The 176,759-nt window shown below is 73.9% G+C and carries 157 protein-coding genes and 1 pseudogene; 100 read left to right on the forward strand and 58 right to left on the reverse strand.

Annotated elements, in window-relative coordinates; genetic code table 11:
* The first annotated feature begins 6 nt into the window (after positions 1 to 6).
* The 3 genes from ABD324_RS27545 (at position 7) to mftE (ending at position 5,823) form a co-directional block, all read left to right on the forward strand.
* Positions 7 to 3,216, forward strand: a complete 3,210-nt coding sequence (locus ABD324_RS27545; RefSeq protein ID WP_344423319.1) for an oxidoreductase — start codon at positions 7 to 9, stop codon at positions 3,214 to 3,216.
* Positions 3,213 to 5,048 (forward strand): mycofactocin system FadH/OYE family oxidoreductase 2, encoded by a 1,836-nt coding sequence (locus tag ABD324_RS27550; protein WP_344423322.1) that lies wholly within the window; start codon positions 3,213 to 3,215, stop codon positions 5,046 to 5,048. Before ABD324_RS27545 ends, ABD324_RS27550 begins: the two co-directional genes overlap by 4 nt.
* A gap of 79 nt (positions 5,049 to 5,127) precedes the next feature.
* The gene (gene mftE / locus ABD324_RS27555; RefSeq protein WP_344423325.1) at positions 5,128 to 5,823 is read left to right on the forward strand and encodes a mycofactocin biosynthesis peptidyl-dipeptidase MftE; all 696 of its coding nucleotides are present in this window, start codon (positions 5,128 to 5,130) and stop codon (positions 5,821 to 5,823) included.
* 191 nt (positions 5,824 to 6,014) lie between these two features.
* On the opposite strand, the gene ABD324_RS27560 is transcribed toward mftE, so the two are convergent.
* Entirely contained in the window at positions 6,015 to 7,166 is a 1,152-nt protein-coding gene (locus tag ABD324_RS27560; RefSeq protein WP_344423328.1) for an alkaline phosphatase family protein, read from the reverse strand.
* A gap of 353 nt (positions 7,167 to 7,519) precedes the next feature.
* Between ABD324_RS27560 and mftF the strand changes: the two genes are divergently transcribed.
* The 7 genes from mftF to ABD324_RS27595 all read left to right on the forward strand — a co-directional run bounded on the left by mftF (position 7,520) and on the right by ABD324_RS27595 (position 17,996).
* Positions 7,520 to 8,953 carry a mycofactocin biosynthesis glycosyltransferase MftF gene (gene mftF, locus ABD324_RS27565; protein WP_344423331.1) on the forward strand — a complete coding sequence of 478 codons (1,434 nt, stop codon included), beginning with the start codon at positions 7,520 to 7,522 and terminating at the stop codon, positions 8,951 to 8,953.
* Between the two features lie 273 nt (positions 8,954 to 9,226).
* A complete protein-coding gene (locus tag ABD324_RS27570) occupies positions 9,227 to 9,739 on the forward strand; it encodes a (2Fe-2S)-binding protein (protein ID WP_344423334.1) in 513 nt (170 codons plus the stop codon).
* 10 nt (positions 9,740 to 9,749) lie between these two features.
* Positions 9,750 to 12,218 carry a xanthine dehydrogenase family protein molybdopterin-binding subunit gene (locus ABD324_RS27575; protein ID WP_425565915.1) on the forward strand — a complete coding sequence of 823 codons (2,469 nt, stop codon included), beginning with the start codon at positions 9,750 to 9,752 and terminating at the stop codon, positions 12,216 to 12,218.
* Positions 12,215 to 13,066, forward strand: coding sequence for an FAD binding domain-containing protein (locus ABD324_RS27580; RefSeq protein ID WP_344423340.1), 852 nt, complete (start codon positions 12,215 to 12,217; stop codon positions 13,064 to 13,066). The genes ABD324_RS27575 and ABD324_RS27580 overlap by 4 nt, the downstream gene beginning before the upstream one ends.
* Positions 13,067 to 13,171: 105 nt before the next feature.
* Complete coding sequence (locus ABD324_RS27585; protein WP_344423343.1) at positions 13,172 to 13,906, forward strand: SRPBCC family protein; 735 nt, start codon at positions 13,172 to 13,174, stop codon at positions 13,904 to 13,906.
* A gap of 82 nt (positions 13,907 to 13,988) precedes the next feature.
* Positions 13,989 to 14,975 (forward strand): P1 family peptidase, encoded by a 987-nt coding sequence (locus tag ABD324_RS27590; RefSeq protein WP_344423345.1) that lies wholly within the window; start codon positions 13,989 to 13,991, stop codon positions 14,973 to 14,975.
* A gap of 291 nt (positions 14,976 to 15,266) precedes the next feature.
* On the forward strand, positions 15,267 to 17,996 hold the full coding sequence (locus ABD324_RS27595; protein ID WP_344423348.1) for an FUSC family protein: 2,730 nt from the start codon (positions 15,267 to 15,269) through the stop codon (positions 17,994 to 17,996).
* On the opposite strand, the gene ABD324_RS27600 is transcribed toward ABD324_RS27595, so the two are convergent.
* The 4 genes from ABD324_RS27600 to ABD324_RS27615 form a co-directional block, all read right to left on the reverse strand.
* Positions 17,903 to 18,181 (reverse strand): MoaD/ThiS family protein, encoded by a 279-nt coding sequence (locus ABD324_RS27600; protein WP_425565910.1) that lies wholly within the window; start codon positions 18,179 to 18,181, stop codon positions 17,903 to 17,905. The genes ABD324_RS27595 and ABD324_RS27600 overlap by 94 nt on opposite strands.
* Before the next feature lie 13 nt (positions 18,182 to 18,194).
* On the reverse strand, positions 18,195 to 19,256 hold the full coding sequence (gene moaA / locus ABD324_RS27605) for a GTP 3',8-cyclase MoaA (RefSeq protein ID WP_344423742.1): 1,062 nt from the start codon (positions 19,254 to 19,256) through the stop codon (positions 18,195 to 18,197).
* Positions 19,257 to 19,950: 694 nt separating this feature from the next.
* Positions 19,951 to 21,288 (reverse strand): pyridoxal phosphate-dependent decarboxylase family protein, encoded by a 1,338-nt coding sequence (locus tag ABD324_RS27610; RefSeq protein WP_344423745.1) that lies wholly within the window; start codon positions 21,286 to 21,288, stop codon positions 19,951 to 19,953.
* Positions 21,289 to 21,340: 52 nt separating this feature from the next.
* Positions 21,341 to 22,543: an acyl-CoA dehydrogenase family protein gene (locus ABD324_RS27615; protein ID WP_344423353.1), complete on the reverse strand. Its 1,203-nt coding sequence runs from the start codon at positions 22,541 to 22,543 to the stop codon at positions 21,341 to 21,343.
* A gap of 105 nt (positions 22,544 to 22,648) precedes the next feature.
* Here ABD324_RS27615 and ABD324_RS27620 point away from each other — a divergent pair, with 105 nt between their 5' ends.
* The 6 genes and pseudogenes from ABD324_RS27620 to ABD324_RS27640 all read left to right on the forward strand — a co-directional run bounded on the left by ABD324_RS27620 (position 22,649) and on the right by ABD324_RS27640 (position 27,526).
* Positions 22,649 to 23,053 (forward strand): TOBE domain-containing protein, encoded by a 405-nt coding sequence (locus ABD324_RS27620; RefSeq protein WP_344423356.1) that lies wholly within the window; start codon positions 22,649 to 22,651, stop codon positions 23,051 to 23,053.
* The gene (gene modA / locus ABD324_RS27625) at positions 23,050 to 23,853 is read left to right on the forward strand and encodes a molybdate ABC transporter substrate-binding protein (RefSeq protein WP_344423359.1); all 804 of its coding nucleotides are present in this window, start codon (positions 23,050 to 23,052) and stop codon (positions 23,851 to 23,853) included. Before ABD324_RS27620 ends, modA begins: the two co-directional genes overlap by 4 nt.
* Positions 23,854 to 23,860: 7 nt before the next feature.
* Entirely contained in the window at positions 23,861 to 24,688 is an 828-nt protein-coding gene (locus ABD324_RS27630) for an ABC transporter permease (RefSeq protein ID WP_344423362.1), read from the forward strand.
* 70 nt (positions 24,689 to 24,758) lie between these two features.
* A pseudogene (locus tag ABD324_RS37395) lies at positions 24,759 to 25,244 on the forward strand (ABC transporter ATP-binding protein); the annotation flags it as partial.
* 39 nt (positions 25,245 to 25,283) lie between these two features.
* The gene (locus ABD324_RS37400; protein ID WP_425565916.1) at positions 25,284 to 25,847 is read left to right on the forward strand and encodes a TOBE domain-containing protein; all 564 of its coding nucleotides are present in this window, start codon (positions 25,284 to 25,286) and stop codon (positions 25,845 to 25,847) included.
* A gap of 530 nt (positions 25,848 to 26,377) precedes the next feature.
* Positions 26,378 to 27,526 (forward strand): S8 family peptidase, encoded by a 1,149-nt coding sequence (locus ABD324_RS27640; RefSeq protein WP_344423368.1) that lies wholly within the window; start codon positions 26,378 to 26,380, stop codon positions 27,524 to 27,526.
* A gap of 294 nt (positions 27,527 to 27,820) precedes the next feature.
* On the opposite strand, the gene ABD324_RS27645 is transcribed toward ABD324_RS27640, so the two are convergent.
* The 5 genes from ABD324_RS27645 to serS all read right to left on the reverse strand — a co-directional run bounded on the left by ABD324_RS27645 (position 27,821) and on the right by serS (position 33,655).
* Positions 27,821 to 28,084 (reverse strand): hypothetical protein, encoded by a 264-nt coding sequence (locus ABD324_RS27645; protein WP_344423371.1) that lies wholly within the window; start codon positions 28,082 to 28,084, stop codon positions 27,821 to 27,823.
* 8 nt (positions 28,085 to 28,092) lie between these two features.
* On the reverse strand, positions 28,093 to 28,563 hold the full coding sequence (locus ABD324_RS27650) for a (2Fe-2S)-binding protein (protein ID WP_344423374.1): 471 nt from the start codon (positions 28,561 to 28,563) through the stop codon (positions 28,093 to 28,095).
* An 8-nt stretch (positions 28,564 to 28,571) separates the two neighbouring features.
* On the reverse strand, positions 28,572 to 30,899 hold the full coding sequence (locus ABD324_RS27655; protein WP_344423377.1) for a molybdopterin cofactor-binding domain-containing protein: 2,328 nt from the start codon (positions 30,897 to 30,899) through the stop codon (positions 28,572 to 28,574).
* Positions 30,900 to 31,141: 242 nt separating this feature from the next.
* Positions 31,142 to 32,224, reverse strand: a complete 1,083-nt coding sequence (locus tag ABD324_RS27660; RefSeq protein WP_344423380.1) for an isopenicillin N synthase family dioxygenase — start codon at positions 32,222 to 32,224, stop codon at positions 31,142 to 31,144.
* Between the two features lie 165 nt (positions 32,225 to 32,389).
* Complete coding sequence (serS, locus tag ABD324_RS27665; protein ID WP_344423383.1) at positions 32,390 to 33,655, reverse strand: serine--tRNA ligase; 1,266 nt, start codon at positions 33,653 to 33,655, stop codon at positions 32,390 to 32,392.
* Between the two features lie 144 nt (positions 33,656 to 33,799).
* Here serS and ABD324_RS27670 point away from each other — a divergent pair, with 144 nt between their 5' ends.
* Both ABD324_RS27670 and ABD324_RS27675 read left to right on the forward strand, forming a co-directional pair.
* Positions 33,800 to 35,431: an AMP-binding protein gene (locus ABD324_RS27670; RefSeq protein ID WP_344423386.1), complete on the forward strand. Its 1,632-nt coding sequence runs from the start codon at positions 33,800 to 33,802 to the stop codon at positions 35,429 to 35,431.
* A 237-nt stretch (positions 35,432 to 35,668) separates the two neighbouring features.
* A complete protein-coding gene (locus tag ABD324_RS27675) occupies positions 35,669 to 36,055 on the forward strand; it encodes a cold-shock protein (protein ID WP_344423748.1) in 387 nt (128 codons plus the stop codon).
* A gap of 63 nt (positions 36,056 to 36,118) precedes the next feature.
* On the opposite strand, the gene ABD324_RS27680 is transcribed toward ABD324_RS27675, so the two are convergent.
* From ABD324_RS27680 to ABD324_RS27710, 7 genes are all read right to left on the reverse strand, one after another.
* Complete coding sequence (locus ABD324_RS27680; RefSeq protein ID WP_344423389.1) at positions 36,119 to 36,946, reverse strand: endo alpha-1,4 polygalactosaminidase; 828 nt, start codon at positions 36,944 to 36,946, stop codon at positions 36,119 to 36,121.
* 67 nt (positions 36,947 to 37,013) lie between these two features.
* Positions 37,014 to 38,441 (reverse strand): hypothetical protein, encoded by a 1,428-nt coding sequence (locus ABD324_RS27685; protein ID WP_344423392.1) that lies wholly within the window; start codon positions 38,439 to 38,441, stop codon positions 37,014 to 37,016.
* The gene (gene pelF, locus ABD324_RS27690; protein ID WP_344423395.1) at positions 38,438 to 40,822 is read right to left on the reverse strand and encodes a GT4 family glycosyltransferase PelF; all 2,385 of its coding nucleotides are present in this window, start codon (positions 40,820 to 40,822) and stop codon (positions 38,438 to 38,440) included. Before pelF ends, ABD324_RS27685 begins: the two co-directional genes overlap by 4 nt.
* The gene (locus ABD324_RS27695; protein ID WP_344423398.1) at positions 40,819 to 42,771 is read right to left on the reverse strand and encodes a hypothetical protein; all 1,953 of its coding nucleotides are present in this window, start codon (positions 42,769 to 42,771) and stop codon (positions 40,819 to 40,821) included. The genes pelF and ABD324_RS27695 overlap by 4 nt, the downstream gene beginning before the upstream one ends.
* 150 nt (positions 42,772 to 42,921) lie before the next feature.
* Positions 42,922 to 43,392 carry a DUF2771 family protein gene (locus tag ABD324_RS27700; protein ID WP_344423401.1) on the reverse strand — a complete coding sequence of 157 codons (471 nt, stop codon included), beginning with the start codon at positions 43,390 to 43,392 and terminating at the stop codon, positions 42,922 to 42,924.
* Positions 43,393 to 43,402: 10 nt separating this feature from the next.
* Complete coding sequence (locus tag ABD324_RS27705; RefSeq protein ID WP_344423404.1) at positions 43,403 to 45,190, reverse strand: MFS transporter; 1,788 nt, start codon at positions 45,188 to 45,190, stop codon at positions 43,403 to 43,405.
* 80 nt (positions 45,191 to 45,270) lie between these two features.
* Complete coding sequence (locus ABD324_RS27710) at positions 45,271 to 46,056, reverse strand: glutaminyl-peptide cyclotransferase (RefSeq protein WP_344423407.1); 786 nt, start codon at positions 46,054 to 46,056, stop codon at positions 45,271 to 45,273.
* Positions 46,057 to 46,337: 281 nt separating this feature from the next.
* Here ABD324_RS27710 and ABD324_RS27715 point away from each other — a divergent pair, with 281 nt between their 5' ends.
* The 6 genes from ABD324_RS27715 to ABD324_RS27740 all read left to right on the forward strand — a co-directional run bounded on the left by ABD324_RS27715 (position 46,338) and on the right by ABD324_RS27740 (position 54,583).
* Positions 46,338 to 47,534 carry a DUF3027 domain-containing protein gene (locus tag ABD324_RS27715; RefSeq protein ID WP_344423410.1) on the forward strand — a complete coding sequence of 399 codons (1,197 nt, stop codon included), beginning with the start codon at positions 46,338 to 46,340 and terminating at the stop codon, positions 47,532 to 47,534.
* Between the two features lie 41 nt (positions 47,535 to 47,575).
* Positions 47,576 to 51,007 (forward strand): sacsin N-terminal ATP-binding-like domain-containing protein, encoded by a 3,432-nt coding sequence (locus tag ABD324_RS27720; RefSeq protein WP_425565917.1) that lies wholly within the window; start codon positions 47,576 to 47,578, stop codon positions 51,005 to 51,007.
* A 54-nt stretch (positions 51,008 to 51,061) separates the two neighbouring features.
* Positions 51,062 to 52,372 (forward strand): D-inositol-3-phosphate glycosyltransferase, encoded by a 1,311-nt coding sequence (mshA, locus tag ABD324_RS27725; RefSeq protein ID WP_344423416.1) that lies wholly within the window; start codon positions 51,062 to 51,064, stop codon positions 52,370 to 52,372.
* A complete protein-coding gene (locus ABD324_RS27730; RefSeq protein WP_344423420.1) occupies positions 52,369 to 52,932 on the forward strand; it encodes a type III secretion system chaperone family protein in 564 nt (187 codons plus the stop codon). Before mshA ends, ABD324_RS27730 begins: the two co-directional genes overlap by 4 nt.
* A gap of 84 nt (positions 52,933 to 53,016) precedes the next feature.
* Complete coding sequence (locus tag ABD324_RS27735) at positions 53,017 to 53,913, forward strand: DUF4349 domain-containing protein (protein ID WP_344423423.1); 897 nt, start codon at positions 53,017 to 53,019, stop codon at positions 53,911 to 53,913.
* Between the two features lie 67 nt (positions 53,914 to 53,980).
* Entirely contained in the window at positions 53,981 to 54,583 is a 603-nt protein-coding gene (locus tag ABD324_RS27740; RefSeq protein ID WP_344423426.1) for a hypothetical protein, read from the forward strand.
* 13 nt (positions 54,584 to 54,596) lie between these two features.
* Here ABD324_RS27740 and ABD324_RS27745 read toward each other — a convergent pair whose 3' ends face one another.
* A complete protein-coding gene (locus ABD324_RS27745) occupies positions 54,597 to 54,938 on the reverse strand; it encodes a YnfA family protein (RefSeq protein WP_344423429.1) in 342 nt (113 codons plus the stop codon).
* A gap of 61 nt (positions 54,939 to 54,999) precedes the next feature.
* On the opposite strand from ABD324_RS27745, the gene ABD324_RS27750 reads away from it, so the two are divergent.
* Positions 55,000 to 55,758, forward strand: coding sequence for a GntR family transcriptional regulator (locus ABD324_RS27750; RefSeq protein WP_344423432.1), 759 nt, complete (start codon positions 55,000 to 55,002; stop codon positions 55,756 to 55,758).
* A gap of 3 nt (positions 55,759 to 55,761) precedes the next feature.
* On the opposite strand, the gene ABD324_RS27755 is transcribed toward ABD324_RS27750, so the two are convergent.
* Entirely contained in the window at positions 55,762 to 56,262 is a 501-nt protein-coding gene (locus tag ABD324_RS27755) for a VOC family protein (protein WP_344423435.1), read from the reverse strand.
* 82 nt (positions 56,263 to 56,344) lie between these two features.
* Here ABD324_RS27755 and ABD324_RS27760 point away from each other — a divergent pair, with 82 nt between their 5' ends.
* The 4 genes from ABD324_RS27760 to ABD324_RS27775 all read left to right on the forward strand — a co-directional run bounded on the left by ABD324_RS27760 (position 56,345) and on the right by ABD324_RS27775 (position 59,656).
* Complete coding sequence (locus tag ABD324_RS27760; protein WP_344423438.1) at positions 56,345 to 56,848, forward strand: MarR family winged helix-turn-helix transcriptional regulator; 504 nt, start codon at positions 56,345 to 56,347, stop codon at positions 56,846 to 56,848.
* Between the two features lie 28 nt (positions 56,849 to 56,876).
* Positions 56,877 to 57,611, forward strand: a complete 735-nt coding sequence (locus tag ABD324_RS27765; protein ID WP_344423441.1) for a phosphoglyceromutase — start codon at positions 56,877 to 56,879, stop codon at positions 57,609 to 57,611.
* 175 nt (positions 57,612 to 57,786) lie between these two features.
* Positions 57,787 to 58,971 (forward strand): sensor histidine kinase, encoded by a 1,185-nt coding sequence (locus tag ABD324_RS27770; protein WP_344423444.1) that lies wholly within the window; start codon positions 57,787 to 57,789, stop codon positions 58,969 to 58,971.
* 1 nt (position 58,972) lies between these two features.
* Positions 58,973 to 59,656 (forward strand): response regulator, encoded by a 684-nt coding sequence (locus ABD324_RS27775; protein ID WP_344423447.1) that lies wholly within the window; start codon positions 58,973 to 58,975, stop codon positions 59,654 to 59,656.
* Here ABD324_RS27775 and ABD324_RS27780 read toward each other — a convergent pair whose 3' ends face one another.
* Positions 59,657 to 60,457, reverse strand: a complete 801-nt coding sequence (locus ABD324_RS27780; protein ID WP_344423449.1) for a DUF1707 SHOCT-like domain-containing protein — start codon at positions 60,455 to 60,457, stop codon at positions 59,657 to 59,659.
* An 81-nt stretch (positions 60,458 to 60,538) separates the two neighbouring features.
* On the opposite strand from ABD324_RS27780, the gene ABD324_RS27785 reads away from it, so the two are divergent.
* The 9 genes from ABD324_RS27785 (at position 60,539) to ABD324_RS27825 (ending at position 68,634) form a co-directional block, all read left to right on the forward strand.
* The gene (locus tag ABD324_RS27785; RefSeq protein WP_344423451.1) at positions 60,539 to 61,549 is read left to right on the forward strand and encodes a Ppx/GppA phosphatase family protein; all 1,011 of its coding nucleotides are present in this window, start codon (positions 60,539 to 60,541) and stop codon (positions 61,547 to 61,549) included.
* Positions 61,546 to 63,072, forward strand: coding sequence for a hypothetical protein (locus ABD324_RS27790; protein WP_344423454.1), 1,527 nt, complete (start codon positions 61,546 to 61,548; stop codon positions 63,070 to 63,072). The genes ABD324_RS27785 and ABD324_RS27790 overlap by 4 nt, the downstream gene beginning before the upstream one ends.
* Positions 63,069 to 63,902 carry a sugar phosphate isomerase/epimerase family protein gene (locus tag ABD324_RS27795; RefSeq protein ID WP_344423457.1) on the forward strand — a complete coding sequence of 278 codons (834 nt, stop codon included), beginning with the start codon at positions 63,069 to 63,071 and terminating at the stop codon, positions 63,900 to 63,902. Before ABD324_RS27790 ends, ABD324_RS27795 begins: the two co-directional genes overlap by 4 nt.
* A 37-nt stretch (positions 63,903 to 63,939) precedes the next feature.
* Positions 63,940 to 64,758 carry a thioesterase family protein gene (locus tag ABD324_RS27800; protein WP_344423460.1) on the forward strand — a complete coding sequence of 273 codons (819 nt, stop codon included), beginning with the start codon at positions 63,940 to 63,942 and terminating at the stop codon, positions 64,756 to 64,758.
* Between the two features lie 71 nt (positions 64,759 to 64,829).
* Positions 64,830 to 65,642: a pyrroline-5-carboxylate reductase gene (gene proC, locus ABD324_RS27805; RefSeq protein ID WP_344423463.1), complete on the forward strand. Its 813-nt coding sequence runs from the start codon at positions 64,830 to 64,832 to the stop codon at positions 65,640 to 65,642.
* Between the two features lie 169 nt (positions 65,643 to 65,811).
* On the forward strand, positions 65,812 to 66,033 hold the full coding sequence (locus ABD324_RS27810) for a helix-turn-helix domain-containing protein (protein WP_344423466.1): 222 nt from the start codon (positions 65,812 to 65,814) through the stop codon (positions 66,031 to 66,033).
* 167 nt (positions 66,034 to 66,200) lie between these two features.
* Positions 66,201 to 66,302 (forward strand): 30S ribosomal protein bS22, encoded by a 102-nt coding sequence (locus tag ABD324_RS27815; RefSeq protein ID WP_010241351.1) that lies wholly within the window; start codon positions 66,201 to 66,203, stop codon positions 66,300 to 66,302.
* Between the two features lie 173 nt (positions 66,303 to 66,475).
* A complete protein-coding gene (locus ABD324_RS27820; RefSeq protein ID WP_425565912.1) occupies positions 66,476 to 67,483 on the forward strand; it encodes an NAD-dependent epimerase/dehydratase family protein in 1,008 nt (335 codons plus the stop codon).
* Between the two features lie 65 nt (positions 67,484 to 67,548).
* Positions 67,549 to 68,634: a lysophospholipid acyltransferase family protein gene (locus tag ABD324_RS27825; RefSeq protein ID WP_425565913.1), complete on the forward strand. Its 1,086-nt coding sequence runs from the start codon at positions 67,549 to 67,551 to the stop codon at positions 68,632 to 68,634.
* A gap of 98 nt (positions 68,635 to 68,732) precedes the next feature.
* On the opposite strand, the gene ABD324_RS27830 is transcribed toward ABD324_RS27825, so the two are convergent.
* From ABD324_RS27830 to ABD324_RS27840, 3 genes are all read right to left on the reverse strand, one after another.
* Positions 68,733 to 69,605: an HAD family hydrolase gene (locus tag ABD324_RS27830; protein WP_344423754.1), complete on the reverse strand. Its 873-nt coding sequence runs from the start codon at positions 69,603 to 69,605 to the stop codon at positions 68,733 to 68,735.
* A 270-nt stretch (positions 69,606 to 69,875) separates the two neighbouring features.
* Positions 69,876 to 71,327 carry a DUF5667 domain-containing protein gene (locus ABD324_RS27835; protein ID WP_344423472.1) on the reverse strand — a complete coding sequence of 484 codons (1,452 nt, stop codon included), beginning with the start codon at positions 71,325 to 71,327 and terminating at the stop codon, positions 69,876 to 69,878.
* A 193-nt stretch (positions 71,328 to 71,520) separates the two neighbouring features.
* Positions 71,521 to 72,189, reverse strand: a complete 669-nt coding sequence (locus ABD324_RS27840; RefSeq protein WP_425565918.1) for a sigma-70 family RNA polymerase sigma factor — start codon at positions 72,187 to 72,189, stop codon at positions 71,521 to 71,523.
* Between the two features lie 916 nt (positions 72,190 to 73,105).
* Here ABD324_RS27840 and ABD324_RS27845 point away from each other — a divergent pair.
* The 8 genes from ABD324_RS27845 (at position 73,106) to ABD324_RS27880 (ending at position 82,214) form a co-directional block, all read left to right on the forward strand.
* The gene (locus ABD324_RS27845; RefSeq protein ID WP_344423475.1) at positions 73,106 to 74,638 is read left to right on the forward strand and encodes an AMP-binding protein; all 1,533 of its coding nucleotides are present in this window, start codon (positions 73,106 to 73,108) and stop codon (positions 74,636 to 74,638) included.
* Positions 74,635 to 74,868 carry a glutaredoxin family protein gene (locus ABD324_RS27850; RefSeq protein ID WP_344423478.1) on the forward strand — a complete coding sequence of 78 codons (234 nt, stop codon included), beginning with the start codon at positions 74,635 to 74,637 and terminating at the stop codon, positions 74,866 to 74,868. The genes ABD324_RS27845 and ABD324_RS27850 overlap by 4 nt, the downstream gene beginning before the upstream one ends.
* A gap of 122 nt (positions 74,869 to 74,990) precedes the next feature.
* Positions 74,991 to 76,541, forward strand: coding sequence for a molybdopterin-dependent oxidoreductase (locus ABD324_RS27855; protein ID WP_344423481.1), 1,551 nt, complete (start codon positions 74,991 to 74,993; stop codon positions 76,539 to 76,541).
* Positions 76,542 to 76,631: 90 nt separating this feature from the next.
* Positions 76,632 to 77,306: a fasciclin domain-containing protein gene (locus tag ABD324_RS27860; RefSeq protein ID WP_344423483.1), complete on the forward strand. Its 675-nt coding sequence runs from the start codon at positions 76,632 to 76,634 to the stop codon at positions 77,304 to 77,306.
* Between the two features lie 267 nt (positions 77,307 to 77,573).
* Entirely contained in the window at positions 77,574 to 78,314 is a 741-nt protein-coding gene (locus ABD324_RS27865) for a redox-sensing transcriptional repressor Rex (RefSeq protein ID WP_344423486.1), read from the forward strand.
* A complete protein-coding gene (locus tag ABD324_RS27870; RefSeq protein WP_344423489.1) occupies positions 78,311 to 79,708 on the forward strand; it encodes a glutamyl-tRNA reductase in 1,398 nt (465 codons plus the stop codon). The genes ABD324_RS27865 and ABD324_RS27870 overlap by 4 nt, the downstream gene beginning before the upstream one ends.
* Entirely contained in the window at positions 79,705 to 80,691 is a 987-nt protein-coding gene (hemC, locus tag ABD324_RS27875; protein WP_344423491.1) for a hydroxymethylbilane synthase, read from the forward strand. The genes ABD324_RS27870 and hemC overlap by 4 nt, the downstream gene beginning before the upstream one ends.
* Positions 80,688 to 82,214, forward strand: a complete 1,527-nt coding sequence (locus ABD324_RS27880) for a bifunctional uroporphyrinogen-III C-methyltransferase/uroporphyrinogen-III synthase (protein ID WP_344423494.1) — start codon at positions 80,688 to 80,690, stop codon at positions 82,212 to 82,214. The genes hemC and ABD324_RS27880 overlap by 4 nt, the downstream gene beginning before the upstream one ends.
* Positions 82,215 to 82,699: 485 nt before the next feature.
* Here the strand turns inward: ABD324_RS27880 and ABD324_RS27885 are convergent, their stop codons facing one another.
* On the reverse strand, positions 82,700 to 83,506 hold the full coding sequence (locus ABD324_RS27885; protein ID WP_344423497.1) for a hypothetical protein: 807 nt from the start codon (positions 83,504 to 83,506) through the stop codon (positions 82,700 to 82,702).
* A gap of 261 nt (positions 83,507 to 83,767) precedes the next feature.
* Here ABD324_RS27885 and hemB point away from each other — a divergent pair, with 261 nt between their 5' ends.
* From hemB to ABD324_RS27935, 10 genes are all read left to right on the forward strand, one after another.
* A complete protein-coding gene (gene hemB, locus ABD324_RS27890; protein ID WP_344423500.1) occupies positions 83,768 to 84,745 on the forward strand; it encodes a porphobilinogen synthase in 978 nt (325 codons plus the stop codon).
* A 125-nt stretch (positions 84,746 to 84,870) separates the two neighbouring features.
* Positions 84,871 to 85,347, forward strand: coding sequence for a DUF4282 domain-containing protein (locus tag ABD324_RS27895; protein ID WP_344423503.1), 477 nt, complete (start codon positions 84,871 to 84,873; stop codon positions 85,345 to 85,347).
* Positions 85,348 to 85,372: 25 nt separating this feature from the next.
* Positions 85,373 to 86,023 carry a hypothetical protein gene (locus ABD324_RS27900; RefSeq protein WP_344423505.1) on the forward strand — a complete coding sequence of 217 codons (651 nt, stop codon included), beginning with the start codon at positions 85,373 to 85,375 and terminating at the stop codon, positions 86,021 to 86,023.
* 43 nt (positions 86,024 to 86,066) lie between these two features.
* Entirely contained in the window at positions 86,067 to 87,377 is a 1,311-nt protein-coding gene (hemL, locus tag ABD324_RS27905; RefSeq protein ID WP_344423508.1) for a glutamate-1-semialdehyde 2,1-aminomutase, read from the forward strand.
* 36 nt (positions 87,378 to 87,413) lie between these two features.
* Entirely contained in the window at positions 87,414 to 88,076 is a 663-nt protein-coding gene (locus ABD324_RS27910) for a histidine phosphatase family protein (RefSeq protein ID WP_344423510.1), read from the forward strand.
* The gene (locus ABD324_RS27915; RefSeq protein WP_344423513.1) at positions 88,073 to 88,657 is read left to right on the forward strand and encodes a TlpA disulfide reductase family protein; all 585 of its coding nucleotides are present in this window, start codon (positions 88,073 to 88,075) and stop codon (positions 88,655 to 88,657) included. Before ABD324_RS27910 ends, ABD324_RS27915 begins: the two co-directional genes overlap by 4 nt.
* A gap of 140 nt (positions 88,658 to 88,797) precedes the next feature.
* Complete coding sequence (locus tag ABD324_RS27920; RefSeq protein WP_344423515.1) at positions 88,798 to 89,574, forward strand: cytochrome c biogenesis CcdA family protein; 777 nt, start codon at positions 88,798 to 88,800, stop codon at positions 89,572 to 89,574.
* Positions 89,571 to 91,190, forward strand: coding sequence for a cytochrome c biogenesis protein ResB (gene resB / locus ABD324_RS27925; protein WP_344423518.1), 1,620 nt, complete (start codon positions 89,571 to 89,573; stop codon positions 91,188 to 91,190). Before ABD324_RS27920 ends, resB begins: the two co-directional genes overlap by 4 nt.
* Positions 91,190 to 92,293 carry a c-type cytochrome biogenesis protein CcsB gene (ccsB, locus tag ABD324_RS27930; protein WP_344423520.1) on the forward strand — a complete coding sequence of 368 codons (1,104 nt, stop codon included), beginning with the start codon at positions 91,190 to 91,192 and terminating at the stop codon, positions 92,291 to 92,293. Before resB ends, ccsB begins: the two co-directional genes overlap by 1 nt.
* 66 nt (positions 92,294 to 92,359) lie before the next feature.
* Complete coding sequence (locus ABD324_RS27935; protein WP_344423521.1) at positions 92,360 to 94,000, forward strand: MinD/ParA family ATP-binding protein; 1,641 nt, start codon at positions 92,360 to 92,362, stop codon at positions 93,998 to 94,000.
* A 69-nt stretch (positions 94,001 to 94,069) separates the two neighbouring features.
* Here the strand turns inward: ABD324_RS27935 and ABD324_RS27940 are convergent, their stop codons facing one another.
* Both ABD324_RS27940 and ABD324_RS27945 read right to left on the reverse strand, forming a co-directional pair.
* Positions 94,070 to 94,294 (reverse strand): hypothetical protein, encoded by a 225-nt coding sequence (locus ABD324_RS27940; RefSeq protein WP_344423523.1) that lies wholly within the window; start codon positions 94,292 to 94,294, stop codon positions 94,070 to 94,072.
* 130 nt (positions 94,295 to 94,424) lie between these two features.
* Complete coding sequence (locus ABD324_RS27945) at positions 94,425 to 94,646, reverse strand: BldC family transcriptional regulator (protein ID WP_344423525.1); 222 nt, start codon at positions 94,644 to 94,646, stop codon at positions 94,425 to 94,427.
* Between the two features lie 327 nt (positions 94,647 to 94,973).
* On the opposite strand from ABD324_RS27945, the gene ABD324_RS27950 reads away from it, so the two are divergent.
* Positions 94,974 to 95,342, forward strand: a complete 369-nt coding sequence (locus ABD324_RS27950) for a DUF4229 domain-containing protein (RefSeq protein ID WP_344423527.1) — start codon at positions 94,974 to 94,976, stop codon at positions 95,340 to 95,342.
* Here the strand turns inward: ABD324_RS27950 and ABD324_RS27955 are convergent.
* From ABD324_RS27955 to ABD324_RS27980, 6 genes are all read right to left on the reverse strand, one after another.
* Complete coding sequence (locus tag ABD324_RS27955) at positions 95,298 to 96,179, reverse strand: 1,4-dihydroxy-2-naphthoate polyprenyltransferase (protein ID WP_344423530.1); 882 nt, start codon at positions 96,177 to 96,179, stop codon at positions 95,298 to 95,300. The genes ABD324_RS27950 and ABD324_RS27955 overlap by 45 nt on opposite strands.
* A gap of 28 nt (positions 96,180 to 96,207) precedes the next feature.
* Complete coding sequence (locus tag ABD324_RS27960) at positions 96,208 to 97,425, reverse strand: SH3 domain-containing protein (protein ID WP_425565919.1); 1,218 nt, start codon at positions 97,423 to 97,425, stop codon at positions 96,208 to 96,210.
* A 179-nt stretch (positions 97,426 to 97,604) separates the two neighbouring features.
* A complete protein-coding gene (menE, locus tag ABD324_RS27965; RefSeq protein WP_425565914.1) occupies positions 97,605 to 98,732 on the reverse strand; it encodes an o-succinylbenzoate--CoA ligase in 1,128 nt (375 codons plus the stop codon).
* A gap of 70 nt (positions 98,733 to 98,802) precedes the next feature.
* Positions 98,803 to 99,072 carry a S1 RNA-binding domain-containing protein gene (locus ABD324_RS27970; protein WP_344423535.1) on the reverse strand — a complete coding sequence of 90 codons (270 nt, stop codon included), beginning with the start codon at positions 99,070 to 99,072 and terminating at the stop codon, positions 98,803 to 98,805.
* 140 nt (positions 99,073 to 99,212) lie between these two features.
* Entirely contained in the window at positions 99,213 to 100,130 is a 918-nt protein-coding gene (locus ABD324_RS27975; protein ID WP_344423537.1) for a 1,4-dihydroxy-2-naphthoyl-CoA synthase, read from the reverse strand.
* A 9-nt stretch (positions 100,131 to 100,139) separates the two neighbouring features.
* A complete protein-coding gene (locus ABD324_RS27980) occupies positions 100,140 to 100,526 on the reverse strand; it encodes an ANTAR domain-containing protein (protein ID WP_344423540.1) in 387 nt (128 codons plus the stop codon).
* A gap of 155 nt (positions 100,527 to 100,681) precedes the next feature.
* Here ABD324_RS27980 and ABD324_RS27985 point away from each other — a divergent pair, with 155 nt between their 5' ends.
* From ABD324_RS27985 to ABD324_RS28030, 10 genes are all read left to right on the forward strand, one after another.
* Positions 100,682 to 101,305, forward strand: coding sequence for a hypothetical protein (locus ABD324_RS27985; protein ID WP_344423543.1), 624 nt, complete (start codon positions 100,682 to 100,684; stop codon positions 101,303 to 101,305).
* On the forward strand, positions 101,302 to 102,015 hold the full coding sequence (locus tag ABD324_RS27990) for a GntR family transcriptional regulator (RefSeq protein ID WP_344423545.1): 714 nt from the start codon (positions 101,302 to 101,304) through the stop codon (positions 102,013 to 102,015). The genes ABD324_RS27985 and ABD324_RS27990 overlap by 4 nt, the downstream gene beginning before the upstream one ends.
* Positions 102,016 to 102,108: 93 nt before the next feature.
* Complete coding sequence (locus tag ABD324_RS27995; protein ID WP_344423548.1) at positions 102,109 to 102,924, forward strand: N-acyl homoserine lactonase family protein; 816 nt, start codon at positions 102,109 to 102,111, stop codon at positions 102,922 to 102,924.
* Positions 102,921 to 104,222: a hydroxyacid-oxoacid transhydrogenase gene (locus tag ABD324_RS28000; RefSeq protein WP_344423551.1), complete on the forward strand. Its 1,302-nt coding sequence runs from the start codon at positions 102,921 to 102,923 to the stop codon at positions 104,220 to 104,222. Before ABD324_RS27995 ends, ABD324_RS28000 begins: the two co-directional genes overlap by 4 nt.
* Positions 104,223 to 104,285: 63 nt before the next feature.
* Complete coding sequence (locus tag ABD324_RS28005; protein ID WP_344423554.1) at positions 104,286 to 104,744, forward strand: FmdB family zinc ribbon protein; 459 nt, start codon at positions 104,286 to 104,288, stop codon at positions 104,742 to 104,744.
* Between the two features lie 95 nt (positions 104,745 to 104,839).
* Entirely contained in the window at positions 104,840 to 107,746 is a 2,907-nt protein-coding gene (locus ABD324_RS28010) for an FAD-binding and (Fe-S)-binding domain-containing protein (RefSeq protein ID WP_344423558.1), read from the forward strand.
* Positions 107,747 to 107,787: 41 nt separating this feature from the next.
* Positions 107,788 to 108,450 (forward strand): DUF998 domain-containing protein, encoded by a 663-nt coding sequence (locus tag ABD324_RS28015; RefSeq protein ID WP_344423561.1) that lies wholly within the window; start codon positions 107,788 to 107,790, stop codon positions 108,448 to 108,450.
* Positions 108,451 to 108,491: 41 nt separating this feature from the next.
* A complete protein-coding gene (locus tag ABD324_RS28020; protein WP_344423563.1) occupies positions 108,492 to 109,322 on the forward strand; it encodes an aldo/keto reductase in 831 nt (276 codons plus the stop codon).
* A 43-nt stretch (positions 109,323 to 109,365) separates the two neighbouring features.
* Positions 109,366 to 109,659, forward strand: coding sequence for an adhesin (locus ABD324_RS28025; RefSeq protein ID WP_344423565.1), 294 nt, complete (start codon positions 109,366 to 109,368; stop codon positions 109,657 to 109,659).
* A gap of 117 nt (positions 109,660 to 109,776) precedes the next feature.
* Entirely contained in the window at positions 109,777 to 111,012 is a 1,236-nt protein-coding gene (locus ABD324_RS28030) for an amidase (RefSeq protein ID WP_344423568.1), read from the forward strand.
* Between the two features lie 61 nt (positions 111,013 to 111,073).
* On the opposite strand, the gene ABD324_RS28035 is transcribed toward ABD324_RS28030, so the two are convergent.
* Positions 111,074 to 112,708: an ABC-F family ATP-binding cassette domain-containing protein gene (locus ABD324_RS28035; protein WP_344423571.1), complete on the reverse strand. Its 1,635-nt coding sequence runs from the start codon at positions 112,706 to 112,708 to the stop codon at positions 111,074 to 111,076.
* Between the two features lie 90 nt (positions 112,709 to 112,798).
* Between ABD324_RS28035 and ABD324_RS28040 the strand changes: the two genes are divergently transcribed.
* The 4 genes from ABD324_RS28040 (at position 112,799) to ABD324_RS28055 (ending at position 118,456) form a co-directional block, all read left to right on the forward strand.
* Positions 112,799 to 114,517, forward strand: coding sequence for an ATP-binding protein (locus ABD324_RS28040; protein ID WP_344423573.1), 1,719 nt, complete (start codon positions 112,799 to 112,801; stop codon positions 114,515 to 114,517).
* Positions 114,518 to 114,571: 54 nt separating this feature from the next.
* Positions 114,572 to 115,294 carry a PIG-L deacetylase family protein gene (locus ABD324_RS28045; protein WP_344423576.1) on the forward strand — a complete coding sequence of 241 codons (723 nt, stop codon included), beginning with the start codon at positions 114,572 to 114,574 and terminating at the stop codon, positions 115,292 to 115,294.
* 10 nt (positions 115,295 to 115,304) lie between these two features.
* Positions 115,305 to 116,978, forward strand: a complete 1,674-nt coding sequence (menD, locus tag ABD324_RS28050) for a 2-succinyl-5-enolpyruvyl-6-hydroxy-3-cyclohexene-1-carboxylic-acid synthase (RefSeq protein ID WP_344423578.1) — start codon at positions 115,305 to 115,307, stop codon at positions 116,976 to 116,978.
* A gap of 467 nt (positions 116,979 to 117,445) precedes the next feature.
* Entirely contained in the window at positions 117,446 to 118,456 is a 1,011-nt protein-coding gene (locus tag ABD324_RS28055) for a hypothetical protein (RefSeq protein WP_344423580.1), read from the forward strand.
* Positions 118,457 to 118,732: 276 nt separating this feature from the next.
* Here ABD324_RS28055 and ABD324_RS28060 read toward each other — a convergent pair whose 3' ends face one another.
* Both ABD324_RS28060 and ABD324_RS28065 read right to left on the reverse strand, forming a co-directional pair.
* On the reverse strand, positions 118,733 to 120,106 hold the full coding sequence (locus tag ABD324_RS28060; protein WP_344423582.1) for a calcium-binding protein: 1,374 nt from the start codon (positions 120,104 to 120,106) through the stop codon (positions 118,733 to 118,735).
* A 138-nt stretch (positions 120,107 to 120,244) separates the two neighbouring features.
* Positions 120,245 to 120,883 carry a TasA family protein gene (locus tag ABD324_RS28065; RefSeq protein WP_344423584.1) on the reverse strand — a complete coding sequence of 213 codons (639 nt, stop codon included), beginning with the start codon at positions 120,881 to 120,883 and terminating at the stop codon, positions 120,245 to 120,247.
* 196 nt (positions 120,884 to 121,079) lie between these two features.
* Here ABD324_RS28065 and ABD324_RS28070 point away from each other — a divergent pair, with 196 nt between their 5' ends.
* A complete protein-coding gene (locus tag ABD324_RS28070; RefSeq protein WP_344423587.1) occupies positions 121,080 to 121,619 on the forward strand; it encodes a signal peptidase I in 540 nt (179 codons plus the stop codon).
* Between the two features lie 54 nt (positions 121,620 to 121,673).
* Here the strand turns inward: ABD324_RS28070 and ABD324_RS28075 are convergent, their stop codons facing one another.
* Positions 121,674 to 122,900 (reverse strand): isochorismate synthase, encoded by a 1,227-nt coding sequence (locus ABD324_RS28075; protein WP_344423590.1) that lies wholly within the window; start codon positions 122,898 to 122,900, stop codon positions 121,674 to 121,676.
* Between the two features lie 113 nt (positions 122,901 to 123,013).
* Here ABD324_RS28075 and ABD324_RS28080 point away from each other — a divergent pair, with 113 nt between their 5' ends.
* Positions 123,014 to 123,538: a DUF3592 domain-containing protein gene (locus ABD324_RS28080; RefSeq protein ID WP_344423593.1), complete on the forward strand. Its 525-nt coding sequence runs from the start codon at positions 123,014 to 123,016 to the stop codon at positions 123,536 to 123,538.
* On the opposite strand, the gene ABD324_RS28085 is transcribed toward ABD324_RS28080, so the two are convergent.
* Positions 123,520 to 124,314 (reverse strand): inositol monophosphatase family protein, encoded by a 795-nt coding sequence (locus ABD324_RS28085; protein WP_344423596.1) that lies wholly within the window; start codon positions 124,312 to 124,314, stop codon positions 123,520 to 123,522. The genes ABD324_RS28080 and ABD324_RS28085 overlap by 19 nt on opposite strands.
* Positions 124,315 to 124,492: 178 nt before the next feature.
* Here ABD324_RS28085 and ABD324_RS28090 point away from each other — a divergent pair, with 178 nt between their 5' ends.
* The 4 genes from ABD324_RS28090 (at position 124,493) to ABD324_RS28105 (ending at position 128,581) form a co-directional block, all read left to right on the forward strand.
* On the forward strand, positions 124,493 to 125,635 hold the full coding sequence (locus ABD324_RS28090; RefSeq protein WP_344423599.1) for a glycosyltransferase family 4 protein: 1,143 nt from the start codon (positions 124,493 to 124,495) through the stop codon (positions 125,633 to 125,635).
* Positions 125,636 to 125,639: 4 nt separating this feature from the next.
* Positions 125,640 to 126,725, forward strand: coding sequence for a glycosyltransferase (locus tag ABD324_RS28095; protein WP_344423602.1), 1,086 nt, complete (start codon positions 125,640 to 125,642; stop codon positions 126,723 to 126,725).
* Positions 126,726 to 126,809: 84 nt separating this feature from the next.
* A complete protein-coding gene (locus ABD324_RS28100) occupies positions 126,810 to 127,637 on the forward strand; it encodes an NAD(P)-dependent oxidoreductase (protein WP_344423763.1) in 828 nt (275 codons plus the stop codon).
* Complete coding sequence (locus ABD324_RS28105) at positions 127,637 to 128,581, forward strand: alpha/beta hydrolase (RefSeq protein WP_344423605.1); 945 nt, start codon at positions 127,637 to 127,639, stop codon at positions 128,579 to 128,581. The genes ABD324_RS28100 and ABD324_RS28105 overlap by 1 nt, the downstream gene beginning before the upstream one ends.
* Before the next feature lie 6 nt (positions 128,582 to 128,587).
* Here ABD324_RS28105 and ABD324_RS28110 read toward each other — a convergent pair whose 3' ends face one another.
* Positions 128,588 to 130,069, reverse strand: a complete 1,482-nt coding sequence (locus tag ABD324_RS28110) for an MFS transporter (RefSeq protein WP_344423607.1) — start codon at positions 130,067 to 130,069, stop codon at positions 128,588 to 128,590.
* An 82-nt stretch (positions 130,070 to 130,151) separates the two neighbouring features.
* The gene (locus ABD324_RS28115; protein WP_344423610.1) at positions 130,152 to 131,291 is read right to left on the reverse strand and encodes an epoxide hydrolase family protein; all 1,140 of its coding nucleotides are present in this window, start codon (positions 131,289 to 131,291) and stop codon (positions 130,152 to 130,154) included.
* 146 nt (positions 131,292 to 131,437) lie between these two features.
* Here ABD324_RS28115 and ABD324_RS28120 point away from each other — a divergent pair, with 146 nt between their 5' ends.
* The 5 genes from ABD324_RS28120 (at position 131,438) to ABD324_RS28140 (ending at position 136,090) form a co-directional block, all read left to right on the forward strand.
* The gene (locus tag ABD324_RS28120) at positions 131,438 to 132,679 is read left to right on the forward strand and encodes a cytochrome P450 (RefSeq protein WP_344423613.1); all 1,242 of its coding nucleotides are present in this window, start codon (positions 131,438 to 131,440) and stop codon (positions 132,677 to 132,679) included.
* A 26-nt stretch (positions 132,680 to 132,705) separates the two neighbouring features.
* On the forward strand, positions 132,706 to 132,897 hold the full coding sequence (locus ABD324_RS28125) for a ferredoxin (protein ID WP_344423616.1): 192 nt from the start codon (positions 132,706 to 132,708) through the stop codon (positions 132,895 to 132,897).
* Between the two features lie 27 nt (positions 132,898 to 132,924).
* On the forward strand, positions 132,925 to 133,254 hold the full coding sequence (gene fdxA, locus ABD324_RS28130) for a ferredoxin (protein ID WP_344423619.1): 330 nt from the start codon (positions 132,925 to 132,927) through the stop codon (positions 133,252 to 133,254).
* A gap of 19 nt (positions 133,255 to 133,273) precedes the next feature.
* Positions 133,274 to 134,626 carry an FAD-dependent oxidoreductase gene (locus tag ABD324_RS28135; protein WP_344423623.1) on the forward strand — a complete coding sequence of 451 codons (1,353 nt, stop codon included), beginning with the start codon at positions 133,274 to 133,276 and terminating at the stop codon, positions 134,624 to 134,626.
* A gap of 300 nt (positions 134,627 to 134,926) precedes the next feature.
* The gene (locus tag ABD324_RS28140) at positions 134,927 to 136,090 is read left to right on the forward strand and encodes an ABC transporter substrate-binding protein (RefSeq protein ID WP_344423626.1); all 1,164 of its coding nucleotides are present in this window, start codon (positions 134,927 to 134,929) and stop codon (positions 136,088 to 136,090) included.
* Between the two features lie 76 nt (positions 136,091 to 136,166).
* On the opposite strand, the gene ABD324_RS28145 is transcribed toward ABD324_RS28140, so the two are convergent.
* On the reverse strand, positions 136,167 to 137,423 hold the full coding sequence (locus tag ABD324_RS28145; protein ID WP_344423629.1) for a cytochrome P450: 1,257 nt from the start codon (positions 137,421 to 137,423) through the stop codon (positions 136,167 to 136,169).
* A 52-nt stretch (positions 137,424 to 137,475) separates the two neighbouring features.
* Positions 137,476 to 138,627 (reverse strand): acyl-CoA dehydrogenase family protein, encoded by a 1,152-nt coding sequence (locus ABD324_RS28150; RefSeq protein WP_344423633.1) that lies wholly within the window; start codon positions 138,625 to 138,627, stop codon positions 137,476 to 137,478.
* Positions 138,628 to 138,870: 243 nt separating this feature from the next.
* Here ABD324_RS28150 and ABD324_RS28155 point away from each other — a divergent pair, with 243 nt between their 5' ends.
* Positions 138,871 to 139,740 (forward strand): mycofactocin-coupled SDR family oxidoreductase, encoded by an 870-nt coding sequence (locus tag ABD324_RS28155; RefSeq protein WP_344423636.1) that lies wholly within the window; start codon positions 138,871 to 138,873, stop codon positions 139,738 to 139,740.
* Positions 139,741 to 139,752: 12 nt separating this feature from the next.
* A complete protein-coding gene (locus tag ABD324_RS28160; protein WP_344423640.1) occupies positions 139,753 to 140,532 on the forward strand; it encodes an enoyl-CoA hydratase/isomerase family protein in 780 nt (259 codons plus the stop codon).
* Positions 140,533 to 140,549: 17 nt separating this feature from the next.
* On the opposite strand, the gene ABD324_RS28165 is transcribed toward ABD324_RS28160, so the two are convergent.
* Together ABD324_RS28165 and ABD324_RS28170 are read right to left on the reverse strand one after the other, a co-directional pair.
* Entirely contained in the window at positions 140,550 to 140,951 is a 402-nt protein-coding gene (locus ABD324_RS28165; protein WP_344423643.1) for a MaoC family dehydratase, read from the reverse strand.
* Entirely contained in the window at positions 140,948 to 141,373 is a 426-nt protein-coding gene (locus tag ABD324_RS28170) for an FAS1-like dehydratase domain-containing protein (RefSeq protein ID WP_344423646.1), read from the reverse strand. Before ABD324_RS28170 ends, ABD324_RS28165 begins: the two co-directional genes overlap by 4 nt.
* 219 nt (positions 141,374 to 141,592) lie before the next feature.
* Here ABD324_RS28170 and ABD324_RS28175 point away from each other — a divergent pair, with 219 nt between their 5' ends.
* The 7 genes from ABD324_RS28175 to ABD324_RS28205 all read left to right on the forward strand — a co-directional run bounded on the left by ABD324_RS28175 (position 141,593) and on the right by ABD324_RS28205 (position 149,396).
* Positions 141,593 to 144,169, forward strand: coding sequence for a CaiB/BaiF CoA transferase family protein (locus tag ABD324_RS28175; RefSeq protein ID WP_344423649.1), 2,577 nt, complete (start codon positions 141,593 to 141,595; stop codon positions 144,167 to 144,169).
* Positions 144,170 to 144,274: 105 nt separating this feature from the next.
* Positions 144,275 to 145,168: a branched-chain amino acid ABC transporter permease gene (locus tag ABD324_RS28180; RefSeq protein ID WP_344423652.1), complete on the forward strand. Its 894-nt coding sequence runs from the start codon at positions 144,275 to 144,277 to the stop codon at positions 145,166 to 145,168.
* The gene (locus ABD324_RS28185) at positions 145,165 to 146,094 is read left to right on the forward strand and encodes a branched-chain amino acid ABC transporter permease (RefSeq protein ID WP_344423655.1); all 930 of its coding nucleotides are present in this window, start codon (positions 145,165 to 145,167) and stop codon (positions 146,092 to 146,094) included. Before ABD324_RS28180 ends, ABD324_RS28185 begins: the two co-directional genes overlap by 4 nt.
* Complete coding sequence (locus ABD324_RS28190) at positions 146,084 to 146,905, forward strand: ABC transporter ATP-binding protein (RefSeq protein WP_344423658.1); 822 nt, start codon at positions 146,084 to 146,086, stop codon at positions 146,903 to 146,905. Before ABD324_RS28185 ends, ABD324_RS28190 begins: the two co-directional genes overlap by 11 nt.
* Positions 146,892 to 147,704, forward strand: coding sequence for an ABC transporter ATP-binding protein (locus ABD324_RS28195; RefSeq protein WP_344423661.1), 813 nt, complete (start codon positions 146,892 to 146,894; stop codon positions 147,702 to 147,704). The genes ABD324_RS28190 and ABD324_RS28195 overlap by 14 nt, the downstream gene beginning before the upstream one ends.
* Positions 147,701 to 148,624, forward strand: a complete 924-nt coding sequence (locus tag ABD324_RS28200; RefSeq protein ID WP_344423664.1) for a cyclase family protein — start codon at positions 147,701 to 147,703, stop codon at positions 148,622 to 148,624. Before ABD324_RS28195 ends, ABD324_RS28200 begins: the two co-directional genes overlap by 4 nt.
* A gap of 112 nt (positions 148,625 to 148,736) precedes the next feature.
* A complete protein-coding gene (locus ABD324_RS28205) occupies positions 148,737 to 149,396 on the forward strand; it encodes a TetR/AcrR family transcriptional regulator (protein ID WP_344423667.1) in 660 nt (219 codons plus the stop codon).
* Between the two features lie 25 nt (positions 149,397 to 149,421).
* Here ABD324_RS28205 and ABD324_RS28210 read toward each other — a convergent pair whose 3' ends face one another.
* Genes ABD324_RS28210 through ABD324_RS28265 form a run of 12 tightly spaced genes read right to left on the reverse strand, consistent with a single transcriptional unit; the run spans position 149,422 to position 163,371 of the window.
* On the reverse strand, positions 149,422 to 151,080 hold the full coding sequence (locus ABD324_RS28210; RefSeq protein ID WP_344423670.1) for a class I adenylate-forming enzyme family protein: 1,659 nt from the start codon (positions 151,078 to 151,080) through the stop codon (positions 149,422 to 149,424).
* Between the two features lie 55 nt (positions 151,081 to 151,135).
* On the reverse strand, positions 151,136 to 152,281 hold the full coding sequence (locus ABD324_RS28215) for an ABC transporter substrate-binding protein (protein ID WP_344423673.1): 1,146 nt from the start codon (positions 152,279 to 152,281) through the stop codon (positions 151,136 to 151,138).
* A 27-nt stretch (positions 152,282 to 152,308) separates the two neighbouring features.
* On the reverse strand, positions 152,309 to 153,076 hold the full coding sequence (gene fabG / locus ABD324_RS28220) for a 3-oxoacyl-ACP reductase FabG (RefSeq protein WP_344423676.1): 768 nt from the start codon (positions 153,074 to 153,076) through the stop codon (positions 152,309 to 152,311).
* An 8-nt stretch (positions 153,077 to 153,084) separates the two neighbouring features.
* Positions 153,085 to 153,849 carry an enoyl-CoA hydratase/isomerase family protein gene (locus ABD324_RS28225; protein ID WP_344423680.1) on the reverse strand — a complete coding sequence of 255 codons (765 nt, stop codon included), beginning with the start codon at positions 153,847 to 153,849 and terminating at the stop codon, positions 153,085 to 153,087.
* An 11-nt stretch (positions 153,850 to 153,860) separates the two neighbouring features.
* Complete coding sequence (locus tag ABD324_RS28230) at positions 153,861 to 154,610, reverse strand: SDR family NAD(P)-dependent oxidoreductase (RefSeq protein WP_344423683.1); 750 nt, start codon at positions 154,608 to 154,610, stop codon at positions 153,861 to 153,863.
* A 36-nt stretch (positions 154,611 to 154,646) separates the two neighbouring features.
* A complete protein-coding gene (locus tag ABD324_RS28235; RefSeq protein WP_344423685.1) occupies positions 154,647 to 155,432 on the reverse strand; it encodes an enoyl-CoA hydratase-related protein in 786 nt (261 codons plus the stop codon).
* A gap of 36 nt (positions 155,433 to 155,468) precedes the next feature.
* Entirely contained in the window at positions 155,469 to 157,553 is a 2,085-nt protein-coding gene (locus tag ABD324_RS28240; protein ID WP_344423688.1) for an acetate--CoA ligase family protein, read from the reverse strand.
* Positions 157,550 to 158,758 (reverse strand): CaiB/BaiF CoA transferase family protein, encoded by a 1,209-nt coding sequence (locus ABD324_RS28245; RefSeq protein WP_344423691.1) that lies wholly within the window; start codon positions 158,756 to 158,758, stop codon positions 157,550 to 157,552. Before ABD324_RS28245 ends, ABD324_RS28240 begins: the two co-directional genes overlap by 4 nt.
* The gene (locus ABD324_RS28250) at positions 158,755 to 159,780 is read right to left on the reverse strand and encodes an acyl-CoA dehydrogenase family protein (protein WP_344423694.1); all 1,026 of its coding nucleotides are present in this window, start codon (positions 159,778 to 159,780) and stop codon (positions 158,755 to 158,757) included. Before ABD324_RS28250 ends, ABD324_RS28245 begins: the two co-directional genes overlap by 4 nt.
* Positions 159,777 to 160,916 (reverse strand): acyl-CoA dehydrogenase family protein, encoded by a 1,140-nt coding sequence (locus ABD324_RS28255; RefSeq protein ID WP_344423697.1) that lies wholly within the window; start codon positions 160,914 to 160,916, stop codon positions 159,777 to 159,779. Before ABD324_RS28255 ends, ABD324_RS28250 begins: the two co-directional genes overlap by 4 nt.
* A gap of 2 nt (positions 160,917 to 160,918) precedes the next feature.
* Entirely contained in the window at positions 160,919 to 161,668 is a 750-nt protein-coding gene (locus ABD324_RS28260) for an enoyl-CoA hydratase/isomerase family protein (protein ID WP_344423700.1), read from the reverse strand.
* On the reverse strand, positions 161,665 to 163,371 hold the full coding sequence (locus tag ABD324_RS28265; RefSeq protein ID WP_344423703.1) for a CoA-transferase: 1,707 nt from the start codon (positions 163,369 to 163,371) through the stop codon (positions 161,665 to 161,667). Before ABD324_RS28265 ends, ABD324_RS28260 begins: the two co-directional genes overlap by 4 nt.
* A 204-nt stretch (positions 163,372 to 163,575) precedes the next feature.
* Between ABD324_RS28265 and ABD324_RS28270 the strand changes: the two genes are divergently transcribed.
* Genes ABD324_RS28270 through ABD324_RS28300 form a run of 7 tightly spaced genes read left to right on the forward strand, consistent with a single transcriptional unit; the run spans position 163,576 to position 170,282 of the window.
* Positions 163,576 to 165,183 (forward strand): flavin-containing monooxygenase, encoded by a 1,608-nt coding sequence (locus ABD324_RS28270; protein ID WP_344423706.1) that lies wholly within the window; start codon positions 163,576 to 163,578, stop codon positions 165,181 to 165,183.
* A 7-nt stretch (positions 165,184 to 165,190) separates the two neighbouring features.
* Positions 165,191 to 166,246 carry an alpha/beta hydrolase gene (locus tag ABD324_RS28275; RefSeq protein ID WP_344423709.1) on the forward strand — a complete coding sequence of 352 codons (1,056 nt, stop codon included), beginning with the start codon at positions 165,191 to 165,193 and terminating at the stop codon, positions 166,244 to 166,246.
* Between the two features lie 13 nt (positions 166,247 to 166,259).
* Entirely contained in the window at positions 166,260 to 167,081 is an 822-nt protein-coding gene (locus ABD324_RS28280; protein ID WP_344423712.1) for a mycofactocin-coupled SDR family oxidoreductase, read from the forward strand.
* Positions 167,082 to 167,093: 12 nt separating this feature from the next.
* Complete coding sequence (locus ABD324_RS28285; RefSeq protein WP_344423715.1) at positions 167,094 to 168,278, forward strand: thiolase family protein; 1,185 nt, start codon at positions 167,094 to 167,096, stop codon at positions 168,276 to 168,278.
* On the forward strand, positions 168,275 to 168,688 hold the full coding sequence (locus ABD324_RS28290) for a Zn-ribbon domain-containing OB-fold protein (RefSeq protein WP_344423718.1): 414 nt from the start codon (positions 168,275 to 168,277) through the stop codon (positions 168,686 to 168,688). Before ABD324_RS28285 ends, ABD324_RS28290 begins: the two co-directional genes overlap by 4 nt.
* Positions 168,685 to 169,878, forward strand: a complete 1,194-nt coding sequence (locus ABD324_RS28295; RefSeq protein WP_344423721.1) for a thiolase family protein — start codon at positions 168,685 to 168,687, stop codon at positions 169,876 to 169,878. The genes ABD324_RS28290 and ABD324_RS28295 overlap by 4 nt, the downstream gene beginning before the upstream one ends.
* Positions 169,875 to 170,282 (forward strand): Zn-ribbon domain-containing OB-fold protein, encoded by a 408-nt coding sequence (locus tag ABD324_RS28300; protein ID WP_344423724.1) that lies wholly within the window; start codon positions 169,875 to 169,877, stop codon positions 170,280 to 170,282. Before ABD324_RS28295 ends, ABD324_RS28300 begins: the two co-directional genes overlap by 4 nt.
* A gap of 102 nt (positions 170,283 to 170,384) precedes the next feature.
* On the opposite strand, the gene ABD324_RS28305 is transcribed toward ABD324_RS28300, so the two are convergent.
* Positions 170,385 to 171,896 (reverse strand): flavin-containing monooxygenase, encoded by a 1,512-nt coding sequence (locus ABD324_RS28305; protein WP_344423727.1) that lies wholly within the window; start codon positions 171,894 to 171,896, stop codon positions 170,385 to 170,387.
* A gap of 186 nt (positions 171,897 to 172,082) precedes the next feature.
* Between ABD324_RS28305 and ABD324_RS28310 the strand changes: the two genes are divergently transcribed.
* The gene (locus tag ABD324_RS28310) at positions 172,083 to 172,829 is read left to right on the forward strand and encodes a glucose 1-dehydrogenase (protein WP_344423730.1); all 747 of its coding nucleotides are present in this window, start codon (positions 172,083 to 172,085) and stop codon (positions 172,827 to 172,829) included.
* Between the two features lie 48 nt (positions 172,830 to 172,877).
* Here the strand turns inward: ABD324_RS28310 and ABD324_RS28315 are convergent, their stop codons facing one another.
* A complete protein-coding gene (locus tag ABD324_RS28315) occupies positions 172,878 to 175,064 on the reverse strand; it encodes a transketolase C-terminal domain-containing protein (protein WP_344423733.1) in 2,187 nt (728 codons plus the stop codon).
* Between the two features lie 148 nt (positions 175,065 to 175,212).
* Between ABD324_RS28315 and ABD324_RS28320 the strand changes: the two genes are divergently transcribed.
* Positions 175,213 to 176,112 (forward strand): LysR substrate-binding domain-containing protein, encoded by a 900-nt coding sequence (locus ABD324_RS28320; protein ID WP_344423736.1) that lies wholly within the window; start codon positions 175,213 to 175,215, stop codon positions 176,110 to 176,112.
* A gap of 115 nt (positions 176,113 to 176,227) precedes the next feature.
* Here ABD324_RS28320 and ABD324_RS28325 read toward each other — a convergent pair.
* The coding region (locus ABD324_RS28325) for an aminotransferase class IV (protein WP_344423739.1) at positions 176,228 to 176,759 on the reverse strand (532 nt) is incomplete at its 5' end.

Below are 176,759 nucleotides of genomic sequence, written 5' to 3' on the forward strand. Positions count from 1 at the left end.
GAAGGGGTGGCCGTGCTGGGGGATCCGGTTCCGATCGGCTCGCGCCGGGCCCCGTCACGCGTCCTGTTCGGACCGCACGTCACGAATCTGGGGCGCGGACGGACGTTCTCCGAACGCCATGCCGCCTACTACGCGGAGCGGGCCGCCGGTGGGTGCGGGGTGATCGTCTGCGAGACGGCGTCGGTGCACCCGTCGGACCGGCCGTACGAACGGGCGCCCGTGCCCGGCTGGGCCGGCCTGAAAGCGGCGTGCGGCGACGCGCTGGTGCTGGCCTCCTTGGGACACAGCGGATCCCAGGGCACCTCGGCCTTCACGGGGCAGGCGCTGTGGGGGGCGTCGCGGGTGCAGGACGTGGTGTCCCGCGAGGTCCCTTCCGTCATGGAGCCCGTCGAGATCGACGCGCTCGTGTCGTCCTTCGCCGCGGCGGCGGCACGCGCCGTCGAGGACGGGCTCGACGGGGTGGAGGTCAACGCGGGCCAGCACTCCCTGCTCCGCCAGTTCCTCTCGGGCCTCACCAACACCCGCTCCGACGCCTACGGCGACGACCGCACCCTGCTCCTCCGCGAGGTGCTCACCACGGTCCGGGCCGCGGTGGGGGACGCGGTCGTGGGCCTGCGCCTCGGCGCCGACGAGCTTGCCCCCTGGGCCGGCATCACCCCGGACCTGGCCGAGTCCTGGTTCCCCCCGAGGCCCTGGTTTCCCGCGGGGTCCTGGTTCCCCCCGGGGCCGCACGACGACCCGGCGTCGAGCACCCACGACCCGGCCCCGCCCCCCCGCGAGTCGGCACTTTTCGACCCGCGAGTCGGCACTTTCGGTAGTCCGCATGTGCGATCCCGGTCGTCCGGTGGGCCTGTCGGGTCAGTCGGCCGAGGTGACGTCGGGGGTGCCGGGCGGGGCGGCATCGGGGTGGCCGTCGCCCGGGGCGAGGACGGCGCCGCCGGACCGGGCAGTGCCGGAGCGCCCGCGAGCCTCGCCGGGCTCGTCGACTACCTCGTGCCCGTCCGTGGGTCCGGGCTGTCGGTCTCCGCCACCCGGCCCGACTCCCACACCCCGCCGGGCTTCAACCGCGACCTCGCCCGCCGCTTCCTCGGGCGCGGGATTCCCGTTGTGCTGCAGGGCAGCGTCGTCGACCCGGGGATGGCGGCCGAGGCCCTGGACGAGGGCTTCGCGATGGTGGAGATGACCCGGGCGCAGATCGCCGATCCGCGGCTCGTCGCGCACGTCCGCGCCGGGACGCCCGAGCGGATCCGCCCCTGCACGCTCACCAACCAGCACCGGGCCCGGGACCCGCGCAACCCGCTGATCACGGACGAGGCGGAGCCGCGCTCGGGCCACGAGACCCTGGACCCGCCGCTGCCTGTCGACCCGCTGTCTGTCGACCCGCTGTCTGTCGACCCGCTGTCTGTCGACCCGCTGTCTGTCGACCCGCTGTCTGTCGACCCGCTGTCTGTCGACCCGCTGTCTGTCGACCCGCTGCCCGTCGAGCCGCTGTCTCTCGAACCCCTGTCGGACGGTGCGCTGCCCGCGGAGCCGCTGCCCGCCGACCGGCTGTCCGCGGAGGCGCTGTCCGTCGACCGGCTGTCCGCGGAGCCGCTGTCCGTCGACCGGCTGTCCGCCGAGCCATTGCTCGCCGACCCGCTGCCCGCCGACCCGCTACTCGACGCCACTCCGTTCGAGGCCCCACTAGGTGACGCCCCGCCGGTCGCCGAGCCGCTGTCCGCCGGCCCACCGCTCGCCGCCTCCTCGCTCGCCGAGCCGCTGCCCGCCGACCCGCTACTCGACGCCCGGCGCCCCGTCGACCCCCCGGCGGCCGAACCGCTGTCCGGTGACCTGCGACCCCGGGCGCCGGCCGCCCCCGGGCATCGACGCGGGTCGCGGTTGCCCGGCGAGGCGCCGGTGTTCGTCGTCGGCGGTGGTCCGGCGGGGTTGGAGGCCGCCCGGACCGCGGCGCTGATGGGCCGCCGCGTGGTCGTGTGCGAGCGCTCTATGCAGCTCGGGGGCGCGCTCCGGCTCGCCGCGCTGCTCCCCGGGCGGGAGCGCTTCGGGCTGCTCGTCGACTGGTGGGAGCGAGAGCTCGCCCGGCTCGGGGTGGAGGTGCGGCTCGGCACCGCGGTGACCGCCGCCGACCTCCATGATCGGCGGTTGGGCGGGATAGGTGCCGATATTGGCACTTATCCCGCCGAGGCGGCGATCATGCTCGTCGCGACGGGGTCGATCCCCTCGCCGCCCACCTTCGCCGTCGGCGAGGGCGTGCTGGTGGTGCACGCCGCGGAGTTCGAGTCGGCTGTGCTGGCGGGGGCGCCGTCGGGGGGCGCCGATCGCGGTCCCGATCGGGCGGCGTGCGCGGGCACCGGACACCGCTCGCCGAGCGGAGCAGCGAGCTCACCGGTGACGGAAGCCGAGGGCTCACCGCCACCGGAAGCGGCGGGCTCACCGCCACTGGGAGGAGCGGGCTCACCGGTGATGGGAACGGCGGGCTCACCGGACACGGGAGCGACGGGCTCACCGCCACCGGCAGCGGCGAGTTCACCGCCACTCGGAGGTGCGGGCTCACCGGACACGGGAGCGGCGGGCTCACCGCCGACGGGAGCGGCGAGTTCACCGCCGATGGCGGCAGCGGGCTCACCGCCGACGGCGCGAGAGGTCACGAACCGCACGGACGGCGGGACGAGCGCGGAGGCGGCGGATCGATCGCGGCCCGGCTCACCCCTGGCGCGTCCCGGACCGTCCATGCCCCACCGCCTCTCCGCCGTGCTCCCGGCCGGCGCCCGGGTCGTCGTCCACGATCCGGTCGGGGACTGGACGGGCGTCGGGATCGCCGAGCAGGTCGCCGCCGCCGGGTTCGCCTGCGCGCTCGTCACCCCGGACGCCGTGCCCGGCACCCAGCTCGCCCGCACCGGGGACCTCGCTGCCGCGACGGCCCGGCTCGAGCGCGCCGGCGTCGAGCGGGTGCGGTTCTCCCGGCTCCGGTCCGTGGGCGGCGGCTCCGCGCTGGTCGTGGACGTCCACCACGGCGCCGCCCGCGCGATCCCGTGCACGGTCGTGATCGACTGCGCCCACCGCCTGCCCGACGAGACCCTGGACGGCATGCGCGTCGGCGACTGTGTCGCGCCCCGCACCGTGCACGAGGCCGTCCGCGAAGGGCGGCGCGCCGCTCAGCGTCTGTGCAGCTCGGCCGGGGGGTCGAGGAAGGACTCGCGGGAGGTGTGGGGGTGAGGGTGGTGTTCACCGCGCATCTCACGGGGTTCGCGCAGGACGGCCTGCCGACGGCGCGGCACGCGGCCTACTACGCGGCGCGGGCGGCGGGTGGGGCCGAGCTGGTGATCACCGAGGAGCAGTCGGTGTGCCCGGACGACCGGCCGTACGAGAAGCTCGTGCGGGGGCACGATCCGGCCGTCGTGCCCGGCTACCGGGCGATCACCGACGCCGTCCACGCCCACGGCGCGCGGATCCTCGCCCAGCTCAACCACAACGGCCCGCAGTCGAGCGGGATGTACTCGCGTGAGCCCGTCCGGGGGCCCTCGGCGGTGCCAGACCCGATGTTCCGCGAAGTTCCCGTCGCCATGATGAAAAAAGATCTGGACGATGTCACAGCTGGATTCGCCCTGGTCACGAAGCATTGCGTCGCCGGCGGGTTCGACGGTGTGGAGATCCAGGCGTCGCAGGCCTCGCTGCTGCGCTGCTTCCTGTCGCCGGCGACGAACCGGCGCACCGACCGCTACGGCGGGCCGCTGGAGAACCGGGCGCGGCTGCTGCTCCGCGTGGTCGCCGCCGTCCGCGAGGAGCTCGGGGAGCGCACCCTCGGTGTCCGCATCGCCGCCGGCGAGGGGATCGAGGACGGCACCACGCTCGACGACGCCGTCGCCCTCGCCCGGATGCTCGAGGCGACCGGGCAGGTGGACCTGATCAACACCACCGTCGGGGTGGCGACGGCCTCGCTGCACCTCGTCGAGCCCTCGATGCACACCCCGCACGGCTACGCAGGCCCCGCGTCCGCCGCGATCCGCGGCGCCGTGCGCATCCCGGTGATCGCGACCGGCCGGTTCACCGAACCCGCGCACGTCGAGCGCGCCGTCGCGGAGGGGCTCGGCGACCTGATCGGCGTCGCCCGGGGGCAGATCGCCTCGCCGGACTTCGCGACGACGAGGACGCGGGCCTGTGTGGGCTGCAACCAGGAGTGCGTGGGGCGGGTGGGGCTCAACCGGCCGATCGCCTGCGCCGTCAACCCGCGGGCCGGGCGGGAGGCCGAGCCGCTGCCCGCGCCCGGGATCCCGAAGCGGGTGGTGGTGGTCGGGGGCGGGCCGGGCGGGCTGCGGGCCGCCGCGACCGCTGCCGCCCGCGGTCATCGCGTGACCCTGTTCGAACGATCCCCGCAGCTCGGCGGGGCTCTGGCCCTCGCTGCCAGCGCTCCGGGGCGCGGCGAGCTCGCGTCCGTCGTCCGCGATCTGGAGGCGGAGTGCCGGGCGGCCGGGGTCGATATCCGGACCGGGGTGACGATCACCGCTCGGCAGACCGACCTCGCGGAGGCGGACGTCGTGGTCCTGGCGACGGGGGCGCGGCCGTCCCCCCGACCGGGGACGGTCGACGTCCGCGACGTGCTGGACGGGCGCAGCTCGCCGGCCGGCCGCGTCCTCGTGGTCGACGAGCTGGGGACCGCCGACGCCACGTCCGTCGCCGAGCTGCTCGCCGCGCGCGGCTGCGGCGTCGAGATCGTGACGCCCGCGATGGTCGTCGGGCAGGACCTCGGGCTCACGCTCGACCGCGAGGGCTTCCGCCGCCGCGCCCACGCCGCCGGGATCCGGCTGGGCACGGACCTCGTCCTCACGGGTGTCGACGGCGGCCTGGCGCGGCTGCTGCACCATCCCACCGGGAGGATCGAGGAGCGAGAGGTGGACGCGGTCGTGTGCGCGGCGCCGGGCGAACCCCGGGACGGGTTGTGGGTGGCGCTGCGTGACCGCCCGGGGGTGCACCGGGTCGGCGACTGCCTCGCCCCCCGCCGGATGGACGCGGCGATCCGCGACGGAGAGCGAGTGGCGGTGAACCTGTGAAGCCTGAGAGTGATATCCACCTGTGGAGCGTTCCTGTGGACAACTCGATCCGTGCAGGTCAGACGTGAGAACGGACGCGTTGACCTGGCCCGATCTGCGCGACGATCCACCGCGGACGGTCATGATTCCGCTCGGCTCGGTGGAGCAGCACGGCCCGCATCTGCCGCTGTCCACGGACCTGCGCGTGGCCGAGCACGTTGCGTCCGGACTGGAGTCGCGGCGCCCGGAACTCGTGCTCGCGCCGGGGCTGCCGTACGGCGCGGCGGGGGAGCACGAGGGGTTCCCCGGGACCGTCTCCATCGGACAGGAGGCGCTGCGGCTGGTGCTCGTCGAGGCCGGCCGGTCGGCCTGCCGCTGGGCTGCGCGGCTGGTGTTCGTCAACGGGCACGGTGGGAACGTCGGTGCGCTCGTCGAGGCGGTGCGGCTGCTGCGGTACGAGGGCCGGGACGTCGCGTGGCTGCCCTGCGCGGCGCCCGGGGTCCGGGGGGACGCGCACGCCGGCCGGATCGAGACCTCGCTGCTGCTGGACCTCGATCCCGCTGCGGTGCAGGTGGACCGGGCCGAGGCCGGAGCCACCGCGCCCTTACGGGAGCTGTTGCCGGTGATGCGGGAGGGCGGGGTCGAGGCCGTGAGCCCGAACGGTGTGCTCGGGGATCCGGCCGGCGCCTCGGCGGAGGAGGGCGCGGCGCTGTTCGCGGCCATTGTGGACGCCGGGGTGCGGGCGATCGACGGATGGGCGCCGGACGCGGAGACGGGGCGGCTGGCCTGGTCCTGAGCCGGCGGGCGCGACCGGGTGTGTGTTGTCGGACCGCCGGCCCTGTTCGATGGCGGGCTCCGCCCGCGTGCCGAGCCACGGGGTGCACGCCGGTCCCGCCGCCGGATCCGAGGACGACAGCTGCGTGTCCGTCGCCTGCGTGTGTTTCGGCCTACCGAAAGTGCCGACTCGCGGGGTGGGGTGGCCGTGGGCTACGTCGTGGTGATCAGGAGGGGGACCAGCTGTTCGGCGGGGGTGAGGGAGCCGTGCTGGCCGGGGAGGGTGGAGAGGGTCGGTTCCGCCACCGAGCGGATGATGCCGGCGGTGCCGCGGGCCGCGGCGACGACGTCGCCGATGCGGGGGATCAGTGCCGGCACGACCGGGCCGAACCAGCCCTCGGCGATCGCCTGGTCCCGGGGGAGGACCCACGCGTCGTCGCGGAGCATCTCGCGCCAGGCGGCGAGGACCTCGGCCTCGGCGCCGGGCCGGGTGTAGACGTGCCGGGCGCGCGGGTCCCCACCGAGGAGGTCGACGCCCAGCTTGAGCTCGGGGATCTCGTCGGCGTCGTAGCGGCGGGTCATCGTGACCATGCCGTGGTCGCCGGTGACGGCGAGGAGCGAGCCGGGCGCCAGCTGCTCGGCGATCGTGGAGACCAGCCGGTCGATCATGCGGAGCTGGAAGCGCCAGGCCGTGCTGCCGGGGCCCTGGACGTGGCCGAGGGCGTCGAGGTCGGCGTGGTAGCCGTAGCAGAGGGCGGGACCGTCGGTGTCGAGCGCGGCCACGATCCCGGCGGCGAGATCGCCCATCCCGAGCACGCCCTGGTAGCGGCCGCCGCGCAGGGCCGCGCGGGTCAGGCCGGAACCGCGGAACGCGCTGGGGCCGACCGAGGTGACCTTCACCCCGGCCGCCGCGGCCCGCTCCAGCGCCGTCGGGGCGGCCTGGAGCTGCTCCGGGGGCACGCTCTCGCGCAGGTCCACGGCGTTGGGGAAGCCGGGGCCGGTCCAGTGCAGCGAGTCGAGCAGGGTGTCCGGTGCGGCCCGGAACGAGATCCCGACGACGCCGTGCGCGCCCGGCGGCAGCCCGGTGCCCAGCGAGGTCACGCTGATCGAGGTGCTCGACGGGAAGCCGACCGTGAGCGGATCGCCGCCGGCCATCGAGGTGAGGAAGGGCGCGTCGATCGCGTGGGCGGCGAGCAGGTCGGCGCCGAGCCCGTCGATCAGCAGGACGGCGGCGGCCCGGACCGGCGGGAGCGTGATCGCCGGCGGCGGGCCGGGCACCCCCAGCGCGGCGAGGACGGCGGGGAACACCTCCGCGAGGGAGCGCTCGCCGTAGCGCGGGAGCAGCGGTCCGGAGTCGTCAGGCACGGACGGAAGATCCCACGGCCCTGGTCGGCGCCGCCGAACGGGCCGTGTTGTCGGGGGTCGACCCAGGTCGTGGGGGAGCTGTCGGGACAGCCGCTCGGTGTTCGCCGGAGCTCTCGGTGCTGCGCATTCTGCGGCTGCTCGACGAGGTCCGCCGCGAGCTGGGCGTCCGCCCGCGGGTCGTGAGGCTGCCGGCCCGGCCCGGCCGCTGACGACAGTAGAGGCGTCATCGCCGTTGCGGGGAGGACGTGGCGGGCGGACGTCGCAGATGTGTGTTTCGGCCTACCGAAAGTGCCGACTCGCGGGTTCGGGGTCGGTGGGGGTGAGGAGGGGGTCGGGCGTGTGAGGATCGTCGGGTGAGCGGGACGGTGCCGGACGGGATGCGGGTCGTGCTCGACCGGCGGGTGCGGCGGTTGGCCGGGCGGGACGGTGGGGCGTCCCTGCTCGGTGGGGCGCCGCCGCGGCTCGTGCATCTCTCGGCCCGGGCACAGCAGGCCTTGGGGGACGGCAGCGAGCTGACCGTCGCCGACCCGCTCACCCGGGCGCTCGCGCGGACCCTGCTGGACTCGGGGCTCGCACATCCCGCCCACCCGCTGCCCGCGGGGCCCGGACCCGCGGATGTCACGGTCGTCGTCCCGGTGAAGGACCGGCCGCTCGACCGGCTGCTCGCCGCGCTGCCCGGGGACCTCGGCGGGCTGGTCGTGGTCGACGACGGCAGCGCCGATCCGGAGCCCCTCGCGGCCTTGGTGAAGGCGGCGCACGGATCGGTGATCCGGCACGAGACCTCGCGCGGGCCGGCGGCGGCGCGCAACGCCGGCCTGCGGGCGGCCACCACGGACCTGGTGATGTTCCTGGACTCCGACGTCGTGCCGCAGGCGGGCTGGCTCGAGCCGCTGCTCGGCCACCTCGCCGACCCGGCGGTGGCCCTGGTGGCGCCCCGGATCGTCGCCCTGCCGCCGGTGTCCGGCGCGATCGGGCGCTACGAGGCCGTGCGGTCCGGCCTGGACCTCGGGCCCGATCCGGCGCTGATCGTGCCGCGCAGCCGGGTGGCCTACGTGCCCAGCGCCGCGATGCTCGTCCGGCGCGAGGTCGTGCTGCCCGGGTTCGACGAGGACCTGCACGTCGCCGAGGACGTCGACCTGGTGCTGCGGCTGCACGCCGGCGGCGCCCGGCTCCGCTACGAGCCCGCCTCCCGGGTCGCCCACGACCACCGTACGTCTCCCCGGGACTGGTTGGCGCGCAAGGCTTTCTACGGCACCGGTGCCGCACCGCTCGCCGCCCGCCACCACGGTTCGGTGCCCCCGATGGTGCTGAGCCCGTGGACGGCGGCGGCCTGTGCGGTCCTGCTCCTGCAGCGGCGCTGGTCGGTCCCCGTCGCGGCGGTGATCACGGCGATCGCCGCGGAACGGTTGTCCCGCAAGCTCCCCAAGCTCGCGAACCCCCGCGCCTCGGCACTGCGGCTGGCGGGCCTGGGCCTGGGCGGCGCGGTCTACCAGGTCGCCAACGCGATGCTGCGCCACCACTGGCCGCTCGCCGCCCTGATGGTCCCCTTCTCCCGCCGCGCGCGCCGGGCCGTCGTCGCGGCCGCCGTCGCCGAGGGGCTGGCGGACTGGTGGACGCGCCGCGCGCACGATCCCGCCGTCCGCCCGGACCCGCTGACCCACCTGGTCGCCCACCGCCTCGACGACCTGGCGTACGGCGCCGGGCTCTGGTGGGGCGCGTGGCGGCACCGGTCCGGGGCCGCCCTCCGCCCGATCGGGCCCCCCGTCCGCAGTGGTCCGAACGGGTGAGATCGCTGGATCGGTGAGGCCGCGTGTGCGGGCCCGTCGAGCCGTCCGCTCCGCGGGTGCGGAACGATCGCGGCGGGCGGTCGGACGGGTGCGGTGATCGGCCCGCCACCAGGGAGGTCGGCCCGCCCCGACCGCCTTGCGACGGTCGAAGATCGGGAGTGTGATGTGCTCGCCGCCACACTCTCGGCAGTGTTTTGTCAGTGGTTTTGTCCGTGGCGGCCGGGACGTCATTCGTGCCGACGCGACCACCACCGCGGTTGGGAGAAGAAGCTCATGGCAGAGGTCCGGGTCACCGTCGACGGCGTGAACTACGCCGACGAGGTCGAGCCCCGCATGTTGCTGGTCCAGTACCTCCGGGAGCGGCTCGGCAAGACGGGCACCCTCATCGGCTGCGACACCAGCAACTGCGGTGCCTGCACCGTCCACCTGAACGGGCAGAGCGTGAAGTCCTGCTCGGTGCTCGCGGTCCAGGCCGACGGCGCCGAGGTGCTGACGATCGAGGGCCTGGCCCGGGGCGAGGACCTGCACCCCGTGCAGAAGGCCTTCAACGAGTGCCACGGCCTGCAGTGCGGCTACTGCACGCCCGGGATGATCATGGCGGCCGTCGACCTGCTGGGCGACAACCCCGATCCGGACGAGCACGAGGTGCGCGAGGGCATCGAGGGCAACCTCTGCCGCTGCACCGGGTACCAGAACATCGTGCGGTCCGTGCAGCGTGCGGCGCAGATGATGAAGCCGGGGGCGACCGCGCCCACGGAGCAGCCGGCACCGGTGGCAGGGGACTGACATGACCGCCATTGCTGACACCACCGCCCTCGAGTTCGGCAGGTCGCGTACCCGCAAGGAGGACGCGCGGCTGATCACCGGCCGGACCCGCTACACGGACTCGATCACCCCGGCCGGGACGATCTACCTGCACGTCGTCCGGTCGCCGATCGCGCACGCCACGATCACCGGCGTCGAGGCGTCCGCGGCCCGGTCGGCACCCGGTGTCTTCGGCGTCTACACCGCCGCGGAGCTCGGTGCGACGGAGATCGGGCTGCCGCACGTCTGGCCGTTGACGCCTGCCGAGAAGGCCCCGCAGCGCCCGCTGCTCGCGAGCGACACCGTGCACTTCGCCGGCGAGGGCGTCGCGATCGTGCTCGCGCGCTCGGCGGCCGAGGCCCGCGACGCGGCGGACCTCGTCGAGGTCGACTACGAGCCGCTCGACCCGGTGCTGGACATGGAGGCGGCCGTCGCCGACGGCGCGAACCTCGTCCACCCCTCGCTCGGCTCCAACATCAGCGACGTCTGGGTGTTCGACGCGGGCGCCGCCGGCACCGGCGGCAGCGTCGACGAGGCGATCGCCGCGGCGGAGGCCGACCCCGACTCGGTCGTGGTCCGGCGCCGCTTCCGCCAGCAGCGCCTCATCCCGGCGTTCATGGAGCCCCGGTCCGCGGTCGTGGACCCGACCGGTGAGCAGATCGTCTTCTACTCGGCGACCCAGGTGCCGCACGTGCTGCGCACCATGACCGCCGTGACGCTGGGGATCCCGGAGAGCAAGCTGCGCGTCGTCGCCCCGGACGTCGGCGGCGGCTTCGGCGGCAAGCTCTCGGTCACCCCCGAGGAGATGCTCTGCGTGCTGGCCGCCCAGAAGACGGGCAAGCCGGTGAAGTGGACCGAGACCCGCTCGGAGTCGTTGCTGGCCGCGCACCACGGGCGGGACCAGCTGCAGGACATCACGATCACCGCCAAGAAGGACGGCACGGTCACCGGCCTGGACGTCCGCCTCCTGGCGGACATGGGTGCCTACCTCGAGCTGGTCGGGCCCGGCGTCCCCGTGCTGGGGGCGTTCATGTTCAACGCCATCTACAAGATCCCGGCGTACAAGTTCACCTGCACGACCGTCCTCACCAGCAAGACCCCGACCGGCGCCTACCGCGGGGCCGGTCGCCCGGAGGCGACGTTCGCGATCGAGCGGATCATGGACGAGCTCGCGGTCGAGCTCGGCCGCGACCCGCTGGAGCTGCGCAAGCAGAACTGGATCCCGCACGAGGAGTTCCCGTTCACCACCGTCGTCGGGCTCACCTACGACTCCGGGAACTACGAGCAGGCGACCGACCGGGCCGTGGAGCTCTTCGACTACGCCGGGCTGCGGCGCGAGCAGGAGGAGCGTCGGGCGCGGGGTGACCGGGTCCAGCTCGGGATCGGCATCTCGACCTTCACCGAGATGTGCGGGCTCGCTCCCTCGCGGGTGCTCGGCTCGCTGAGCTACGGCGCGGGCGGCTGGGAGGCCGCCAGCGTCCGGATGCTCGCCACCGGCAAGGTCGAGGTCGTGACCGGCTCCTCCGGGCACGGCCAGGGCCACGAGACGGCGTTCAGTCAGATCGTCGCCGACCAGCTCGGGGTGCCCTTCGAGGACATCGAGATCCTGCACGGCGACACCCAGGTCTCGCCCAAGGGCCTGGACACCTACGGGTCCCGCTCGCTCGTCGTGGGCGGCATCGCGATCGTCAACGCCTCGAAGAAGGTCGTCGAGAAGGCGACGAAGATCGCCGCGCACCTGCTCGAGGCGGCCGAGGAGGACATCGAGTTCGCGAACGGCACCTTCACCGTCCGCGGCACGGGCCAGGGCAAGGCGATCCAGGAGATCGCCTACGCGGCCTTCACCGCGCACGACTACCCGGAGGGCATCGAGCCTTCCCTGGACTCCGACGCCGTCTACGACCCGGAGAACTTCTCCTACCCGCACGGCACGCACCTGGCGGCGATGGAGGTCGACACCGAGACCGGACGGGTGCAGCTGCGCCACTACGTCTGCGTCGACGACATCGGCAACGTGGTCAACCCGCTCATCGCGGAGGGCCAGGTGCACGGCGGCCTCGCCCAGGGCATCGCGCAGGCGCTGTTCGAGGAGGCCAACTACGACGACCAGGGCACCCTGGTCAACGGCACCTTCGTGGACTACACGCTGCCGTCGGCGGCCGACCTGCCGGGCTTCACGACCGAGATCGTGAGCACCCCGGCGACGTCGAACCCGTTGGGGGTCAAGGGTGTCGGCGAGGCCGGCACCATCGCGTCGACGCCGGCGATCGTCAACGGCGTGATCGACGCGATCCGACACCTCGGCGTCACCGAGGTCGAGATGCCGACGACGTCGCAGCGGGTGTGGCGGGCCATCCAGGCGGCGCAGGGGCGCTCCACCCAGGAGACCCCGATCGACACCCACTCACCGGGCGCGGGCCTCGGCTCGATCGACCCCAACAACCCCCAGGGGGAAGTGTGATCCCGGCGAAGTTCGACTACGTGCGGCCCGCCTCCGTGGCGGAGGCCGTGCAGGCACTCGCCGACGGCGGCGACGACGCCAAGATCCTCGCCGGTGGGCAGAGCCTGCTGCCGGTGCTGCGGCTGCGCCTCGCGGCCCCGTCCGTGGTCATCGACCTCGGCGGGATCTCCGAGCTGCGGCAGATCTCCGACGACGGGGACCGGATCGCCATCGGCTCGATGGTGCCCCACCACGATGTCATGCGCGACGACCTGGTCAAGGAGCACGTCACGCTGCTGTCGCAGGCCACGTCCACGGTCGCGGACCCGCAGGTCCGCCACCGCGGCACGCTCGGTGGCGCGCTGGCCCACGCCGACCCGGCGGGCGACCTCGGCGCGGTCGCCCTGGCGCTCGAGGCCGAGTTCGTGATCGCGGGCGCCGGTGGCACCCGCACGGTGGGGGCCGCGGAGTTCTTCCAGGACTACTTCACGACGGCGATCGGCGAGGGCGAGGTCCTCACCCAGATCCGGTTCCCGAAGTACACGGGCTGGAAGAGCCACTACGAGAAGTTCAACCGCACCGCGCAGGCGTGGTCCATGGTGGCCGTCGCCGTGGCGCTCAAGGTGGACGGTGGCACCATCGCCGAGGCCCGTGTCGGCCTGACCAACATGGGCACCACGCCGATCCGGGCGACCGGGGTCGAGCAGGCGCTGGTGGGTCAGCAGGCCACCGCGGACGCGGCGAAGGCGGCCGCCCAGCACGCCACCGAGGGCACCGCCGCACCGAGTGACGCGGATGCCGCGGCGGACTACCGTGAGCACCTGGCACGGGTGCTCACCGGCCGAGCGGTGCTGGCCGCGGCGGGCTGAGCGGGACTTCGAGACGGCGGACGCCCACCCGGTGACCCCGGGTGGGCGTCCGGCCGTCTCAGACGGGGCCTGCACCGCGGCCCCACGACGAGGAGACTGGAACTCATGCAGCTGGAGAACAAGTTCACGATCGCCGCGCCCATCGACGAGGCGTGGGCGGCGATGAACAACCCGGAGACGGTCGCGCCCTGCTTCCCGGGCGCCACGCTGACCGAGTACACCGGTGACTCGTTCACCGGCCTGGTCAAGGTCAAGCTGGGGCCGATCTCCCTGACCTACAAGGGCAAGGGCACCTACGTCGAGCGGGACGAGGCGGCCCACAAGGTCGTCATCGACGCGTCCGGGCGGGACTCGCGCGGCAACGGCACCGCGAACGCCAAGGTCACCGGCACCATGAAGGCGGACGGGCCGGACAAGACCGAGATCACGATGGCCACCGACATGACGATCACCGGGCGGCCGGCGCAGTTCGGCCGCGGCGTGATCTCGGACGTGGCCGACAAGATCATCGGCCAGTTCGCCTCCTGCCTGGCGGACAAGCTGGCGGACAAGGGCGCCCCCGCCGACGCGCCGGCCGAGCCCGAGACGGCGGCCAGCACGAACGGCGCCGCGGCCGCGCCCACGCCGTCGGCCACCGCCCCCACCGCGGCGGCGGCCCCGAAGCCGGCGGCGTCGTCGCAGCCGACCCGACCGACCGCCCCGCTGTCCAGCAGCGTCGAGGCGATCGACCTGCTCGACACGGCGGGTGCGCCGATCGTGAAGCGCCTCGTCCCGGTTGCCGGGGTGCTGGGTGTGCTGCTGGCGATCTTCGTGATCGTCCGGCGGCTGCGCGCCAGCTGATCCCCACCGAACGGACGGCGCCCCCGCTCACCTTCCGGTGAGCGGGGGCGCTCGTCGTCGCGACAGCTGCGAGGATCCGTTCATGCGCGCCGGACCGCACAACGCCCTCACCGACGTCGCGGGGCTGCGCGTCGGCCACGCCGCGCTCACCGGGGAGGGCGCGCTCAGCGGGACGACGGTCGTCGTCTGCCCGCCCGGTGGGGCCGTGGCGGGGGTCGACGTGCGGGGTGCGGCGCCGGGCACCCGCGAGACGGACCTGCTGGTCCCCGGGAACACCGTGGACCGGGTGCACGCGATCGTGCTCTCCGGCGGGAGCGCCTACGGGCTGGCGGCCGCGCAGGGCGTGATGGAGCGGCTCGAGGCCGCGGGCGAGGGGTTCCCGGTGCCGGGCGGCGTGGTGCCGATCGTGCCCGCCGCGGTGCTCTTCGACCTCGGCCGCGGCGGACGGTTCGACGCCCGGCCGACCGCGGAGACCGGCGCCGCCGCGTACGGCGCCGCGACGGACGGGGCCGTCGCGCAGGGGGTCGTGGGGGCGGGGACCGGGGCCGTGGCGGGCGGGCTGAAGGGCGGGATCGGCACCGCCAGCGTGGTCCTGGACGACGGGACGACCGTCGCCGCGCTCGTCGCCGTCAACGCGGTGGGATCCACGGTGCACCCGCGGACCGGCCTGCTGCACGGCGCGGCGAAGGGTCTGCCGGGCGAGTTCCCGCAGGTGGAGGGCACGGTTGTGGCAGAGCCGGGGAGTCCGTCGCCGGGAACCGCGACCTCGTTGGCGGTGGTCGCCACGGACGCCACGCTCGACAAGGCGGGCTGCGGGCGGCTCGCCACCGTCGCCCACGACGGCTACGCCCGGGCGATCGACCCGGTGCACACGATCATGGACGGCGACACGATCTTCGCGCTGGCCACCGGCACCCGGCCCGCGCCGGGGCCGGAGGGCCTGTTCGCCCTGCACGCCGCGGTCGCCGACGTGGTCACCCGGGCGATCGTGCACGGCATGCTCGCGGCCACCGCCGTCACCACCCCCGGGGGTTCGTGGCCGGCGTTCGGCGCCCCGGCCCGGGGCTGAGCCGACGCCGGGCCGCCCCGTCGCCGGTCCGCCCCTGTCGCCGGTCGCATTGTGCGCGAATCGGGCACGCCCGGATATGAGTCGGCTCACCGTGGTGGTCCGGTGGGCCGGGGTCCTCCTCGGTGAGGCGGGTCGGCGCAGGTCCGGGCCGTCGTGGTGTGCGGTCAGCGGTCGCCGGAACACCGGACCGGTCGTTATAATTAGCAAACACAACTACTTGTCCGGGCCGGGGGCGAACCCTCTCGGCCCACGGTGACACCTGCCCGCACGCGGGTCGGGAGGGGGAGCGCGGTGGCAGCGGCCGGCGGAGCGGGACTCGGCACGGGCAGGCTCGGCGGGGCAGGTCTCCGGGACCGGATCGCGGCCTCGGACCCGGGGCTCACCCGCCTCGGCTCCGCGGCGCGCGCGGCGGTCGGCGTCGGCTCCTCGCTCGTCGTCGAGTACCTCGTGGCCACGGCCCTCGGGTTCTCGCCGCTCGTCCCCATGATGCTGGGCGCGGTGCTGAGCATGATGACGGTGTTCGGCGTGGCCGACCCGACCCCGCGCGGGCGGCTGGTCACCACCGCGCTGCTGCCGCTGTTCATGCTGGCCGGGATGGGTGTCGCGCTCGCCGTGGACAGCCATCGGGTGCTGTCGCTGGTCGTGTTCGTCGTCGTGATGTTCGTGGCGGTCGCGATCCGGCGGTTCGGGCTGCGCTACTTCGCCGGCGGAATGCTCGTGTTCATGGGCTACTTCTTCTCGCTGTTCCTGCTGCTGAAGCCCGAGCAGCTGCCCGAGGTGCTGGTGGCGCTGGCCGTCGCGACGGTCTGGACCGCGCTGCTGCTGAACGTGCTGTGGCCGGTGCGCGCGCACCGCGTCCTCGCCCGGATGGTCCGGGCCTTCGAGGGCCGGGTCCGCGGGGCCGTCGACGCCGCCGCGGACGTCCTGGACCACCCCGGTCCCGAGGGTGAGCGGCTCGCCCGGCTCGAGAGCCGGCTCGTCCGCGTCACCGAGACCGCCCTGATGATCGACGGCCAGCTCGGCACCGCCGGCGCGGTCCTCGACGACGCGACCGCCCGGACCGTCCGTCACGCGCTGGTCGACGACGAGATCTCCGCCCGCGCCCTGGCCGACTCGGTCCGGCTGCTGTCCGCGGCGGAGGCCTGCCTGCCCGCCGACGTCGCCACCGCGGCCCTCCGGGGCGTCCGCGAGGTGCTCGCCGCGCTGTCCCGCGGCGACTGGGACGACGTCGAGGTGCGGGCCCGCGCGCTCGACGCGGCGTCGGCCGCCTTCGACCTGCCGCTGCCGGTGGCCGTCCCGCGCCCGTCGAGCGTCACCGGTCAGGCGCCGCCCACGCTGGCCCGCGTCACCCGCCGGATCGCGGCCGCCGCGCAGGGCCTGGTCGACGGGCACCGCGCCCGGCTCGCCCCGGGACCCGCCGCCGCGCAGTACGGCGAGTCCGGCTTCGAGCCGGCGGTCGTGCTCTTCGCCGGGGCCATGCCGGGGTCGGCCGGCACCGTCGCCGAGATGCTCGACGGCCGCTCCGGTGCCTGGTGGACCCGGCTCTCGCTCACCACCCGGCAGGCCTTCCAGGTCGCGATCGCCACCGGTGTCGCGATCGCGGCGGGCGACGCCATCTCCGGCCAGCGCTACTACTGGGCCGTGCTGGCGGCCTTCATCGTGTTCACCGGTACCGCGACGGCCGCGCAGACCGTGCAGAAGGCCGTCAACCGGGTGCTCGGCACGATCGTCGGGCTGTTCGCGGCCATCCCGCTGGTCGCGCTGACGGGCGGCAGGCCGGCGGTGGTGTTCCCGGTGCTGCTGGTCGCGATCTTCGCCGCGTTCTACATCATCCGGGTCTCCTACGCGGTGATGACCTTCTTCGTCACGCTGCTGCTCGGCGAGCTCTACGCCCTGCTCGGCACCTTCACCCCCGAGCTGATGATGCTGCGGCTGGAGGAGACCGCCCTCGGCGGCACGATCGGCATCCTGGTGGCCCTGTTCGTGTTCCCGATGCGCACCCGCGTGGTCGCGATCGCGGCCCGGCGCGCCCTGCTGGGCCAGCTGCGCGAGCTGGTCGACGGTCTGGCCACGGCCCTGCGCGATCCCGCGGCCGAGCCGGACCTCACCGCCGTCTCCCGGGTGCTCGACGCCAGGCTGCACCAGCTGCTCCTGCTCGGCGCGACGCTGCTGCGGCCCGCCCCGTTCCTGCAGAACAGCGAGCGCGGCCGGCGGCTGATGATCTACACGTCGCTGGCGCACCACGCGCGCAGCCTCGCCCGGCTCGTCGCGGACTACGACGGGCCCACCGGTACCCCGGCGCGTGCCCTGCTCGTGCACGTCACCGAGCGGATCGTCGACCTGATCGACGAGCTGTGTGCCGACGAGCCGCGCCTCGACCCCGCCCGGTCGGCCGCGACCTCGGAGCTGCTGTCGAGCATCGACGTCGGGGAGTGCGCGGACCCGCGGATCCGCCGGTTCGTCCACCAGCTCGGTTTCCTGCACGACCTGCTCGCGTCCCTCGGCGAGGCGCCCGGTGTCGCCCCGGAGGCCCCGCAGCACCCGGGGCCGGTGCTGCACGGCCGGGTGCGCGACGACGACCGGGTGCCGGTCCAGGCCGTCCTCACGCTCACGGACACCCTCGGGGTGCAGCAGGGGGCCGTGCACACGGCCGCCGACGGCAGCTACCGGCTCACCGCCGCGGATCCCGGCGTCCACCTGCTGATCTGCAGCCCGGACGCGCCCGGGGCCGCCCCGCTCGCGTCCTGGGTGCGGATCGGCGAGAGGGCCGGGGTGCACGACGTGGACCTGCCGGGTGCCGCGGTGGACACCACGGACGAGCCGCTCGTCGCGACTGGCGGGGACTCACGCCCCGACTCGCGCGGACCCGGGTCCCGACGCGCGGGGAGGGGACACGGACCGGTGCGGTCGTCGGACCTGCCGGCCGCTCAGCCGCCCGCGAAGGGCGGCAGGACGTCGACCGTGGAGGAGGACGGGAGCGCGGTGCCGGTGTCCCGCACGGCGATCTCGTCGAGCAGGTAGCTGCAGCGGGGGAGGACCTTCGCCAGCTCCGGGCCGTGCCGCTCGCCGAGCTCGGCGGCGAGGCCCTCGACCGTGGTGCCGGCGGGGAGCTCCAGGACCTCCGCCGTGGTGCCCGCGGCGGCCTTGGCCGCCGCGAAGAACCGGACCTCGACGGTGACCGTCCGGGTCTGGACCGAGGTGCTCACGTGCGACATCCTCTCAGCCGCCGATCGCGCTCATCGGGCGGTCCGGCTGCAGGAAGCCGGGATCGTCGATGCCGTGGCCGGCGAGCTTGCCCCACATCGCGGTGCGCCAGACGTCGGCGATCTCCTCGTCGCTCGCCGAGCCGCGCAGCAGGGCGCGCAGGTCGGTCTCCGAGCGGGCGAACAGGCAGGTACGGACCTGCCCGTCGGACGTCAGGCGGGTGCGGTCGCAGGCCCCGCAGAAGGGCCGGGTGACCGAGGCGATCACGCCGACGCGCGCCGGGCCGCCGTCGACCAGGAACCGCTCGGCGGGGGCGCCGCCGCGGGCCTCGCCGTCCGGGGTGAGGGTGAAGCGCGTGGCCAGTCGCTCCATGATCTCGCCCGCGGTGACCATCTCGCTGCGCTCCCAGCCGTGCTGGGCGTCGAGCGGCATCTGCTCGATGAAGCGCAGCTCGTAGCCGTGTTCCACGGCGAAGGCCAGCAGGTCCGTGGCCTCGTCGTCGTTCACGCCGCGCAGCAGCACACTGTTGATCTTCACCGGGTCGAGCCCGGCGGCGCGGGCGGCGGCCAGGCCGTCGAGCACGTCGGAGATCCGGTCCCGGCGGGTGATCGACGCGAAGCGCTCGGGGCGCAGCGTGTCCAGCGAGACGTTGAGCCGGTTGACCCCGGCCGCGGTGAGCGCGGCGGCGCGACGGGCCAGCCCGATGCCGTTGGTGGTGAGCGAGATGTCCGGGCGCGGCTCCAGGGCGGCGCTCGCGGCGACCAGCTCCTCGAGGCCCTTGCGCAGCAGCGGCTCGCCGCCGGTGAAGCGCAGCTCGCGGATGCCGAGGCGCCCGACCGCGATCCCGATCAGCCGGAGCAGCTCGGCGTCCGTCAGCTGCTCCTCGCGGGGCATCCACTCCAGGCCCTCGGCCGGCATGCAGTACGTGCAGCGGAGGTTGCAGCGGTCCGTCAGCGAGATGCGCAGGTCCGTCGCGACCCGGCCGAAGGTGTCGACCAGTCGCGGATCGGCCGGGCGTGACGGGTCCGCTTCCGGTGTCTGCCGTACCGCGGGCAGGCCCAGGGAGATCGTGTTCACAGCCGTCACACCACGAGGGTAGCCGTCGCCCGCGATCTTCAACCAGAGCGGAAAAGCGCAGGTCACAACGCTCCGCAGATGCGGAGGGAGGGGCCCGCGGGGCACGCAGGAGCGGCCCCGCGGGCTCTCCGGAAGGTGAGGTCAGATCTCGGTCTTGAGGATGCAGATCGCGAGGTGGGCCTCGAGCACCGCCTCGCGCGCCGCACCGCCGAGCCCCGGGTCCGCCTCGGCCGCGGCCTTGGCGCTGTCCCCGGCCTGTTCCAGCTCGACGACGGCGTCGTGCGCCGCGCCTCGCTCTCCGCGGCGTTCTGCGAGGCCTTGCCGGCCTTGCCGTCGAACTCGCGGACGACGGCGACCAGGACCACGGAGGCCCCGTCGTCGGACTCGGCGGCGCGCAGGGCGGCGCCGGTCTTGGTGCGGACCTCGTCGAGGCGGGTGTGGACGTCGGTCATCGTGAGCATGGGTCGACTCCTTGGGGTGGTGGGCGAGCACGGGAAGGACCCGGACCTGCGCTCACCGCCCCGGCACACGCTCAGGCGCGGCGCCGGCCGACGGGCTCAGGAGAGGCGGGAGGGAGGAGGCCGAACCAGGCCCGGATGCCGTTCGGCTCCCGCACGGGTCTTCTCGACACCGCCTCACCCCCTGTCGTCGCCGGGGCCACCCTGGACCAGTGGGACGAACCGGGCAAGAGCCATCAGGGGGACTCTTGCCCCGAAGCGACCCGCAGGATCGCCGCCACCGAGCGGTCGACGTCCGCCTCGCCCGTGGTCGCGTTGCTCACCGAGATCCGCATGTACCGGCGGCCGCGCCAGGTGGTGCCGCCCGCCCAGCAGGTGCCCTCGCCCTGCACGGCCTCGATCACCGCGTCCGTCCGGTCGTCCCCACCGAAGGCCACCAGGACCTGGTTGAGGACGACGGGCGCCCCGATCTCCGCCCCGCCGGCGGCCAGCCGTTGCGCGAAGCGGCGGGCGAGCGCGCAGCACCGCTCCACCAGCTCCGCGACGCCGTCGGCGCCGAGCTCGCGCAGCGCCGCCCACACCGCGAACCCGCGGGCCCGGCGCGACGACTCGGGGGTGAGCCCGCCGAGCGCCGGGCTCCCGGCCCCGGGCAGGTAGGAGGCGGTGTAGCCCAGGGCCGCCGCGTGCAGGGCGGGATGGGCGCAGATCGCGAAGCCGGAGTCGTACGGGACGTTGAGCCACTTGTGCCCGTCGCAGGCCCAGGAGTCCGCGAGCTCGCGGCCGGCCACCAGGTGGGCGCGCTCCGGCGCGGCGGCGGCCCACAGCCCGAAGGCACCGTCGACGTGCACCCAGGCGCCGTGTTCGCGGGCGATCGCCGTGGCCGCCGCGAGGTCGTCGCAGGCGCCGGTGTTCACGTTCCCGGCCTGCAGGCACACGATCGCCGGGCCTTGGATCGCCGCGCGCAGCTGCGTGACGTCGAGGCTGCCGTCGGGGCGGGTCGCGACCGGGACCAGCGCGGACCGGCCGAGGCCGAGCAGGCGGGCGGCCCGGTCGATCGTCGCGTGGCGCTCCTCGCCGACCACGATCCGGACGGGTGGGGCGCCCGCCAGGCCGTCCTCCTCGACGTCCCAGCCCGCGGCGGCGAGCACCTGGTGACGGCCGGTGGCGAGCCCGACCGTGTTGGCCGCCTGCCCGCCCGTCACGAACCCGACGGACGCGGTGGCCGGCAGGCCCAGGAGCTCCAGCAGCCAGCGCGCGGCGGTGGCCTCCGCGGCGGCGGCCGCCGGGGAGAGCACGGCGGTGAAGGCGTTCTGGTCCCACGCGGCGGCGAGCACGTCGGCCGCGGTCGCCGCGGACAGCGCTCCGCCCGTGACGAAACCGAAGTACCGGGGCCCGACGGTGGCGACGAGTCCGGGACCGGCCGCCGCCACCAGCTCGTCCACCACCTCGCCGGGTGGGGTGCCGGCGCGGGGGAGCGGGCCGTCGAAACCGGGAAGGGCCTCGACCGGCACGCCCACCGCCCGCTCGCCGACCCCCGCCCGGAAGTCGATCGCCGCCGCCGCGGCCCGGCCCATCGCGTCGGCGAACCCGTCCACCCCGCACCTCCCTGTTCGTGCAGGTCGGAGGCTAGTGCCGGTCGAGCTCTTGGCGGGCGACCGAGCGGATGTGCACCTCGTCCGGGCCGTCGGCGAAGCGCAGCGCGCGGGCCCAGGCGTAGAAGTAGGCGAGCGGGAAGTCGTCGCTCATCGCGGCGGCGCCGTGCACCTGCATCGCCCGGTCGATCACCGCGCAGGCCATCCGCGGCACCACGACCTTGATCGACGCGATCTCGCTCGCGGCGCCCTTCGCGCCGTACCTGTCGATCAGCCACGCGGTCTTGAGCACCAGCAGGCGGGCCTGCTCGATCTCCATGCGGGACAGCGCGATCTGGTCCCGGACCACGCCCTGCTCGGCCAGCGGTCGGCCGAACGCCACCCGGTCCTTGGCCCGGCGGACCATCAGGTCCACCGAGCGCTCGGCCATGCCGATCAGGCGCATGCAGTGGTGGATGCGGCCCGGGCCGAGGCGCGCCTGGGAGATGGCGAAGCCGCCGCCCTCCTCGCCGAGCAGGTTCGCCGCCGGCACCCGGACGTCGGTGAACCGCAGCTCGGAGTGCCCGTGCTGGTCCTGGTAGCCGAACACGGGCAGGTTCCGGACGACCTCGAGGCCGGGGGTGTCCCGCGGCACGAGGACCATCGACTGCTGGCGGTGCCGCGCGGCCTCCGGGTCCGTCTTGCCCATCACGATGAAGATCCGGCAGCGCTCGTCGGCGGTGCCGGAGATCCACCACTTGCGGCCGTTGATCACGAAGTCGTCGCCGTCGCGCGCGATGGTGCACTCGACGTTCGTCGCGTCGGACGAGGCGACCTGCGGCTCGGTCATCGCGAAGGCCGAGCGGATCTCGCCCTCGAGCAGCGGGGTGAGCCACTGCTCCTTCTGCTCGGGGGTGCCGAACAGGTGCAGCGTCTCCATGTTGCCGGTGTCCGGCGCCTGGCAGTTGATCGCCTCGGGCGCGATCACCGGCGACCAGCCGGACACCTCGGCCACCGCGGCGTACTCGAGGTTCGACAGACCGGACAGCGACGGCAGGAACAGGTTCCACAGCCCCCGCTCACGGGCCTTCGCCTTCAGCTCATCGACGACCGGGGGCAGGTCCCACTCCTGCGGGGTCCCGCGCCGCTCGGCGCGGTAGGCGTCGTACGCGGCCTCCGCGGGGAGGATCTCCTCGTCGAGGAACGCGCGCATCCGCTTGGTGTAGTCGGCCGCCAGTGCGCTGGGTTCGAAGTCCACCCCCGCATGACACCACAATGCACATGCATTAACAACAGTGACGGGGAGATCTCGATCCCGGCCCACCATGGATCTCCACGCAGGCGCGGAACTAGGATCCGCCGCGTGCCGCAATTTCGGATCGCCGAGGCCGCGCGCCTGCTCGGTGTCAGCGACGACACGGTGCGTCGCTGGGTCGATGCCGGCACCCTGCCCAGCCGTCCGGACGCGTCGAACCGCAAGGTCATCGACGGCGCCGCGCTCGCCGAGTTCGCGCGCGACAACGCGCACGCCCCACCCGATCCCTCGGGAGTGCAGCGCTCGGCCCGCAACCGGATGGTCGGGCTGGTCACCGGCGTCCTCACCGACCGCGTGATGGCGCAGGTCGAGATGCAGTGCGGCCCGCACCGGGTCGTCTCGCTGATGAGCACAGAGGCCGTCCGCGAGCTCGGGCTCGAACCCGGGTCCCTCGCGGTCGCCGTCGTCAAGTCCACGAACGTCGTGGTGGAAATCCCCGGAGGAAGTTCATGAAGCGTCTGGTGACCGGTGCAGTGGCCGGTCTCGCCGTGGTGCTCGCCGCGGCGTGCAGTGCCCCCTCGCAGTCCGCGAGCACGGGCGGCGGGTCCGAGGCGCCCACCGCCGCGCCGCAGTCCCGCACGCTGACGGTCCTCGCCGCCGCGTCGCTCACCGAGTCGTTCAACTCGCTCGAGAAGACCTTCGAGCAGCAGAACCCCGGTGTCGACGTGAAGCTCAGCTACGGCGGCTCGTCCGACCTGGCCCAGCAGATCGTCAACGGTGCCCCGGTCGACGTGTTCGCCGCCGCCAGCGACGCCACGATGAAGACCGTGACGGACGCGAACGCCACGGCGTCCGCGCCGTCGATCTTCGCGACCAACGTCCTGCAGATCGCCACGGCGCCGGGCAACCCGAAGGGCATCGCGTCCTTCGCGGACCTGGCCAAGCCGGAGTACAAGGTCGTCGTCTGCGCCCCGCAGGTGCCGTGCGGTGCCGCCGAGGTCAAGATCGAGCAGGCCACGAAGATCGACGTCAAGCCGGTCTCCGAGGAGACGGACGTCAAGTCGGTGCTCAGCAAGGTCTCCACGGGCAACGCGGACGCCGGGCTCGTCTACGTCACGGACGTCAACGCCGCCAAGGGCACCGTGCAGGGCGTGAACTTCCCGGAGGCCGCGCAGGCCCGCACCAACTACCCGATCGCCGTGGTGAAGAACGCGCCGCAGGCGGACCTCGCGCAGAAGTGGATCGACCTGGTGAAGGGCGCCACCGGCACCCAGGTGCTCTCGGCGCAGGGCTTCGGCAAGCCCGCCGCATGATCCCTCTGTGACCGCAGCCACCGACCAGCGGAAGCCCGACCGTCACGAACAGGCGGTCGGGCTCCCGGGCTGGGTGTGGGTCCCGGCCGCGCTCGCGTTCCTGCTGATCGTGGCGCCCGTCGCCGGCCTGCTGCTCAAGGCCGACTGGGCGCGGATGCCGGAGCTGCTGCTCAGCGACGAGGCCCTCTCCGCACTGCGGCTCTCGCTGGAGACGGCCGCGATGTCCACGGTGCTGTGCATCCTGCTCGGCGGGCCGCTCGCCGTGGTCCTCGCCCGCAGCCGGCTGCGCGGACTGCGGTTCCTCCGTTCGATCGTGCTGCTCCCGCTGGTGCTGCCCCCGGTCGTCGGCGGCCTGGCGCTGCTCTACCTGCTCGGCCGGACCGGCCTGGTCGGGCGCGGGCTGGATCTCGCGTTCGGCATCACGATCCCGTTCACCACCGCCGCCGTGGTGATCTCGCAGACCTTCGTCGCCCTGCCCTTCCTGGTGGTGGCCCTCGAGGGCGCGCTGCGCACGGCGGGGCGGCGCTACGAGGCGGTCGCCGCCACCCTCGGGGCCTCGCCGGCGCTCGCGTTCCGGCGGGTCACCGTGCCGCTGGTGCTGCCCGGGCTCGCCTCGGGCTCGGTGCTCGCCTTCGCCCGCTGCATGGGCGAGTTCGGCGCCACGATCACCTTCGCGGGCAGCCTGCAGGGCACCACCCGGACCCTGCCGCTGCTCGTCTACCAGGCCCGGGAGACGGACGCGGACGGCGCCGTGGCGATCAGCCTGCTGCTGGTGGTCGTGGCGGTCGTCGTGATCATTCTCGGGCGGCCCCGGGGATCCGAGGGGCTGACGTGAACGGTCAGCGAGCGAACCACGGGCACGGCGCTCCCGCGAGGCGCCGACCGAGCGTCGGCGAGGGCGTGCGATGAGCTTCGAGCTCGTCGCCCGGCTGGACCGGGGCGGGTTCTCGCTCGACGTCGCGATCACCGCGGCGGCGGGCGAGGTGCTCGCCGTGCTGGGCCCCAACGGCGCCGGCAAGTCCACGCTGCTCGGGATCCTGTCGGGGCTGCTGCGGCCGGACTCCGGGCACGTCCGGGTCGGGGAGCACGTGGTCACGGACGTCGAGGCCGGCGTCTTCGTCCCACCCCACCGCCGCGGCGTGGGCCTGCTCGCCCAGCAGGCACTGCTCTTCCCGCACATGACGGCCCTGGCGAACGTCGCGTTCGGACCGCGCGCCCAGGGCGTCTCCCGGTCCGCCGCCGAGGACCGCGCCCGCGCCCTGCTCGCCGACGTGCTCCCGGACGTGCCGGACCTCGCCGGCCGCAAGCCCTCGCAGCTCTCCGGCGGCCAGCAGCAACGCGTCGCGCTGGCCCGCGCGATCGCCCCCGAGCCCGGCCTGCTGCTGCTCGACGAGCCGCTCGCGGCCCTCGACGTCGACGCCGCGCCGGCGATGCGCTCGCTGCTGCGCCGGGTGATCCGGGACGGCAAGCAGACCGCGGTCCTCGTGACCCACTCCGCGCTCGACGCGCTCGTGCTCGCCGATCGGGTGGTCGTGCTGACCGGGGGCCGGGTGGCCGAGCAGGGGCCGACGCGGGACGTGCTGGGGCGCCCTCGCAGCGCGTTCAGCGCGCGGATCGCGGGGCTGAACCTGATCCCCGGCGGGTGGCGCTCGGGGGCACTGCACACCTCCGACGGCACCGTCGTCGCCGGCCGGGGCGAGGCCTCGGAGGGCGAGCCTGCGGTCGCGGTGTTCCCGCCCTCGGCCGTCGCCGTCCACGCCCAACCGCCGGGCGGGAGCCCCCGCAACGTGCTGCCCGTCCGGCTGGCCTCGATCGAGCCGCGGGGTGACGTGGTGCGGCTGCGGGCCGCGCCGCGGACCGGGGGACCGTCCTGGCTGGAGGGTCTGGCCGCGGACGTCACCCCGGCCGCCGTCGCCGACCTCGCCGTCGAACCAGGGGCGGAGCTGTGGTTCGTGGTGAAGGCGGCCGAGGTGGGAATCCACGCGACCTCCTGACTCGCCGTGTGTCCGCGCCTGCCTCCGCGGTGATCATCAGGACCTCAGCGCCGAATGATCAGGGAATTGTTGCGGTGAGGTCCTTCTCGCCGGCGGCTCGCATGATCATCAGGACGGCAGTGCGCTGGGTGGGTCGGTTGACCCCGGGCAATGGTCACCGGGCTCGACCCTGCCGTGCACGGAGCGTCTCCGATGCGGTCCGGGATCACACGCAGTGTCACCACAGTGGCCACAGACGTCACCCGAGCCACTATCGTGTAGCTATGTCTCGGAGCTCCGGGCTCGTACCGTCGCTTTCCGTGACCCGCCGACTGCTCCGCACCGCCACCGTTGCCCTCGCGGTCGCGCTCCTCCCGGTCACGGGCTCGGTCGCGTTCGCCGGCACCCCGGGCCCCGCCGCCCCTGCTGCGTCGACTCCGGCCTCGACTCCGGCCACGGCCTCGACCCCGGCCACGGCCCCAGCCCCAGCCCCAGCCCCAGCCACGGCCCCAGCCACGGCCACGGCCCCGGCCGCCCAGAGCCCGGCCGCCGTGACTGCGGCGCTGGCCGCCTACGGGCCGGCTGCCCAGATCCCCGCCGCCGCCACCGTGGACGGGGACTACGTGGTGCTCGCTGACTCCGTCCAGCGCGCCACCGCCGCCGCGAGCGCCGTCGGCGCCACCCCCAGCATGCTGTACACCCGGGCGCTGACCGGCTTCGCCGCCCGCCTCGACGCCGCCCAGCTCGCGCAGCTGCGGGGCTACCCGGGCGTGCTCGGCGTGGAGCAGGACCTGCGGATCGACCCGCTCGAGCCCCGCGCCCAGCGGCTCTCCGCGCCCGCTCCTGTCCGCGGCAACACCGAAGGGACGCAGGCGAACCCCGTCAACTGGGGCCTCGACCGCATCGACCAGCCGAACCTCCCGCTCGACGGCAGCTACACCACCAAGGCGACCGGCCAGGGCGTCACGGTGTACGTAGTGGACACCGGCGTGGACGTCACGCACCCGGAGTTCGGCGGGCGTGCCCAGTGGGGCACCAACACGATCGACCAGAACGACACGGACTGCGACGGGCACGGCACCGTCGTCGGCGGGATCGCGGCGTCCACGGACTACGGGGTCGCGAAGGACGCCCAGATCCGCGCGGTGAAGGTCCTGGACTGCAACGGGTCAGGCACGCTCTCGTCGCTGCTCTCAGGCATCGACTGGGTGCTGAAGAACCACCAGGGCGGCCCCGCGGTGGCGGTCATGTCGTGGAGCTACGGGCCCTCGGACGCGCTGCTCTCCGCCGTCACGAACCTGGTGAACGACGGGGTGTTCGTCGCCTCCTCGGCCGGCAACAGCGGGGCGAACGACTGCTCCGTCGCCCCGAGGGCGGCACCGGGGGTGCTGGTCGTCGCCAACTCGACGATCGACGACAAGCGCAACACGACGTCGTCCACCGGGCCGTGCGTGGGGCTCTACGCCCCGGGGACCAGCATCATCGCGCCGGTCCCGGGCGGGAAGACCGCCTCCTACACGGGGACGTCGATGGCGGCGCCCTTCGTCGCGGGGGTCGCGGCGCTGTACAAGCAGACCTACGGCGACGCCCCCAGCGCCGCGGTCAAGCAGTGGATCATCGACCACGCGGTGCCCGGCAAGATCGCCGGCGGCGAGGAGGGCGGCACCCCGAACCTCCTCCTGAACACCGGCGGCCTCTGAGCGAACGGCACTGTCGCTCACTAGGTCTGAGCGAACGCGCCGCTCGCTCAACCGGGGGCCGAATGAGCGAACGGCACCCTCGCTCACTAGGAGCGCGCTGAAAAGCTCGGGCCTGCTGCGCGCCGCCCAGCCGGCGACCTCGCGGCGTTGCGCGGATGCGCCGATACAACAACGGTATCGGCGCATCCGCGCGCCTTGCGATGCCACCACCTGGACGTCGCTCGCTACGGCCGGAGCTTTTCAGCACCCTCCTAGGTGTGAACGAGAGCGCCGTTCGCTCGATCCCGGAGGGAGCTAGTCGAAGGGGCCGTTGAGGAGGCCGCCGGCGGGGCCCTCGACGAAGCGGGGGTCGAAGGTGGGGAACTCGGTCTCCACGCCGTCGGCGCCGGTCGGGCCGGGGCCGTTCGCGGCGTCGAGGAACGAGTCGGCGGCGTTGGCGCCGGTCGCCCCCACCGCGCTGACCGCCTGGGCGGCATCCGAGGTCGGGCTCGCGAGGGCGGTGCCGGTGGGCAGGACGGCGCCCAGCAGGGCGGCCGAGACCAGGAAACGCTTCTTCACGGCTGCTCTCACATCTTGTCCGCGCCGGCCTTGATGGCCTCGCGGATCCGGTTGTAGGTGCCGCAACGGCAGATGTTGCGGATCTCCTCGATGGCGTCGTCGTCGACGTCGCGGCCCTCGGCCCGGCACTGCCGCACCTTGGCGACCGCGGCCATGATCTGGCCGGGCTGGCAGTAGCCGCACTGGGGGACGTCGCGGTCGATCCAGGCCTGCTGCATCGGATGGAGCTTCTCGCCGTCGGCGAGCCCTTCGATGGTGGTGACCTCGTCGTCGTCGCCGATATCGCAGACCTGCACCGAGCAGGGGTTGAACGCCTTGCCGTTGATGTGGCTGGTGCACGCCTTGCAGACGTTGATCCCGCAGCCGTACTTCGGCCCGGTCACGCCGAGCAGGTCGCGGATGACCCACAGCAGGCGCACGCCGTCCTCGGCCTCGACGGTCACCCGCTCGCCGTTGAGCATGAAGGTCTGGGTGGGCATTCCGGCTCCTAGTAGGTGTGCTCGAGGCCGTCGGTGGGCGACTCGGGGATCGGCGGGACGAGCGGCTTGGGCGTGAAGGGGAACGGGTCCCGGTGGTTGATCGGGAACTCCGTCGGCACCTTCCCGACGGCGCGGGCGTAGGCGTTCGCGACGGCCGCGGCGGTCGCGGCCACCCCGGCCTCCCCGGCGCCGCCCGGCTCGTCCGCGCCCGAGTCGACGAGGATGATGTTCAGCTCCGGCGGGGTGTTCCACTGCCGCGTGTAGAAGTAGTTGTCCCAGCTGGCCTCGACGAAGTGGCCGTCGGTCAGGTGCAGGCTGGAGGTGAGGATCAGCGCGATGCCGTCGTTGATCCCGCCCATCATCTGGGCCTCGAGCCCGCGCGGGTTGATCACCAGGCCGGCGTCGATCGCGAAGGTCACCCGGGTCACGCGCGGGCCGGTCACGCCCTCGTAGATCGCCCGGTTCACGGTCTCCGGGCGGCAGTCGATCTCGACGAGCGCGGCCGTGACGCCCTTGTACTCGTGGTGGACGCCGAGCCCCTGCGCCGTGCCCTTCTTCATCGAGCGGCCCCAGCGGCCGTTCTTCGCGACGGCGTCGAGCACCCCGCGGATGCGGTCGCTGCGCGCGAACTTCCGGCGGAACTCGTAGGGGTCGGCGCCGAGCTTCGCGGCCAGCTGGTCGGTGACCACCTCGCGCGCCGTCGTCACGTCCGGGGAGTAGACGTTGCGCATCGACGAGGTGTTGAAACGCATGTCCACCTCGTTGAGCACCCGGGTGGAGACGCCGTAGTCGTACGGGTTGGCCTGGGTCAGCTCGAACACCGTCTCGGCGAAACCGAGGTTGCCGAGCGGCGCCTTGGCCGCGGCGGCGGTGATCGCCTCGCCGAGGCCGTGGGTGAAGTCCGTCGAGACGCTCGTGTGGCGCTGCTCGAAGGAGAGCACCGAGTCCTTGGTGACGGTGGCGCGGACCCGCGAGGTGCACATCGGGTGGACGCGGCCCTGGCGGGAGTCGTCGGCGCGGCTCCACATGAGCTTGACGGGCTTGCCGAAGGCCTTCGAGCATTCCGCGGCTTCCAGGGCGGCGTCGAAGAACAGCTTGCGGCCGAAGGAGCCGCCACCCTGGACGACGTGCACGGTCACCGCGTTCTGCGGCAGGCCGAGCAGCTTCGCGATGGCGTTCTGTGCCGTGATCGGGGTCTTCATCGGGCCCCAGATCTCGGCCCGGTCCCGGCGGACGTCCGCGATGGCGGTGTTGGGCTCCAGCGAGCTGTTCGACTTGAACCAGAAGGTGAAGGAGCTGTCGACCGTGGCGACGATGCCGGCCGGCACGGCCAGCGGCAGCTCCGCCGCCTTGAGCTTCTTCAGCACCGACTCGTCGTCCTCGCCGTGGACGGTGCCGTCCTTCCAGGACACCTCCAGGGCGCGGACGGCGTCGATCGCCTGGCCGAAGGTCCGTGCCCGCACGGCGACGCCGGTCGAGACGATCTCGACGTCCGTCACGCCGGGCATCCGGCGGACGTCGGCGAGGTTGGCGGCCTTGCGCGGCGTGCCGTTGAGGTCGGGCGCCCGGCAGATCACGGTGGGCAGGGCGTCGGGGATCTGCAGGTCGGCGGCGAACTGCTTGCGGCCGGTCACGATGTCGAGCACGTCGGTCTTGTTCTGGGGCTTGCCGATGACCGTGAACTTCTCGCGCGGCTTGAGCGTGACCTCGACCTGCTTGTCGACGGCGCTGGCCGCCGGGCCGGCGAGGTCGCCGAACGGGATCGACTTGCCGAGGGTGCTCGTGATGAGGCCCTTGCGCGCGGTCAGCGTGCGGACGTCCTGCTGCAGCAGCTGCGAGGCCGCCTCCAGCAGCCGCATCTGGGCGAGCGCCGCGGCCACGCGGATCGGCGTGTACGTGGTGAAGGTGGTGCTGGAGCCGCCGGTGATCTGGTTGAGCAGCAGCTCGGGGCGGGCGTCGGCGAGCGTGACGCGCACCTGGTCGACGTCGAGGCCCATCTCCTCGGCGATGATCATCTGCGTCGACGTGATGATGCCCTGGCCGTTGTCGCTGCGCGGGAGCGCGAAGGAGACGGTGCCGTCGCGGTTGACCTCGATGCGGATGAGGTTCGCGGTGGGGCGCATCGAGTCGCGCAGCGCGTCGAGCAGGTCGTAGACCTCGGGCGGCTGCGGGGCGCTCGGGATGGGCGTCGCCGCCGAGGCGCTCGGCCCGCCGAAGACCTCCTGGCGGGTGAGCTCGGCCGCGACGACCAGCGTCGGCGCGGCGATCAGGTAGCCGAGGAACTTGCGGCGGCCCACGGGGGCTTTCGCGCGCTCGGCCATGCGGTGCTGCGGCATCGGCGGACCTCTTCGTCGGGGGAGCCGGACCCGGCTGGGGAGCGAACCGGGTGCTTGCGCCTCCAACGACCCGAAGATGTGACAGTTGCGTGGTCTCGCGTTGCCCGGGTGTAGGTGGTGGGAGGTGTCCGTTCCGTGGCGGTGCAGGTCAGGGGTTCGCGGTAAGGCGACCCTGACCCGCATCTGCGCGGCTGTCGCGCGAAACGGCTACGCAGATGCGGTTTCCCGTCTCAAACCGGGTTTCACTCCGAGGAGTGAGGCGTGTCGGGCCTGCTACCCGTGAGACGGGCGGCCTCGCGTCCGGCGCCCTCGGCCAGGGTGCCGCCTCGGGATCCGGCGAGCTTCGCGCGGAGGTGGGCGGCGACCGTCACGGGCCCGTAGCGGGCCGGGTGGGTGGCGTCGACGCAGGTCGGGAGGGGTGCGATCACCGCGTCCGGGTTGCCGTCGTGGAAGAACGCCGCGGAGCGGCGGGGGACCAGCACGCCGTCGATCCGTGGGACGGCGACCCGGTGCATCGTGGAGATCCACTGGTCGTTGGTCCAGCGGGCGAGGGCGTCGCCGAGGTTGACGAGCAGGGCGCCCGGGGCGGGCCGGACGGGGTGCCAGCGGCCTGCTGTTCCCGCGCGGTCGTCGAGGATCTCCAGGCCCGGGACGTCGTCCGCCCAGAGGACCGTGACGATCCCGTAGTCCGTGTGGGCTCCCATTCCGACCTGGTCGGGCTCCAGTTCGGCGTCCGCCGCCGGCAGCCGGTAGTTGATCATGCGGAGGACGTCGATGGAGTGGCTGGTGAACTGCGCGAGGTACTCCTCGCCGAGGCCCAGCGCGCGGCCGAAGACGCGGGTCATGGTGCGCGCGACCCCCTGCGCCGCCGCGAACCAGGCCTCGACGCCCGCACGGAAGCCCGGGACGTCCGGCCAGGGGTTGAGGCCGTAGTCGGTCTCGTCGAGAGCGAGGCCGGGGAAGTCGGCGGCCTGGGCGCCGATGTTGAACGCCTCGAAGAGGTCCGCGGCGCTGGTCAGGCCGAGGCTGTTCGCGAGCGACTCGGCCTTGGGCGGCGTGTAGCCGCGGTTGACGCCGGGCGGGCAGCGGTAGGTGCTCTTCTCGGCGAGGTCGCGGGAGAAGAAGGCGTCCGTGGCGGCGGTGAAGGCGTCGAGGGTGGTCTGCGGGATGCCGTGGCCGACGACCTGCATGAACCCGACGGTCCGCGCCGCCCGGTCCACCGCGGCGGCCACGGCGTCCCGGTCGGCCTCGGTGCCGTCGTCGAAGGCACCGATGTCGACGACCGGGACCTCGAGAACGCCGTCGCGGGTCTCGGCGGTGGCCATGGTGCTCCCCTCGGGTGGCTGCCATGACTCTCGCAGGTCGCGCGCCCGGGCGTCGCAGATGTGTGTTTCGGGCTACCGGCTCGGCTCGATGGCGGGCTCCGCCCGCGTGCCGACTCGCGGGAATTGGGGCGCGACTCGCGGGGAGTCAGGGAGCGACTCGCGGGGTCAGGGGGTGAGGCTGTCCCAGCCGGTGTAGGGGACCAGGGCGTCGGGGATCTTCACGGAGCCGTCGGGCTGCTGGCCCTGCTCCAGGATCGCGACGAGGGTGCGACCGATGGGGAGGCCCGAGCCGTTGAGGGTGGCCGCGAAGCCGCGGGCGCCGTCCTTGGCCTTGGTGCGGATGCCGGCGCGGCGGGCCTGGAAGGTGCCGAAGTCCGAGATCGAGCTGATCTCGCGGTACCGGCCCTGGCTGGGCAGCCAGACCTCGATGTCGTAGGTGTACTCGGCCGAGAAGCCGATGTCGCCGGCGGCGAGCCGCACGATCCGGTAGGCGAGCCCGAGGCCCTGCATCAGCGCCTCGGCGTGACCGACCAGCACCTCGAGCTCCGCGCGCGACTGCGCGGGATCGACGATCCGGACCAGCTCCACCTTCGAGAACTCGTGCACCCGGATCAGGCCGCGGGTGTCCTTGCCGTACGAGCCGGCCTCCGAGCGGAAGCACGGCGTCTGCGCGGTGTAGGCGAGCGGGAGCTCCTCCAGCGCCAGGGTCTCCTTGGCGTGGAGGTTGGTGAGCGGCACCTCGGCCGTGGGGATCAGGAACAGCTCCCGGTCGGCGACCTCGGTGCGGAAGAGGTCCTGCTCGAACTTCGGCAGCTGCCCCGTGCCCGTCATGGTCGGGCGGGTGACGAGCGCGGGCACCGACCACTCGGTGTACCCGTGGCGCTCGGTGTGCGCGTCGAGGAAGTAGCGGGCGAGCGCGCGCTCCAGCGCGGCGCCGCGGCCCTTGAGCACGGCGAACCGCGGCCCCGACAGCTTGGTGGCTCGGCCCAGGTCGAGGATCCCCAGCTTCTCGCCGAGGTCCACGTGATCGACCGGGTTCTCGACGGCCGGGACCTCGCCCCAGGTGCGCACGAGCTCGGCGTCGTCGTCCGTCGCCCCGTCCGGCAGCTCGTCCGCCGGGAGGTTCGGGATCTCCAGCAGGTACTCGGTGAGCTCCTCGTCGAAGGTGCGGTGCTCCTCCTCGGCCAGGGTGACCGTGGCCTTGAGCTCGCGGGCCTTCTCGACCAGCGCCGGCCGCTCCTCGGGGGACGCGCCCTTGACCGACTTCTGCAGCCGGTTCGCCTCCGCCCGCGACTCGTCGCCCTTCTGGATGGCGGAGTTGCGGCCGTGCAGCAGCTTCTCCACCCGCTCCAGGTCCAGGGAGTAGCCGCGCCGCGCGAGCTTGCGGACGGCGTCGGTGGCGGGGTCGAGCAGGACGCGAGGGTCGTGCATCGGTCGAGGGTATCGCCCGGGCGCAGGCGGTTTTCCGGCTCCTCCCCCTTCGGAGGTGGCGCCGCGCGGGCGGACCGCGCAGGATGTCGGGCGATCAGTGATCGGGCGCACAGCGTGGCGCCGCTCGAGAGTCCGGAGGAGAGCGTGACCACTCCCGCCCTGCCGTCGTACGCGTCCGGGATCTCCGAGGTCCCGCTGCTCGGGGACACCATCGGCGACAACCTGGACCGCACGGTCGCCGGTGACCCGGACCGCGAGGCGCTGGTCGACGTCCCGTCCGGCCGCCGGTGGACCTTCGCGCAGCTCAAGGCGGACGTCGACGCCCTGGCGGTCGGCCTGCTCGCCGACGGCGTGGCCAAGGGCGACCGGGTCGGGATCTGGGCGCCGAACATGCCCGAGTGGACGCTGCTGCAGTACGCCACGGCGAAGATCGGCGCGATCCTCGTCAACATCAACCCCAGCTACCGCACCCACGAGCTGGAGTTCGTGCTCAAGCAGGCCGGGGTCTCGCTGCTGGTCGCGGCGCGGGCGTTCAAGACCTCCGACTACGCCGGGATGATCGAACAGGTCCGCGGCAACTGTGCCGACCTGCGCCGCGTCGTGATCATCGGGTCCGAGGAGTGGGACGCGCTGGGCGCCACCACCGGTGAGCTGCCGCGGATCGAGCTCTCGCCGGACGACGCGATCAACATCCAGTACACGTCCGGGACCACGGGCTTCCCCAAGGGCGCCACGCTGTCCCACCACAACATCCTGAACAACGGCTACTTCGTGGGCCGCCTCAACGGCTACACGCCCGAGGACCGGGTGTGCATCCCGGTGCCCTTCTACCACTGCTTCGGCATGGTCATGGGCAATCTCGCGTGCACCTCCAACGGCTGCACCATGGTGATCCCCGGCCAGGGTTTCGACCCGCTCGCGACGCTGCAGGCCGTCGCCCAGGAGCGCTGCACCTCGCTCTACGGCGTCCCGACGATGTTCATCGCCGAGCTCAACCACCCCGATTTCGAGTCCTTCGACCTGTCCTCGCTGCGGACGGGGATCATGGCCGGCTCGCCCTGCCCGGTCGAGGTGATGAAGCAGGTCGTCGCGCGGATGGGCATGGAGGAGGTCACCATCTGCTACGGCATGACCGAGACCTCGCCGGTGTCCATGCAGACCCGCGCCGACGACTCCCTCGAGCTGCGGGTCTCGACGGTCGGCCGGGTGCACCCGCACCTGGAGATCAAGATCGTGGACCCGGAGACGGGGCTGACGGTGCCGCGCGGGGAGCCCGGCGAGCTCTGCACCCGTGGCTACTCGGTGATGCTCGGCTACTGGGACCAGCCCGACAAGACCGCCGAGTCCATCGATGCCGCCCGCTGGATGCACACCGGCGACCTCGGGATCATGGACGCCGACGGGTACGTCAACATCACCGGCCGGATCAAGGACATGGTCATCCGCGGCGGCGAGAACGTGTACCCGCGCGAGATCGAGGAGTTCCTCTACACCCACCCCGACATCGTCGACGCCCAGGTCATCGGGGTGCCGGACGTCAAGTACGGCGAGGAGCTGTGCGCCTGGGTGCAGGTCCGCGAGGGGGCCACGGTCACCGCCGAGACCCTGCGGGAGTTCGCCGCCGGGAAGCTCGCGCACTACAAGATCCCCCGCTACGTGCTCGTCGTCGACGAGTTCCCGATGACCGTCACGGGCAAGGTCCGCAAGGTCGAGATGCGGGAGAAGTCCGTGGAGATCCTCGACCTCGGCGAGGCCGCGGCCGTGCGCAACGCCTGATCCGGGCCCGGCGAACGGGCCGCTCGCTCAGTAGGTGTGAGCGGGAGTGCCGTTCGCTCATGGTCGGGGGCGGAACGGCGGTGCGTCGGGGGCGTCGCGCGACTACGCTGGAGTGCGCGCGTCCCGGTGTCGCTCGGCGAGCCCACACCCGTGAGCAGCCGATCCTCGGGGCGCGTTCGTCGTGCGCGGGGCGTGCGGCGGGGGAGTGCGGTACCGAACGAGGAAATGGTGAGCAGGGTGCCGACCGGCAGGGTCAAGTGGTACGATGCCGAGAAGGGCTTCGGGTTCCTCTCCCAGGACGGGGGCGAGGACGTCTACGTCCGCAAGGCCTCCCTCCCGCCTGGCGTCGAGGCGCTCAAGGCCGGCCAGCGCGTCGAGTTCGGCATGGCCGAGGGCCGGCGCGGCCCGCAGGCGCTGTCCGTGCGGGTGGTCGAGGCCCAGCACTCCGTGGTGGAGGCGACGCGCCGCCCCGCCGAGGAGCTCCACGGCCTGATCGAGGACATGATCACGCTGCTCGACTCGCGGATCCAGCCGGACCTGCGCAAGGGTCGCTACCCGGACCGCAAGACGGCCAAGCTCGCCGCCGAGGTCGTCCGCGCCGTGGCCCGGGACCTCGACGGCTGAGCTGTGATCACCGTTCGGGACCCATCGGCGCCGGATGTGGCGTCGACGGGTCCGAGCCGGTGATCACCCGGGACAGGCCTCGCGCGGGGCGGTGAGGTCCTTCGGCTTGCGGATCGACTGGAAGGCCTGTCGGGAGGAGTCGGCGCAGAACTCGGCGGTGCTCAGGGTGTACTCCACGTGGAGCACCGGCTTGCCCGCCTTCACGAACGGCTCGAGCCGCGCGCACTCGCCGTACTGGGCGCACTGCTCGTTGACCGCGAAGTCGAACGAGGGCTCCAGCGCCGCGACCTGCTCCAGGTCGTTCTTGAGCCCGATCGTCAGGCCGCGGTCGTGGGCGAGCCTGGCGACGAACCGGTTGTACGTGAGCTGGTCCGCGGCGGTCAGGCCGAGGCCGTTGCGGTTGGCGTAGCCGTCGACGTTGTCCGCCTCGACGCCGTCGAAACCCTTCTGCCGGCACAGGTCGAAGCGCTGGGAGAGGAAGGGGCCCAACAGGTCCGTGCGCCGGATGTCGTACCAGTGCTCGCCGGGCCACTCGGCGAGCTCGTCGCCGCGGACCACCTCCGGCAGGGCCGCGGAGTCCCGCCGCCAGGTCTCGGAGGCGCCGGCGTTGACGTAGCAGATCACCGTGCGCCCGGCCGCCTTCAGCTCGCGGACCGTCGACTCCGGGGTGTCGAACAGGTCGACGACGAAGGTGCGCGCCGGCACGGTCGTGTCGATGCGGCCCTGCAGCTGGTACTGCCAGCCGCTGCCCTGGGGTGCGACGGCCTGCTGGGTCGCGGCGACCGGCACCGCGGTGGTGCAGGCCGCCAGCGCCAGGGACACCGCCGCGAAGGGCGCGGTGCGCACCCTCCGGAACATCCTCCAGAACACGTCGCCCAGTCGTTCGGTCATGGCGCCACCTCTCGCGGCAGGCCTTTCGGCAGGTGCCGATCGGTGGGGTGTGCGTGATCGGCGTGGTTCACCGGTGCGCCACGGGGAGGGCGGCCTGGCGGTGCACCAGCACGGAGTGGGCGACGAGCAGGACGGCGGCCACGCCCGTCTGCCAGATGATCGCGGTCAGGTCGCTGACCGTCCGGTCCGCGACGACGTGGACGGCCACCAGCACGGCGGCGGCGATGCCGCAGGTCAGCAGCACCGTCTCGATCCGGCCGAGCAGGTTGAGCACCATCGCGCCGAAGATCGCCGTGCCGAGCAGCGCGTAGTCGAGGCCGAGGAGGACGTAGCGGGCGTCGTCGAGGCCGAACAGGAGCGCGCCGAGGGCGCCGAGCACGACCGTCATCGCCAGCAGCGATCCGGCGAACTTCAGGTGGGCGGCCAGCAGCTCGCGGCGCATGGCCCGGGCGAACTCCGCGGTGCTGTGGGCGGCCTCGAGCAGGCGGGCCGACCGGCGGCGGTGGTCGCGCAGCAGGATCTCCGCGACGCCCATGCCCAGCACCAGCGGCAGCGCGGCGAGCGTGACCGACAGCGGCAGCGACTCGTAGTTGAGGACGGTCAGCTCGAACAGCGCCGGGTGCAGCACCAGCATCGAGACCATCAGGCCGTAGACGACCTGCAGGCCGGCGTTGCCGACGATGACCCGGGGCAGCGGCTGGCGGGGGCGGGCACCGCCGCGGGTGGCCACCATCGCGAGCCCGAAGGCGAGCACGACGCTGACGGCGAGCCAGATCACCTCGGGACCGTGGGCGGTCTGGCCGGGGCCGGTGAGCGGGGCGGCGATCCGGCCGTCGAGCGCCCCGAGGACGGCGCCGGCGGCGGCCGGCACGAGGGCGATCGCGAGCCGGGCCTCGTGGCCGGTCATCAGCAACGCGGCCGCGGAGAGCAGGTAGACGGTCTGGCCGACGAGCAGGGCGACCGTCCACAGGGTGACCTGCATGGTCGTCGTCCAGATCAGGGAGCCGAACACGGCGACCACCGCGACCAGCGTGGAGCCCGCGGTGCCGGCGAGGATCGCGCGGCGCAGGAACCGGCGGGCGGCCGGGAGGTCCAGCGCGCCGACGTAGGACCAGGCCATGGACGTCACGCCGTAGCCGAGCGCCCAGCTCAGCGCGAGCCCGCCGAGCAGCAGCGCGGACTCGACCTGGTCGCCGGCGGGGAGCAGGGCCAGCGCGATCAGGGCGGGGACGGCGTAGAGGGGGCCGCGCGCGGCGAACCAGCGGGAGGCGCCGATGCCGGCGTGGACGGGCGGGGGATCGGCCTCGGGTTCGGCGCGGGGGAGGTCGCGGGCGTCCCGGACGGCGGCGTCGGCGAGGGTGAAGACGTCCGGGGTGGCGTAGCGGAGGTGGGCCACCCGGTCGTTGATCCCGCCGCTCTCCAGCGCCACCGCCACCTCGGCGGGATGGGTGGAGGTGCGGGCGGCGTCGGCCAGCTCGGGCGGGAGGCGCCTCATCGCCGGCCCTGCGGGGGAGCCGTGCGGAGCACCGAGGTGGGGGAGTCGACGGCGTGGCGGGGGATCCGCGGGACGACGGTCAGGGCGCGGGTGGGCGGCTCGGTGGTGGGCGGCTCGGTGGTGGGGGGCTCGGTGGTGGGCAGGGCCGTGGCGGTCGGCAGCGCGGTGGTCGGGGGATCCGCGGGCCGCACCGTGACGAGCACGGTGGTCGCGGGGTCGGGGCGGCGGACGGGGCGCAGGGACGTGGTCGCGGCGGCGGTGTCGTCCCGGACGTCTCGTACCGGCGCCATCCGGACCGCGGGGAACGAGGGGTGCTCGCGCCCGGGCCGCTGGACGGGGAGCGCGGGGATCACCTGGGCCGGCGAGTGTTCCGGACGGGCGAGCGGGAAGGAGGGGTGCTCGGCCGACGGTCGGCCGGGCGCGGGCCGCCGGACCGGGAACGACGGATGCTCGGCGCGTGCGGGCTGGGGCCGCGGGACCGGCGGGGACGGCTGTTCGGGGCGCCCTGTGGAGCGGGGCCGGTCCCCGGGCCTGCCCTCCTGTGGAGCAGGGGACGGAGCCGGGGAGGGGCGCCGGACCGAGGAGGCGCGGTCGGCCGGCGGGAGCGGGAAGGAGGGGTGTTCCGCCCGTCCACGGGGACCTGCCGGTGCTCCCGCCTGCGGGAGAGCAGGGGCGGGGCGGGGGATGTGGGCGTCGACCGCCGCCCGGAGCGGCATCGCCGGGGCGGCGAAGACCACCGGGGGAACCGACGCCGGGGCCGCGGAGACCCGGGCCGCGGACACCGGGACAGCCGACACCGGGGACACGGACACCGGGACGGCCGACGCCGGGACGGCCGACGTTGGGGACCCGGATGCCGGGGACCCGGACGCCGGGGAACCGGACACTGCCGGGGGTGCGGCGGGCCGGGCCGGGGCGTTCGCCACCGCCGCGGCGGGGGTGGTCGTCGGGCGGGGGGCGGGGATCGGGGTGCGGTGGACCAGGGATCCGTAGACCCCGCGGAAGTGGTCCGTGAAGCGGTCCAGGGAGAACATCTCCAGGGCCCGCTCCCGGCCCCGCGCCGCGAGCCGCGCCCGCAGGACGTGGTCCTGGAGCAGGCGCACGCAGGCCTCGGCGAAGGCGGTCGCGTCGGCCGCCGGGACCACGAGGCCGCCGTCGCCGACCGCCTCGGCCATCCCACCGACGTCCGTGGCCACGGTGGCGCGGCCGGACATGGCGGCCTCGATGATCGTGAGCGGCAGGCCCTCGGACTTGCTGGAGAGCACCACGAGGTGTCCCTGCCGGAAGGCCTCGGAGACCGGCGAGACCGGGCCCTCGAACGTCACCGAGCCGCCCAGGCCCAGCGCGGCGACCTTCTCCTCGCAGCGCCGGGCGTAGTCCTCGTTGCCGGCGGGGACCCCGCCGAACAGCTTGAGCCGCGCGCCGGGGACCTGCCTGCGGACCTGCGCGAACGCCGTGACCAGCAGCTCGATGTCCTTGAGCGGGTCGATGCGCCCGACGAAGGCGACGGTGGGCGCGGCGGGCTCGGTGGTGAGCAGCGGCAGGGCCGCGGGGTCCACACCGTTGTGCATGATCCGGATGCGCTCGGGCGAGGCGCCGCCGCGCAGCGCCCACCGGGCGTTGAAGCCGCTGACGGGCGCGATGAGGTCCGCGGTGCGGTAGCAGAGGTCCGTGAGCCGCAGGAAGAAGCGGATCTGGGCGGTGCGCGCGGCCCGGCTGTCGCCGCTACGGCGGATCGCGAGCATCCGTTCCCGCAGGTAGACGCCGTGCTCCGACAGCAGCACGGGGGTGCCGCGTTCCCAGCGGGCCAGCGCGCCCATCAGCGCGCCCGGCCCGTTGGCGGTGGCGTGGACCAGGTCGGCCTCGAGCACCGGCAGGTCCAGCGGCCGGAGGAAGTGCTCGATCAGCTCGGTGACGGCCACCGCGTCGGCCATCGTGAGTGTGTCCGAGCTCAGCACCGCGCGGTGCCGCGCCCAGGCCTCCACGAACACGTCGACCGCCCGCTGCCCGCGCAGCAGCGGCGTGAGCGGCCCCTCCGCGGCGAGCTGCCGCAGCGCGCGGATCCCGGCCTCGAACGCCGCCGCGGTCGCCGGCGTCTCGGCGCCCAGCACCGCGTCGAGCAGCCCGGACCAGATCCCCGCGAACCGCTCGACCACCTCGCGCGAGGCCCGGCCGCGCCTCGGCGGCGCCCACAGCCCGATCCGCGTGACCGCGGTGACGCTGTCCGGCACGGTGAACGCGAGCGGCTCGTGCCCGGAACCCGACAGCGCGACGACCTCGAACTCCACCTCGGGCAGGCAGCGGATCAGCTGGTCGCACCAGCCGCTCACGCCACCCGGCTGGATCGGGTAGGTGCCTTCGGTGACGAGGGCGACCTTCATCGTTGCTCCCGGGTCGTCAGGGTGCGGGCGCCTTCGGCCGGGAACCAGCCCGACCGCACGCCGCCGTACGGGTCCCCGAACTCGGCCCCGTCCAGGCGGGTGCCGGGCGGGACGGTGAGGGGGACGTCGACGTGACCGTCCGACTCCACGGTCACGACGCCGTCGATCACATAGCCGCCGACCCGGCCCTCGTCGACGGCCCTGGCGAACGCCGCCCGCCCGTTGAGGACGTCCCGGGTCGCGGTCATCGGCGGCGTGATCAGCGGCCGGGCCTCGGTGAACAGGGCCCGGTAGCCGGCCAGCACGCGTTCGAGGATCGGGTAGAGCGTGCGGTCCTCGGTGAGCTGCGGCTGGTGGACGTAGTGCGGGCGCGGGTCGTTGGCCAGGGCGTGCCGCAGGGTGAGCGCGGTCTCCGCGGGGATCACGACGTCCCGGAACCCGGTGACCGGGTTGGCCGGGGCGATGCAACTGCCGTCCGGCTCGCAGCTGCCGTCGCCGCCGTCGGCGCGCGCGGTGGAGATGTAGTTGTACTGGTCGACGGTCTCGGCGAGCGTCGCGGTGTTGAAGTCCAGGTTGATGGGGTGGCGGGGCACGGTGTTGGCCACGCCCAGCATCCGCTGGTCGGGCTCGGCGGAGGCGTCCGAGGCGAGGGTGAGGATGCCGGTGTCGGCGAGCGCGCCGGCGAGGTTGGGGTTGTCCTCGGGCATGCGCGGCGGCTTCCTCAGCCCGCCGTGCTCGCCGGTCACGAGCTCGGCGGGCTCGATCGGCAGGCCGTGCGTGCGGGCGAAGTCGATGTTGCGGCTGATCTCGTCCGCGATCGTGCCCTCGCCGACGTAGCGGGTCCAGCCGAACAGCGGCACCGTGGCGCACTCCCACGGCGTGACCGAGAAGTCCCGGACGCAGCCGAGGTAGGAGTGCGTGTACGTGTGGTTGATCCAGCCGAACTCGTCCTTGGCCGCCACGAGCGCCGCGGTCAGCGGGTCGGCCGGGCCGGCCGAGGCGCTGCCGCCGCCGTTGTACGCGAGGTCCATGCGGAACCCGTTGCGGCGCTGCCACTCCACGGCGTACGCGACGTCGGCCGCGGTCATCCGGATCACCGGCCGCGGGCCGACGGAGGCGGGGCAGTCCGAGCCGGCGGTGCAGTGCACCCCGGGCACCCAGCGGGCGTTGGGGAGCAGGACGTCGTCGATGTGCACGGCGAGCCACGCCCGCTCCAGGCCGAGGTGCACCCCGCGGGTGAGCCAGCGGGTCAGGCCCGGGGCGAGCACCTGGAACTGCGGCAGGTCGATGCCGTAACCCATGGTCAGCAGGGCCTCCTCGCGCCCGCCGCCGGTGCGGACGCCCGCCACGGCGAGCCCGCCCTCGACCGTCACCCAGCTCCGGAAACCGGCCGGGGCGCGGAAACCCTCTACCCAGGAGTCGTCGAAGTGGGGGCTCGGGTCACCGAACGGGACGGGCCCGCGGTTGGCGGAGAACTCGGCGCCGAGCGCCTCGCGGGTCAGAGCGCCGCCCTTGCCGTCCATCGCGCCGCGGAAGGCCGGCTCGGGCAGCCCGCTGGTCACCCCGGGCACCGCGTGGGCGGAGATCTGCCGGATAGCGAAGCGCCGCTCGTACTCGTGCAGGGCGGTCAGCTCGGCGGGGTCGAGCTCGTCCGGGGCCGGGCCCGGGAGCACCACGCCCTGGAACCTCGCCCGCGGCCGCCCGCCGACCTCGTCCGCCAGGAAGCCCCGGTCGACGCGCGGCCGGGCCGGATCCTGCAGGTCCAGGACCTGCACGGGGACACCGGTGCGGTCGAGCCAGTCGAGGAAGGCCTCGGGCTCGCGGGTGCCGTCGGTGACGACGAGGACCTGCAGGTCGATGCGGGGGCCACCGGCGGGAGCGGCGACCGCCTGCGCGGGGAGGACGACCAGCAACGCGAGCACGGCGGCGACGAGGGGAGCGACGCGCACGGGTCAGCGGCCTCGCCTGCGCACACGGACACTCGACACGACCACTGTTTCCCCCGGGGAGCTCGACGGAGCCCCCCGGATCGGCGGACGCCTTCTCTCACTCGATCGGGTGATCGTGCCCGACTGTTACCGAATATCCGATTCGTCGGCTCACTTGGTGACGACGAGCACCCAGGTCCCGCGGGCCGGATAGTCCAGCTCGCCGGTGGCCGGGTTCGCGACCGGCGCCGCCCCCAGCAGCTGCACCTGCGCGGTGAGCAGCGTGTCCTTCGGGTCGGGCAGGGTCAGCGTGTAGCTCTGCTGCGCCTTCGGGGCGAAGACGGGGCTGCGGCCGTTGACCTGCTGGCCGTTCGGGTCGGCGTAGGCGAAGACGACCGACCACGGGGCCTCGGACACGTCCGTGGGCACGGAGACCTCGACGGTGCCGCCGGCCGGCACCGCGAGCGAGGCCTGGGCCGCCTGGTCGTCGCTGCAGTCCTTCATCCTCAGGTCGCAGAACTGCGAGGGCCCGACGGTCTGGGCGGTCTGGCCGGTCTTCCAGGTCACGGTGGGCTTGGCGTCGCTGCCGCAGCCGGCGAGGAGCACGAGCGAGAGTCCGAGCAGGGCGAGCAGGCGGCGCATGGGTCCGAGGTTACGGAGCGGCGCCGGCGTGCTGCTTCTCGGGCAGCGAGGTGCGCCGGCCGATCCCCGGGATGAGCGACCGGCCCCGCCACACCAGGTACGTCTGCACCTCGATCACCGCGAGCACGCCCGCGACCACGGTGAACCCGATCCAGAAGGTGCTGTGCGGCAGCAGGACCCCCAGCGCGCCGCCGAACACCCAGGCGAGCTGCAGGACCGTCTCGGAGCGGCCGAACGCCGACGCCCGGGACTCCTCGGGCAGGTCCCGCTGGATGACGGCGTCGAGACACACCTTGGCCAGCGCGCTGCCGGTGGCGCCGACCAGGCCGACGATCGCCGCCGTCAGGATCCCGGGGAGGATCGCTGCCACCACGGCCGCCGCCAGGGCCGCCCCGACACAGCCGAGGACCACCGCCTCGGCCCGGCCGAACGCGATGCGCGAGCCCACGCCGTTGCCGATGAAGGAACCCGCGCCGGCCGCGGCGCCGACGATGCCGATCAGGATGAGCTGCTGCCTCGCGTCGCCGTCCGCCTGCTGCTTGACGACGAACGCGACGAACAGCGTGAGGAACCCGGTGAGCACCCGCGCGGCGCTGTTGCCCCACAGCGAGGTGAGCACGCTGATCCCCACCCGCTGCCGTTTGGCGCGACGGGTGGTGCGCAGCCGCGCGGGCACCTCGCCGGCGGTGATCTCCACCCACTTGGGGATGCGGGCGGCCAGGACCGCGCCGCCGATGCCCAGCGCCGCCGTGAAGTACAGGGCGCCCGGGGAGCCGAACAGATAGGCGACGCCGCTCGCGATGCCGCCGAACACGCCCCCCGCGAGCAGGCCGAACGTGGTCAGCCTCGAGTTCGTGGTGGCGAGGGTGATGCTCTCGGGCAGCACCCTCGGCGTGATCGCCGCCTTGAGCACGGTGAACGACTTCGACAGGACCATGGCGCCGAGCGCGGCGGGGTAGAGGATCCAGTTGTCGTAGTTCAGCGCCATGAGGACGGCGAGCAGGGCGCGGCCGACCATCGCGACGGACAGGGCGGCGCGGCGGCCGCGCTGCAGCTTGTCGAGCAGCGGTCCGACGACCGGGGCGACCAGGGCGAACGGGGCGACCGTGATCAGCAGGTAGAGGGCGACGTTGGTCTTGCTCTCGGCGGTCGCGGCCGCGAAGAACAGGGTGTTGGCCAGCGCGACGGCCACGGCGGCGTCGACCGCGTAGTCCATCATCGACGCGTAGGTGAGCGCGGTGAGGCCGGAGCGGTCCGCCCCGTCCGCGGTCGCGGCGCGCTTGAAGGTGTTCACGGCGCGGCCGGTGAGCTGCTTGCCGCGCATGGCCGCGACCCGGGTGACCGTGATCTTGCGGGGGAGGCCGGGCGGCACGGCGTCGGTGCGGGGCTCGGCGTCCTGGTCGTAGGGCGGTGCCTGGGGAGCCGTCGCGTCGGCCGGTGGTGCCTGGGGAGCCCTCGCGTCGCCCGGGCCCGGTGCGTGGGGGCCCCGGGCGTCGGCGGGTGGTGCCTGGGGAGCCCAGGCGTCGGCGGGGGGTGTGGGGCGCTGGTCGTCCCGGGCGGGCGGGCGCCAGGTCGGGTCCGTGACGGACTCCGACGGGTCGCGGCGGTAGCGGGCGGGGTCGTAGTCCGGGTCGTCGTGCCAGGGGTAGCGGCGGCGGACGGTGGGGGCGTACGGCTGCGGCTCGGCGCGCGACGGCTCTTCCTGCTGGTCGGGGCGCTGGTAGGCGGCGCCGTCGGCCACCGCCCACTTCCGGCGCGCGCGCCCGCCCCGCTTGGGGGTCCGGTCGTCGCGCGTCATGGGGTCCATTCTGCCCGCCCGGCGCCCGTCGCGGCGGGCTCCGGGCCGATCACCGTCCGCTCACTTCCGGGTGAGGGCGGTCACGGCAGCTGCACCCGGAAGGAGGCCGGCCAGAACTTCCCGGTGAGGAGGAACTCGTTCCCGGTCAGGTGGGCGATGCCGTTGAGCACGTCGGTGCCGGGGCGTTGCGCGGCGGTGAGCAGGCCGGACGCGTCGACCACCGCCGTCACCACGCCGGTGGCGGGGTCGATGCGGACCAGGCGGTCGGTCTGCCACACGTTCGCCCACACCGCGCCGCCGACGCACTCCAGCTCGTTGATCCGGGTGACCGGCCGGCCGTCGAGGGTGACGGCGACCGACCCGGTCTCGGCGAACGTCGCCGGATCGTGGAAGCGCAGCCGGTCCGTGCCGTCGGAGCGGACCAGGCGGTTCCCCTCGCTGCACAGGCCCCAGCCCTCGCCGCGGATCGGCACCTGGCGGCGCAGGGTCAGGGTCGCCCGGTCCCACTCGAGGGCGACACCGTCCTGCCAGGTCAGCTGCCAGATCGTCGGGCCGACGACGGTGAGGCCCTCGCCGAAGTCGTCGCCGGGGAGGGGGACGGCGCGGCGGACCGCGCCGGTGCCGGCGTCGATCTCGCGGAGCTGGGAGCGGCCGGCCAGGCCGGTGCTCTCGTAGACCAGCGTCGGGTCGTCCGGGGAGAGCTCGAGGCCCTCGGAGAACGCGGAGGTGTCGTGCGGGACCGAGCCGAGGACGACGGGGCGGACGGCCGGGACCTCCGCGACCGCCTCGGGTGCCGGAGCCGCCGCCGCGCAGGCGGCCGCGGCCGCGGTCACGGCTCCGACCAGCCCCAGCAGCACCCGTCGCACCGGCGCGATCCTGCCGTACGGCGCCGGCCGGGGTCGGGCGCCGGTCCGCGCGCGCCCGGGTGGCTCGTCGAGCGGTCCGACCGGCCCGACTCCTTCCGGCATCGGGTCCCGCGCGCTCGGGTGGCTCTGCTCGGCCGGGCGGCGTGCCGGCCCGCGCCCGGTCGTCGCGGCGGGTGCTCCCGGGATCCGGCGGCGAACGGCGGCCGTCGCCGCCCTCGTCCGGGGCCGGATGGCACAATCCCCCTGATGTGGGAGCGCCCGCCCCGTCGCGAGGGAGAACGATGACCACGGTGACCGAGAGCGGCCCGGCCGGGACGACCGCCACCGGGGCCGCGGCGGCTGTCGACGAGGCGCGCGCCGCCGCCGTCGAGGAGGCCACCGCGGACATGGGGGTCGCAGCGGCCCGCACCGCCGTCGGCGAGCACCTCGGGGTGCGCCCCGAGGGTCCGGACGTGGTGAGCCACCTGTTCGCGGCGGACGTCCCCGGCTACCGGGGCTGGCACTGGTCGGTCACGCTCGCCGAGGTGCCCGACGGGCCCGTGACCGTCAGCGAGGTCGTGCTGCTGCCGGGTGGGGACGCACTCGTCGCGCCCGTCTGGGTGCCCTGGCAGGAGCGGATCCGCCCGGGCGACCTGGGGCCGGGCGACCTGCTGCCCGTGGACCCGGACGACTCCCGGCTCGTGCCCGCGTACCTGCAGTCCGACGATCCGGCGATCGAGGAGGTCGCCGTCGAGGTCGGGCTGGGGCGCACCCGGGTGCTCAGCCGCGAGGGCCGGCTCGACGCCGCGGAGCGCTGGCGGGAGGCGCACGGGCCGTCCTCGGACATGGCCCGCTCGGCGCCCGGACATTGCGGGACCTGCGGGTTCTTCGTCTCGCTGGCGGGATCGCTGCGGGGCGGGTTCGGGGTCTGCGCGAACGAGTACACGCCCGCGGACGGGGCGGTGGTGTCCGTGGAGTTCGGGTGCGGGGCGCACTCGGACGTCGACTCGTCGGTGGCGGGCTCGCCGGTCCACGTCTCGGCCCTGGTCTACGACGACGGGGTGGACCTGGAGAAGGTCTCGCCGGCCGCGGCCGAGGAGACCGGCGCGCCGGCCACGGGCGGGGTGGCCGACGCCGCTCCGGACGGTGACGATTCCACTGACGTGGGTGCTGCGCCCGCCGCGGCCGCCGATGTCGCGGACGCGCCGGTGCCGGTGGTCGCGGACGAGATCGCGGACGCTCCCGCCGGGGAGACGGCCGAGGTCGAGACCGCGCTCGGCGGGGATCCGACCGTCGACGGCACCGCGGAGGTGTCTGCCGACGAGGTCGTCGCTGTCGACGACGTTGCAGCCGACGAGGTCGCGGTCGGCGAGGTCGCGGTCGGCGAGGGGGCCGCCGAGGTCTCGGCCGGCGGAGTCGAGGCCGGCGGAGTCGAGGCCGTCGGAGACTCGGCGGAGGGTGCGGCGGCGGGGTCCGCCGACCGGGGCGTGACCTCCTGACCCAGCCCGATCCCTTCGGCACCGGCGCCCTGCGCGCCGCGCTGCTGGAGGCCTGGTCCGCCTCACCCACCCGCTTCCGCGAGGACGCGAACGCGGAGGAGGACCTGCGGCTCGGCGGCTACGCCGAGACCTGGTTCGTCGAGCTCGCCCAGAACGCCGCCGACGCCGCCCGCGCCGCCGGGGTGCCGGGCGTGGTGCGGCTGACCAGCATCGACGGCCCTGCCGCTGCCCACCGCGCCTCCGGCTCGGCGGGCGCCGCGGGCCCTGCCGGCCCGCATGACTCTGCCGGTTCGGATGGCGCCGCCGTGTCGGGTGATTCCCTCGGCTCGGTCGGCGAGATCCGGGTCGCCAACACGGGGGCTCCGCTCGACGCCGGTGGGGTGGCGGCGCTCGCGTCGCTGCGGGCCTCGGCGAAGCGGGACGATCCCGGGTCGGCCGGGCGGTTCGGCGTCGGGTTCGCCGCGGTGCTGGCGGTGTCGGACGAACCGCGGCTCGTCGTCGGGCCCGGAGCCGGGGTGCGGTTCTCCGCCGCCGACACGGCCGCCGCGGTGCGCGAGCTGCCCGGTCCGGCGGCCGAGGTGGCGCGCCGCGAGGGCCAGGTCCCGGTGTTGCGGCTGGTCTGGCCCGTCGCGGCGGACGAGCCGGGCCCGCCGGAGGGTTTCGCCACCGAGGTCCGGCTCCCGCTGCGGCCCGGTGTCGACGTCGCCGCTCTCGTGGCGCAGGCCCGCATGGCCGGGCCGGACCTCCTGCTCGGACTGTCGGGCCTGGCCGCGATCGAGATCGACGGCGAGCGGATCGAGCGCACCGACGTCGGTGGGATGACGACCGTCGGCGGGGCCCGGTACCGGGTCGTCCGCGCGAGCGTGACGACCGAGGCGGGCGCGGCCGTCGAGGACCGGCACCGGCGCGAGCGGGCGCTCTGCTGGGCGCTGCCCCTCGACGGGGAGGGGACCCCCGCCTCGCTGGGCCCGAGCTCGGGCGAGGTGCTGCACGCCCCGACCGCGGGCGCCGAACGTCTCGGCCTGCCCGCCCGGCTGATCGCGGACCTGCCGCTCGACCCGGACCGCCGCCGGGTCCGCCCGGGCCCGGTGCTCGACGCCGTGGTGAGCGCGGCCGCGGCGGCCTACGTCGACCTGGTTCTGGCGGTCCCGGTGGAGAGCCGCCTGGATCTGGTGCCCGCCACGGGGTTCCCTCTGTCCGAACTGGATGGATGGCTGCGCGGGGCGATCATCGAGGCGCTCGCCCTGGCCCCGTGGCTCCCGCCTGCGCTCCCCCCGTCTGCGGGCGTGCCCACGGTCGCGCCGAGGGGCACGGGGCAGGATCGCGGCGGGTCGGATCCGAGGGGGCCGGGCCTGAGGGAGCAGGCCGTGGACGGGCCGGGCCCGGGGGGACCGGGTGATGCCGGCCTGGCCGAGCCCGGTGTCGGCCCGGCCGGTTCCGCACCCGCCTCCGAGCTGCTGTCGCCCTTCGACGGGGCAGCGGCACGCGCGTCCGCTGTGTCGGCGCCGCCCGTCGAGTCCGCCGGCGGACCGACCCTCCTGGTGCCGCGGCGTGCGGAATGGCTCGATCTTGCGGGCGCGCCGGGGCTGCCGGCTCTGCTCGCGGCCGCCGATCCCGCGTTCGCGCGGCTCGCCGACGTCGATCCCCGGCGCGCGGCGGTGCTGGGCGAGCTCGGGATGACCCGGGTCGGCGCGGTGGAGATGGTGGAGCGCCTGTTCGGCATCGAGGCCGGGCCGCGCTGGTGGCGGACGCTGTACGCGGCGCTGGAACCCGCGCTCGAGAGCGGGCCCGGGCTCGCCGAGGAGCTGCGGGCCCTGCCCGTGCCCCTGGTCGACGGCCGGCTCGCGGCCGGACCGCCGTCCGTCCTGGTCGGGGAGCTCGACGACGCCGCCCGAGAGGTCGCCGCCCTCGGCCTGCCCGGTCTGCACGTCGCGGACCCGGAGGCGGTGCATCCGCTGCTCGCCCGGTTAAGCGCGGGCGAGGCGGACCACGCCACCCTCCTCGACCATCCCGCCCTCCGCGAGGCCGTCGACCGGTCCCTCGACGACGCCGACGCGGGCCTCGACACCACGCCCCTGGCCGAGGCGGTCCTGGGGCTGCTGCCGGGCACGCCGGGATTCGGCGCCCTCGCCCTGCCGGATGACGAGGGCCTGCCGAGCCGCGCCGACGAGCTGATGCTCCCCGACGCCGCGATCCGCCCGCTGCTCGATCCCGAGGCCCCGATCGGGATCCTCGACGCGGGGTGGGCGGGGCGCTTCCCGCGGGAGGCGCTGGTCGCGGCGGGGGTGCTCGACGGGTTCGCCGTCGTCGTCGACGAGGAGCCGGCCGGGCCCGAGCACGCCCTGCACGACGAGGACCTCTGGTGGGACTCCGGCCCGGAACCCACCCGGGTCGCCGGGGTGCGGGACCTCGACCTGGTCGACGACGACGCCTGGCCCGCGGCCCTCGCGCTGCTCGCCTCGGAGCCCGAGACCCGCGCCGCGATCCTCGACCCCGGCGGGTACACGGGCTGGTGGTTGAGCAGGAACGCGCTGCTCGGCGGCGAGGAGCCGGCCCACTGGCGGCGCCCCGAGGCCACCCACCTCGCGGGCCTGTACGACCCGGCCCCGGTGGGCCCGGCCGACCCCGGGACGGTCGCCTCCGCCACGGCCGCCCCCGACCCGGCTGCCCTTCCCCCGGCGCGCTCCGATCTGGCCGGCTCCGATCTGACTGACTCCGACCCGACCGGCTCCGGCCCGACTGGCGCGGAACCAGGGCCCGACTCGCGCGGTGCCACGCCCCGACTCGCGGGGCCCGGACGTCGTGAGCGTGTGTTTCGGCCTACGCAAAGTGCCGACTCGCGGGGGGTGGGGGTGGACTCGGCGGTGCTCGCGGCGATCGGGGTGCGGGGGGCGCTGCGGGTCGGGTCCACCGGCGAGGCCGCGGATCTGCTCGGGCGGTTGGGGGATCCCGGGCGGGAGGTCTCGGCGGCGCTCGCGGCGGAGGCGCACGAGGTGCTGGCCGGTGCCGTCGCCGCGGGGGTGGTGGACGTCGGTGAGCTCGCGGTGCCCGCGCTGGTGCGGTCGCTCGCCGGGACCGTCGTGGACGTCGACCGGGCCGTGGTGCTGGACGTGGCCTGGGCGCTCGCGGTGCTCCCCGCCGCCGAGATCGTGGTCGGCGGCGAGCCGGGGGCGCTGGCCGCGATCCTCGATCTGCCGCTGGCGTCGGAGGTCGTCGCGGGCGAGGTGGTCGGCGAGGGTGAACCGGTCGCGTGGGCGGCGCTGCCGGAGGTCGTGGTGGCGTGCCGCACAGCGGGGCTGCCCCTGCCGTTCGGTGAGGTGTGGCTCCACGAGCTCCTCGAGGTCGACCTGACCCGCCCCGAGAAGGCCCGCACGGCCGTCCCCACCTGGGTGGACGCCGCCGGCCGGGTGCACGCCGACGACCCCGTGCGGGCGCTGCTGGCCCACCGGCCCGGCCGCGACACGAACGGGTGATCCGGGCCGCGGCGTGCTAGAAAAAAGCATGTGCGAAACCGAGCCCTGCCTGCGGTGACGAACCGGACGATTCCCGGTCGCTCGCCGCACAGGATTGCCGTCCTCTCGGTCCACACCTCACCGCTCGAGCAGCCCGGCACGGGCGACGCCGGCGGCATGAACGTCTACATCGCCGAGACCGCCACCCGGATGGCCCGGCGCGGTGTGCCCGTCGAGATCTTCACGCGGGCCACGTCGTCCGAGCAGCCGCCGGTGGCCGAGCTGGCGCCGGGCGTCCTCGTCCGGCACATCACCGCCGGTCCGTTCGAGGGCCTGGGCAAGAACGACCTGCCGGGCCAGCTGTGCGCCTTCACCGCGGGCGTGCTGCGCGCCGAGGCCCGGCACGAGCCCGGCCACTACGGCGCCATCCACTCCCACTACTGGCTCTCCGGGCAGGTCGGATGGCTCGCCCGGGACCGCTGGGGCGTCCCGCTCGTGCACACCGCGCACACCCTCGCGCGGGTGAAGAACACCGCGCTCGCCGAGGGCGACCAGCCGGAGCCGATGGTCCGGGTGATCGGGGAGGACCAGGTCGTCGCCGAGGCGGACCGGCTGGTCGCGAACACCGACACCGAGGTCCGCCAGCTCGTCGAGCTCTGCGGGGCGGATCCGCTGCGCACCGTCGCGATCCCGCCGGGCGTGGACCTCGAGCGCTTCCGGCCCGGTTCCGGGGCCGTCGCGCGGGCCCGGCTCGGCATCGCCCGGGACGCCGTGGTGCTGGTGTTCGTCGGCCGGATCCAGCCGCTCAAGGCGCCGGACGTGCTGCTGCGCGCCGCCGCCGAGATGCTCCGCCGCGATCCGGAGCTGCGCCGTCGCCTGGTCGTCGTGGTGGCCGGCGGGCCCTCCGGCAGCGGGCTCACCGAGCCGACCGCACTGCAGGAACTGGCCGCCCACCTGGGGATCTCGGACGTCGTCCGGTTCCTGCCGCCCCAGGGCGGGGCCGAGCTCGCGCAGCTCTACCGGGCCGCGGACGTCGTCGCGGTGCCGAGCCACAACGAGTCGTTCGGCCTGGTCGCGCTCGAGGCCCAGGCCTGCGGGACGCCGGTCGTGGCGGCGGACGTCGGCGGCCTGCCGGTCGCCGTGGCCGACGGCCGGTCCGGGCTGCTGGTGCCCGGGCACGGGGCCGAGCAGTGGGCCTCCGCGCTCGCCGCCGTCGCCCTCGACCCCGGCCGCCGCGCCGCACTCTCCGCCGGCGCGGTCGACCACGCCCGGGACTTCTCCTGGGACCGCACCACGGACGCCCTGCTCGCCACCTACGCCGACGCCGGCCGGGAGCACCGGGTCCGGCTGCGCGGCGCGGTGATGGCGGGCATGATCGAGCGGTGACCTCGGACCCGACCCCCGACAGCGCAGCTCCCGACGGCGCAGCTTCCGACGGCGCAGCTCCCGGCAGCGCAGCTCTCGACAGCGCCGCCGCCGACGCCCGCGTCGGCGAGGCCCTCACCGCCCTCGAGGTCGAGCACACCCGCAGCGAGGCCGGCCAGTACCTGGTGACGCTCGAGGGCACCAACCGGCTCAACACCCCGACCTGGCTGATCGTGCGCGAGCAGACGGTGTTCGTGCAGGCCTTCGTGTGCCGGCAGCCGGACGAGAACCACGAGGGCGTCTACCGGCACATGCTGCAGCGCAACGCCCGGCTCTACGGCGTGCACTACGCGATCGACCGGGTCGGCGACATCCACCTCGTCGGCCGGATCCCCTTCGCGGCGCTGAACGAGGACGAGCTCGACCGGGTGCTCGGTCAGGTCCTCGAGGCCGCCGACGGTGATTTCAACACCTTCCTGGAGCTGGGCTTCGCCGAGTCCATCCGCCGCGAGTACGCGTGGCGCACCGACCGGGGCGAGTCGACCGCGAACCTGAAGGCCTTCGAGCACCTCTTCGCCTGATCCCGGCAGGCGAACGGTCGGAGTCCGACCGTTTCCCTCCCGATCTCGTGCAACCGTTCCGGGCGGTTCTTCCGTCCTGTCGGTATGCGCAGGAGAGTGCTGGTGGGGATCGTGACGGGTGTCGTGGTGCTGGCGTCGGCGGCGGTGGTGACCGGGACGGCGCTGCGCGAGGAGAACGGCGGCTCGACGGCCGGCTACTCGGGGGCGGCCCGGGACTCGGTGGGCGGGATGAGCGCGCCGGCGATCGCACCCGACAGCGCGGGCCGGGCCGAGATCGCCCCGGTCGCGCCCGGCAGCCCGGTGGACCCGGCGCTCGCCGGGCAGGACGTCATCCGGACCGCGCGGCTGTCCGTGCAGGTCGGGGACCCCGTGACGGCCGCCGCGCAGGTCCGGTCCGCGGCCACGGCCGCCGGCGGGTACGTCTCGGACGAGCAGTCCGGGCCCGGGCGCGCCGGCCTGAGCCTGCGCGTGCCCACCGAGAAGCTCGACGCACTTGCCGACCGGGTCGCCGGCCTCGGCACGGTCACCGACCGCGGCGGCCAGGCCAGGGACGTCACCGGCCAGGTGGCGGACCTCGACGGCCGGGTCGCGGCCCAGCAGGCCAGCGTCGCGCGGGTGCGGGCCCTGCTCGACCGGGCGGGGTCGATCTCGGAGATCGTGACGGTCGAGTCCGAGCTGGCCTCGCGGGAGGCGGCCCTGGAGTCGCTGCTGCGCCGCACGGCCGCGCTGCGCGACCAGGTGTCGCTGGCGACCGTCGACGTGACGCTGCTGCCGGCCCCGGTCGTCGCACCGCCGTCGACCGGGGGGTTCCTCGGCGGCCTGGAGACGGGCTGGACGGGGCTGAAGGCGATCGGGAGCGGTCTGCTGACGGGGATCGGCTTCCTGCTGCCGGTGCTTCCGCTGCTCGCGGTGCTCGCCGGGGCGGTGCTGTGGGGGCGCAAGATCGTGCGGAAACGTCGTCCGGCCGCCCCTCAGGAGTGATCGCGGCTAACGGCGGCGGCCGCATCGCGATGTACCCGGCAGAACGTGGGAATCGGGGGGACGGGCGATGGTGCAGGCGGGGCTGACCGAACGGAGCCGGACGGGGCTGCCGACGCTGCTGCGGTCGGGTGAGGAGTACCGGGTGTACGACCCGGCGCTGCTCGGGACCGACCACGTGCTCACCGGGGCGGGGGAGGTCCGGCACCGCCGGCCCGTCTCCCGCGCGGCGCTCGCGCAGGCCGCGGTCGGGGCGGGCGACGCCGCCGGTGCCGCGGTCCCCGGCCTGCCCTGGGCCACCGCGGTGGGCGGGGCCCTCGTCGCGGCCGTGGCCGCCGGGCGGGTCCTGGCCCGTACGGACGCCGCCGCCCGCTACTCCCGCACCAGCGACCGCGCGCCCTTCGTCGACGTCGCCGCCCCGCGCGGGCTGCGGCTCTGCCGGCTCGCGGCGGAGATCTCCGCCACGCGGGCCTGGCGTTCCGGTGAGGTCGATCCGGACCGCGAACTGGCCGCGCTCCTGTGGACCGGGCTCACCGAGCCGGCCGGGTACGCCGCCGTCGAGACCCGGCTGTCGGCCCTGCACGGGCGGACGCAGGACGCGGACCGGCAGGCCTGGTTCGCGATCCTGGCCGACCTGCGCGCCGCCCCGGAGCCGGTGCGCGAGAGGGCCTGAGTCCGGCCCGGTCTCAGGCCGCCCCGCCGCGGGGCCCGTACATGATCACACCCACGCCGACCAGGCAGATCACCGCGCCGACCACGTCGAACCGGTCGGGCCGGAAGCCGTCCACCAGCATCGCCCAGACCAGCGACCCGGCCACGAACACCCCGCCGTACGCGGCGAGGATCCGGCCGAAGTCCGCGTCCGGCTGCAGGGTCGCGACGAACCCGTAGATCCCGAGCGCGACCACGCCCGCGCCGATCCACAGCAGCCCCCGCTGCTCGCGCACGCCCTGCCACACGAGCCACGCGCCGCCGATCTCGGCCAGCGCGGCCAGCACGAAGAGCCCGATCGAGCGCAGCACGGTCATGCCCGGTGATCGTACGAGGCGGGTTACCCTCGAGTTCCATCGCTCGACGTCGGGAGGACGCATGGGCGCGCGCCCGCTGGTGCGCAAGGGCGCCGATCCGCTCTGGGCGCAGCTGCTCGCGGACCTGCGCGCGCGGCTGGAGATCCACGAGTTCGACGAGGCGTTCCCCGGCGAGCTGGCACTGGTCGCGGAGTACGGCGTCAGCCGGCACACCGTGCGCGAGGCGCTGCGCCGGCTGCGCGAGGAGGGCGTCGTCGTGGCCGGGCGGGGCCGGGCCCCGCGGCTGGCCGCGCCCATGGAGATCGAGCAGCAGCTCGGCTCGATCTACAGCCTGTTCTCCGCCGTCGAGTCCACCGGGCGCGAGCAGCGCAGCGTCGTGCGCACCCTCGACGTGCGGGCGGACGGGGTGGTCGCCGCCCGGCTCGGCCTGGAGGAGTCCACGCCGCTGGTGCACATCGAGCGCCTCCGGCTCGCCGAGGGCGAGCCGCTGGCCGTGGACCGGGTGTGGCTGCCCGAGGAGATCGCGGCCCCGCTGCTCGACGTCGACTTCACCCACACCGGCGTCTACGACGAGCTGGAGCGCCTGTGCGGCATCCGGGTCGCGGGCGGCCGCGAGAACATCCGCGCGGTCGTGCCGTCGGACGAGGAGTGCCGGCTGCTCGGCGTCGACGGGCAGGTGGCGGCGCTGGCGATCGAACGTCTGGGCAGCTCGGGCGGGCGGTCCGTGGAGTGGCGCCACACGCTGGTGCGCGGCGACCGGTTCACACTGACCGCCCAGTTCACGGTGCGCGACGGGTACCTCGTCGGCGCCGGACCCTGACGCTCAGATCCTGACGCTCACGCCGATCCCGCCCTGGGTGTCCGCGCCGTAGCGGGCGATCTCGGCCGGCAGGTCGAGCGCGCGGGTGGCCGGCCCGGTGCCCTCGCCGAGCAGCGCGGCGGGGACCAGCCAGCTGACCTCGAACTCCAGCCCATCGGGGTCCTTGGCGTAGAGCGCCTTGGTGCTGCCGTGGTCCGACGCGCCGACGAGCGAGCCGCGCTCGCGCAGCACCCCCGCGATCCGGTCGAGCTCGCCGAGCGTGTCGACCTCCCACGCGAGGTGGTAGAGCCCGACGGCGCCGCGCCCGGCGGGGGAGTCGGCCGCCTCGCCGATCGCGAACAGGCCCAGGTCGTGGTCGTTCGTCGAGCCCTCGGCCTGCAGGAACGCCGCCCTGCCTGGCATCGAGGTGAGGACGCGGAAGCCGAGCGCCTCGGTGTAGAAGGCGACGCTGCGGTCGACGTCGCGCACGTAGAGCACGGCGTGGTTCAGGCGCTGGACGGGCATGGTCACTCCTTCTGTGAAACTTCAACCATCACGATACGACTCGACAGATGAATGTTCAAGCGAAATCGCGTAACCTCGGCTCATGGACGAGACGCGCTGGCTCACCCCCGCCGAGCTGCGGGCATGGCTGGCCTGGGTCGCCACGACGACCCTGCTCGACGGCGCGCTCGACCGGCAGCTGCAGCGCGAGTCCGGCATGCCGCACGCGTACTACCTCATCCTCGCGATGCTGTCCGACGCACCGGACCACACGCTGCGCATGAGCGACCTCGCCTCGGCCACGCAGAGCAGCCAGAGCCGGCTCAGCCACGCCGTCACGAGGCTCGAACGGCAGGGCTGGGTGTGCCGCCGTCCGTGCCCGGACGACCGGCGCTCCACCTTCGCCACCCTGACCGAGGAGGGCTTCGCCGCCCTGCGCGCCGCCGCCCCCGGGCACGTGCGCACGGTGCGGGACAACGTCTTCGACGCGCTGACCCCGGAGCAGGTGGAGCAGCTCGACGGGATCTGCCGGGCGGTGCTGGGCCGGCTGAGCCGCGATCCGGAGGCGGTCCCGATCCCCGGGGTGTGCCCGGCGGAACAGCGCTGACGGCCCGGAGTTTGGCAAGCTGTCGGCCATGCCGACACTCGTGCTGCTGCGCCACGGCCAGAGCGACTGGAACCTCAAGAACCTGTTCACCGGGTGGGTGGACGTCCCGCTCTCCGAGGTCGGCGAGGGCGAGGCCCGTCGCGGCGGGGAGCTGCTCAAGGAGAAGGGCATCCTGCCCGACGTCGTGCACACCTCGCTGATGCGGCGCGCGATCAACACCGCCAACCTCGCGCTCGACGCCGCGGACCGGCACTGGATCCCCGTGCACCGCGACTGGCGGCTCAACGAGCGCCACTACGGCGCCCTGCAGGGCAAGGACAAGAAGCAGATCCGCGACGAGTTCGGCGAGGACCAGTTCATGGTCTGGCGCCGCAGCTACGACACCCCGCCGCCGGCCATCGAGAAGGGCTCGGAGTGGTCGCAGGACGCGGACGTCCGCTACGCCGGGATCGACGCGCCGCTCACCGAGTGCCTCGCCGATGTCGTGGTGCGGATGCGGCCGTACTGGGACGAGGCCATCGCCCCGGACCTGCGCGCGGGCAAGACCGTGCTGGTCGCCGCGCACGGCAACTCGCTGCGCGCCCTGGTCAAGGAGCTCGACGGGATCTCCGACGACGACATCGCCGGCCTGAACATCCCCACCGGCATCCCGCTGCGCTACGAGCTGGACGACGACCTCCGCCCGGTCACCCCGGGTGGCGAGTACCTCGATCCCGCGGCGGCCGAGGCGGCCATCGCGGGGGTGGCGAACCAGGGGCGCTGAGCTTCGCGAACCAGGGGCGCTGAGCTTCGCGAACCGTCGGCGCTGAGGCGGTTCGTCGCCCGCGGTGAACGCTCCGTGAACCGGGGCGGAACTCTCCCCTTTCGGGGGGTCACGAGGGTCACTGCGGGCCGGTCGGGCTGGCGTCCGCGCTGGTCGAGGCGCTTACGATGCCCGTGTGGACGTGCTCGCGGTGGTGGTGCCGGCGCTCGTCGCCCTGGCCGTGGGCCTGGGCGGCGGCGTCTGGTGGCAGCGGCGGCGGACGGCGCCCTCCCGCACCGCCCCGGACGCCCGGCGGTCGCCGACCCTGGCCGAGCTGCTGCAGCGGGTCTTCCGCAACACCGGATCGGGGCTGGCGGTGCTCTCCGGGGGCGGCGAGGTCGTCCTGCACAACCGGCGGGCCGCCGAGCTCGGCGTCGTCCGGGCCGGCCGGCCGGACCCGCGGGCCTGGGCCGCCTGCCAGAAGGTGCTCGCCGAGAACCTCGCGACCGAGGTGGACCTGGCCCCGCTCGCGGCGCACGGCCGCCAGCCCTCGGCCGTTCTCGCCGTCGTCCGGCCCCTGGGAGACGGGTTCACGCTGGTCGAGGCCGCGGACCAGTCCGACCTGGTGCGCCTGGAGGCCACCCGGCGGGACTTCGTGGCGAACGTCAGCCATGAGCTGAAGACGCCGGTCGGTGCGGTCGGGCTGCTCGCCGAGGCCGTGCTGGACTCGGCGGACGACCCGGTGACCGTCCACCGCTTCGCCGGCAAGATCCTCAGCGAGTCCACCCGGCTGGGCGCGCTGGTCACCGAGCTGATCGCGCTGTCCCGGCTGACCGGTGCGGAGGGCCTGCCCGACCTCTCGACCGTCGAGGTCGACGAGGTCGTGGCCGAGGCGCTGGCCCGCTGCCGGCTCACCGCCGAGTCGACCGGTGTCGAGATCACCGTCGACGAGCCGTCCGGCCTGGAGGTCGACGGGGACCGGACGCTGCTGGTCACGGCCCTGACCAACCTCGTCGAGAACGCGATCGCCTACTCGCCGCCCGAGGCCCCCGTCTCGGTCAGCCGCTCGCTGGTCGACGGGGTCGTCGAGATCGCGGTGACCGACCGCGGCATCGGCATCGCCCCCGAGCACCAGGTCCGCGTCTTCGAGCGGTTCTTCCGCGTCGACCCCGCCCGCTCGCGCGCCACCGGGGGCACCGGGCTGGGGCTCGCGATCGTCAAGCACGTGCTCGCCAACCACGGCGGCGAGGTGCGGCTGTGGAGCCGCCCCGGCACGGGATCGACCTTCACCATGTGCCTGCCCGCCACCGCCCCCGCCGACCCGGCGGAGGCAACTCGTGATGTCTCGGAGGGCCGTGATCCGGCCCGCGCTGGAGGATGAGATGACCCGTGTGCTGATCGTCGAGGACGAGGAGTCCTTCGCCGACCCGCTCGCGTTCCTGCTCCGCAAGGAGGGCTTCACCGCGGCCGTCGCCACCACGGGACAGGACGCGCTGGAGGAGTTCGACCGCAACGGCGCCGACATCGTGCTGCTCGACCTCATGCTCCCCGGCATGAGCGGCACGGACGTGTGCAAGGCGCTGCGCACCCGCTCGGCCGTCCCGGTGATCATGGTGACCGCCCGGGACAGCGAGATCGACAAGGTCGTCGGGCTGGAGCTGGGCGCGGACGACTACGTCACCAAGCCGTACTCCGCCCGCGAGCTGATCGCCCGGGTCCGCGCGGTGCTGCGCCGCGGCGGCGAGGCGGCCGAGGCGGACGGTGCGGGCGTGCTCGAGGCCGGCCCGGTGCGGATGGACGTCGAGCGGCACGTGGTGTCGGTCAACGGCGCGGACGTCCCGCTGCCGCTCAAGGAGTTCGACCTGCTGGAGTACCTGCTCCGCAACGCGGGCCGGGTGCTGACCCGCGGCCAGCTCATCGACCGGGTCTGGGGCGCGGACTACGTCGGCGACACCAAGACCCTCGACGTGCACGTCAAGAGGCTGCGGGCGAAGGTGGAGCACGATCCCTCGGCCCCGAAGCACCTGGTCACGGTGCGAGGACTGGGCTACAAGTTCGAGACCTGATCAGCGGGGCGTGAACGGGTGGACGGCGATGAGGCTGCCGTCCGGGCGGGCGGTGAGGTAGCCGCCCTCGTGGGCCTCGTTCGAGGCGTAGACCGCGACGTGGGGGCCCTTGCCGTCGTCCTCGAAGATCAGGTAGCGGCTGGTCGGGTCGGTGACGTTCAGGCTCTGCGGGGCGCCGGCGAGCAGGCGGAGGAAGACCGCCGGGTCGAAGGAGGCGACGTCGGCCAGCGGTTGCTTCGCGTTGCGGCTGCTCGGGGTGCCCGGGCCGTCCATGCCGCCGCGGTAGGTGTAGCTCTGGGAGCGGGCCGGGGCGCCGGGCACGGCCACCTCCACCGAGGCGTAGTCCGGGTAGACGACCGCGCGGTCGACGGACGTCGTCCCCAGCTGGGACCGCATGTCGGAGACGAGCTGCGCGAACCCGTCCGGGGTGTGCAGGCCCTTCAGCGTGACGAACCGGGGATCGACCTGGGCCTCGGCCGAAGTGGTGACCGTCGCGGCGCTCGCCGGCGCCGTGAGCCTGCCGATCCCGAAGCCGGCGGCGAGCAGCACCAGGGACACCGCGAGGCCCACCCAGCGGGCGGGCCGCCGGGTGCGGGCCTGCCTCAGCTCGGGGATCGGGCGGCCCAGCTGCAGGTCGTCGACCAGGGCGGCGAGCTCGCCGAGCGTCTTCGCCTGCAGCGCGGTCGCGGTCCGCTCGCGGTGCTCGGCACCGTCGAGCTGGCCGTCGGACATCGCGGAGTCGAGGGCGCCGCAGGTCGCGGTGCGGTCCGCGTCTCGCGCGCGGGTCCGGGAGGAGGGCACCGCAAGATCGTAGGGACCCTCCGCGGGCGTCGTGGGTCACGGCCCGGGAACGGGCGCAGCACGGGTCGGTAACCTGACCTCGTGCGACTGGGTGTTCTCGACGTCGGATCCAACACCGTGCACCTGCTGGTGGTGGACGCCTTCAGGGGTGGGCACCCGACGCCGGCGACCTCGGAGAAGGCCGAGCTGCGCCTCGCCGAGCACCTGGAACCGGACGGATCGCTCAGCGAGGCCGGCACGATCGCCCTGATCGAGGCCGTGCACAAGGCGCGGGACGCCACCGCCGCCGCCCGCTGCGACGACATGCTCGCCTTCGCCACGTCCGCGCTGCGGGACGCCACGAACTCGGCCGCCGTGCTGGCCCGCGTCCGCAGCGAGACCGGGGTGGGCCTCGAGGTCCTGCCCGGGGACGACGAGGCGCGCTACACCTTCCTCGCGGTCCGCCGCTGGTACGGCTGGTCCGCGGGCCGGCTGCTCTGCCTGGACATCGGTGGCGGCTCCCTGGAGCTCGCGGCCGGCCGGGACGAGCACCCGGCGTCGGCGGCGTCGCTGCCGCTCGGGGCGGGCCGGCTCACGCGCGAGTGGTTCACGAACGACCCGCCGACCCGCAAGGAACTCGAGGCGCTCCGGGACAAGGTGGACGCCGACCTCGCCCCGGTCGCCCGGGAGCTGCGCAAGGTCGGCGAGCCGGACCTGGCGGTCGGCACGTCGAAGACCTTCCGGTCCCTCGCCCGGCTCACCGGGGCGGCGCCCTCCGGTGCCGGGCCGCGGGCGCGGCGCGTGCTCACCCACGCGGGGCTGCGTCAGCTCGGGTCGTTCATCTCGCGGATGTCCTCGAGCGACCTCGCGGAGCTGGAGGGCGTCAGCGGCAGCCGGGCCCATCAGCTCGTCGCCGGGGCGCTCGTCGCGGAGGCCGCGATGCGGGCCCTGAAACTGACCGAACTGGACATCTGCCCGTGGGCGCTGCGCGAAGGGGTGATCCTCCGGAGGCTCGATGCGCTCGATGGGTCGTCCCGGAGCGACCGCTCGGCGCAGGACGCGCCCACGGGCCTTGGACGCTTGACCTCGGACGAGGCACGGTGTAGCGGATGAGCTCAGAGACCGATCAGCCGAGGCAGCGCACCGTCGCCGAGCTGCTCGCCGAGAACGGCGGGGGCTCGACGTCGGGTCGTCGCCGTCGGCGACGGGACGACGACGGCGACGAGGGTGCGACCGGCACACCTGCCCCGCCCGCGGCGCCCTCGGGTGCGCCGGGCCGGCACGGGGCCGCCCCCGTGGCGGACCAGTCGTGGCGTACCGGTGCGCGCCGGGCCGCCCCCGAGCAGCAGGCACCCGCGCCGGCGCCGCCGGAACCGGAGCCCTGGCTGGACCGGAACCGGGGCGAGGACGCCCGGGGCGCCCGCCCCACTCCTCCCGCGGCGGACCGGTGGGCCGGCGAGCGGCCGGGCGGCCGGGGCTACGGCCCGCCGGCCGCGCCGCAGGGTGGCCGGCAGGGCTTCGGCCAGCCGGCTCCCGGGGATCGCCCGGCGCCCGGGTCGTCGGAGCCCGCCCAGAGCGGTGGGGCCCCGTTCGGTGGCTCCCCGGCCGGGTCGGGCCAGCCCGGGTTCGGTCAGCCCGGTGGCACCCAGTCCGGTGCGGGACGCTCCGGCGTGCCCCAGTCCGGCGTGCCCCGGTCCGGGGTGAACCTCCCCGGTGCGGGCCTGGCCGGGGGGAACAGGCCGGGTGGTCCGGCCGCCGACCCGTGGAGCCGGAGCTCGGAACGCCCCGGCCCGGAACGCCCCGGCCCGGAGAGCCCGGGGTCGGGGGCTCGCCCCGGGACGCCCGACCGGCAGGACCCGTGGGCGCGTCCGGGACCGTCGAGGGCCGGGGGCTTCGGCCCGGGTCCGGCGTCGAACGGCGCCGATCGACCCGGTGCCCCGAGCAGCTTCGCCCCCGCAGGCCCGGGCCCCGCGGGGGCCGGGCCGAACGCCCCTGGTGGGATCCGCACCGGGCACGCCGGCCTGGGCCCGAACGGTGTCCGCGGCACCGCGTGGCCCCCGCAGGAGGCCGGCGAGCCCCTGACCGCCCCCTTCCGTCCCTTCGGGGGAGACGGCGGCCCGCCCACCCAGCTCGGCGGCGCACCCGTCCGGGAGGACGAGGACTCCGACGGCGGCCCGCCGACCCAGCTCGGCGGCCTCCCCCTGGACGACGACGGTGGCCCGCCCACGCAGTTCGGCGCCCCGCCGCTGCAGGACGAGGACGACGAGAGCGACGTCGACGGCGCCGGCCCGCGCACCCTCGCCGCCCCCGCGGGCCTCGGCCGCTCCGCGCGCGCCGACATCGAGGCGGACGACGAGGAGGAGGACGAGGACGCCACGCCGCAGGGCTGGGCAATCGTCATCGGCCAGTGGATCGCGGGCGCCCTCGTGGGTGCCGCGGTCTGGGTCGGCTTCCGCTACCTGTGGTTCAACTTGCCCGTCGTCGCCCTGGCGGCGGCCGTGATCCTCACGGTCGGCCTGGTGATCGGCGTCCGTGCCCTGCTGCGCAACGACGACCTGCGCACCACGGCGTTCGCCGTCGGCGTCGGGCTGCTCCTCACCGTGTCACCGGCGATCCTGGTACTCCTGGAGCGGTGAGCAGCGTGGGCCCGCCGGTCGCCCTCTCCACCGCCTCGGTCTATCCCGAACCCGCCGAGGCGGCGTTCGAGCTGGCCGCCGAGCTGGGGTACGACGGCGTCGAGCTCATGGTGTGGACGGATCCGGCGTCCCAGGACGTCCGGGCCGTGGAGAAGCTCGTCGAGCGGCACGGCGTGCCGGTGCTGGCCGTGCACGCGCCCTGTCTCGCCGTCACCCAGCGGGTGTGGGGCGCGGACCCGATCGCCCGGATCCGGCGCTCGGTCGGGGCGGCCGCGCGGTTCGGCGCCCGGACCGTCGTGCTCCATCCGCCCTTCCGCTGGCAGCGGCGCTACGCGGCGGAGTTCGCCGCCGAGGTGGCGCGCGCCGGGGAGGGTGTGGGCGTGCGACTCGCCGTCGAGAACATGTTCCCGGTGTCCCGCGGTGGGCTGCGGACCGTGCCGTACAGCCCCGGTTTCGATCCCACGGACGTCGGGCACGCCGCGTACACGCTGGACCTCTCGCACACCGCCGCCGCCGGATCGGACGCGCTGGCGATGCTGGAGCGGATGGGCGAGGGCCTGGTCCACCTGCACCTGGCGGACGGGTCGGGCTCCCCACGGGACGAGCACCTGGTCCCCGGCCGGGGCACCCAGCCGTGCGCCGAGGTGTGCGAGCGGCTCTCCGCGGGCCCGTTCGCGACGGACGGGGTGGTGGTGCTGGAGATCAGCACCCGGCGCTGCCGCACGCGGGAGGAACGCACCTCGCTACTCGCGGAGGCGCTGGTCTACGCCCGGTTGCACCTCGATCCGGTGCCGCCGGACCTGTCGAGCCTGCCCGCCGTCACCGGCTGAGTCCCGCACCGCCACCCGGCGTGATACTTCTGGGTGCATGACGAGCCGCCCGTTCAGCGAGTCCACCGTGCTCACCGAGCAGGGCGACGGCCGGTTCACGGCCGAGCTGGGGACGCTGTTCACCATCGGGGACAAGGCGCACGGCGGGCTGCTGATGGTCCTGCTGGCCAAGGCCGGGCTGGCCCGGCTCGACGAGGAGCGCGCCGGCGAGGAGCCCCTCGACCCGGTCGCGGTGAGCACCGAGTTCCTGCGCGCGCCCGCCCTCGGCACGGTCGAGCTGACGGCGGAGGCGGTCAAGGTGGGGCGGCAGGTGTCCGTGGCGTCGGTGCGGATGACGCAGGGCGGGAAGGTGATGCTCACCGCGACGATCACCGGTGGCCGGCTGCCCGACGCCGAACCGGCCTGGCAGCACCCCACGTCGATGCCGGTGGAGCCGCCGCAGGACGCGATCGCGACCCTCGGGGTCGTCCGCCGGCCGGGGGAGGGCCTCGCCGCGGCGACGGAGGCCTACTTCGACCACGCGACCACCGCGTTCCTGCGCGGCGGGACCGCGGAGCCGGTGATGCGGGGCTGGATGCGGCCGCGCGGCGAGGAGCCGGACCCGCTGTTCGCCCTGCTCGCGGGCGATGCGCTGCCCCCGACGGTGTTCAACCTCGGCGAGGGATTCGGCTGGGCGCCGACCGTGCAGCTCAGCGCGCTGCTGCGCTCCCGTCCGGCGCCCGGCTGGCTGCGCTGCGAGTCCCACGCCGCCTACGTGGCCGGCACCTGGTTCGACGAGGACTGCACCGTGACCGACTCGGCGGGCCGGATCGTCTGCCAGGCCCGCCAGCTCGCCCTCGCCCCCCAACGCGCCTGATCGGACGTCGTGAGTGGCGATGGTCGCCATAGCAGCGATTCCCACTCACGGGGGCGGTTACGGTCGGACCCATGACACGTATCGCGGTTCTGGGTGCCGGCAAGATCGGCGAGTCGCTGCTCTCGGGGCTGCTCGCGGCGGGCCGGCCCGCGGGCGACCTCGTCTTCACCGAGCGGCACGCCGAGCGGGCGGCCGAGCTCACGGCGCGGCTGGGCGTGGCGTCGTCGGACGTGGCCGGGGCGGCCGCCAAGGCGGACGTCGTGGTGATCGCGGTCAAGCCGCAGGACATCGCGCCGCTGCTGGCCGAGCTGGGCGCCGTGCTGACCCCCGGCACGCTGGTCGTCTCGGTGTGCGCGGGGCTGCCCACGGCCCTGTTCGAGGGCGCCATGCCCGCCGGGACGCCGGTCGTGCGGGTCATGCCGAACACCCCGATGGTCGTCGGCGAGGCGATGAGCGCGCTGTCCGCCGGAGCCCACGCCACCGCCGAGCACCTGGACCGCGCCGAGGAGATCCTGGGCGCGGTGGGCCGGGTGGTGCGGGTGCCCGAGGGCCAGCAGGACGCCGTGACGGCCCTGTCGGGCTCCGGGCCCGCGTACTTCTTCTACCTGGTCGAGGCCATGATCGACGCCGGCATCCTGCTCGGCCTGCCGCGCACCGTGGCCGCGGACCTGATCGTCCAGTCCGCGTACGGCGCCGCCTGCATGCTGCGGGACTCCGCCGACCATCCGGTGCTGCTGCGCGAGGCCGTCACCTCCCCGGCCGGCACGACGATCGCCGCGATCCGCGAGCTGGAGCGGCACGGCGTGCGCGCGGCGCTGATCGACGCGATCGAGGCGGCGCGCGACCGTTCGGTGGAGTTGGGACGCTCGGTGCAGACCCGTTGACCCGAAGGAAGGATCACGCGTCACCCTGACGCGCGCCTGAACTCCCCGCCGGTGTGGGATGGTGTGTCGAAGCCGTCACACCGGCACCGCTATCCTCACGGGGAACACGCCGCCGGAGGAGCAGGACTCCGGCCGGACGGTGGGACCCCAGGGGAAGGCGGTGTCGGCGATGGCGGCACAGTCGTCGGATCAGCCCGAGCAGCTCAACATCACCTCGGTGCAGTTCCTGACCGTGGCGGAGGTCGCGGCCATGATGCGCGTCTCCAAGATGACCGTGTACCGGCTGGTCCACTCCGGTGAGCTGCCCGCCGCGCGGGTGGGCCGCTCGTTCCGCGTCCCCAAGCGTGCGGTGGAGGACTACCTCCGGCACGCCTACTTCGACGCCGGCTGATCGGGCGTCGTCGGACGGCCGACCCCATCAGGGGATCCCGGCTCGACGCCGGGTAGGATCGGCGACCGGTCATCGTCTCGCCGTGTGCACCTGCGTGCGCGCGAAAGCGCGCGGCGGCGGCACGTCGTGTCAAGAGCGAGAAAAGCAGTAACGGGAGGTACCGACCTATGGGTTCGGTCATCAAGAAGCGTCGTAAGCGAATGTCGAAGAAGAAGCACCGCAAGCTGCTCCGCAAGACGCGCGTGCAGCGTCGCAAGCTCGGCAAGTGAGGTCGTGACCCCGCCCGCGGATGCCGCGGGCGGGGTCACGCCTTTCCGGCTCCCCGATCCCCCTCCCTGCTGACCCCACGACGAACGAGGTCGGGTCCGTGACGCCTCCGGGATCTCCCCCAGACGCCGGTGCCACCACCGCCGGTGTCCCCTCCGTCGTGCTCGTGACGGGCGTGAGCCGATTCCTCGGCGGCCATCTCGCCGCCCGCCTGGCCGCGGACCCGCGCATCGAGCGCATCGTCGGCGTCGACACCGTGCCCCCCTCGCGGGACCTGCTCCGCCGGATGGGCCGCGCCGAGTTCGTGCGCGCCGACATCCGCAACCCCCTCATCGCCAAGGTCATCTCCGGCGCCGGCGTCGACACCGTCGTGCACGCCGCGCTCTCGGCCGCGCCCGGCTCGTCCGGCGGCCGCACGGCGATGAAGGAGATGAACGTCATCGGCACAATGCAGCTGCTCGCGGCGTGCCAGAAGGCGTCGTCGGTGCGGCGCGTGGTGCTCAAGTCCACCACCGCCGTCTACGGCTCCGGCTCCCGCGATCCCGCGTTCTTCGACGAGTCGATGACGCCGAAGGACCTGCCGTCGGGTGGCTACGCCAAGGACGCCGCCGAGATCGAGGGCTACCTGCGCGGCTTCGGCCGCCGCCGCCCGGACGTGACGACGACCGTCCTGCGGTTCTGCAACTACGTCGGCCCGCGCATCGACACGGTGATGACCGGCTACTTCGCCCTCCCCGTGGTCCCCACGGTGCTGGGTTTCGACCCGCGGCTGCAGTTCCTCCACGAGGAGGACGCGCTCGCGGTCCTGGAGAGAGCCGCCACGGAGGAGCACCCCGGGGTGTTCAACGTGGCGGGGGACGGCGTGCTCACGCTGTCGCAGGCCATCCGCCGGGCCGGCCGGGTGGAGGTCGGGGTGCCGTCCCCGGCCGTCGGGCCGGTCGGCCGCGTCCTGCGCAGCGCCCGGGTCGTGGACTACACGCCCGAGCAGATGCGCTTCCTGAACTTCGGCCGGGTCGTGGACACCTCGCGACTGAAGGAACGCTTCGGCTTCCGACCTCGGTGGACCACCGTCCAGGCCTTCGACGACTACGTGCGCGGCCGGGCGCTGCGTCCGGTCCTCGGGTCGGAACGGCTCGCGGCGGCCGAGCGGATGGTCCTGGCGGCGGCCCGGAGGCTGGCCTGATGGCCGGCCCGCGGGACGGCGGGAACGAACCGGCGCGGGGGCGCGCCGGGAGGAAAGGGGCTGCAGTGCCGGAAGCGCGCGTCATCCCGCTGCGGGCGGAGGAATCCGCCGGGCGGACCCGGTGGCGGCTCGGTCAGCCGGGCAAGGGGGAGTCGGCCGCGCAGCCGGAGAAGCCCGCGAGGACGTCGAAGGGCGGCGCCGAGCGCGGCCCGTCCGCCCGGCGGCCCGCGGCCCCGCCCCGCCCACGCACGGCCCCCGAGGAGGAGCGGCTCGCCCCGCCCGTGGCCGCGGTGCCCGATCCCGCGCCGCCGGCCTGGGAGAGCGCGCTCGAGCAGGCGCTGGACTTCGTGCGCCGCCGGCTCTCCGGGGACTACACGGTCGACGAGTTCGGCTACGACCCCGATCTCGCCGAGTCGGTGATCGCGCCGGTGCTGCGCCCGCTCTACGAGCGCTGGTTCCGGGTGGAGACCCTCGGGATGGCGAACGTCCCGGCCGAGGGGGGCGCGCTCGTCGTCGCCAACCACTCGGGGACCCTGCCGCTCGACGCGCTCATGACCATCCAGGCACTGCACGACGAGCACCCGCAGCACCGTCGGCTGCGCCTGCTCGGCGCGGACCTGATGTTCCGGATGCCGGTGGTGGGGGAGCTGGCCCGCAAGAACGGCGCCACCCTGGCCTGCAACGCGGACGCGGAGCGCCTGCTCGGCTCGGGCGAGCTCGTCGGCGTGTTCCCGGAGGGCTTCAAGGGCATCGGGAAGCCCTTCGCGGACCGCTACAAGCTGCAGCGCTTCGGCCGCGGCGGGTTCGTCTCGGCCGCCCTGCGCACCGGCACGCCGATCATCCCGTGCTCGATCGTCGGGGCGGAGGAGACCTACCCGAAGATCGGCGACATCGCCCCGCTGGCCCGCCTGCTCGGGGCCCCGTACTTCCCGATCACGCCGACGTTCCCGCTGCTCGGGCCGCTGGGGCTCGTCCCGCTGCCGTCCAAGTGGTACATCGAGTTCGGCGAGCCGATCGAGATGAGCGGCTACTCCCCGGCGGACGCGGACGACCCGATGCTGATCTTCAACGTCACGGACCAGGTCCGGGAGACGATCCAGCACACCCTCTACCGCCTGCTGAGCCAGCGCCGCCACGTCTTCCTGGGCTGACCCCGACCCTCGTTATGGTTCCATAACGCGCGAAATCGGCCCCTCAGGTCGCGTTATGGTTCCATAACGCGAGAAAACAGGCCTGGTTCCCTAACGCGTCAGCGGCGGCGGTTGGCCAGGGCTACGGCGATCGCGCCCGCTACCGCGCCCGCGCCCAGGACGCTGGGGACGCCGATCCGGGCGGCCCGGCGGCCCGTGCGGAAGTCCCGGATCTGCCAGTCCTTCTCCTTGGCGACGTCCCGGAGCTCGGAGTCCGGGTTGACCGCCACCGCGGTGCCCACCGCCGAGAGCATCGGGACGTCGTTCACCGAGTCCGAGTAGGCGGTGCAGCGCCGCAGGTCCAGGCCCTCGGTGACGGCGAGCGCCCGCACGGCGTGCGCCTTCGCGGGGCCGTGCAGGATGTCCCCGACGAGCCGCCCGGTGTAGTGCCCGTCGACGCTCTCCGCCACGGTGCCGAGCGCGCCGGTCAGCCCGAGCCGCCGGGCGATGATCAGCGCGAGCTCCACCGGCGTGGCGGTGACCAGCCAGACCCGCTGCCCGGCGTCGAGGTGCATCTGGGCGAGCGCGCGGGTGCCGGCCCAGATCCGGTCCGCCATCAGCTCGTCGTAGATCTCCTCGCCGAGCGAGACGACCTCGTCGACCGGCCGCCCGGCGACGAACGACAGCGCGGTGTCCCGGTGCCCGGCGATCCCGGTCTTGTCCTCGCGCCCGCCGATCCGGAACTTCAGCTGCTGCCAGGCGAACCCGGCCAGGTCGGAGGTGGTGAAGAACTTGCGCGCGGCGAGCCCCCGGGCGAAGTGGAAGATCGACGCGCCGACCATCATCGTGTTGTCGACGTCGAAGAACGCGGCCGCCGTGAGGTCCGCGCCGCCCGGAACCTCCTCCACCGGGGTCTCGCCCGCCGCGACCGCGGCCGCCGCCGACGCCTCGCCGGCCCGCTGCGCGCGATCGAGCGCGGTGACCCCCTCCATGACCTCGGAGGACTCCGCGACGCCCGCGACCTCGGCCCGTCCGCTCGCGGCTGCCTGCGGCTCGCCTTGCTCCACACCCACCTCGGGCTCCACACCCACCTCGGTCCCGTTCGACCGGTCGGCTGCTGCCGACCGTGCCCGCCTGCCTACTGCCCGTCCAGCCTACTGGGACGCGCCCGGAGTCGACCCCGTGAAACCGGTCCCTCTGGACAGCAGAACGGGGGCCGGGCGACGTGCGCCCGGCCCCCGTGGGGTCCGCTCAGCCCGGGATCAGCCGATCGTGATCGACGGCAGCCCGGGCAGGAGAGGGGGGATGCTCACGGGCGGGAGCAGCGAGTCCTTCTTCTGCGTGCTGGACGGGCCGGAGGAACCGGACGACGAGCCGTTCGGCGTGGTCGTGCCGCTCTGCTCCCCGCCGACGAGGTTCGGCAGGATGCCGCCCTCGGTCTGGCCGGGGGTGGCCGTCGCGGACGGGTCGGTCGAGCCGGTGGCCGGCGGGGTGGTGCCGGTCGGGTTCGACGTGGTCCCGGTGGCGCCCGGCTGGCCGCTGCGGGCGGTGTCCCCGGCGTGGTTCGAGGGGGAGCCGCCGCGGGTCGTGGTGCTCGCGGCCGGGACGCAGGTCCCGGTGGCCGGGATCGGGCCCAGGTCGTCGACGCCCGAGCTGACCTCGGTGCAGGTGCTGCGCGCCTGGAGGGCCTCGGCCCGGTCGGCGAGGCGGTTCATGAGGGTCTTCGAGCGGCTCGCACCGGGCAGCGGGGCCCCGGCGGTCTCCATACCGGCGATCCGCTGCGACTGGGCGCGGGCCCAGCTGCCGAGGTCGCCGAGGCTCGCGTCGCTGGCCGGCTGCGCGCCGGCGAGCATGATCCGGGAGCCCTCGCTGGCCGCGCTGTCGAACGCCGCCATGGCCTTCTCGACGTCCGCCGAGTCCGCCTGCTGCCCGCGGGAGCGGAGGTCCTGGACCTCCTGCAGCCGGGTCGCGGCCAGCTCGAGCTGGCGCTGCGCCTTGGCCGAGTCGCCCCAGGTGAAGGCGGAGCCGGTGCCCTCGGCCATCAGCTTCATCGCGTAGAGGCTGTCGCCCGGCAGGGCGTTGCGGCTGAGCAGTGCGCCCCCGCCGGCCAGCGCGACGACCGCGAGCATCGCGGCCCCGCCGACGACGGCGACGCGACGGCGCAGGCTCGGCCGGCGACCGCCCGGGCCCCGCGAGCCGGTGGCCCGGCCCGGGTTGTCCGGGTGGTCCGTCGGCAGGACGTGCTTGTTGCCGCCGCGGCGCTTGCGCGTGACGCCACCGTCGGAGCCGTTCGGCGAGGCGCTGTCCAGCGTCCGGGTGCCGGTGGCGGAGGTGCGGGTCGCGCCCTCCGGTCCGTCCGGCCGCAGGTCCGCGGTCAGGTCGGTGGTCTCGGTCGTCGAGCCCACGGGAGCGGAGCCGACGGCCACAGGGAGCGAGACGGGCGCGATCGGCACGTCGGCGATCGGCGCCATGCGCGTCGTCTGCTCGGCCTCGGTCTCGGGACCGGCGCCCCACTCGGCCTCGAGGCGGGCGAAGAAGTCGCCGCGCATCCGCGTGGCGGTCTCCTCGTCCGGGCTCAGGTCGGTACGGCTGCGGTCGAGCGCGGCGGCCAGCGCCAGCTCGTGCGCGAGCTCCTCGTCGGACGTGGCACCGGCCGGGGCGTCGAAGCCCTCGTCCCACCACTCGTCACCGGAGCCCCATCGTCCCGCGGGCATGTTCGCCGTCCTCACTGCATCCCTGCACTGTTCGTCAGCGTCCGGCCCGATCGGGACCTCGCGCTCTGTCGACGTTCACCCACACAACGAGGCAAACGGTCGACGGTTACGGCGAAAGTACCGTTCACCGCTTCGAGTAGGTCACTCGCCGCAGGTGTAACGACATCGATGTAGTTCGCGATATAGCCGCCACTCATCGCAACCCCTCCGGGAGGAGCTGCGCCAGGCGGCGCACGGCGCGGTGCTGCAGGGCCTTGACCGCACCCTCGGCGCGGTTCATGCGGGCGGCGGTCTCCGCGACGGACAGCCCCTGGAGGAAGCGCATCCGGATGCAGTCCTGCTGGTCCGGGTTGAGCTTCTCGATGGCGCGCAGCAGCTCGGCGTTGGTGGCGCCCTCGATGACCTGCTGCTCGGGGCCGTGCGTGGTCGGGGAGTGCTCGACCATGTCGGCCGTCGTCGTCTCCAGCCGGTAGCGGCTGGACTTGACGTGGTCGAAGATCAGGTTCCGGGCGATCGTCACGAACCAGGCGCCGATGTCGCGGCCCTGGTAGCTCACCGAGCCGATCCGGCGCAGCGCGCGCAGGAACGTCTCCTGGGTGAGGTCCTCGGCCAGGGTGCGGTCGCCGAGGCGGAACAGCACGTACCGGAACACGACGTCCTGGTAGCGCTGGTACAGCTCCTGGAACGCCTGCTGGTCCCCGGCCTGGCAGGCCTTGACCAGCACCCAGGAGCCGGCGCTCTCGTCGTCCGCGGGCGGCTCGGTGGGCGCCTCGGCGGGCTGAGCGGCGGCCTGGGCCGTGGGCTGGGCGGCGGGCTGCTCGGCCTGCGCCGGCGGGCCCGGCGGCGTCGTCGGCCGGGCGATGGGCGGTCCGCTGTGCAGCGGTGCCTGACCCTGCGCCGGCGGCCTGCCCTGCAGGGGCGGCTGCGCCGGGGGCCGGGTCTGCGGACCGTTCGCGGGCCGGGGCGACGCGACCGGTGGGGTCGCGCCGGGCCCCGTCCGCGTGGCCGCGACGGGCGCGGCCCCCTGCTGGGGAGCGGAAGGTCCGGTGGGATGTGCGGGCGCTGAGGAGGGCACGGCAGCGGCGGCGCTCCCGGGGGCCTGCCGCGGCGCGGGGCCGCGGTCGCTCGGCGCCACCGGCGCCTGCGGGGCCGAGTGCACGGAACGTGCTGCGGGAGCTGCGGGCGCTGCGGTGCCGGGGGCCGCCTGCGGGGTGCGCGGCGCGCTCCCCGAGTAGAAGGCGGACGAGGTCCCCCGCGGGTGGGGCATGCCGTCGTCCAATCGCAGGGCGGACTCGGCGCAGGAGCCGCCGAACCGCTCGGTGGGGAGCAGCCTTTCGGGTCGCATCGGGCGGGTCATGAAGCCCGGCGCGCCAGGTGTCGGACAGGGCAGCACGGGTGGACCCGCGGTGCGCTGGCAACAGGCTGCATGCCACTCCCTTGGGTGAGATCTCGCGCCGAACCGGAGGGTGCGGCGTTGGAAGGTTGTAGCGGCGGAGCATAGGGCGGCTCCGGACACCCCCGGCGGGCGCCACCGCTCGCCGAGAGTCTTATCCGGTGAGCGGACGGTCACGCGCGGTCAACGTATTGGTGGCGCAGCGTGTCCGGTCGACGCGCCGCGTGACGGCGTGTCGCGATGCCGCCCGGCGCACGATTCCTGCGACGGGCGGCCCCGCCCGGCGTGCCCCGAGAAGCCCCCCGCGACGGCTTCCCGCACGACAACCGGGTGGACACGCGCCCGCCGGTCGAACGGCGGGGCGCCGCTCTGCCAGACTCGGACCGTGGACAGCCCGGAACCCGTGTCGCACCTGTCCGGTCTCGTGCGGCGGGCAGCGGCCGCGGTACCGGACCAGGCGGCCGTCGTCGACGTGACCAGGGGGCGCACGCTGACCTGGGCGCAGCTCGCCGAGGCCGCGGACGCCGAGGCCGCGCGCCTGGTCGCCGCCGGCGTCGGGCCGGGCGACCGTGTGGTGATCGTGCTGCCCAACGGCGCCGGCTTCGCCGTCTCCCTGTTCGGTGCGCTGCGGGCCGGGGCCATCGCCGTCCCGGTGGGGCAGCGGTCCGTCGCGCGCGAGGTGGAGCTGGTGCTCGCCGACGCGCGGCCCGCGGTCGTGGTCGCCGAGGAGGGCGTCGCGGCCGACGCCGCGCGGGGCGCCGGGATCACGGTGCTCGCGCCCGCGGAGGAGGGCGCCACCGGCACCCCGCCCGCGCAGCCCGAGGGGGGCGAGGCCGTCGCGCTGCTCGTCTACACCTCCGGCACCACCGGCTCGCCCCGCGGCGTGCAGCTCTCGCACCGCGCGCTGCTCGCCAACCGGGAGCAGACGGCGGCGCTGCGGCCCGCGCCCGTCACCCCCTCGGACCGGGTGCTGCTGGCGCTGCCGCTGTTCCACAGCTTCGGGCTTGCCGCCGGGTTGCTGCAGGTCTGCTGGTCCGCCGCCACCGTCGTCCTCACCGAGCGGTTCGACCCGCAGGCGATGCCCGCCCTGCTGCGGGAGCAACGGGTGAGCGCGCTCGCCGGCGTCCCCTCCATGTACCGGGCGCTGCTCGACCTGCCCGCCGCCGAGCTGCGCGCGGCGCTGGAGAGCGTGCGGATCTGCACGTCGGGCGGCGCACCGCTGCCCGCCGCGTGGCTCACCGCGTTCCGCGAGGCCACCGGGATGGAGATCGTCGAGGGCTACGGGCTGTCCGAGGCCGGGCCGGTCGTCACCAGCAACGCTCCCGGCCGCAGCAAGCCCGGCTCCGTGGGCCGCCCGCTGCCCGGGGTGGAACTGCGGCTGGTCGACAGCGAGGGCGAGCCGCTGTCGGCCACCCACCCGGTCGACGACGAGGAGCTGGGGGACGACTTCTCCGATCCGGAGGCGGACACCGGCCTGGTCGCGCTGCGCGGCCCGAGCCTGTTCTCCGGCTACTGGCCCGACGGCGCGGGCGGCCCGGACGCCGAGGGCTGGTTCCGCACCGCGGACGTCGGCTACCTCGACCCCGACGGCGACCTGCACCTCGTCGACCGCTCGTCGGACCTGGTGATCGTCAACGGCTTCAACGTGTACCCGCGCGAGGTCGAGCAGGTCCTCGAGGCCATGGACGAGGTGGCGGAGGTCGCCGTCGTCGGGGTGCCGGACGACCGGACGGGCGCGGCGGTCAAGGCCGTGATCGTCCCGGCGCCGGGCGCGGAGCTCGACGAGGCCGCCGTGCAGGAGTGGACGACGACCCGGCTGGCCCGGTTCAAGCGGCCCACCGTCGTGTCCTTCGTGGACGAGCTGCCGCGCACGCCCACCGGCAAGATCGCCCGCCGGGTGCTGGCGGGCACGGAATGAGGGTCACGGTCCTCACCCGGGTGAACTGCCACCTGTGCGACGAGGCGGAGGCCGCGGTCGCGGGGATCTGCGGCGAGCTGGGCGTCGCCTGGTCCACGGAGGACGTCGACGCCGATCCGGAGCTGCGCGCGGAGTACGGCGACATGGTCCCGGTGATCATGATCGACGGGAAGCAGCACGGTTATTACAAGGTGGAGGCGGATCGCCTCCGCCGCGCCCTCACCGAATAGCCGAGGCGCACCATGGAGTGACGAACGCCGGTCCCGGCCCACCCCAGCCGCGTTATGGAGCCATAACGCCCGTGGGAGGGTCCGAAACGTGCGTTATGGCTCCATAGTGCACAGGAGGTGGCGTGACGCGGACGGTTGCGGTTGCGATTCCGCGAGGGGTGGCCGCCGGCAACGGCGTGCTCGCCGTGGCGGCGGCCGTGGGAGCCGGACAGCTCGTCGCGGGGTTGCTGGCGCCCGGCTCGTCGCCGTTCCTGGCGGTGGGGAACGCGGTGATCCGGCTGGCCCCGCAGGCCGTCGTCGACTTCGCGAAGACCACCTTCGGCACCGCCGACAAGCCCGTGCTGCTCGCCGGCACCGCGGTGATCCTGCTGCTCGTGGCGGTCGGGGCCGGGCTCGCGTCCCGGTACGTCTGGACGCCGGGGCAGGTCGTCGTCGGGGCGCTGGGTGTCGCGGGGATCGCCGCGGTCTGCACGGCGCCCACCTTCACCCCCACCGATCTCGTCGCCCCGGTCGTCGCCGCGGCCGCGGGGCTCTGGGTGTTCCGGACCCTGCACCGGATCGCGCTCGAGGCCGCGGAGGACCCGGAGGCGCCGAGCACGAGGGGGCTGCCGAGGCGGACGGTGCTGCTCGGCGCCACCACCGCGGTCGGCGTCGGTGCGCTGGCCGCCGGCGGCGGGGGAGTGCTGCTCGGGCGCGGCAGCATCGACTCCCGGGCCGCCGTCACGGCGCGGCTCGCCGCCGCCACGATCACCCGCGAGGCGCCGGTGCCCGCCGGCGTGGACTTCGCCGCGGAGCTGGGGACCACCCCGTTCCTCACGTCGAACGACGAGTTCTACCGGATCGACGTCGCCCTGCGGGTGCCGCAGCTGCGCGCGGAGGACTGGCGGCTGCGCATCCACGGCATGGTCGACCGCGAGCTCTCCCTGAGTTTCGACGACCTCATGGCCCGCCCGCTCGTCGAGCGCACGGTCACCATGACCTGCGTGTCGAACGAGATCGGCGGCGACCTCATCTCCACGGCCCGGTTCGTCGGCGTCGATCTCGCGGCGGTGCTGCGCGAGGCCGGGCCGCACGGCGAGCAGCTGTTCTCCACGAGCACGGACGGCTGGACGGCGGGCACCCCCACGGACGTCGTCCTCGAACAGGGTCGCGGGGCCCTGCTCGCCGTCGGGATGAACGGCGAGGCGCTGCCCGTCGAGCACGGCTTCCCGGTGCGGATGGTCGTGCCCGGCCTCTACGGCTACGTGAGCGCGACGAAGTGGGTCACCGACATCGAGGTGACGACCTTCGACCGCACCTCCTACTGGATCGACCGCGGCTGGGGCGTGCTCGGGCCGGTGAAGACCGAGTGCCGCATCGACCTGCCGCGCAGCTTCGGCCGCGTCCCGGCGGGCCGGGTGACGGTCGCGGGGATCGCCTGGTCCCAGCCCCGCGGCATCTCGGGCGTCGAGATCAGTGTCGACGGCGGGAACTGGGCCGCCGCCCAGCTCGCGGCCGAGGTGGGCGGGGACACCTGGCGGATGTGGCGGGCGGTGGTCGAGGTGGCGCCGGGCAGCCACACCGTGCGCGTCCGTGCGACGGACGGCACGGGCGCGCTGCAGACGGACCAGATCGCGGACGTGGTGCCCGACGGCGCCACGGGCTGGCCGGCGAGGGTGTTCACCGCCACATGAGCCGCCGAGACCGGATCGTGATCGCCGCCGCCGGGCGTGCCGCGCCGGAAGGCGATAGGCAGTACCTCTCACGTCGGGAGGAGCGGGGCCGTGCGGAACATCCGTCGACTGACCGTGCTGGGGGCGGCCGTGCTCACGGCGCTGCTCGCGGCGTGCTCGGCGCCGAGCCAGGACCCGTCGACCGCGACGGACGTCCAGCCCGTGCCGACCGTGACCGCCTCCGGCGCGCTCGCGCCCACCCCGGCCCCCGGGGCCGGCGCGGCGACGTTCGGGAGCGGCTGCTCCTCCCTGCCCGGTGGCGACGACCCGGGCTCGCTGGGCACCATGCGGCTGCAGCCGGTCGCCGGTGCGGTCGGCACGAACCCGCAGCTCAGCATGCTGAACCAGGCGATCTCGAAGGCGAACCTGACCGCGACCCTGAACGCCGCGCCGGGCCTGACCGTCTTCGCGCCGTCGAACGCGGCCTTCGACAAGCTGCCCGCGAACCAGCTCACCACGCTGCTGAACAACCCCACCCAGCTCGCCGCCCTGCTGCGCTACCACGTGTCCGGCACCCGGGCGTCGGCCGACGAGCTGCGCGCCCAGGGGACGGTGCCCGAGCTCGCGGGCGGCAGCGTGCGGGTCTCCGTGACCGGCACCGGCGCGGGCACCTCGATGACGGTCGCGGACGCCTCCGGGACCACCGCGCGGGTCGTCTGCGGGAACATCACGACCCAGAACGCGACCGTCTTCCTCATCGACACCGTGCTGCAGCCGCAGGGCTAGACGCTCCCCAGGGGCGCGTGTCGTCCGCCACCCGCCCACCGTCCGCGCGGTGAGCGGGCACTCCCGGACGACCACCGGTACCTGCGGGGATCCCGGAATCCGAGTACGCCCGCGACCAAGATCGCAACTTTGTGCACGACTTCACGAGCGACTACCGTGTGCGGTCGTCGCCGCTGAGGCGCCCCGTCACCGGAGGCGCCGGGCGCGCAGCCACCGGTCCGGGCTCGGGCCGGGGCCCGATCGCCGGAGAACCGAGGGAGCCGCCGCGTGACGTTGCCGCCGCAGCCCGGTCCCCCGGCCGAGCGCTCCCCGCGGGCGATCCCCGAAGCCACGGTGTCGCGGCTCGCCATCTACCTGCGGGTGCTCGGCCAGCTGGCCGAGGGCGGCGCGGAGACGGTGTCGAGCGAGGAGCTGGCCGCCGTCAGCGGCGTCAACTCCGCGAAGCTCCGCAAGGACCTCAGCCACATCGGCAGCTACGGCATCCGCGGCGTGGGGTACGACGTCGCGTCGCTCCAGCACGAGCTGGAGAAGGTCCTCGGCCTCGACCATCCGCAGCGGGTCGCGCTGGTGGGCGTCGGCAACCTCGGCCACGCGCTCGCGGGCTACGGCGGCTTCGGCGGCCGCGGCTTCCCCGTCACCGCCCTGTTCGACGTGGATCCCGACCTCGTCGGCGTCCCGTTGGGCGGCATCGAGGTGCATCACGTGCGGGACATCGCCGCCGTGGTCCCGGCCGCCGGGGTGACCATCGGCATGATCGCGACGCCGGCCCAGGCGGCCCAGGCCGTCTGCGACGAGCTGGTCGCCGCCGGGGTGCGCTCCATCCTGAACTTCGCCCCCGCCGTGCTCCAGGTGCCCGAGGAGGTCGAGGTCCGCAAGGTGGATCTCGCCGTCGAGCTCCAGGTGCTGGCTTTCCACGTAGCGCGCCGCTCCGGGGGTATCACCGAAGGGGTCGCGACCGTCTCCCCGGTCGTGAACGGTCGTCACGGATCGGCGGTTGGGCTGTCATGAGTGTGCTGGTGGTCGGGTTGTCGCACCGGAGCGCGCCGGTCGACGTCCTGGAGAAGGTCGCGGTGTCCGCCGACGACGTGCCCAAGCTCCTCGACGAGATGGTGCGCCGCGCGCACATCAGCGAGGTCACCCTGCTCTCGACCTGCAACCGGGTCGAGGTGTACGCGGTCGTGGACGCGTTCCACGGCGGGCTCGCGGACGTCTCCGACGTGCTGAGCCGGCACTCCGGGCTACCGCTGGGCGAGCTCACCGAGCACTTCTTCGTGCACTACGCGGCCTCGGCCGTGCAGCACCTGTTCTCCGTGGCCGCCGGGCTGGACTCGATGGTCGTCGGCGAGTCGCAGATCCTCGGTCAGCTCCGGGCGGCCTACGGGGTGGCCGACGAGGCCGGCACCGTCGGCCGCACCCTGCACGAGCTCGCCCAGCACGCGCTGCGCGTGGGCAAGCGGGTGCACGCCAGCACCGGGATCGACGCCGCCGGCGCCTCGGTCGTCTCCGAGGCCCTGGCCGACGCGGCGGAGGTGCTGGGCGAGCTCGAGGGCCGCCGCGCGGTGATCGTCGGGGCGGGCGCGATGGGTGCCCTGGCCGCCGCGCACCTGCGCCGCGCGGGCGCCGCGGACATCACAGTGCTCAACCGCTCGGCCGAGCGGGGCGAGCGGCTCGCCGAGAAGATCGTGGAGAGCTCGGCGGGCGGGACCCGCGCGCGGGCCGGGCTGATCGAGTCGCTGCCCGAGGTCGTGGGGGACGCGGACCTGCTGGTCGCGTGCACCGGGGCGATCGGGACCGTCGTCGAGCGCGAGATGCTCGCCGGGGTCCGCGGCCCGTTCGTCGTCTGCGACCTGGGGCTGCCCCGGGACGTCGACCCCGCCGTCGCCGAGCTGCCCGGGGTCACGGTCGTCGACCTGATCGCGCTGCAGCGCCGCCTCGCCGGCCGCGCGGACGGCGGGTCCGTGGCCGCCGCCCGTGCGCTCGTGGCCGAGGAGGCCCAGAGCTACCTGGCCGCCCAGCGGTCCGCCGAGGTCACCCCGACCGTCACCGCGCTGCGCCGGCGGGCCTCCGAGGTCGTCGACGCCGAGCTGCTGCGGCTGGACTCGCGGCTGCCGGAGCTGGCCGACCCGGTCCGCGACGAGTTCGTCCGGACCGTGCGCCGGGTCGTCGACAAGCTGTTGCACACGCCGACGGTGCAGGTGAAGAAGCTGGCCGAGGGGCCGGACGGGGACAGCTACGCCGCCGCGCTGCGCACCCTGTTCGAGCTGGACCCGGGCAAGCCCGCCGCGGTCGCCTCGCCGATCCACGGCGCGGAGGTCGCCGCCGCGCTGGAGGCGCCCCTCGGTGCCGCGCGGGAAGCGCCTGTCGGCGGAGCACCGGAAGCACCTCTCGAGGGGGAGCGATGACCGCCGTGGCGGGGAGGACCCTGCGGGTCGGCACGCGGCCGTCCGCACTGGCCGTGGCCCAGTCCGGCACGATCGCGGACCTGCTCCGCGCGGCCGGGCGGGCCTGTGAGCTGGTCAACGTCAGCACGACCGGGGACCGGTCGATGGCGCCGGTCGAGCAGCTGGGCGTGGGCGTGTTCGTCTCGCAGCTGCGCGAGGCGCTCGTGGCCGGCGAGGTGGACGTGGCCGTCCACTCGTTCAAGGACCTGCCCACCGCACCCGACCCCCGGCTGACCCTGGCCGCGATCCCGGTCCGCGAGGACCCGCGGGACGCGCTGGTCGCCCGGGACGGGAAGGTGCTCGGCGAGCTCTCCGCGGGCTCGCGGATCGGCACCGGCTCCCCGCGGCGCGCGGCGCAGCTGCACGCGCTCGGGCTCGGCCTGGAGGTCGTCCCGATCCGCGGCAACGTGGACACCCGGGTCGGCAAGGTCCGCTCCGGCGAGCTCGACGGCGTGGTCGTCGCCGCCGCCGGGCTGCGCCGGCTGGGCCGGATCGCGGAGGCGAGCGAGCTGCTCGACCCGCTGCAGATGCTGCCCGCCCCCGCGCAGGGGGCGCTGGCGATCGAGTGCCGGGTCGGCGACACCGACCTGGCCCGCTTCCTCGCCGAAGCGCTCGACGACGCGGGCGTGCGCGCGGCGGTCACCGCCGAACGCGCGGTGCTCGCCACCCTCGAGGCCGGGTGCAGCGCACCCGTCGCCGCGCACTGCGACGTCGTCGAGGACCTCGACGAGGACGGCCGGATCGTGGAGCGGCTCTCGCTCCGCGCGGTCGTCGGGATCGGGGAGCCGGAGGAGGGCGAGCTCGTGCGCGCCTCGATCTCCGGCGAACTGGAGAACGCCGAGAAGCTCGGGGCCGCGCTCGCCCTCGAGCTGCTCGATTTGGGCGCGGACGGCATGCCCGGCCGACGCCAGGGAACCGCAGGATCGGGAGTCACAGAAGAATGAGCCGCACACCGACCGCAGGCCGGATCGCCTTCGTGGGCAGCGGCCCCGGCGATCCGGGGCTGCTGACCGTGCGTGCCCGCGAGGTGCTCGCGTCGGCCCCGCTGGTCGTCAACGACCCGGACGTGCCGGAGGCCGTGCTCGGCCTGGTCGCCGAGGGCGCCGAGGTCAGGCCCGCCGTGGGCCAGCCCGCGGACGTCGCCGGGGACCTGATGGCCGAGGCGCGGGCCGGGCGCCCCGTCGTGCGGCTCGTCGCCGGCGACCCGCTGACCGTGGACGCGATCGTGGCCGAGGCCCGCGCGGTCGCCGCCGAGGGCCTGGCCTTCGACGTCGTCCCCGGGGTCGCGGCCGGGACCGCCGTCCCCGCGTACGCGGGCGTCCCGCTCGGGTCCGCGCACGTCGAGGCCGATGTCCGCGCCGGGGTGGACTGGGCCGCGCTGAACGGCGCCCCGGGCGTCCTGGTGCTGCACGCCTCGGCGGCGCACCTCGCGGAGGTCGCCACCGCGCTCTCCGCGCAGGGCCGCCCGTCGGACACGCCCGTCGCGGTCACCGCGCACGGCACCGAGAACACCCAGCGCACCGTGCCCACGACGCTCGGCGCCATGGCGTCCGACGCCGCGGACCTCGAGGGTCCGCTGGTGCTCACGATCGGCGTCCCCCCGGAGCTGTCCTGGTGGGAGTCGCGCGCGCTCTACGGCTGGCGGGTCCTGGTGCCGCGCACCAAGGACCAGGCCGGCGTGATGAGCGAGCGGCTGCGCATGCACGGGGCCATCCCCGAGGAGGTCCCGACCATCGCGGTCGAGCCGCCCCGCTCGCCCACGCAGATGGAGCGCGCGGTCAAGGGCCTGGTCGACGGCCGGTACGCGTGGGTGGTGTTCACCTCGACCAACGCCGTGCGCGCGGTCTGGGAGAAGTTCCACGAGTTCGGGCTGGACGCGCGGGCGTTCTCCGGCGTGAAGATCGCGTGCGTCGGCACCGCGACCGCCGAGAAGGTGCGCGAGTTCGGCATCGTGCCGGAGCTGGTCCCGGACGTCGACGAGGCGCAGACCAGCACGTCCGAGGGCCTGCTGGAGCTCTTCCCGCCGCACGACGACATCCTCGACCCGGTGGACCGCGTGCTGCTGCCGCGGGCGGACATCGCCACCGAGACCCTCGCCGCCGGCCTCACGGACCGCGGCTGGGAGATCGACGACGTCACCGCCTACCGCACCGTCCGGGCGGCCCCGCCGCCCGCGCCGATCCGCGAGGCCATCAAGACCGGCGGCTTCGACGCGGTGTGCTTCACCTCGTCGTCGACGGTCCGGAACCTGGTGGGCATCGCGGGCAAGCCGCACGCGCGCACGCTCGTCGCGTGCATCGGCCCGGCCACCGCAGAGACCGCGCGCGAGTTCGGCCTCCGCGTGGACGTCCAGCCTGACGAGGCCCGGGTCCCGGTCCTGGTCGACGCCCTGGCCGCCCACGCCGCCAAGCTCCGCGCCGAGGGCGCCCTGCCGCCCCCGAAGAAGGTCAAGGCCCGCCGCCGCTGACCCTTCCTGACGACACGAGGGGCGCACCCCCACCGGGGTGCGGCCCTCGTCGCGTTCCGATGATCATTCCGAGCGCGGCACAGCTGCTGTGCCCCGCGCGCTGGTGTGGCGCTCGCGCGGATCGCGTGTGGGTGATCGTTGCGGGGGTGACGCTGCGGCGGTGTGGGTCGCGCTGTGGTTGCGTTGGGGTGGATCACTCGCGTGATCGTTCCGAGTGTGACGGTGTTGCTGTCGTCCCCGCGCTGGTGTGGCGCTCGCGCGGGTCTTGCGCGGGTGATCATTGCGGGGGTGACGCTGCGGCGGTGTGGGTCGCGCTGTGGTTGCGTTGGGGTGGATCACTCGCGTGATCGTTCCGAGTGTGACGGTGTTGCTGTCGTCCCCGCGCTGGTGTGGCGCCCGCGCGGATCGTGCGCGAGTGATCGTTCCGAGTGGTGCGGGAGTGCGGGCGTGCGTGCGCTCCGGTACCGCTCGGAACGATCACCGGGTCAGGCGTTGGCGGGCTTGCGGCTCTGCTTCCAGGAGGACGGCTGCCACCAGCGGCGACGGTGCTCCGCGTCCGCGCGGTCGGCCTCGGCCAGGCGCTCGGCGGTGATCACGGGGATCGCCTGGGTGGTCTCGGCGCCCGTCTCGTCGGTGCGGTTCTGCTCGTCGAGGTGGTAGCTCGGCGGGTAGGCGGCGCAGCGCTGCTCCTGCGAGAAGCCGGGGACGGGCTGCCACGGGCCCACCTCGCGGGCGCGGCCCAGGTACTCGGACGCGGCGGCGAGCGCGAAACGCACACCCTCCGCGGTCGGGACGGCGCCGATCGAGCGGTGCCCCTCGCCCCACGGCGCCAGCCCGGCGTGCTCGGCGACGGTGACCGTGAGCACCTCCCAGGCGTAGTCGCGCTCCTGCGTGGCGACCAGGTCGCGCAGCTCGTCGGGGCCCCAGGTGGCGCTGCCCTCGTCCGCCCCGCCCGTCACGACCAGGAGGAAGACCCGCTCGGGACGCTCCTGCTCGGGCATCCCGGCGAGGTTCCCGCCCAGGGCGGTGACCAGGGCGCCCAGGGAGTCCCGGACGGCGGCGGTGCCGCGGCCGCGCAGGGCCGGCACCGAGGCGTCGGCCGCGGGGATCCCGCCGCCGAGCTTGCCCGCCTTGCGGCCGGTGGTCGCGGCGTACACCTCGACGTCGCCGGTGCGGGCGGCCTGGTCGGCGAGCAGCGCGGAGACGCCGGCGCGGATCTCGTCGCGGAGCGGCGCGAGCGCGCTGGATCGATCGAGAAGAAGGGCGATGACACTACGTCCCGGTTTGGTCACGCGCGCAGGATGCCGCATCCCCGACCACCCTCCGTCACCGACCCCCGGACCATGAGCGAGCGGCCCCGTCGCTCATACCTAGGGAGCGAGAGTGCCGCTCGCTCACCAGAGGCGGGGCCGGACGAGTGGTGCGCCCGGACGCCCGAGGGAAATGAGCGAACGGGCCGCTCGCTCAGTAGGTGTGAGCGAAAGTGCCGTTCGCTCATCGACCCGAGCGAGAGTGCCGTTCGCTCCTCGACGGGGCGGTCGTACGCTGGCCCCATGGGCTTCCCCACGCAGCGTCCCCGGCGGTTGCGCTCCACCCCCGCCCTGCGGCGGCTGGTGGCCGAGACCGAGGTGCGGCCCCGACAGCTGGTGCTGCCGATGTTCGTCAAGGAGGGGGCCGCCGAGCCCGTTGCGGTGGGGTCCATGCCGGGCGTGGTCCAGCACACCCGCGACTCCCTGCGCAAGGCGGCCGCGGAGGCCGTGGCGGCCGGCGTGGGCGGGTTGATGCTCTTCGGCGTCCCCGAGCGCCACGACGCGGTCGGCTCCGGGGCCACCGATCCCGAGGGGATCCTCAACGTCGCGCTCCGCGACGTCCGCGCCGAGATCGGCGACGCCGCCGTCCTCATGTCGGACCTGTGCCTCGACGAGTTCACCGACCACGGCCACTGCGGCGTGCTCGACGAGCAGGGCCGCGTGGACAACGACGCCACCCTGGAGATCTACGCGCGCATGGGCGTCGCGCAGGCCGAGGCGGGCGCCCACGTGGTCGGCCCCAGCGGGATGATGGACGGCCAGGTCGGCGTGATCCGCGAGGCGCTCGACGAGGCGGGCTTCGTCGACACCGGCATCCTCGCCTACACCGCGAAGTACGCCTCGGCCTTCTACGGGCCCTTCCGTGAGGCCGTCGACTCGCAGCTGAAGGGCGACCGCAAGACCTACCAGCAGGACGGCGGCAACCTCCGCGAGGCGCTGCGTGAGCTCGCGCTCGACCTGGAGGAGGGCGCCGACATGGTGATGGTCAAGCCGGCCCTGCCCTACCTGGACGTGCTGCGGACCGTCGCGGACTCGGCGGACGTGCCGGTGGCGGCCTACCAGGTGTCGGGGGAGTACGCGATGGTCGAGGCCGCGGCGCTGCAGGGCTGGCTCGAGCGCGAGCGGACGATCCTCGAGACGCTGACGAGCATCCGGCGGGCGGGCGCGGACGTCGTGCTCACCTATTGGGCCACCGAGGCAGCAGGTCTGCTGGACCGTTAGGCGGCCTCGGGCGGCGCAGCCGGAGCAGACGACCCGTTCGGGTGATTGTTCACCGGGTGTCACCCCGGATGGCCCGGTTCGTACCGCTATGCTGCGCGCACCTTGATCAAGGGAGAGTTGCGCAGATGAGCTACGACCCGTCGTCCGGCGACAGCGGCCAGCAGGGCTGGCAGGGCGGCGGCCAGCAGCCGCCCTACCCCGGCGGCTACGGCCAGCAGCCGCCCGCCGGCTGGGGACCGCAGGGACCGGGCGGCAACCCGCCGCCCCCCGGCTACGGCGGCCCGGGTGGGCCCGGTGGCTTCGACGGCCCCGGTGGTACCCCCTCGGCCAGCGGCTTCTTCGGCGCGCTGTTCGACTTCAACTTCAACTCGTTCGCGACGCCCGTCGTGATCAAGGTGCTGTACATCCTGGCGACGATCGCGCTCGGCCTCGGCTACATCGTGGCCGTGATCAGCGGGTTCTCGCAGGGGGTCGGCATCGGCGTCGCGTTCCTCATCGGTGGCGCGCTGCTCGGGCTGATCTACCTGATCCTCATCCGGGTGACGCTGGAGTTCTACTACGCCGTCGTCCGTATGTCCGAGGACATCCACAACCGGCGCTGAGCGCGACCGGCCTACCATTGCTGTCGTGAGCACCCCGTCCGATCCGTCCGACCAGCCGAGGTACGACCCGTACTCCGGTGGACCGTCGAGCGGGCAGTACGCGCAGTACCCGCAGAACCCGTACGGGTCCGGTTCGTCCGGCAACCCGTACGGGTATCAGCAGCCCCAGCCCTACGCGTACAGCCCGTACGGCCAGCAGCCGTCGCCCGGAGCGTTCGATCCCGAGCCCGAGGTCGTCCCGCGTCCCGGTGCGATGGTCGGCGCGCTGATCCTGCTGGTGCTCAGTGCCCTGCCGTTCCTGGTGTTCGGCGTGCTCGGCCTGTTCGTGCCGATCACGCAGAGCCAGTTCCCCACGGAGCTGGGGCTCGACGCACTGCTCACGCAGTACAACGTGACGTTCGACCAGTTCCTGCAGGCCGTGCGGTTGATCGTCGCGCTGGTCGCGGTGCTCGCGCTGGTCTACATCCTGTTCGCCGCGCTGGCCTTCGGCGGGCGCAACTGGGCCCGGATCGCGAGCACCGTGCTCACCGTGATCTTCGCGGTGTTCCTGCTGCTCAACATCGCGGGCGCCGGGGTGGCGTCGGCGCTGGTCCTGGCCCCGGTGGTGCTGTCCGTGCTGGGTGTCGTGCTGATGTTCGTGCGCCCGTCGGCGCGCTGGTTCGCCTCGAGACGGTGACCCCCGGCGGCGCGGTCCCGCGCCGCTGGGTCAGGATGGGGCCGTGAGCTCCAGCGAGTCCGTGCCGATCAGCAAGGCCCTGTTCGAGAGAGCCTCGGGGGTCATCCCGGGCGGGGTCAACTCCCCGGTCCGCGCGTTCAGCGCGGTCGGCGGCACCCCGCGTTTCATGGTCTCCGCCGCGGGCTCGCGGCTGACGGACGCCGACGGCAACGCCTACGTCGACCTGGTCTCCTCCTGGGGCCCGATGATCCTCGGCCACGCGCACCCGGCCGTCGTCGACGCGGTGCGCTCCGCGGCCACGCAGGGACTGTCGTTCGGCGCGCCCACCCCGGCCGAGATCGAGCTGGCCGAGGAGATCATCCGCCGGGTCGCCCCCGTGGAGCAGGTCCGGCTGGTCAACTCCGGTACCGAGGCCACGATGAGCGCGATCCGGCTGGCGCGCGGGATCACCGGCCGCCCGGTCGTCGTGAAGTTCGCCGGTTGCTACCACGGCCACGTCGACGCGCTGCTGGCCCAGGCCGGGTCCGGCGTCGCGACCCTCGGCCTGCCGACCAGCCCCGGCGTGACCGGCGCGCAGGCGCAGGACACGGTGGTGCTGCCCTACAACGATCTCGAGGCCGTCCGCGCGGTGTTCGCCGAGCGCGGCGCCGAGATCGCCTGTGTGATCACTGAGGCGGCGGCCGGGAACATGGGCGCGGTCGCGCCGCGGCCGGGCTTCAACGCCGGGCTGCGCGAGATCACCCGCGAGCACCGCGCCCTGCTGGTGATGGACGAGGTCATGACCGGTTTCCGGGTCTCGGAGGCCGGCTGGTTCGGGCTCGACGGTGTGGCCGGCGACCTCTACACCTTCGGCAAGGTGATGTCCGGCGGGCTGCCCGCCGCGGCCTTCGGCGGGCCCGCCGCGCTCATGTCGTACCTGGCCCCCGCCGGCCCCGTCTACCAGGCGGGGACGCTCTCGGGGAACCCCGTCGCCGTCGCCGCCGGCCTCGCCACGCTGCGCCTCGCCGACGCCGCGGTCTACGAGACCCTGAACGCCAACGCCGCCCGGCTGGTCGGCTTGTTCGGCGAGGCGCTGTCCGAAGCGGGTGTCCCTCATCGGGTGCAGACGGCGGGGAGCATGTTCTCGGTCTTCTTCACCGAGGACGAGGTGGTCGACTACGAGGGCGCGAAGGCCGCCCAGACCTGGCGCTTCCCGCCCTTCTTCCACGCCCTGCTCCGCGCCGGGGTGTACGGCCCGCCGAGCGCCTTCGAGGCCTGGTTCGTCTCCACCGCGCTCGACGACGACGCCTTCGCCGTGATCGAGAAGGCGCTGCCGGACGCGGCCCGCGCGGCCGCCGCAGCGACGGCTCCCTGAGATGCGCGCCGACGTACTCGCCACCGCGGAGGCGCCGTGAGCCCCGATCGCACGTCTCCGCAGGTCACCGGGCCGAGGACCGTCGTCCACGTGCTGCGCCACGGCAAGGTCCACAATCCCGAGGGCATCCTCTACGGCCGGATCCCCGGCTACCACCTGGCGGACGAGGGGCGGGCGCAGGCCGAGGTCGTCGCCGAGTACCTCGCGGACAACGACATCACCGCCGTCGTCGCGTCCCCGCTGCAGCGCGCGCAGGAGACCGCAGCGCCGATCGCGCAGAAGCACGGGCTGGAGATCGTCACCGAGGACGGGCTGATCGAGTCCGGGAACCTGTTCGAGGGCACGAAGTTCGGCGTCGGCGACGGCGCGCTGAGGCGGCCCGCGAACTGGGCGCTCATGCGGGACCCGTTCACGCCGTCCTGGGGGGAGCCGTACCTGAAGATCGCGCAGCGGATGCTCGGGGCGGTGCACCGCGCCCGGCTGCTCGCCGAGGGCCACGAGGCCGTGTGCGTGTCGCACCAGCTGCCGATCTGGACGCTGCGCCGCTACCTGCTCGGCCAGCGGCTGTGGCACGACCCGCGGTCGCGGCAGTGTGCGCTCGCCTCGCTGACCAGCGTCGAGTTCACCGGGACGACGGTCACGGGGCTGACCTACCGGGAGCCGGCAGGCGCGAGCGACCCGACGGTCACCGGCGCATGAGACGGCTCCTCCCGCTGCTGCTGGGTGCTCTGCTCCTGCTCGCCGGCTGCTCCACCAGCAAGGACGCCGTGGCCGCCGGCAACTCGCAGGAGTTCACGTTCGTCGCGCCGGGCGGGCAGAGCACGATCCTGTACGACCCGCCGCAGACCCGCGGGAAGATCCCCGAGCTCTCCGGCGATTCCCTGCTCCACGACGGGACGCAGGTCGGGCTGCAGGACCTGGCCGGCCAGGTCGTCGTCGTCAACATCTGGGGTTCGTGGTGCGGGCCGTGTCGCACCGAGGCGCCGGACCTGGAGTTCGTGCTGCAGCAGACGCAGGCGCGCGGCGTCGGCCTGCTGGGGATCGACGTCCGGGACTTCGACCGCTCCTCGGCCGAGGACTTCGTCCGGGACCGGAAGCTGACCTACGACTCGATCTACGACCCGCCCGGCCGCACCCTCGCCGCGCTCTCGGGCTATCCCCGCAACGTCGTGCCGAGCACCCTGGTCCTCGACCGCCAGCACCGGGTCGCGGCGGTGTACCTCACGAGCATCCGCCCGAGCGACCTGTTGGCGACGGTCAACCGCATCGCCGCCGAGTAGCGCATTATGGAACCATAACGTCGTTTCAGACGCCTCCTGAGCGCGTTATGGTTCCATAACGCAAGGGGTGGGCGGGTTCCACTACCGCTTGTAGAACCCCGCTGTGAGCTGCGGGTTGGCGGCGCTTACCCTGTCAGGTGATGGACGCGTCTACCACCCTGGCGGTGAGCGGCCCGCTGCTCGTCGCAGCGGTCGTCGCCGTGCTCGCGGGTGCCGTGAGCTTCGCGTCCCCCTGTGTGGTCCCGCTCGTCCCCGGCTACCTCGCCTACCTGGCGGGCCTCGTGGGCGCCGACGCTCCGCCCGTCACCTCCGACGAGGCCCGGGAGCACCGCCGCGGCCGCTACCGGGTCGCCGGGGCGGCGCTGCTGTTCGTCGCCGGGTTCACCGTGGTGTTCGGGGCGATCCTGGTCGGCGTCGTGTGGCTGGCGGACGTGCTGGTCCGCAACGAGCAGGTGCTCCAGCGGGCCGGCGGGATCGTCATGATCGTGATGGGGCTGGCGTTCGTCGGGCTCATCCCCGTGCTGCAGAACGAGCGGCGCGTGCACTGGGTGCCGCGGCTCGGCCTGTGGGGCGCGCCGCTGCTCGGCGCCGTCTTCGGCCTGGGCTGGGTGCCCTGCATCGGCCCGACGCTGGCCGGCGTGGTCGCCGTCGCCGCGGGGACGGGCGGGGGTTCGCTGCGCGGGGTGGTCCTCACGATCGCCTACTGCGCGGGCCTCGGGCTGCCGTTCGTCGTCATCGCGCTGGGCGCGTCCCGGGCCGTGCGCGCGCTCGGCTGGCTGCGCCGCCACACCCGCGCCATCCAGATCGGCGGGGGAGTGCTGATGGTCGCCGTCGGCGCGCTGCTGGTCAGCGGCGTGTGGGGCACCCTGCTCGCGCACCTGCAGGTCCTCGTCTCCGGATTCACCCCGGCGCTGTGACCACCACGACCTCGCCCCCGCAGGCCGCCCGGCCGGAGCAGCCGCCCCGGCGCCCTCCGCTGCTGGCGTTCCTGCGCAACACCTGGCGCGGGCTGACGAGCATGCGCACCGCCCTGGTGCTGCTGTTCCTGCTGGCCCTGGCCTCGCTGCCCGGCGCTCTGCTGCCCCAGCGCTCGCTCAACCAGCGCCTGGTCGACCAGTACTTCGCGGACTACCCGAGGCTCGCGCCGCTGCTCGACAAGGTCGGTGCGTTCGACATCTTCGCGACGCCGTGGTTCGCGGCGATCTACCTGCTGCTGATGATCTCGCTCGTCGGCTGCCTCACCCCGCGCTCGCTCGAGTACCTGCGCGCCACGCGCCAGCGCCCGGTCGCCACCCCGCGCAACCTCTCCCGGATGCCGCACCACGCCGAGGCCGAGGTCGACGGCACCCCGGAGGAGATCCTCGGCCGCGCCCGCACCCTGCTCAAGGGCTGGCGGAGCACCGCCACCGACTCGACCGTCTCCGCGGAGAAGGGCTACCTGCGCGACACCGGGAACCTGATCTTCCACATGAGCCTGGTCGGGCTGCTGATCGGGATCGCCGTGGGCAAGCTGTTCGGGTACGAGGGTCAGGTCATCGTGCTGGCCAACGGCAGCCAGTTCTGCAACACCTCGATCCTGGGCTACGACTCGTTCCGTCCCGGCCTCCGGGTCGACGGCACGCAGCTGGCGCCCTTCTGCATCAAGGTCGACTCGTTCACCGCCGAGTACCTGCCCAACGGCCAGCCCGAGCAGTACACCGCCGCGCTCGGCTACCAGGACCAGGCCGCCGTCGAGGCCGGGAACACCGGCTCCTGGACGCCGGACTCGCTGTCGGTGAACCATCCGCTGCGGATCGACGGGGCCCGGGTCTACCTGCTCAACCACGGCTACGCCCCGAAGTTCACGGTGACCTGGCCGGACGGTACGCAGCGCACCGGCGAGATCCAGTGGCAGCCGGTCGACACCCAGACCTACCTGTCGCAGGGCGCCACGAAGTTCGAGCGCCCGGGCATCGCGGACGACGCCACCCGCCAGCGCAGCTCGATCGCGGTCACCGGGCTGCTCGCGCCGACGAGCTCCGGCGGGAGCGTCGTCACCTCGACCTTCCCGGACCTGCTGAACCCCGAGGCCGCCATCGACGTGATGCGCGGCGACCTCGGCCTGGACGACGGCCGCGGCCAGTCGATCTTCTCGATCGACCAGTCGAAGGTCGACTCCGGCCAGCTGGTCCGCGTCGCCCGGGAGAACATGGCCCCGGGCGACGAGATCACGCTCGACGACGGCACGAAGATCCACTTCGACGCCGTCGACCAGTGGGTGGCCCTGCAGGTCAGCCACGATCCCGGCCAGGAGACGGTGCTGGTGTTCGCCGTGCTGCTCCTGCTGGGCCTGGGGCTGTCGCTCTCGATCAAGAGGCGGCGGTTCTGGGTGCGCGTCACACCGGCCGGTGACGGGCGCAGCAGACTGGAGCTGGGCGGTCTCGCCCGCACGGACCAGGCCGGGTACGGGGAGGAGTTCGACCGCCTGCAGGCGGCGCTCCTCGGTGCCACCAGCCCTGCACGTTCGGGCTCGACGAGGGACGGGGAAGACTGATGCCGGTCGATCCAGTGCTGTCCGGGTACAGCGACCTGCTGTTCAAGGGCGCGCTCACGGTGTACGTGATCGCCATGGCGTTCTACGCCGTGGAGTACGTGTCCTCGCGGACGCGGGTCCGGGCGGCGACCGCGGCGGACCTCGCGTCGGCCGAGAGCTCGTCGGCCGAGCGCTCGGTGCCGTCCGAGGGTTCGTTGTCGGCCGTGGAGGCCGCCGGGTCGAGTGCGGCGGAGGCCGTGTCCCCCTCCACCGTGAGCACCGCGGTCGAGACCCCGCCCACCGGCACGTCCGCCACCGGCGCCCTCGCGGACGAGATCCCCGCCCCGGGCTCCCGCACGCCGTCCCGGGCGCGCAGCGAGCGGTTCGGCCGGATGGCCGTCTCGCTGACGATCCTCGCGGTCGTCCTGCACCTGGGCTCGATCGTCCTGCGCGGGCTGGCCGCCGAGCGCTGGCCGCTCGGCAACATGTACGAGTTCACCTCGGCGATCTGCTTCGCCGCGATGGCCGCCTGGCTGATCGTGCTGCAGCGCACCGCGCCGAAGATGCCCGGGCTGCGCAAGCTGGGCGTGTTCCTGCTCGCCCCGGTGCTCACGCTGATGGTGCTGGCCGGGACCGTGCTCTACGCGCAGGCCGCCCCGGTGGTGCCGGCGCTGCGGTCCTACTGGCTCGTCATCCACGTGACGACCGTCTCGCTGGCCACGGGCCTGTTCATCGTCCCCGGCGTCGCCAGCATCCTGTACCTCATGAAGCGGTCCGGGAAGCCGGCCGGGTTCGTCGCGAAGCTGCCGTCCGCGGAGTCGCTCGACCGGCTCGCCTACCGGGTGACGATCGTCGGCTTCCCGATGTACACGTTCGCCGTCATCTGCGGCGCGATCTGGGCCGAGGCCGCCTGGGGCCGCTTCTGGGGCTGGGACCCCAAGGAGACGGTCGCGTTCGTCGCCTGGGTGGTCTACGCCGCCTACCTCCACGCCCGGGCGACCGCCGGATGGCGGACGGTCGGCGCCGCGTGGATCAACATCGTCGGGTTCGCGGCGGTCATCTTCAACCTGTTCTTCGTGAACATGGTGATCGCGGGGCTCCACTCGTACGCGGGCCTCGGGTAGGGCTGTCGGGGGACCCGTCGCGCATCACCTCGACCGGAGCGATATGCGCGACTACCGTCGGCAACCGTGAGTGAGACCGGTCCCGACGAGTACCCCGACGGTTCCGTGGGCCGTTACGTCCGGGAGCGGTGGGCGGCGGCCGCGCAGCCGTCCCGCGAGCGGCGTGAGGAGCCGACCGAGCAGCCCCCGCAGGCACCGGAGCAGCCGGGTATCGGCGCGCGCCGGGACGAGACCTGGGGCGTGGTGCCCGAGGACCGCGGCTGGGGCTCGGACCTGCTCGAGCTCGAGGGCGAGCTGGACGACCCGTTCGAGGAGCGGGGCGGGCGGCACCCGGAGGTGCCGGCCCAGGCGGAGCCGCCCGCGGACCAGAGCTGGTTCGACGGCGGCCCCCCGGTCACCCCGCCGCCGGCGCCCGGCCCCGAGGCCGCCCCACCGGCCGAGCCCGCCCCGCAGCAGGGCCCCGTCCCGAACGGCGCCCCCCGCCCCACCAACGGCGTCAACGGGCACCAGAACGGCGCGCCCACGCAGGACGCCCCCGGTCAGTGGCGCTCGACCGATCCCGCGCCCGCCCCGGCCCCGCGCCCGGAGCCGTGGAACCGTCCCGAGCCCCGCCGCACTCGCGTCGACCAGCCCGACCCCCCGCGCCATCCCGAGCCCGCCAGGGACGACGTCGCGACCCCGCCCTCGGGTGCCCACGCCCGCCCGCCGATGCGGGACGTCGGCCGCTGGACCGATCCCGGCGCGGTCGCGGCCCAGGAGGCCCAGCGCGCCCGCTCGGACGAGCGCGAGGCCCCCGCGGACCTCTCCACCGCCCGCCTGCTGAAGCCCAGCAAGCGGCGCACCCCGCGCACCGGCTGGCGGCGCTTCCTGTACCTGCTCTCCGGCCGCACCATCAACCCTGGCGAGAGCCCCCAGGACATCCACGAGCGCGAGCTCACGGTCCGGGTGAACCAGGCCCTCATCGGCTGCCACAAGATCGCCACGCTCAGCCTGAAGGGCGGCGTGGGCAAGACCACGATCACCGCCACCCTCGGCGCGACGTTCGCCTCGCTGCGCGGGGACCGGGTCGTCGCGGTCGACGCGAACCCGGACCGCGGCACCCTGAGCCAGAAGGTCCCGCTGGAGACCAGCGCGACCGTGCGGCACCTGCTGCGGGACTCCCAGCGCGTCCGCCGCTACACCGACGTCCGCGCCTACACCTCGCAGGCCCCCTCGCGGCTGGAGGTGCTGGCCAGCGAGCAGGACCCGGCCGTGTCGGAGGCGTTCAGCGAGGATGACTACCGGCGCACGGTCACGCTGCTCGAGCACTTCTACAACATCGTGCTCACGGACTGCGGGACCGGGCTCATGCACTCCGCGATGTACGGGGTGCTGGGCGTGGCGGACCAGCTGATCATCGTGTCGTCCGGCTCCATCGACGGAGCCCGCAGCGCCTCGGCGACGATGGACTGGCTCGAGGCGCACGAGCGCGGCGACCTGGTGCGCAACGCCGTCGTCGTGATCAACAGCGTGCACCGGCAGGCCGGCGCGGTGGACCTGGACCGGGTCGAGCAGCACTTCGCGGGCCGCTGCCGCGCGGTCATCCGGATCCCGTTCGACGCGCATCTCGAGGAGGGCGCCGAGGTGGACCTGGACCGCCTCACCCAGCCGACCCGGATCGCCCTGCTCGAGCTGGCGGCGTCGGTCGCGGACGGCTTCCCCAGCTGACCGAGACGAACGTCAGCCACGTCCGGAGGGGTCCGGGACGTGGCTGGGATTCCTCTCGAGCCGGGGCGCTCAGTCGTCCGAGGACGGCGGGTCGTCCTTGCGCCGCAGCGTCTCGTCGAGGTTCCGGAGGAAGTCCGGATCGTCGTCCGGGCCGGTGGGCCGGGGACGGCGGGGGGTGCCTGCCGAGCGCGGCTCGGAGGTGCCCCGGGGGACGTCGGCGTGGTCGCCGGTCATCGCCTTCCAGAGCAGGAACGCGATGACGGCCGCGCCCGCGAACGCGATGAGGTACAGCATGCCCGCGAGCGTACCGGTGTCGCGGGCAATGCCGCGGTAAAGCGCCGGACCGGGGGACGGGCCGGCGGGCGGATCCGGGTGGGCGGGAGGCCGGCCCGGATCCGCTCCGCAGCGGAACCCTGAGCGGGGCTCAGTGGTGGTGGGTCCCGATGGTGGCCTCACTCGTGAGGTCCGCGAGCATGCCGCGCACCTCGGACTCCCGGAACCGCCTGTGGCCACCAGGGGTCCGGATCGAGCCGATCCGTCCGGCCGAGGCCCACCGGGTCACGGTCTTGGGGTCGACGCGGAACAGGGTCGCCACCTCGCCGGGGGTGAGCAGGCGCTCGGTCGCGTTCTGGGTCGGAGCAGACATCCAGTTCCTCCGCACGTATTCGCATCGTCGATTACCGGGCCATCGTGACACCGAGGACCCCGGGTACTCGAACGGTTGGGCGGAGGTAAAGGGCTCTTAAAGGGCAAAGCGGACGAGAAGGGACGCTCCGGTCAGGCGTGGAGCGGGACCCTGAGAGGCACCTGAGCAGGCCCTGAGCGGCATCTGAGGGCATGTCGGACGAGCGGCCCCGCATCTCCACCGTGCCATCGCGGAGGTGACGCGGCGGTGTGGAAGGTCAAGCCGACGGCTGTCGGCGAGGTGGGAGCGGCGAACGGTCCGGCGTCCCCGCCCCGTACCCTCGCGGGCATGGCGACGGGCAACGACACCCACGGCGCGACCCCCGGCACCGACCGCGGCCCGGACCGCACGGCCCCGGGTCTCGCCGCCACGATCGCGCTCTACGGCCTCGCCCGGGTGGCCCTGGTCGCGCTCCTCGCGGCCCTGCTGTCCCTCACGGGCGTGCCCGTGCTGCTCTCGATCCTCCTCGGCCTGGTGGTCGCGCTGCCGCTGTCCATGGTCGTGTTCCGGGGCCTGCGGGCCCGCCTGGACGCCGCCCTCGAGGAGAGCGGCAGGCGCCGCGGCGCCCAGCGGGACGCGCTGCGCGCCAAGCTCAGGGGCGACGAGGGCCCGTCAGAGGACCAGGCCGAGGCCCAGCCCGACCCCGGTGAGCGCTGACCAGCCCAGCAGCGCGACGCTGGTCTGCTGCAGGACCCGGATCAGCTTGCGCCCGTCCGCCCCGCCCAGCACGAGGCGCACCGGGGTGATCGCCAGCGGCAGGGCCAGCAGGCCCAGCAGCACGGGCCAGGAGCGGATCCCCATCCCGATCGTCAGCAGGAACGGGACCAGCGCCGTCGCCGTGTAGAGCCGCCGGGTGTCCCGGTCGCCCAGGGCCACCGCGAGGGTCCGCTTGCCCGAGACCTCGTCGCCTGCGATGTCCCGCAGGTTGTTGGCGACGAGCACGCCGCAGGTCAGCAGGCCCACCCCGACCGCGGCGACGACCGCGAGCGGCCCGATCGCGCCGCTCTGCGTCAGCACCGTGCCGAGCACCCCGACCGGCCCGAAGAACACGAAGACGGCGACCTCGCCGAGCCCCGCGTAGCCGTAGGGTCGCTTGCCGCCGGTGTAGAACCAGGCGCCGGCCACGCACACCGCGCCGACGGCGATCAGCCACCACTGCCGCGACAGCGACACGAGCGTGAGCCCGGCGAGCATGGCGATCGCGAAGCTGACCAACGCCGCGTTGCGCACGGCGTGCGGGCTGGCCGCCTTCGAGCCCACCAGCCGCAGCGGCCCGACGCGCTCGTCGTCCGTGCCGCGGATGCCGTCGGAGTAGTCGTTGGCGTAGTTCACGCCGATGACCAGCGCGAGCGAGACGACCAGGGCGAGCACCGCCCGGCCGACCGCGACGGTGCCGGAACCGAGGGCGGCACCGGTGCCGACCAGGACGGGGGAGACGGCGGTCGGCAGGGTCCGCAACCGCGCACCCTCGACCCACTGAGCGAGCGTGGCCACGGGTCGAATCTACTGCGCGCGGCTCCGGCTACGGAGCCGGGCAGGCCGCGACGTTCGTCGCCTTCGGCAGCACGGCGCCCCGCATGAACTGCTTGTCGCCGATCTGCAGCCAGCTGCCCGAGCGGCACTGCACCGGCACCTTCGAGCTGTTGGCGGCCACGCCCACGATGGGCGCGTCCATCGAGGGCGCCGACCGGATGTTCGCGATCCCCAGCGTGCCCTGCGTCACGACCTCGGAGAGGGTGAGCGAGCCGGTCCACAGGTAGTCGACCTGCACCTGCGAGTTGTCCTTGAGCCCCAGCGCGTCCCAGAACACGCCGTCGGCGAGGTCGATGCCGGCGGGGTTCACGAGCTTGCGGCCGAACTGGTCGTTGCCGCCGTTGTAGCCGTTGCGGAACGCGGCCTGCGCCTGCGGGACGCCTTGCGGCAGGTCGCCCCAGTTCTGGCGCTGCGGGCCGGGGTTCCAGTAGTCGTCGCGGGTGTTCCAGGGGCCGACGTCCCACACCGGCGCGATCGCGCACTTCCCGTTCGGTGCGCAGACCCGCACCGAGTAGTCGCTGGTGTCGCGCGGGGACAGCGCGCGCCGCGAGGGGAGCGCGACGAAGTGGTCCCGGTCGGTGATCACGTGCCCGTTCGACGTCGTGCCGCCGACCAGGCCCTCCCGGGTGGCGAAGACGTTGGCGCTGAACGGGAGCGCCTCACCGAGGTCGGCGCCGCCCTCGGTGCCCCGGTACGGGGCCGCCGTGAGCTGCACGGACCGCACCGTCGGCGCCACCGTGCCGGTCCCGGTGAGCACCAGCCGGCCCTGCACCTCGCGGGTGGCCTCGGGCAGCGTCACCGAACCGGTGCGCGGGTCGGTGGGGGCCGCGGGGATCCACTCGGTCCACGAGCCGTTGGCGCGCATCCCGCGCACGTCGACCGAGGCGCTGGTGCCGGGCGGCAGGTCGCCGTCCACGGCCGAGCTCACGCGGCTCGTCGGGACCGCGAGGTTCTGCGGGGCGAGGGTGAGCAGGCCGGTCGGCACCGCGCCGGCGGGTTCGGCCCCGCCCTCGGTCATGCCGCCCTCCCGCGGCGCGGAGTACGCCCCGGCGCCCTGGAGCCCGACGGTCCCGCCGGACGTCGTGACGCCGGAGGCCTCGCCGGCGCCCAGGTCGGCCGTCCACGTGGTGCCCTCGGGCTGCGCCGCCCGCTCTGCCGCCTGCGCCGGTGCGACGCCGCCGACCACCAGCAGTGCCGCCGTTCCCATCAGCAGCACCGCGCGCCACCTCGTCCGCATGTGCGCCCCCGATCGGTGTGGTTCCTGTGACGACAGGTGAGGATGTGTCGTACGGGACGCAGCAGATCGGATGAAGCCGTAACCGTCAATCAACGGAGAGTGAGCGACCCCATGGGGTGTCACGATCCGTCACCGGTTCGGGGGGTGCCTCACTCGACAGGTGTCGTGAACAGCGCCGCGACGGCCTCCCGGTCCGGTTTCCCCACTCCCCGCAGCGGGAGCTCGGGCACCAGGGCCACCCGCCGGGGGACGGCGGCCCGCCCCTCGGCCTCGCGGACGGCCGTGCGCAGGGAATCGGGATCCGGCCCGGCACCCGAGGGGACGACGGCGGCCACCACGGCCTGCCCCCATTCGGGATCGGGCACCCCGACCACGCACACCGCGGCCACCCCGGGCTGCCCCGCGAGCACCCGCTCCACGGCGGCGGGGGCGACCTTCTCCCCGCCGGTGACGATCACGTCGTCCGCGCGGCCGAGGACCGTGAGCCGCTCGCCGTCCCAGCGGCCCAGGTCCCCGGTCACGAACCGCCCCCCGGCGAACGCCGCCGCGGTCAGCGCCGGGTCATCGAGGTAGCCGGAGGCGAGCATCGGCCCGGACAGGGCGAGCCGGCCCCCGTCGAGGTGCACGCCGACGCCGTCGAGCGGCACGCCGTCGTACACGCACCCGCCGCAGGTCTCGCTCATCCCGTAGGTCGTGACGACCCGGATCCCGGCGTCCTCGGCCCGCGTGCGCAGGGCAGGGGCGAGGGCCGCCCCGCCGATGAGGACGGCGTCGTACCCGGCCAGGGCGTACATCCCGGCGGAGTGGTCGTCGAGGATCCGGCCGAGCTGCGTCGGGACGAGGGAGACGTAGCGGCGGGCGCCGTGCGGCAGCCGCCCCGTGGCCCGGGCGAACCCGGCGGGCCGGAACCCCTCCCGGACGTCCTGCACCACCGGCTGCGCGCCGGCCAGCAACGCGCGCAGGATCACCTGCACCCCCGCGACGTGGGCGGCGGGCAGCGCGAGGACCCAGCGGGCGGGGCCGCCGAGCCGGGCCTCGGTGGCGCGGGCGGACGCGGCGAGCGCCGCGGCGGTGAGCATCACGTGCTTGGGCCGGCCGGTGGACCCCGACGTCGAGATGACGACGGCGACCTCCGCCGGCACCTCGGCCGCCGGCGGGACGTCCGTCCCCGGCACGACCGCGGGCCCGCTGCCGTCGAGCGCGGCCCGCAACGCCTCCGTCAGGTCCTCGACCGAGTCCGGGGAGCCGTCGACGGGCACCGCACGCAGCTCACGCATGCGGCCCAGTCTCGCCTACGCTCCCGGACGTGGTCCGGGGGTGGTGCCGCCACCCCCGGACCACACCGCGCTACACGGCCGTCAGGCTGACCCGCCGCTGCTCCAGGTCCAGCTGCAGGACGCGCACCGACACGGTGCCGCCGACCTGCGGCTCGCCGCCCCGCCACTCGGACACGTGCAGCAGCCCGTCCACGCCGCCGGACGCGCCGTCGTGCAGGCGCACGAAGGCCCCGAACGGCAGCACGGACACGACGGTCCCCTCGATGGGGGCCGCGCCCGCCAGCTGCGTCAGGAACTCCTGCCACGCCGGCGCCGGCGTGATCTCGCTGTGCTCACTCATGAATTCACCTCCCTCCACTGCTGTGTCGATCGACGTCGCAGTGGAGGTGGCGGGCCCCTGGCCCGCCTCGTGATCACGACTGAGCCGGGAAACCGATCTGTGCACGGCGCGAGGCCGACCCGGCAGTCATGCCGATCACCCTAGTAGTGCCAGGGGTAAGGGGACCAGTCCGGTTCGCGCTTCTCGAGGAACGAGTCGCGTCCTTCGACGGCTTCGTCGGTCATGTAGGCCAGTCGGGTGGCTTCGCCCGCGAACAGCTGTTGTCCGACGAGGCCGTCGTCGATGAGGTTGAAGGAGTACTTGAGCATGCGTTGGGCCTGGGGGGACTTGCCGAGGATCTCCCGGCCCCACTGCAGTGCTTCGGTTTCCAGCTCCGCGTGGGGGATGACGGCGTTGACGGCGCCCATGTTGTGCATCTGTTCGGCGGTGTAGGTGCGGCCGAGGAAGAAGATCTCGCGGGCGAACTTCTGGCCGACCTGGCGGGCGAGGTAGGCGGAGCCGTAGCCGCCGTCGAAGGAGCCGACGTCGGCGTCGGTCTGTTTGAAGCGGGCGTGCTCGGCGCTGGCGAGGGTGAGGTCGGCGACGGCGTGTAGGGAGTGTCCGCCGCCGGCGGCCCATCCGTTGACGACGGCGATGACGATTTTGGGCATGAACCGGATGAGTCGTTGGCATTCGAGGATGTGCAGGCGCCCGGCGCGTCCGGGTTCGACGCTGTCGGCGGTGTCGCCGGAGGCGTACTGGTAGCCGGTGCGCCCCCGGATCCGCTGGTCGCCGCCGGAGCAGAACGCCCAGCCGCCGTCCTTGGGTGAGGGTCCGTTGCCGGTCAGCAGCACGCAGCCGACGTCGGAGCTGGTGCGGGCGTGCTCCAGGGCCCGGTAGAGCTCGTCGACGGTGTGGGGGCGGAAGGCGTTGCGCACCTCGGGGCGGGCGAACGCGATCCGCACGACTCCGCAGTCGACGGCCCGGTGGTAGGTGATGTCGGTGAAGTCGAACCCGGGCACCACCGCCCAGGCCGCGGGATCGAAGGTCTCGGACACGAGGTCGGCCGGGCTGCTCACGACCGGAATCTATAACCCGCCCGGCCCGCCCCGCCGCGGCACCGTGGAACCGCCCGCCGGCGAGCCGCTCGCCTCGGGCGCGACGAGTCGGCCCGCCTCGGAGTTGACGAGTCGGCTCGCCTCCGTCTCGATCGCCGCACCGATGTCCGCGGGCGGGGCGGTCCCCTTCGGCAGATGGGCCACGAGCTCGACGGCGACATCCCGCAGCTTGCGGTTGGTCGACTGCGAGGCGGCGATCAGCATCCGGAACGCGCCGTCGTCGTCACAGCCGTGGATGAGCATCAACATGCCCTTGGCCTGCTCGATCACGGGGCGGCTGCGCAGGGCCGTCTCCAGCTGCGCGACGCGTTCGAGGAGGGCCTCGTCCGGGCGTGACGGATCGAGGTCGTCGGGCATCTACACACCAGTCCAGCGGTCTCGGTCTGCAAGGGACCGCGGGCCTCGCTGCTGGACCTGCGCCGGGTGACGTTACCAAGCGCCTGATGCACCCTGCGTGACCACACCCCCGTCGATCCGGCGTACGGTCGGGTCGGCCGCAGGGGGGAGCCGGGATGCAGGCACGCGAGATGCTGGCGATCGGCCTGGTCGCGGTGCCGGGGGTGGCACTCGGGATCGTCGGCACCACCCATCCGCAGGTGCTCGACCCGTCCACCGCGCACATGTGGTGGACCATGCACGTGGCCCTGGTGCCGGTGTTCCCGCTGCTGGGCCTGGTCCTGGTGTGGCTGGTGCGCGGCCGGCACGATCCCGTCGCCTGGGTCGCCCGGGTCGGGGCCTACGTCTACGCGACCTTCTACACCGGCCTCGACGTGCTGGCCGGGATCGCCGCCGGCCGGGCGGTCGAGCTGCAGCCCGAGGGGAGCCCCGCCGCGCTCGCGATGCTGCGGATCGGCAACGCCCTGGGCGACGTCGGCTCCTGGGCCTACCTCGCCGCCGCCGTCGCGACCGCGCTGGTCGTGCTGCGCCGGCACGGCATCCGCGCACTGCCCGGCGGGGTCGTCCTCGTCGCGGCGTCGGTCCCCTTCCTGTACGCCCACATCTACTGGCCCGTCGGGGTGTTCTCGATGCTCGGCATGGCGGTCGGTGCGGCGCTGCTGCAGGGCGCCTCGGGGCTGCGGTTGCCCGCCCGCCCGACGGGTGCCACGGTCGCCGGGGTGGAGGGGACGCCGCGATGAAGCCGATCCGCGAGACCGCCGGCGTGAACGCGCAGGTGCTGGCGGCGCTGCGGGCGGCGGTGATCAGCGGCGAGCTGGTCCCCGGCACGCTCTACTCGGTGCACACCCTCGCCGCGCAGCTCGGCGTCTCCCGCACGCCGGTCCGCGAGGCGCTGATCAAGCTCGCCCAGCAGGGCATGGTGCGCTTCGAGCGCAACCGGGGCGTCCGGGTGCTGCTCACGAGCCTGCACGACCTCGAGGAGGTCTTCGCGCTGCGGCTGCTCCTCGAACCGCCCGCGGTGGCCCGCGCCGTCACCCGTCTCGACGACTCCACCCGCCGCGAGGTCCGGCGCGCCTTCGCCGCCATGGAGAAGGCCGCGAAGGCGGACGACGACTTCACGATGTTCGAGCACGACCGCCGCTTCCACCGCTCGCTGCTCGAGGCCTCCGGCAACGCCCGGCTGGCCGCCCACGTCGACGGCCTACGGGACATGGTGCTGCGCAGGGGCGTCTCGACGGCGCGCGAGTCCCGCAGCCTCGACGAGATCGTGGCCGAGCACCGCCTGATCCTGGACCTGGTCGAGTCCGGGGACTCCCACGGCGCCGCCGACGCCATGCGTGCCCACATCCGGCACACCGCCGAGCTCCTGATCGCCCAGGAGGCGAAGGGATATCCCGACGCGGGGGAGATCCCGCTCGATCTCGACCTCGACTGGACGTGCGGACCCTGACCCCTCGGCCAGGCGCCCCGCGTTGACGAGTGGCATGCCACATGCCACGGTCGGTCCGCAGGGTGCACCCCCTCCAGCGCTGAAGGGACCACGATGGCCACCGCCACCAAGCTCACCGTCATCCCGTGCGGAGCGATGACCGCCGACCTCACCTGGCTGCTGCTCAAGCCCGGCGTCAGCATCAAGCCCCGCCAGGAGAAGAACGCCCCGACCGACTGGGTGGACGTGCCGACGCACTGCGTCCTCGTCGAGACGGACGAGGGCAAGCTGCTGTGGGACACCTCGTGCCCGGCGGACTGGGAGCAGCGCTGGGAGCCCACCGGCCTGCAGAACTTCTTCCCCTACGATAAGGCCGGTCCGGACGAGTACCTCGACGCCCGGCTCAACCAGATCGGCGTAGGCCTCGACGAGATCGACTACGTCGTGCTCTCCCACCTGCACTTCGACCACGCCGGCAACGCCCAGATGTTCAAGAACACCAACGCGAAGATGGTGTGCTCGGACAAGGAGAAGGAGTTCGCCCTCAACTTCGACGGCGACTTCAACGGGGCCCACCTCAAGGCGGACTACGAGGGGCTCGACTGGGAGACGGTCAGCGGCGACGTCGAGAACTTCCTGCCGGGCGTGTCCCTGATCCAGACGCCGGGCCACACCATCGGCTGCATGTCCATGCAGGTCGACCTGCCCGACTCGGGGCCGATGATCTTCACCTCGGACGCCGTCTACATGGGCGACAGCTACGGCCCGCCCGCGGCGCCCGCCGCGATCGTCAACAACCTGGAGCAGTGGTTCTCCTCGGTGGAGAAGCTGCGCGGCATCCAGGAGCGCACCGGCGCCCAGATGATCTTCGGGCACGACGCGAACCAGATCCACGAGCTGCGGACGGCACCGGAGGGGTCGTACACGTGACCAGCACATTCGAGGTCCCCGAGCTGACCGAGGAGACGATCTTCACCTGGGGCGCGCCGCCGCTGAAGTTCGGCGCCGGGGCCATCGACGAGATCGGCTTCGAGCTCACCGCCTACGGCGCGAAGCGGGTCCTGATCGTCACGGACCCCGGGGTCAACGCCCTCGGTGCGCCGCAGCGCCTCGCGGACACCCTCAAGCGCTACGACATCGACTCCGAGGTGTTCGACGGCGTGCACGTCGAGCCCACGGACGAGTCCATGGACAAGGCGGCGGAGTACGCCCGCGTGCAGGGCCCGTGGGACGGGTTCGTGGCCGTCGGCGGTGGCTCGGCCATCGACACCGCCAAGGCGATCAACCTGCTGACCAGCCACCCCGGCACGCTGATGGACTACATCAACAAGCCGATCGGCAACGCCAAGGTCCCACCCGGTGCGCTCAAGCCCCTGATCGCGGTACCGACGACGGCGGGCACGGGCTCCGAGTCCACCGCCATGTGCGTCCTCGACATCCTGTCGATGAAGGTCAAGACGGGCATCAGCCACTGGCGCCTGCGCCCGACCCTCGCGGTGATCGACCCCCTGCTGACCATGACGCTCCCGCCCGAGGTCACGGCGGCGGCGGGCATGGACATCACCTGCCACGCCGTGGAGAGCTACACCGCGCGCTGGTACACCACGTTCGACCGCAAGAAGCCCGAGGAGCGGGTGACGTACTGCGGCTCGAACCCGGTGTCGGACCTGTGGTGCGAGAAGGCGATGTCGTTGCTGGCCCAGAGCTTCCGCACGGCCGTCGAGCGGGGTCACGAGGACATCGAGGCCCGCTCGAACATGATGATGGCCGCGACCTTCGCCGGCATGGGCTTCGGCAACTCCGGCGTGCACATCCCGCACGCCAACGCGTACCCGATCGCCGGCATGGTCAAGGACTACGTCCCGGAGGGCTACCCGCCCGACGAGCCGATGGTCCCGCACGGCCAGTCCGTCTCCCTGACGGCGCCCGAGGCGTTCCGCTTCTCCTTCGAGTCGGCTCCCGAGCGGCACCTGCGCGCCGCCGAGCTGATGGACCCGCGCGCGGACAGGCACAACGACCCCCGCGAGCAGCTCCCGTCCGTCCTCACCCGGCTCATGCAGGACATCGGCATCCCCAACGGGATCGGCGGCGTCGGCTACACCGAGGCGGACGTCCCCGACCTGGTCCCCGGCACCATGAAGCAACAACGCCTCCTGGCCACCTGCCCGAAGACCCCCACCGAGGACGACATCGCCTCGATCCTGACCCGCTCCGTCCAGAACTGGTGAAGCCCCTGTGAGTGGCAATAGTCGCCAGAGCGACTATTGCCACTCACGAGGCCCGGAGGGCCCATGCCGATCTACGTCTTCCGCTGCGGGTGCGGCGTGCGGTTCGAGCACCTGACGTCCATGACGGCCACGACCACCCCCGCGTGCCCCTCGTGCGGCGGCGAGACCGCGAAGGTCCCGGCCCGCTTCTCGCTCGGCGGCCAGGCCAGTCCCGGCCTGTCCCGGGACGAGATGCCGCAGACCTGGAAGGGCGTGTACGACGGCAACGCGGAGTACGTCGACCGCGCCCGCCGGGACTGGGACGCCCGGCAGAAGCTGGAGGAGAAGTACCCGGAGATCGCGGGGGACCAGCGGCCGATCCTGGCCCACGAGGGCCGCTACCACGAGGTCCCGCTGCGGGCGGGCGACATCCCGCTCTCCGGCACCCCACCCGTCCCCGGCGCCCGCGCGCACGGCCACGGACATGGCCACGGTCATGGCCACGCCGCCCCCGCGGCCCCGCCGGCCCCGAAGGGCGACTGACATCCGGGGGCCGTCCACCCCCCTGCTCCGCAGGAGGGCAGCACTGCCGCTCGGGGCGCGCGAGCGTCCCGCGGCCCGGAGGTCAGACTGACATCGTGACTGCGCTCGACCCCCTCACCGACCCCTCCGCCGCGCTGGCCGCCGACCTGGCCCGCGTGGTCGGCGGCGAGGTCCGGTTCGATCCCGCGCACCGGGCCATGTGGTCCGCGGACGCCTCGAACTACCGCAAGGTGCCCATCGGCGTGGTCTCCCCGCGTGACGACGCCGACGTCGAGGCCGCCCTGGCCGTGTGTCGGGAGCACCAGGTCCCCGTGCTGCCCCGCGGCGCCGGGACGTCGATCGCGGGCCAGGCCGTGAACACCGCGGTGATCCTCGACTTCACCCGGCACATGAACGCGATCCTCTCGATCGACCCGGACGCGCGAAGTGCACGGGTGCAGCCGGGCGTGATCTGCGACCAGCTCCGCGACGCCGCGGCCCCCCACGGCCTCACCTTCGGCCCCGACCCGAGCACCCACAACCGCTGCACGATCGGCGGGATGGTCGGCAACAACGCGTGCGGCTCGCACTCCGTGGCGTGGGGCAAGACCGTCGACAACACCGAGAGCCTCGAGCTGCTCACCTACCGCGGATCCAGACTGGACACCGCCGCCCCCACCGGCGAGATCCCGGAAAAGCTTGCGGCGCTGCACGACCGGATCGGATCACGCGTCGCCGAGGCCTTCCCCGATCTCACCCGCCGTGTGTCCGGCTACAACCTCGACCAGCTGGGTGGGCCGGGTGGGCCGGGGGCCCTCGCCAAGGCGATCGTCGGCTCCGAGGGCACGCTCGGCGTGATCACCGCGGCCACCATGCGGCTCGTCGAGTCCCCGCCGGCCCGCGCGCTGGCCGTCCTCGGGTTCGAGTCGGCCTACGTCGCCGCGGACAACGTGATGGTCGTCCGCGAGCACTCGCCGCTGACGATCGAGGGCATGGATGCCGGCCTCATCGCGGCCCTGCGCGCCCAGAACCCCGTCGAGACCATGTCGAGGGCGCTCCCGCCCGGCGGCGGCTGGCTCTACGTGGAGACGGGCGGTGCGGACCGCGCCGAGGCCCGCGCCTCCGCCGCGGCGATCGCGAAGGCCATGCGGCCCTACGGGTTGACCGAGGCCGTGGTCGAGGACGACCCGGCGCGCATGAAGGCGCTGTGGCGGATCCGCGAGGACGGCGCGGGGATCCTGACCCGCAGCCCGGACGGCGGCGAGGCCTGGCCCGGCTGGGAGGACGCCGCCGTCCCGCCCGAGAAGTTCGGGTCCTACCTGCGCGAGTTCGACCGGGTGCTGGAGCGGCACGGCCGCCGCGGCGTCTACTACGGACACTTCGGCGACGGCTGCCTCCACGTCCGCATCGACTTCGACCTCCTGAGCGACAAAGGGATCGCGAACTTCCGGGCGTTCATGGAGGACGCGGCGGACGCCGTCGTCGCGCACGGGGGCTCCCTGTCCGGCGAGCACGGCGACGGGCGCGCGCGGTCGGAACTGTTGCCGCGCATGTACCCGCCGGACATCATCGCGGCCTTCGAGGAGTTCAAGGGGATCTTCGACCCGGACGACCGGTGCAACCCCGGCTGCATCGTCCGGTCCGCGCGAATGGACGAGGACCTGCGGATCTTCGTCGGCATGCCCACGATGCACGACGACCCGCAGCTCGCCTTCACCCACGATCGCGGCTCCTTCACGCGGGCCACCCGGCGCTGCCTCGGGGTCGGGAAGTGCGTCACGTCGCACGGCGGTGTGATGTGCCCCAGCTACCGCGCCACCGGCGAGGAGCGGCACTCCACCCGCGGCCGGGCCCGGCTGCTGTTCGAGATGGCCAACGGCGAGGTGGTCACCGGCGGCTGGCAGGACGACGACGTGGCCGAGGCGCTCGATCTCTGCCTGTCCTGCAAGGGATGCAAGACCGACTGCCCGGTCGGCGTCGACATGGCGGCGTACAAGACCGAGTTCCTCGCGAACCGCTACAAGAACAAGCTCCGCCCGCGCTCGCACTACTCGATGGGCGCGCTGCCGCGCTGGATGCGGCTGGTCGGGAAGCTCCCGGCGAGCGCGGTCGGGCTGCTCAACGCCCTGGCCCGGGTGACGCCGCTCGCCGCGCTGGCCAAGCGGGCCGGGGGGATCGCCCCGGAGCGGTCGATCCCGGAGATCGCGCCGGAGACCTTCACGACGACGGCCCGCATCCGGGCCCTGGGGGCGGCCCCGGGAGCGGTGCCCGACCGGCGTGCGGGTCCGCGTGCGCCGGGCTCCCGCGGCCGCCTGCTCCTCTGGCCGGACACCTTCACCAACCACTTCGATCCCGCCATCGCCGAGGACGCCGTCGCCGTCCTCGAACACCTCGGCTACGCCGTCGAGCTCCCGCCGCGGACGGTCTGCTGCGGTCTCACCTGGACCTCCACCGGCCAGGTCTCCGCGGCCCGCCGGGTCCTGCGACGGTCGTTGCGCACCCTCGAGCCGTGGCTCACCGCCGGCGTCCCCGTCGTCGGTCTGGAGCCCTCCTGCACCGCCGCGCTGCGGGCGGACGCCGGGGAGCTCCTCCCGGACGAGCCGCTGGTCGAGGCCCTGGACGTGCGCACCTTCGCCGAGCTGCTCGCCGACCACCTCGACGAGCTGCCGGCCGGCCCGCCGACGACCGCCCTGGTCCAGCTGCACTGCCACCAGCACGCGGACCTGGGGTCGGACGCCGACGGGGCCGTGCTGGCGGCGCTCGGCGTCGAGGCCGAGATCCTCGACTCGGGCTGCTGCGGGCTCGCGGGCAACTTCGGCTTCGAGAAGGGCCACTACGACGTGTCGATGGCCGCCGCCGAGCGGGTGCTGCTGCCGGCCGTGCGCGCCGCGGCCCCGGACGTCGAGGTGCTCGCCGACGGGTTCTCCTGCCGCACCCAGCTGCGCCAGGCCGGCACCCGCGAGCCCGTCCACCTGGCCACACTGGCGGCTCGCGCAGTCAGGGGAACGCCCGCGGACGGCTGAGCGTTCACCGGGTCGAGAACCCCGACCCCGGAGGAACGTCCGTGCCCCTCACCCGCGCCCTGTCGTCGGCCGCACTCGCCGGCCTGGCGCTGGCCGTGGTGCTGATCCTCGGGCTGACCCTGTTCGTGTCCGATGTGGACCCGGTCCGCCGCACGATCAGCGAGTACGGCCTGCAGCCGGAGTACAGGACGATCTTCGACATGGGCGTGCTGGCGTTCGCGGCGGCCTGCGTGCTGGTCGCGGCGGCACTGCCGCGGGCGGGGATCGCGGGGTGGGGAGCCGCGACCGGGCTGGGCGTGGCCGCGCTCGGGCTGGCCACCGTCGTCGTCTTCGAGAAGACGGACTGGTCGGTCGGGCCGAGCCTCGGCGGCTCGATCCACCGCTACGCGAGCCTCGTCGCGTTCCTCGTGCTCCCGGTCGCCGCGATCGTCGCGGCCCGCGGGCACCGCGGCGCCCACGCGGCCTGGTCACGGTGGCTCGGTGTCGCGTCCCTGGCCTGGTTCCTGCCGATCGTGGCGGGATTCGCGCTGCGCCCGGTGACCGGCCGCTCCTGGTGGCAGACGATCCCGCTCGGCCTCGTCGAACGCGGCCTCGCGCTCACCGAGGTGCTCACGGTCGCGGCGCTGGCGATCTGGGGTCTGGCCGCGTCCCGGGCCGTGGCGGGCGCGCCGGCGGGGGCGGTCCCCGAGCGCAGTGTGAGATGACCCGTGGTGCGGGCCCGCCGTCATGGGGTATGTCTCCAGGCATGGTTCCCACGATCACGCTGAACGACGGTGTGCAGGTCCCGCAGCTCGGCTTCGGCATCTGGCAGGTCGAGCCCGGTCGGCCGACGGTCGACGCCGTGACGCAGGCGTTCGAGGCGGGCTACCGGCACGTCGACACCGCGCAGATGTACCGCAACGAGGAGGGAGTCGGGCAGGCGATCGCCGAGTCCGGCCTCTCCCGGGACGAGATCTTCGTCACCACCAAGCTGAACAACAACCGGCACGGCCGCGAGGAGGCCCAGAAGTCCCTCGAGGAGAGCCTCACGAAGCTCGGCCTCGACCACGTCGACCTGTTCCTCATCCACTGGCCGCTGCCGGCCCGGGACGACTTCGTCGACACCTGGCGGGGCCTCGAGGACGCGAAGGCCGCCGGGAGGACCCGGTCGATCGGCGTGTCCAACTTCCAGGTGGCGCACCTGGACCGGCTGGCCGCCGAGACGGACACCGTGCCGTCGGTCAACCAGATCGAGCTGCACCCGACCTTCGGCCAGCCCGAGCTGCGCGCCTACCACCGTGACAACGGGATCGCGACGGAGGCCTGGAGCCCGCTGGGGCAGGGCGGCCCGCTGCTGTCCGCCCCGATCGTCACCGCGCTCGCGGAGAAGTACGGCCGCAGCCCCGCCCAGGTGGTGCTGCGGTGGCACCTCCAGCTGGGCAACATCGTCTTCCCCAAGTCCGTGACGCCCGCGCGGATCCGGGAGAACATCGACGTCTTCGACTTCGAGCTCGCCGACGACGACGTGGCCACCCTGAGCGGCCTGGACGAGGGCGAGGCGGGCCGGCTCGGCCCGAACCCGGACAACCTGAGCTGAGCGCGCCCTGCGAGGTCCGCGGAACCTCGGTACGGTCGGCCGAATGTTGGCAATCACCGATACCGCGGCCGAAGCCATCAAGTCCCTGACCAGCGACGCGGAGCTGCCGGACGGCGGCGGCCTGCGCATCGCGGCGACGGACGCCGAGGAGGGCCTCGAGCTCTCCCTGGCGGCGCAGGCGGACCAGGCGGACACCGTCCTGGAGGGGGAGGGGCTGACCGTCTTCCTCGAACCCACCGCCGCCGAGGTGCTCGACGACAAGGTCCTCGACGTGCAGCCCTTCACCACGCCCGAGGGCGAGGAGGAGCTCCGCTTCGCCATCGGCCCCCAGGCCTAGCCCGCAGTCCCCCCGCTCACCGGACCCTGTGGGTGCCCGTACCCCTCCCGGGGACACGGGCACCCGCGGGGTCTTCCCCTGTGCGGGACCCTGGGTGCCCCGGCTCGAGGAGGAGCGATGGACGCGGGTGCGATCGCCGCCGAGGTGCAGGCGGGACGGAGTGCGGTCGACGTCGTCGAGGAGGCTCTGGCGCGGATCCGTGAGCTCGATCCGGGGATCCGGGCGTTCCGCGAGGTCAGCACGGTGGCCCGGGAGGACGCCGCGGCGGTCGACGAGAACCCGGACCGGGCGTCGCTGCCGCTCGCCGGTGTGCCCGTCGCCGTCAAGGAGAACGTGGGGCCGGACCACGAGATCGTCCGGCGGTGGCGCGGTGCGGGCGCGGTCGTCGTCGGGACGACGAGAATGCCCGAGCTGGCGATCTGGCCCATGACGGACGACCCGACCGGCATCACCCGCAACCCGCAGGATCCGCGGGTCACGGCCGGTGGATCGTCCGGCGGGGCCGGTGCCGCGGTGGCGACGGGCATGGTCGCGCTCGCCCACGGGACGGACGGGCTCGGCTCGATCCGGATCCCCTCCGCGGTGTGCGGCGTCGTCGGGATCAAGCCCGGGCGGGGCCTGCTGCCCACGGACATGCCGGCCGGCTCCTGGCTCGGGCTCAGTGAGCACGGCGTCCTCGCCCGCAGCGCCGCGGACGTCGCCCTCGGCCTGGACGTGCTGGCCGGGCGCTCCCCGACCCCGCTGGAGGAGCCGACCGGCCTGCGGATCTCGGTCGACCTGCGCAATCCCGTCCGCGGGATGGCCGTGTCGGCGGCCGACCGGCAGGCCGTCGCCACCGCCGCGGCCGTCCTCGCCGGGGCCGGGCACACCGTCGTCGAGGGCGGGCCCGCGCAGCCGGCCTCGCTCGGGCCGCACGGCTCGATGCTGTGGACCGTGGCGGTGAACGCCGAGGTGGAGGAGCTGGGCCTGGACCGGGCGGCGTTGCAGCCGCGTTCCCGACGGCACGCCGCGCTCGGCCGCCGGCTCGCACGCTTCGCCGGCCCCGGCCCGCGAGCGGCCTGGCGGGCGCGCTGCGAGGCCTGGTTCGCCGAGGGCCGGGACGTCCTGCTCACCCCGACGCTCGCCGCGGATCCGCCGCCCGCCGAGGACTGGCACCTCCGCCCGTGGCGGTCCAACATCCTCGCCGCCCTGCGCTACGCGCCGTTCGCGGCGCCCTGGAACCTCGCCGCCCTCCCGGCGCTGTCGGTCCCGGTCGGCCACCGCCCCACCGGCCTCCGCGGCGCCGTCCAGCTCATCGGCCCACCGGGCTCCGAACGCCGCCTCCTCGCCCTCGCCGCCCAGCTCCCCCTGTGAGTGGTGACGCCCCTGGCAGGGGCGAGAGCACTCACGACCTCGGCTGACCTGCGGAAACGGGCTACGGGGTCTGTTCGGTCACGGTGCCGTCCGCGACCGCCCAGCGGCGGGTGGCGCGGACCGTGTCGAGCATCCGGCGGTCGTGGGTCACCAGCAGGACCGTGCCGGGGAAGCCGTCGAGGGCCTCCTCCAGCTGCTCGATCGCGGGCAGGTCGAGATGGTTGGTGGGCTCGTCGAGCACCAGCAGGTTGACCTCGCGCGCCTGCAGCAGCGCCAGGGCGGCGCGGGTCCGCTCGCCCGGGCTCAGGGACGCGGCGGGGCGGGGGACGTGCTCCTTCGTCAGACCGAACTTGGCCAGCAGGGTCCGCACCTCGGACTCCGGCCAGTCCGGCACGGCCCGGCCGAACGCCGTCACCAGGGGTTCGGGGCCGAGGAACAGGCCGCGGGCCTGGTCCACCTCGCCGACGACGACGCCGGAGCCGAGCCCGCCCTCGCCGGAGGCGAGGGGGATCCGGCCGAGCAGGGCGCCGAGCAGCGTGGACTTCCCGCTGCCGTTGTCCCCGGTGATCATCACCCGGTCCGCCCAGTCGACCTGCAGCGTCACCGGGCCGAGGGTGAACTCCCCCCGGCGCACGACCGCCCCGTCGAGGCGCGCCGCGACCGCGCCGGAGCGGGGCGCGGCGGCGATCGTCATGTGCAGCTCCCACTCCTTGCGGGGCTCCTCCACGACGTCCAGCCGCTCGATCATCCGCTGCGTCTGCCGAGCCTTCGACGCCTGCTTCTCGCTCGTCTCGGTCCGCTTGGCCTTGACGTTCTTGTCGTTGTCCTTCGACTTGCGCCGCGCGTTGCGCACGCCCTGGGCCATCCAGTTCCGCTGCATCTGCGCGCGGTCCTTGAGGTGGTCGAGCTTGTCGTCGTACTCCTCGTAGGCCTCGCGCGCGTGCCGGCGGGCGATCTCGCGTTCGGCGAGGTAGCTGTCGTAGCCACCGTCGTACACGCCGACCCGGCGCTGGTGCAGGTCCAGCTCCACGATCCGGTTCACGGTGCGCGCCAGGAACTCCCGGTCGTGGGAGACGATCACGGCCGGACTCCGCAGGCCCTGCACGAACCGCTCGAGCCGGTCCAGGCCGTCGAGGTCGAGATCGTTGGTGGGCTCGTCGAGCAGCAGCACGTCGTAGCGGGAGAGCAGCAGCGCGGCCAGCCCGGCGCGCGCGGCCTGGCCACCGGAGAGATCGGTCATGAACGCGTCGAGCGGCACCCCGAGCCCGACCTCCGCGGCCACCTCGCCGGCCCGTTCCTCCAGGTCGGCGCCCCCGAGCGCGAGCCAGCGGTCGAGGGCGGCGGAGTACTCCGTGCCGTCGGTCTCGGCCAGCTGCTCGGCGGCGGCGTCCATGTGTGCCTGCGCCGCGGTGACGCCGGTGCGGCGGGCCAGGTAGGCGGCCACCGTCTCGCCCGGACGCCGTTCGGGCTCCTGGGGGAGCAGGCCCACGCTCGCGTCCGGGGGGCTCAGGGAGATCCCGCCCTCCTCGGGCGCGTCCACACCCGCGAGCATCCGGAGCAGCGTGGACTTGCCCGCCCCGTTCACCCCCACGAGCCCGACGACGTCCCCGGGCGCGACGACGAGATCGAGCCCGCTGAACAGGATCCGGGCACCGTGCCCGGCGGCGAGGCCGGAGGCCTGAAGAGTCGCTGTCATGACGGATCCGAGCGTACGGGGTGTCGGTCGCCGAACTTGACAGCCTGGTGCACTAGCTTGAAGCCAACTTGATACTTGAAAGTTGATGCCGTGAAGAAGGATGATCTCGTCGCACTGCTCGACGAGCTGCGCATGCTCGGCGGCGAGCCGACGGACATCGAGGCGAAGGCCGCAGCGGGAGGGCTGCCCGCGTCGGTGACCGAGACCGCCTCGGCCTTCGCCAACACGAATGGCGGCACCCTCGTCCTCGGCGTCGACGAGCGTGACGGGTTCGCCCTCGTCCCGCTCCCCGATCCGGTCAAGCTCCGCGACGACCTGGTGTCGGCCCTGAGCGACCAGCTCGCCCCGCCGCTGCGGCCGACCGTGGACCTCGTCGAGATCGACGGCCGGGTCGTCGTGGCAGCGGAGATCGATCCGCTGCCGTCCGACCAGCGCCCGTGCTTCGTGGAGCGGCGAGGCATGGCGACCGGGTGTTACGTGCGCACCGGCGACGGCGACCGGCGGATGACCCAGACCGAGGTCGGCCTGGCCATCGCCAACCGGGGCCAGCCGCGGTACGACGCGGAGCCGGTACCGGGCGCGACGATCGACGACCTCGACCGGCCGCCGATCCTGCGGACGCTCGAGCGGGTGCGGACCACGAGCCGCGCTCTGCGGGACGTCGACGACGTGACCGCCCTCAAGCGACTACGGATCCTGAGCCGCGACGACGCCGAGGTCCCCACGCTCGCCGGCCTGCTGACGTTCGGGGTCTTTCCTCAGCAGTTCTTCCCCCAGCTGACGATCTCGCTCGTGGTGATGCCCTCGACCACAGCGGACCGGTCGCCCGTCGCGCCGAGGTTCGTCGACAACCCGACGATCCGTGGGGCCATCCCGGATCTGGTGGCCGAGTGCCTGGCCGCGGTGCGACGGCACCTGTCGGTGCGCACCTATGTCGACGGTGACGGCCGCCGTGACCAGCTCGACTACCCCATGGAGGCGGTGCGCGAGGCCGTGGTCAACGCGGTCCTGCACCGCGACTACAGCCCCGGCACGCGCGGCACGCAGATCCAGGTCGAGCTCCATCCCGACCACCTCGTCGTCCGGAGCCCGGGCGCGCTGTTCGGGCCGGTGACGGTGGCCGACCTCGGGATCGAGGGTGTCTCGTCGTCCCGGAACAGCTTCCTCGCGCAGCTGCTCTCGGACACCTACCTGCCTCGCAGCGATCGTCTGGTCGCCGAGAACCGCGCCTCCGGCATCCTCGTGATGATCCGCGAGCTGCAACGGTCCGGCCTGGGGCGCCCCCGTTTCGACAATCACCCCAGCCGGTTCGAGGTGCGGTTCGCCCGGTCCGAGCTGATGGACCCGGAGACCCGTCGCTGGCTCGGCGCCCTGCACCGTCCCGGATTCGGGCAGCTGCACGAGCTGGCATTGGCGATGATGCGGCACGGCCACGATGTGACGAACGCCCACCTGCGCGAGTACGGCGCAGATCGCGGTGAGGCCACACGAGTCCTGGGTGACCTCGTCACCGCGGGGCTCGTGATGAAGCAGGGGGGTCGTCGCTACGCGTGGTACGGGCTCGTGCCGGAACCGGTCGCCGCCCAGCCGGATCTCTTCGGCCCGGGTGCCTCCGGCTCGTCGACGACGGACCTCGTCGCCGAGACGCTGGAACGGATCGGCGAGTCGACGGCCGCGGAGCTCGCCGACACCGTCGGTCGCTCGAGGGCGTCGGTGCTGACGGCGTTGCGGGGGCTCGCGACCGCGGGGCGGGTCGTTGCCGTCGGCGCTCAGCGCAGTCCGCAACGTCGGTACGTCTGGGTGCGGTGACGCCTTTCGGCGCTGCGGCCGGTGCACGGTCGGCCTACGGGCCATGATGCCCGCATGACGCTGGAGCCCTTCCCCACCGACTGGCAGCGCGCCCTCGCCGTCGTCGCGCATCCGGACGACATGGAGTACGGCGCGTCGGGGGCGGTCGCCGCGTGGACGCAGGCCGGCAAGGAGGTCGCCTACCTGCTGGTCACGCGCGGCGAGGCGGGCATCGACTCGCTGTCGCCCGCGGAGTGCGGGCCGGCGCGCGAGCAGGAGCAGCGTCGGGCGTGCGCGGCCGTCGGCGTCGAGCAGTGCGAGTTCCTGGACCATCCCGACGGGGTGATCGAGTACGGCCTGCCGCTGCGCCGCGACATCGCCGCCGCGATCCGCCGGCACCGCCCCGATCTGGTGATCACCGGCAACTTCGCGGACCGCTGGGCGACGGGCGGGCTGAACATGGCCGACCACGTCCACACCGGCCGCGCCACCCTCGACGCCGTGCGCGACGCCGGCAACCGCTGGGTCTTCCCGGGCGCCGGCGGCGAGCCCTGGAACGGCGTGCGGTGGCTCGCCGTGTCGGGATCGCCGCAGGCCACGCACGGCGTCGACATCGGCGAGGTGTTCGACCGGGCGGTCGCCTCGCTGTCCGCCCACGAGCTCTACCTGCGGGGGCTCGGCGGGGGCGGCATGGCCGATCCGGAGGCCTTCCTGCGTCCCCACGCCGAACAGGCCGCGCAGCAGCTGCCCGGCGCGACGCTCGCCACGACCTTCGAGCTGCACGATCTCGGCGCCTAGAATCGGCGGGATGAGCACTGCACCCGGCCCCGTCCAGGCCGGGGTGGTCGTCGACGAGCTGGTGCGCTGCGGCGTCCGCGACGCCGTGCTCTGCCCCGGCTCGCGCAACGCCCCCCTGGCCTTCGCGCTGCACGCCGCGGACGTCGCGGGCCGGCTGCGCCTGCACGTGCGGATCGACGAACGGACGGCCGGCTTCCTCGCGCTCGGCCTGGCCCGGGGCTCGGGGCTCCTCGTCCCCGTGGTGACGACGTCCGGGACCGCGGTCGCCAACCTGCACCCGGCGGTCCTCGAGGCCTCCCACTCCGGCGTCCCGCTGCTGGCCCTGGTCGCCGACCGCCCGCCCGAGCTCGTCGGCACCGGGGCGAGCCAGACGATCGCGCAGGCCGGGATCTTCGGTTCCGCGGTCCGCGCCGCGGTCACCCTCGCCGTCGCGCGGTCCGCCGCGGACCACGCCGCGTGGCGCTCGGCGATCGACCGCGCCGTGGCCGCGGCACTCGGCACCCTCGGTGGCCCTCCCGGCCCGGTGCACGTCAACGCGCCCTTCGCGGAACCGCTGGTACCCGGCGACGATCCGGTGCCGGCCGGGCGCGACAACGGTCTGCCGTGGACGGACGTCGGACGGGTGCGGCGCCTCCCGCCGCCGCTGCCGCTCGATCCCTCGGCCCCGACCCTCGTGGTCGCGGGCGACGGCGCGGGCGTCGATCCCGCGCTGCTCGGGGACACACCGGTCGTCGCCGAGCCGTCGTCGCCGCTGTGGGCCCACGCCCTGCGCACGGGTCCGTGGCTGCTCGGTTCGCTACCGCCGCCCGCGCAGGTGGTCGTGGTGGGCAGGCCGACCCTGCACCGGGGCGTCGCGCAGCTGCTGGCCTCGCCGGCCGTCGCGGTGTACGCCGCCGCCGACCCGTCCGGTCTGCCGTGGACGGACGTGCCGGGCACGGTCCGGGCCGTTGGCGCCCTGCCCGCGCTGGACCCGCCCGCGGACTGGGTGCGGTGGTGGCGGGAGGCGGACGCGGCGGGCTCGGCAGCGCTCGACCGCGCGCTCGACCGGCTCGGGGCGCCGCGCGGGCTCGGCCTGGCGCGGGACCTCGTCGCCGCCCTGCCCGCGGGCAGCAGGCTGGTGCTCGGCTCCTCCAACCCGGTTCGCGACGTCGGCCTGGCCGCCGCGCCGCGCCCGGGCCTGACCGTGGTGTCCAACCGGGGGGTCGCGGGGATCGACGGCACCGTGTCGACGGCGGTCGGTGCGGCCCTGACCCATCCCGGCCCGACCGTCGCCCTGCTCGGCGACCTCACGCTCCTGCACGACACCACGGGCCTGCTCATCGGCCCGGACGAGCCCCGGCCGGCGCTCACCCTCGTCGTGCTCAACGACGCGGGCGGCGGGATCTTCGGGCTGCTCGAGCAGGGGGCGCCCGCCCACGCCGCCTCGTTCGAACGGGTCTTCGGCACCCCGCACCGCGTGGACCTCGCCGCCGTGGCGCGCGGCTTCGGCGCCAGCCACACCCTCGCCACCGCCCCCGACGAGCTCGCCGCCGCCCTGGTCCCGGAACCGGACGGCCCGCCCGGACTGCGGATCGTGGAGGTCCGCGCGGACCGGGCCACGCTCCGCGCCGGCCACGCCGCCCTCGCCGAGGAGATCGCCGCCGCCGTGGCGGCGGTGGGAGCGACGCCGTCGCAGCCGAGCTGACCACGGCGCGGGCGCCGGGGCACCTCGGCCGTTCCTCGTGCTCGGCCAGCACCAGGGATCGGGCGCCGGTCGATCACGAGGAACCTCAGCCGAGTCCTTCTCGCGGCTGATCGACCTGATCATCAGGAGGGGCCGCGTCCGCCGGACGATCGGTGCTCGGATCGTGGGCGTCGAGGGGGACTTTCGCGATGCGCTCGCCCGTGCGAGGACATGCCCGCGCGCTGCGGCATCGCCGGCAGCTGCGGGTGCTCCTCGACAGGCGTGATCGCAGCGTCGAGGTGAGCGGCCGATCGGCCGTACATGCACTCGGCCGTCCGGGGGAGAGGGCTGCGCCGAGCGGTCACTCTCCGCCAGCTACTGTGAGTTCTCCGTAACGGCGCGGGCCTGGTGGGCGATGCCGACATCGGGGCCACGGGCCCTCCGGCCGGTCCCCCGCCCGACCGCTCCCCGACCCGTCCGAGGACATCGTGCTGTCCACGCTCCGCCTCACGACCCCCGCCGTCCGGGGCGCCGCACAGGAGTGCGCGACCCTCCTGGTCGTCGCCCTGGGTCTGTGGCTCGCGCTGCGCTCGGCCGCCGGACCGCTGCCGGAGCGGGTGTCCGGGATCGTCGGGGTCGCCGGGGAGGGCCTCGCGGCCCTGATGATCGCGCTGGCCGGTCGGTCGACCGGCAACCGCCGCGCCGTCCGGATCGCCGCCGCGGTGGCGGGGCACGCGCTCGTCGGCCCGCTGCCCCTCGCCTTCGGCGGCGGCCCGGCGCCGGGACTGTGGCCCCTGGTCGGGCTCGTGATGCTGCTCGGGGTCGTGATCCTGCTGGTCGTGGCGGTGCGTCGGCGATCGCCGGCGGACCGTCCGGCAGTGACCGTCGCGGTCGCCGTCCTGGCCTGCTGCGTCGCGGCCGCCGGCACCCTGCGGGGGCTCGTCCCCGGTTTCGGGGTCCCGTCGGGCGCGGTTGCGGGGGCGTCCCTCGCGATCTGGGCCGGCCTCGGGGCCGCCGGCCTCCTGGCCGTCGGCGCGGGCCTGCGCCGGGACCGTCCGCTGCTCCGCCGCACGGGACTGGCCTTCGCGGCCCTGGCGATCGCCCACGCGATCCGGGTCTCGGGCGTGGCGGTCGCGGTGCCGCTGGCCCTGGAGCTGGCCGCGACGGTCGTCCTCCTGGGCGCGGCCGTCCCCTACTACGCCAGCACCCGCCGCCTCCTGGCGCGCCGCTCCAGCACGTCCCGCTCCACCCCGGCCCCGCGCGCCCCGTCCTCCGTCAGGTCGGACGGCCGGAACCGGGAGGCCCCCGGCGTCTGGAGGTCGGGTGCGAGGGCCTCGGTCACCGCTCCCGCCACCCGGGGCGCGGATCCGGGGAGCACTGATCCGGGGAGCGCGGGGACCGGGGCCGTCGGTCCGCGAAGCTCGGCCTCACCGGACCCGACAACCGGCACCCCCACCGGCCCGGTCCCGCACCAACGCCGCCCCGCCGCCCGCGCCTGACGGCCCTCCCATCCCTGCTGCCGAGTTCGGCGCAGTGATCACTGGTTCTGTCCGGAAAGCGCCACTTCCGGCGGGTTCTCGGACAGGGATGCTGATCATGAAGGCGCCGAGTGAGGTGTCGCCAGGGTCGGCGACTCCACGGCTGTGATCGCCGTCCGGGACCGATCGGCGCCGTTGCCGGCCGTGATGGGGCCGAAGTGGTGATCTTCGGCCTGGTGGTCGCCGCTTCTATCGGGAAAGCGCCACTTCCGGCGGCTGCTCGGACACGACCGGCGATCATGTGGGGGTCGTGTCCGGGGTGCCTTCCGGGGCGGGGCCGGGCGGGGCACCGGCGGTTCCGGCTGTGGTGGTCGGGTCCGCTCCGCCCTCCGGCGCGGGGGCGGGCGCCGGCGCCTGGGGCGCGGGGGGCTCGGTGGTCGGAGCAGGGGCGATCGGGGCGGGGGCCGGGGCCTCGGCCGTCGGATTCGGAGGTGCGGCACTCGGAGGCGTGGGGCTCGGGGGCGTGATCGCCGGAGGAGTATCTGCCGGAGGGGTGGCCGGGGGAGTGGTTTCCCCTGTCACACAGTTCGTGGCGGTGTCGGTGGGGTCCGTGGTGCAGGTCGCCAGGTCCACCTGCCCGTCGAGGAGGTCGGCACCGAGCCCGCCGTCGAGGGCGTCCACCCCCGATCCCCCGTAGAGGCGGTCCGCTCCGGCTTCCCCGGCCAGGTGGTCGATGCCCGCCCCACCCACCAGGACGTCGTCGCCGGCGCCCCCGGAGATCGTGTCGTCCCCGTCACCGCCGACGAGGCAGTCCGCACCCGCCGATCCGGTGATCGTGTCGCCCGCCGCCGAGCCGATGACGAGGAACGGGCCGGCGACACCCGGCCGGTCCCGTGCCGCGTCGAACGACGGGTTCGCGGCCGTCAGCGTGATCTTCTCCGCGAACGACGCCACCGTCATCCCCGCCGCCGCGCACTCCGCGGGCACGTCGGCGGCGGTCACGGGCGAGGCTGCGGGCGCGGGGGTGGCCGAGGCGGTCGCCGGTTTGGTGGTCGACGCCGGCGTGGCGGCGCGGGCGGCCATCAGCGACCTCGGGGTGGTCGCGGACGCCGAGGTCGAGACCGTCAACGTCCCCGTCGTGGTGTGGTTGAAGCCGCTGCCCGAGGTGGCGTAGGCGTGCAGCTGCAGCGGGACGCTGTCGGTCTTGCCGGTGAAGAGGCCCTGCAGCACCCCGCCGTACGTGGCGGTGATCGTGGAGGTGGTCGTGCTCCCCGCCTCGACGGACGCGGCGAGGGTGTTCTCGGCGCCGTTGAGCAGCGTGCAGTAGGGGATCGACGTCCCGGCGACGGAGAACGTGATGGTCGGGCCGATGAGCCCGAGGATGTTCTTCGTCGTCCAGCCGGTGCTGCTGGCGTACGTGCAGAAGTTCGAGGCGTAGGTCGTGGCCGGCTTCGCGTTCAGCGTGATCCGGGCCGCGGTGGTCCCGGTGTAGACCACGGTGAGCGTGGCGGTGACGGTGCCCGAGCCGGTGCCGTTGGCGAAGATCAGCGTCGGGGACTTGGACGCGTCGCCGATCACCACGGTGGCCGCCCCGAGCTGTCCGGGGCTGGCCTCGACGTCGGTGTAGCGGGCGAGAGTGGTGTCCGCGGTGGACAGGAAACCCGTCGTCAAAATCGCTGTTATGGCGACGGCTACCGCGATGACCCGGCGTCGCATCACATTTCCTGAATGGTCGACGAGGTGCCCCGAAAAGAGCTTACGGGGCACCTCGAAAACGGACTGAGTGTGACGGGTCCTACGACTTTCGGGTCACGGGACCTGCTGGACGAGGTTGAACGTCGAACTGAGGGTGACGGTGTCGCCCTGCACCTTGTTGTTCGAGTTGGTCTCGGCGGTGGTCGTGGCGTCGTTCGGCAGTGCGAACCGCAGCACGTAGGTACCGGTGGTGTTCGCCGCGAGGTTGATGTTGTTGCCCGGCAACGGGCTCTTCACGAAGTCCGTCATGATCACCGGCGTGGTCGCGACGGTGGAGGCGGGCGACGACACCACGACGACGGTCATCTGGTCCTGCAGGTCACCCCCGGCCTTGCAGGCCCCGCCCTCGGCGGTGCGCTCCGGTTCCGTGCAGGTGCCGTCCGCGCCGGCGAGCGTCAGGCTGTTGGTCAGGTTGCCCGCGATCGAGCCGGAGTTCTTCACGGTGAACGTGAAGTCCTTCGTGTACCCGGGAGCGATGTTCGTGCCGGTGAACAGGGTCTGGAAGCCGGTTCCGCCGATCTCCAGGTCGAGCGTGCCCGCGGTCTGGGTACCACCGGGTCCGCTCTCGGTGTCGGTGAAGGCGGCATAGGTGCCCGCCCCGATGGCGGCGGCGGCGATCACCGCCGCGACGACTCCGACGATCAAGCCCGCTCGGCGGCGCTTGTCCTTCTTCTCGGGCTCCTGAACGGTCATGCCTGGGCTCCGGTCACTGGGAATCGGTGAACGCCGCGGAAGCAGGGGAGAAATGTGCGCGGCAGGGGGCCGAGTATGCGCACGCACATGATCAGGAGCAATTCCAGCGCAAATCGCCATTCGATCGAGTGGTGGGACGAGCGAAATCCGTCGGGTAGGCGAGAATCGCTCGCGTTCCGCGAGAGAGGACGTACGGATGGCCACCCACACCGCTGCGCCGAGGGCACACGCCCGCCGGCGCCACCCGGCCCGCCGGGTGCTCGGCGCCGTCGGGACGCTCGTCGTCCTGGCCCTGCTCGCGCTCGCCACGGCGGTGGCGATCCTGCCCCTCGCCGTCGGCGGCAGGGCGCTCACCGTGTTGTCCGGGAGCATGGAACCGACGCTGCACGTGGGGTCGATCGCCGTGGTCAGGCCCGTCGAGCCGGCGCAGCTGGCGGTCGGCGACATCGTGAACTTCACCGACCGGGACCTCTCGACCGGGCAGACGCGGATCGTCACCCATCGCGTCGTCGAGGTGGCGCCCGGGCCGCGGTTCGTCACGAAGGGCGACGCCAACCCCACGAACGACCTGCACCCGATCGCGGCCGCCGACGTCCACGGGAGGCTCTGGTACGACGTGCCCTACGTCGGCACGCTCCGCCAACGCCTCGCCACCCCCGCCGGGCTCGTGATCCTCGGCGGAGTGGTGCTGCTGGGCGTGGCGCTGGCCCTGCTGGTCCCGAAGTACCGGGACTAGGAGCGCGCTGAAAAGCTCGGGCCTACTGCGCGGCCGGAGCTCTTCAGCACCCTCCTAGTTCTCCAGCGCCTCGCGCACCGCCCGCAGCTTCGCGGCGGCCTCCCGCACCTCGCTGTCCGGGTCCGACCCGGCGACGATCCCGCAGCCCGCGTAGAGCCGGGCCGTCCGGCCGTCGAGCTGGGCGCACCGCAGCGCGACGCCCAGCTCCCCGCCGCCGTCCGCCCCGATCCAGCCGACCGGGCCGGCGTAGCGGCCCCGGTCCATACCCTCCAGCTCGGCGATCGCCGCGACCGCCTCGGCTCGCGGGGTGCCGCCCACGGCGGCGGTCGGGTGCACGGCCCCGGCGATCCGCAGCAGCGAGGCCTCGCCCCGGACCCGGCCGCGCACGTCCGTACTCAGGTGCGACACGTTGTGCAACGCGAGCACGGACGGCTCGGCGGGCACGTCGAGGCTCCGGCAGAACGGGCGTAGCGTGTCGACCAGCGAGTCCACCGCGTAGGCGTGTTCCTCGCGGTCCTTGACCGACGCGATGAGGTCCGCCGACAGATCCTCGCTGCCTCCCGAGCCCGGCCAGATCGTCCCGGCCAGCACGCGGGACTCCACGACGTCCCCCCGCTTGCGCAGCAGCAGCTCGGGAGTGGCGCCGACCAGGCCGTCGACGGCGTAGGCCCAGCAGGTGGGGTAGCGCTCGGCGAGCCCGCGCAGCAGGTGGCGGGGATCGTGCGGGGTGTCCGCGACGGCGAGCAGGTCGTGGGCGAGCGCGGCCTTCTGCAGGCCGCCGCCCCGCATCCGCCGGACCGCCTCGGCCACCGCGGCGCGGTACCGTGCGACCGGCAGCGCGCCGTCGGCGTAGCGCAGCCGCCCACCCGCCCGGACCGGCTCCATCGAGGTGACGGGACCCGGTTCGCCGAACTCGGTGACCCACGCCCGGCCGCCGCGCATCCCGGCGATCACCCGGGGCACGACCAGCACGGACCCGGGGGAGCGGTCCGCGAACGTGAGCGACGCGAAGGCGACCGCACCGGTGCCCGGGACCCCCACCTCGTCGACCACGTCGAGCTCGCCGAGCAGCCCGCGCCACCACGCGTCCGCATCCGCGAAGCGGCCCGCGCCGGCCCCGGTGAACCGCGCGACCTCGCCCCAGCCGACCAGCCCCTCGCCGCCGCGGACCCAGGACAGCGGGCCCCGCGGGTCCGGCAGCAGCCCGAGCAGGCCGCCGGCCGGCGGGTCGATCGGCCGCGTCCGGACCCGGAGCTCGGTCGGCAGCGCAGCGGTCGTCACGGGTTCGAGGGTAGGCACGTGCCGCGACGGGCGCCCGTCCCCGGTGGTCATGCTCACGCCCGGGCGCGCCCCCGGGCGGCCGGGCGTGCCGGCGTGCGCTCTACTGTGAGGTCATGGCCGGTGGGGTCGCGGGCGACACGCTCGAGGAGGCCGGGCGCACCGCCCGGGCCGTCGGCCGCACGCTGCGCCGGAAACTCCCGGAGATCCTGCTGGGCCTCGCGATCGTGACGACGGTGCTGGTCGCGCTGGGATTCGCGGGTGCGGTGCTCGACGACGTGTCGATCAGCCGCAACGAGGCCGTCGCCACCGCCGAGGTGCTCGAGGGCTCGACCGCGGCCCGCACCCTGATCCGGTTCCCGACGCCGAACGGCGAGCTGCGCGTTCCCGAACGCGGCGTCTACTACCCGCGCGGCCTCACGCCGGGCACGACCGTCGAGGTCGAGTACGACCGCACCGAGCCGGACCTCGTCCGGGTCGCCGGGCGCACCGCCTTCTCCGGGCTGCTCCCGTCGCTCGGCCTCGCCGCAGCGGGCTGGGTGGTCTTCGGCGGCGCGTCCTGGGGCGTGCGCCGCCGCCGACAGGCCTCCGGATCAAGCCGACAGGCCTCTCGGTCGAGCAGTCAGACCCACCAGCCGTAGAGCTCCTCGGCGATCCCCGGCTGCCCGACGACCAGGCCGCCCTCGGGCAGCGCCGCCGGCCGCCCGTCCCGGCCGAGCACCACGGCACCGGCCTCGTGGGCCAGGCAGAGCGCGCCCGCGACGTCCCACTCGTGGTAGCCGTCGAGCACCGCGCCGACCGCCCGCCCCAGCGCGACCTGCGTGATCGCCAGTGCCGAGGAACCGAGCACCCGTACCCCGGTGTGGTTCGCGACCGCCCGTTCGGTGAACGCCGGGCTGGGGGACTCCGCGCACACCAGCGCCCCGACCGACGTGGACCGGGGGGTGGGGCGCACCGGTGTCCCGTTGGCCCGCACCCCGCGGCCGCGGGCGGCGGCGTAGATCTGGGCCCGGCTGGGATCGGCGATGACGCCGACGACCGGCCCCGCGTCGTCGACCAGGGCGAGGCTGTAGGCGCACCAGGGGAAGCCGGCGACGTAGTTGGCGGTGCCGTCGACCGGGTCGACGACCCAGCGGTAGCGGGATCCGGCGGCCGCCGCGTCCGCGCCGTACTCCTCGCCGACGACGGGGATGTGCGGGAACTCGGCGGCGAGCACCCGGCGGGTGTGCCGCTCGAGGGTGCGGTCGGTGTCGGTGACCCAGTCGAACGGGTCCCTCTTCGACTCGGCGCCGGGGCTGCGGCCCGCGGTCGCCGCGATCACCTCGGCGGCGTCGTTGGCGAGGCGTCCCGCGACCTCGAGGGCACGCGAGACGAGTCCCGGGTCGACGGGGGAGGTGGGGCGGGACAGGACGGTCATGCCACCCGAGGGTCGGGGCCGGGGGTGTCCGGGTGGTGACGGCCGGGGGTCGACCGCGGTGAACCCTGCGCGGCGCGCAACATCGGGCCCGGGCGGCGCGGAGCATGTTGGCCCGACGTTCCCCGCCCGGCCACGTCGGCGACGGCGGCCCGCGCGCCGGAGGCGACACCGTGCCCGTGTGCGCGTCGCAATCGTGTCCGAATGCTTCCTCCCCGTGGTCAACGGCGTCACGAACTCGGTCCTGCGGGTGCTGGAGCACCTGCGTGCGTCCGGGCACGAGGCGCTCGTGGTGGCGCCGGGGACCGACGAGGCCGACTCCCACGAGGGCGTCCCGGTCGTCCGGGTGCCGGCCCTCGACCTGCCCGTCGTGTCCTCGATGCCGGTCGGTGTGCCGACCCGGCGGATCGTGAAGGCGTTGCGCGACTTCGGTCCGGACGTCGTGCACCTGGCCGCGCCGTTCGTGGTCGGCGCCCGGGGCCTGACGGCGGCGCGCCGGCTCGGGATCCCGACCGTCGCGGTGTACCAGACGGACGTCGCGGGGTTCGCCTCCTCGTACGGCCTCGGCCTGACGGCGCGGGCGGCCTGGCGGTGGACCTGTCGGCTGCACGGCCAGGCGGACCGCACGCTGGCCCCGTCGAGCTGGGCCACGGAGGCGCTGCGCGAGCGTGGCGTGCCGCGCGTGCACCAGTGGGCGCGCGGCGTCGACACCGCGCGGTTCACCCCCGCCAGGCGCTCCGCCGACCTGCGCCGCGCGCTGGCGCCGGACGGGGAGATGCTCGTCGGCTACGTCGGCCGGCTCGCCCCGGAGAAGCAGGTCGAGCGGCTCGGCAGCCTGGCCGGGATGCCCGGCGTGCGGCTCGTCGTGGTCGGCGCGGGACCGAGCGAGGGCCGGCTGCGGGCGGCGCTGCCGGGGGCGGCGTTCCTCGGCTTCCGGGGTGGCGACGAGCTGGCGGAGATCTACGCGTCCCTCGACGTCTTCGTCCACACCGGACCCACCGAGACGTTCTGCCAGGCCGTCCAGGAGGCGCTGGCGTCCGGGCTCCCGGTCGTCGCGCCCGACGCCGGTGGGCCCCGCGATCTGGTGCTGCCCGGCCGCACCGGCTACCTCGTCCCGCCGCGACCCGACGACGAGGCGGGCTGGCCGGCCGCCGACGCCGCGCTGCGCGACGCCGTCGAGGCGTTGCGGGACCCGGTGCAGCGCAGGGTGTTCGGTGAGGCGGCCCGGCGCTCGGTGCTGCGCCGCACCTGGTCCGCGGTGTGCGACGAGCTGCTCGGCCACTACGCGGACGTCATCGGCACGGACCACCTCCAGGCCGCCTGAGCCGGTGCGCATCGTCCAGCTCGCGAACTTCTACGGCCCGCGCTCCGGCGGGTTGCGCACCGCCCTCAACGCGCTCGGTTCCGGCTACGCCGGCCGCGGGCACGAGGTGGTGCTGGTGGTGCCCGGCGCGCGGGCCGCGGACCAGGTCGAGTGCGGCATCCGCCGGATCACCGTCCCGGCGCCGCGGATCCCCGGCACCGGCGGCTACCGGGCCGTCGATCCGTGGCGGGTGCAGCGCCTCCTCGAGCGGCTGCGTCCCGACGCGATCGAGGTGTCGGACCGGCTGACGCTGCGCGGCCTCGGCGCGTGGGCCTCGCGGAACAGCGTGCCCAGTGTGGTGGTCTCACACGAGCGTCTCGACCGGCTGCTCCACCAGTTCCTGCTGCCTGGCGGTGCCGCCCGGCGCGTGGCCGACCACGCCAACGCCCGCATGGCCGAGGCCTACGACACGGTCGTCTGCACCACCGCGTTCGCCCGCGAGGAGTTCGACCGGATCGGCGCCCGCAACGTCCGCCAGGTGCCCCTCGGCGTCGACCTGGCGACCTTTGCCCCGCACCGCCGCGATCCCGCGCTGCGTGCGCGGCTCGGCCGGGACGCCGACGTCCTGCTCGTCCACTGCGGCCGCCTCTCCCCGGAGAAGCACCCCGAGCGGAGCATCGACACCGTGGCGGCCCTTCGGGACTCGGGTCACCGGGTGCGGCTGGTGGTGGCCGGCGACGGCCCCCGCCGCGGCTTCCTGGAACGCCGCGCGGCGGGGCTCCCGGTGCAGTTCCTCGGCTTCGTCCCCGACCGCCGCGCGCTCGCCACCCTGCTCGCGTCGGCCGACGTCAGCCTCGCTCCGGGCAAACACGAGACCTTCGGCCTCTCCGCCCTGGAGTCCCTCGCCAGCGGCACCCCGGTCGTCGTCTCGGCGAGCTCGGCGTTGCCGGAGATCGTGGGCACCGGAGCCGCGGACTCCCCCGAGGCGTTCGCCAGGGGCGTCACCACGCTGCTGGCCGCCGACGAACCCACCCGCCGCACCGCCGCCCGTACCCGCGCCGAGGCCTACTCCTGGCCCGCCGCGGTCGACGCCATGCTCCGCATCCTGTGAGTGCTCCCGCCGCCAGGCCCTGATGTTCGGACGACGGCCGCGAACCATGGCATAGTTACGAACGCTTATTCACAGGGGGTGGCCATGCGGATCGGGTTCATCGGGGTCGGCGACCTGGGCGGAGCCATGGCTCTGATGATCGCCCGGGCCGGGCTGGACGTCACGGTGTGGGCGCGGAGGTCCACGAGCCTCGACCAGTTCGCCGGGACGTCGGTCGGGATCGCCCAGTCCGCCCGGGCCCTCGGGGCCGGGGTCGACGTGCTGTGCCTCTGCGTCTTCAGTGCCGCGGACATCGAGTCCGTCCTCTTCGACCAGGGAGCGGCCGACGGCCTCCGGCCCGGGTCGACCGTCGTGGTGCACAGCACCATCGGCCCGCCGGCCTGCGAGCGGATCGCCCGGCGGCTCGCCGGGTCCGGCATCGACACCCTGGACGCGCCGATCGGCGGGGGCCCGCGCCACGCCAGGGCGCAGCTCCTCACGGTCATGGCCGGGGGTGAGGCCGCCGTCCTCGACCGGGTGCGCCCCGTCTTCGGGGCGTACGCCCGCTCCGTCCACCATCTCGGGGGGATCGGGGCGGGGCAGCGGACGAAGGTCGTCAACAACATCACGCACCTCGTCAACATCGACAACGCCTTGCGGGCGCTGGCCGTGGCCGAGGACGGCGGGATCGACCGGGAGGAGGCGCGATCGGTGTTCCTCCACAGCAGCGCGGCGAGCTTCGCGATCGACGAGACCGTCCCCCGGCTCGGGGACGCGCCCGGCCATTTCGTGGACCTGATGCGCAAGGAGCTCGACGCCTTCCGCCGCATGACGGACGCGGACACCCCGGGCGCACCGGAGCTCGGGGCCGCGGCCGAGGAGGCGCTCCGGCACCTGGAGCGGCGGGCCGCCGAGCAGGGGGAGCCGGCCTGATGGGGAGCACGACGCAGGACCGGGGCCGCAACCCGGTCCCGCTGCACCCCGACGCCCTCGCGCTGGTGACCCGCGCGACGAGCGGCCCGCTCGTCCACACGATGCCCGTCGAGCGCGCGAGGGTGTTCGCGGAGGGGGCCCGCGAGGGGCTCGACGCCGGCTGTTCCGTGCCGGACGTGTCCGATCTCGGGATCGTGCGGGCGGGGGGCCCGACGGTCCCCGTCCGGCTCTTCCGGCCGCGCCACGGCCAGGAGTCCGAGGTGGTGGTCTGGTGCCACGGCGGTGGCTGGGCCCTGATGAGGGGTGCGGACGCCGACGCGTGCGTGACCCGCCTCGCGTCCCGGACCGGGAGCGCCGTGCTCAACGTCGACTACCGGCTCGCCCCCGAGGACCCCTTCCCCGCGGCGCTCACGGATCTCTGCGCGGTGATCGAGTGGGCGGCGGCGCGCTGGCCGCGCGTCGTGGTGGGGGGCGACAGCGCGGGCGGGAACCTCGCGGCGGCGGCCGCGCTCCGGTTCCGCGACGAGGGGACCGTGCGGCTCGCCGCCCAGCTCCTGGTGTACCCCGTCGTCGACCACGACTTCACCACCGCGTCCTACGCGCAGTTCGAGACGGGTCTGTCCACGACGCGGGTGACGATGCAGTGGTACTGGGACATGTACCTCCCCGACCCGGCGGCCCGCGACGATCCCCTCGCGTCCCCGCTGCGCGCCGCCACCCACGCCGGCCTGCCCCCGACGGTCCTCGTCGTGGCCGGCCATGATCCACTGAGGACGGAGGTGCTGGCCTACGGCGAGCGCCTGCGGGCGGCGGGGAACCGGATCGAGCGCCTCGACTTCCCCGACATGCACCACGGCTTCTTCACGATCCCGGGCCGGCTCGACCGGGCCGGTGAGGCGATCGACCTCGCCGCCCGCTCGCTGCGCGGGCTGCTCGACGGCTGACGCTCCCTACGAGCCGTCCAGGCCGCCGCCGCCCGCGGCCAGGGCGGAAGGGCCCGCGGGGAGGTCGGCAGCCTGGTCGGGCTCCTCCCGCACATGGCGCAGGACGGCCGTGCTCAACAGGACGGCGACCGCGGCACTCGCGGCCGCGAGCCAGAACAGCGTGGTCAGCGCCGCGAGCCCGGGGACGAGCAGGCCGCCCACGCCGACCGCGCCGACCGTGGCCGCCACGGCCAGCGCGGCACTCGACGTGGACTGGCCGATCGACCGCACCAGGACGTTGAGCCCGTTGGCGGAGGCCGTCTCCGTGGCCGGGACGATCCGGCTGATCAGGAGCGGGGCCGCGCCGTACGCCATCGCCGTCCCGGCCGCGACGACCACGGAGCCGAGGACGATCTGGGGCAGGTTCTGGCTGAGGAACGGGCGGAACGCGTAGGCGACGGCCATCGTCGCGGCCCCGGTCAGCATGGCCCACTGGGCTCCGAAGCGGCGGGTCACCCATGCCGAGACCGGCGCGACCACGCCGAACGCCGCCGCCTGCGGGATCATCCACAGGCCCGTCAGCGTGACGCTCAGCCCGAGCCCGTAGCCCGACTCGCGCGGGATCTGCAGGAACTGCGCGGTGACGAGCAGGTTGGCGAAGGCCGAGAAGCCGCACAGCACCGACGCGCCGTTCGCGAGCAGCACCGCCGGGCGCGCGGCCACCCGGACGTCGACCAGCGGGCTCGGTGTGCGCCACTCGAGGGGGACCCAGGCGAGCAGCAGGGCGAGCCCGCCCAGCGCGCAGCCCAGGGTGAGGCCGGACAGCCAGCCCCACTGGCTGCCCTTGGACAGCGCCAGGAGCATCGGGGTCAGGGCGAGCGTCAGCAGCACGGCCCCGCGCAGGTCGAACTTCCGACGGACCGGCGGCGCGGAGACCGGCAGCGTGCGGACGAGCATCACCAGGAGGAGGAGGCCGAACGCCCCGGTCAGCCAGAACATCGCGTGCCAGTCCAGGCGGTCCGCCACGACGCCGGCGACCGGAGGGCCGAGGCCGGCCCCGATGGCCAGCGTGGTGCTCAGCATCGCGACGCCGAGCGGCAGCCGGTCGCGCGGCAGCTCGTCGCGCATGACGGCGATGCCCACCGGGACCAGGGCCATGCCGATGCCCTGCAGGACCCGCGCACCGATCAGGGCCGGAAGGGCCGTGGTCACGGCACCCAGGACGGAGCCGAGCACCGACACGGCCAGCGTCCAGAGCATCATCCGGCGCCTGCCGTAGAGATCGGCCAGCCTGCCGACCGTCGGGGTGGCGATCGCGCCCGCCAGCAGGGTCGCGGTGACGAGCCACGTCGCGTTGTCCGCGGTGGTGCCGAGCAGGCGGGGGAGGTCCGGCAGCAGCGGGAGCACGAGCGTCTGCTGCAGGGAGACGACGATGCCGCACAGCGAGAGCACGAGGACGAGGCGCCCGGACGTCGCGTCCCGCCCGGTGGACGTCCGCGAGCCCCGCACGCTGTACCCCCTATGAATGAACGTTCACTTCATCTCACCACGACGGACTGAAGGGGGCCAGCCGCCGATGCGGTGACCCCCGTCAGGTCAGGGCGGCGGCGAAGGCGCGCACTGAGTCGATCAGGTGGTGGGGTGTCTCGAGTGCCGGGAAATGGCCGCCGTCCGGAAGGTCGCGCCACTGGACGATGTCGTAGGAGCCCTCCGCCCATTCCCGCACCGGGGTGACGATGTCGAAGGGATAGGCGCACACCGCCACCGGCACGGTGACGGCTGCTCCCGGTGCGGCCCAGCCGGCGAAGCTCTCCTGGTAGAAGCGTGCGGAGGAGCCGACGGTGCCGGTGAACCAGTAGATCGAGGCGGCCGTGAGGATGTCCGCGCCGGTGACCGGGTGTGCGGGATCGGCCCACTCCCGGAACTTCTCGGCGATCCAGGCCAGCAGGCCCACCGGGGAGTCGGTCAGGGCGAAGGCGACGGTCTGGGGTCGCGTCGCCTGGATCGCGGCATAGGCGGATCCGTTGGCGCGGTAGGCGTCGTACTGCCCGAAGGCCCGTCGCTGCGCCTCGTTCGCGGGAGGTTCCGCGCGGTGCTCGCCGGCTCCACGGGTCCCGCCGAGGTTCAGGTGGAGCCCGATCACCCGCTCGGGGTGGCGCCGGCTCAGGGCGGTGGCGACCTCGGAGCCGACGTCCCCGCCGTGGACCACGAACCGCTCGTGACCCAGCCGGGACATCAGGACGGCCATCGCGTCGGCCATCCGGTCGGCGTCCCATCCGCGCTCCCGGGTGGGTCCCGAGAAACCGAATCCCGGCAAGGAGGGAACGACCGCGTCGAAAGCGACGGAACCGTTCTCGGGGGCGGTGAGCGGACCCCATACCGAACGGAACTCGGCGACCGAGGACGGCCATCCGTGCAGGAGCAGCAGGGGTACGGCGCCCGGTCTCCCGGAGCGGACGTCCAGGCAGTGCACCCCGGTCCCGTCGATCGTGGTCAGCCACTGGGTCTCCGCGTTGAGCATCGCCTCGACCGCGCGCCAGTCGAACGAGTCCGCCCACTCGTGCCGCAGCGACCGCAGCTCGGCCGGGAGCATGCCGTCCCGCCAGGAGGCGTCGGGGAGCTCGTCCGGGAGGCGGGCGGCGCGGAGGCGCTCCCGGAGCTCCGCCAGCTCGGCGTCGGGCACGGAGACGGTGTAGGGCTCGAGGTCCCGGTCGGTCGCGGCGTCGATCACGGCGCCGGACCTTACAAGCCGGGGCGGTCGGTGGAACAGAGCAAATCGGCTATGAACGAACGTTGATTTCCCACGCCGTGGGTCTTAGCGTGTGATGCCGGCGAGGAGGCCGGGGCGCACGACCGACCAGACGAGGGAGTCCGATCGTGGAACTGCAGGACGTCAACCTTGCCGACGCGCAGCTGTGGGGGTCCGGCCGGCACTGGGAGGCGCTGCGGACGCTGCGCCGGCAGGCACCCGTCTGGCGGCACCCGGATCCGGGCGGCGTCGGACCCTGGGTGCTCACCAGGCACCGCCACATCGTGCACGTCAGCCGGGAGTGGGGGAGCTTCAGCTCCGAGCGTGACCGCGGCGGGGTGTCGGGCTTCCTGTCGAACACCCGCGAGGGCGCGAAGCTGGCCGTCAGCCATCCGAGGTTCGGCCACATGTTCGTCGAGATGGACCCGCCCACGCACGGCAAGTTCCGCCGGGCGATCCTGCCGAAGTTCGGGCCGGCGGCCGTCCGCAGGCTCGAGGACAAGGTGCGGGAGATCGCCGAGCGCCTCGTCGCCGAGGTGGTCGAGCAGGGCGAGGTGGACTTCGTCAGGGCACTGGCGACCGAGCTGCCGCTGCAGGTGGTGGCGGAGCTCATGGGTGTGCCGGCGGAGGACCGCGCCGCGCTGTTCGTGCACGTCATGGCCACGGACGGGGCCGGCGACGTGGAGATCCAGCAGCGGATCGACTCCTTCGACGCGTTGCGCGCCTACTCGAAGAAGATGGTCGCGGCGCGCCGGACCACACCGACCGACGACGCCATGGGCCTCCTCGCCCGGGCGGAGGTCGACGGCGAGCCCATCTCGGAGCTCGACCAGCAGGCCCAGTTCTCGATGATGTGGTCCGCCGGTGCCGAGACGACGCGGGCGACCATGACCGCGGCGATGACCGCCTTCGCCGCCGATCCCGGGGCGTACACCGAGATCGCCGAGAACCCGGAGCTGCTGCGGGGCAGCGCGCTGGAGGAGATGCTGCGCTGGGCCTCGCCGATCGTGTCGTTCCGGCGCAACGCCGTCACCGACGTGGAGCTGGACGGGCAGGTGATCGAGGCGGGGGAGACCGTCGCGATGTACTACCCGTCGGCGAACCGCGACGAGGAGACCTTCGAGTCCCCGGACACCTTCGACATCCACCGCGACCCCAACCCGCATCTCGCCTTCGGCGGGGGTGGCCCGCACTTCTGCGTGGGCGCCCCGATCGCGCGGATGCAGGTCCGGGTGCTGTTCGAGGAGCTCACGAAGCGGGTGCGGTCGGTCGAGCTCGTCGGGAAGCCGCGGCGCGCGGCCAAGGCGAACGTGAACAGCATCGTCGAGCTCCCCGTCCGGCTCCGGCCGGCGCTCGCGCACCGGTCCTAGAACCCTCCAGATCGGACGACGGAGACATGAAGCTGCACGTGGAGTGGACCGAGTGCGAGGGGCACGGGATGTGCGTCCAGCACGTCCCGGAGCTCGTCGACCTCGACGACGAGGGAACCCTGACCCTGCTGCGCGAGGACTTCGGTGAGCCCGAGGCGGCGGCCGTGCGCAGCGCGGTCGCGGCGTGCCCCAAGGCTGCCCTGTCCATCGGGGAATGACCGACACGGAACGAAGGTGAGAGTCCCATGACCCATGTCGTGACGGCGGGGTGCGTCGACGTGCTGGACCGCGCCTGCCTGGCGGTCTGCCCGGTCGACTGCATCTACGAGGGCGCCCGGTCGATGTACATCAACCCGCAGGAGTGCATCGACTGCGGCGCCTGCCAGCCTGCCTGCCCCAACGAGGCGATCTTCTACGAGGAGGACGTGCCCGCCGAGCTGACGGCCTTCGTCGGCGTCAACGAGTCCTTCTTCGCCGCCCCCCTGCCGGGCCGCGACGAGCCGCTCGGCACCCCCCGCAGCTCTCGCAAGCTCGGTCCGGTCGGCGTGGACCATCCCCACGTCGCGCAGCTCTGACCACCACGGGAGCCGGCTCGTGAACGCCACACCCCTGCGCGTCGCCGTCGTCGGTGCCGGCCCCTCGGGGCTCTACGCGGTCGAGGCCCTCCGGGAGGCGCTGGACGGGAGCCCGGCGGAGATCGACGTCCTCGACGGGCTGCCGGTGCCCTACGGGCTCCTGCGGCACGGGGTCGCACCCGACCACGTGAAGATCAAGAAGCTGGCCGAGGCGTTCCGCCCCCTCTGGGACGGGGCCGGCGTCCGCTTCATCGGGAACGTCCACATCGGATCGACACTCCCGCTGGACCGGCTGCGGGCGAGCTACCACGCCGTTGTCCTGGCGACCGGTGCCCAGCTCGGCGGGACGCTCGGGGTGCCCGGCGAGGACCTGCCGGGCGTCCACGACTCGGCGACGTTCGTCGGCTGGTACAACGGCCATCCGGAGGCGCGGATGGCGCCCGGCCTGCTGACCCGCGGGCCGGACGCGGTCGTGGTCGGCGCCGGGAACGTGGCCCTCGACGTCGCGCGGGTGCTCACGCGGCCGGTCGACGACCTGGAGCCCACCGACGCCCCGAGGCACGTCCTCGACGCGCTGCGCGGCTCGCGGATCACCGACGTCCACCTCGTGATGAGGCGTGGGCCGGCCGCGATGAGGTTCACCCCCATGGAGCTCCGCGAGCTCGGCAGGCTCGACGACGTGGCCGTGCGGGTACGGGCCGTCGACCTGGTGCTCTCGGAGGCCGACCGGCGGACCGTCGAGGGCGACCGGCGCCTCGCCATCCTCTACGGCGTCCTGCAGAAGTGGGCGGCCGCACCGGTGGAGGACGCCCGGCGGCGGATCCATCTGCGCTTCCGGAGCACCCCGCTCCGGTTCGTGGGTGACGCCGGGGTCGAGGCCCTCGAGATCGTGCGGACTCCGCCGGGGGGAACGGCGGACCCGGGCGCGGGGACCGGGGAGCGGCTCCCGGCGGGTCTGGTCGTCACCGCGATCGGGCACCTGTCCGACGACAGTCTCGGACTGCCGATCGACGCCCGCACCCGGGCGCTGCGCAACAGCGCGGGCCGGGTGACCGACGCCGGGGGCTCGCCGGTGCCGGGGCTCTACACCGTCGGCTGGGCCAAGCGCGGCGCGAACGGCGTGGTGGGCACCAACCGGCCCTGCGCCGAGGAGACGGTGGCGCACCTCGTCGACGACCTCCGCGCCGGCCGCCTCGACACCGCCACCGTCCTGCGGCCGGTCGACGGGTTGCTCGCCACCGTGGGCTCCTGGGTCTCGACGGCGGGCTGGCGCACCATCGAGGAGGCCGAGCTCCGCCGGGGTCGGGACGAGGGCCGGGAGCGGGCCAAGATCGCCGACCGGGCCGAGATGCTCGCCATCGCGAACGGGTGAGCGTGACCCGGGTGAGCCCGCCGGCGTCCACGGGCGATCCCGTGGTCCCTCGTGGACACCGGGACTGAACGCGGTCTCATGTGGTGCTGGACACAGGGTCCCCGCCTCCCTATAGTGAACGAGCGTTTATGCACCAGCGGTTCCCTGCGGACCACCGCCCCGACGAGAACGACGGTCGCCACGAGCGGGCCGCCCGTTCCGAGCCGGACGACCGGCCCCGACCCCTGTCGCCCGACCGGCCGGCAGGCCCCCGACGACATGCCTCCGGCACGACAGGTCCCGTGTGAAGAGAGTGAGACGATGAAGAAGCAAGCACTGGCAACGACGGCAGTGATGGGAGCACTGGCCGTGGCCCTGGCGGGTTGCGGCTCCTCGGCGAGCACCACCCCCGCGGCGGCCGCCGGCGGCCTCCCGCCGACCATCACCCTCCAGGCGGTGCAGGACCTGACGGGTCCGGCGGGCTACGCCGGGACCTACGTCCAGCGCGGCGCCCAGGTTGCGGTGAAGGAGATCAACGACACCGGTTTCCTCGGGTCCACGAAGATCGACCTCGCCTACGCGGACACCCGCAGCGACCGCCAGCAGGCGGGCATCCTGGCCACGAAGGCCGCGGCCACCGACACCCCCGTGCTGCTCGGCACCACGGCCAGCACGTCGGGCCAGGTGATCTCCCCGATCGTCGAGCGGGCCAAGCTCCCCACGATCTACGCGATCTCCACGGCGGACGGCGTCAACATCGGGCGCTACACGTACCGGGCCAGCGTCCCGGCGGCCACGATGGTCGTCGCCCAGGCGGAGGCGCTGAAGAAGTACTCGCCGAAGTCCATGTCGATCATCTACGACTCCGACGCGGACGGCACCGTCCTGCTGGGGACCAAGGCGATGCCCGCCCTGGCCGAGAAGCTCGGGATCCCGGTCAAGGCGAGCAAGACGACCGTGTCCACGACCGCGGACTACACGGCCGTCGTCTCGTCGGTGCTCCAGGACAAGCCCGACGTCGTCGGGATCGGCCTGGTCACCGCGGCCGGCGGGACGGCGCTCATCCAGCAGCTGCGGCTGCAGGGCTTCACCGGGCCGATCGCCGCGACCAGCGTGCTCGACTCCGTCTCGGGCAAGCTGGGTGCGGGGGCCGGTGACGTCTACTGGGCGACCGCGTTCAACAAGAACCGCGCCACCGAGGCGACCCGCAACTTCGACAAGGTGTTCGCCCAGTACTGCGCCACCTGCGCGGACGGGCCCACCGAGTACGACGCCTCGGGCTACGACGCGGTCTGGACCGCCGTCCGGGCGATCAAGGAGGCCAACAGCGTCGACCGGGAGGCCGTGACCGCGGGCCTGGAGAAGGTCGCCGCCACCGGCTTCGCGGGTTCCTCGGACGGCCTGAAGTACGTCAACCGGGACTTCCAGATCGCGTCCCCCGCGGTCGTGTGGCTGAAGGCGGGCACCCCCACGCTCACCAACTGACCGCAACCGACACGACGAGGGCCTCCAGGAAGTTCCTGGAGGCCCTCGCCGTGTCGTGGTTGCCGTGGCGCGGTTGCTAGGGCCCGAGCCGGTCGGCCCGGGCGGTGTCCCCTGTGGAGTAGCGGAACGTGAGGTCCAGGCCGGCCAGCTGGAACACGCCGGGCATCGGCTTGCGCCGCACCTCGTCCCGGGGGCCGGCCAGCCGGATGTCCTCCAGGCGGTCGAAGAGGACCTCGAACGCGATCTTCGCCTCCGCCCGGGCGAGCAGGTGCCCGATGCAGTAGTGGACGCCGTGCCCGAAGGCGAGGTGGCCGGAGGTGTCGCGGTGGATGTCGAAGGTGTGCGGGTCCGCGAACTGCTTCTCGTCGCGGTTCGCCGACGCCAGCACCAGTCGCGCGCGCCGGTCCTTCCGCATCGGGCAGCCGCTCATCTCCTCGTCGGCGACCAGCGTGCGCATGGTGACCTGGGCCGGGCTGACGTAGCGCAGCGCCTCCTCGATCATCTTCGGGAGGGCGGCGCGGTCCGCGCGGACCTCGGCGAAGGTGTCGGGGTGGTCCAGGAGCAGGAGCATCGCGCCGGAGAGCAGGTTGGCCGTGGTGTCGTTCCCGGCGACGAGGAAGGCCCGCAGGATGTCGAGGATCTCCGGCACGTCCAGCGGGCGCTCGTCGTCCACGCGGGACCCGACGAGCAGGGACACCGCGTCGGCGCGGGGCGAAACCCGCCGGTCTTCGATGATGTCCGCGAAGTACTTCTGGAAGTCCGCGTAGGTGCGCCGGGTCTCGAGCATGCGTTCGCGGCTCATGTTCGGGGTCAGCGTGGTCTCGACGATGTCGTCGGACCAGGCCTTGAAGCGGACCTGCTCGCTGCGCGGCACGCCGAGCCAGTCCGCCATGACGTAGCTGGGCAGGACGTCGGCGAAGTCGCGGCAGAAGTCGACCGTGGTGCGGCCGCCGAAGTCGTCGACGATGCTGTTCGCGATCTCCCGGATGCTCGCGTCGAGCGCCGCCACCACGTTCGGTGCGAAAGCACGGTTGACCAGTTTCCGGAACCGGGTGTGCACGGGCGGGTCGTTCTGCGGGAGCGTCGCCACGACGGGATAGGAGTCCGCCTCGATGGCCTCGTACTCCGGGTCGCCCTCGCCGAGCCGCGGCCGCCGGCTCGAGAACACCGCGGGCCTGGCGGAGGCGGCCTTCACGTCGTCGTACCGGGAGAGCATGTAGCTGCCGTCGCCCGGGAGCTCGAACACCGGTTCGTCCCGTCGGAGGTCGGAGAAGAAGTCGACCGGATCTGCCCAGAAACCCGGCGCCGAGAACTGCTCCTGCCTGGGATTCACGGTATTCCCTCCGCTCTCGTGGCGACTTTTCGGAGTGTACGGTCCACCCGGCTCACCCCCGGGCGACATCGCCCAGCAGATCGCGGGCGATCAGCACCCGCTGGATCTCGTTGGTGCCCTCGTAGATCTGCTGGATCTTGGCGTCGCGCATCAGCATCTCGACCGGGAAGTCGGTCACGTAGCCGCTCCCGCCGAGCACCTGGACGGCATCGGTCGCCACGGCCATGGCGGCGTCCGTGGCGTGGGTCTTCGCGATGGAGACGAGGCGGTTGGCGTCGGGCCTGCCCGCGAGGAGCGCGTCGACGGCGTCGTAGGTGATGCTGCGCGCGGTCTCGGTCCTGATGGCCATGTCGGCCAGCAGGAACTGCAGGCCCTGGAACGAGCCGATCGGCCTGCCGAACTGCTTGCGGACCTTGGCGTACTCGACGGCCTGGTCGAGCGCGCCCTGGGCGATGCCGACCGCGAGGCCGGCCACGATCGCGCGTCCCTCGAGCAGCCCCTCGGCCATCTGGGCGAAGCCCTTCCCGACCGTGCCCAGCAGGTGGTCGCCCGGGATCCGCACCTGATCGAGGTGGACCTCGCCGGTCGCGGACGCGCGCAGGCCCATCTTGTGCTCGTACCGGCCGACCGTCAGGCCCGGGCTGTCCGCCTCGACGTAGAACATCGAGATGCCGCGGGGCCCCTTCTCCCCGGTCCGCGCCAGCACCACGTAGTAGTCGCAGTGGCCCGCGTTGGTGATGAACCGCTTGCCGCCGTCGACGACCCAGTCGTCGCCGTCCTTGGTCGCGCGGGTGGTGAGGCCGCCGAGGTCGGAGCCGGCCTCCGGCTCGGTGAGGGCGAGGGCGCCCACCCGCCGGCCGTCGGCCACCTCGCGCAGGAGCGGCTCGACCCATCCGGCGTGTCCCCAGCGCACGATCTGCTTGGTGCTGAACCAGTGCGGGGTCAGCATGGTCGACGCGGTGGGGAAGACGCGGGACAGCTCCTCCATCACGGTGACGAAGCTGCGGAGGTCCGTGGTGCAGCCGCCGAACTCCTCGGGGACGGGCAGCGCCGTCAGGCCCTGGTCGCGCAGGATCCCCATCAGCTCCGTGGAGAAGACCCCGGCGGCGTCGATCTCCTGCACCATGGGCCGGATCCGCTGGTCGGCGAGACGGGCGACGACCTCCCGCAGATCGGCGATCTCCTGGGGCCAACTGTCTCGCATGCGTGATCCCTCCGTGTGCATGAACGATTGTTTATAGCATGCGAAGGGTCCCGCGGCGAGGTGTGACAGCGGCCCCGCGCGGAGGTCGACGGGCGGTGGACAAGTGGGCTGGATCAGCCTAGCGTTCATGAACGTTCGTACACTGCGCCGGAGCGGTCCCGACCGGTCTCCGGGCGCGAGAGAGGGGTCCCTCATCGTGACGCACTGCCCGGCGACCATCACCGTACCCGTCCGGAGGGCCTCGTGAGCGACCTGAAGGACGTCCTGCGGGGCAAGGTCGCGCTGATCACCGGGGGCGGCCGGGGGCAGGGGCGTGCCCATGCCGTCGCGCTGGCGAAGCGGGGCGCGAACGTGGTCCTGCTCGACGCCCCGCCGCCGATCGACGGGATGCCCTACGGCCTCGGCACCCCGGCCGACCTCGCGGAGACCGCCGGGCTGGTCGAGGCCGAGGGGCAGAAGGCCGTGGTGGCCGAGGGGGACGTCCGGTCCCAGGACTCGGTCGACGCCGCCGTGGCCGCCGGCATCGAGGCCTTCGGGCGCATCGACATCGCCGTGAGCAACGCGGGGATCTGGAACACCACGCCGGCCTGGGAGATGACCGAGCAGCAGTGGCTCGACGTCGTCGACGTCAACCTCAGCGGGCAGTGGCGCACCGCCAAGGCGGTCCTCCCGCACATGATCCGGCAGGGCGACGGCGGCTCGCTGGTGCTGATCTCCTCGATGCAGGGCCTGCAGGCCGGCTGGAACAGCGTGCACTACTCCTCGGCCAAGCACGGGGTCATCGGCCTCATGCGGGGCCTCGCCCTGGAGACCGCCCCGTACGGGATCCGGTGCAACGTCGTGGCCCCTGGGATGATCAACACGCCGATGGTCGACTGGCGCGGCGCGTTCAACATGTTCTCGGGCACCAGCGAGGGCACCCGGGACGACTTCGTCATGGCCGGCCACCGGCACTCCGCGCTCGCGCACACGGGCCCGCTCGCACCCGAGACCGTGGCGGAGGCCGTCGCCTTCCTCGTGTCGCCGGCCGCCGCCGCGATCACCGGTACGGTGCTGCCCGTCGACGGCGGCCACCTCGTCCTCCCGCGGGTCAACCAGTCGCCCGTGCTCTGAGGGGGAGACGCAGTGCCGGAACAGAAGCACTACGAGCAGCTCGGCATCGCCCGGGACGGCGACGTCGTCACGGTGACGATGCGCGAGCGCGGCCGCGCGATGCACACCGAGCTCTCGCGGGTGTTCGCCGAGCTGCGCGCGGACCCCTGCCGGGTGGTGGTCCTGACCGGCGAGGGCGAGCACTTCCTCGGCGCGGTGAACCTCGCCGAGTACGTCGCCACGGACGAGCAGGCGTGGCAGCAGTCGATGCGGGAGGCGCGCTGGATCGTGCGCGACGCGCTGGACCTGCCGCAACCGCTGGTCGTGGCCCTCAACGGGGACGGCATCGGGCTCGGGGCCTCGCTCATGAGCCTGGCGGACATCGTCGTCGCGGCGGAGGGCTGCGTCATCGGCGAGAGCCACGTCGAGATGGGGATCGCCGCGGGCGACGGGGGGACGCTGACCTTCCCGTTCCTGCTCGGGATCCACCGCGCGAAGCGGTTCTTCCTGCTGAACGAGCGCATCACCGTGGAGGAGCTGCACGAGCTGGGCGTCGTGACCGCGGTGGTCCCGCGCGCGGAGCTGGCGGCGGCGACCGCGGAGGTCGTCGAGAAGCTGCTGGCGATGCCCTCGGCCGCTCTGCAGTGGACGAAGGCCAGCGTCAACCGGGTCCTGCAGCTGTCCGCCTTCATGGGGGTCGACTCCGCGATCGGGCACGAGGGCTGGAGCTGGCACCTCGCCCCGGCGCGGGAGGGCACGGAGGCGCTGCGGCGCCGCTCGCTCGCGCAGGACGACGAGCCGCCCCCGCGGTGAGCCCCGCGGGGAGCGGGTCAGGCCGGGTCCTCGCGCACGCAGGTCGCCCAGCCCCGGATCGCCGTGTCGCCCGTCTGGCGCCGGCAGACCAGCTCGAGATCGAGCATCCCCCGGCCGTCCTCGTCGTACTCGCGGATGGCGGTGGCGACGCAGGTCAGGGAGTCGCCCGGCCACACCGGACCCTCGAACCGGACGCGGTAGCGCCGCACGGACGCCGGCGGCACGACGCCCACCAGCCAGCCCGCCAGGACACCGGCCCCGAGCATGCCCGGGCCCATCGGCATCGGCAGGTCCCGCGCCCGGCAGAACTCCTCGTCGTGGTGCAGCGGGTTCATGTCACCGGACGCGCCCTGGTAGCGCACGAAGTCCGTGCGGGTCAGGGGTCCGTAGGTCCGGGGTGCCGGCAGCGTGAAGGTCATCCGCCCGCCTCGGCCGAGGTCCGCACGCCGAGCTGGCGGGCCTCGGCGACCAGCCGCCCGTCCGGGTCCCGGTACTCCGTGACGACGAGCTGGAACGACATCAGCCCGCCACGGCGGCCGCGCTTCTCGTACTCGGGGTCGACCCGGGTGCTCACCGTGAGGACCGCCCCGGCGCCGGGGGGCGGGCCGTGGAAGACGAACTCCTGCTCGGCGTGCAGCCGGCCCCGGTCGCCCGGGTCCGCCGGACGCTGCTCGGGCGCCTCGTCGTCCCACATCCGGGCGCCGTAGAGGAACGTCGGGGGGATGACGGTGCCGTCGAGGACCTCCGGCGCCTCCGTCCAGGTCGCCCGGCTCAGCTCGCGGATCTTGCCCAGCTCGATCGGGAACCGGAAGGAGCGCACCGGCGGCTCGCCCTCGTCCATCTGTGCCTCCGTCCGTCGTGCAACCGGCTCCGAAGCGACGTGAACGGCTGTTCGGATCCGATCGGACCCTAGGCAGCGGCGCAGACCCCTGTCAACGACGCGGATGCGGCGGTACGGTTGTGAATGAACGTACGCTTTGACTCGGCCATCCCCGGCTGTTAGCGTGCCTCGCGGCGAAGGTCATGACCAGTGTGTGTTCATGGCGGAAGGTGGTCACAGGTGAGCACGGTGGCGTCTCCCTCGAACGACCGGGGATTCCTGCAGGGAGCGCGGGTCCTGGAGCTGTGCGACGAGCTCGGCGAGTACTGCGGCAAGGTGCTGGCGGGGCTCGGCGCCGACGTCGTGAAGGTGGAGCCGCCCGGCGGGGAGTCGACCCGCCGCATCGGACCCTTCGTGGACGACGTCCCGGGTCCCGATCGGAGCCTGCACTTCTGGCACTACAACCTCGGCAAGCGGGGGATCACCCTCGACCTGGACGACGAGCGCGGGGCCGAGGCCTTCCTCGAGCTGGTCCGCACGGCCGACGTGCTGATCGACTCCCGGCACCGCGACCACCTGCCCGAGCGCGGCCTCGGCTACGACCGGCTGCGCGCCGTGAACCCGGGCCTGGTGTACGCCCGGATCAGCCCGTTCGGCGACGACGGGCCGTGGGCGGACCACAAGGCGAGCGACCTGGTCCACCTGGCGCTCGGCGGCGTGATGATGAACTGCGGGTACGACCCCACCCCCGAGGGGGTGTACGACACGCCCCCCGTCGCGCCGCAGATGTGGCAGGCCTACCAGATCACCGGCGAGGTCACCGCGATCTACGTCGTCGCGGCCCTGTTCCACCGGCACCGGACCGGTGTGGGGCAGCAGGTCGGCACCGCCGTGCACGAGGCCGTCGCGAAGAACACCGAGACCGACCTGCCCGACTGGATCTACCGCCGTCTCCCGCACTCGCGCCTGACCGGGCGGCACTCGTTCCCGACCACGCGCTCGACCGGGGTCGGCGACCTGCCCTCCACTCCGACGCACGTGATGGCGAAGGACGGGCGGTGGGTGCTGCCCTACCAGACCTACCTGCCCGGTGTGGCGTCTCCCGGTGAGCTGCTGGAGGCGTTCGTCGAACGCCACGGGCTCGACGCCGGGGAGGCGCCCTCGGTCACGGAGATGAACGACACCGTGGCCCGGCTGGTCCGCAGCTACACCTTCGACCGGGACCTCTGGCTCGAGGCGCAGCGGACCGGCCTGCCGTGGGCCCCGGTCCGCCGCCCCGAGGAGAACGTGGGCGACGAGCACTGGCGGCAGCGGGGCACGTTCGTCGGCCTCGAGCACCCGGAGCTGGGCCGCGAGATCGTGCACGTCGGGGCGAAGTGGTACTCGCCGCAGGTGCCGTGGTGCACCGGGCGGCAGGCGCCCCGCCTCGGGGAGCACGACGCGGAGCGCGAGGCCCTGTGGCCCACCAGGTCCCACGCGGGTGCCGAGGCCGAACGGACCGAGCCCGCGGTCGAGGAGCTGAGCCCGCACGGCACGCCCTGGGCGCTTCACGGCGTCCGGGTCGTCGACCTCGGCTGGATCCTCGCGAGCGCCGGCGGCGGGCGGTTCCTCGCCGCCCTGGGCGCGGACGTCATCAAGGTCGAGCACGAGTCCAAGCTGGACATCCAGCGCCGGGGCGGCGCGATGGCCCCGGAGGGGCTGCGGGAGGCGCGCGACCGCGCCACCGCCCCGCTGCCGGTCGGCCCGCCCGGGAGCCTGAACCGCAGCGGCAGCTTCCACGAGAACAACACCGGCAAGCGCGCGATCAGCCTCAACCTCAAGAGCCCCCGCGGGCGCGAGCTGCTGAAGAGGCTGATCCGGGACGCGGACGTCGTCGTCGAGGGCTACTCGCCCGGGACGATGGAGCGGATGGGGCTGGGCTACGAGGTGCTGCGGGAGATCAACCCGCGGATCGTGTACGTCCAGCAGTCCGGCATGGGCCACCACGGGATCTACGGTGGCCTGAAGTGCTTCGGGCCGGTGGCGCAGGCGATGTCGGGCCTCACCGAGATGTCGGGGCTCCCGGCGCCGTACCCGCCCGCCGGGATCGGCTACTCCTACCTGGACTGGTTCGGGGCCTACCAGATGGCGCTCGCGATGATGGCCGGCCTGTATCGGCAGCGCCTCACCGGCGAGGGGTGCTGGATCGACTCCTCGCAGGTGGAGGCCGGGATCTTCCTGAGCGGCACCGCGGTGCTCGACCACTCCGTGAACGGGCGCTCCTGGTCCCGCACGGGCAACCGCTCGCCCTACAAGCCGGCCGCCCCGAACGGCGTCTACCGGACCGGGGGCGAGGACCGGTGGATCGCGATCTCGGCCTTCGACGAGGAGCAGTGGTCCGGGCTCACCCGGGTCCTCGGGCTGGACGGGCTGTCGGCCGACCCGAGGTTCGCGACGCTCGAGCGGCGGCTGGCGAACCAGGACGCGCTCGACGAGCTGGTCGGCCGGGCCGTCGACGGCCGGGACGGCGTCGAGCTGATGGCGCAGCTCCAGGGCGAGGGGGTGGCGGCCGGGATCTGCGCGACCGCCGAGGACCGCTGCGACCGGGACCCGCAGCTGGCCCACCTGGGCTGGCTGACCGAGCTCCGGCAGTCCGAGATCGGGTGGTGGCCGACCAAGACCCCACCCTCGCGGCTCAGCGTGACGCCCGGCTACCAGGGTGGGCTCGTCGACCGCCTCGGACCGAGCTACGGCGAGGACAACGCGGAGGTCTACACGAAGCTCCTGGGCCTCGATCCCGACGAGCTCGAGGCGCTCGCGGCCGAGGGCGTCATCTAGGAAAACCGACTGTGGACAGCGGAACCGGCACTCGCTAGGTTCTGGTGAACATACGTTCATAATCGTGTCGCGGCACACACGAATCCGGCGAACGAGGAGGTACCGATGCTCCAACAGCTGGTCGACGCCCTGGTGCTCGCCTCGATCTACACCCTGTTCTCGATCGGCATGTCGCTGGCGTGGGGTGCCCTCGGGATCCTGAACTTCGCGCACGGCACGATCTTCGTGACGGCGGCGTTCGCGGCCCACCTGGTCGCGGCGCAGGTCGCCATCTCGCTCCCGGTGGCCCTCCTGGTCGGTGCGCTGACCGGCGGGCTGGTCTCGCTGCTGCTGCAGGTCCTGATCTTCGCCCCGATCCGGCGCCGGGCCCGCGACGACGGGCAGATGGAGATGCAGGTGCTGATCGCGTCCATCGGGGTGGGCACCATCCTCACGGCGATCGTGGCGGAGGCGACCGGGTCCCAGGCCTTCAGCATCGCCACCGGCTTCACGCAGTCGATGCTCGAGTTCGGCGGGCTGCGGGCCACGGACCTCCAGGTCGTGATCGTCGTCGTGGGCGCCGTGGTCGGCATCGCCCTCGGGCTGTGGATCACCCGGACCCGCGGCGGCCGGGCCCTGCGGGCGGTCGCCGCGAACTCGGAGGTCGCCTCCCTCATGGCGATCGACTCGAGGCGGGTCGCCGGGGCGACGATGTTCACGGCCGGTGTGCTGGTGGGCCTGGCCGGGGTGCTGCTGGCCAGCTACCAGGGCGCGACGGACGTCTATGCCGGCAGCCGGCTGCTCACCACGGCGTTCGCGATCATCATCATCGGCGGCGTCGGGAGCCTGACCGGGACGCTGGCGGGCGCGTTGATCCTCGCCGTCCTCGAGACGGTCCTGGCGTACAACACGTCGGGGGTGTGGACCCCGGCGATCTCGTTCGCGCTGATCATCTTCGTGCTGCTCCTGCGCCCGCAGGGCCTCTTCGCTTCGTCCCGGACGGCGGTGGACCGAGTATGACGCTCAGCAGCTGGTACGCCGGCAACGAGACCACGATCATCACCTTCGGGATCACCTTCCTGCTCGCCATGAGCATGCAGGTGACCATGCGGGTGGGGGTGCTGTCCCTGGCGGGCCTCGGGTTCTACGCCGTCGGCTCCTACGCGACCGGGATCGTGGTCCTGCGCGACATCATCCCCGCGCCCGTCGCGATCCTCGCCTCGATCGTCGTGTGCGGGCTGCTGTCGCTGGCGTTCGGCCTCGCCCTGCACCGCGTCCGCGGGTTGTACCTGGCGATGGTGACCCTCGGGTTCGTGCTCATCCTCGGCGTCATCGCCGCCAACGGCGGCACGCTCACCGGCGGCGCGAACGGCATGTACGGCGTGCCGATCACCATCTCGGCGCCCGAGGTGGTGCTGGCCTCGCTCGTCGTGATCGCGGCCGCCTGCCTGTGGGAGCGCGGCCGCGCCGGCCGGGCGACGAACGCGCTGCGCACCGACCAGCTCCTCTCGACCTCGGTGGGGATCGACGCCCGGCGGATGCGCAACATCAGCTTCCTGCTGAGCGGGGCGATCGGTGGTCTCGCCGGCAGCCTGAACGTGCTGTCGTTCGGTGCCGTGAGCCCGAGCGACGCCGGCTTCGCGATGCTCACGACGATGATCACCGTGGTGATCGTCGGCGGTCAGCGCTCGTGGGCCGGGGTGCTGCTCGGCGCGATCCTCATCTCGTGGCTGCCCACCTGGCTGGTCTGGTTCGAGGGGGCCACCCGCGAGATCATCCTGGGCCTGCTCATCGTCGTCCTCGGCATGTTCGCGCCCGACGGGCTGCTGGGCGTCTTCTCCTGGCTCTTCGGCCGGCTGCGGGGGATCCGGCGCAGGTCGGTACCGCCACCCGTCGCCGAACCCCCGCCCGCCCGGCAGCTGGAGGAGAGCTCTCGTGTCCGTTGACCAGGTCCCCGTGCAGGCCCCGGCGGAGACGGCCGTGCCGGTGCTCCGCGTGGACGATCTCGCCGTCCACTACGGCGGCATCAAGGCGGTCGACGGGGTGAGCTTCGAGGTCGCCCCGGGCGAGCTCGTCGGCTTGATCGGCCCCAACGGGTCCGGGAAGAGCACCCTGCTGGCGGCGGTCTCGCGCCTGACCACCCTCACGAGGGGCGCGCTCTGGCTCGACGGCGGCCGCTACGAGAGCGTCCAGCCGTGCGGTCCGGCGCGGCTGGGCATCGGCCGGACGTTCCAGACGGTCCGCGTGCTGGAGGAACAGACCGTCCGGCAGAACATCCAGCTCGGGGCGGACCTCGGAGCCCGCAAGGCGGCGCCCACCACCTCCTCGCCGCTGCGGCTGTTCGGGGGACTGCGCCGCAAGGGCGGCAGCGACACCGTGGACGAGGTCCTCGAGCGCACCGGCCTGCAGGACGTGGCCTCGGTGCTGGTCGACGAGCTGCCGTACGGCCTGCGGCGCCGGGTGGAGATCGCACGGGCGCTGGCCACCCGCCCCCGGCTCCTGCTGCTCGACGAGCCGTTGGCCGGCATGACCTCCGAGGAGCGCGCGGACGTCGCCGCGCTCGTCCGGCAGTTGCACGGCGAGGGCCTGGCCCAGATCCTCGTCGAGCACGACGTCGACTTCATCGTGAAGACGTGCCCGCGCCTCATCGCGCTCGACCAGGGGAAGGTCATCGCCGAGGGGGCACCGGCCGACGTGGTGGCCGACGACCGGGTCCGAACCGCCTACCTGGGAGTGGACGACGATGACGCTGCTTGAGGTGACGGGCCTGAACGTGTCCTACGGGACCACCCAGGTGGTGCACGACCTGGACCTCGCCGTCGAGAGCGGCAAGATCCTCACCGTGCTGGGACCCAACGGGGCCGGCAAGAGCTCGACGCTGCGCGCCGTCTGCGGCCTCATCCGCAGGACCCCCGGCGAGGTGCGCCTCGAGGGCCGGTCCATCGGGCGGCTGCGGGCGTCGCAGGTCGCGTCCGCGGGCCTGGTGATGGTGCCCGAGGGTCGCCGCGTCTTCGGTTCCCTCAGCGTGGAGGAGAACCTCCTGCTGGGGGCCTACCGCCTCGGCCGCAGGCGCAAGCAGCAGACGTTGGACACCTGCTACGACATGTTCCCGATCCTGCAGCAGCGGCGTGCCCAGCGTGCCGGCTACCTGAGCGGCGGCGAACAGCAGATGCTCGCCTTCGGCCGGGCGCTGATGGCCGATCCGCTGGTGATCCTGATGGACGAGCCGTCGATGGGCCTGGCGCCCGTCGTGGTGAACCAGGTGATGGCGCACGCCCGCGTGATCGCCGACCTGGGCATCGGCGTGCTGATGGTGGAGCAGAACGCCCGCGCCGCGATGAAGGTGGCGGACGAGGTGGTGGTCCTGCGGCTCGGGCGGCCCGTCTTCCGCGGGAGCGTGGAGCAGGCACGGGGGGATGCCGCGCTCGTGCGGGCGTTCCTCGGCGACACCGCGGTGGCAGAGCCGTCGGGGGCGGAGCCGTCGGGAGTGGCGCCGTCGGGGGCGGAGCCGCGCCCCGCGTCCCCGCGGCACGCCGTGCCGGACGTCGTCTCGTGACGTACGAGGTGGCCTCGGCCGCCGAGTTCGACAGCTGGGTGCACGGCCTGCACGCCGAGCGCGTCCACGGCCCGGGGGACCAGCTCGGGAGCCTCAACCACCTCGACGACGCCGCTCGCGCCCGTGGCCGGGACTGCCTGCGCACCGGCGTGGCGATCAGTCTCGCGATGCCGCTGCGCCCCGGTCCGACGCTCCGCCGGTCCGGGGAGTCCGCCTTCGCCCTGACGACGTACGCGATCGCGACGACGGCCGCCGGCGACCCCATGCCCGACGGCTTCGCCATGTTCGCGGACCGGGTCGAGCTCGACTGCCACGGCGGCTCGAACACCCATGTGGACGCCCTGAACCACGTCGCGTTCCACGGTGCGTGGTACGACGGCTCCCCGGTCGGCGAGCCGCCGGTCTCCGGCTCGGTCCTGCCCCTCGCCGAGTTCGGGATCTTCACCCGGGCCGTCCACGCCGACATCTGCGCCGTCCGTGGCACCTCCTACGTCGAGCTCGGCCGGCCCGTGACGGGGGACGAGATCGACAAGGCCGTCGCGGCGGCCGGCCTGGAGTTCCGGCCGGGCGACGCGCTGCTCCTGGACTGCGGCCGGGACCGGTACGAGAGCGAGGTCGGGTCCTGGGACGGCTCCCGGCCGCGACCCGGTGTCGGCCCCGAGGCGGCCAGGTGGATGCACGAGCACCGGCCGGGCCTCGTCTGCTGGGACATGCTCGACGGTCAGAACCCCCAGAACATCGTGGGGCCCGTGCACCAGCTCAGCTGGGCCACCGGCCTGGTACTAGTCGACAACTGCACCTTCGCGGCGGCCCGCTCGTCGCTGCAACGCCCCGGTCACGGCGCGGCCGCTCTCGTCGTGGCGCCGCTGCCGATCGAGGGTGCCACGGGGAGCAACGTCAACCCCCTGCTCCTGCTGTAGTGGGCTGCGGGACGGCGAGAGGCGGCCAGGGTCCCCTGAAAGTGACTGAGCGTCCGTCCATCTCGTAGAATCGTGCGCCGGCAGTGCTTTCGACAGGCAGAGGGTGAGTGGCGTGGTGTCAACGAGGGAAAGGCTGACCCAGGAGGCTCTCGAGCTCTTCTACCGTCAGGGTTTCCGAACCACGACGATGCGGCAGATCACCAGCACCTGCAAGCTGACCCCGGCGGCGTTCTACAACCACTTCGCGTCGAAGGACGAGCTGCTCTACAGCATCATCGTGGACTCGTTCGTCGAGCTGCAGCGCGAGATCGACATGGAGCTGGGCCGATCCGGCCAGACCTCCCGGGAACGGCTCGTGGCGGTGATCAAGGCTGTCACCCTGTGGCACTGCCACAAGGCGCACCAGGCGAAGGTGGCCAACCGGGAGTCCCTGGAGCTCCCGCAGGCGATGCTCGACCTGATACTGGAGCGCCGCAGGTCGCTGCGCGACCAGGTGGAGCGGATCATCGTGGCGGGCGTCGAGAGTGCCGAGTTCACGCCCACCGCCTCGGCGGCCGAGGCGGCCCGGCTGACCTCCACCGCCCTGTTCGGCCTGATGACGTCGATCTCCGACTGGTACACCGAGCCGGGTGGCTGGAGCGGCGAGCTCCTCGTCGATCTCTTCGTGGAGCTGGCCGACCGGATGCTGGGGGTCACGGAGATCGGGCTGCCGCGGTCCGAGGTCCCGGCGGCCCAGGTCGCCGCCGAGGATTCGGTGCCGCGGGCCGGTTAGGTGGTCCGCCGGTTCACCCCGCCGCTCAGGTCTCCGGGACGGGATCGAGCAGGAGGCCGCGGAGCTCGGCCTTGCGGATCTTGCCGGTGGCGGTCATCGGCATCGCGTCGACGACGCGGAGCCGCTCGGGCAGCTTGAACCGGGCCAGCCCGCCCGCCGTCAGGTGGTCGACCAGGTCGGGCAGCGTCGGCGGGGGCCCCTCGGGCACGATCACCGCACAGCACCGTTCGCCGAGCCGGGCGTCCGGGTAGCCGACCACGGCGGCCTGGCGCACGCCGGGGTGGGTGAGCAGGAGATCCTCGACCTCACGGGCACTGATGTTCTCGCCGCCGCGGATGACGATGTCCTTGATCCGTCCGGTGACCCGCAGGCAGCCGTTCTCGTCGATGCGCCCGACGTCGCCGAAGCGGTACCAGCTGCCGTGGAAGGACCGCCGGGTGAGCTCCGGGTCGCCGAGGTAGCCGAGGAACACGTGTGGTCCGCGGGTGACGATCTCGCCGTCCGTCCCGGCGGGCAGCGGCTCGCCGAGCTCGTCGACGATCCGGGTGTCGGTCCCGGGCAGGGGCACCCCGTCCGTCATCAGCAGGTGGTCCGGGGATCCCGGCCGGGTGGCGGTCGCGACGTAGGTCTCGCTGGCCCCGAAGCACACGAGCAGCTCCGCGCCGAGCTCCTCCCGCACGTCCACGACCAGGTGGCGCGGCACGGGGGCGCCCCCGGACGCGAGGCACCGCAGCGACGCCCCGCTGCCCGCGCCCGCCCGGCGCGCGGCGATCATGTCGACGATGAAGGGCGTCGCGGCCAGCGTGTAGGTGCAGCCGTGGGCGTCGATCAGCCGCAGGGCGGTCGCCGCGTCCCACCGGTCCTGCAGGACCAGCGGCATCCCGATCACGGCGGCGGCCCGCAGGCCCCACTGCAGCCCGGACGCGTGGCAGATGGGCGAGGGCATGAACACGCTGTCCTCGGTGGTCAGCCCGAGCACCCGGCGGCTGTAGGCGTCGATGCCGAACATCGTCGAGCGGTGGCTGTGGACGACCCCCTTGGGCAGCGCCTCGGTGCCCGAGGTGAACGTGATCGTGTCCCATGCCGAGGCGTCGGCGACCGGTGGCACGACGGCCACGGTCTCCTCCCACGGCAGCGCGAGCACGCCTTCGAGGGAGCCCGCCGCCCCGTCGTCCGCACGGACGACGACGATCTCGGGTGGGTCCGCCAGGTCGGCCGCCGCGAGCCGGACCTGCTCCGCGGGCGAGCCGGAGCGGTGCCGGCCCGCCGCGAACACGAAGCGGGAGCCGGCGGTGGCCAGGACGTGCCGGAGGTCGCGGGCGCCGAGCGTGGGCAGGACCGGGTTGACGACGCACCCGGTCAGCCCGACCGCGGCGTGCACCACGGCGAACTCGCGCCAGTTGGGCAGGACGAGCGTCACGACGTCCCCGGCGACCGCCCCGCGCGAGAGAAGGTACGCGGCCAGCCGGCGAGCGGCGCCCAGGACCTCGGACCGGGTCAGCGAACCGCCCTCGTCGACCACGGCCGTCGCGTCCGGGTGGTCCGCCGCACCACGCAGGAAGTGCTCCAGCCAGGTCGGTCCGGTCCACGGTCCGGCGCCCTCGGAGTCCGCTCCGGCCGCGGCGTCCGGCCGGCGGGTCGGCGGGACCGTCTCGGTGACCGGGGCATCGCCGGCTGGCTCCATCGGCACTCCTTCGTGAGCGGGCTCCACGGCGAACGGACGCACGTTCGGCGACCGGTCAGTTCTGCAGCTGTTCGTGATCCTTCACCCACGCGACGACGGCCGGCGATGCGGTCGCGAGGTCGCGGTCGGTGTACCTGAGGTCCTGGGAGGAGCCGGAGAAGCCCTCGGCCGCCACCTTCTCGAGCCCCTGCAGAACCGCGGCCCGGTCCACGGAGCTCGCCGCCTTCAGCGCGCGGGCCGCCGTCCAGACCTGGTCGTAGCCGGACGCGTGGTACTCGTTCGGGTCCGCGTCGTACTTGGCCCGGAAGAGGGCGTCGAAGTGACGCGTGGCGTCGGAGCTGCGGTCCTTGTGGAACGCCACCGTCCAGAAGACGTCTCCGGCGGCGGCGCCGAGGGCCTTCACGGCACCGGTGGCGAGGACACCGCTCGCCACGATCGGCCCGGTGAAGCCCGCCAGCCGCAGCGCCCGGATCATCCCGGTGCCGCCCGCCTCGGTCACCGGCGCGATCGCGACGGCGCCCGGCTTGTCGGCGAGCGTCGCGGCCACGACCGCCGCGTAGTCGCCCTGGGTGGACTGGGTGACCCTCGTCCCCAGGACCCGGACGTTCGCGCGGCGGGCCAGCTCGGGCATCGCCTTCGTGCCCAGGAGCACCGTCCCGTCGCTGTCCGAGTCGTGGATGATCGACATCGTCGTGATCCCGCGGGCGACGAGGACCGGTGCCAGCGCCGGGACCATGTTCGAGGCCGGGACGCTCGACCGGTAGGTGTAGCGGCCGATGTTCACGCCGTTCGCGGTCGAGATGGTGTAGATCGTGGGGAGCGCGGCGCGCTCGACGATCGGCGACATGACCTGGCCGGACGTGCTGGCCACCGTGCCGAGGAGCAGGGGCGTGCCCGAGGCGACGGCGCGGCTGGCGAGGATGCCGGCCTGCTGCCGGTCGCTGCGGGTGTCGGAGTAGTCGATCCCGAGCGTGGTCGCGCCGAGGAACCGGGTCGTGTTGATCTCCTCCAGAGCGACCATCGCTCCTTGCTGGACGGCGACGCCGGCGTAGCCCGCCGGGCCCGTCAGGTCCTGGATCGCCTGGAGGGTGAGGACCGCGGGCAGACCCGCGGCGCCGGGCCCGGGCGCGGTTCCCGACCCGCAGGCCGCCACCACCGTCAGCAGCGACGCCAGCGCGGCCAAGGCGAGCTTCTTCGTCATTCCGAGCTCCTCGCGAACCGCGCCTTCCTAGAGCGCCTGCCCGCCGTCGACGTAGAGGGTGTGGCCGGTGATGAACGAGGCCTCGTCGCTGCAGAGGAACGCCACCGCCGCGGCGACGTCCTCCGGCTGCCCGACCCGGCGGACCGGGATGACCGCCGCGTTCTGCTCCCGGAACTGCTCCGGCGTCATGCCGAGGCGCTGCGCGGAGGAGTCCGTCATGTCCGTGACGATGAAGCCGGGCGCGATGGCGTTCGCGGTGATCCCGAACGGTCCGAGCTCGATCGCGAGGGTGCGGGTGAACCCCTGGATGCCCATCTTCGCGGCCGAGTAGTTCGCCTGGCCGCGGTTGCCCAGCGCGGCGACGCTGGACAGGGTGATGATCCGGCCCGAGCGGTGCGCGGTCATCGACCTCTGGGCGGCCCGGCTCATGAGGAACGCGCCCCGGAGGTGGACGCCGACCACGGCGTCCCAGTCGTCGTCGGTCATCTTGAACAGCAGGTTGTCCCGGGTGATGCCGGCGTTGTTCACGAGGATGTCGACGCGACCGAACCGGTCCACGACCTCGCCGACCGCGCCGTCGACCGAGGCGGAGTCGGTGACGTCGCAGCGGAGGCCGACCGCCGCGCCGGGGAGGCCGGCCGCACGGGTGCGGGCCGCCGTCTCGTCCAGGTCGAGGACGGCCACCGTCGCGCCCTCGCCGGCCAGCCTGGCCGCGAGGCTCGCCCCGATTCCCTGTGCACCGCCGGTGATCACCGCTGTCCGGCCGGCGAACCTGGCGAATCCGTCCTTGCTCATGCGTACCTCTATTCGTCGTCGGGGAACACGGGGGCGCGCTTGCCGAAGAAGGCGTCCTTGCCCTCGGCGAGCGCGCGCGTGCCCCACTGCAGGGCCGAGGACGTGACCGACTCGACCAGGGACCGGTCCGCGACCGACGCGTTGGCCAGCGCCTTGACCGTCTCCGCCGCGACCCGGGGCTGGGCGGCGATCACCGTGGCCCTGGCGAGCGCGACGGCGCGGAGGTCCTCGTCGGGCACGACCTCCCCGACGACCCGGTTCGCCAGCGCCGCCCGCGCATCCAGCGCGGCACCGGTCCAGGCCATCCGCTTCGCGAGGGCACGCCCGCCGATCTCGCCGAGCCGCACCAGCGCGAACCCCGGGACCGCGCCGACCCGCAGCTCCGGGACCGCGAACTGGGCGGACTCCGCGGCCACGATGTCGTCGCAGGCCAGGGCGAGCTCGAACCCGCCGCCGAGGGCCCGGCCGTGGACGGCGGCGATCACCGGCGTGCGGGCGTGCTCGATCTGCCGGCACAGCCCGATGACCGCGTAGACGTAGTCCCGGCCGCCCGCGACGCCCTCGTCGAACGTGGAGATGTCGCCCCCGGCGCAGAAGTTCCGCCCCGCACCGCGCAGGACGACGGCCCGCGCCGTGGCGTCGTCGTCGAGGTCGCGCAGGGTGCGGGACAGCTCGGCCACCATCGCCTTGTCGAGGGCGTTGTGGGCCGCCGGGTTCGCCAGGGTCACCACCGCCACCTTCCCGTGCCGCTCGACCTCGACCCGCTTCTCCATCCGCGCCGTCCTCAGTCGACCATCGTGAGGCCGCCGCTGACGCTCAGCACCTGGCCGGTGATGAACGAGGCCTGCCGCGACGCGAGGAACACGGCGGCGGCCGCGACCTCCGCGGGCTCGCCGATCCGCTTGAGGGTCACGAGCTGGACCATCTTGTCGATGACGACCTGGTCCTGGTGCCGCATCAGGGGGGTGTCGGTCACGCCGGGCGACACCACGTTCGCGGTGACCCCGGACTTCCCGTACTCGCGGGCGAGGGACTTGATCAACCCGATGACACCCGCCTTCGCCCCGGCGTAGACGGCCTCGCCCCAGGTCCCGACCCGGGCGGCGTCGGAGGAGAAGGCGACGATGCGGCCGTAGCCGGCCTCCTTCATGACGGGCAGGGCGGCGAAGCAGGCGTTGATCGTCCCGACGTAGTTCACGTCGATGACCCGCTGCCAGTACTCGGGGCCCTCGGAGGAGAACCGGTGCGTCTCGGACCAGCCGGGGCACAGCACCATCGCCTCGAGGCTGCCGTGCCGCTCGGTGATCCCGGCGACCGCGGCCTGGCAGGCCTCCAGGTCGGTGATGTCCAGCGTGACCGCCTCGGCGGTGTGCCCGTCCGCCCTGATCTTGTCCGTGACGGCGGCGGCCCCGGCGGTGTTGATGTCGGCGACGACGACGGTCGCGCCCTGCTCACCGAGGACGGCAGCGGTGGCGGCACCGATCCCGCTGCCGCCGCCGGCGACCAGGACGACCTGGCCGGTGTAGTCGAGCATGATTCGTTCCTGGTTCTCTCGGGTGACCGGGTGGGATCAGCGGTACTGGTCGAACGCGGGCGGGCGCTTCTCCAGGAACGCCTTCGCGCCCTCGTGGAACTCGTCCGTGCCGTGGATGAACGAGATGAACTCGTAGCCGGCCGCGATCGACGGCCACTGCCGGTCGGCCTCCATGTTCAGGTGGTGCTTGGCCACGCGGAGCGCCTGCGGGCTCAGCGTCAGCATGCGCCGGCACCACTCGTCGACCGCGTCGTCGAGCTGCGCGTCGGGCACGACGCGGTTGATCCAGCCCATCTCCTTGGCCTCGGCCGCGGTGTACTGCTGGCAGAGGAACACGATCTCCTTGGCGCGCTTGTCGCCGACGAGCCGGGGGAGGAGCTGGGTGCCCCACCAGATCGGCACACTGCCCATCTTCGGGCCCGACTGACCGAACCTGGCGGACTCCGCGGCGACCGACAGGTCGCAGATCAGGTTGATCTCGTTGCCGCCGCCGATGCACCACCCGTTGACCCGGGCCACGACCGGCTTGCCCGACGTGCGGACCGCCAGCGAGAACGCCATGGCGCGCTGCCCGAGCTCGCGGGCACCCTGCCGCCCGGAGGCGGACTCCATGTTGATGTCGCCGCCGGCGCAGAACGCCTTGTCCCCGGCCCCGGTGATCACGATGACGCCGACCGAGGTGTCGTTCTCCGACAACAGCACCGCGTCCCGCAGCTCCTCGAGCGTCTGGAGGCGGAACGCGTTGCGCACCTGCTCGCGGTTGATGGTCACGGTCGCGACGCCGTCGTCGACCTTGTAGAGGATGTCGCTGTAGTCGGGCATGGGATCCGTTCCTTCGTGATCGGGGTGGGGACGGGGTCAGGCGCCGGTCAGGCGCACCAGCAGGTCGAGCGCGAGCGCGCCCTTGCCGTCGTCCAGGGCCACCAGTGGGTTGACCTCGACCTCGGCGATCGCGCCGTACTCGACGAGCCCCGAGAGCCGCGAGACGGCCTCGGCGGCCGCCGTGACGTCGGCCGGCGCCTTCCCGCGGGCCCCGGTGAGCAGGGGCGCGCCCTCGAGGGACAACAGGAGCTGCTCGGCGCGCTCCGGGGTGACCGGGGCGAACGCGGTGGCCACGTCGCCGTAGACCTCCACGGCCGTCCCCCCGATGCCGACGGTGACGGTGGCGGGATAGCCGTCGACGCCCGCGCGCAGGCCGACGAGCAGCTCGACCCCGCGCGGCGCCATCTCCTGGACGAGCACGCCCTCGATCGCGGCGTCGGGCCGGAGCCGGGTGACGGTGTCGAGGATCTCCGCCGCGACGTCGTCCGCCTCCGCGGCCGACACCCCGACGCGCACCCCGCCGACGTCCGTCTTGTGCAGGACGTCGGGCGACTGGATCTTGAGGACGACCGGTCCGCCGATCGCGCGGGCGTGCGCCGACGCCTCGTCGGCCGACCGGGCCAGCCGGGCCGCGGGGTGCGGCACCTGCGCCCGGACGAGCAGCTCGCGGGCGCCCCACTCGGTGGTCGACCCGAACCCGGCGGGCAGCGCGACGGCCGGTCCCCGTTCGACCCGCGGCGCCGGGGCCTGGGGGACACGGCACAGGGCGATCGCGCGGACGGCCGACGCGATCGATCCGTGCACCGCGAGACCGTGCGCGCGCAGGACCCGGGACGCGGCGGCGGACTCGTCGCCGGCCGCGAGGTAGGCGAACGTGATCGACTTCTCGCCCGAGCCGGCGAAGGCGGCGGCCACGTCGTCGGCCATCGTGCCGACGACGTTCGTGAGGATGACGAGCAGGTCGTCCACGGCCTCGTCGGCGAGCAGGGCGTCGGTCACCCGCGGCAGGTTGGCGGCCTGCTTGACCATGAACTCGGCGGTGACGTCGACCGGGTTGGCGAGCCCCGCGAAGGAGGGGAGGAGCGCCGTGAGCGCTTCGGTCGTGCGCTCGCCGAGGGCGGGAACCTCGAGCCCCGCCTCGGCCAGCCGGTCCGCCGCCAGGCCGCCCGCCCCGCCGGAGGTGGTGACGACGGCGATGCCACGCCGGTTCGGGGGCCGGCGCCGGACGGAGACGGCGAGATCGACCAGCTCCGAGACGTCCCGGACGCGCAGCACCCCGGCGTCCCGGCAGGAGATCTCGAAGGAGGTGGCGTCGCTCAGCAGGGCGCCCGTGTGCGACTCCGCCGCCCGCCGGCCGACCTCGGTCTCGCCGGAGCGGAGCACGGCCAGCCGGGTCCCGGACCCGGCCGCGCGGTCGAGCAGGTCGAACCAGGTCGCCCCGTCGGGGATGTTCTCCAGGTACAGGCAGAGCAGGTCGAGGTCGCCCCGCGCCGCCAGCTCCCGAGCGAGCTCGACGACCGAGACGTCGACCTCGTTGCCGGTGCTGGCCCACACCGCCGGCGTGCGGCCGCGCTCGCGGGCGAGGTCGAAGAACGTCCCGCCGACCGCCCCGCTCTGCCCGACGTACGCGACCGGGGCCAGGTGCCGGGGATCGGCGCGCAGCACCGCCGGGGCGAAGCAGGCCGCCAGGCCGGCGCCGAAGTCGACCAGACCCTGGCAGTTCGGCCCGAGCACCCGGATGCCCAGCTCCCGGGCCAGCGCGCCCAGCCGCTGCTGGGCCTCGTGCCCGGCGGCGCCGGTCTCGGCGAACCCGGAGCTGTAGACGATCGCCGCCCGGGCCCCGGCGTCGGCCGCGGAGCGCAGCGTCTCCTCCACGCGGGCCGCGGCCAGCGCGACGAGGACGAGGTCCACGGCGAACGGGAGATCGGCGAAGGAGGCGTGGCTCGGGACGCCGAACACCTCGTCGACCGTCGGGTTCACGACGGCCAGGTCCCCCGGGAAGTCGTGCTCCCGCAGGGCGGCGACGAGCCGACCGCCCACATTGGACTCCCTGGGCGAGGCCCCCACCACGGCGATGCCGCGGGGGGAGACCAGGGGGAGCAGGGAGGACGCGGTGCTCACGAGGCCTCCCGGGGCCGCGCCGGAACCGGCTCGCGCTCCAGGCCCAGGGCACCGAAGACATGGCTGTTGTGCTCGCCGTGTGCCGGGGCCGGTCCGCGCTCGGCCAGCCGCCGCCCGTCGACCATGGCGGGGAAGGCGAGCACCGGGACCGGCAGGTCCGGGTGGTCGACCAGGAAGTCCCGCGCCTTCGCCTGGTCGGACTCCAGCATCTCCTCGTAGGACCGCACGACCGTGACGCACGCGTCCCGCCCGCCGAACACAGCCTCGATGTCCGCGCGGCTCCGTCCGAGGAAGTACTCGGTGAGGCGGCGACGGATCGCCGGCTGGCTGGCCGGGTCCTCGTGCTTGCCGCGGTAGTCGTCGAGGCCGCCGACCAGGTCGCACACGGTGAGCCAGAACTTGATCTCGAGCGAGGCGATGGCGACCTGGCCGTCGGTCAGGGCGTAGGTGCCGTAGCAGGCGAGGCCGCCGTCGAGCAGCGAGCTGCGGGGGCCGGTGGACGGCTGCCCGTTGAGCAGGTCGTTGATCAGGACGTGGGGCAGCAGGGCGATGCCCTCGGCCATGGCGGCGTCGATCCACACCCCGCGCCGGCTCTGGCGCGCCTGCCCGACGAACGCGGTGATCAGCAGGGCGGGCACGAGCCCGCCGCCGACGAGGTCGGCCAGCGGGAGCGGCGGGCCGACCGAGGGGCCGAGCTGCGGGCGCAGCCGGTCGAGCAGCCCGCTGAAGGCGAGGTAGTTGAGGTCGTGGCCCGCCTCCTGGCTCAGCGGGCCGTTGGAGCCGTAGCCCGAGATGGAGGCGATCACCAGGGAGGGCCGGATCCCGTGGAGGGTCTCCACGTCGTACCCCAGCCGGCCCATCACCCCGGGCCGGAACGACTCGACCAGGACGTCCGCGGTGGCGACGAGCGCCTCGAACCGCTCGCGGTCGGCCACGTCCTTGAGGTCCAGGGTGACCGACAGCTTGCCCCGGTTGACGCTGTGGTGGCAGACCCCGGCGCCGTCGACCTGGCGGCCGAAGCCGCGCATGTAGTCCCCGGCACCGGTGTCCTCGACCTTGATGACCTCGGCGCCGAGCTGGGCGAGCGCCAGGGTGCAGAGGTTGCCGGGCAGCAGGCGCGTGAGGTCGAGGACCCGCACCCCGGCCAGCGGCTGGTAGGAGGCGCCCGGGTCGTGCTGCCGGATCGTGCCGTTGTCGTCGTTCACGCCTTCACCAATCTGTGCCAGGGGTCGCCGGGCGCCGTCAGGAGACGGGAGCCGAGGCGCGACGCCCAGTACCGCTCCGGGCCCAGCTCACCGGCCCACGCCGTGAGCCGGGTCGTGGACAGGTGCAGAGGATGTTCGCGGGTGAGGCCGATCGCCCCGTGGAGCTGGTGCGCGACGGCCGCCACCGAGGTCGCGGCGGGGATGCCCACCGCGACGGCGCTCTCGAGCGGGTCCGGCTCGTCGTCGTCCAGAGCGGTGGCGACCAGGTGCCCGGCCGCCTGCAGGACCGCGACACCGGCCGCCATCCGCGCCAGCAGCTGGCCGACGGCCTGGAACTGCGCGAGGGGCCTGCCGAACTGGATCCGGGTCCGGCAGTGCTCGACCGTGAGCTCGAGCGCGCGGTCCGCGGCACCGCCCAGGGCGAGGACGCGGGCGGCCGCCGCCCGGCGGTGGACCACCTCCCGCGCCGCCGGGAGCGTGGTCCAGCGGTCCGCGGCGAGCCGCAGCTCGGGGACGAGGACGCCACCGCGGTCGTCGCCCGCGACGTCCGTCCCGGGCTCGATCTTCAGGTCCGCGGTGGACAGGAGCAGCACGCGGTCCTCGTGGCCGACCACGACGGTCCGCGCGGAGCCCACCCAGGGGACGCGGTCGAGCTCGCCGGCCACGACGAGCCCGTCGCCGGTCCCGCTCACCCGCAGCCGCACGGCGCCGGGCGCGGCGCAGGCGGTCAGCGGGAGCTGCTCCGCCGTCGGGACGGGCAGGCCGAGCGAGACCAGCCACCCGGCCAGGCACACAGTCTCGGCGAGCGGGACGGGCGTCGGGAGCGCCCCCGAGACCCGCGCGACCTCGGCGATCGCCGCGCCGCCCCCGCCCATGCCCCCCAGCGCCTCGGGGAGGACCAGCTCCACGAGGCCGAGGTCCTGCAGCGCCGCCCAGAGCGTGCCGGGATCGCCCGCGGCCCGGTCCGCGAGCAGCGCGTGGACGACGTCGCGCACGGCGTCGAGCTCACGACGGTCGATCATCGGAGGAGTCCTCGGGAGACGATGGTGCGGAGCACCTCGGTGGTGCCGCCGCGGATGGTGAAACCGGGGGAGACGAGTCCCAGCGCCTGCGAGGTCTCCCGCAGCGCCCGCACGGAACCGTGCGGGAGGTCGGGGTCACGAGGGAGCAGGCCGGCCGGGGCGGCGACGAGGCCCTGCTCGAACCCGGTCCCGATGTCCTTGACGACGGCCGCGGCCACGGCCGGGTCGTCGCCGTCCCGGACCGCGTGCGCGATCCCGGAGGAGAAGGCGTGCAGGACGCGGAACATGGCGGCTGCCCGGCCGACCTCGACCAGCGCCTCGTCCTCCAGGTGCGGGGCCGCGTCGACGAGGGCGGAGAAGACCGGGAACGCGGACAGCCACCGGTCCGGGCCCGAGCGCTCGTACGCCAGCTCGGAGGTGACCTGCCGCCAGCCGCTGCCGGGCTCGCCCAGCACCCGGTCCGCGGGCACGAACACCTCGGAGAACGAGACCTCGGAGAAGTGGGCGTTGCCGTCGAGGGTCTCGATGGGGGAGATCGCCACCCCGGGCGCCGACAGGTCGACGACGAGCTGGCTCAGCCCCTCGTGCCGGTCGTCGCCGAGCGGGCTGGACCGGCAGAGGACGACCGCGTACTCGACCCGGTCCGCCCACGAGGTCCAGATCTTGGCCCCGGAGAGCGACCAGCCGCCGTCGACGCGGGTGGCGCGCGTGCGGACGGAGCTCAGGTCCGAGCCGGAGTCGGGCTCCGACATCCCGAGCGCGAACCCGATCTCCCCGGCGGCGATGCGGGGCAGGAACTCCCGCTTCTGCTCCTCGGTGCCGAAGCGGAGCAGCATCGGGGCGGTCTGCCGCTCGGCGGCGATGTGGGCGCCCACCGGGGCTCCGGCCGCGAGCATCTCCTCGGCGACCACGAGCTGGGCCACCGGGCCGAGACCCGGGCCGCCGTACTGCACCGGGACCGACAGGGCCACCAGCCCGGCCGCCCCGAGCCGGCGGCTGAACGCGCGGTCGTAGCCGCCGCGCCCGACCAGGCCCGGGTGCGCGACCCGCTCGGCGTCGAGGAAGGCCCGCACCCTGGCCCGCAGGCCGGGGGGTTCGGGCTCGTCCGAGAGGGGCATCGGGATCAGGGAGGCCATCGTCAGCTCCCCTCGAAGACGGGAGGACGGCGGTCCTTCGCGGCGCGCACACCCTCCCGGAAGTCACCGGTGCGCATCTCGGTCTCCTGGGCCGCCCGCTCGCCGCGCAGTGCCGCGGCGACCTCGGCGGCCAGCGTGCCGCGCAGCAGGCGCCGGGCGGACCGCACCGCGAGGGGCGCGTTCGCGGCGATCTGCCCGGCCAGCTCCGTCGCTTCGGCGGCCGGGTCGGCGGCGATCCGGTCGACCAGGCCGAGGGCCAGCGCCTCATCGGCGGGCACCGCCCGCCCCGTGTAGAGGAGCTCGGCGGCCGCGCCCGCCCCGACCGCGCGCGGCAGCGTGACGGACATGCCGAAGCCGTGCGAGATCCCGAGCCGGGTGAAGTTCGCGGTGAACTGCGCGTCCGGGGCGGCGACCCGGAGGTCGGCCACCAGCGCGAGCCCGACCCCGGCCCCGATGGCCTTGCCGTGCACCGCCGCGACGATCGGGACGTCGATCTCGAAGAGCTCCACGGCGACGTCGTAGATGTGCCGGGCGTCGGGCGCGTTCGGGTCCTGCCCGTCGCCCAGCTCGGCGCCGACGCAGAAGTTCCGGCCGTTGGCGCGCAGGACGAGGGCGCGACAGCCCTCGGCGTCGAGGTCGCGGGCCGCGCGGACGACGGCGGCCAGGACCGCGGCGCTGAGGTAGTTGTGCGGCACCCGGTCGAGGGCGATCGTCCCGACGTGGGTCTTCTCGTCGTGCGCGACCTGGATCATGCGGCGGCTCCCGGGAGGAACGAGTGCCGGGGATCGAAGGCGCGCAGGGCGGCGGCCGCGGCCTCGTCGACCGGTGCGAACGGGGCCACGTCGGCGGCGACCGCGACCTCCCAGCCGATGCCCTCGCGGGCCGACCGGACGGCGTCGGCGAGGGTCTCGCCGGGAGCGGGGAGGACGGCGGTCATCGCGAACTCCGTGCCGCCGGGCCGGCGCTCGAGCACGCAGCGGGTGGTGACGATCGCGCCCACCCGGTCGCCCGGGCACGTCACGAAGGGGACCTGCTCGACGAGGCGCGACCGGCCGTGCTTCACCACGAGGATCACCTCGGCGGCCCCGCTGGCGATGTCGTTCGCCCCGCCGGAGCCGACCAGGAACCGGCCGTCGGCGTCCCGGCTCGAGTTGGTGTTGCCGTGCCGGTCGATGGTCCCGGCGCCCAGCACGGCGAGGGACCGGCTGTTCCCGCTGGCCATCACGCTGCCCAGGATCTCGGTCACGCCGGTCATCCAGGTGCAGGTGGGCAGGTTGCGGTGGCTGAAGATGAACGGGTCCCCGGGCCGGGGCTCGTAGCCGTACGCCCCGATCTCGGCCATGAGCGGAACGGCGCCCTCGCCGAGGCGGGAGTGGGCGAGCCAGGCGGCCAGGTTCGCGTACCCGATGCCGGTCATCAGCACCTCGAAGCCGCCGCCGGTGAGCCGGGCCCCGATCAGGCGGGCCGCCTCGTGGACCATGAGCTCCTCGGCGCCGGGTGCCGCGGGCCAGGACGGGTCGCCGGCGGAGTCGACCCGCCACACCCCCGCGCCCGCCCCGCCGACCAGCCGCTGGATGCGGTCGTACCCCAGCTTCCCCAGGTACGCCTCGTGGTCCGCGACGCCGTGGACCCATTCCTGCACCCAGGCGCGGTAGCGGTCGAGCTCCCGGCTCGCCCGGCGCTGCTCGAGGATGAACTCCTCGTCCTCGACATACCCCGCGACCTCGGGGATGGGGCTGTAGAGGCCGTACGGGTGCGCGCCGAGCGGGACCTCGGCGACGGCCTTGACCAGGTGCGACGGGATCCCGACCAGGGCCTGGTTGCGGCGGATCACGTCGTCGTCGACGATCGCCTCGACCGCGGCGATCACCCCGCGCCGGGCCGCCAGCGAGCCCCAGGCCGCCTCGCCGTAGGGCGGGGAGAGGATCACGTTGCCGTGCCGGTCGGCGGCGACCCCGTGGACGACGGTGATGTCGGGCCGCAGCGCGGACGCCGTCAGGACCGTGCCGCCCTCGCCGGGTTCCTCGCTCACCCACGACTGGCGGGCCAGGTCGGAGCCCACGAGCGAGCGCACGGGCACGGACGGCAGACCGAGCGCGCCGGCCATGAGGCGCGCCACCAGGGTCCAGAGGGTGACCTCCTCCAGCTCGACCCGGCCCTCGTCGATGGCCGTCTGGAACAGGCGGTTCGGCGCGCCCGTCGGGAAGTTGTCCCCCACGAAGCTCGCGATGATCCGCTTCGCGGTGCCCTCGCTGACCAGGGAGGCCTGGGAGGACACCAGCCCGCCGGTGCTCACGGTCAGCCCGGCCTCGTGCCCGCCCAGGCCCGCGAACCGCCGGACGAGTGCGGAGACCGCCGCGTTGGGCCGCGCCTCGGAGTAGGCGAGGTGGACGTGGTCCCCCGGCTCGACGAGCCGGACGGCCTCGCCGAGCGACACGACTTTCGATACGCGCACTCGTCGCACGATGCCAGATACAGTGCGCGAACGCCATACGCACGATCATTCATTTCAACAGCGGCCTTCCGCGGGCGGAGTTTGCTCTGACCTGGACTTTGAGTATGAACGAACGTCCACCTAGACAGCTCATTTTGCGGTTGGTAGCGTGCTGGAGCATGCCGTGCGTGTACAGGGCGGCCGCAACAGGAAAGGGGCGCTCGAGTGAGTGGGCATCAACCCGCCACCGTCCCAGGGGATCACCTGGACGTCGTCATCGTCGGTGGAGGCCCGTCCGGGCTCCTGCAACTGCACCATCTGCGGGAGGCCGGGCTGTCGGTCCGCCTGTACGAGCAGGGGGAGGGCGTCGGCGGGAGCTGGTACTGGTGCCGCTACCCCGGGTGTCGTTTCGACTCCGAGAGCTACACCTACGCCTACACGTTCTCCGAGGAGCTCCTCAAGGAGTGGGACTTCAGGGAGCTGTACTCGGCCCGCGCGGACACTGAGCGGTACTTCAACCACGTGGCGGACGAGTTCGGCCTGCGCGCGGACATCCGGCTCGGCGCCGAGGTCACGTCCGCGGTCTACGACGACGCGGCGGCGACCTGGTCGCTCGGTTTCGCCGACGGCAGCCGGGCGACGTGCTCGATCCTCGTCACCGCGGTCGGTCACCTCTCCGCCGCCTACGCGCCGGACATCGCCGGCATCGAGGACTTCCGGGGTACCTGGCTGCACACCGGCCGCTGGCCCGCCGACGGCGTCGACCTGGCCGGCAAGCGCGTGGGCGTGATCGGGACCGGCGCCAGCGGCGTCCAGCTGGTCACCTCGATCGCCTCCGAGGTCGGTCACCTCTCGGTCTTCCAGCGGACGGCGACCTACTGCGTGCCGTTGCGCAACAAGGCCATCACGGCCGAGTACATGGACGAGCTCCGGTCCCGCTACGACGAGATCTTCGAGACCTGCTCCACGACGCCGACGGCCTTCCCCTACGCGGCGGCCTACGGTCCGGCGATGGAGTACTCCGCGCAGGAGCGGCACGAGGTGTACGAGCGCCTGTGGCAGGAGCCCGGCTACAAGAAGTGGCTGGCGGGCTTCTCGGACACCATGAAGCCGGGCCCGGCGAACGAGGACTACGCCGAGTTCGTCCGCGGGAAGATCCGCGAGCGGCTCGGTTCCCCGGAGCTCGTCGAGAAGCTCGTCCCGTACGACCACCCGTTCGGCGCCAAGCGGATCCCGTGCGAGGACGGCTACTACGAGGTCTTCAACCAGTCCAACGTGGACCTGGTGGACGTCAGGGCCAACCCCATCACCCACCTGGTGGCCGAGGGAGCGGTGACCGCGGACGGCGTCCTGCACGAGCTCGACGTGCTGGTCTTCGCCACCGGGTACGACGCGTTCACCGGCGCGCTGACGACGCTCGACTTCCGCGGGAGCGGCGGGCTCACGCTGCAGGAGAAGTTCCGCGACGGGCCGCGCAGCTACCTCGGCGTGATGAGCGCCGGGTTCCCCAACTGGTTCAACGTCACCGCGCCGGGCAACTTCGTCCGGGGCCTCGAACCGCTGGTCGAGTGGGTCACCCGGTGCATCGCGCACGTGCTGCAGGGCGGGCACCGGTCCATCGAGGCGGAGCAGGGCGCCGAGGACGCGTGGATCGAGCGCATCAACAGCGCCAACGAGCTCCGGCTCCAGGCCAGGGCGGACTCCTACTTCACCGGCGCGAACATCCCCGGCAAGGCCCGCGGCGTCCTCACCAGCCCGGACAGCGTGCCGGACGGCGTCGCCATGCGGAACGAGGTCGCGGCCGACGGGTACCGGGGCTTCCGCCTTGGCTGAGGCGGGCGTGGCCGTGGCCGGGAACCGGCTGGCCGCGGACCCGCGGGTGGACCCGCGGATCAGGGCGGCGTTCGCGGACTGGCGGATCGCCGACCACGGGAACTTCGCGACCCGCGAGGAGGTCCTCGCGGCCGCGTGCTCACCCGAGGGACTGCGGGCCACCGAGGGGCGGGCCGCGTTCTTCGAGCGGTTCGAGAGCGAGGCGGTCTGCCCGTCCGCGCCGTTCGCCGTGCGGGAGCTCGAGTACCCGTCGGCGCCGGACGGCAACATCTGCCGGATCAGGCTGGTCGCGCCGCGCACCGGCGGCCCCTTCCCGTGCGTCTACTACGTGCACGGGGGAGGGATGGCCCGCGGCTCGGCGTACGACGGCAACTACCGGCTGCTCGCCCGGATGATCGCCGCGCACGGCGTCGCGGTGGCCATGGTGGACTTCCGCAACTCGGTCACGCCGTCGTCGGTCGCCGAGGTCGCGCCGTACCCGGGCGGCCTGCACGACTGCGTGTCGGGCGTCGAATGGCTCGCCCGGCAGGCCGGGCGGCTGGGTCTGTCGGGAGACGTCGCGGTGGCGGGCGAGAGCGGGGGCGCCAACCTCGCCCTCGCCACGGCGATGTCCCTGCGCGATCGCGGTGCGGCGGGCCGGGTCCGGGGCGTCGGCCTCCTCGCGCCCTACATCCGCGGCATCTGGCCCGCCGACGAGTGCCCCTCGTCCGTGGAGAACAACGGCCTCTTCCTCGACTGCCACACGAACATCGGGGTGATCTCGTACGGCGTCGAGGCCTACGAGGCGCGGGATCCCCTTGCCTGGGGCATCTTCGCGACGCCCGCGGACCTGGCCGGCCTGCCGCCCGTCCACGTGTCGGTGAACGAGCTCGACCCGTACCGGGACGACGGCATCCTGTTGTACCGCCGGCTCCTGGAGGCGGGGGTCGAGGCCGACGGGCAGGTCGTGCTGGGCACGACCCATGCGGTGGAGATCTTCCCGACGGTGTGTCCGGAGCTCAGCCGGCGCTGGGCCGCGACGGTGGCGGCTCTGGCGTCCGGCGGGGTGTCGAGTGTCGAATGAGGTGGGAGTGGCTATGACGGGTCGGTTGTCCGGGAAGGTCGCGCTGGTCACGGGGGCCGGGCGCGGCATGGGACGTTCGCACGCGGTGACGATGGCGCGCGAGGGCGCGGACGTGATCGTGCTCGACGTGTGCGCGCCGCTGGAGGGGCTGCACTACGAGCTGTCCTCGCCCGAGGACCTCAAGGAGACCGCGCGGCTGGTGGAGGCCCAGGACCGGCGCGTGGTCCAGGTGGTCCGCGACATCCGCGACCTCGAGGGCATGAAGGCGGACGTCGCGGCGGCGGTGGGGGAGCTGGGCCGGCTCGACGCCGTGGTCACGAACGCCGCGATCGCGACCACCACCCCGTGGGACCAGGTCACCCCGCAGATGTGGCACAACGAGATCGAGGTCAACCTCACCGGGACCTGGAACACCGTCGTGGCCACGGTGCCGCACCTGGTCGAGGCCGGGGGCGGGTCGCTCATCCTGGTGAGCTCGGTGGCCGGGGTGAAGGCGCTGCCCTTCCTCGCCCCCTATGTGGCGTCGAAGCACGGCGTGACGGGCCTGGCGAAGGCGCTGGCGATCGAGCTCGCGGAGCAGAAGATCCGGGTGAACTCGCTCGCACCGGGCAGTGTGGACACCCCGATGCAGGGCGGCCGGGCGGCGGTGCAGGAGCGGTTCGGGGACATGTTCGCCGAGCACCCGTTGTGGCAGAACAAGTTCTCGAACATGTTCGGCATCCCGTACATGGAGCCCGTGGACCTGTCCAACGCGGTGGTCTACCTCGCCTCGGACGAGTCGCGGTACGTCACCGCGCAGTCCCTGGCCGTGGACGCCGGCTTCTCGCACTTCTAGGAGGGCTCGCACATGAACGGCTTGGGCGACGTCGCCGTCGTCGGCCTCGGCGTCACGGACATGACGCACCGGGTGTACGGCTCGGGGCGGGACTTCGCCGCGGAGGCGCTCGCCCTCGCGCTCGCCGACGCGGGTCTCGACAAGAGCGATCTCGACGGGCTGCTCGTGCACGGCAACCAGACCGCCGACTCGTCGCCGGAGCTGGCGAACGCGCTCGGCCTGCGCGAGCTGCGGCTCTTCTCGGTGATGTACGCGGCCGGGGCCGGGGCCGGCGGGATGCTGCAGTACGCCGCCATGGCGATCGGCGCGGGGCTGGTGGACACCGTGGCGCTGGTCTTCTCCGACGCCCCGCTGCGGCCGAGGGCCAAGGCGTCGAGCACGCAGTACGGCGGGGCGCCGAGCCGCACGCCCGAGGGCTGGGACTACCTGCCCTTCGTCCACGGGGACTTCGGGGTGGCGGTCTCGGGCTACGCCCTTGCCGCCCAACGACACATGGACCTCTACGGCACGACGAGCGAGCAGCTCGGCGCGATCGCGGTGGCCCAGCGGGCCTGGGCGCAGCTCAACCCGGCGGCGCAGATGCGCAAGCCGATGACCCTCTCCGACCACCAGTCTTCCCGGCTCGTGGTGGAGCCGTTGCACCTCTTCGACTGCTGCCTGGTGTCCAACGGCGCGGTGGCCCTGGTCCTCACCTCCGGTGCCCGGGCCCGCGACCTGCCGCAGCCCCCGGTCTACCTGCGCTCGGTCGTGCAGTCGCACCCCGGGGACGACGGGACCGGGGACCGGGACGGCATGCTCGTCACCGGTGCGAGCCGGGCCGGTCCGGCGGCCCTGCGCGCCGCGGACCTCGAGCTCTCCGACATCACCCTGCTGCAGCTCTACGACTGCTTCACCTACACGGTGCTGGTCACGCTGGAGGACCTCGGCTTCTGCGGCAAGGGCGAGGGCGGTGCCTTCGTCGCCGACGGGAAGCTGGGCCCGGGTGGCTCGCTCCCGACCAACACCGGCGGTGGGCAGCTGTCGTCCTTCTACATGTGGACCTTCACCCAGCTGTCCGAGGCGGTGATCCAGGGGCGCGGTCAGGCGGGGGAGCGCCAGGTGGCGCGCAACGACCACATCCTCGTCAGCGCCAACGGCGGCATCCTCCGCAACCACGCGTCGATCGTGATGAGCCCGCACCGAGGAGCGAGGACATGAACGCCGAACATCCCGAACGACCCGACGAGGACCCCTGGGACGTGTTCCAGGAGGGCGCCCGCCGCGGGGAGCTCCTCCTCCGCGAGTGCGGGGACTGCGGTGCGCGGTCGTGGCCGGTGCCGTGGATGCAGCGGTGCCACCGCTGCCTCGGTGCCGACACCCGCTGGCTGGTTGCCGGCGGCACGGGGACCCTGTACACGTTCGCCCGGATCCACCAGGACTACCACCCGTCGATCGCCGACCGGACGCCGTACCCCATCGGCATCGTGGACCTGGCGGAGGGCGCCCGGACGGGCCGCGTCGGCCTGCTGGTGGAGCCCGGCGCGACCCTGCGGGCCGGCAGCCCGGTCGCGGCGGAGTTCCGCGAGGCGCCGGACGGCAGCACGATCCCCTGGTTCGTGGTCCGATGAGCACCTCCGACGCCGGTGTGCAGCCGGTCTACGTCGTCGGCTCCGGCATGACGGCCTTCGGGAAGTTCCCCGATCTCGCCCTGGGCGACCTCGGCCGGATGGCGGGGGCCGAGGCCCTGCGCGACGCCGGGGTGCGGCCCGCGCAGATCGGGGTGATCGCCTGCGGCACGGCCCGCAGCGGCAGCCTGCAGTCGCGGGAGAGCGGCGTCGGGCAGCTGATCGGCTGGGAGCTCGGCATCGAGGGCGCCCCGGCCTACAACGAGAAGGCCTACTGCGCGTCCGGTGCGCTCGCGTTCTCCGTGGCCCACATGGCGTTGGCCTCCGGCACCCACGACGTGGCGCTGGTGGTGGGAGTCGAGCGGATGTCCACACGGGACGGCAAGGGTCGCCCGATCACCTCGGACGGGATGGTGCTGGAGGGCGAGCAGGGGTTCTCGCCGCCCGCCTACTACGCGATGGCGGCCCGGCGGCACATGGAGGTCTACGGCACCACGCGCAGCCAGATCGCCAAGGTCGCGGTGAAGAACCGGCGTGCGGCCGCCGACAACCCCAAGGCGCAGTACCGGGCGCCGATCACCGAGGCGGACGTCGTCGGCGCCAAGCCGGTGGCCGGACCGCTGACCCTGCTGGACTGCTGCCCGACCGGAGACGGCGGTGCGGCGCTGGTGCTCGTCAACGCCCGGGGCGCGGAGCGGCTGGGGCTCGACCCGGCGATCCGGGTCGGCGGCTCGGCCATCGGCAGCGGGTACTTCGGGGACCAGACGCGCAGCCTCACGAGCTTCCGGCTGGACCGGGAGACCGCGAGGCGGGCCTACGAGCAGGCCGGCGTGGGCCCGGCCGACATCGACGTGGCCGAGGTCCACGACTCGTTCTCGGTCGCGGAGATCATCCACTACGAGGACCTCGGGTTCTGCGGTCCGGGGGAGGGGGGTGGCCTGGTCGAGAGCGGTGCCACCGCGCTCGGCGGCCGGATCCCCGTCAACACCGGTGGGGGCCTGCTCAACCGCGGCCATCCGCTCGGCGCCACCGGCGTGGCCCAGCTCGTGGAGCTGTCCGACCAGCTCCGCGGCCGGTCCGGGGCGCGCCAGGTCGAGGGCGCGCGCCGCGCGCTGGCCCAGATCTCCGGCGGGTTCCACGAGGGCGACTTCGCGACCTCCGGCGTCACCATCCTCGAGGGGACCCCGTCATGACCTCCATCGGCGAGCAGTCCCTGGGCCTCAAGGTCTTCGGCGGTGCCGAGGGCGAGGAGGACGCGACACCCGCGCTGCTCGGCAGCAGGTGCCCCACCTGCGGGGACGTGCGCTATCCCCGGCGGGTGCTCTGCCCGGTCGATCTCGGCGAGTGCGAGGAGCTCGCGTTCGCGGGCACCGGGACGCTCTTCGAGTCGGTGCGGATGGAGATCGCGCCGCGGGGCTTCGAGCCGCCGTTCCTGGTGGGGTTCGTCGACCTCGACGAGGGCGCCCGGCTGTTCGCCCGCCTCGACTGGCCCGACGGCGTCGCCCCGAGCCACGGGGACCGCGTGGAGATGACCGTGGGCGTCGTGCGCCGCGGTGAGGAACCGCTCCTCGGGCCGATCTTCGTGCCTGCCGGCTGAGCGCGGTCCGACGCGGGGACGGCCACCGTGAGCTCCTCCGAGGAGCTCACGGTGGCCGTTCCTCGTCCGGGCCCGCCGCCGGGGCAGGCGGGCCCGGAGGGACTACCGACCGGGGACGGGGCTCGGGGCGCGCCGGCTCTTCTCGACGGCGGGCCGGTGCACGGGCGGCCGGGACGCGGTGTCCAGGCGCAGCCCGAGGCGGGGCAGGAACCGGGTCACGGCCCAGTAGAGGTACTGGTCGCCGGGCCACTGGGTCACGTTGCGGCCCGAGGCCACGTGGTAGTAGTTCGTGCAGCCGGACTCGAGCGCGCTCGAGTGCACCGCGAGGCGCCGGTCGATCCAGTCCACGTACCGGCGCAGCGCCTCGGGCTTCGTGTCGACGGCCGCGGGCCGGCCCCGCCGGGCCAGCCGGCCGACCGTCCGGGCGACGACCTCGGCCTGGCGTTCCAGCTGGATGATGATGGAGCCACCGTTGGTGTTGGGGCCGAACAGGATGAAGAAGTTCTTGAACCGCGGCACCGTCATGCCCAGGAAGGCCTTGGGCTCGCCCGCCCAGGTCTCGGTGAGCGTGCGGCCGTCGCTGCCCCTGACCTCGACGGTCGACAGGTAGTTGGTCGGCTGGAACCCGGTGCCGAGGATCAGGACGTCCACCTCGGTCCTCGTGCCGTCCGCGGTGACGATCGAGTTGCCCTCGACGGCGACGACCTCGTGGGGGTGCAGCTCGACCTGGGGCTTGTTGAAGGCCTGGTAGAAGTTGTTCGCCTGGACGCCCCGCTTGCAGCCGTAGGCGTAGTGGGGGGTGACCGCCTCACGGACGGCCGGGTCCTCGATGGTGCTCGCGATGTGGTTCTCGCACAGCGCCCGCATCTCCGCCTGCGTGCTGCTCGTGGCGTCGTAGGCCTCGTACAGGCGGTGGTAGGTCCGGAAGAACTGGTACCGCTGCAGCTTCTGCAGCAGGGGGAACCGGCGGTAGCGGTCCCGCTCCCGCTCCGTGTACACGCGCTCCTTCTTGGGCACGACCCAGCCGGGCTGGCGCTGGAACACGTGCAGCTCGCCGACCGAGTCCGCGATCGAGGGCACGACCTGCGCCGAGGTCGACCCGGTGCCGACGAACGCCACCCGCCTGCCCGTGAGGTCGTGCTCGTGCTCCCAGCGCGCGGTGTGGAAGCGGGGGCCGTCGAAGTCCTCGAGGCCGGGCCACTCCGGGTAGCGGGGCACGTTCAGCATGCCGGTGCAGCTGACCACGACGTCGAACTCACGGACCTCGCCCTCCGTCGTCGTCACGGTGTAGGACGAGGCGGCGGGGTCCCAGACCGCCGAGACGACGCCGACCCCGAACCGGCAGCGGTCGCGCAGGCCGAACTCGTCGATCACGTCGTCCACGTAGCGCCGCAGCTCGGGCTGCTTGGCGTGGGTGCCGGACCAGTCGTAGGACTTGAACGAGAACGAGTACGCGTGGGACGGGACGTCGACGGCACAGCCGGGGTAGGTGTTGTCGTACCAGGTTCCCCCGGCGCCCGGGGAGCGCTCGAAGACGGTGAAGTTGTGCAGACCCGCCCGGGACAGCTTGACGGCGGTGGCGACTCCGCCCAGGCCGGCACCGATGATGGCCACGCTGGGTTGCCGCCGCGGTCGACGAGCCACTGAACTCTCCCCACTGAACGGTGTGAGCGATGAGGTGGATGAACGTTCGTACACCGGTACTCTAGGGTACCTGCTGAGTCCGGCGTGTCCAGTGCTTCGGGACCGCCGGGCACGGGGTGCGTGCGACGACGTCGAGCTCGAGAAGGTGAGGCCGCGGTGGCGAGCGACAGGTTGGCGGGCAAGGTCGCCCTGGTGACGGGTGGCGCCAGCGGGATCGGGGCGGCGGCGTGCGCCGCGTTCGTGCGGGAGGGCGCCCGGGTCCTGATCACCGACATCCAGGAGGAGGCCGGCGAGAAGCTGGCCGCCGAGCTGGGGCCGAACGCCCGGTTCGCCCCCCTCGACGTCGGGGACGAGGACGGCTGGGCCGCCGCGGCCGCCACCGTGCGGCAGTGGGCGGGACCCACCACCGTGCTGTTCAACAACGCCGGGGCCTTCACCACCGGCGGGGTCGAGGAGGAGACGGTCGAGGGCTACGAGCGCACCATCCGGGTCTGTCAGACGGGGATGTGGCTCGGCATGCGCGCGTGCATCCCGATGATGCGGGACGCCGGGGGCGGCTCCATCGTGAACACCTCGTCCGTCCGGGCCATGCTCGGCAGCCGGATCATGATCGCCTACCAGGGCGCGAAGGGTGCCGTCCGGAGCATGACCAAGGGCGCCGCGGTGCGGTACGCCGAGGAGGGCATCAGGGTCAACTCCATCCATCCCGGTGCCGTGGCGACCCCACCGATGCGCGAGCGGATGACCGACGAGTTCCAGGCCGAGCTGATGCGGGTGACGCCGCTCGGCCGGATGGCCGAACCGGAGGAGATCGCCTCCGCGGTGGTCTTCCTCGCCTCCGACGAGGCGTCGTTCATCACGGGTGCCGAGCTGGTGATCGACGGCGGCTGGTCCGCCCAGTGACCGCGGTGGACCCGCTCCGCGTCGAGCCGTGCGGGTCCGTCACCGTGGTCACCCTCGTCGCGCCGCGCCGGCCGCGCGGACGATGTCCGCCTCGGACAGCAGGACGTGCTGCGCTGCCGGGCCGAGGGGGATGAAGCTGTCCACACTGGTCACCCGGGCGATCCGCCCGTCGTAACCGCCGTCGACGAGCGCCGCCAGCACCGACTCCGACACGCCGCCGCTCCGGCGGGTCTCGTCGACGACCAGGACCGTCGAGTGTCGCCCGGCCAGACGGAGGATCTCGTCGACGGGGAGCGGTGCGAGCCACTGGAGGTCCACCACGGTGGCCTCGATCCCCGCCCGGGCCAGGGTCCCGGCGGCGAGCACGCTCATCCGCACCCCGTTGCCGAACGTGAGGATCAGCAGGTCGTCCCCCTGCCGCACCGTCCGCACCCGGCCCAGCTCGCACGACGGGTCGGCCGACCACTCCGCGGGCGGCGCGTACGGCGCGGTCCACGCCCCGTCGCCGTCGTGCAGGTCACGCTGGTGGTAGAGCGCGATCGGCTCGACGACGACGCACACCCGGCCCTCCGCCAGAGCCAGGCCGGCGCACTGCCGGAGCAGTCCGGGCGCCGACGACGGATGGCTCGGTACGGCGAGGACGAGGCCCGGGATGTCGCGCAGCACCGCCAGCGAGTTGTCGTTGTGGAAGTGCCCGCCGAAGCCCCGCTGGTAGGCGAGCCCCGCCACCCGCACGACCATGCCGTTCTCGTACTGCCCGTTCGAGAAGAAGCGCAGCGTGGCGCCCTCCCCGCGCAGCTGGTCCTCGGCGTTGTGCAGGTAGGCGAGGTACTGGATCTCCGGGATGGGGAGGAAGCCCGCGAGCGCCGCCCCCAGGGCCGTCCCCAGGACGGTCTGCTCGTCGAGCACGGTGTCGAGGACGCGATCGGGGCCGAAGGACCTGAGCAGCCCGCGGGTCACGCCGTAGACCCCGCCCTTGCGCCCCACGTCCTCGCCGAGGACGAGCGCCTGCGGATGGGCCGCCAGCAGGTCCCGGAGCGCGGCGTTGATCGACTGCGCCAGGGTCAGCGGACCCTCGTCCTCGGGCGCCCGGGTCCGGAAGACCCGGGAACGGTCCGCGGACGAGCGGGCCGCCCGCCGCGCGACCTCGACCGGCTCCCGGTGCACGAGGGGCTCGGCGACCTCCCGCGCGCTGCGCAGGTACTCCCGCGGGACCCGGGCCGCGCTCGCGGCCACCGTCGCGCGGGCCGCCTCGTAGCGTTCGAGGATCTGCGTGGCCGTCAGGACCCGGGCGTCGAGCAGCGCCCGGGCCGTGGCCAGCAGGGGATCGAGCTCGTGGTCACGCTCGATCTCGCGGGCCGAGCGGTACGCGATCTCGGCGTCCGAGCCGGCGTGGCCCAGGAACCGGACCGTCTCCAGGTGCAGGATCGCGGGCCGCCGCTCCTGGCGCACGTACGCGACGGCGTCGGTGGCGGTGCGCATCAGGTCGAGCGGGGCGGTCCCTTCGGCGCGGTGGTAGCGGACACCGGGGAACGAGCGGAGCAGGTTCGCGACCCATCCGGCCGGTGACCGGGTGCTGATGCCGAGCCCGTTGTCCTCGCAGACGTAGAGCAGCGGGAGCGGCAGCCGCCGATGGGTGCAGTAGGCGGTGACGGTGAGCGCGCCCAGGGCCGTCGAGTGGTTGGCGGAGGCGTCGCCGAAGCTGCACACCACGACGCTGTCCGGGAGCCAGGGCGACTCGATGTCGCGCCGCGCGGGGTTGTCCATCGCGTAGGCGAGGCCGAAGGCCCTCGGCAGGTGGGAGGCGATCGTCGACGTCTGCGGGATGATGCCGAGCGCGACGCTCCCGAACACCTTGTGGCGGCCCCCGGAGATGGCGTCGGCGGTCGAGGACATGGCGCCGCGGAGGATGTCGTCGGCCGCGGACACCCCGGGGACCTGGCTCGCGCGCGCCGCGTAGAAGCCCCCCGAGCGGTAGTGCAGGAGTGCCGGATCGGTCGGCCGCAGTGCCAGCGCGACCGCGGCGTTCGACTCGTGACCGGCCGAGCCGATCGTGTAGAAGGCCTCGCCGCGGGACTGCAGCTCCCGGGCGGCGAAGTCGGTGTGGCGGCTGACGGCCTGGGCGTCGAACAGTGTGAGCAGCGTGTGCTCCCCGTGCGGCGTCAGGACGAGGGGCGAGGCCCCGGTGGGCAGCTCGCCGACCCGCTTCGAGAAGTTGGCGTCGATCGCGTCCATCGCCCGGCCTTCCGTCGGTCCTCCTCAGCCTCGTGCACGAACCGGTCGACGGCGACGGGCGGAGGCTCCGGGTCCGTGACGCAAGCATCAGACCTGCTTGGCCTTGCCTGCTACCCACGCTATGGTCGGCCGACGCGAAAGGACGGCCGTGCTCAATCCCATCCATCTCAGGACGGTGGCCGCCGTCGTGCGCACGGGCTCCTTCGCCGCCGCCGCCAAGGAGCTCGGCTACACGTCGTCGGCGGTCTCGCAGCAGATCGCGAGCCTGGAGCACGACGTGCGGCTGGTGCTGTTCGAGCGCCGGGCGCGGTCGATCGCGCCCACACCCGCCGCGACGTTCCTCGCCGACCGGTCCATCGAGGTCCTCGCGCTCCTCGACGACCTGCAGGACGCCGTCGGCGAGCTGGCGGGGGGCGAGCGCGGACGGCTGCGCATCGGCAGCTTCCCCACCGCGAGCGAGCACCTGCTCCCCGGCGCGATCGCCGAGCTCGCCGCGCGCCTGCCCCACGTCGGCATCGAGCTCGAGGAGGCCGAACCCGACACCCTCGTGCCGCGGGTCTCGGACCGCCTGCTCGACGTCGCGCTGGTCTACGAGTACGACCTCGTCCCGCGGGCGTGGCCCCGCAACCTGCACCGGTCGGTCCTGCTGAGCGAGGACCTGGTCCTGCTGCTCCCGCAGGACCACCGCCTGTCGGGCGAGGTGCGGCTGTCCGAGCTGGCGGGGGAGACCTGGATCTCCACCGCCGCGGGCACGTCGGGTTCCGAGTGCCTCCTGCGCCTGTGTGCCGCGCAGGGCTTCATCCCCCGGGTGGCCTTCCGGACCAACGACTACGACGTCGTGCGGCGGTTCGTGGGCGCGGGACTCGGCGTCGCGCTGGTGCCGCGGCTGGGCGCGGCCGGCGACCCGCACACGCGGAGGGTCGCCGTGGCGGGACCGAACGCCCAGCGGCACATCCTGGCGGTCCGGCGGCGGGTCGGCGGCAGTCCGCTGGCGGCGGCGGCCCTGGCGGCGCTGACCCGCGCCGCGAACAGCCGCTCCGGCCTCTGAGCGAGCGACAGCTCTGCTTCGGGTCCGCGAGGTGCCGTCGACCCGTGTCGTCGGTCGCGACCGCACCGCACCTCGGTCACGGCCCGGCCGATCTCCGGGTCCGGGCGGGCGGTGCTCAGAGGGTGGTCATCCAGCCGTGGGAGTCGTGGCCGGTGCCGCGTTGGATGTCGGTGAGCAGCTCACGCAGGCGGGTGGTGATGGGGCCGGGCTCACCGTCGGCGACCCGGACCTGCTCGACCGTGTCGCCGTGGGCGTACTTCACGCTGCCGATCGGGGTGATCACCGCCGCGGTGCCGCAGGCGAACACCTCGGTGATACTGCCGTCCGCGCAACCGGTGATCCACTCCTCGGCGGAGATCCGGCGCTCGCTGACCTGGCAGCCGATCTCCTTGCCCAGCACCAGCAGCGAGTGCCGGGTGACACCCTCGAGGATGCTCCCGGACAGCTCCGGGGTGAGCAGCTCGGTCCCACCGAGGACGAAGAACATGTTCATGCCCCCCATCTCCTCGATCCACTTCTTCTCCGCCGCGTCGAGGTAGGCGACCTGCGCGCACCCGTGCTCGGCCGCCTGGGCCTGCGGCAACAGCGACGCCGCGTAGTTCCCGCCGCACTTCGCGGTCCCGGTCCCGCCGACCGCGGCGCGGGTG

Source organism: Pseudonocardia ailaonensis (genome assembly GCF_039531635.1).
In the GTDB taxonomy this organism is placed as follows: Bacteria; Actinomycetota; Actinomycetes; order Mycobacteriales; family Pseudonocardiaceae; genus Pseudonocardia; species Pseudonocardia ailaonensis.

What these genes read in the sequence shown, in the direction of transcription:
- ABD324_RS28230 (WP_344423683.1), bottom strand. Translation starts at nt 154,610, where the DNA reads ATGCTCGACTACACCGGCCAGGTCGTCCTGGTCGCCGGCGGCGGCAGC.
- ABD324_RS27655 (WP_344423377.1), bottom strand. Translation starts at nt 30,899, where the DNA reads ATGCCGCAGCACCGCATGGCCGAGCGCGCGAAAGCCCCCGTGGGCCGC.
- ABD324_RS27585 (WP_344423343.1), top strand. Translation starts at nt 13,172, where the DNA reads ATGCAGCTGGAGAACAAGTTCACGATCGCCGCGCCCATCGACGAGGCG.
- modA (WP_344423359.1), top strand. Translation starts at nt 23,050, where the DNA reads ATGAAGCGTCTGGTGACCGGTGCAGTGGCCGGTCTCGCCGTGGTGCTC.
- ABD324_RS28300 (WP_344423724.1), top strand. Translation starts at nt 169,875, where the DNA reads ATGACCTCCATCGGCGAGCAGTCCCTGGGCCTCAAGGTCTTCGGCGGT.
- ABD324_RS27950 (WP_344423527.1), top strand. Translation starts at nt 94,974, where the DNA reads ATGGCGACGGGCAACGACACCCACGGCGCGACCCCCGGCACCGACCGC.
- ABD324_RS28280 (WP_344423712.1), top strand. Translation starts at nt 166,260, where the DNA reads ATGACGGGTCGGTTGTCCGGGAAGGTCGCGCTGGTCACGGGGGCCGGG.
- ABD324_RS27800 (WP_344423460.1), top strand. Translation starts at nt 63,940, where the DNA reads ATGACGAGCCGCCCGTTCAGCGAGTCCACCGTGCTCACCGAGCAGGGC.
- ABD324_RS28045 (WP_344423576.1), top strand. Translation starts at nt 114,572, where the DNA reads ATGACGCTGGAGCCCTTCCCCACCGACTGGCAGCGCGCCCTCGCCGTC.
- ABD324_RS27940 (WP_344423523.1), bottom strand. Translation starts at nt 94,294, where the DNA reads ATGCTGTACCTCATCGCGTTCGCGGGCGCGGCCGTCATCGCGTTCCTG.
- ABD324_RS27850 (WP_344423478.1), top strand. Translation starts at nt 74,635, where the DNA reads ATGAGGGTCACGGTCCTCACCCGGGTGAACTGCCACCTGTGCGACGAG.
- ABD324_RS28195 (WP_344423661.1), top strand. Translation starts at nt 146,892, where the DNA reads ATGACGCTGCTTGAGGTGACGGGCCTGAACGTGTCCTACGGGACCACC.
- ABD324_RS27765 (WP_344423441.1), top strand. Translation starts at nt 56,877, where the DNA reads ATGCCGACACTCGTGCTGCTGCGCCACGGCCAGAGCGACTGGAACCTC.
- ABD324_RS28235 (WP_344423685.1), bottom strand. Translation starts at nt 155,432, where the DNA reads ATGCCCGACTACAGCGACATCCTCTACAAGGTCGACGACGGCGTCGCG.
- ABD324_RS28295 (WP_344423721.1), top strand. Translation starts at nt 168,685, where the DNA reads ATGAGCACCTCCGACGCCGGTGTGCAGCCGGTCTACGTCGTCGGCTCC.
- ABD324_RS27685 (WP_344423392.1), bottom strand. Translation starts at nt 38,441, where the DNA reads ATGAGGCGCCTCCCGCCCGAGCTGGCCGACGCCGCCCGCACCTCCACC.
- ABD324_RS27680 (WP_344423389.1), bottom strand. Translation starts at nt 36,946, where the DNA reads ATGACCGAACGACTGGGCGACGTGTTCTGGAGGATGTTCCGGAGGGTG.
- ABD324_RS27660 (WP_344423380.1), bottom strand. Translation starts at nt 32,224, where the DNA reads ATGGCCACCGCCGAGACCCGCGACGGCGTTCTCGAGGTCCCGGTCGTC.
- ABD324_RS28210 (WP_344423670.1), bottom strand. Translation starts at nt 151,080, where the DNA reads ATGGAGCCAGCCGGCGATGCCCCGGTCACCGAGACGGTCCCGCCGACC.
- ABD324_RS27920 (WP_344423515.1), top strand. Translation starts at nt 88,798, where the DNA reads ATGGACGCGTCTACCACCCTGGCGGTGAGCGGCCCGCTGCTCGTCGCA.
- ABD324_RS28215 (WP_344423673.1), bottom strand. Translation starts at nt 152,281, where the DNA reads ATGACGAAGAAGCTCGCCTTGGCCGCGCTGGCGTCGCTGCTGACGGTG.
- ABD324_RS28065 (WP_344423584.1), bottom strand. Translation starts at nt 120,883, where the DNA reads ATGACCGTTCAGGAGCCCGAGAAGAAGGACAAGCGCCGCCGAGCGGGC.
- ABD324_RS28290 (WP_344423718.1), top strand. Translation starts at nt 168,275, where the DNA reads ATGAACGCCGAACATCCCGAACGACCCGACGAGGACCCCTGGGACGTG.
- ABD324_RS27990 (WP_344423545.1), top strand. Translation starts at nt 101,302, where the DNA reads ATGAAGCCGATCCGCGAGACCGCCGGCGTGAACGCGCAGGTGCTGGCG.
- ABD324_RS27810 (WP_344423466.1), top strand. Translation starts at nt 65,812, where the DNA reads ATGGCGGCACAGTCGTCGGATCAGCCCGAGCAGCTCAACATCACCTCG.
- ABD324_RS28025 (WP_344423565.1), top strand. Translation starts at nt 109,366, where the DNA reads ATGTTGGCAATCACCGATACCGCGGCCGAAGCCATCAAGTCCCTGACC.
- serS (WP_344423383.1), bottom strand. Translation starts at nt 33,655, where the DNA reads ATGCACGACCCTCGCGTCCTGCTCGACCCCGCCACCGACGCCGTCCGC.
- hemC (WP_344423491.1), top strand. Translation starts at nt 79,705, where the DNA reads ATGACCGCCGTGGCGGGGAGGACCCTGCGGGTCGGCACGCGGCCGTCC.
- fabG (WP_344423676.1), bottom strand. Translation starts at nt 153,076, where the DNA reads ATGAGCAAGGACGGATTCGCCAGGTTCGCCGGCCGGACAGCGGTGATC.
- ABD324_RS28140 (WP_344423626.1), top strand. Translation starts at nt 134,927, where the DNA reads ATGAAGAAGCAAGCACTGGCAACGACGGCAGTGATGGGAGCACTGGCC.
- ABD324_RS28030 (WP_344423568.1), top strand. Translation starts at nt 109,777, where the DNA reads ATGGACGCGGGTGCGATCGCCGCCGAGGTGCAGGCGGGACGGAGTGCG.
- proC (WP_344423463.1), top strand. Translation starts at nt 64,830, where the DNA reads ATGACACGTATCGCGGTTCTGGGTGCCGGCAAGATCGGCGAGTCGCTG.
- ABD324_RS27760 (WP_344423438.1), top strand. Translation starts at nt 56,345, where the DNA reads ATGGACGAGACGCGCTGGCTCACCCCCGCCGAGCTGCGGGCATGGCTG.
- ABD324_RS28185 (WP_344423655.1), top strand. Translation starts at nt 145,165, where the DNA reads ATGACGCTCAGCAGCTGGTACGCCGGCAACGAGACCACGATCATCACC.
- ABD324_RS27590 (WP_344423345.1), top strand. Translation starts at nt 13,989, where the DNA reads ATGCGCGCCGGACCGCACAACGCCCTCACCGACGTCGCGGGGCTGCGC.
- ABD324_RS37400 (WP_425565916.1), top strand. Translation starts at nt 25,284, where the DNA reads ATGCGCTCGCTGCTGCGCCGGGTGATCCGGGACGGCAAGCAGACCGCG.
- ABD324_RS27970 (WP_344423535.1), bottom strand. Translation starts at nt 99,072, where the DNA reads ATGAGTGAGCACAGCGAGATCACGCCGGCGCCGGCGTGGCAGGAGTTC.
- menD (WP_344423578.1), top strand. Translation starts at nt 115,305, where the DNA reads ATGAGCACTGCACCCGGCCCCGTCCAGGCCGGGGTGGTCGTCGACGAG.
- ABD324_RS27790 (WP_344423454.1), top strand. Translation starts at nt 61,546, where the DNA reads ATGAGCTCAGAGACCGATCAGCCGAGGCAGCGCACCGTCGCCGAGCTG.
- ABD324_RS28035 (WP_344423571.1), bottom strand. Translation starts at nt 112,708, where the DNA reads ATGACAGCGACTCTTCAGGCCTCCGGCCTCGCCGCCGGGCACGGTGCC.
- ABD324_RS28070 (WP_344423587.1), top strand. Translation starts at nt 121,080, where the DNA reads ATGGCCACCCACACCGCTGCGCCGAGGGCACACGCCCGCCGGCGCCAC.
- ABD324_RS28080 (WP_344423593.1), top strand. Translation starts at nt 123,014, where the DNA reads ATGGCCGGTGGGGTCGCGGGCGACACGCTCGAGGAGGCCGGGCGCACC.
- ABD324_RS28005 (WP_344423554.1), top strand. Translation starts at nt 104,286, where the DNA reads ATGCCGATCTACGTCTTCCGCTGCGGGTGCGGCGTGCGGTTCGAGCAC.
- ABD324_RS27870 (WP_344423489.1), top strand. Translation starts at nt 78,311, where the DNA reads ATGAGTGTGCTGGTGGTCGGGTTGTCGCACCGGAGCGCGCCGGTCGAC.
- ABD324_RS27830 (WP_344423754.1), bottom strand. Translation starts at nt 69,605, where the DNA reads ATGGAGGGGGTCACCGCGCTCGATCGCGCGCAGCGGGCCGGCGAGGCG.
- ABD324_RS28225 (WP_344423680.1), bottom strand. Translation starts at nt 153,849, where the DNA reads ATGGAGAAGCGGGTCGAGGTCGAGCGGCACGGGAAGGTGGCGGTGGTG.
- ABD324_RS27705 (WP_344423404.1), bottom strand. Translation starts at nt 45,190, where the DNA reads ATGACGCGCGACGACCGGACCCCCAAGCGGGGCGGGCGCGCGCGCCGG.
- ABD324_RS28100 (WP_344423763.1), top strand. Translation starts at nt 126,810, where the DNA reads ATGCGGATCGGGTTCATCGGGGTCGGCGACCTGGGCGGAGCCATGGCT.
- ABD324_RS27835 (WP_344423472.1), bottom strand. Translation starts at nt 71,327, where the DNA reads ATGCCCGCGGGACGATGGGGCTCCGGTGACGAGTGGTGGGACGAGGGC.
- ABD324_RS28170 (WP_344423646.1), bottom strand. Translation starts at nt 141,373, where the DNA reads ATGGACGAGGGCGAGCCGCCGGTGCGCTCCTTCCGGTTCCCGATCGAG.
- ABD324_RS28255 (WP_344423697.1), bottom strand. Translation starts at nt 160,916, where the DNA reads ATGGCCTCCCTGATCCCGATGCCCCTCTCGGACGAGCCCGAACCCCCC.
- ABD324_RS27740 (WP_344423426.1), top strand. Translation starts at nt 53,981, where the DNA reads ATGGTGCAGGCGGGGCTGACCGAACGGAGCCGGACGGGGCTGCCGACG.
- ABD324_RS28125 (WP_344423616.1), top strand. Translation starts at nt 132,706, where the DNA reads ATGAAGCTGCACGTGGAGTGGACCGAGTGCGAGGGGCACGGGATGTGC.
- ABD324_RS27980 (WP_344423540.1), bottom strand. Translation starts at nt 100,526, where the DNA reads ATGCCCGACGACCTCGATCCGTCACGCCCGGACGAGGCCCTCCTCGAA.
- ABD324_RS27915 (WP_344423513.1), top strand. Translation starts at nt 88,073, where the DNA reads ATGAGACGGCTCCTCCCGCTGCTGCTGGGTGCTCTGCTCCTGCTCGCC.
- ABD324_RS27895 (WP_344423503.1), top strand. Translation starts at nt 84,871, where the DNA reads ATGAGCTACGACCCGTCGTCCGGCGACAGCGGCCAGCAGGGCTGGCAG.
- ABD324_RS27985 (WP_344423543.1), top strand. Translation starts at nt 100,682, where the DNA reads ATGCAGGCACGCGAGATGCTGGCGATCGGCCTGGTCGCGGTGCCGGGG.
- hemB (WP_344423500.1), top strand. Translation starts at nt 83,768, where the DNA reads ATGGGCTTCCCCACGCAGCGTCCCCGGCGGTTGCGCTCCACCCCCGCC.
- fdxA (WP_344423619.1), top strand. Translation starts at nt 132,925, where the DNA reads ATGACCCATGTCGTGACGGCGGGGTGCGTCGACGTGCTGGACCGCGCC.
- ABD324_RS28285 (WP_344423715.1), top strand. Translation starts at nt 167,094, where the DNA reads ATGAACGGCTTGGGCGACGTCGCCGTCGTCGGCCTCGGCGTCACGGAC.
- menE (WP_425565914.1), bottom strand. Translation starts at nt 98,732, where the DNA reads ATGCGTGAGCTGCGTGCGGTGCCCGTCGACGGCTCCCCGGACTCGGTC.
- ABD324_RS28105 (WP_344423605.1), top strand. Translation starts at nt 127,637, where the DNA reads ATGGGGAGCACGACGCAGGACCGGGGCCGCAACCCGGTCCCGCTGCAC.
- ABD324_RS27745 (WP_344423429.1), bottom strand. Translation starts at nt 54,938, where the DNA reads ATGACCGTGCTGCGCTCGATCGGGCTCTTCGTGCTGGCCGCGCTGGCC.
- ABD324_RS28165 (WP_344423643.1), bottom strand. Translation starts at nt 140,951, where the DNA reads ATGACCTTCACGCTGCCGGCACCCCGGACCTACGGACCCCTGACCCGC.
- ABD324_RS28315 (WP_344423733.1), bottom strand. Translation starts at nt 175,064, where the DNA reads ATGGACGCGATCGACGCCAACTTCTCGAAGCGGGTCGGCGAGCTGCCC.
- ABD324_RS28085 (WP_344423596.1), bottom strand. Translation starts at nt 124,314, where the DNA reads ATGACCGTCCTGTCCCGCCCCACCTCCCCCGTCGACCCGGGACTCGTC.
- ABD324_RS27755 (WP_344423435.1), bottom strand. Translation starts at nt 56,262, where the DNA reads ATGCCCGTCCAGCGCCTGAACCACGCCGTGCTCTACGTGCGCGACGTC.
- ABD324_RS27715 (WP_344423410.1), top strand. Translation starts at nt 46,338, where the DNA reads ATGACCACGGTGACCGAGAGCGGCCCGGCCGGGACGACCGCCACCGGG.
- ABD324_RS28150 (WP_344423633.1), bottom strand. Translation starts at nt 138,627, where the DNA reads ATGCGAGACAGTTGGCCCCAGGAGATCGCCGATCTGCGGGAGGTCGTC.
- ccsB (WP_344423520.1), top strand. Translation starts at nt 91,190, where the DNA reads ATGCCGGTCGATCCAGTGCTGTCCGGGTACAGCGACCTGCTGTTCAAG.
- pelF (WP_344423395.1), bottom strand. Translation starts at nt 40,822, where the DNA reads ATGAAGGTCGCCCTCGTCACCGAAGGCACCTACCCGATCCAGCCGGGT.
- ABD324_RS27945 (WP_344423525.1), bottom strand. Translation starts at nt 94,646, where the DNA reads ATGTCTGCTCCGACCCAGAACGCGACCGAGCGCCTGCTCACCCCCGGC.
- ABD324_RS28250 (WP_344423694.1), bottom strand. Translation starts at nt 159,780, where the DNA reads ATGATCGACCGTCGTGAGCTCGACGCCGTGCGCGACGTCGTCCACGCG.
- ABD324_RS28020 (WP_344423563.1), top strand. Translation starts at nt 108,492, where the DNA reads ATGGTTCCCACGATCACGCTGAACGACGGTGTGCAGGTCCCGCAGCTC.
- ABD324_RS27960 (WP_425565919.1), bottom strand. Translation starts at nt 97,425, where the DNA reads ATGGGAACGGCGGCACTGCTGGTGGTCGGCGGCGTCGCACCGGCGCAG.
- ABD324_RS27880 (WP_344423494.1), top strand. Translation starts at nt 80,688, where the DNA reads ATGAGCCGCACACCGACCGCAGGCCGGATCGCCTTCGTGGGCAGCGGC.
- ABD324_RS27735 (WP_344423423.1), top strand. Translation starts at nt 53,017, where the DNA reads ATGCGCAGGAGAGTGCTGGTGGGGATCGTGACGGGTGTCGTGGTGCTG.
- ABD324_RS27750 (WP_344423432.1), top strand. Translation starts at nt 55,000, where the DNA reads ATGGGCGCGCGCCCGCTGGTGCGCAAGGGCGCCGATCCGCTCTGGGCG.
- ABD324_RS27570 (WP_344423334.1), top strand. Translation starts at nt 9,227, where the DNA reads ATGGCAGAGGTCCGGGTCACCGTCGACGGCGTGAACTACGCCGACGAG.
- ABD324_RS28260 (WP_344423700.1), bottom strand. Translation starts at nt 161,668, where the DNA reads ATGATCCAGGTCGCGCACGACGAGAAGACCCACGTCGGGACGATCGCC.
- ABD324_RS27700 (WP_344423401.1), bottom strand. Translation starts at nt 43,392, where the DNA reads ATGCGCCGCCTGCTCGCCCTGCTCGGACTCTCGCTCGTGCTCCTCGCC.
- ABD324_RS27815 (WP_010241351.1), top strand. Translation starts at nt 66,201, where the DNA reads ATGGGTTCGGTCATCAAGAAGCGTCGTAAGCGAATGTCGAAGAAGAAG.
- ABD324_RS27650 (WP_344423374.1), bottom strand. Translation starts at nt 28,563, where the DNA reads ATGCCCACCCAGACCTTCATGCTCAACGGCGAGCGGGTGACCGTCGAG.
- ABD324_RS27995 (WP_344423548.1), top strand. Translation starts at nt 102,109, where the DNA reads ATGGCCACCGCCACCAAGCTCACCGTCATCCCGTGCGGAGCGATGACC.
- ABD324_RS28180 (WP_344423652.1), top strand. Translation starts at nt 144,275, where the DNA reads ATGCTCCAACAGCTGGTCGACGCCCTGGTGCTCGCCTCGATCTACACC.
- ABD324_RS27775 (WP_344423447.1), top strand. Translation starts at nt 58,973, where the DNA reads ATGACCCGTGTGCTGATCGTCGAGGACGAGGAGTCCTTCGCCGACCCG.
- ABD324_RS27610 (WP_344423745.1), bottom strand. Translation starts at nt 21,288, where the DNA reads ATGGGCCGGGCCGCGGCGGCGGCGATCGACTTCCGGGCGGGGGTCGGC.